The sequence below is a fragment of the Pseudomonas sp. S2_F03 genome, from assembly GCF_054668335.1.
This window is the reverse complement of the sequence record NZ_CP162759.1, coordinates 5,047,232-5,277,917: the sequence shown is the minus strand read 5'-3', so window position 1 is coordinate 5,277,917 and position 230,686 is coordinate 5,047,232. Positions and strand designations below refer to the sequence as shown.

193 protein-coding genes, 10 tRNA genes and 28 pseudogenes (2 of these 231 cut by a window edge) are annotated in these 230,686 nt (G+C 57.2%); 90 read left to right on the top strand and 141 right to left on the bottom strand.

The features are described 5' to 3' along the window. Positions 1-22 carry the start of a hypothetical protein gene (locus AB4N76_RS24715; RefSeq protein ID WP_460163648.1) on the bottom strand. It extends 188 nt beyond the left edge of the window, so 22 of the gene's 210 nt are visible here — the first part of the coding sequence; its start codon is at positions 20-22; its stop codon lies beyond the left edge, outside the window. A gap of 88 nt (positions 23-110) precedes the next feature. Here AB4N76_RS24715 and AB4N76_RS24710 point away from each other — a divergent pair, with 88 nt between their 5' ends. The 6 genes from AB4N76_RS24710 to AB4N76_RS24685 all read left to right on the top strand — a co-directional run bounded on the left by AB4N76_RS24710 (position 111) and on the right by AB4N76_RS24685 (position 3,500). Next, a complete protein-coding gene (locus AB4N76_RS24710; RefSeq protein ID WP_460163647.1) occupies positions 111-920 on the top strand; it encodes a S24 family peptidase in 810 nt (269 codons plus the stop codon). Between the two features lie 4 nt (positions 921-924). Continuing rightward, positions 925-1,137: a hypothetical protein gene (locus AB4N76_RS24705; protein WP_460163646.1), complete on the top strand. Its 213-nt coding sequence runs from the start codon at positions 925-927 to the stop codon at positions 1,135-1,137. 26 nt (positions 1,138-1,163) lie between these two features. Beyond that, entirely contained in the window at positions 1,164-1,418 is a 255-nt protein-coding gene (locus AB4N76_RS24700; RefSeq protein WP_460163645.1) for a hypothetical protein, read from the top strand. Positions 1,419-1,581: 163 nt separating this feature from the next. After that, positions 1,582-2,679: an ATP-binding protein gene (locus AB4N76_RS24695; protein ID WP_460163644.1), complete on the top strand. Its 1,098-nt coding sequence runs from the start codon at positions 1,582-1,584 to the stop codon at positions 2,677-2,679. After that, positions 2,651-2,971 (top strand): STAS-like domain-containing protein, encoded by a 321-nt coding sequence (locus tag AB4N76_RS24690; RefSeq protein WP_460163643.1) that lies wholly within the window; start codon positions 2,651-2,653, stop codon positions 2,969-2,971. The genes AB4N76_RS24695 and AB4N76_RS24690 overlap by 29 nt, the downstream gene beginning before the upstream one ends. 7 nt (positions 2,972-2,978) lie before the next feature. Beyond that, positions 2,979-3,500 carry a hypothetical protein gene (locus AB4N76_RS24685; RefSeq protein WP_460163642.1) on the top strand — a complete coding sequence of 174 codons (522 nt, stop codon included), beginning with the start codon at positions 2,979-2,981 and terminating at the stop codon, positions 3,498-3,500. Between the two features lie 94 nt (positions 3,501-3,594). Here AB4N76_RS24685 and AB4N76_RS24680 read toward each other — a convergent pair whose 3' ends face one another. After that, positions 3,595-3,912: a DUF1654 domain-containing protein gene (locus tag AB4N76_RS24680; protein ID WP_460164636.1), complete on the bottom strand. Its 318-nt coding sequence runs from the start codon at positions 3,910-3,912 to the stop codon at positions 3,595-3,597. Between the two features lie 382 nt (positions 3,913-4,294). Here AB4N76_RS24680 and AB4N76_RS24675 point away from each other — a divergent pair, with 382 nt between their 5' ends. From AB4N76_RS24675 to AB4N76_RS24625, 11 genes are all read left to right on the top strand, one after another. Next, positions 4,295-4,597 carry a hypothetical protein gene (locus tag AB4N76_RS24675; protein ID WP_460163641.1) on the top strand — a complete coding sequence of 101 codons (303 nt, stop codon included), beginning with the start codon at positions 4,295-4,297 and terminating at the stop codon, positions 4,595-4,597. 107 nt (positions 4,598-4,704) lie between these two features. Then, positions 4,705-5,382: a polysaccharide lyase family 7 protein gene (locus AB4N76_RS24670; RefSeq protein WP_460163640.1), complete on the top strand. Its 678-nt coding sequence runs from the start codon at positions 4,705-4,707 to the stop codon at positions 5,380-5,382. A gap of 777 nt (positions 5,383-6,159) precedes the next feature. Beyond that, on the top strand, positions 6,160-6,408 hold the full coding sequence (locus tag AB4N76_RS24665; protein ID WP_460163639.1) for a hypothetical protein: 249 nt from the start codon (positions 6,160-6,162) through the stop codon (positions 6,406-6,408). Continuing rightward, positions 6,405-6,617 carry a hypothetical protein gene (locus AB4N76_RS24660; RefSeq protein WP_460163638.1) on the top strand — a complete coding sequence of 71 codons (213 nt, stop codon included), beginning with the start codon at positions 6,405-6,407 and terminating at the stop codon, positions 6,615-6,617. Before AB4N76_RS24665 ends, AB4N76_RS24660 begins: the two co-directional genes overlap by 4 nt. Further along, positions 6,614-6,808 carry a hypothetical protein gene (locus AB4N76_RS24655; protein WP_460163637.1) on the top strand — a complete coding sequence of 65 codons (195 nt, stop codon included), beginning with the start codon at positions 6,614-6,616 and terminating at the stop codon, positions 6,806-6,808. The genes AB4N76_RS24660 and AB4N76_RS24655 overlap by 4 nt, the downstream gene beginning before the upstream one ends. A 266-nt stretch (positions 6,809-7,074) precedes the next feature. Continuing rightward, positions 7,075-8,232, top strand: coding sequence for a hypothetical protein (locus AB4N76_RS24650; RefSeq protein WP_460163636.1), 1,158 nt, complete (start codon positions 7,075-7,077; stop codon positions 8,230-8,232). A 53-nt stretch (positions 8,233-8,285) separates the two neighbouring features. After that, complete coding sequence (locus tag AB4N76_RS24645) at positions 8,286-9,275, top strand: RecT family recombinase (RefSeq protein WP_460163635.1); 990 nt, start codon at positions 8,286-8,288, stop codon at positions 9,273-9,275. Next, on the top strand, positions 9,275-9,937 hold the full coding sequence (locus tag AB4N76_RS24640) for a lambda exonuclease family protein (RefSeq protein ID WP_460163634.1): 663 nt from the start codon (positions 9,275-9,277) through the stop codon (positions 9,935-9,937). The genes AB4N76_RS24645 and AB4N76_RS24640 overlap by 1 nt, the downstream gene beginning before the upstream one ends. A gap of 2 nt (positions 9,938-9,939) precedes the next feature. Next, positions 9,940-10,182 carry a hypothetical protein gene (locus tag AB4N76_RS24635; RefSeq protein WP_460163633.1) on the top strand — a complete coding sequence of 81 codons (243 nt, stop codon included), beginning with the start codon at positions 9,940-9,942 and terminating at the stop codon, positions 10,180-10,182. Then, positions 10,179-10,640 (top strand): hypothetical protein, encoded by a 462-nt coding sequence (locus tag AB4N76_RS24630; protein ID WP_460163632.1) that lies wholly within the window; start codon positions 10,179-10,181, stop codon positions 10,638-10,640. The genes AB4N76_RS24635 and AB4N76_RS24630 overlap by 4 nt, the downstream gene beginning before the upstream one ends. Before the next feature lie 81 nt (positions 10,641-10,721). Further along, positions 10,722-11,045: a hypothetical protein gene (locus AB4N76_RS24625; RefSeq protein WP_460163631.1), complete on the top strand. Its 324-nt coding sequence runs from the start codon at positions 10,722-10,724 to the stop codon at positions 11,043-11,045. A gap of 4 nt (positions 11,046-11,049) precedes the next feature. On the opposite strand, the gene AB4N76_RS24620 is transcribed toward AB4N76_RS24625, so the two are convergent. Both AB4N76_RS24620 and AB4N76_RS24615 read right to left on the bottom strand, forming a co-directional pair. Then, on the bottom strand, positions 11,050-11,655 hold the full coding sequence (locus AB4N76_RS24620; RefSeq protein WP_460163630.1) for a hypothetical protein: 606 nt from the start codon (positions 11,653-11,655) through the stop codon (positions 11,050-11,052). Between the two features lie 43 nt (positions 11,656-11,698). Then, the gene (locus AB4N76_RS24615) at positions 11,699-12,073 is read right to left on the bottom strand and encodes a hypothetical protein (RefSeq protein ID WP_460163629.1); all 375 of its coding nucleotides are present in this window, start codon (positions 12,071-12,073) and stop codon (positions 11,699-11,701) included. A 79-nt stretch (positions 12,074-12,152) separates the two neighbouring features. Between AB4N76_RS24615 and AB4N76_RS24610 the strand changes: the two genes are divergently transcribed. Continuing rightward, positions 12,153-14,066, top strand: a complete 1,914-nt coding sequence (locus tag AB4N76_RS24610) for a DNA cytosine methyltransferase (RefSeq protein WP_460163628.1) — start codon at positions 12,153-12,155, stop codon at positions 14,064-14,066. Positions 14,067-14,076: 10 nt separating this feature from the next. Here the strand turns inward: AB4N76_RS24610 and AB4N76_RS24605 are convergent, their stop codons facing one another. Next, positions 14,077-14,901: a DUF2971 domain-containing protein gene (locus AB4N76_RS24605; RefSeq protein ID WP_460163627.1), complete on the bottom strand. Its 825-nt coding sequence runs from the start codon at positions 14,899-14,901 to the stop codon at positions 14,077-14,079. 50 nt (positions 14,902-14,951) lie between these two features. Between AB4N76_RS24605 and AB4N76_RS24600 the strand changes: the two genes are divergently transcribed. The 5 genes from AB4N76_RS24600 (at position 14,952) to AB4N76_RS24580 (ending at position 17,772) form a co-directional block, all read left to right on the top strand. Then, the gene (locus AB4N76_RS24600; RefSeq protein WP_460163626.1) at positions 14,952-15,602 is read left to right on the top strand and encodes a hypothetical protein; all 651 of its coding nucleotides are present in this window, start codon (positions 14,952-14,954) and stop codon (positions 15,600-15,602) included. Further along, positions 15,599-15,778 carry a hypothetical protein gene (locus tag AB4N76_RS24595; protein WP_460163625.1) on the top strand — a complete coding sequence of 60 codons (180 nt, stop codon included), beginning with the start codon at positions 15,599-15,601 and terminating at the stop codon, positions 15,776-15,778. Before AB4N76_RS24600 ends, AB4N76_RS24595 begins: the two co-directional genes overlap by 4 nt. Positions 15,779-15,825: 47 nt before the next feature. Further along, positions 15,826-16,230 carry a hypothetical protein gene (locus AB4N76_RS24590; RefSeq protein ID WP_460163624.1) on the top strand — a complete coding sequence of 135 codons (405 nt, stop codon included), beginning with the start codon at positions 15,826-15,828 and terminating at the stop codon, positions 16,228-16,230. Positions 16,231-16,447: 217 nt separating this feature from the next. Continuing rightward, the gene (locus AB4N76_RS24585) at positions 16,448-16,660 is read left to right on the top strand and encodes a hypothetical protein (protein ID WP_214382149.1); all 213 of its coding nucleotides are present in this window, start codon (positions 16,448-16,450) and stop codon (positions 16,658-16,660) included. Continuing rightward, entirely contained in the window at positions 16,660-17,772 is a 1,113-nt protein-coding gene (locus AB4N76_RS24580) for a phage integrase Arm DNA-binding domain-containing protein (RefSeq protein WP_460164635.1), read from the top strand. The genes AB4N76_RS24585 and AB4N76_RS24580 overlap by 1 nt, the downstream gene beginning before the upstream one ends. Before the next feature lie 89 nt (positions 17,773-17,861). Here the strand turns inward: AB4N76_RS24580 and AB4N76_RS24575 are convergent. The 9 genes and pseudogenes from AB4N76_RS24575 to thrS all read right to left on the bottom strand — a co-directional run bounded on the left by AB4N76_RS24575 (position 17,862) and on the right by thrS (position 25,319). Next, positions 17,862-17,938: transfer RNA gene (locus AB4N76_RS24575), tRNA-Pro, on the bottom strand. An 89-nt stretch (positions 17,939-18,027) separates the two neighbouring features. Continuing rightward, the gene (locus AB4N76_RS24570) at positions 18,028-18,384 is read right to left on the bottom strand and encodes a MerR family transcriptional regulator (protein ID WP_003179985.1); all 357 of its coding nucleotides are present in this window, start codon (positions 18,382-18,384) and stop codon (positions 18,028-18,030) included. Further along, positions 18,365-18,667, bottom strand: a complete 303-nt coding sequence (gene ihfA / locus AB4N76_RS24565) for an integration host factor subunit alpha (protein ID WP_002553164.1) — start codon at positions 18,665-18,667, stop codon at positions 18,365-18,367. The genes AB4N76_RS24570 and ihfA overlap by 20 nt, the downstream gene beginning before the upstream one ends. A 3-nt stretch (positions 18,668-18,670) precedes the next feature. Next, positions 18,671-21,053 (bottom strand): annotated as a pseudogene (gene pheT, locus AB4N76_RS24560) (phenylalanine--tRNA ligase subunit beta). A 26-nt stretch (positions 21,054-21,079) separates the two neighbouring features. Further along, complete coding sequence (pheS, locus tag AB4N76_RS24555; RefSeq protein ID WP_007905876.1) at positions 21,080-22,096, bottom strand: phenylalanine--tRNA ligase subunit alpha; 1,017 nt, start codon at positions 22,094-22,096, stop codon at positions 21,080-21,082. Positions 22,097-22,205: 109 nt separating this feature from the next. Next, a complete protein-coding gene (gene rplT / locus AB4N76_RS24550; protein ID WP_007905879.1) occupies positions 22,206-22,562 on the bottom strand; it encodes a 50S ribosomal protein L20 in 357 nt (118 codons plus the stop codon). A 28-nt stretch (positions 22,563-22,590) separates the two neighbouring features. Next, positions 22,591-22,785: a 50S ribosomal protein L35 gene (gene rpmI / locus AB4N76_RS24545; RefSeq protein WP_002553160.1), complete on the bottom strand. Its 195-nt coding sequence runs from the start codon at positions 22,783-22,785 to the stop codon at positions 22,591-22,593. Between the two features lie 60 nt (positions 22,786-22,845). Then, on the bottom strand, positions 22,846-23,397 hold the full coding sequence (infC, locus tag AB4N76_RS24540) for a translation initiation factor IF-3 (protein ID WP_172435341.1): 552 nt from the start codon (positions 23,395-23,397) through the stop codon (positions 22,846-22,848). After that, positions 23,387-25,319: pseudogene (gene thrS / locus AB4N76_RS24535) on the bottom strand (threonine--tRNA ligase). Before thrS ends, infC begins: the two are co-directional and overlap by 11 nt. 373 nt (positions 25,320-25,692) lie before the next feature. Between thrS and AB4N76_RS24530 the strand changes: the two are divergent. Together AB4N76_RS24530 and AB4N76_RS24525 are read left to right on the top strand one after the other, a co-directional pair. Next, positions 25,693-25,995, top strand: coding sequence for a hypothetical protein (locus AB4N76_RS24530; protein ID WP_046028231.1), 303 nt, complete (start codon positions 25,693-25,695; stop codon positions 25,993-25,995). Between the two features lie 290 nt (positions 25,996-26,285). Next, positions 26,286-26,498, top strand: coding sequence for a cold-shock protein (locus AB4N76_RS24525; RefSeq protein WP_007905882.1), 213 nt, complete (start codon positions 26,286-26,288; stop codon positions 26,496-26,498). A 72-nt stretch (positions 26,499-26,570) separates the two neighbouring features. Here the strand turns inward: AB4N76_RS24525 and AB4N76_RS24520 are convergent, their stop codons facing one another. Further along, a complete protein-coding gene (locus tag AB4N76_RS24520) occupies positions 26,571-26,891 on the bottom strand; it encodes an I78 family peptidase inhibitor (RefSeq protein ID WP_046028232.1) in 321 nt (106 codons plus the stop codon). A gap of 165 nt (positions 26,892-27,056) precedes the next feature. Further along, a complete protein-coding gene (locus tag AB4N76_RS24515; protein WP_019649602.1) occupies positions 27,057-27,362 on the bottom strand; it encodes a hypothetical protein in 306 nt (101 codons plus the stop codon). A 133-nt stretch (positions 27,363-27,495) separates the two neighbouring features. Between AB4N76_RS24515 and AB4N76_RS24510 the strand changes: the two genes are divergently transcribed. Then, positions 27,496-27,708: a hypothetical protein gene (locus tag AB4N76_RS24510; RefSeq protein ID WP_046028234.1), complete on the top strand. Its 213-nt coding sequence runs from the start codon at positions 27,496-27,498 to the stop codon at positions 27,706-27,708. 33 nt (positions 27,709-27,741) lie between these two features. Here the strand turns inward: AB4N76_RS24510 and AB4N76_RS24505 are convergent, their stop codons facing one another. The 8 genes from AB4N76_RS24505 to AB4N76_RS24470 all read right to left on the bottom strand — a co-directional run bounded on the left by AB4N76_RS24505 (position 27,742) and on the right by AB4N76_RS24470 (position 35,391). After that, complete coding sequence (locus AB4N76_RS24505; RefSeq protein ID WP_077430511.1) at positions 27,742-28,770, bottom strand: nucleoside hydrolase; 1,029 nt, start codon at positions 28,768-28,770, stop codon at positions 27,742-27,744. 42 nt (positions 28,771-28,812) lie between these two features. Beyond that, on the bottom strand, positions 28,813-29,217 hold the full coding sequence (gene rbsD, locus AB4N76_RS24500; RefSeq protein ID WP_460163623.1) for a D-ribose pyranase: 405 nt from the start codon (positions 29,215-29,217) through the stop codon (positions 28,813-28,815). Then, complete coding sequence (gene rbsK, locus AB4N76_RS24495) at positions 29,214-30,131, bottom strand: ribokinase (protein WP_077430513.1); 918 nt, start codon at positions 30,129-30,131, stop codon at positions 29,214-29,216. The genes rbsD and rbsK overlap by 4 nt, the downstream gene beginning before the upstream one ends. 58 nt (positions 30,132-30,189) lie before the next feature. Then, positions 30,190-31,209, bottom strand: coding sequence for a LacI family DNA-binding transcriptional regulator (locus tag AB4N76_RS24490; protein WP_046028241.1), 1,020 nt, complete (start codon positions 31,207-31,209; stop codon positions 30,190-30,192). A gap of 3 nt (positions 31,210-31,212) precedes the next feature. Continuing rightward, positions 31,213-32,190: an ABC transporter permease gene (locus AB4N76_RS24485; RefSeq protein WP_046028242.1), complete on the bottom strand. Its 978-nt coding sequence runs from the start codon at positions 32,188-32,190 to the stop codon at positions 31,213-31,215. Continuing rightward, positions 32,187-33,740: a sugar ABC transporter ATP-binding protein gene (locus AB4N76_RS24480; RefSeq protein ID WP_077430514.1), complete on the bottom strand. Its 1,554-nt coding sequence runs from the start codon at positions 33,738-33,740 to the stop codon at positions 32,187-32,189. Before AB4N76_RS24480 ends, AB4N76_RS24485 begins: the two co-directional genes overlap by 4 nt. 55 nt (positions 33,741-33,795) lie before the next feature. Next, positions 33,796-34,752 carry a sugar ABC transporter substrate-binding protein gene (locus AB4N76_RS24475; protein WP_046028244.1) on the bottom strand — a complete coding sequence of 319 codons (957 nt, stop codon included), beginning with the start codon at positions 34,750-34,752 and terminating at the stop codon, positions 33,796-33,798. A gap of 189 nt (positions 34,753-34,941) precedes the next feature. Next, positions 34,942-35,391, bottom strand: a complete 450-nt coding sequence (locus tag AB4N76_RS24470) for a hypothetical protein (protein ID WP_460163622.1) — start codon at positions 35,389-35,391, stop codon at positions 34,942-34,944. 348 nt (positions 35,392-35,739) lie between these two features. Between AB4N76_RS24470 and AB4N76_RS24465 the strand changes: the two genes are divergently transcribed. From AB4N76_RS24465 to AB4N76_RS24455, 3 genes are all read left to right on the top strand, one after another. Then, positions 35,740-36,828 carry an asparaginase gene (locus tag AB4N76_RS24465; protein ID WP_046028247.1) on the top strand — a complete coding sequence of 363 codons (1,089 nt, stop codon included), beginning with the start codon at positions 35,740-35,742 and terminating at the stop codon, positions 36,826-36,828. A gap of 169 nt (positions 36,829-36,997) precedes the next feature. Then, positions 36,998-37,288, top strand: coding sequence for a DUF1654 domain-containing protein (locus AB4N76_RS24460; protein WP_046028250.1), 291 nt, complete (start codon positions 36,998-37,000; stop codon positions 37,286-37,288). Between the two features lie 4 nt (positions 37,289-37,292). Beyond that, complete coding sequence (locus tag AB4N76_RS24455; protein WP_046028251.1) at positions 37,293-37,982, top strand: endonuclease; 690 nt, start codon at positions 37,293-37,295, stop codon at positions 37,980-37,982. Positions 37,983-38,048: 66 nt separating this feature from the next. Here AB4N76_RS24455 and AB4N76_RS24450 read toward each other — a convergent pair. Continuing rightward, a pseudogene (locus AB4N76_RS24450) lies at positions 38,049-38,413 on the bottom strand (SPOR domain-containing protein). A 250-nt stretch (positions 38,414-38,663) separates the two neighbouring features. Between AB4N76_RS24450 and csrA the strand changes: the two are divergent. Further along, positions 38,664-38,858 carry a carbon storage regulator CsrA gene (gene csrA / locus AB4N76_RS24445; RefSeq protein ID WP_007938114.1) on the top strand — a complete coding sequence of 65 codons (195 nt, stop codon included), beginning with the start codon at positions 38,664-38,666 and terminating at the stop codon, positions 38,856-38,858. A 192-nt stretch (positions 38,859-39,050) separates the two neighbouring features. Here the strand turns inward: csrA and AB4N76_RS24440 are convergent, their stop codons facing one another. Then, positions 39,051-39,506 (bottom strand): DUF2214 family protein, encoded by a 456-nt coding sequence (locus tag AB4N76_RS24440; RefSeq protein ID WP_046028254.1) that lies wholly within the window; start codon positions 39,504-39,506, stop codon positions 39,051-39,053. Positions 39,507-40,030: 524 nt separating this feature from the next. Between AB4N76_RS24440 and AB4N76_RS24435 the strand changes: the two genes are divergently transcribed. Beyond that, positions 40,031-40,783, top strand: a complete 753-nt coding sequence (locus AB4N76_RS24435) for a carbonic anhydrase (RefSeq protein ID WP_046028255.1) — start codon at positions 40,031-40,033, stop codon at positions 40,781-40,783. Positions 40,784-40,853: 70 nt separating this feature from the next. Here AB4N76_RS24435 and AB4N76_RS24430 read toward each other — a convergent pair whose 3' ends face one another. Continuing rightward, on the bottom strand, positions 40,854-41,048 hold the full coding sequence (locus AB4N76_RS24430; RefSeq protein ID WP_046028257.1) for a hypothetical protein: 195 nt from the start codon (positions 41,046-41,048) through the stop codon (positions 40,854-40,856). Between the two features lie 149 nt (positions 41,049-41,197). Here AB4N76_RS24430 and AB4N76_RS24425 point away from each other — a divergent pair, with 149 nt between their 5' ends. Next, complete coding sequence (locus AB4N76_RS24425; protein WP_046028258.1) at positions 41,198-41,512, top strand: hypothetical protein; 315 nt, start codon at positions 41,198-41,200, stop codon at positions 41,510-41,512. 1,038 nt (positions 41,513-42,550) lie between these two features. On the opposite strand, the gene AB4N76_RS24420 is transcribed toward AB4N76_RS24425, so the two are convergent. The 3 genes from AB4N76_RS24420 to AB4N76_RS24410 form a co-directional block, all read right to left on the bottom strand. Then, positions 42,551-42,940: a hypothetical protein gene (locus tag AB4N76_RS24420; protein WP_460163621.1), complete on the bottom strand. Its 390-nt coding sequence runs from the start codon at positions 42,938-42,940 to the stop codon at positions 42,551-42,553. Between the two features lie 139 nt (positions 42,941-43,079). Then, positions 43,080-43,622: a hypothetical protein gene (locus AB4N76_RS24415; RefSeq protein WP_460163620.1), complete on the bottom strand. Its 543-nt coding sequence runs from the start codon at positions 43,620-43,622 to the stop codon at positions 43,080-43,082. A 312-nt stretch (positions 43,623-43,934) separates the two neighbouring features. Then, positions 43,935-44,011: transfer RNA gene (locus tag AB4N76_RS24410), tRNA-Val, on the bottom strand. A 183-nt stretch (positions 44,012-44,194) separates the two neighbouring features. Between AB4N76_RS24410 and AB4N76_RS24405 the strand changes: the two genes are divergently transcribed. Continuing rightward, on the top strand, positions 44,195-45,478 hold the full coding sequence (locus tag AB4N76_RS24405; protein ID WP_077430519.1) for an NAD(P)/FAD-dependent oxidoreductase: 1,284 nt from the start codon (positions 44,195-44,197) through the stop codon (positions 45,476-45,478). Positions 45,479-45,646: 168 nt separating this feature from the next. Here AB4N76_RS24405 and AB4N76_RS24400 read toward each other — a convergent pair whose 3' ends face one another. The 39 genes and pseudogenes from AB4N76_RS24400 to leuC form a co-directional block, all read right to left on the bottom strand. Then, complete coding sequence (locus AB4N76_RS24400; RefSeq protein ID WP_077430520.1) at positions 45,647-46,618, bottom strand: XdhC family protein; 972 nt, start codon at positions 46,616-46,618, stop codon at positions 45,647-45,649. A gap of 1 nt (position 46,619) precedes the next feature. Beyond that, positions 46,620-47,855: a cytochrome c gene (locus tag AB4N76_RS24395; protein WP_046026866.1), complete on the bottom strand. Its 1,236-nt coding sequence runs from the start codon at positions 47,853-47,855 to the stop codon at positions 46,620-46,622. Between the two features lie 2 nt (positions 47,856-47,857). Next, the gene (locus AB4N76_RS24390; RefSeq protein ID WP_046026867.1) at positions 47,858-48,397 is read right to left on the bottom strand and encodes a (2Fe-2S)-binding protein; all 540 of its coding nucleotides are present in this window, start codon (positions 48,395-48,397) and stop codon (positions 47,858-47,860) included. After that, positions 48,390-51,221 (bottom strand): xanthine dehydrogenase family protein molybdopterin-binding subunit, encoded by a 2,832-nt coding sequence (locus AB4N76_RS24385; protein WP_046026868.1) that lies wholly within the window; start codon positions 51,219-51,221, stop codon positions 48,390-48,392. Before AB4N76_RS24385 ends, AB4N76_RS24390 begins: the two co-directional genes overlap by 8 nt. A gap of 217 nt (positions 51,222-51,438) precedes the next feature. Continuing rightward, on the bottom strand, positions 51,439-52,071 hold the full coding sequence (locus AB4N76_RS24380; protein ID WP_080942971.1) for an RraA family protein: 633 nt from the start codon (positions 52,069-52,071) through the stop codon (positions 51,439-51,441). Beyond that, a complete protein-coding gene (locus tag AB4N76_RS24375) occupies positions 52,062-52,844 on the bottom strand; it encodes an IucA/IucC family C-terminal-domain containing protein (RefSeq protein WP_077430524.1) in 783 nt (260 codons plus the stop codon). Before AB4N76_RS24375 ends, AB4N76_RS24380 begins: the two co-directional genes overlap by 10 nt. Next, the gene (locus AB4N76_RS24370; RefSeq protein ID WP_046026871.1) at positions 52,841-53,632 is read right to left on the bottom strand and encodes an ABC transporter ATP-binding protein; all 792 of its coding nucleotides are present in this window, start codon (positions 53,630-53,632) and stop codon (positions 52,841-52,843) included. Before AB4N76_RS24370 ends, AB4N76_RS24375 begins: the two co-directional genes overlap by 4 nt. 12 nt (positions 53,633-53,644) lie before the next feature. Next, positions 53,645-54,676 (bottom strand): FecCD family ABC transporter permease, encoded by a 1,032-nt coding sequence (locus AB4N76_RS24365; protein ID WP_046026872.1) that lies wholly within the window; start codon positions 54,674-54,676, stop codon positions 53,645-53,647. Then, positions 54,669-55,658: a FecCD family ABC transporter permease gene (locus AB4N76_RS24360; protein WP_046026873.1), complete on the bottom strand. Its 990-nt coding sequence runs from the start codon at positions 55,656-55,658 to the stop codon at positions 54,669-54,671. Before AB4N76_RS24360 ends, AB4N76_RS24365 begins: the two co-directional genes overlap by 8 nt. Further along, the gene (locus AB4N76_RS24355; protein ID WP_046026874.1) at positions 55,655-56,578 is read right to left on the bottom strand and encodes an ABC transporter substrate-binding protein; all 924 of its coding nucleotides are present in this window, start codon (positions 56,576-56,578) and stop codon (positions 55,655-55,657) included. Before AB4N76_RS24355 ends, AB4N76_RS24360 begins: the two co-directional genes overlap by 4 nt. Beyond that, positions 56,568-58,415, bottom strand: coding sequence for an IucA/IucC family protein (locus tag AB4N76_RS24350; RefSeq protein WP_460163619.1), 1,848 nt, complete (start codon positions 58,413-58,415; stop codon positions 56,568-56,570). The genes AB4N76_RS24355 and AB4N76_RS24350 overlap by 11 nt, the downstream gene beginning before the upstream one ends. A 4-nt stretch (positions 58,416-58,419) precedes the next feature. Continuing rightward, complete coding sequence (locus AB4N76_RS24345) at positions 58,420-59,193, bottom strand: HpcH/HpaI aldolase family protein (protein WP_460163618.1); 774 nt, start codon at positions 59,191-59,193, stop codon at positions 58,420-58,422. Continuing rightward, the gene (locus AB4N76_RS24340) at positions 59,187-61,058 is read right to left on the bottom strand and encodes an IucA/IucC family protein (RefSeq protein WP_460163617.1); all 1,872 of its coding nucleotides are present in this window, start codon (positions 61,056-61,058) and stop codon (positions 59,187-59,189) included. Before AB4N76_RS24340 ends, AB4N76_RS24345 begins: the two co-directional genes overlap by 7 nt. An 18-nt stretch (positions 61,059-61,076) precedes the next feature. Then, positions 61,077-62,503: pseudogene (locus AB4N76_RS24335) on the bottom strand (DHA2 family efflux MFS transporter permease subunit). Next, entirely contained in the window at positions 62,500-63,711 is a 1,212-nt protein-coding gene (locus tag AB4N76_RS24330; protein WP_460163616.1) for a type III PLP-dependent enzyme, read from the bottom strand. Before AB4N76_RS24330 ends, AB4N76_RS24335 begins: the two are co-directional and overlap by 4 nt. Beyond that, positions 63,704-65,485: an IucA/IucC family protein gene (locus AB4N76_RS24325; protein ID WP_046026879.1), complete on the bottom strand. Its 1,782-nt coding sequence runs from the start codon at positions 65,483-65,485 to the stop codon at positions 63,704-63,706. Before AB4N76_RS24325 ends, AB4N76_RS24330 begins: the two co-directional genes overlap by 8 nt. 211 nt (positions 65,486-65,696) lie before the next feature. Next, positions 65,697-67,073 carry a diaminobutyrate--2-oxoglutarate transaminase gene (locus tag AB4N76_RS24320; protein WP_460163615.1) on the bottom strand — a complete coding sequence of 459 codons (1,377 nt, stop codon included), beginning with the start codon at positions 67,071-67,073 and terminating at the stop codon, positions 65,697-65,699. Between the two features lie 362 nt (positions 67,074-67,435). Beyond that, a pseudogene (locus tag AB4N76_RS24315) lies at positions 67,436-69,861 on the bottom strand (TonB-dependent siderophore receptor). A gap of 67 nt (positions 69,862-69,928) precedes the next feature. Continuing rightward, a pseudogene (locus AB4N76_RS24310) lies at positions 69,929-70,880 on the bottom strand (FecR domain-containing protein). Further along, positions 70,877-71,386 carry a sigma-70 family RNA polymerase sigma factor gene (locus tag AB4N76_RS24305; RefSeq protein WP_109785873.1) on the bottom strand — a complete coding sequence of 170 codons (510 nt, stop codon included), beginning with the start codon at positions 71,384-71,386 and terminating at the stop codon, positions 70,877-70,879. Before AB4N76_RS24305 ends, AB4N76_RS24310 begins: the two are co-directional and overlap by 4 nt. A 402-nt stretch (positions 71,387-71,788) precedes the next feature. After that, positions 71,789-71,865: transfer RNA gene (locus tag AB4N76_RS24300), tRNA-Asp, on the bottom strand. 92 nt (positions 71,866-71,957) lie between these two features. After that, positions 71,958-72,034, bottom strand: a tRNA-Asp gene (locus AB4N76_RS24295). Between the two features lie 54 nt (positions 72,035-72,088). Continuing rightward, positions 72,089-72,164, bottom strand: a tRNA-Val gene (locus AB4N76_RS24290). Between the two features lie 158 nt (positions 72,165-72,322). Next, on the bottom strand, positions 72,323-73,099 hold the full coding sequence (locus tag AB4N76_RS24285; protein WP_046026884.1) for an SDR family oxidoreductase: 777 nt from the start codon (positions 73,097-73,099) through the stop codon (positions 72,323-72,325). Beyond that, on the bottom strand, positions 73,096-74,307 hold the full coding sequence (locus AB4N76_RS24280) for an O-succinylhomoserine sulfhydrylase (RefSeq protein WP_046026885.1): 1,212 nt from the start codon (positions 74,305-74,307) through the stop codon (positions 73,096-73,098). Before AB4N76_RS24280 ends, AB4N76_RS24285 begins: the two co-directional genes overlap by 4 nt. Before the next feature lie 79 nt (positions 74,308-74,386). Then, a pseudogene (gene purF / locus AB4N76_RS24275) lies at positions 74,387-75,891 on the bottom strand (amidophosphoribosyltransferase). 41 nt (positions 75,892-75,932) lie between these two features. Further along, positions 75,933-76,493, bottom strand: coding sequence for a CvpA family protein (locus AB4N76_RS24270; RefSeq protein WP_046026887.1), 561 nt, complete (start codon positions 76,491-76,493; stop codon positions 75,933-75,935). 276 nt (positions 76,494-76,769) lie between these two features. Then, complete coding sequence (locus tag AB4N76_RS24265) at positions 76,770-77,426, bottom strand: SPOR domain-containing protein (protein WP_046026888.1); 657 nt, start codon at positions 77,424-77,426, stop codon at positions 76,770-76,772. Beyond that, positions 77,410-78,717, bottom strand: coding sequence for a bifunctional tetrahydrofolate synthase/dihydrofolate synthase (gene folC, locus AB4N76_RS24260; RefSeq protein WP_460163614.1), 1,308 nt, complete (start codon positions 78,715-78,717; stop codon positions 77,410-77,412). Before folC ends, AB4N76_RS24265 begins: the two co-directional genes overlap by 17 nt. Then, positions 78,714-79,634 carry an acetyl-CoA carboxylase, carboxyltransferase subunit beta gene (gene accD / locus AB4N76_RS24255; RefSeq protein WP_046026890.1) on the bottom strand — a complete coding sequence of 307 codons (921 nt, stop codon included), beginning with the start codon at positions 79,632-79,634 and terminating at the stop codon, positions 78,714-78,716. Before accD ends, folC begins: the two co-directional genes overlap by 4 nt. A gap of 207 nt (positions 79,635-79,841) precedes the next feature. Then, complete coding sequence (locus AB4N76_RS24250; protein ID WP_046026891.1) at positions 79,842-80,462, bottom strand: phosphoribosylanthranilate isomerase; 621 nt, start codon at positions 80,460-80,462, stop codon at positions 79,842-79,844. 63 nt (positions 80,463-80,525) lie between these two features. Continuing rightward, positions 80,526-81,350, bottom strand: coding sequence for a tRNA pseudouridine(38-40) synthase TruA (truA, locus tag AB4N76_RS24245; RefSeq protein WP_046026892.1), 825 nt, complete (start codon positions 81,348-81,350; stop codon positions 80,526-80,528). Between the two features lie 246 nt (positions 81,351-81,596). Beyond that, positions 81,597-84,238, bottom strand: a pseudogene (locus AB4N76_RS24240) (FimV/HubP family polar landmark protein). A gap of 208 nt (positions 84,239-84,446) precedes the next feature. After that, positions 84,447-85,458: pseudogene (locus AB4N76_RS24235) on the bottom strand (aspartate-semialdehyde dehydrogenase). A 237-nt stretch (positions 85,459-85,695) separates the two neighbouring features. Further along, positions 85,696-86,808, bottom strand: a complete 1,113-nt coding sequence (asd, locus tag AB4N76_RS24230; RefSeq protein WP_460163613.1) for an aspartate-semialdehyde dehydrogenase — start codon at positions 86,806-86,808, stop codon at positions 85,696-85,698. 68 nt (positions 86,809-86,876) lie between these two features. After that, a pseudogene (leuB, locus tag AB4N76_RS24225) lies at positions 86,877-87,956 on the bottom strand (3-isopropylmalate dehydrogenase); the annotation flags it as partial. 68 nt (positions 87,957-88,024) lie between these two features. Next, entirely contained in the window at positions 88,025-88,792 is a 768-nt protein-coding gene (locus AB4N76_RS24220) for a class I SAM-dependent methyltransferase (protein WP_460163612.1), read from the bottom strand. 155 nt (positions 88,793-88,947) lie between these two features. Next, the gene (gene leuD, locus AB4N76_RS24215; RefSeq protein WP_046026898.1) at positions 88,948-89,592 is read right to left on the bottom strand and encodes a 3-isopropylmalate dehydratase small subunit; all 645 of its coding nucleotides are present in this window, start codon (positions 89,590-89,592) and stop codon (positions 88,948-88,950) included. 10 nt (positions 89,593-89,602) lie between these two features. Then, positions 89,603-91,021, bottom strand: a complete 1,419-nt coding sequence (leuC, locus tag AB4N76_RS24210) for a 3-isopropylmalate dehydratase large subunit (protein ID WP_046026899.1) — start codon at positions 91,019-91,021, stop codon at positions 89,603-89,605. A gap of 154 nt (positions 91,022-91,175) precedes the next feature. Between leuC and AB4N76_RS24205 the strand changes: the two are divergent. Further along, positions 91,176-92,064, top strand: a pseudogene (locus tag AB4N76_RS24205) (LysR family transcriptional regulator). 69 nt (positions 92,065-92,133) lie between these two features. Continuing rightward, positions 92,134-95,412 carry a sensor domain-containing protein gene (locus tag AB4N76_RS24200; protein ID WP_460163611.1) on the top strand — a complete coding sequence of 1,093 codons (3,279 nt, stop codon included), beginning with the start codon at positions 92,134-92,136 and terminating at the stop codon, positions 95,410-95,412. A 53-nt stretch (positions 95,413-95,465) separates the two neighbouring features. Here AB4N76_RS24200 and AB4N76_RS24195 read toward each other — a convergent pair whose 3' ends face one another. From AB4N76_RS24195 to gltX, 10 genes are all read right to left on the bottom strand, one after another. Then, positions 95,466-95,912: an Hsp20 family protein gene (locus AB4N76_RS24195; protein WP_046026902.1), complete on the bottom strand. Its 447-nt coding sequence runs from the start codon at positions 95,910-95,912 to the stop codon at positions 95,466-95,468. Between the two features lie 118 nt (positions 95,913-96,030). Continuing rightward, positions 96,031-96,990: a tRNA dihydrouridine synthase gene (locus tag AB4N76_RS24190; RefSeq protein ID WP_046026903.1), complete on the bottom strand. Its 960-nt coding sequence runs from the start codon at positions 96,988-96,990 to the stop codon at positions 96,031-96,033. 205 nt (positions 96,991-97,195) lie between these two features. Continuing rightward, entirely contained in the window at positions 97,196-97,633 is a 438-nt protein-coding gene (locus AB4N76_RS24185) for an acyl-CoA thioesterase (RefSeq protein ID WP_077430540.1), read from the bottom strand. A gap of 48 nt (positions 97,634-97,681) precedes the next feature. Then, the gene (locus AB4N76_RS24180) at positions 97,682-98,515 is read right to left on the bottom strand and encodes an alpha/beta fold hydrolase (protein WP_046026905.1); all 834 of its coding nucleotides are present in this window, start codon (positions 98,513-98,515) and stop codon (positions 97,682-97,684) included. A gap of 29 nt (positions 98,516-98,544) precedes the next feature. Next, a complete protein-coding gene (locus AB4N76_RS24175) occupies positions 98,545-99,084 on the bottom strand; it encodes a TetR/AcrR family transcriptional regulator (protein WP_046026906.1) in 540 nt (179 codons plus the stop codon). 185 nt (positions 99,085-99,269) lie between these two features. Beyond that, positions 99,270-99,345: transfer RNA gene (locus AB4N76_RS24170), tRNA-Glu, on the bottom strand. An 80-nt stretch (positions 99,346-99,425) separates the two neighbouring features. Further along, positions 99,426-99,501, bottom strand: a tRNA-Ala gene (locus tag AB4N76_RS24165). 52 nt (positions 99,502-99,553) lie between these two features. Beyond that, positions 99,554-99,629 (bottom strand) — tRNA-Glu (locus AB4N76_RS24160). 79 nt (positions 99,630-99,708) lie between these two features. Beyond that, a tRNA-Ala gene (locus tag AB4N76_RS24155) sits at positions 99,709-99,784 on the bottom strand. 284 nt (positions 99,785-100,068) lie between these two features. After that, positions 100,069-101,550 carry a glutamate--tRNA ligase gene (gene gltX / locus AB4N76_RS24150; RefSeq protein ID WP_008037650.1) on the bottom strand — a complete coding sequence of 494 codons (1,482 nt, stop codon included), beginning with the start codon at positions 101,548-101,550 and terminating at the stop codon, positions 100,069-100,071. A 220-nt stretch (positions 101,551-101,770) separates the two neighbouring features. Here gltX and AB4N76_RS24145 point away from each other — a divergent pair, with 220 nt between their 5' ends. Next, positions 101,771-102,820, top strand: coding sequence for an HlyD family secretion protein (locus tag AB4N76_RS24145; protein ID WP_077430542.1), 1,050 nt, complete (start codon positions 101,771-101,773; stop codon positions 102,818-102,820). Then, positions 102,810-104,360: an MDR family MFS transporter gene (locus AB4N76_RS24140; protein WP_046026908.1), complete on the top strand. Its 1,551-nt coding sequence runs from the start codon at positions 102,810-102,812 to the stop codon at positions 104,358-104,360. The genes AB4N76_RS24145 and AB4N76_RS24140 overlap by 11 nt, the downstream gene beginning before the upstream one ends. A gap of 91 nt (positions 104,361-104,451) precedes the next feature. Here the strand turns inward: AB4N76_RS24140 and uvrB are convergent, their stop codons facing one another. Next, on the bottom strand, positions 104,452-106,467 hold the full coding sequence (gene uvrB, locus AB4N76_RS24135; protein ID WP_046026909.1) for an excinuclease ABC subunit UvrB: 2,016 nt from the start codon (positions 106,465-106,467) through the stop codon (positions 104,452-104,454). Positions 106,468-106,804: 337 nt separating this feature from the next. Here uvrB and AB4N76_RS24130 point away from each other — a divergent pair. Together AB4N76_RS24130 and AB4N76_RS24125 are read left to right on the top strand one after the other, a co-directional pair. Further along, positions 106,805-107,999: pseudogene (locus AB4N76_RS24130) on the top strand (amino acid aminotransferase). Between the two features lie 237 nt (positions 108,000-108,236). Further along, entirely contained in the window at positions 108,237-108,437 is a 201-nt protein-coding gene (locus AB4N76_RS24125; RefSeq protein ID WP_077430544.1) for a hypothetical protein, read from the top strand. Here the strand turns inward: AB4N76_RS24125 and AB4N76_RS24120 are convergent. After that, positions 108,434-108,664, bottom strand: coding sequence for a hypothetical protein (locus AB4N76_RS24120; RefSeq protein ID WP_046027137.1), 231 nt, complete (start codon positions 108,662-108,664; stop codon positions 108,434-108,436). The genes AB4N76_RS24125 and AB4N76_RS24120 overlap by 4 nt on opposite strands. 227 nt (positions 108,665-108,891) lie before the next feature. On the opposite strand from AB4N76_RS24120, the gene AB4N76_RS24115 reads away from it, so the two are divergent. The 4 genes and pseudogenes from AB4N76_RS24115 to AB4N76_RS24100 form a co-directional block, all read left to right on the top strand. After that, positions 108,892-108,967 (top strand) — tRNA-Asn (locus AB4N76_RS24115). Between the two features lie 162 nt (positions 108,968-109,129). Beyond that, the gene (locus AB4N76_RS24110; protein WP_046026911.1) at positions 109,130-110,476 is read left to right on the top strand and encodes a tyrosine-type recombinase/integrase; all 1,347 of its coding nucleotides are present in this window, start codon (positions 109,130-109,132) and stop codon (positions 110,474-110,476) included. Positions 110,477-111,361: 885 nt separating this feature from the next. Continuing rightward, entirely contained in the window at positions 111,362-112,342 is a 981-nt protein-coding gene (locus AB4N76_RS24105) for an integrase domain-containing protein (RefSeq protein WP_460163610.1), read from the top strand. Then, a pseudogene (locus AB4N76_RS24100) lies at positions 112,339-112,611 on the top strand (hypothetical protein); the annotation flags it as partial. The gene AB4N76_RS24105 and the pseudogene AB4N76_RS24100, both read left to right, overlap by 4 nt. A gap of 338 nt (positions 112,612-112,949) precedes the next feature. Here the strand turns inward: AB4N76_RS24100 and AB4N76_RS24095 are convergent. The 3 genes from AB4N76_RS24095 to AB4N76_RS24085 form a co-directional block, all read right to left on the bottom strand. Then, on the bottom strand, positions 112,950-113,828 hold the full coding sequence (locus AB4N76_RS24095; RefSeq protein WP_046026913.1) for a LysR substrate-binding domain-containing protein: 879 nt from the start codon (positions 113,826-113,828) through the stop codon (positions 112,950-112,952). A gap of 51 nt (positions 113,829-113,879) precedes the next feature. After that, on the bottom strand, positions 113,880-114,656 hold the full coding sequence (locus tag AB4N76_RS24090) for a creatininase (RefSeq protein ID WP_046026914.1): 777 nt from the start codon (positions 114,654-114,656) through the stop codon (positions 113,880-113,882). Between the two features lie 65 nt (positions 114,657-114,721). Next, positions 114,722-115,273: a VOC family protein gene (locus tag AB4N76_RS24085; protein ID WP_052961850.1), complete on the bottom strand. Its 552-nt coding sequence runs from the start codon at positions 115,271-115,273 to the stop codon at positions 114,722-114,724. Between the two features lie 244 nt (positions 115,274-115,517). Here AB4N76_RS24085 and AB4N76_RS24080 point away from each other — a divergent pair, with 244 nt between their 5' ends. Together AB4N76_RS24080 and AB4N76_RS24075 are read left to right on the top strand one after the other, a co-directional pair. Then, positions 115,518-116,168: an FMN-dependent NADH-azoreductase gene (locus AB4N76_RS24080; protein WP_046026915.1), complete on the top strand. Its 651-nt coding sequence runs from the start codon at positions 115,518-115,520 to the stop codon at positions 116,166-116,168. Then, the gene (locus AB4N76_RS24075) at positions 116,161-117,516 is read left to right on the top strand and encodes an amidase family protein (RefSeq protein ID WP_256594966.1); all 1,356 of its coding nucleotides are present in this window, start codon (positions 116,161-116,163) and stop codon (positions 117,514-117,516) included. The genes AB4N76_RS24080 and AB4N76_RS24075 overlap by 8 nt, the downstream gene beginning before the upstream one ends. A gap of 16 nt (positions 117,517-117,532) precedes the next feature. On the opposite strand, the gene AB4N76_RS24070 is transcribed toward AB4N76_RS24075, so the two are convergent. Further along, a complete protein-coding gene (locus AB4N76_RS24070) occupies positions 117,533-118,837 on the bottom strand; it encodes an APC family permease (protein ID WP_460163609.1) in 1,305 nt (434 codons plus the stop codon). An 881-nt stretch (positions 118,838-119,718) separates the two neighbouring features. Between AB4N76_RS24070 and AB4N76_RS24065 the strand changes: the two are divergent. The 5 genes and pseudogenes from AB4N76_RS24065 (at position 119,719) to AB4N76_RS24045 (ending at position 125,458) form a co-directional block, all read left to right on the top strand. Further along, a pseudogene (locus tag AB4N76_RS24065) lies at positions 119,719-120,350 on the top strand (DUF1989 domain-containing protein). A gap of 84 nt (positions 120,351-120,434) precedes the next feature. Beyond that, on the top strand, positions 120,435-121,349 hold the full coding sequence (locus tag AB4N76_RS24060; protein WP_460164634.1) for a LysR substrate-binding domain-containing protein: 915 nt from the start codon (positions 120,435-120,437) through the stop codon (positions 121,347-121,349). Between the two features lie 138 nt (positions 121,350-121,487). After that, positions 121,488-121,811 (top strand): hypothetical protein, encoded by a 324-nt coding sequence (locus AB4N76_RS24055; RefSeq protein WP_460163608.1) that lies wholly within the window; start codon positions 121,488-121,490, stop codon positions 121,809-121,811. After that, complete coding sequence (locus AB4N76_RS24050) at positions 121,808-123,625, top strand: methyl-accepting chemotaxis protein (protein ID WP_460163607.1); 1,818 nt, start codon at positions 121,808-121,810, stop codon at positions 123,623-123,625. The genes AB4N76_RS24055 and AB4N76_RS24050 overlap by 4 nt, the downstream gene beginning before the upstream one ends. 414 nt (positions 123,626-124,039) lie before the next feature. Then, entirely contained in the window at positions 124,040-125,458 is a 1,419-nt protein-coding gene (locus AB4N76_RS24045; protein ID WP_460163606.1) for a purine-cytosine permease family protein, read from the top strand. A 1,042-nt stretch (positions 125,459-126,500) separates the two neighbouring features. Here AB4N76_RS24045 and AB4N76_RS24040 read toward each other — a convergent pair. The 3 genes and pseudogenes from AB4N76_RS24040 to AB4N76_RS24030 all read right to left on the bottom strand — a co-directional run bounded on the left by AB4N76_RS24040 (position 126,501) and on the right by AB4N76_RS24030 (position 131,504). Continuing rightward, on the bottom strand, positions 126,501-129,587 hold the full coding sequence (locus AB4N76_RS24040) for an efflux RND transporter permease subunit (RefSeq protein ID WP_460163605.1): 3,087 nt from the start codon (positions 129,585-129,587) through the stop codon (positions 126,501-126,503). Further along, a complete protein-coding gene (locus tag AB4N76_RS24035) occupies positions 129,584-130,705 on the bottom strand; it encodes an efflux RND transporter periplasmic adaptor subunit (protein ID WP_077430546.1) in 1,122 nt (373 codons plus the stop codon). The genes AB4N76_RS24040 and AB4N76_RS24035 overlap by 4 nt, the downstream gene beginning before the upstream one ends. A gap of 177 nt (positions 130,706-130,882) precedes the next feature. Continuing rightward, positions 130,883-131,504, bottom strand: a pseudogene (locus AB4N76_RS24030) (TetR/AcrR family transcriptional regulator). A gap of 87 nt (positions 131,505-131,591) precedes the next feature. Between AB4N76_RS24030 and AB4N76_RS24025 the strand changes: the two are divergent. Beyond that, a complete protein-coding gene (locus AB4N76_RS24025) occupies positions 131,592-133,109 on the top strand; it encodes an efflux transporter outer membrane subunit (RefSeq protein WP_460163604.1) in 1,518 nt (505 codons plus the stop codon). A 186-nt stretch (positions 133,110-133,295) separates the two neighbouring features. Here the strand turns inward: AB4N76_RS24025 and sorB are convergent, their stop codons facing one another. The 3 genes from sorB to AB4N76_RS24010 all read right to left on the bottom strand — a co-directional run bounded on the left by sorB (position 133,296) and on the right by AB4N76_RS24010 (position 137,031). After that, complete coding sequence (gene sorB, locus AB4N76_RS24020; protein ID WP_077430549.1) at positions 133,296-133,943, bottom strand: SorB family sulfite dehydrogenase c-type cytochrome subunit; 648 nt, start codon at positions 133,941-133,943, stop codon at positions 133,296-133,298. 9 nt (positions 133,944-133,952) lie between these two features. Then, a complete protein-coding gene (sorA, locus tag AB4N76_RS24015; protein ID WP_046026923.1) occupies positions 133,953-135,209 on the bottom strand; it encodes a SorA family sulfite dehydrogenase catalytic subunit in 1,257 nt (418 codons plus the stop codon). Positions 135,210-135,513: 304 nt separating this feature from the next. Continuing rightward, positions 135,514-137,031 (bottom strand): nucleobase:cation symporter-2 family protein, encoded by a 1,518-nt coding sequence (locus AB4N76_RS24010; protein ID WP_077430551.1) that lies wholly within the window; start codon positions 137,029-137,031, stop codon positions 135,514-135,516. Positions 137,032-137,287: 256 nt separating this feature from the next. On the opposite strand from AB4N76_RS24010, the gene AB4N76_RS24005 reads away from it, so the two are divergent. Together AB4N76_RS24005 and AB4N76_RS24000 are read left to right on the top strand one after the other, a co-directional pair. Then, positions 137,288-137,569, top strand: coding sequence for a BrnT family toxin (locus tag AB4N76_RS24005; protein WP_046026925.1), 282 nt, complete (start codon positions 137,288-137,290; stop codon positions 137,567-137,569). Between the two features lie 2 nt (positions 137,570-137,571). After that, on the top strand, positions 137,572-137,913 hold the full coding sequence (locus AB4N76_RS24000; RefSeq protein ID WP_046026926.1) for a BrnA antitoxin family protein: 342 nt from the start codon (positions 137,572-137,574) through the stop codon (positions 137,911-137,913). A gap of 79 nt (positions 137,914-137,992) precedes the next feature. On the opposite strand, the pseudogene AB4N76_RS23995 reads toward AB4N76_RS24000, so the two are convergent. Further along, positions 137,993-138,828, bottom strand: a pseudogene (locus AB4N76_RS23995) (arylamine N-acetyltransferase family protein). A 118-nt stretch (positions 138,829-138,946) separates the two neighbouring features. Beyond that, positions 138,947-139,734: pseudogene (xth, locus tag AB4N76_RS23990) on the bottom strand (exodeoxyribonuclease III). A gap of 169 nt (positions 139,735-139,903) precedes the next feature. On the opposite strand from xth, the gene AB4N76_RS23985 reads away from it, so the two are divergent. Both AB4N76_RS23985 and AB4N76_RS23980 read left to right on the top strand, forming a co-directional pair. Beyond that, complete coding sequence (locus tag AB4N76_RS23985) at positions 139,904-140,488, top strand: GNAT family N-acetyltransferase (RefSeq protein ID WP_460163603.1); 585 nt, start codon at positions 139,904-139,906, stop codon at positions 140,486-140,488. A gap of 107 nt (positions 140,489-140,595) precedes the next feature. Beyond that, a pseudogene (locus AB4N76_RS23980) lies at positions 140,596-140,919 on the top strand (hypothetical protein). 34 nt (positions 140,920-140,953) lie between these two features. On the opposite strand, the gene AB4N76_RS23975 reads toward AB4N76_RS23980, so the two are convergent. Together AB4N76_RS23975 and AB4N76_RS23970 are read right to left on the bottom strand one after the other, a co-directional pair. Next, a complete protein-coding gene (locus tag AB4N76_RS23975) occupies positions 140,954-142,360 on the bottom strand; it encodes a DUF1254 domain-containing protein (protein ID WP_460163602.1) in 1,407 nt (468 codons plus the stop codon). A gap of 141 nt (positions 142,361-142,501) precedes the next feature. Continuing rightward, the gene (locus AB4N76_RS23970; RefSeq protein WP_046026931.1) at positions 142,502-144,073 is read right to left on the bottom strand and encodes a sensor domain-containing diguanylate cyclase; all 1,572 of its coding nucleotides are present in this window, start codon (positions 144,071-144,073) and stop codon (positions 142,502-142,504) included. A gap of 234 nt (positions 144,074-144,307) precedes the next feature. Here AB4N76_RS23970 and AB4N76_RS23965 point away from each other — a divergent pair, with 234 nt between their 5' ends. Then, positions 144,308-144,775 carry a hypothetical protein gene (locus tag AB4N76_RS23965; RefSeq protein WP_460163601.1) on the top strand — a complete coding sequence of 156 codons (468 nt, stop codon included), beginning with the start codon at positions 144,308-144,310 and terminating at the stop codon, positions 144,773-144,775. A 53-nt stretch (positions 144,776-144,828) separates the two neighbouring features. Here the strand turns inward: AB4N76_RS23965 and AB4N76_RS23960 are convergent. After that, positions 144,829-146,577 (bottom strand): annotated as a pseudogene (locus tag AB4N76_RS23960) (L,D-transpeptidase family protein). A gap of 79 nt (positions 146,578-146,656) precedes the next feature. On the opposite strand from AB4N76_RS23960, the gene AB4N76_RS23955 reads away from it, so the two are divergent. From AB4N76_RS23955 to AB4N76_RS23920, 8 genes are all read left to right on the top strand, one after another. Further along, positions 146,657-147,358, top strand: a complete 702-nt coding sequence (locus tag AB4N76_RS23955) for a murein L,D-transpeptidase catalytic domain family protein (RefSeq protein ID WP_460163600.1) — start codon at positions 146,657-146,659, stop codon at positions 147,356-147,358. 292 nt (positions 147,359-147,650) lie between these two features. Further along, positions 147,651-148,478 (top strand): hypothetical protein, encoded by an 828-nt coding sequence (locus tag AB4N76_RS23950; RefSeq protein WP_046026935.1) that lies wholly within the window; start codon positions 147,651-147,653, stop codon positions 148,476-148,478. Positions 148,479-148,489: 11 nt separating this feature from the next. Continuing rightward, positions 148,490-148,897 (top strand): hypothetical protein, encoded by a 408-nt coding sequence (locus AB4N76_RS23945; protein WP_460163599.1) that lies wholly within the window; start codon positions 148,490-148,492, stop codon positions 148,895-148,897. Positions 148,898-149,205: 308 nt separating this feature from the next. Then, positions 149,206-150,912 (top strand): copper resistance system multicopper oxidase, encoded by a 1,707-nt coding sequence (locus AB4N76_RS23940; protein WP_046026937.1) that lies wholly within the window; start codon positions 149,206-149,208, stop codon positions 150,910-150,912. Between the two features lie 7 nt (positions 150,913-150,919). Beyond that, the gene (locus tag AB4N76_RS23935; RefSeq protein ID WP_046026938.1) at positions 150,920-151,807 is read left to right on the top strand and encodes a copper resistance protein B; all 888 of its coding nucleotides are present in this window, start codon (positions 150,920-150,922) and stop codon (positions 151,805-151,807) included. Between the two features lie 53 nt (positions 151,808-151,860). Next, on the top strand, positions 151,861-152,232 hold the full coding sequence (copC, locus tag AB4N76_RS23930; RefSeq protein WP_046026939.1) for a copper homeostasis periplasmic binding protein CopC: 372 nt from the start codon (positions 151,861-151,863) through the stop codon (positions 152,230-152,232). 3 nt (positions 152,233-152,235) lie between these two features. After that, entirely contained in the window at positions 152,236-153,171 is a 936-nt protein-coding gene (gene copD, locus AB4N76_RS23925; protein WP_460163598.1) for a copper homeostasis membrane protein CopD, read from the top strand. 51 nt (positions 153,172-153,222) lie between these two features. Further along, complete coding sequence (locus tag AB4N76_RS23920) at positions 153,223-154,008, top strand: transporter substrate-binding domain-containing protein (RefSeq protein WP_460163597.1); 786 nt, start codon at positions 153,223-153,225, stop codon at positions 154,006-154,008. A gap of 114 nt (positions 154,009-154,122) precedes the next feature. Here AB4N76_RS23920 and AB4N76_RS23915 read toward each other — a convergent pair whose 3' ends face one another. Next, the gene (locus AB4N76_RS23915) at positions 154,123-154,341 is read right to left on the bottom strand and encodes a hypothetical protein (protein WP_046026942.1); all 219 of its coding nucleotides are present in this window, start codon (positions 154,339-154,341) and stop codon (positions 154,123-154,125) included. Between the two features lie 304 nt (positions 154,342-154,645). Between AB4N76_RS23915 and AB4N76_RS23910 the strand changes: the two genes are divergently transcribed. After that, positions 154,646-155,251: a transglycosylase SLT domain-containing protein gene (locus tag AB4N76_RS23910; protein ID WP_046026943.1), complete on the top strand. Its 606-nt coding sequence runs from the start codon at positions 154,646-154,648 to the stop codon at positions 155,249-155,251. A 75-nt stretch (positions 155,252-155,326) separates the two neighbouring features. Here AB4N76_RS23910 and AB4N76_RS23905 read toward each other — a convergent pair whose 3' ends face one another. Both AB4N76_RS23905 and AB4N76_RS23900 read right to left on the bottom strand, forming a co-directional pair. Next, on the bottom strand, positions 155,327-155,593 hold the full coding sequence (locus AB4N76_RS23905) for a hypothetical protein (protein WP_077430556.1): 267 nt from the start codon (positions 155,591-155,593) through the stop codon (positions 155,327-155,329). A 35-nt stretch (positions 155,594-155,628) separates the two neighbouring features. Further along, positions 155,629-155,997, bottom strand: coding sequence for a DUF6124 family protein (locus AB4N76_RS23900; RefSeq protein ID WP_046026945.1), 369 nt, complete (start codon positions 155,995-155,997; stop codon positions 155,629-155,631). 436 nt (positions 155,998-156,433) lie between these two features. On the opposite strand from AB4N76_RS23900, the gene AB4N76_RS23895 reads away from it, so the two are divergent. Next, positions 156,434-157,498 (top strand): hypothetical protein, encoded by a 1,065-nt coding sequence (locus tag AB4N76_RS23895; RefSeq protein ID WP_046026946.1) that lies wholly within the window; start codon positions 156,434-156,436, stop codon positions 157,496-157,498. 111 nt (positions 157,499-157,609) lie between these two features. Here AB4N76_RS23895 and AB4N76_RS23890 read toward each other — a convergent pair whose 3' ends face one another. Next, complete coding sequence (locus AB4N76_RS23890) at positions 157,610-158,269, bottom strand: hypothetical protein (RefSeq protein WP_460163596.1); 660 nt, start codon at positions 158,267-158,269, stop codon at positions 157,610-157,612. Between the two features lie 192 nt (positions 158,270-158,461). Between AB4N76_RS23890 and dusA the strand changes: the two genes are divergently transcribed. Then, positions 158,462-159,457 (top strand): tRNA dihydrouridine(20/20a) synthase DusA, encoded by a 996-nt coding sequence (dusA, locus tag AB4N76_RS23885; RefSeq protein ID WP_046026947.1) that lies wholly within the window; start codon positions 158,462-158,464, stop codon positions 159,455-159,457. A gap of 58 nt (positions 159,458-159,515) precedes the next feature. Here dusA and AB4N76_RS23880 read toward each other — a convergent pair whose 3' ends face one another. Next, positions 159,516-160,349, bottom strand: a complete 834-nt coding sequence (locus AB4N76_RS23880) for an undecaprenyl-diphosphate phosphatase (protein ID WP_046026948.1) — start codon at positions 160,347-160,349, stop codon at positions 159,516-159,518. 497 nt (positions 160,350-160,846) lie between these two features. On the opposite strand from AB4N76_RS23880, the gene AB4N76_RS23875 reads away from it, so the two are divergent. From AB4N76_RS23875 to AB4N76_RS23860, 4 genes and pseudogenes are all read left to right on the top strand, one after another. After that, positions 160,847-161,587, top strand: a complete 741-nt coding sequence (locus AB4N76_RS23875; protein ID WP_046026949.1) for a winged helix-turn-helix domain-containing protein — start codon at positions 160,847-160,849, stop codon at positions 161,585-161,587. A 225-nt stretch (positions 161,588-161,812) separates the two neighbouring features. After that, positions 161,813-162,379, top strand: a complete 567-nt coding sequence (locus tag AB4N76_RS23870; RefSeq protein WP_460163595.1) for an EAL domain-containing protein — start codon at positions 161,813-161,815, stop codon at positions 162,377-162,379. Positions 162,380-162,408: 29 nt separating this feature from the next. Continuing rightward, positions 162,409-163,082, top strand: a pseudogene (locus tag AB4N76_RS23865) (helix-turn-helix domain-containing protein). Between the two features lie 345 nt (positions 163,083-163,427). Further along, positions 163,428-164,825 (top strand): annotated as a pseudogene (locus tag AB4N76_RS23860) (undecaprenyl-phosphate glucose phosphotransferase). Between the two features lie 233 nt (positions 164,826-165,058). Here AB4N76_RS23860 and AB4N76_RS23855 read toward each other — a convergent pair. The 6 genes and pseudogenes from AB4N76_RS23855 to galE form a co-directional block, all read right to left on the bottom strand. After that, positions 165,059-167,138: pseudogene (locus AB4N76_RS23855) on the bottom strand (YjbH domain-containing protein). Then, complete coding sequence (locus tag AB4N76_RS23850) at positions 167,135-167,896, bottom strand: capsule biosynthesis GfcC family protein (RefSeq protein WP_077430559.1); 762 nt, start codon at positions 167,894-167,896, stop codon at positions 167,135-167,137. The pseudogene AB4N76_RS23855 and the gene AB4N76_RS23850 overlap by 4 nt, the downstream one beginning before the upstream one ends. After that, the gene (locus tag AB4N76_RS23845) at positions 167,893-168,558 is read right to left on the bottom strand and encodes a YjbF family lipoprotein (protein WP_139348070.1); all 666 of its coding nucleotides are present in this window, start codon (positions 168,556-168,558) and stop codon (positions 167,893-167,895) included. Before AB4N76_RS23845 ends, AB4N76_RS23850 begins: the two co-directional genes overlap by 4 nt. Positions 168,559-168,572: 14 nt before the next feature. Further along, the gene (locus tag AB4N76_RS23840) at positions 168,573-169,682 is read right to left on the bottom strand and encodes a polysaccharide biosynthesis/export family protein (RefSeq protein WP_460163594.1); all 1,110 of its coding nucleotides are present in this window, start codon (positions 169,680-169,682) and stop codon (positions 168,573-168,575) included. 86 nt (positions 169,683-169,768) lie between these two features. Continuing rightward, on the bottom strand, positions 169,769-170,005 hold the full coding sequence (locus tag AB4N76_RS23835; protein ID WP_046026956.1) for a hypothetical protein: 237 nt from the start codon (positions 170,003-170,005) through the stop codon (positions 169,769-169,771). A 142-nt stretch (positions 170,006-170,147) separates the two neighbouring features. Then, on the bottom strand, positions 170,148-171,164 hold the full coding sequence (gene galE, locus AB4N76_RS23830; protein WP_046026957.1) for a UDP-glucose 4-epimerase GalE: 1,017 nt from the start codon (positions 171,162-171,164) through the stop codon (positions 170,148-170,150). A 309-nt stretch (positions 171,165-171,473) separates the two neighbouring features. Between galE and galU the strand changes: the two genes are divergently transcribed. Together galU and AB4N76_RS23820 are read left to right on the top strand one after the other, a co-directional pair. Beyond that, positions 171,474-172,307 (top strand): UTP--glucose-1-phosphate uridylyltransferase GalU, encoded by an 834-nt coding sequence (gene galU / locus AB4N76_RS23825; protein WP_046026958.1) that lies wholly within the window; start codon positions 171,474-171,476, stop codon positions 172,305-172,307. Positions 172,308-172,380: 73 nt separating this feature from the next. Further along, positions 172,381-172,788 carry a phosphohexomutase domain-containing protein gene (locus AB4N76_RS23820; RefSeq protein ID WP_046026959.1) on the top strand — a complete coding sequence of 136 codons (408 nt, stop codon included), beginning with the start codon at positions 172,381-172,383 and terminating at the stop codon, positions 172,786-172,788. A gap of 4 nt (positions 172,789-172,792) precedes the next feature. Here AB4N76_RS23820 and AB4N76_RS23815 read toward each other — a convergent pair. The 10 genes and pseudogenes from AB4N76_RS23815 to AB4N76_RS23770 all read right to left on the bottom strand — a co-directional run bounded on the left by AB4N76_RS23815 (position 172,793) and on the right by AB4N76_RS23770 (position 183,102). Continuing rightward, positions 172,793-173,930, bottom strand: a pseudogene (locus tag AB4N76_RS23815) (SGNH/GDSL hydrolase family protein). A 36-nt stretch (positions 173,931-173,966) separates the two neighbouring features. Continuing rightward, the gene (locus AB4N76_RS23810) at positions 173,967-175,004 is read right to left on the bottom strand and encodes an acyltransferase family protein (protein ID WP_046026961.1); all 1,038 of its coding nucleotides are present in this window, start codon (positions 175,002-175,004) and stop codon (positions 173,967-173,969) included. A 12-nt stretch (positions 175,005-175,016) separates the two neighbouring features. Continuing rightward, positions 175,017-176,120: a hypothetical protein gene (locus AB4N76_RS23805; protein ID WP_046026962.1), complete on the bottom strand. Its 1,104-nt coding sequence runs from the start codon at positions 176,118-176,120 to the stop codon at positions 175,017-175,019. Then, the gene (locus AB4N76_RS23800; RefSeq protein ID WP_460163593.1) at positions 176,120-176,728 is read right to left on the bottom strand and encodes an MATE family efflux transporter; all 609 of its coding nucleotides are present in this window, start codon (positions 176,726-176,728) and stop codon (positions 176,120-176,122) included. The genes AB4N76_RS23805 and AB4N76_RS23800 overlap by 1 nt, the downstream gene beginning before the upstream one ends. Before the next feature lie 190 nt (positions 176,729-176,918). Then, complete coding sequence (locus tag AB4N76_RS23795) at positions 176,919-177,338, bottom strand: hypothetical protein (RefSeq protein WP_460163592.1); 420 nt, start codon at positions 177,336-177,338, stop codon at positions 176,919-176,921. Next, positions 177,335-178,446, bottom strand: a pseudogene (locus AB4N76_RS23790) (polysaccharide pyruvyl transferase family protein). The gene AB4N76_RS23795 and the pseudogene AB4N76_RS23790 overlap by 4 nt, the downstream one beginning before the upstream one ends. A gap of 15 nt (positions 178,447-178,461) precedes the next feature. Beyond that, positions 178,462-179,550, bottom strand: coding sequence for a glycosyltransferase (locus AB4N76_RS23785; protein WP_460163591.1), 1,089 nt, complete (start codon positions 179,548-179,550; stop codon positions 178,462-178,464). Between the two features lie 97 nt (positions 179,551-179,647). Continuing rightward, positions 179,648-181,870, bottom strand: a complete 2,223-nt coding sequence (locus tag AB4N76_RS23780; RefSeq protein ID WP_046027143.1) for a polysaccharide biosynthesis tyrosine autokinase — start codon at positions 181,868-181,870, stop codon at positions 179,648-179,650. Positions 181,871-181,914: 44 nt separating this feature from the next. Beyond that, positions 181,915-182,355: a low molecular weight protein-tyrosine-phosphatase gene (locus AB4N76_RS23775; protein WP_046026965.1), complete on the bottom strand. Its 441-nt coding sequence runs from the start codon at positions 182,353-182,355 to the stop codon at positions 181,915-181,917. A gap of 363 nt (positions 182,356-182,718) precedes the next feature. Beyond that, positions 182,719-183,102 carry a hypothetical protein gene (locus AB4N76_RS23770; protein WP_046026966.1) on the bottom strand — a complete coding sequence of 128 codons (384 nt, stop codon included), beginning with the start codon at positions 183,100-183,102 and terminating at the stop codon, positions 182,719-182,721. Positions 183,103-183,442: 340 nt separating this feature from the next. On the opposite strand from AB4N76_RS23770, the gene tal reads away from it, so the two are divergent. After that, positions 183,443-184,369 carry a transaldolase gene (tal, locus tag AB4N76_RS23765; protein WP_046026967.1) on the top strand — a complete coding sequence of 309 codons (927 nt, stop codon included), beginning with the start codon at positions 183,443-183,445 and terminating at the stop codon, positions 184,367-184,369. Positions 184,370-184,480: 111 nt separating this feature from the next. On the opposite strand, the gene rssC is transcribed toward tal, so the two are convergent. Together rssC and rssB are read right to left on the bottom strand one after the other, a co-directional pair. Next, complete coding sequence (rssC, locus tag AB4N76_RS23760) at positions 184,481-184,963, bottom strand: anti-sigma factor antagonist RssC (protein WP_046026968.1); 483 nt, start codon at positions 184,961-184,963, stop codon at positions 184,481-184,483. Continuing rightward, positions 184,963-186,144: a two-component system response regulator RssB gene (gene rssB, locus AB4N76_RS23755; RefSeq protein WP_046027144.1), complete on the bottom strand. Its 1,182-nt coding sequence runs from the start codon at positions 186,142-186,144 to the stop codon at positions 184,963-184,965. Before rssB ends, rssC begins: the two co-directional genes overlap by 1 nt. Before the next feature lie 276 nt (positions 186,145-186,420). Between rssB and AB4N76_RS23750 the strand changes: the two genes are divergently transcribed. Then, positions 186,421-186,720, top strand: a complete 300-nt coding sequence (locus tag AB4N76_RS23750) for a PilZ domain-containing protein (RefSeq protein WP_046026969.1) — start codon at positions 186,421-186,423, stop codon at positions 186,718-186,720. Between the two features lie 60 nt (positions 186,721-186,780). Here the strand turns inward: AB4N76_RS23750 and AB4N76_RS23745 are convergent, their stop codons facing one another. After that, complete coding sequence (locus AB4N76_RS23745; RefSeq protein WP_046026970.1) at positions 186,781-187,470, bottom strand: MlaA family lipoprotein; 690 nt, start codon at positions 187,468-187,470, stop codon at positions 186,781-186,783. Between the two features lie 202 nt (positions 187,471-187,672). On the opposite strand from AB4N76_RS23745, the gene AB4N76_RS23740 reads away from it, so the two are divergent. Together AB4N76_RS23740 and AB4N76_RS23735 are read left to right on the top strand one after the other, a co-directional pair. Further along, a complete protein-coding gene (locus AB4N76_RS23740; protein ID WP_460163590.1) occupies positions 187,673-188,293 on the top strand; it encodes an HAD family phosphatase in 621 nt (206 codons plus the stop codon). A gap of 109 nt (positions 188,294-188,402) precedes the next feature. Further along, positions 188,403-188,666 carry a DUF4404 family protein gene (locus tag AB4N76_RS23735; RefSeq protein ID WP_460163589.1) on the top strand — a complete coding sequence of 88 codons (264 nt, stop codon included), beginning with the start codon at positions 188,403-188,405 and terminating at the stop codon, positions 188,664-188,666. 171 nt (positions 188,667-188,837) lie between these two features. On the opposite strand, the gene queF is transcribed toward AB4N76_RS23735, so the two are convergent. Both queF and copI read right to left on the bottom strand, forming a co-directional pair. After that, positions 188,838-189,668: an NADPH-dependent 7-cyano-7-deazaguanine reductase QueF gene (queF, locus tag AB4N76_RS23730; RefSeq protein ID WP_460163588.1), complete on the bottom strand. Its 831-nt coding sequence runs from the start codon at positions 189,666-189,668 to the stop codon at positions 188,838-188,840. 61 nt (positions 189,669-189,729) lie between these two features. Beyond that, a complete protein-coding gene (copI, locus tag AB4N76_RS23725; RefSeq protein WP_460163587.1) occupies positions 189,730-190,263 on the bottom strand; it encodes a copper-resistant cuproprotein CopI in 534 nt (177 codons plus the stop codon). A 155-nt stretch (positions 190,264-190,418) separates the two neighbouring features. On the opposite strand from copI, the gene AB4N76_RS23720 reads away from it, so the two are divergent. Together AB4N76_RS23720 and AB4N76_RS23715 are read left to right on the top strand one after the other, a co-directional pair. Beyond that, complete coding sequence (locus AB4N76_RS23720; protein ID WP_046026974.1) at positions 190,419-191,099, top strand: heavy metal response regulator transcription factor; 681 nt, start codon at positions 190,419-190,421, stop codon at positions 191,097-191,099. Then, positions 191,099-192,448 carry a heavy metal sensor histidine kinase gene (locus AB4N76_RS23715; protein WP_077430562.1) on the top strand — a complete coding sequence of 450 codons (1,350 nt, stop codon included), beginning with the start codon at positions 191,099-191,101 and terminating at the stop codon, positions 192,446-192,448. The genes AB4N76_RS23720 and AB4N76_RS23715 overlap by 1 nt, the downstream gene beginning before the upstream one ends. Positions 192,449-192,574: 126 nt before the next feature. Here the strand turns inward: AB4N76_RS23715 and AB4N76_RS23710 are convergent, their stop codons facing one another. The 3 genes from AB4N76_RS23710 to AB4N76_RS23700 form a co-directional block, all read right to left on the bottom strand. Next, positions 192,575-193,819 (bottom strand): lipoprotein-releasing ABC transporter permease subunit, encoded by a 1,245-nt coding sequence (locus AB4N76_RS23710; RefSeq protein WP_046026976.1) that lies wholly within the window; start codon positions 193,817-193,819, stop codon positions 192,575-192,577. A gap of 65 nt (positions 193,820-193,884) precedes the next feature. After that, complete coding sequence (gene lolD / locus AB4N76_RS23705) at positions 193,885-194,568, bottom strand: lipoprotein-releasing ABC transporter ATP-binding protein LolD (protein ID WP_162830870.1); 684 nt, start codon at positions 194,566-194,568, stop codon at positions 193,885-193,887. A gap of 7 nt (positions 194,569-194,575) precedes the next feature. Then, positions 194,576-195,826: a lipoprotein-releasing ABC transporter permease subunit gene (locus AB4N76_RS23700; protein WP_046026977.1), complete on the bottom strand. Its 1,251-nt coding sequence runs from the start codon at positions 195,824-195,826 to the stop codon at positions 194,576-194,578. Positions 195,827-195,920: 94 nt separating this feature from the next. On the opposite strand from AB4N76_RS23700, the gene AB4N76_RS23695 reads away from it, so the two are divergent. Next, entirely contained in the window at positions 195,921-196,499 is a 579-nt protein-coding gene (locus tag AB4N76_RS23695; protein WP_046026978.1) for a PilZ domain-containing protein, read from the top strand. A gap of 14 nt (positions 196,500-196,513) precedes the next feature. Continuing rightward, complete coding sequence (locus AB4N76_RS23690) at positions 196,514-197,236, top strand: glycerophosphodiester phosphodiesterase (RefSeq protein WP_046026979.1); 723 nt, start codon at positions 196,514-196,516, stop codon at positions 197,234-197,236. 42 nt (positions 197,237-197,278) lie between these two features. Here the strand turns inward: AB4N76_RS23690 and sthA are convergent, their stop codons facing one another. From sthA to AB4N76_RS23675, 3 genes are all read right to left on the bottom strand, one after another. After that, positions 197,279-198,673, bottom strand: coding sequence for a Si-specific NAD(P)(+) transhydrogenase (gene sthA, locus AB4N76_RS23685; RefSeq protein WP_046026980.1), 1,395 nt, complete (start codon positions 198,671-198,673; stop codon positions 197,279-197,281). A gap of 198 nt (positions 198,674-198,871) precedes the next feature. Further along, positions 198,872-199,897 (bottom strand): FAD:protein FMN transferase, encoded by a 1,026-nt coding sequence (locus AB4N76_RS23680; protein WP_046026981.1) that lies wholly within the window; start codon positions 199,895-199,897, stop codon positions 198,872-198,874. A gap of 127 nt (positions 199,898-200,024) precedes the next feature. Continuing rightward, a complete protein-coding gene (locus AB4N76_RS23675) occupies positions 200,025-201,488 on the bottom strand; it encodes a glyceraldehyde-3-phosphate dehydrogenase (protein WP_046026982.1) in 1,464 nt (487 codons plus the stop codon). A 363-nt stretch (positions 201,489-201,851) separates the two neighbouring features. Here AB4N76_RS23675 and mfd point away from each other — a divergent pair, with 363 nt between their 5' ends. The 3 genes and pseudogenes from mfd (at position 201,852) to AB4N76_RS23660 (ending at position 208,582) form a co-directional block, all read left to right on the top strand. After that, a complete protein-coding gene (gene mfd, locus AB4N76_RS23670) occupies positions 201,852-205,301 on the top strand; it encodes a transcription-repair coupling factor (protein WP_460163586.1) in 3,450 nt (1,149 codons plus the stop codon). A 10-nt stretch (positions 205,302-205,311) separates the two neighbouring features. Further along, complete coding sequence (locus tag AB4N76_RS23665) at positions 205,312-205,878, top strand: CsiV family protein (RefSeq protein WP_046026984.1); 567 nt, start codon at positions 205,312-205,314, stop codon at positions 205,876-205,878. 11 nt (positions 205,879-205,889) lie between these two features. Continuing rightward, positions 205,890-208,582 (top strand): annotated as a pseudogene (locus AB4N76_RS23660) (SNF2-related protein). A gap of 114 nt (positions 208,583-208,696) precedes the next feature. Here the strand turns inward: AB4N76_RS23660 and AB4N76_RS23655 are convergent. The 3 genes and pseudogenes from AB4N76_RS23655 to AB4N76_RS23645 form a co-directional block, all read right to left on the bottom strand. Next, complete coding sequence (locus AB4N76_RS23655) at positions 208,697-209,434, bottom strand: S-methyl-5'-thioinosine phosphorylase (RefSeq protein WP_046026986.1); 738 nt, start codon at positions 209,432-209,434, stop codon at positions 208,697-208,699. A gap of 12 nt (positions 209,435-209,446) precedes the next feature. Beyond that, a pseudogene (gene nagZ, locus AB4N76_RS23650) lies at positions 209,447-210,458 on the bottom strand (beta-N-acetylhexosaminidase). A gap of 158 nt (positions 210,459-210,616) precedes the next feature. Then, entirely contained in the window at positions 210,617-211,324 is a 708-nt protein-coding gene (locus tag AB4N76_RS23645; RefSeq protein WP_046026988.1) for a TetR/AcrR family transcriptional regulator, read from the bottom strand. Positions 211,325-211,553: 229 nt separating this feature from the next. Between AB4N76_RS23645 and lexA the strand changes: the two genes are divergently transcribed. After that, positions 211,554-212,162 carry a transcriptional repressor LexA gene (gene lexA / locus AB4N76_RS23640; protein WP_046026989.1) on the top strand — a complete coding sequence of 203 codons (609 nt, stop codon included), beginning with the start codon at positions 211,554-211,556 and terminating at the stop codon, positions 212,160-212,162. Between the two features lie 10 nt (positions 212,163-212,172). Continuing rightward, a pseudogene (gene sulA, locus AB4N76_RS23635) lies at positions 212,173-212,645 on the top strand (SOS-induced cell division inhibitor SulA). A 91-nt stretch (positions 212,646-212,736) separates the two neighbouring features. Here the strand turns inward: sulA and AB4N76_RS23630 are convergent. The 7 genes from AB4N76_RS23630 to AB4N76_RS23600 form a co-directional block, all read right to left on the bottom strand. Next, on the bottom strand, positions 212,737-212,970 hold the full coding sequence (locus AB4N76_RS23630) for a hypothetical protein (protein ID WP_007944145.1): 234 nt from the start codon (positions 212,968-212,970) through the stop codon (positions 212,737-212,739). 151 nt (positions 212,971-213,121) lie between these two features. Next, positions 213,122-213,646, bottom strand: coding sequence for a DUF6586 family protein (locus tag AB4N76_RS23625; protein ID WP_046026991.1), 525 nt, complete (start codon positions 213,644-213,646; stop codon positions 213,122-213,124). 180 nt (positions 213,647-213,826) lie between these two features. Next, positions 213,827-216,454: a type I DNA topoisomerase gene (topA, locus tag AB4N76_RS23620; protein WP_460163585.1), complete on the bottom strand. Its 2,628-nt coding sequence runs from the start codon at positions 216,452-216,454 to the stop codon at positions 213,827-213,829. A gap of 114 nt (positions 216,455-216,568) precedes the next feature. Beyond that, positions 216,569-216,805 carry a DUF1653 domain-containing protein gene (locus AB4N76_RS23615; protein ID WP_046026993.1) on the bottom strand — a complete coding sequence of 79 codons (237 nt, stop codon included), beginning with the start codon at positions 216,803-216,805 and terminating at the stop codon, positions 216,569-216,571. 99 nt (positions 216,806-216,904) lie between these two features. Continuing rightward, positions 216,905-218,080 (bottom strand): acetyl-CoA C-acyltransferase FadA, encoded by a 1,176-nt coding sequence (fadA, locus tag AB4N76_RS23610; protein WP_007944141.1) that lies wholly within the window; start codon positions 218,078-218,080, stop codon positions 216,905-216,907. A 32-nt stretch (positions 218,081-218,112) separates the two neighbouring features. After that, complete coding sequence (gene fadB / locus AB4N76_RS23605; protein ID WP_027921690.1) at positions 218,113-220,260, bottom strand: fatty acid oxidation complex subunit alpha FadB; 2,148 nt, start codon at positions 220,258-220,260, stop codon at positions 218,113-218,115. Between the two features lie 539 nt (positions 220,261-220,799). Then, on the bottom strand, positions 220,800-221,237 hold the full coding sequence (locus AB4N76_RS23600; RefSeq protein WP_046026995.1) for a hypothetical protein: 438 nt from the start codon (positions 221,235-221,237) through the stop codon (positions 220,800-220,802). 104 nt (positions 221,238-221,341) lie between these two features. Between AB4N76_RS23600 and AB4N76_RS23595 the strand changes: the two genes are divergently transcribed. Beyond that, on the top strand, positions 221,342-221,779 hold the full coding sequence (locus tag AB4N76_RS23595) for a universal stress protein (RefSeq protein ID WP_046026996.1): 438 nt from the start codon (positions 221,342-221,344) through the stop codon (positions 221,777-221,779). Positions 221,780-221,971: 192 nt separating this feature from the next. Here AB4N76_RS23595 and AB4N76_RS23590 read toward each other — a convergent pair whose 3' ends face one another. Beyond that, positions 221,972-223,891, bottom strand: coding sequence for an ATP-binding cassette domain-containing protein (locus AB4N76_RS23590; RefSeq protein ID WP_046026997.1), 1,920 nt, complete (start codon positions 223,889-223,891; stop codon positions 221,972-221,974). 212 nt (positions 223,892-224,103) lie between these two features. Here AB4N76_RS23590 and AB4N76_RS23585 point away from each other — a divergent pair. Beyond that, positions 224,104-226,031 (top strand): annotated as a pseudogene (locus AB4N76_RS23585) (transglycosylase SLT domain-containing protein). Between the two features lie 141 nt (positions 226,032-226,172). Here the strand turns inward: AB4N76_RS23585 and AB4N76_RS23580 are convergent. Beyond that, on the bottom strand, positions 226,173-227,951 hold the full coding sequence (locus AB4N76_RS23580) for an ABC transporter transmembrane domain-containing protein (RefSeq protein WP_460163584.1): 1,779 nt from the start codon (positions 227,949-227,951) through the stop codon (positions 226,173-226,175). Positions 227,952-228,203: 252 nt separating this feature from the next. Here AB4N76_RS23580 and AB4N76_RS23575 point away from each other — a divergent pair, with 252 nt between their 5' ends. Beyond that, positions 228,204-228,383, top strand: coding sequence for a PA1571 family protein (locus AB4N76_RS23575; RefSeq protein ID WP_046027000.1), 180 nt, complete (start codon positions 228,204-228,206; stop codon positions 228,381-228,383). A 167-nt stretch (positions 228,384-228,550) separates the two neighbouring features. Here the strand turns inward: AB4N76_RS23575 and pdxB are convergent, their stop codons facing one another. Next, on the bottom strand, positions 228,551-229,693 hold the full coding sequence (gene pdxB, locus AB4N76_RS23570) for a 4-phosphoerythronate dehydrogenase PdxB (protein ID WP_460163583.1): 1,143 nt from the start codon (positions 229,691-229,693) through the stop codon (positions 228,551-228,553). Between the two features lie 324 nt (positions 229,694-230,017). Here pdxB and AB4N76_RS23565 point away from each other — a divergent pair, with 324 nt between their 5' ends. Continuing rightward, positions 230,018-230,686, top strand: partial view of an MATE family efflux transporter gene (locus AB4N76_RS23565; RefSeq protein ID WP_046027002.1) — the 5' portion only. The gene runs 741 nt beyond the window's last position; 669 of the gene's 1,410 nt are visible here — the first part of the coding sequence; its start codon is at positions 230,018-230,020; the stop codon falls past the right edge of the window.

Here is a 230,686-nt window from a genome sequence, read left to right as displayed (position 1 = left end):
TCAGTGCTTCGTCGTAGGTCATGGTCCGTCTCCAGTGTCTACGGCGAGTTTAGAGTTCTTAACAACACAAGGCAAGTTATCTAAACAATGAATTGTTTAGAATCCTAAATATGGAATTTAAAGACCGCGTGACCGCGCGCATGAGGGAGCTGAACCTCAGCGCTACAGACATCAGCAAGCTGACTGGGGTATCAAAGGCCACGGTCAGCTTTTGGGTGAGCGGAACAAATGGTGCCAAGGGTAAAAATTTGCTTTCCCTGGCGCGCGCACTCCACTGCTCACCTGATTGGCTATCTGAAGGCACTGGGTCGCCAGGTACGACTACTTCAGTGGATAGATCCGGTTCAGGTTCAACTGCCGCAGAACTGGTCTCGCAAATGCTGTCGTCGAAGGCCGGGAAAGGCCTGTCTGATGATGCTCGATCCCGCCTTCTTGCTGCGGTTGAAGAGAAAAGCAACGTCATCACCGTCGATTTCTCTCGGCCAGGCCAGGTTGGCGACGAGGTGTGGATTGCCCACTACGATGTTCGGGCCGCAATGGGTGGCGGGCAGATCCCGCACGAATACCCAGAAATGCTTCAGGACATAAGGGTCAGCCCCAAGCATCTGCGCGAGATGGGCGTCACGTTCAAAGAGCACTTCCATCTCAAAATGATCACTGGCTGGGGGCAGTCGATGGCCCCGACGATCAAGGATCGAGACCCCCTACTGGTCGACATCACGATCAGGGAGTTCACCGGGGATGGTATCTACCTCTTCTCCCACGACGAAATGCTGTACGTGAAGCGCTTGCAGAAGAAAGGCAAGGATCGCTTCAAGATGATCTCGGATAACAAGCACCACGACCCTGAGGACATTCGTGTGGATGACACCCACATACTGGCCCGGGTGCTTTACGTGTGGAACGGACAACCGGTTTGAAGCCATGCCCATCACCACGAAGAATCAGCCGGATAGCAAAGTCACAGCAACTGCTGCAGACATAGAGCAATCAATCCTCGCCCTGAACAAAATGGCTGAACGTCTTTGGGGCGACGGTCGAGAAGCAGAAGCGAAAGCCCTTCTCGATGCCCTGGATTCTCTAAATCGGGCGCTTGATCGAATCAGGATTGGCGAGAGCCGAAAGACTCTTCATTGAAGACTGCCATGGCAGACGGAGAACTTATGGCAGATCTCATCCAGGGGCTCGACGGGCCACGCACCGCGCAGCAGGAGCTGTTCTATGACCTTGAGGATGCGGGGGCAATAATTAGCTGGACTGTTGGCGAGCTGGCGAGCATGGCTGGATGTAACAAGACTCCGAACGAATCAGTGGCGCTGATGAAAATGTGCGCGCTGCTGGAGGCTCAGCAGCAGAAGCTGGCTGTTTATGCGGATGAGGTGAAGGTGGGAAGGATTATGCGGAAGAAGGCTGATTGACCTGCCCAGAGCCAGGTTAGCGCGCCCTTGTTTGGTATGCCATTTTACTCAAGCGCTTGACGACCTAATAATCTCAAGACAGAACCCGCGATGAGCAGGTCACTGACGCATTGAAAATTATCGAAGACATGCAGAGATTGATCCATTCAACAAGGAGTGATGCTTGAAGCTCAACCCGGATGACTATTTTTCACGACAAAGACGTATTGCCAGGAACAGGCTTGCGTCAAAGTCTCGAGGCAAGCCCCTCTCCTCGCGTACTAAAGCAAAGGGACGGCCTATAAGGCCAGAGCCACTGATCGCACCCAAAGTGATTGGACTTTATAACAAGCATATCCAAGCAGAACTGGTGGTTTTCCTGAGAAATCTTAGGAAAGCCTGTACAAGGCGCAATAGTGTCACGATTAGTTTTGCCCAAACAGAGAAGGTAAATTCCTGCGGAACGCTGCTGATGTTGGCGGAGATCGACAGGATAACCCGCTCTCTGCGCGGGAGATGCCGGCTAAAATGTGGCTATCCTAAAGACGAAACGGTCGAAAAAGTTTTCCAGCAGATCGGCCTATTTGACATTTTGGAGAAGCGGCATCGGCTGCAGGTGACTGATGAAGACACTACGGTCGCGAAATGGCGATATGCGTCAGACGTGAGTGTAAATCAGCTAAGCGCTGATGCCCTTATGAAGATAATCCAAGTCCAGTTACCTGCAGGCTACAAAAAACTTGTAACGGGAGTGGGCGAGGCCATGGATAATGCCGTGCATCACGCCTATCTAAGGCCGCGCGGAGATAGGTTAAGCGGCTCGGCATCCGCCGACGAGCGACGTTGGTGGGTGTTTGCTGAGGTCTTAGATGGATGGCTGCACGTAGCATTTTGTGACCTTGGCCTTGGCATTCCTGTCACATTGCCCGAGAAGTGGGCCGAACACATCGAGGACATAGTGAAGCTCACTATGCTTTCCGAAGGTAAACGAGACAGGAACATGATCAGGCGGTCTCTTGAGCTCGGCCGAACGCGTACAGAACAGGACCACAGAGGTAAAGGGATGAGGCGAAATATCCTCAAGGCCGCCCAGGACCTTGGTGGCCGCCTGTCGGTCTATAGCAACATGGGAGCTGTCGGTATTGATTTTTCTACCGCCCCACCTACATATAAAGACGGTGCGTACACTGAATCTATACTCGGGACAGTGATCCAATGGGCAATCCCGGTTAAAGAAATGCAGGATTTGGAAGATGAACATGACAACCATAGCAATCGCTAGTGAGTTTAGTCAGTACCCAGCGGGGCGTTACCGCGTTGATGGCGCTTTTTCTGGTGAGGTGTTTAGGGATGACCTTCTGGAGCCTAAGCTGCGTGAGTACGACGTGGTTGAGGTAGATCTTGACGGCTCCATGGGTTACGGATCTTCTTTTCTTGAGGAGGCGTTTGGTGGCTTGGTGCGCTTGAAAAAATTCACCAAAGAAGCGCTTCATAAGAAATTGAAGTTTCGCTACAAGGAAGACCCGTACGTTATAGATGAGATTTGGCAATACATTGACGCAGCACATGCCTGAGGCCGGAATGGATCTGGGAGACATACCTGCTTGGTTCGCCTTGGTAATTTCGATCTGGACCGCATGCGCTCAGACAAAAACTAACGCTAGGGCAGATCAGTTGCGGATTGCTGCTGAGTCGAAAGCAGAGGGGTTGAGGCTTGCTGCTGAGTCGAAGGCAAGAATCGATCGCGAGAAAGATCAGCGAAGGCAAAGGATCGAGCAAATCCACAGAGACATTGAGGAATTGACAGCCCTTGCTATCGATTACTGGATGAAGCCAGGAAGCGACACAGGGACTTCTGGCGTTGTTATAAATACAAAGATCAAAGACATATCATCACGCTTCAGCAGATACAGCGCTGTCCTTTGGACTCGTGCAAGCTCCGATTTTCTATCATTCAAGCAGGCCGTCACGGGCGGAGAATTTCAGTCACAGAGGCGCGAAGCCTCCACACCGAGATCGGCAACGATCAGTACAATTTCAACAACCTCAGGTTCATTGAAGGATAAGCTCGGACGAGAGCTTGATAAGCTTGATATGCCTTAATCACAATGACGTAGCCTGGCCGCTACGCTGGTCTTCTTGTATATCCCCCGATCTGATTCCGTAGCCCGCCACTGAGCGGGCTTTTTCATGCCAGTCAGAAAGGTGCCGGCTCCTCCTGCAGTTCAAACTCAGCCTCCCCCTTCCCTGCCACCTCAACTTCCTGCTGCTCCCACCTCACCGTCACGCTGCCATCGTCATTGAGTGTCAGCTCAAGCTCGTCGGTATCAGCGATCACGCTCAGCACCGCCTCCCACTCCCGATCCCCGTCTGTGTCCAGGCGATGGATCGTCACCCAGCGCTGAACCTGCGCTACCGGGTGATTGATCATCGATGAAACGCGCAGGCCAAGGCGCTCAATCCCGCTTACCTCGTGCCGTATTACTGGTTTTTCTGTCTTCTTTGCCTTCGCCATTCTTGCCCCCAAATAACTGTATATATATCCAGTTATTGAAGAGCATACGCCAGCATTTTTTAAATCGTAAGTCTTGATCTTTTTCAATTTGCCGAGACCGCATTTCGCAAGACATGTTAAGTTTTCTTAAAATAAGTGTTGACGAGTTTTGTTTAGTTTTCTAAATTGCATCCATCGCAGCGACACACAGCCACTGCGAAGGGCCTCAAGAGACCCGCCGCTCTTTAACAGCTCAGGATCCTCGCCATCGACTACCCCGGGTTTCAACCGGTAAGCGCGAGCAACAAATAGTTGATGCCACGCCAGCTCTGGAACTGGCCGTGCTCACCAGATGTGAGTACGCGAAACCACGCAAGCCAGCCGTACCAGCACCGAACACGAAATGTGCGACGACGGCCAGAGATATGAATCGGGCGATGCGCGTGGTGGAGAAACGGAATTTTTCACTGATGCACCTGGTGACGGGTGCATTGGGAAAACAACCGGAGCAACAGCAATGGATCAATCAGCAACAGCGCCAACGAAATGCACCCGCTGCGGCAAGCCCGCAGACCTCGTCATCTATCGAAACATCATCTACCAGGCATACGACCAGGCGCGGAACCGCAAAGTGGTTCGAAACGATCGCTTGCCGTTCTGCAGCGAAGAACACGCAAACCATGAGCAGATGAGCCGTGAAGGATGACCGCATCACCTCTGCCCATTCAATGAGTGGGCTTGGGGATGTAGGCCTGCATCAAACGAAAGGCTCAACTGAGCAAAAGACGACATCAATGGAATGAGGCACAAACTATGACTGTAGACATCAGCAACTTCACTATCGCTACCCCGCTTCCGATCTCCGATACCAACCCGATTGCGCTTGAACTTATCGGCTGGCGGGCACTACTCGAGTGTCCAGACGTTGTCTCGATGCTTCCCGATGGTTCGCTGCAGATGACAGCGCCGACACTCGGAGCATCGAGCAAGAGCACGAAACGGACCCGTTGCGAATGGAAGGAGCCAGGTTATTGGTTGTTCTCCAGCGCTGCTGATCACTGGAATCGCCAGGAAATGCGACTGACGAAGGTCAACTCGCTGCAGAAGGTTGTGATCGCTCAGATTCATGTGAAGGATTCGGAGCGACCACCTGTAAAGGTGTTCTGGAACAAAGGCAAAATCATCATGGGTTTCCGGTCGAGCTACCTGCAAGACGATCCGGTGAACTTCACAGTACTAGAGAGCGTGCCGCTCGGCGCACTTTTCAAAATCAACATTCACGCCAATTCGAGCGGCGCCGTTTCCGTATCGGCGAGCTGTAACGGCGTCAAATCCACCTCCGCAATCATGCATCTCGACAACACCTGGGACACCAAAACTCTCGCCTTCCACGGCGGCGTGTACAACCAGATCGATTACTCCGACACCACTGACCCAGAAGACGGGTCGGTCTGCATCATCAGCGATTTGTCCATCACTCACGGCTTATAGCACCTACCGATGCGGACGAAACCCCGGCTTATACCGGCCACCTGCATTTATCAAACAACCCGGAATGGGGGATTGGCAGTCATGCACCAGTAAACGATCCACTCGCGTGGCGCGGCAAGCCTGAAGGCTGCACCCAACACTCATACAGGCAGCGGACAGCAGGGCCGAAGATGTGACCGCGCATCAACCGGAGATCGGTAGGCCCAACCGAACGACATCGCACATTGCTGATGCTGAAAACCCAGGCCGTCGCCAGCAGCGGGCCTGGGGATTTCACAGATTAGCCTTGGTGAGGATGTAGTGGGATCAGAGCGGTTTAGTCGTCTCTATCGTCACGATCGCGATCGTGATTGCGCTCATACCCTTGATCATTGTCGCGACGATCATATCTGCGGTAGTGCCCTCGGTCATCGTCATACCCTCGGTCGTATCCGCGACCATGATCATAACCCCGATCACGACCGTACCTTTCTCCGTCGTCCCAGTGAGGCCCACAGCCTCCCAACAGAAGAGAGCCTGAGATGGCCATGAACATTATTACTGCGCGATTCATTTGAACGTCCTAAAAGCAAAGGTCGGCGATATGACCGTCAGCCAGCTCAATGATTCACTGGTGAGATACATCAAACCCACAAGCCAAAACCAACGCTGAAAAAACATCACCCCCTCCCCCAACACCACCCGCATGCACTCCCCTCCGCGCCCAACGGCAACCAGCGGAATGGATGAGTGCAGCCGAGTTTTGTTGGATCAACATCCGCCACTCTGGAGGCGACCATGTCGACCAGTTATGCAGATAGCGCGCAGGCCCGAGAGTGGGACAGGCGCTACGACGCTTGGGGGCGCGAGAAGAAATCGCAACCTGAGCAGTTCCACGACTACGAGGCGACCGAGATCAAACGCACCCAGGCGCTGGCGGATCGCGATGTTCGATTGCTTGCTGAGCGCAAGGCGAGCGCGATACGTGTCGAGGCAGCTGTGGATGCAATTGGCGAGTTTTGGGGGCTGAAGGAGAAACCGGCATGACCAGCAACCACGATCTGGCAATCGGAATGCTTGATGGCTACATCCAAAGCATGATCGACCCGCAGTGCAGCGCCATAGCGGTAAAGGCATCAGCCAACACCGCAATCCTCATCTTCCGCACGCTGAGCATTATTAGCGCTGAGGAAGACGCCCACTACACCGAGCGTTTGCGCCGCACCTTTGATAGGCGGCAAGGGAGAGCGTCATGACCACCGCGCCAGTGAAAACCCTGATCGACGAGCAACTCGACGACATCGAGCGCAAGATCGCCCTGCTCGGCTTCGGCCTGCCTTTCAATGAAGTGATCGGCCGCAAGCGCGAAGAGCTGGTCGCAAACCTGCCGCAGCGCCTGGCGCCCACCATGAAGGGTCGCCGCATCGCTGTAAGGGTTCGACCATGAAGCTCATCTACTGGATTTGCGTCGTCGTCACCGTCTTCTGGTGGGGAACCTATGCCGAGATGCGCGAGATTCAGCAGCAGGCCCAACTGCCGATGGCCGAATCGCGATGACCAGCCACCAGCGTGCGCGGCGCCTGCTGATCTGGCGTGGCAGCTTCCCTGTACTCGCCTTCTTCACTCTCTGGATGCTGCTCAGCGCTCTGGCTGATCGCGTCACTCAATAAGCCATCACTTCAAACGCTGCGCACCGCGCGGCAAGGAACTGTCATGTCCGCAAATACTAAAGCAGCCGTTCAAGAATCCCTCGAAATCAGCGAAACCGACGGTGCACAAAAATCTGTTGCCCCTGCGGTAGCCGTCACCGACATCGCCGAATATCGGCCGCATGAAGAACAGATCGTTCGTCTGGAGACCACTTACGGGAAGCTGGTCGTTGACTGCTCGACCAGCGAAGGGTTGGCGAATGCGAAGGAAGTTCGCGTCGACATCCGCGACGTGCGGTATGCCCTGGCGAACACCACCAAGACGGCGCTCGTGCCTTATCAGCAGGCGGTCAAAGATGCCCAGACCCGCGTCAACCAGGTAAAGGAATTCGGCGAGGCCCTGAAGGATCGGGTCTTGGCAATCGAAGCGCCTGTTGACGAAGCAATCAAAGCCGAAGAAAAGCGCGTAGCTGATGCCAAGGCCGAGCGCGAGCGTGCCGAGGCTGAACGCGTAGAGACCATTCGGACGAAGATCACCCGCTTCAGCTCTGTCGCTGCTGCATACGCAAACCGCAGCGCTGCTGATGTCGCGACCGTTCTGCAAAGCGTCAAAGAGTCGGTGATCCTGCCCGAAGAATATGCCGAGTTCGAAGCTGAAGGCACCATCGCCCGCGACAATGCCATTGATCAGCTTGAAACGTTGCACAAGTCTGCCGTTGAACGCGAAGAGGCTGCCGCCAAGCTGCTGGCCCAGCAGAAAGAACTGGACGAGTTGCGCGAGAAGCAACGCATTGCCGACGCTGAGGCTGAGGAACTGCGCAAGCAGCGTGCGGAGGAAGACCGCCTGCGTTTGAAGAAGCAGCAGGACGAGCTGGACCAGCAGCGCCGCGACATGGAAGCACAGCAACGCCAACAGCGTGAGCAGCAGGCAGAACAACAGCGCCAGCAGCGCGAGCGCGACGCACAGTATCAACGTGACCAAGAAGAGCTGGCTCGCCTGCGCGCACAGGCTGCCGCACCGGCCCCAGTAATTGCCGCGACTCCTGCACTGGTGGCAGAAAAGGTTGAAGTCTTCCCCGCCAGCACACATGCGGTCGATGCTGAATCTGACGACGTGACTACGACCGCGCCATCGGTTGAGGACATCGTCGAGGTTGTCGCCCTGGGCTTCGACGTGGACCTCGACACTGCTCGCGCCTGGCTTCGTGCCATCTGCTTCTAACTCCCCTTTCCATCTGAAGGCCGACCGACTCCAGGCCGGCCACGGAGAGCGTAATGATCGATTCAGAAACCCAAGCACCAACTGGCATTGCCACTTACCTCGATCCATCGCACAACGCGGCAGCGCTCATCCTCGACCCAGGCACCATGAAGTCGATGAGTGACCTCGCCCTGATGATGTCCAAGGGCGTGACAACAGTCCCCAAGCATCTGAAGGGGAATCAAGCTGACTGCATGGCAGTAGTACTACAAGCAATGCAGTGGCAGATGAACCCCTTCGCTGTTGCGCAGAAGACGTTCATCGTCAACGGCGGTGCATTGAGCTATGAGGCGCAGCTCGTCAACGCAGTGATCACCGCCAAGGCCCCAGTGAAGGGGCGGTTGAACTTCGAATGGTTCGGCGCCTGGGAAAACGTCATTGGCAAAATGCGCGAAGTCACCAGCAAGACGAAGAAGGACGAGGACACTGGCGAGTTCAAAAAGTACCGTGTTCCGGCTTGGAGCTTCGACGACGAAAAAGGTCTCGGGATCAGGGTTTGGGCGACCTTCAAGGGAGAAGATGAGCCCCGCGTTCTGGAACTTCTGCTCACCCAAGTCCGCACGCGAAACTCTACGCTTTGGGCGGAAGACCCCAAGCAACAGATTGCCTACCTGGTGACAAAAAAATGGGCGCGACTCTTCTGCCCTGACGTCATCCTCGGCGTCTATACGCCCGACGAGTTCGAAGACTCGTACGGCGGCGAAATCGATATCACCCCTGTGAAGCAGGCTGCGAACACTGCCGCCGCCTCCAGCGTGTCATTCGGCCCGAAATCCCCGTCGCCGGAAATCGACGGAGTATTCGCAGACCTTTTGGCTGTCGCGAAGCAGCAGGACATCGAAGCCTATGCAGCAGCTTGGGCAGGTCTCAAGCCGAAGCAGCGCGCAGCAATCGGCTTGGAGTGCCATGAGGCGCTCAAGGCCATGGCGGCAACTGTTGATGGCGACTTCACCGACATAACCGGCAACCACGACGACCTGGCGCAGGCCGAGGAGGCAGCGTAGTGAGGGCGGAACTTCAGGGCACGGAGAAGTGGCATGCCGACCGATCAGGACGAGTGACAGCCAGCCGATTCAAAGATGTGCTGGCCTGGGGCAAGCCTGACAAACAAGGGAAGCGCGAGCCGATGGGGGCGCGCACCTCATACATGCGCGAGCTGTGCTTCGAGCGACTGGCGAAGAAGTCCAAGCACAACGTCAGCAGCGCTTCCATGAAGTGGGGTCACACCGAAGAACAGAAGGCCCAGGACGCCTACGAGATGCTGACCGGCAACATCGTCATACCGTCAGAGTTCATCGTCCACCCGAAGTACGACTGGCTCGGCTGTTCACCAGACGGCCTCATCAATGATGACGGGGGCACCGAGTCGAAGTGCCCTTTCAATGAGGCGATTCACGTCAGGACCTGGCTCGAAGGTATGCCCGAGGAACACATGCCACAGGTCCAGGGCTGCATGTTCGTCACGGGACGGAAATGGTGGGACTTTCTGTCGTTCGATTCTCGTCAGGATGAAGAGTGTCAGCTTTACATCGAAACCATTTACCGCGACGAAGACTACATCGCCAACCTTCACATAGAGCTGGTCCAGTTCAACCTGGAGCTGAATCGCATGGTGGATGAAGTCGCGGACAAGGCCAGGGCGCAGGCCCATCGCCTAGGAGCTTGATCATGATCAGCAATCTGAAATACGACATCGAGTTCCGGCGCGATAAAGCGCAGGAGCTTTCCAGTCAGGTCGAACAGCACCTAGCCGCGGGCGGACGCTTCTCCAGAGCAGAGCCCACTCAGATCAATCCCCCACCGGCGGAGCGCTCGGCGAAGATCGATCCCGACACCATCCTCAAGCGTCGTCGTCCCGCCATCACCGCAGCTGAACGCAAGGCGCTGCGGAAACTCGCGGAGGCGTTATGAGCAAGCGCAAGGCAAACAACGGCTTCGCCCGGGCCGAACGAAGTTGCCGGGCATTGCTGCGAACCAATCACGTCGCGGTCGTGAATATCGACCCGAGCGGCGAGCAGATCATGGCGAACTGGAAGAGCTGCCGGCAGATCCGGAGCCTGGCGATTGCCAACGCTTTGTTCGACTTCGCCTACCGCTGGACGATCTACCTCAGCGCCATGTGTCGAGACGAGCGTGGCGTCGAGTACGTCAAGTCGGTGGAGATATCGCCGGAGGGCATCTACAAGGTCGAGCGTCTGACGGATGCCATCGAGCACTACTACCTGGAGCTGCGAGACAGCTGCAACCCCAATCATTTGGTTGCGTCAGGCTGGATTGCGGTTCCAGCCGAGGTGACACTCGAAGAAGCCCAGGCCGCGAAGCTTTTCTACGCCGCCGGCGCCTGGCATCAGGTGAAGGTCGCAGCGTGAGGAAAGTCAGCAACCAGGTGCGCCAGCGCCGACGACAGACATGGCTGGATCTACCGGCCCACGGAATTGAAGAGGCAGGCCATGGCCAAGAGCAACGCGGAATTGCAGAAGGACAAGCGCGCCAAGGAGAAAGCTCTGCTGGATCGGATCGGCGCCGAGAAGCGCACGCTGATTGTGTCGAAAGCGCTCGCTGATGCACTTCAGGTGCTGGGCGAGCGCCACGACTTCGAGGAGTGGCAGGAGACGGTGTCGACACTCCTGATCAATCTCGCTGCCGCGCCCGCCGAACAGTCCGCCCGTTTTTCCATGATGTCGCGACATGAAATCAGGATCAGTGAGAAGGTGTCGCGGAAACTGGAACTGGCATACAACCGTGAGGCGATGAAGACTTGCAGCACTGATTAACGTATTACTTCAACGTGATTTCGCTTGCGAACCGATCATCTACTTTCTTGGCTAACTCTGCCGCAATCTCCAAGCACTCCAACAGATTAGCTCGAGAATTTTCCACTTCTTTCTCGGCGTTTGCCCGAGACTCTTCCAGTTCCGAGGCCGCTAATTCAACTGGTTCATTAGCTAGAAGTCTAAAATAGTCGCGATCCACTTCCAATCTATTATGGAAGTCTTCTATCTTGAAGCACTCATCGTAAAACGCTAGAAGCTGCGTCGACAGCGCACCACTTACATAAAGGGCGGAGGATTTGAAAACAAGCCCAAATGGTCTCAGCTCATCGTTCTGCATATACAGCGCACGGCTACTCAACAATTTACGCACTTCAAAAAAAGCCTGATATATCTCTTTTTGATATTGGTGGATCGCGATGTTGTTTGCCAGTTTCGCATGAGCCGCCGTTCTCCAAGAAAAAACTGCTGCTGTAATAGACACAACAAATGCAAGTGCTGCTATCAAGTTCGACCACATCTGCGAGTCCATTTTTCTCTCCTTGCCCCAGCGACCTGCTGACATCCGGAATGCTTCATAACAACTCAAATTGCCACGGAAAAATCCGGTCACGGAAGTTGGTGCCTGACTGGAAACACCGAGCTTTATAGGTCGATCAGAATAAATTCGGAATTCCAATACCGGAAGCGGCTAAAGCAACAAGCCCTTGAACAACAGTGATTGCGTTGGAAGATCTCTCAACGTAAGCCCACGCGCGCGAAGCTTTTACCGTAGCCAAACGTTTTTCCTCGCCTGCTGCTGGATCAACCCGTAAAGCCTGAATCACTTCAAGAACGGCATCAACTGGAGTGTCTTGTGGAAGACCTAGCCCATCAAGAAAAGATGTCTTGTCCCTTTCGACGATCCCATTAATGCAGTTTTTCAAATTGTTATCGGTGAATTTTATTTCAGCATCAGAGCCGTGGGCCACTGAAACCGCCGTTTGAAATCCCTCGAAGGTGTTCCCTGAAATTTCCAACTTTAACGCCATTTTTCTCACCGATTAGTGGCAAATAAACATCATTTAATACCCGAAATTAACGAATCACGCCAGTCGGCGAGGATCCCCTATGTCCGCACGACAGAAAAAACCCCATTTCATCCATGGCCAGCCAAGCATGGGCCTGCCGTTCGAAAAAGAGCTGGTGGTGGACTTGTTCGCCGGCGGCGGCGGCGCCAGTACCGGCATTGCCCGGGCGTATCGGGAGCCGGACGTGGCGGTAAACCACAACCCGATCGCCCTAGCCGTTCACCGTGCCAACCACCCGAAGACAGCTCACTATGTGGCGGATGTGTACGAGGTCGATCCTCGAGAGGCAACCGGCGGCCAGCCAGTGGCAATCATCTGGGCATCACCCGATTGCCGCCACCACAGTAAAGCCAAAGGGGGCGCACCGCGCGACCGGGGTGTCCGCGGGCTGGCATGGGTGGTGATTCGTTGGCTGTTCATCACCAAATCGCGTCTGCTCTTCTTGGAGAACGTTGAAGAGTTCTGCGACTGGGGACCGATCGACCCCGAAGGCCAGCCGATCAAGGCCGAGCGCGGGCGCACGTTCAAGGCATTCATTACCGCGATCAGCACCGGGCTGGCAGCCGATCACCCAGACATGCCGGAGATCATGCAGGCCATCGGCGAGTTCGTACCGATGGAGGCACTGGTGCGTGGCCTTGGCTACAACGTCGAATGGCGAGAGCGCATCGCGGCCAACGCTGGCACGCCGACCATTCGTAAGCGCCTGTACCTGGTAGCACGCAGCGATGGCCAGCCTATCATTTGGCCAGCGCCGAAGCGCCACAAGACGCCGACGGCCAAACAGCAACCTTGGCGCACTGCCGCGGAATGCATCGACTGGAGCAACTTGGGCCGCACGATCTTCCGGGCCAAGCCGATGGCAGTGAACACGATGCGGCGCGTAGCCAAGGGTTGCTGGCGACATGTGCTGACCAGCGCGAAGCCGTTCATTGTCCCGATGCGCGGCACGTCGGAATCACACACCAGCACCCACAGCGTGGACGAATCCTTATCGACCATCAGCGCCGGCGGCACGCATTACGCACTGGTGCAGCCGGTAGCCGCGCCATTCCTCACCGAATGCGCCAACGGCTCGTCTCAACGAAACTTCAGTGCGGTGGAACCACTGCGTACTCAGGTCGCTCAGGTCAAGGGTGGCCACTTCGCCCTGGCTGCCTGCCATCTGACCCACCTCACCCATCACGGAGAGCGAAGTGGTTACTCCCCTGATGATCCCTTCCGGACAGTAACTGGCGCCAACCGAGGCGAGCAGGCGCTTGTCGCCGCGAACATGGTCACCTTACGGAAAGGATCCGTCGGGGCCGACGTTGCTGGCCCGCTCGGCGTAGTCGCTACCAGCACCGGGCACCATGCGGTAACGGCGGCGTTCTTCGAGCAGGCGAACGGAGGTTTCTACGACGGCGATGGCCGAGCCGCAGACTCACCACTATCGACTATCTGCCAGTCAGGCGCCAATCAACGTTTGGCCAGCGCCTACCTGGTGAAGTACTACGGCAACGAGAAGGACGGCATTTCGCTCACTGAGCCGATGCACACTCTGCCGACGAAGGACCGCGTTGCGCTGGTTGAGGTTGTTCAGGTGCCGGACACCCTGACTTCGGAACAGATGGAAGGCGCTCGGCGCTGCGCCGCCTTCATGCACGAGCATCTGCCGGAGCATTTCAAAGACCCGGCCGAGATGGTCATGGTCGGCGGCTATGTGCTGGTCGACATCACCCTGCGCATGCTGCAGCCACCAGAACTGAAGGCGGCTCAGGGCTTCGACAAGGACTACATCATCGACCGCGGCCTGTTCGTCGATCCGGTCACCGGTGCGGAAGAATGGCGCGACATCAACAAGACGGACCAGGTCCGGCTGATCGGCAACAGCGTCTGCCCGGATGAGGCCGAAGCGCTGGTCGCCGCCAATGCCGCCGACATCATCGAGCTTTACCAGCGATTAGCCGCTTAAAAGGGCCAAATCATGGCGCTCTAAAAGGAATTTTTGATTTAATAACTTGTATCCGGCTCTCCTGGCCTACTCCGTTCGCTAACAACTGGTGCTCTGTGTTGGCAACAAACGTTTTCATAGCGGTGTAGGCGAGATCTTGGTCGCGCATAGGTCCAACGTGGATAGCTTTAATACATCCAACCGTAAATTTAACAGCAGTGTATGGAATCAATAAATTTCCGCGCTGCCGAAACTTTAAATTTTCATTTGGCAATGACAAGTCAATTGCGCATCGAACCTCTTGTTCTTCATAGAAATTTGCATCTTTGAACGTAGACGCAGTTCTCACGAGGGTAGATAGGTGAATCAATGAATCTTCCGTGATCTCATCACCATGAACCATGAAATCCTGAGCAAGCCCCTGAACCGATTGACTGACTTCCTCAGCGACAATTTTATTCTTTTTATCACTATCATAAAAACATTCGAAAAGGTCAATATCACCCCAAAGCCGATCACTATCAAACTCTATTGCATAAGACCCGTAAGCTCTCCACTGACTAAGTTGATTGCCCGACTTACTGAATGAACATACAAATATCGGCTGACTATCAATCCAATGGGATATATGAGTCTCGAATGAAAGTCTCAGCTCATTTATTGCTCGAAGGATAAACTGATCGTCGCCCTCTCTTTTCTTCTTTAGGGCTGACAGAGCATCAAGTATGAACACGACTCCATCATTTAACTCCTGCGAGTCATTTAAGAATCGTATATCAGTCAGCCAAAACTCTTGATTTTCTAAAATAGATTTAACAGCGCCAGCGTCTGTGTAATGAAAAAGACTATCCGCCATTTTGTCGCCCCATTGTTAATGGGTGTCGACTATACCGATGAGGTGTACCCATGCCCACAGAAAACCAACCGACCGGACCTAGCTTCGACTTGAACACGCCAGATGGCGGCCGCGGGTACATCGCCAACCTGTTCAAGACGGTGCTCAAGCGTCACGACTACCGCCAGTACATCGCTGAGCGGCTGGCCGGAGACTTCGCGTGCACACTGGCGCAGCACCTCGAGGACGTCAAAGCTCGAGAACATGCCCTGCAGCAGGGCCTGAACGCCGCGGATCAGAAGATTGATGAGCTGGAGCGGGACAAGGCCCGGTTGGATACGCTGGAATCGAATTGCTGGGATGTTCGCTTCGACAGCAGCCCGAACGGCGATGCCGGCGACAGCAGCATCAGTATCGAGATCGTCGGCCATTGGATGGATAAGCCGACCGAGCGCGTCATCGGCGAGAACTACAGCGAGAACCTTCGTGCAGCCATTGACCAGGCAATGACAGCTCCGGCCTATCCGCCTGAGCGGCCTGAATATCCAGAAGCCACCAGTGACGATGAATGGCATATGAACCCGTGCAAACAAGGTCACCGCGATGTCGGAGCGGCCGGCGGCGTTGCGCATTGCTACCCCTGCGACGAGAAGATCGAAGCGGCTACCACGCAAGAAGCATTCGAGCACTGGAACGCGACGCACCCGGTAGCGCCGGCATGAAGCGCTTCGTCCACCGCAAGTTCGAAGCCTGGCTGATCCTGCTGGCAGCGAAGATCCTCATCGGTCGCAACGTCCAACGCTCCCCGGTCGTCTCACGCCGCGACAACAACGACATGTGGGCCATGGCCGAAAAGCTCGAAGCCATCGCCAAGCGCATCAGCACCAAATACACGTAACTCCCTCTCCCTTCAAAGTCAGCCGCTATAGCGGCAAAGGAACAGTCATGCCTGAAGAAACTGTTTTGCCTGTCGTGCCGGCCGGCATCGAGTACGCCTACTCCTCCAATGGTGAGGACTGGACCGCTGACTGGTGTTCTTTCCTAAGCCAAAACGACGAACTCGCCCCGGGCAATAAGTGCCAGCGCGGAGAGATTCACTATGCGGATCCTGCTGAGCTCGTCGATTCGGATGCGGTGATCGACGCCATGGCTGACAACGCAGCTTCGAGCGATCTCGGCGAGTGGGCAGATGATTTCCCTACAGTCAGCGCCGAAGCAAAGCAAGAACTTGAAGATCTTCTCGATGCCTGGGCTCGAAAGAACTGCGACTGCAGCTTCTACCGGGTCAAGAACATCGAGACGTTCGTGATCGCCGCGGAGGATCTGGATCAGACTGAGGTGACGCCATGATCGCCCTCGCCTGGTTCGCCTACGTGTACTGCTACAAAGGGCCGCAGCGCTGAGGGTCCGCCCCGCCAGTCACCTCAGGGGAGAAAACATGTACGCAACTGCCGAGGCGAACCGATAAACCTTAGTTCACCCCACTCAACTCGCTTGCCCCCCTTCATCTGATTCACACAAACCACCTTCCCAACCTTCTGCCGCCACGCGCGACATGGAGCACCCAATGAAACGAGAGCTGATCAAGATCAGTGAGTTCCAGCGCCGGCGCTGGGGCGAAAACGGAACACCGCAATGCCCGCAGGCCATCCGTAACCATATCCGTAACGGCATGGTGCCCGGCGAGCAGATCGGGAAACTCTGGTACGTTGACTGGACCGCATTCAGCCGTTCAGACGGCAACGACCTGGTGGCGATGGTATTGAAAGGAGCTGCATGATGGTCCCACGGCCGCGCAACAAGGCGAACAAGAGCCTTCCGCAGAACCTGTATTTCGATTCGCGGCGCTCGACTTATCGCTACCGGCGGCCTACCGACGGTAAGTGGTTCCAATTTGGCAGCGACCGAATCAAGGCGATTGATGCCGCAAAGCAACTGAATCTGGAATTCATGCGCGGCGCTGACCTGATCGGTGCCGTGATGGGCAGCTCATCAGAATCATTTGCCGGTTTCCTCGACACCTACGAACGAGACGTCCTTCCGCCCCGCGAGCTGGCCAAAGGAACGCTGGGTCTTTACGCCGTGCACTTCCGGCGTTTCCGTAAGCAGTTCGAGGGAAAGGCCATCGATGAAATAACCATTCGCATGGTCGCGGAGATGCTGGACGCGCTCACCCCGCGCACGGCGAACCAGTGCCGGGCGCTACTGATCGACATCTTCAATCACGCAGCGTCCAAAGGACTGTGCCCGGACAACCCGGCGGCCAGCACCATCAACCGGATCGAGAAGAAGCAGCGCAAACGCCACACGGTAGAAGGACTAAAAGCCATTCGGGAGAAGTCGCCAGCTTGGCTGCAGAACGCAATTGACCTGGCGTTGATCACCGCCCAGCGCCGGACAGACATCCTCGATATGCGTTTTGATGGCAGTCGGGAGGGTTACCTGTACGTGGTGCAGAAGAAGACGGCCAAGGCCAGTGACGCGGCGTGGATACGATTTCTGATAACGCCGGAGTTGCAGTCGGTCATCAGCCGATGCCGCGACGATGTCGTATCGCCCTACCTGGTGCACCGGAAGCCCCAGCGCCGGAAACAGAAACAAGCACAGACCAAGGAGCACTGGACAAAGGTTGAGGAGAGGTATTTGACGCGAGCATTCAAGGAGGCCAGGGAGGCGGCGAACTGCTACGCGGGATGGAAGGAAGAAGAGATGCCGGGCTTCCATGAAGTGCGAGCGCTGTCGCTCCACCTGTACAAGAAAGCCGGAAAGGACGGTCAGAAAATTGCTGGTCATGCGAGCGAGGGCATGACCAGAAACTACCAGCGGGACCACGAAGAAATCGTCTGGTCCGAAGCAATTCCGGACCTGAATATCAGCGAAATCACAGGGTAGTTTTGCGCCAGTTTTGCGCGGGTTTTGCGCAGACACAAAAAAGCCGATCTAGCTGATCTGCTTAACTGTCTGATTTTACTCAGGAAATATGGTCGGGACGGAGTGATTCGAACACTCGACCCCTAGCACCCCATGCTAGTGCGCTACCGGACTGCGCTACGCCCCGACTAGGCGTGAAACTCGTCCCTCTTCTCGAGGGACGCTCAAGAATATATCGCAAGCGTTTGAAAACTGGAAGTATTCAAACTCAGGAAATTATTTCTTGAGTACTACCAACACGTCTTCCAACTCGGCAATCATCTGTCGAATCATCTGCTTGTATTGGGTGGTGTCGTCTTTGGCTTCATCGCCGGACAAGCGCAAACGCGCGCCGCCGATGGTGAAACCTTGATCGTAAAGGAGCGCGCGGATCTGCCGGATCATCAGCACGTCTTGTCGCTGATAATACCGGCGATTCCCGCGGCGTTTGACGGGGTTGAGTTGAGGAAACTCCTGCTCCCAATAGCGCAGCACGTGCGGTTTTACGGCACACAGCTCGCTAACTTCACCGATGGTGAAGTAGCGTTTGCCTGGGATGACGGGTAGCTCGTCGTTATGACTTGGTTCCAGCATAAGCCTCAACTCGGGCCTTCAACTTCTGCCCTGGACGAAAGGTGACCACACGGCGAGCCGTGATCGGGATTTCTTCACCCGTTTTCGGATTGCGGCCAGGCCGCTGGCGTTTGTCTCGAAGGTCGAAATTTCCGAAACCGGACAATTTGACTTGTTCGTTGTCTTCAAGAGCGTGCCTGATTTCTTCAAAAAACAGTTCGACCAATTCCTTGGCCTCCCGTTTATTCAGGCCCAGCTCTTCATACAGACGTTCCGCCATCTCAGCTTTCGTCAGAGCCCCCATACGTCACTTCCTTAACGTGGCGTTCAACCTTTGTTCGAGCGAGGTGAGGATGTTTTGCGTAGTGTTATTCACCTCATCGTCATTAAGAGTGCGCGATGGATGCTGCCAGGTCAAGCCAACTGCAAGGCTTTTTCTATCAGGATCAATGCCTTTACCCTGATACACGTCAAATAGCCTGAGGTCTGTCAGCCATTCGCCTGCATTTTCACGGATTACGTTCTAGAACAGCGCTGGCTGCGACGTCTTTTTCGGCGATCAGCGCAAGATCACGTCGTACTTCAGGGAAGCGCGACAACTCGCTGAATTTAGGCATTTTGCCCAACGCCACTTCAGCCAGAACCAGCTCAAAAACGAAGACTGGACGATCGAGCCCGAGGGTTTTCGACAATTCAGGGTGAATGGCACCTACAAAACCTACCAAACGGCCTTCACGTTCGATGCGCGCGGTTTGACCCGGGTGCAACGCTGGGTGTTTACCCGGCACGAAAGTGAACGAATCCAACGCGCCGGCAAAACCAAGCACCGCTTCCACGTCAGCCTTGACGTCGAAGAAGTCCACGACATCGCGACCCTGCGCCCAGCCTTCCGGCAGACGGCTACCACATACAACACCGGCCAACATCGGCTCTTGCTTCAGGCCTTCCAGTTGACCGACGAAACGCAGGCCACTTTCGAACAGACGGACGCGGTCCTGTTGACGGTTCAGGTTGTGCTGAAGCGCCTTGACCAGACCCGGCCACAAGGACGAGCGCATGGCAGCCATGTCGTTGGAAATCGGGTTGGCCAGCAGCAGCGGCTCCACACCCGGATTAAACAGTTCGAATTGTTTCGGATCGATGAAGCTGTAAGTAATCGCTTCCTGATAACCACGCGCCACCAGCAGACGACGCAGTTCAGGCAAATCGCTACGAGCTTCCGCTTTGGCTTGCGGCGCCAGGCGAGCTTGCGGGTAACGAACCGGCAGACGGTTGTAGCCGTACAGGCGGGCCAGCTCTTCGATCAAATCGACTTCCAGGCTGATATCGAAGCGATGGCTTGGCACTTCAACGCGCCATTGCCCTGCCCCATCGGCCGAAACGGACAAGCCCAAAGCGTTGAGCAGACGCTCAACTTCGGCCGAATCCATTTCCATGCCCAGCATTTGAGTAATGCGTTGCGCGCGCAAGGTAACCGGAGCGATCTTCGGCAGATGTTGCTCGCTGACGGTTTCGATGATTGGGCCGGCTTCGCCACCGGTGATTTCCAGCAGCAGGCCAGTAGCGCGCTCCATGGCTTCACGGGCCAATTGCCAGTCCACGCCACGCTCGTAGCGGTGCGAAGCGTCAGTGTGCAGGCCGTAGGAACGAGCCTTGCCAGCGACTGCAATCTGATCGAAGAATGCGCTCTCCAGGAAAATATCGCGTGTAGTCGCGGTGTTGACGCCGCTGTGCTCTCCGCCCATGACGCCAGCAATTGCCAGAGCGCGGGTGTGGTCGGCAATCACCAGCGTATCGCTACGCAGGGTGACTTCCTGACCGTCGAGCAGTACCAGCTTCTCGCCCTCTTCGGCCATCCGCACGCGGATGCCACCGTTGATTTCGGCAAGATCGAAGGCGTGCAGCGGTTGACCCAGCTCCAGCATCACGTAGTTGGTGATGTCGACGGCTGCGTCGATACTGCGCACGTCAGCACGACGCAGACGCTCGACCATCCACAGCGGTGTAGGCTTGGACAGATCGACGTTACGGATCACACGCCCCAGATAACGCGGGCACGCCGCCGGAGCCAGCACTTCAACCGAACGCACTTCGTCGTGCACGGCTGGAACGGAAGCAACAACCGGGCGAGTGACCTGGGCGGCGTACAGTGCGCCAACTTCACGGGCCAGACCGGCCAGGGACAGGCAGTCACCGCGGTTCGGGGTCAGGTCGACCTCGATGCTGGCATCTTCCAGGTTCAGGTACTCACGAATGTCCTGGCCCACCGGCGCATCGGCCGGCAGCTCCATCAGGCCATCGTTGCCTTCGCCCACTTGCAGTTCGGCTTGCGAACACAGCATGCCGTTGGACTCAACGCCACGCAGCTTGGCTTTCTTGATCTTGAAGTCGCCTGGCAGCTCGGCACCGATGGTGGCGAACGGGATCTTCAGGCCCGGGCGCACGTTTGGCGCACCGCATACGACCTGAAAAGTCTCCGTGCCATTGCTGACCTGGCAAACGCGCAGCTTGTCGGCGTCCGGGTGCTGTTCGGTGCTCAGCACCTCGCCCACTATCACGCCGCTGAATACGCCGGCGGCCGGAGTAACGCTATCGACCTCAAGACCGGCCATCGACAAACGAGCAACCAGCTCGTCACGACTTACCTGCGGGCTTACCCAGCCACGCAGCCATTGTTCACTGAATTTCATCCTGCTCTCCTAAGAATTCGTTACGACTAGCGAAATTGCGCGAGGAACCGCAAGTCGTTGTCGAAGAACAGACGCAAGTCGTTCACGCCGTAACGCAGCATGGCTAGACGCTCAACGCCCATGCCGAAGGCAAAGCCCGAAAACTCTTCCGGGTCGATCCCGGACATACGCAACACGTTCGGGTGAACCATGCCGCAGCCCATCACTTCCAGCCAGCCCGTCTGCTTGCAGACACGGCAGCCTTTACCGCTGCACATCACGCATTCCATGTCGACTTCTGCGGATGGCTCGGTGAACGGGAAGTAGGATGGGCGGAAACGCACGGCCAGTTCTTTTTCGAAGAACACGCGCAGGAATTCTTCGATAGTCCCTTTCAGGTCGGCGAAGTTGATATCGCGATCGACCAGCAGGCCTTCGACCTGGTGGAACATCGGCGAGTGGGTGATATCCGAGTCGCTACGGTACACACGGCCTGGGCAGACGATGCGGATCGGCGGCTGTTTTGATTCCATGGTGCGGACCTGTACCGGCGAGGTATGGGTGCGCAGCAACATGTTTGCATTGAAATAGAAGGTGTCATGCATCGACCGGGCCGGGTGATGGCCTGGGATGTTGAGTGCTTCGAAGTTGTGATAATCGTCTTCGACCTCAGGGCCTTCGGCGATGCCGTAGCCTATATGGGTGAAGAACTGTTCGATACGTTCCAGAGTGCGGGTAACCGGATGCAGACCACCGGAGGTCTGGCCGCGGCCAGGCAGGGTCACGTCAATCGACTCGGCGGACAGTTTGGCGGCTAGATCAGCCTCTTCAAACAGTGCCTTGCGCGCATTGAGAACCTCTGTGACACGCTCCTTGGCAACGTTGATCAGCGCACCGACTTGCGGACGCTCTTCTGCCGGCAAATTCCCCAGGGTCTTCATCACCTGAGTCAATTCACCCTTTTTGCCAAGGTAGTGAACCCGGATTTGCTCCAGGGCATTGATATCTTCAGCGCTTTGCACAGCCTCTAGTGCTTGAGAGACGAGCGCGTCCAGGTTTTCCATGTACAGACTCCAGATACAAAATAGGGGAAGAGCTTGAAGGCTCTTCCCCTATTTATGACGTTTAACACCTGGCCCCACAGAGGTGAGGCCGGGTGACTGTCGGGGGTACTTAAGCCAAGGTGGCTTTAGCTTTCTCGACAATCGCAGCAAACGCCGCTTTTTCGTTCACTGCCAGATCAGCCAGAACCTTACGGTCGATCTCGATGGACGCTTTTTTCAGGCCGGCGATGAAACGGCTGTAGGACAGACCGTTGATACGTGCACCAGCGTTGATACGAGCGATCCACAGAGCGCGGAACTGACGTTTTTTCTGACGACGGTCACGGTAGGCGTATTGGCCTGCCTTGATTACCGCTTGCTTGGCAACACGGAATACGCGCGAGCGAGCGCCGTAGTAGCCTTTAGCAAGTTTCAGAATTTTTTTGTGACGTTTACGGGCAATGACGCCACGCTTTACACGAGCCATGAGTTACTTCCTCTATTCTTGACTAAAATTAACGAAGGCGCAGCATGCGCTCGACTTTTGCCACGTCAGACGGATGCAGCAAGCTGCTACCGCGCAGTTGACGCTTACGCTTGGTCGACATTTTAGTCAGGATGTGGCTCTTGAAAGCGTGCTTGTGCTTGATACCGTTAGCAGTTTTCAGAAACCGCTTAGCAGCACCACTTTTGGTCTTCATTTTTGGCATGTTCGGATACTCCGCATTCAGTTGATAAACATAATCAGAAGGCCTGCCGTGCCCTGTTGATTACTTCTTCTTTTTCGGGGCGATGACCATGATCAGCTGGCGTCCTTCCATCTTAGGATGCTGTTCGACCGAACCGTACTCGAGCAAGTCACCTTCAACTCGCTTGAGGAGTTCCATCCCCAGCTCCTGGTGGGCCATCTCACGGCCGCGGAATCGCAAGGATACCTTGGCCCTGTCCCCATCACTCAGGAAACGTACCAGGTTGCGCAGTTTTACCTGGTAATCCCCTTCCTCCGTCCCTGGACGAAACTTGATTTCTTTAACCTGAATCTGCTTCTGGTTTTTCTTGGCCGCAGCAATCTGCTTCTTCTTCTCGAAGATCGACTTGCCGTAGTCCATCAGCTTGCAAACAGGGGGTACTGCATCGGCGGAAATCTCCACCAAATCCAGCTTGGCCTCTTCAGCCTTAAGAAGCGCGTCTTCAATTGACACAATCCCAAGCTGCTCACCCTCAGCCCCAATTAACCGAACCTCGCGTGCCGAGATATTCTCGTTGATCGGGGCTTTCGGTGCAGCTCGTTTATCTTGTCTCATTTCACGCTTAATAATAATTACCCGAATCTGGGCGACCACGCCGGGAAACCGCTTGCGCGAGAAACTCAGCGAACTGGGCGACGGGCATCGAGCCCAGGTCAGCACCTTCACGAGTACGCACAGCGACAGTCTGCATCTCGACTTCCCGATCTCCGATAACCAAGAGATAGGGAACCTTGAGCAAAGTATGCTCGCGGATTTTAAAGCCGATTTTTTCATTTCTCAAGTCAGACTTGGCACGAAACCCGCTTTCGTTGAGAGTTTTTTCAACTTCGGCGGCGAAATCAGCCTGTTTATCAGTGATATTCATGATCACTGCCTGGGTCGGCGCCAGCCACGCGGGGAATGCCCCTTCGTAGTGCTCGATCAGAATTCCGACGAAACGCTCGAAGGAACCCAGGATCGCCCGGTGCAACATTACCGGGTGCTTGCGACTGTTGTCTTCGGAGACGTATTCGGCTCCCAGACGGACAGGCAGGTTAAAATCGAGCTGAAGGGTACCACACTGCCAGACGCGACCGAGGCAATCTTTCAGCGAGAACTCGATCTTCGGACCGTAGAACGCACCTTCGCCCGGCTGCAAGTCGTACGGCAGGCCAGCGCTATCAAGGGCTGCAGCCAATGCAGCTTCGGCGCGATCCCACAATTCGTCGGAACCAACGCGTTTTTCCGGACGAGTGGACAGCTTCATCTCGACGTCTTTAAAGCCGAAATCGGCGTAAACGTCCATGGTCAGCTTGATGAACGCTGCGGATTCAGCCTGCATCTGCTCTTCAGTGCAGAAGATGTGGGCGTCATCCTGAGTGAACGCACGCACACGCATGATGCCGTGCAGCGCACCCGATGGCTCGTTACGGTGGCAGGCACCGAATTCGGCCAGGCGCATCGGCAACTCGCGGTAGCTTTTCAGGCCTTGATTGAACACTTGCACGTGGCAAGGGCAATTCATCGGCTTGATGGCGTAGTCGCGGTTTTCTGACTGGGTGGTGAACATGTTGTCGGCGTAGTTGGCCCAATGCCCGGATTTCTCCCACAGGCTGCGGTCAACGACCTGAGGAGTCTTGATCTCCAGGTAGCCGTTGTCGCGCTGAACCTTGCGCATGTACTGCTCGAGGACCTGGTACAGAGTCCAGCCGTTCGGGTGCCAGAACACCATGCCCGGCGACTCTTCCTGGGTGTGGAACAGGCCCAGGCGCTTGCCGATCTTGCGGTGATCACGCTTTTCAGCTTCTTCGATGCGCTGGATGTAAGCCGCCAGTTGCTTCTTGTCTGCCCACGCGGTGCCGTAAACGCGCTGCAATTGCTCGTTCTTGGCATCGCCACGCCAGTAGGCGCCGGACAGCTTGGTCAGCTTGAAGGACTTCAGGAAGCGCGTGTTCGGCACGTGCGGACCGCGGCACATGTCGACGTATTCTTCGTGATAGTACAGACCCATGGCCTGTTCGTTCGGCATGTCCTCGACCAGGCGCAGTTTGTAGTCTTCACCACGGGCCTTGAACACTTCGATCACTTCGGCGCGCGGAGTGACTTTCTTGATCACGTCGTAATCTTTTTCGATCAGCTGTTGCATGCGCTGTTCGATGGCGGCCAGGTCGTCCGGAGTAAAAGGACGCTCGAAGGCGATGTCGTAATAGAAGCCTTCGTCAATCGACCGGCCCGATCACCATTTTGGCGGTCGGGTACAACTGCTTGACCGCGTGGCCAACCAGGTGGGCGCAAGAGTGGCGAATGATCTCCAGCCCCTCTTCATCCTTTGGCGTAATGATTTGCAGCGTGGAATCGCTGTCGATGATGTCGCTGGCGTCGACCAGCTTGCCATTGACCTTGCCGGCCACGGTGGCCTTGGCCAGACCTGCACCAATGGATGCGGCGACCTCGGCTACGGAAACTGGGTGATCGAATGAACGTTGACTGCCGTCGGGAAGAGTAATAGTTGGCATGGCGCCTCCTCTCCTAGTGGTGACCCCTACCAAAGGTCACGTGGGTTGGGATGAGCCAGTACAAGATCCGATCCAGGCCATTCAATGACGAACGCCTGCCTTACAGCGGCAGGAGCCTTGCGGCCAACCGGAAAACCGAACCAGAGTGACTGGGATTCAAATCAGGGTTATTCGCGCAGTTGCCGCCACCGGGACTGAAGGTCATCCGGAGCTTGCAAACGCCCGAGCGTGGCATGCTAGCACAGATGAACGGTCGTCGATGCAAGCAGACTTTGTGCGCAGGCACATTGGGCATTTTTATGCCAGAGTGCTGAACTGAACACCGCTTTGCCCCTCAGATAACAAGTCATTGACTCACAAGGAGCATCCCAGCATGCGTCTGAACCGTTTGTTCGCCGTAGCCGCCCCCTTCATTCTGCTGTTGCCATTGGCCGCCCATGCCGACTGGCCAAAGGGCGAGCGCGAGAAATACATGGCGCAATGCGTCCCTGCAGCGGCGCAAAAAATCGGTGATGCGAAGGCCAAAGCCGTCTGTGCTTGCGGCGCCGATCAGCTCAAATCCTATCCAGCCAAAGACCTTCAGGCGTTGATGGATGGCAAAGCAAGTCAAGAACTGGGGAATGAGGCCATGCATAAAATCGCCACCTGCAGGGTCGATACCGGCGCGAAAAAATAGGCCTCACGCATTCATTTTTTCAGCTGCAATGACCAAAAAATGAGCCTAAATGCCGCTTTGTCAGACATTTTTCAAGGTTTTACAGCTTTTTTTATCGTCTTTACTTTCGGCTGAAAGCCTTTTAAATCGGGGCTTTCAGCCACATGAAGCACCAAAGAACACTCGACAGCAAGGCAAACAGCACGTCCGGGGGCTCCCAAAGCGAACATTTCGACTATGATACTCGGGTGTGCCCAGTTGGCCTGAGCAGCACAGCACTACTGAAAATATATGTTTCTTGGAGATACACCATGTCTAATCGCCAAACCGGCACCGTTAAATGGTTCAACGATGAAAAAGGCTTCGGCTTCATCACTCCTCAAGGTGGCGGTGACGACCTGTTCGTACACTTCAAAGCTATCGAAAGCGACGGTTTCAAAAGCCTGAAAGAAGGCCAGACCGTTTCCTTCGTGGCTGAGAAAGGCCAAAAGGGTATGCAAGCTGCACAAGTCCGCGCTGAGTAATTTTCAGCCGCACTAAAAAAACCCCGTCCATGTGGCGGGGTTTTTTATGGGCGAAACAAAAGCCTGGTGCGATCAGCCGCAGTTGACGCGAGTGACCACCCGATTGGCATCGGTGTTCAGGTTCAAGCGGTCAGAGCGGTACTCCAGAGTGACCATATCGGTCGGCATCAGGAACCGCGCGTTCTGTGCGCCTGCGCGAGTGCGCGCCTGTTCCAGCAGTTGCGGTGAGGCTGGTTTGCCAAGGGTGAATTCGGCAGCCTTTGCTTCACAGCGGCTATGACCCGTGTCAGTCGTCGTTACAGGGTCCGTTGCCGACTCAGGCGACGTGCTGCTGCAACCTGCCAGCAGAGTAGCGGCCAACAAGGCACCCAATGACGCGAGCTTCCAAGGCATGAAACCTCCTTTTTTAATAGTTAAGCTGAGATCGTGCGACCGCCGTTCTGGCGATTGGTTTCAAGGTGAATGCCATCACCCCGCCCCCATTTCAGACGAGCGCTGAGTTTGCCTGAGCATTGCCCTGCCCTTTAGCACTCAATCGTGACTGAATATTAATAGCGCTTAATAAACGTCGATGTAGTCATACGGTGGGTTCGGCCAGTTGTCTTTCAGCGCATTGAAGATCTGCATGACCCAGACCTCGTCACTGGCTGCGACCAAGCCTACATATCCCGAGCCTTTAGCCCACGTCTCCAGCCGAAATCTCAGCCCGTCGATATCAGTGCCGCCGACAACGCCGGAAGAAATGTAGGCGATACCGCCCTTGGTAACCCGCAACTGAGTGTGCTCGTCGTCACTGGCGGATGCCAATAACTGGCGTACCGCCTCAAGGGTTAAACCGTCAGGAGTGTTCAAATCGATCTGCACAGCGCGGTCCTTGAAAATTCGCCAAAAACCAAGTGTCGCATAGCCCTCCCCTCATGCCTAAGTCGGAGTGCCAAACACCGCGCAAAAATGGTTAACTCGACATTCAGACTTTCCCGACTTAACGAGTGCCATCATGACCACCGTAAGCATCGACGCCGACATCAAAGCCAAGTGGCAAGACGGGCACAGCTCTTACAGCCCAAGCAGTACGGAAGAACTCGCCATTATCGGCATCGACCTGCTCGTCAGGGACTTGGGGACTGAGGCCGCACAGTCTTTCATCGAACAGATTTTCGAAAAACACCTGGCGGACCAAAAGGCCGCGGCAGAGGCAGGACGGGCGTAAAACCCGCAGGCTGGCACCTGCGGGCGGGTGGTTTTACTTCAGACGAGCCAGGCGCTGAGTCAGCAAGTCGAAGAAACCCTGAGCGTCGCCACTTTCGACCCAAAAAGCATTCTTCGGCGCTTTCAGTCCGTCATACCAGTCGACAATGGTTTGGCCAAAGGTCGGGCCGTCGCGACTATCAACAACCACGTTGACTGAGCGACCGCTAAACAGTTCGGGCTTGAGCAGGTAGGCGATGACGGTCGCGTCGTGCACTGGGCCACCCGCAATGCCGTAGTGCTCCATATCGCCTTTGATGTATTCGTTGAGAATATCGCCCACCAGCTTGCTGGCATTATTGTTCAGCGCGGCAATTTGCTTCAGGCGCGATTCGCTGGTGAGGATTTTATGGGTCACGTCCAGCGATAGATAGGTCAGCTTCACGCCACTTTTCAATACGACTTCGGCGGCCTGCGGGTCGGCGAACAAGTTGAACTCGGCCACCGGCGTAATGTTGCCACCGTTGAAATGCGCACCACCCATGACCACCACCTCCTTGATGCCCTGAACGATTCCAGGTTCCTGGATCAGCGCCAGGGCCAGATTAGTCTGTGGACCGAGCATCGCGATGGTGATGCTGTGGGGCTTGGCAGCCCTCAAGGTATCAATCAGGTAATTGACTGCATTGCCATCAGCCAGGCCTTTCTTCGGCTCATGAACGGTGATACCCGACAGCCCTTCCTTGCCATGAATGTCCTCGGCATAGATCGGGGCACGTATCAGGGGCCTCGGCGCTCCGGCATACACCGGCACATCTTCGCGCCCCGCCCATTCACGTGCCAGTCGCGCGTTACGCGATGTCTTGTCCAGTCGCACATTGCCGGCCACGGTGGTCAGCGCACGAATGTTCAGTTCTTCGGGTGATGCCAGGGCGAACAGCAAAGCGACCACATCGTCGGCGCCCGGATCGGTGTCGATGATCAAGTCGATCTTGTCCGCCGCTTGGGCGCTCGTTGCAGTAATCAGGGACAAAAGCAGCAGACTCCGGAGCAGATGGTGCAGTTTCTCAGCATAGCGGTTCATGTCGCACTCCTTGTGCTTGGGGGGAAACGAATGTAGGCAGCGTTAGAATGTCACTCCCGACACCAACACGATGTTGCAGTACGGTGCACATTCTCCTGTACGAACAATCGCCCGTGCCTGTCGGCTGAGGACCTTGAACTGGTCATGACTGAGCAACTGGCGCGAACCCAGCTGACCTTCGGCATTCAGTTCGTCCAGCACACTCAATGCTGGCGGCTGCTTGCTCAGGATCTCTTGGGCCAGAAGATGGCTTTCGACCTGCATTTCGCTCAGCACAACCTTCAAGGTACTGATGAAATCCGGAATCCCTTGAGTCAGCGCCAAATCAATCAGTTCGACGCCTGATGGCACCGGCAGACCGGCATCGCCGATGACGACCATGTCGCCGTGCCCCAGGGAGGCGATCAACCGAGACAGCGCGATATTGAGCAGCGGTGTTTTTTTCATGGTGCTTTGAACGCCTGTACGTCAGACAACGTGGGAATCGAAGGTTGTGCGCCAGCCCGGGTGACCGACAACGCCGCTGCGACCTGACCGAACCGGATCGCTTCGGCTTCGCTGCTTCCAGCGGCCAATGCGGCGGCAAAACCACCGACGAAGGTGTCCCCGGCGGCTGTGGTATCGACTGCCTTCACCTTCGGTGCGGGAAAATGCTCCAGGCGCGAGCCATCGGCGAACAGCGAGCCCTGGGCGCCCAAAGTGATAATCACCTTACCGGCCCCCATGGCAACCAATCGGGTCGCAGCGGCTTCAGCCGACGCCAGGGAATCCACCGGCATACCACTCAGGACGCAAGCTTCGCTTTCGTTGGGGATCAGGTAATCGATGGCGGCAAACCAGTCAGCCGGCAATGGGCGGCTGGCGGGCGCAGGGTTGAGAATGACGGTCTTGCCCAGCTCACGGCCCCGCTTGAGGGCATGGCCCACCGTTGCATCCGGTACTTCCAGCTGACAAATAATCACATCCGCCGCCTGCAACACGGCGTCAAAACGGTCGATGACTTGCGGCGTCAGCGATCCGTTGGCACCCGCGACAATGACAATAGCGTTTTGACTGTTGTCATCGACCACGATCAATGCGACGCCGCTGGAATCTTCGACCGTGCTGACGGCCTGACAATCGATGCCCTCGGCCAACAGCGCTCCGCGCAGTTCTGCGCCATAGGCATCGTTGCCCACGCAACCGACCATCGACACCTCGGCGCCCAACCGGGCTGCTGCGACGGCCTGATTGGCGCCCTTGCCACCGGATACAGTGGCAAACGACTGACCGATCAGCGTTTCACCGCCACGCGGCAACCTTGGCGCCCGGGTTACCAGGTCCATGTTCAGGCTGCCTATCACCACTACTTTTGCTGGCATACATTGCTACTCATCAATTCTGTATCGGCGGTGCTTTTGGTTTAACGGCTTTTCTATTTCAACGGTACTGGACGAACACACCGGCGAGCGGCGCAGTCGACTCTCTCAAGACAATACTGGGCGTCACAATCCGTTGATCAGTGGCCATATCCGGGGTCGCAATCCTGCGCAAAAGTACTTCCGCCGCCATCTCACCGAGCTGCAGGATCGACTGCCCCACCGTGGTCAACGCCGGGTAAACGTAACGGCTCATCTGGATATCGTCGAAGCCGATCACCGACAATTCAGTGGGTACGCGAATGTTGCGCTCGGCAGCCGCTCGCAACACACCGATGCCGATCATGTCGTTGCCGGCGAAGATCGCACTGGGAGCATTGCGCTCCAGCAAAATCGCGGCCGCGCTGTATCCCCCGGTGCTGGTGAAATCGCTTTCCAGCATGCGCTCGGGATTCACTTCGACGCCCGCCTCGTGCAAGGCACGGCAATAACCGGCCAGACGCATTTGCGCCACACTGGTGCCCGAAGGGCCGCCGATGGTGGCGATGTCCCGATGCCCCAGTTCCAGCAAATGTCGCGTGGCCAGATAGGCGCCGTATTCGTGGTCGATGCGTACCAGATCGACATTCACACCCTCCAGCCCGCGGTCGACGATGACCATCGGCGTACGCACGCCGGCCAGGCCTTGCGCCAACCCCGCATCGCCACCCGCCGACGCCACGATCAAACCGTCAATACGCTTTTCCAGCAACACACGCAGGTAGCTGCGTTGCTTGTCCGGGTTGTCATCGGAGTTGCACAGGATTACGCAATAACCCTTGCGCTCGCAGTAGTCTTCGATGCCTCGCGCCAACTCGGCGAAGTACGGGTTGAGGCTGTTAGGAACCAACAAACCGATGGTGGCGGTGGTCTTGGCTTTCAGCGAGCGGGCGACGGCACTCGGCACGTAATCCAGGGTTTTGATTGCCGCCTCGACCTTGACCCGCACTTCTTCGCTGACCGGTCGGGTCTTGTTCACCACATGGGACACCGTGGTGTAGGAAATGCCCGCCAGTGCGGCTACATCCTTGATCGTTGCCATGATTCAGGTCCGCCGGCTTGCGCGTTGACTGCGATAAGTATCCAGCACCACCGCCACAACAATGACTGCGCCGGTGATGATGCGCTTGGTAGGCTCGGTCGCACCGATCTGCGCCAGACCGGCCGCCAATACGGAAATGATCAGGACCCCGAAGAACGTGCTGATCACAGAGCCACGTCCTCCCATCAAACTGGTGCCGCCGATAACAACGGCAGCGATAACCTGTAACTCCAACCCGGAGCCGGCATTCGGATCTGCCGCTTCCAGCCGGGAGATCTGAAACAGCGCAGCAATACCGGCCAATAGCCCCATCAGGCTGAACACCAGCACCTTGTAAGGTTTTGGATTGATCCCAGCCAGACGCACCGCTTCTTCATTGGTGCCAATGCCGATCAGGTAACGACCGAACACCGTACGGGTCAACACGGCTTGGGCAACGAAGATAATCAGCAAGGCGATGATGAACGACGGCGAGATGCCGAAGGCAATCGGGTTGGACAGCCAGGCGAAGGCATCTCCGATGTAGGCCGTGCGTGAACCGGTCATCTGATAGGCCACGCCCCGGGCCATTTCCAGCACACCCAAAGACACAATGAACGAAGGTATCCGCCAGGCCACGGTGATCGAACCGGTGATGGTCCCGGCCAATGCTGCCGCCGCCATTCCAAGCAGTGCCGCCGGCAGAACGCTCCAGCCCCAGCCGAGAATCGCCACACTGACGGTTGAAGCCGCCAGTGCCAACACCGAGCCGACCGACAGGTCGATGCCACCGATAATCAACACGAAAGTCATGCCGACCGCCAGCACCATCAAATCGGGAATCTGGTTGGCCAGCGTGCTGAAAGTGTCATAAGACAGAAAGTGGCTGCTCAATACCGAGAACAGCGCAATCATCGCCAGCAAGGCACCGGCCAGGCCCAGATAGGTGCCCAGACCGTAGAAATTGCCACTACGTTTGCTGGCAGAAGATGCAGTTTTCATGGAAGGTCCCTAGGCGCCGCTTCATTGAGCAGCGCATCACGTTTTTGGTAGCCGGCAAAAGCGGCGGCAAGCAAGTCATCCTGGGTCCAGCGGTCACGCTCGAACGTGTCGATCAGGCGCCCCGCCGACAGCACGCCGATCCGGTCGCAAATCAGCATCAGCTCGCGCAGGTCGCTGGACACCACCACCAGCGCCTTGCCCTGTCGAGTCAACTCGCCAAGCAAACTGTATATGTCGAACTTGGCGCCGACATCGATGCCACGGGTTGGCTCATCGAACAACATCACCGAGCAGTCACGCTCCAGCCAACGGCCGATCACGACCTTTTGCTGGTTGCCACCGGACAGCTCGGAGACAAGTTGCGTCGGGCTCGAGCTGCGAATACGCATGGCGTCGATCTGACGCTGGGCCAAAGACATCTCGTCTGCGTTGTTGACGAAACCAGCACTGGAAATCACCGGCATGTTGCCCATGGCAATGTTGGCGCTGATCGACTGGGTCAGCAGCAAGCCTTCGCCCTTGCGGTCTTCGGTGATCAGAGCGATGCCGTGACTCACCGCATCGGCCGGCGAACGGATACTCACCACTTGGGCCGGTGACCCCAACGCGATCGTGCCACTGTCGGCGGTATCGGCACCGAAGATCAGACGCAGCAACTCGGTGCGCCCTGCCCCGATCAATCCGGAGATACCGTAGATTTCGCCAGCGCGAACTTCGAAGGACACATCGCGAACCTTATCGGAGCGGGTCAGGCCCTTGACCGTCAACGCGGGAGCGCCGATCTTGCGTGGCCCCATGTCCATGTGTTCGCCGAGCTCGCGACCGACCATCAGGGTGACCAATTGCTCGCTGTTGTAATTGGCCATCGGCTCGACGCAGACCAGGTTGCCGTCGCGCAAAACCGCAATGCGCTGGGCGACCCGCGCCAACTCTTCGAGGCGGTGAGAGATATAGATGATCGACACGCCTCGCGATTGAAGGCGGGTGATTTGCTCGAACAGCATCTCGACTTCGCGCGCCGTCAGCATGGCCGTCGGCTCGTCGAGGATCAGTACATGGCAGTCGCCAATCAGGTTGCGGGCAATCTCGACCATTTGCTGGTGACCAATACCGAGGTCGCCGACCAGAGTGTCCGGATCGATCGCATCGAGGCCGACCTGGGCCATGGCCTCGATCGCCGCCTTGCGCAGTTGCTTGCGACTGATCCAGCCACCGGTACTGGGCAAATTATCGAGAAACAGGTTTTCCGCCACCGACAGTGTCGGCAACAGATTGAGTTCCTGCATGACCATGCGGATGCCCAGGTCTTCGGCCTGGGTCCGACTGCCGGGGCGGTAATCCTGCCCCTGAAACTGCATCTGGCCAGTGGTCGGCGTCACCAGCCCGCCAATGATCTTCGACAGCGTGCTTTTACCCGCGCCATTCTCGCCGGTCAGCGCCAGCACTTCGCCGCGTATCAGCGTCAGGTCAATGCCGGTCAGGACAGGTTGAGCGTAGGTCTTGCCGATACCGCTGACCGAGAGGACAGCGTTCGGGGCGCAAACGGACATAAAACTCTCCATGTGCCCGCCCCGACGGGCGAGCACCGTTGTGTCGCCAGAAGGCCTACTTGGTAACCAGTTCTACCGGGGTTTCAATCACGCCGTTGGTGCCGCTGTCGACCTTCTCGCCCTTGATGATCTTCAGCGCAGTCTCGATACCGAACACCGCTTGCCTGGCTGCAAACTGGTCGGCGGTCGCCAGAACGCGACCGTCCTTGAGCATCGGCTTGATGGCGTTGATGTTGTCGTAACCGACCACTTGCACCTTGCCGGCCTTGCCCGCTGCACGCACGGCGGAAACGGCACCGACGGCCATGCTGTCGTTACCGGCCAGCAGGGCTTTGACATCCGGGTACTCGCTGAGGATCGAGGCGGCAACCTTGTTGCCCTTGTCGATCTCCCAGTCGCCAGACTGCAGTGAAACGACTTTGATCTGCGCCGCTTCCATCGCATCTTTGAAACCAGCGGTACGGGCCTGGGCGTTGGTGGTGGTGGACACGCCTTCGATGATGCCGACTTCGTCACCGGCCTTCAGTTGCTTGGCCAGGTACTCGCCGACCAGACGCGCGCCTTTGCGGTTATCCGGGCCCACGAACGGCACTGTCATGCTCTTGCTTTTGAGGACAGCAGGATCCAGTTGGTTGTCGATGTTGATCACGGTAATGCCGGCATCGATGGCTTTCTTGATCACCGGAACCATGGCTTTGGAATCCGCCGGAGCGATGACCAGCGCATTGACTTTAGCCAGGATCATTTGCTCGACGATGCGTGTCTGGCCAGCGGTATCCGTTTCGTCTTTGATGCCGTTGGAGATCAACTCGAATTCGCCGGAATGGTCTTTCTGGTAGGCCTTGGCGCCATCTTCCATGGTCAGGAAGAATTCGTTGGCCAGGGACTTCATGACCAGCGCGACTTTGGGTTTTTCAGGAGACTCGGCGAATGCCGATGAGACAGGCAGTGCAGCGGATGCGACAGCCAGCATAGCGACAGCAAGAAGACGTCCAGCGAATGGCAGCTTCATGGGTTCACTCCGATCTTATGATTATTGTGAGCAGTGCTTGCGCTGGAGTAACGCCTGGACCCCAATCGTCAGGAGTCAGACTGCGAACAGGGTCGCGCAAACGTTTGCGTAGACCGAACTATGCGAATCCTGCCAGGATTTGTCAACGAGCTGTTTGGCGTCTTCGCAAACAAAACCTCCCCCTCCACGTTACGCAGTGGTGCTGATCAGGCCACCCGTACTGGAGTCCTTGGCCAGCTCTTTCACCAGATTACCCGTCACTTGTGACAGCGCTCCGGTGGTGTCGGCGATCTGTCCCTGGATCGACATGACCGCTGTGGCCTTGGCTTCCGGCGTCGGATAAGTCGCTGCCTGAGCGGCGGCCAATTGCTGCTGTTGTTCGCGCAGTTGCTGTTGCAGTTCCTGCATACGCTTGAGCAGCGTTTGCACCGCAATACTTTGGGTGCTGCCGCCTTCGGACCTGGCTTCGGCGCCCTGCGCTCCGCCACCGGTTCGAACCTGGTTGTCGCGGCCCTCGTCCTTATCCAGAACCTCTGTCGAGGCATCTGCCGTCGCTTCGCTCAAGGCATTGATCGTTGACGGGGATTTGCCACCGATGGTGATCGCGCCTGCATTTGGAAAACCGATAGAGAAGGACACGTTAACTCCTGTAAGAAAAATAACCTTTCAGGGCCATCGACCTGCACAAGGTTTTCTTTAGCACTGATTGCAGATCTGGCAAGGCGAACTTGCCAGCAAAAGTCGTAGGCATTTTCGGAGAGCCGAACGCAAACGCACACCACATTCGGAAACCCGGACAACAGGACGTTTAACATGCATCAGACTAAAAACAATTACCTATATAAATCATAAGGTTAGATATTTTTTTCTATCGACGTTTGACTGGTACAGATCCTGCTCTTCACCCATACCCCCGGCGTTCAGATCTGCCAGGGGCGCATCTAGATGAACTTGCATCAGCACCGTCTCACTACTAGAGAGAAAATAATGAAATCTGCTTTCAATACTTTTATTCCGGGCGCTTTGGCCCTCTTGCTCCTCCTGCCTGCTGCCCTTCAAGCAAAAGAAGTCGAAACCAAACAGAAGTTGGCGAACGTGGTCATCCTGGCCACCGGCGGCACCATTGCCGGCGCAGGCGCGAGCGCCGCGAACAGCGCAACTTACCAAGCGGCAAAAGTTGGCATCGAACAGTTGATTGCCGGCGTTCCGGAACTGAGCCAATTGGCTAATGTTCGTGGCGAGCAAGTCATGCAGATCGCCTCGGAAAGCATCACCAATGACAACCTGCTTCAGTTGGGCCGTCGCGTGGCCGAACTGGCCGACAGCAAAGACGTCGATGGCATCGTGATCACCCACGGCACCGACACCCTGGAAGAAACCGCTTACTTCCTGAACCTGGTGGAAAAAACCGACAAGCCGATCATCGTCGTCGGCTCCATGCGTCCAGGCACTGCGATGTCGGCCGACGGCATGTTGAACCTGTATAACGCCGTCGCCGTCGCCAGCAGCAAAGAAGCGCGCGGCAAAGGCGTCCTGGTGACCATGAACGACGAGATCCAGTCGGGTCGCGACGTCAGCAAGATGATCAACATCAAGACGGAAGCGTTTAAAAGTGCCTGGGGTCCGTTGGGCATGGTGGTTGAAGGCAAGTCCTACTGGTTCCGCCTGCCGGCCAAGCGTCACACCATGGATTCGGAATTCGACATCAAAACCATCAAGAGCCTGCCTGACGTAGAAATCGCCTATTCCTACGGCAACGTCAGCGACACGGCCTACAAGGCACTGGCACAGTCCGGCGCCAAAGCAATCATCCATGCCGGTACTGGCAATGGTTCGGTTTCCTCTCGCGTGGTTCCAGCCCTGCAAGCCCTGCGCAAGGACGGCGTTCAAATCATTCGTTCGTCTCACGTGAACGCTGGCGGTTTCGTCCTGCGTAACGCCGAACAGCCTGACGACAAATACGACTGGGTTGTCGCGCACGATTTGAACCCGCAAAAAGCCCGCATCCTGGCCATGGTTGCACTGACCAAGACCAACGACAGCAAAGAGCTGCAACGGATGTTCTGGGAATATTGATTCGCCCTCGCCCGACCGGTTCTGGTCGGGCACTTTATTCACCACTCGTCAGCGTTGACGAGTGGTTAACGCCCTCCGCAAAACGCCGACAAAAAAATTTCCCTCTTCCTACACCAAATGGAAAAAACCACTGTCAGAGGATTTTCTTGAATTTTAAGCAGTTGCGAAAATGCTTACAGTTAAATACTGTATGCACGTACAGCTTAATAAGGATAATCCCGTGGCTACCACCTCCACCTCTCCTGGCACCTATGAACGCATGGGCATGCGCGTTCAGAAAATCATCAATTCCCCCACCGCTCAAAAAGCCAAAGCCGCACTGATCTTCCGCCTGCCGGATGAACCCGTGGATGAGTGGGAGCAATTGCTCGAAGAAATCGACGAGAACGACAACGTCACCCTCGCCTATCGCGACGATGGCGGTGTGCAGATTTTCTGGGTTGTACCGAAGGAAGATTGAGTCAATGAGCGTCCGCTGGTTTGCTTTGCTGTTTTTGTTCATCACCTTCGGCGCCCAGGCCGCCGCCCCACGCACTTTCAATGAAGCCAAAAAAGTCGCCTGGAAGCTGTACGCACCGCAATCCACCGAGTTTTATTGCGGTTGCAAATACACCGGCAACAAGGTGAACCTGGCGGCCTGTGGTTATGTGCCACGCAAAAATGCCAAACGCGCGGCTCGCATCGAGTGGGAGCACATTGTCCCGGCGTGGCAGATCGGCCATCAGCGCCAGTGCTGGCAGGAAGGCGGACGCAAGAACTGCACCCGTTACGATCCGGCTTACCAGAAGGCCGAAGCCGATTTGCACAACCTGGTGCCGAGCATTGGCGAAGTGAATGGCGATCGCAATAACTTCAGTTTTGGTTGGTTGCCGGTGCAGACCGGTCAATATGGCTCGTGCTTGACCCAAGTCGACTTCAAGGCAAAGAAGGTCATGCCCCGCCCATCCATTCGCGGCATGATCGCCCGGACTTATTTTTACATGAGCAAGCAATACGGCTTGAGCCTGTCGAAACAGGATCGCCAACTGTACGAAGCCTGGAACAAAACCTATCCGGTGGAAGCCTGGGAACGTCAGCGCAACCAAAGCGTGGCGTGCGTCATGGGTCGCGGCAATGAGTTTGTCGGGCCGGTGGACATGAAAGCCTGCGGTTGATAGCCGCTGAAAAACAAAAGGCCTCGGTGTAATACCCGAGGCCTTTTTTATTTCTATCTGCCACTGTCACTGAGCCAAAGGATGCTCAAGCACCAGCAATTCGATGTTCTGCTTCTTGGCCCGAACCAGCGCCGCCGCCACCTCTGACTGCTTGGCCTCGGCCTCGGCTTTCGAACTGAATGGCCCCATCAGAATGCGCGTCTTGCCATTTTCCATGATGACGTTGGAAACGAAGCTATGCTCGATCAACCAGCCGCTCAGATCGCTGACAGCCTGGGTTGTTTCGCCTCGCACCTCGAGATCCCATTGCGGCCCGGTAGCCGTTACTGGAGCGGAAACGACTGCCGGCTTAGGCTTTGAGCGTCAACCCCCTTACCCTCACCGCACCCAGCCAACGCCAGTACAGCGAATACCAAGACCATTTTGCGCACAACGGTTCCCTCTGAATGCCGAAAGCGGCGATTTTAACACCCATGAATACTTCTCGAGTGCCGCAAAATGGACTCAAAACAACGAGAATGATGATGGCAGCCTCTGTATAGTTACGCCTTGGGAATTAATGCAGCATCTGCGCGTCAGAAAGAGGCACCCAAACCGTGAGACTTCGCACTAATCTATACATAACACCGACCTCTGCACTGTTCGAATCAGGTGCCCTACAAAGCAATCAAGGAGAAGACCATGCTGATACTCACCCGCAAAGTCGGTGAAAGCATAAACATCGGTGACGACATTACGATCACCATCCTGGGCGTGAGCGGCCAGCAAGTCAGGATTGGCATCAACGCTCCGAAAGACGTTGCAGTGCATCGTGAAGAAATCTATCAGCGCATTCAGGCTGGCCTCACCGCGCCAGACAAGCCACAAACTCCCTGAATCCTGTTGCAGTCAGTAGCCAGCCCGTTCGCCCTGAACATCGGCTGGCTAAAGATTCGGGCGCTGTAGTGCCCGCCGTTTAATTGCTCACCCTCTCCCCTCCCGGCAAGACGTCGATACTACCGGCATGTCACATGCCATGGCTGTCAGACATTTCTGAATAAACCCGAGGAAGGACCTGATCGCACCCGCTTAACCTAACGTCACCCCGCGCGCCATACCCGTCGCAGCAATGACCATCAGCAACACCAGCAGCGCTTCGATGTGACTGAAACGGGCAAACAGTTTTGCGCGCCCGGCATCGATCGCCGCACCACGGCCAAGCGCAATTCGCCATTTGATCAGTGTCACCATGGGTGCGACTTCTAGCAGCAGGATAAGCACGAAGAGCGTCATCTTGAGATGAAACAGTGGCTGGTGCAGGTAATAATCGGTGCCTTTCTCGTATCCGCCAAAGGCCCGCATTCCACCGCTGACCAAGAGGATGACTGCGCTGATCCCCCATAGGTTATCGGCCATCAGTACGCGACGCACCTCCCCCGTCCCGGCCGCCAAGCGACTGAACGCCGTCCCTCGGGTCAAAACCGCCCAGAAGCCCAGCGCAAAAGCCAGCAGGTGAATTGCTGCAAGTGACCAATGAACCAGCATTGATATACCCCCGTCAGACCGAGTTTGAGTTTAGCCAGTCAGTAGTAGCCCAAAAAACCGGGACTTGCCCGATTTGAGCGCAGGGCGCTTTATCAGGGATTGAGTCAATGGATCGTCAAATAGCGTTGCTGCCGGGGATAGGCGCAACAGCAGTTCGAAGGTGCGGGACAAATCTCAGGCAAAAAAAATCCCAAGCAGCTGATGGAAGCTTGGGACTTAAAAATGCATAAACCGTGGTGGTGAACGCGGGGCGATAATATCCCAACGACTTACTTGTAACAATATATTTTAGGTCACTAGTTGGTTAAAAAATATCGTAACCCATTAAATATCCACAATTTTTTTATGGATCCTTGGAAAGTTCCAGTTGAAACAAGCCATCACCCGCCATACCCGCAGGCCTGAATATGACGCCAGAAACATAACGTCACAGACCGTCTAGACTCCATCCATCAAGAGCTGAAGGTTTCTGCTCGCTTTTGACAGCAAGCCCCCCCCTCCCAATTCACCTGAGTACACAAGCCATGTGTGAATCATGTGATTCAAATCCGCTTCAAAAAACGAGTGGCCGCCGTAAGTTCCTTCAGCTTGCCGGACTTAGCGCAGGAGCACTGTTGTTGGCTGGCGCCTTGCCTGGCCAACTCCTCCACGCTGCGGAGAAAACGGCGCCACCCCCAAAACCGCAAAACGCAATCAACCCCGACATGGCCCTTCAAAGGCTTATTGAGGGAAACGAACGGTATGTTTCGGGCACTTCCAAGACGCATGACTTCAAAGCCGAACGAGAAGCCTTGGTCTCAGGCCAGAACCCGTTTGTGTCGGTGCTCAGTTGCTCTGACTCTCGCATCGCCCCCGAGTACGCTTTCGACACTGCACGCGGAGATCTTTTCTCCATACGTGTCGCCGGTAACTTCGTTACTGATGAAGGCCTGGCAAGCCTTGAGTACGCAATCGCGGTGCTCGGCTCACCGCTGATTCTCGTGCTCGGGCATGAAGACTGCGGCGCTATCAATGCAGGTATAAAAGCAGTAAAAGATCAAACCGTTTTCCCCGGCCACATCCCAAAACTGACTGATGCACTCAAGGCTTCTATCGAGAAAGTGCTAAAAGAATCAGGGAGTCTTCCTGCCAACGCTGTAGCGCAAAATGTCAAAGACTCGGTCAACAAACTCAAAAACGCCTCACCCATTCTGACTGATGCCCTCAGCAAAGGTACGTTGAAAATAGTGGGCGGCATCTATCGCCTGGCGAGCGGAAAGGTAGACCTGGTCGCCTGACTCAGAACACCCAACGCCTGTCGTTGAGATAGCCAGAAACAAGGAGCCCAGCGCAAAGGCTGGGCTCAAGTTATTTTCTGTTGTCCATCATCTTGTCGGCGAGAGCCTTAGCCCTTTCAATCAACAGGTTCTGCCTGTCCTCATGAGTAGCCCCTCCTACGACCGGGGCCGTCAGGTTGCTTTCGGCAATCAACGCAGCGCAGAAGTACTGATCCCAAACAGCCCTGCCTTCAAATGCCTGCCTTTTCATTTCGTCGGCGATCATATGCGGCTCCTTTTGGTGAGGTAGCACTGCTATCTTACGCCCGAATTTCAAACAACCTGGGTCACTAAAGACAATCAGCACGAGTCGAGTGGCAAACCATGGGGCCGAGTGGTTCAATTCATGAGCACTTCAAACGAGGGAGACGTGCGGTGGGTGTTTTAAAAGCGTTAAGTGTATTTTCATTCGGCCTTTACTCGCTTGTGGGTGCAGGCCTGATGGTTGGGACGTATTTATTGCTCTATGGAGCCCAGTGTGCAGAGTCGCGGATAAAACACCAACCCCTGCCAACAGACCGCGTCTTGGTGTTTGTTGTTGTCGCAGCGCTGGCCGGCTTCTGCGTGGGCAGCCTTGCGCAAGGACTTGCGGAGATACGGGATGAGTGCGCCGCCATCGGCGAAATGCCTAAACCCTGCCTGTTAAAGCGGTTGGGACGCACAACCCTGAGTGCCGGCTCGGCGCTGTAGCATCAGGTATCGACGGAAATGGCAGGATCAATCTTGCTTTTGTTGCCAGTAGTGCGCTCGCTCCACTGGGTTATCCATGATTTTAGCGCATTGATCTGCATACTTGGCCGAGAGGGTCGAAAGGCTCACCGCGCCGCTTTTCAAGTCGCTATGCATCGATATGATTGATGCTCGAGATCTGGCTCGAGTCCCGGCCTTATCGGTGATGGCCATGGAATAGCCCAAAGCATCCACCGCTGTTTGTTTGTTTTTTCAGCCAACTCCGGTTGTTGCCCCCGAACAAGTGAAGCGCAGACCAAATAATATGCAGCGCACTCGTCGAGTTCCTGCGCAAAGCTGTAGGCTGCTCGTTCGAGTTCGAAAGCTGATGCTGAGCCCATCGAAAACAACAAGAAAAGAAGAAAATATCGAACCACAGCAGAGCGTCCTTTCACGGCTTGAGATAAGCAGGGTTTGCAACACATCCGTAGAGGGCAAAACCAACGCCCACCCTGGTCGCCACTAGTCATGCAAATCATGACTTATGACCGAATTCGCTCTTGCGCCAACGCCCCCACTTCAACAAATCACGTCAGCCGGCGAGGCAGATACCTGACTGGAGATAGCCCTGAGCCCTCCCCGTAAACGCCCAAATCTGTGGCGATCAAAACCTGGGGAGATCACCAATTTGCTCAAGCTCGGATACATGAGCCTCTAGTTCTATAGTCCTCTCGCCGGAGGCATTGACTCCCAAAATACCCTGCCTCGGTTTTCACCGAAGTCATCTCCAGCAAAAACTTCATCGCCTCGAGCAAGCGCATCGCAAACATGATCGAAACTGACGACCTGGCTATCTCCGATAGCCTGCATGTGCCCATCCACCTTTACCCATACGAACTCTACAAACTTGCCGTCATGGTCCTTCCGTGCCGTGGAAACGATGTACGTATCCATATCGCTTGCCTCATTGAATGCCCCATAGCTAATCCTAGCCCCATTTCCTGGTGCCATTTGTTTGCACGCCAGCCGGTGAGGATCAACAAAGGGAGGCGACATGAATCACCTATGCTCAGAAGATCGACCGATCTCCTCACGAGTAGGCATGGTCCAGTCCGAAGATCGTCTTTCATAAATCGAGTCGTCGCGTTTATATCCGTCATAGGTGAACATCAATAGGTAAAACGCGAACGCAGTTGCAGCTAAAGCAGCCCTAGCTATGGGATTCGCATCTTTGGATAAGCCACCAGGACCAATGGCAACCCTACCTCCTCGAAGGTAGGAAAACACTGCCTGACCGAACCAAGCCTGTAGCGCCAGCGCCTCCCAGAAATGCCCCCAATCCCCTACGAAGCGCACAATAGCGTTTGTCAGAGAAGCTACGACCAACAGGGCCAGCATCAAATACCGAAATTGCTTGAGAAAAACCAGGACGCGGTTCTCCGGCTCCATATTCCCCCTGCCTCCCAATCGATTAATTGAGCTACCAACACTATCCGAGTCCTGATATCGGTTGATTCGAGCCGATCCTAAGTCACGACTAGCAGTACCCCCCTTCAAAGTCAGCCGCTATTGCGGCAAGGAATCGGCATCAGGGATAGGGAACAAAATCTCCTAACCACTCTCGGGCTATTGGGACCGCGTATTCAAGCAACTCAAGCGGAACATTCTCTACGAACAGGGTGACCTCAAAACGAAGCGTTTCGTCGTTTCGAAAGATTTCAAACAACAGCCCGTTGTTACCTCTCCAGCATTCCATCGCAAGGCCATCGTGACCTTCAACAACGCTTGAAGCACAGCAAAACCGATATTCAACTCCGTGTACGACCACATCGCACCTCCATTTATTAATGGCCGCAACCATACCCCTCCCCCATGAGCCAGGCATGGACTCAACGTACTCATCCAATAATTCCGGAAGTTGCTCACCAAAACTGGCGGCAATATTTCGAGCAAGCGCGATCTCCCGCTCCACCGACTCGATGATTCGAGGGTCAACATCGGGTGACGCAGAGTAACGGTCTTGCCCACGGTGTCCAGTTTCGAGCCGATCTGTGCGGCGATGTTGGCAAGGGCAAATGTGGCGAATGGGACTGGTCACCAGCATTGCCAACCTGGTAGCCAGGTTTGGCATCTCGGCATCCTCCCAGCATGGGAGTGAAGGAATAAAAAGGCCTGTGCAGAGTGTTTTCGCGAGATGCGCAGCAGGACACGCCCGAACCCAATACCACCCACCGCCCCCAGTGCTTCAGCAGATCTTCAGCAGTGTGTTCGGTGAAGCACTATCAGGAGTGGGCACGACGAAAAGAAGATCGAGTACCTGGAGGTGGGCGCCGGGTTGGCGTTTTGAGTGGGGTTTTGCAAAAGTTTTGCAAATCACAGACAACAAAAAAGGGCCCACCTTTCGGTGAGCCCTTCTAGACCGCCCAGCAGAGCGGATTTTGTTTGGTAGGCGCGATTGGACTCGAACCAACGACCCCCACCATGTCAAGGTGGTGCTCTAACCAACTGAGCTACGTGCCTGCTGTGAGGCGGCATTCTACGGAATTCCGGAGGGGTGTCAACACCTTTTTTCGAGCTAACCCTATGAATATGCAAAATATTTAATTTTGCGGCCGAGAAGCAGAATTTCCGGTGGCTGGCGGTCGATTTTTAACTCGGGTAGGATCAATGCACTCGTAAAATATATTAAACAGAGGCAGCAGGATGGCGAACATTCCCTACCCAGAGTCCTATTACGCCGCATCGGCCAATGCGGTCCCGCCGCGTCCGGCCTTGCAGGGCGAAGTAGAGACTGATGTCTGCGTAATTGGCGCCGGCTACACCGGCCTGTCCTCTGCCCTGTTTCTGCTGGAGAGCGGTTTTAAAGTCACGGTCCTGGAAGCGGCCAAGGTGGGTTTTGGTGCGTCGGGCCGTAACGGCGGCCAGATCGTCAACAGCTATAGCCGTGACATCGACGTGATCGAGCGCAGCGTCGGCCCCAAGCAGGCTCAACTGCTGGGACAGATGGCGTTCGAGGGCGGTCGGATTATTCGTGAGCGGGTCGCCAAATATAATATCCAGTGCGACTTGAAGGACGGCGGCGTGTTCGCAGCCATCACGGCCAAGCAGATGGGGCATCTGGAATCGCAGAAGCGCCTGTGGGAGCGTTTCGGCCACACGCAGCTTGAGCTGATGGATCAACGCCGCATCCGTGAAGTCGTGAACTGTGATCAGTACGTCGGCGGCATGCTCGACATGAGTGGCGGGCACATTCACCCGCTCAACCTGGTGCTGGGCGAGGCAGTGGCTGTTGAGTCGCTGGGCGGCACTGTCTATGAGCAGTCGCCAGCGGTGCGCATCGAGCGCGGCGCCAATCCGGTGGTGCATACGCCACAGGGCAAGGTCAGGGCCAAGTTCATCATCGTCGCCGGCAACGCTTATCTCGGTAATCTGGTGCCGGAACTGGCGGCCAAGTCGATGCCTTGTGGAACCCAGGTCATCACCACCGAACCGTTGGGTGACGAATTGGCGAAAAACCTCCTGCCACAGGATTACTGTGTCGAGGACTGCAATTACCTGCTCGACTATTACCGCCTCACGAGCGACAAGCGGCTGATCTTCGGCGGCGGCGTGGTGTATGGCGCGCGCGATCCGGCGAACATCGAGGCGATCATTCGGCCGAAGATGCTCAAGGCGTTCCCGCAGCTCAAGGACGTGAAAATCGACTACGCCTGGACGGGCAACTTCCTGCTGACCCTGTCGCGCCTTCCGCAGGTCGGGCGACTGGGTGACAACATTTACTATTCCCAAGGCTGTAGCGGTCATGGCGTGACGTACACGCACCTGGCAGGCAAGGTGTTGGCCGAAGCGTTGCGAGGTCAGGCCGAGCGTTTTGATGCGTTTGCTGATCTGCCGCACTATCCGTTCCCCGGCGGACAATTGCTGCGCACACCGTTTGCGGCGTTAGGCGCCTGGTACTACGGGCTGCGGGACAAGTTCGGATACTGATACAAAAAAGGGCCGCTGAATGCGGCCCCTTTTTGTATCAGCCTGGAAAGTCAGCACTATCCCTTGTAGGAGTGAGCCTGCTCGCGATGGCGGAGTGTCAGTCTATGAAGTATTGACAGGAAAACCGCTATCGCGAGCAGGCTCACTCCTACAAGAAGAATCGGGGGGTCAGAGTCGATCCCGCGCTATCCCGCTGCGAATCCGCAGGATGTCGGCGAGTACGGCGAGGGCGATTTCAGCGGGGGTTTTGCTGCCCAGGTTCAGGCCGATGGGTGCATGAATCCGCGACAGCTCCAATTCCCCCAAACCACCAATCCGACGCAATCGCTCGAAGCGCTTTTGCGAGGTTTGCATAGACCCCATCACACCGATGTAAAACGCCTCGGTGCGCACCGCTTCCATCATTGCCAGGTCATCGATGCGCGGATCGTGGGTCAACGCCACCACCGCGGTGTCGCTGTGGCAGCCGCCGTCAGCGATGAATACCGAGGGCAGTTGGCGACGAATCTCGACGTTTTCCAGCACCACGCCTTCCAGCACCTCGTCGCGCGGATCACAGAGAATGACTTCGAAACCCAACCCGACGGCAAACTCCGCGCAGGCCTGAGCGACTGAGGAATACCCCGCCAGCAACAATCGCTGTGCCGCACCGATGCGCACGCGCACCCGATCGATCTCACGTTCGATTCGCACACCCTGCTCGCGATCATCGAACAGGCTGCGCGCACCATTGGCCAGATCGATCTCGCGGATCAGTCGACGCTGCCCCAGCAGCGCCGACTCCAGCTCCCGCAGGTGTGCCTGAACCTCGCAATCGGGCTCAAGCTTCTCCACCAGCACGTCGAGCACACCGCCACAGGGCAAACTCACCCGGGAGCGCGGATCGTCGCCCTCGCCATAACGGACGACGCTGACCGCTTCAAGGAACGCCCCTTCGGCGACTCGCTCGAGAAAATCCTCCTCGACACAACCGCCCGACAGCGAACCGATCCATTGCCCGTCGGTGTTCACCGCCAGCAGCGAACCCGGCGCACGAGGCGCCGAGCCGTAGGTGGCAAGCACCGTACAGAGCCAAAGGCGCTTTCCGGTCGTCGACCACTCCAGCGCCCGGCGCACCACTTGCAGGTCGAGATGCTGCATGTCAGTGCGCCTTGTGCTCGAGCGGCGGCGCATCGGCGCGCAACGTCTGCACATCATTGACCGCCAGATCACCAGCCTGACCACCCCACGCTTGACGCAGGTAGTTCAGCAGATCAGTGAGTTGCTCGTGACTGAGCTTCTCGGCAAACCCCGGCATCGGTTGCATGTGTTCGAACCCGGAAAACTTCTGCTCACCAATACCGTCGTCGATCACCCGGACCAGGTTGCGCGGATCTTCCAGGCGCAGCGTGGTGTTGCCCCGCATGGCCACGGCAATGTGCGGCTTGCCTTCGCCACCGACAGCGTGGCAACCGGCGCAGACGTTGAGGTATTCCTGCCGCCCACGCTGGGCGCTCGCCGTGAGTTTGTCCAACGGCATGTCTGTCAGCACTTTCGCCGCCGGTGGTTGATCGCCGAGCAGGAAGGTCGCCATCGCCGCCAGGTCCGGATCTGTCAGGCCCTGGGTGCTGTTGTGAAACACCGGGAACATTTCGTTGAACATCGTGCCCTGGGCGCTCATGCCGTGCTTGAGGAACGAACTCAGGTCCTGATGATTCCAGCCGCGAGCCGCCAGGTCATTGGCCAACAGGCTTGGCGCCAGATAGCCATTGAGCAGGCCGCCCGTCATACGTTTGTCCTGCTGCATCGCCCCCGGTAAACCGCGCGGGGTGTGGCATTCGCCGCAGTGGCCGAGCACGTCGACCAGATACTGGCCACGCTTGAAGGCGTCACTTTTGCCTTCGGTGGGCGCCAATTTCACGTCCTTGCCGTAAAGCATGTTCCAGCCCATCAGACCGAGGCGCACGTTGAATGGAAAGCTCAGGCTGGTGACCGGGGCTGCACGCTCAATCGGCTCGACGGTTTTCAGGTACGCATGAATCGCATCGGAATCTTCACGCGGCATCAAGTGATACGAGGTGTACGGCATCGCCGGATACAGGTTCGCGCCGTCGCGACGCTTGCCTTCGGTGAGCGCAGCAAAGAACTCGTCATCGTTGTAAAGGCCGATGCCGTGCTCTTTGCTCGGGGTGATGTTGGTGCCGTAGATCGTACCGAACGGCGAGACAATCGGCAGACCGCCCGCATACGGCGCGCCACCCGGCGCGGTGTGGCAAGCCATGCAGTCGGCAGCGCGGGCGAGGTATTCGCCGTGCTTGACCTGATCTTCCGCGTGGGCCAGCAACACCGGCGCAGCCAGACCAACCGCCAACGCCAGGCGGGAAAGTAGTTGCTTCATGCTTAACCCTCCTTGACCAGGCCGAGATCGGTCAGCACGTTGCGCGTCGCGCTGTAGTAGCGCACGTAGCCGGTGCAGCGGCAGATGTGGTGACCGAGGCTGTCCTCGATGACTTTTTCCAGTTGGCTTTTGACGATGGGCTGACGCTGCAGCTTCTCGACCAATACCGTCGCGGCATTCACAAATCCGGGGGCGCAGTAGCTGCACTGGAAAGCGAATTCATCGACGAAACGCTGCTGGATCGGGTTCAGCTCAGTGACTTTCCCTTCCTCGTCACGTTTCGCATGGCCTTCGATAGTGCGTACTTTTTTGCCTTCGAAGTAATGCGCGCCGGTGATGCAGGTGCGCACTTCTTCGCTGGTGCCGTCCGGGTTGTCGACGATCACCACGCAGGCGTGGCAGATGCCCTGGCCGCAGCCCAGACGCGAGCCGGTGAGGTTCTTGTATTCGTGCAAGTAGTCGATCATCGGCAGATCATCAGGGATGTCCACCGGGCCGACGGATTGACCGTTGAGGGTCAGTTGAAGCGGACGGTTAGCCATTGAGGGCCTCCTTGATGCGAGCAGAAGTGATAGGCAGGTCGCGGACCCGTTTACCGATGGCGTGCGCCACGGCGTTACCGATGGCACCGACCACCGGGATCATCACCACTTCGGCAATGCCCTTCGATGGATCGCTCGGCGACAACGGCGGCAGGATTTCAGCTGTCTGCTTCCACACCGCAACGTGGCGCGCCATCGGCAAGCGGTAACGGTTGAAGTTCCAGTCACCCTCCCCCGGTCCGCCTTCGTACAACGGCATCTCTTCCATCAACGCATGGCCGATGCCCATGGCGATCCCGCCTTCGATCTGGCCCCTGACCAGTTCTTCCACCAGCACCCGACCGCACTCGACCCACGAGTGATGATCGAGCACCTGCACTTCGGCCGAGCCCTTGTTCACTTTCACTTCCACCAGCGTCGCCACCGGGCTGTAGTAAGTCACGGCCGCGTTGTTCAACTGAGTGTCCGGGTAATGCACATTCTGGCGATCCAGCAGGTGGAAACCGGCGCTGTTCATTTGCGCCTTTTTCACGTTTGGAGCGCCGTCGCCATACTTGACCGCCAGGGCGTCGAGCGGCAGACGCTCACGCACGCCGTCGATGCTGAACTCGGCCTCGGCCCAGCTCCAGCGGTTGAAACCGTGCACGGTCGCGCCAGTGACCAAACCGCGTTCGTGGGCATGTTTGGCCAATTGCTCAAAGCTCAACGGCTGCATGCCGTTGGCGGTAAGTTTGCCGTCGACCCAGTGCGCATCTTCGCGACGCACCACATAAGGGTTGGCCGAACCGCCGTAAGGGCCCTGACTCCAGATCTGCAACGCCGCCGGCCACAAACCGTGGTTGAACAGCACGCGTGCCGCTTCACGGGTGGCGTGGCTGAAGTAGTACGCAGAGTTGGTCGCCGACGACGCCGAGGCAATCTTGCCGACCCAGCGCGGATTACGCAGCAAACTGTCCTGCTCGGCCTGACTCATGATGTACGGGTTGCCGCCGCTGATGAGCTGCAACTCCTTCCATTCGGTCTCGCCGGTCTTCACTTCAGTCGCCGCGATGCCGAGGAAATCGGCCACGACCAAGGCTTGAGAAGTGGACATGCCCGTGCCGATTTCGATACCGATGTGGCGCAGGGTGATATGCCCTTGCGCGGTGAATTCGATACTGGCCATCGGCGCTTCGGAACCGGTGCCGAAGTCTTTCTGGCAGATGGCAAAACCCACGCCATACCAGTTATCCGGATCCTGCGCTTCGCGCTGCTTTTTGATCGCGTCGCGGTTTTTCCAGACTTCGTGAACGGCGGCCTTGTCGAGAATCTCGTGCAAGCGCAAGGCACCCGCCGGCACCGCGCCCTGGGTGTTTTTCATGCCCGAGACCATGGCGTTTTTCTTGCGCAGGTCGATGGCATCGATGCCGAGGCGATCGGCAATTTCGTCGACCATCATCTCGGTGGACGCCATGCTTTGCAGGGTGCCGTAGCCACGCATCGAACCGGCTTCAACGGCGCGAGAATGGTAGGCCGTGACCTGCAAATCGTTCTGCGGCATGTAGTAGATCGACTGCGCCGCCGTGGCGCCAACCGCCGCCACCGATGGGCTGTAGTTGACTCGCCCGCCGCCGTCGACGCTCATCTCGGCGCGGAAAATCTTGAAGCTGTGATCGGTCTTGTCCACCGCCAATTGATAGCGGATATCGAACGGGTGACGCTTGATGCCGCTCTGGAACTGCTCATAGCGATCGTTGGCCAGGCGCACCGGCACACCCGCGCCGTACAACGCCGCGAGGGCCGCGTAGTAGACGAAAATGTTGTGGTCCTTGGAACCGTAGCCGACGGTGTAGCCTGGGTGCATGTTCAAGTGCGCCAGACCGAAGCGAGACGGCGCGATCATCTTCGCGGTTTCGGTCGCGGTTTCCAGCGGGCACTGGGTCGCTACCACGAAATGCAGGGTCTTGGTCGCCGGGTCGTACCAACCGTTGCCGTTGTCCGGCTCCATCGCGGCGGGTTCGATCGATGGGGTTTTGTAGCGTTCGTCGAACACCAGCCAGTTGTCCGGCGGCGTGTCGATCTGCTGTTTCATGCGATCAGCGTAGAACAACCCGCGCTCGGTCAGGTTGCCGTGTAGGTTCGGTTGGGAATTCCACACCGGGCGACGGTTTTTCAGCATCGGAAACAGGATCGAGTCCTTGAGGCTGGCGAATTCGTCTTCGTCTGCCGAGGTCTTGCCGCCCACACGCACGTAGCGGAAGCTGCCGTAGGGATCGCCTTCGTAGAACGGCACTTGGGCGCCGTAGCGGATTGCTTTGTCATTGAATTTGAGTTTGGCCTTGGCCTGGCGAAAACGCTCGAAGTCGTTCCAGATCAGGATCGCCACCGGATGACCGATGAACATCGGCACCTTGCCTTCCGGCAGCAGCGGATCAGGCGCGTGATCTTCCGGAAAGGCGATACCGTCTTTCTCCAGGTCGGCGGCGGTGACGATGCGGTCGGGCTGCAATTCGGCGCCAAGCCACGACAGGTCCATGCCCGCGTAGATGCGGTCGGCCTTGATGGTTTTCAGCAGCATGGCGTGGCCTTGTTGCTGCGGCCAGCCCGGCATGTCCTTGGCGCGGATGTCGCGGGCAAAGACTTTGCTGCCGCAGACCTTCGACAAGGCATCGTTACGCGTGCGTGCCTTGCCGTTGTTGCCGAGCCATTGCTCGGAGGGCACGGTCACGCTGTTTTCCATCAAGGCTGCCAGCGCCTGGCTGCTCAGTGGCGTGAGCGTCACGCTCACACCCGCTACCAGCCCGCCCTGAAGGAACGAGCGCCGGGATATATCACGGTTGGACATGGATCATCCTCTGGGCGGTTATGGGCCCGCCCTTCTGGTTATGTACTGGAAATCTCGAGTCTAGCGGAAGCCCTTTTTGACGATTCAAAGGGCTGAGTTTGACAGCGCAAAGCTGACCGAAAGGTTAAGTTTATAGACTAATGCCATTGCGGCAAACAAAAAACTGACCGGCGAATCAAAAAACCGCGACTGTTCGACGCAGCAAATCGATGATGCCTTAGGACAGGCGGGCGTCCAGTCTGAGCAGGAACTCCGCGCGGCGGCGTTGATCGGTTTCTTCCTTGGTGATTAATTCGGGCAGCAGTTCGGCCGCTCGCCGGGCATCGAGAATGTAGATGCCGTCATCGTCGCCAATGGCCAAGTCCCCTGGCTGCACCCGAACCTCGCCCACCTGGATCGGCTGATTGACTTCACCCTCGGCGCCAATACCCCGAGTGGTGAACGCACTGACGTCGCGACAAAACACCGGCAACCCATGAAGACGCAAGGCGCCGACATCAGTAACCGCGCCCGATACCACCACCCCGGCCAGTCCCTTGATCAAGCCGGCCAAGGTCCGAAGCTCACCCCAGCAGCCGCACTCTGCGTCGCCCACACATTCGATCACCAGCACGTCGCCGGGCTCACTCAGCAGCAACGCTTCACGCAAAATGCTGCCGTCCGGTGGGAAAACTTTGACGGTGACCACATTGCCGACTATGCGGATATCGTTGAACAGTGGCTTGATTCCCCGCAGAAAGCCGCGGTCGGAAAAATGGCCTATCGTGGACGACGGGATTGCCCGGTACTGGTCGATCAACTCTGGACTGACGAGCTGCTGGCGAGGGCTTATCTGGTAACTCATCGGCATTTCCCCGGACGTAGCAATGGGCAGGTCGAGCAGTATTCAGCGGGCTCGGTGGCCAGGTAGTAAAAGCAACAGGTTCGGCGAAAGCGAATGCTGCGCTGCCCGTCGTCCACCAGCGTCGGTGGTCGGCGGAAGTGGCTCAGCGGGTTGTAGTCGAGGCCGAACAGTGCGGGTTCGGCTTGGGTCAGCAGCCACTGGAAGTCCGCTTCATAACGCGCCCGTATCGATGGATCGTCGATTTTCGCCATGCGCTTTTCATACAGCGAATAAACGCGCACGGCGGTGTTTTCCCAGAGGATGCGCCGGGAAACACCGGTAACCCGATTGAAGGTGTGCCACAACGGCTTCAGCAGTCCAGCGAACAGTCCCTGCACCAAGGCTTCCCGCCAGGCTTCGCGTTCATTGACCCCATACGTCAGCGGCTGGCCGTGATGCAGCGGCATCGAAGACGTCCACAACCCGTCATCGTGGCCGTATTCAATCACCGAGTTGTCGAGCGTCAGCAGCAGCCCTTTGTCATACACCGACATCGCATACAAGCAGGCGCCGGTCGCCAGGAAGGACAAGCGCTTGCCCAGCAGCGAGGCCGTGATCGCCCGGGTGGGCGAGCCAATCACCGGACCCAGGGCGTCCAGCAGTTGCTCGCACACGTCCTCCTGCAACAAATCCCGGGCCAGCAACGAGCGCAACGGGTCGCGCTCGTCGCTGCCCTTGAGCCGCAAGCCTGCGGACAACACCGCCCACTCCGGCGCCGTGAAATGTCGCGCCAGACTCATTGCGGCAACTCCCGGCCAAACGGAATACACAGCGGCGTCCCGAAGAACGGATCGGGAATGATCCGGCAATTGAGGTCGAACACGGTTTTGACCAGCGCCTCGGTCAGCACTTCGTCGGGCCGGCCTTGGGCAAACGCGGTCTGGTTGTGCACCGCCACCATATGGTCGGCATAACGACAGGCCAGATTGAGGTCGTGCAGCACCATGATGATGGTTTTGTTTTCCAGCCGATTGAGGTCGCGCAGCAGGTCCAGCACTTCGATCTGGTGCGCCAGGTCGAGAAAGGTGGTGGGCTCGTCGAGCAGCACGATGCCGGTGTCCTGGGCCAGGGTCATGGCGATCCACGCACGCTGGCGTTGCCCGCCGGACAACGCGTCCACCGGTCGATCCGCCAGGGCCTGCAGACTGGTTTGCGCCAGCGCGCGGTTGACCATGGCTTCGTCTTGCGCCGACCACTGTTGCATCCAGCTCTGATACGGGTAACGCCCCAGCGCCACCAACTGCCGGACGGTGATGCCCTCCGGCGCGCTGGGGGTCTGGGGCAAAATGGCCAACTCCCGGGCCACGGCAGCCGTGGACTTTTGCTGAATATCCACACCGTTGAGAATCACCGAACCCTGCTGCGGTTTCAGCAGTCGGGCGAAGGATTTGAGCAAGGTGCTTTTGCCGCAGCCGTTGCTGCCAATCAGTACCGAAATCTTGCCCTGGGGCAGTTGCATGTCCAGCGCGTCAATAATCACCTGGCGCTGATAACTCAGGGTCAGGCCGCGACTTGCAATCGACGTCATACGTTGAATTCCTTAATGACGTTGTTTAATCAACAAATAGAGAAAAAAGGGTGTGCCCAGCACGGCGACAAAAATGCCGGCCGGCAGATCCAGCGGCAAAAACAGCACACGCCCGGCAAGGTCGGCCAGCACCACTAGGTTCGCCCCGACGAGCGCCGCCATCACCGCCTGACCGCCGAAACCCGGGGCCACCAGACGCTTGGCAATGTGTGGCGCAATCAACCCGACAAATGCAATCGCCCCGCCCCAGGCAATCGCTGCCCCAGCCAAGGCCACGCTCACCAGCAACAAACCGGCGCGCAACCACTGCACGCGAACGCCTATGCCCTGGGCCAGGTTGTCGTCCAGTTGTTGCACCATCACCTGCCGGGCCAGCAGCACCAGCAGCGGGCAAATGCCCAACAACCAGCGACCCAGCGCCAGCGGTTCCGGCCAACTGGCGCCATACACGCTGCCGGTCAGCCAGACATAAGCCGACAGGGTCGTGGTCAGCGGGCTGAAGACCAGAATGAAGGTGGTCGCCGCCGTCAACATCGCGCAGACGCCGACGCCAATCAACACCAGTCGCAGCGGTGAAGCGCCCTGTTTCCAGGCCAGCAGATAGATCGCCAATGCTGCCAGCCCCGCGCCGAGCATCGCCGCCAGCGGCAGATACTGTTGGCCCAGCGCCACGGAGAAAAACGACAAATACAGCACCGCCGCCGCACTGGCGCCACTGGTGATACCCAGCAGGTCAGGGGACGCCAGCGGGTTGCGGATGATGCTTTGCAGAATCAGCCCCGACACCGACAGCGCCGCCCCCACCAACGCTGCCAACAGCATGCGTGGAAAGCGCAGTTGCTCGACGATGAACGTCAGGCTGGCGTCCTGGCTCGACAGCAAAATTCGCAGCACCTCCAGCGGCGACAGCATGACTTTGCCCAGTGACAGCGAACCGAGCATGATCAGCACCGTCACCATCAACGCCGCCAGTAACCGCCACAACGTGATGACGTTGATCCGCCGGGAAAACCCGCTGCGCCGCCAGGTCAGGACCTTATCCATAACGACCTCCACGTCGGGCCAACAGAATAAAAAACGGTGCGCCGAACAACGCCGTCATCACGCCCACCGGCACTTCCTGAGGCAGGATCAACACCCGCGACAAGGTGTCCGCCAGCAATAGAACAATCGCGCCGAGCAGCGCACACCCCGGCAGCAACCAGCGATGATCGATGGACAACCCCTTGCGCACCATGTGCGGCACCAGCAAACCGATAAACCCGATGCTGCCCGCCAATGCCACGGCACTGCCCGCCAGGCAGACCACCAGCACGCTCATCAATAGCCGGATCAAACCGGTTCGCTGGCCCAGGCCGGTGGCAATCTCCTCGCCTGCGTTGAGCACGTTGACCTGCCCCGCCAGCAACATCGCGCCGAACAGTCCGAGTACGCCACACAGCAGCAATGGCGCGGCGACCGACAGGCTGCGCTCCGTCAACGATCCCGCCAGCCAGAACAGCACGGTGTCCAGCCCATCCTGATTGACCACCAGCAACGCCTGGCTGAAGGCAGAGAACAAAGCCGCCATCGCCGCACCCGCCAGCACAATGCGCAGCGGGCTGAGACTGCCCTGGCCCATGTTGCCGATCAGCCACACCAGACAACCGGCCACGGCCGCGCCCATGAACGCGCACCACAGCCAGGCATCCGGGGATGACAGGGAAAACAGCGAGGAACCCAGAATGATAAAAAACGTCGCGCCGGCATTGATCCCGAACAACCCGGGAGACGCCAGCGGATTGCGCGTCAGCGCCTGCATCAAGGCCCCCGCCACTGCCAGGCTCGCGCCCACGGCCACGGCCATCAAGGTGCGCGACAGGCGCGTAGTGGTCACCAGCACATGACTGACGCTCAACGGATCGGGATGCGCAAACGCCGCCACAATCTGCGACAACGGAATCCAGGTCGCGCCGACCGCCAGGCTCAGCACGCAACTCATCAGCAACACGACACCGGCAATCCACAACTTCAAACCATTGCTCATGAGGCCGCGTCCGCCGTGACCAGCCGCGCAACGTCATCGAGCATCAGGTTCGCCCCCAAAATTCCCCCGGACAGGTTCCAGGTCACCCCGTCGACCCGCCACACTTGCCCCTGTTGTGGCGCACGCATTTGCTGCCACAGCGGATGCTGCACCAGGTGTTCATAGTTTCGCTGCACTGCCGGTTTCTCCGCGCGCATGAAGACAAAGAAAATGTCGGCATTCACCACCGCCAGGCTCTCCTTGCTGGTGAGTTTGATAGATGCCCCACTCGCTGCCCGACTGGCCTCACTCCAGTCGAAACCTAGCTCGGTGATCACCGAACCTGGAAAGCTGGCCGGCAAATAACTGCGGATATGGTCTTCACGGACATCCAGAATCGACACCGTGGGCGGCCAGCGCCCGGCAAACTTCTTCTGCAGTTGTTGGCGCAGTTGCGCCGTGCGCAGCTGCCAGCGGGCCAACACTTCGTTGGCCTGCTGCTGGCGGTGCAAGGCGACGCCCATCAATGCCAAGGTCTGTTTGAACTCGAACACTTCCTCCACCATCACCACCGGGGCGATCTGCTTGAGCAACGGTGCGATGCGTTCATGGCGAAAGCGCGAGGCGAAGATCACGTCCGGCTTCAGCAGCGCGATGTCCTCAAGACTGGGCTGGGTTTCCAGCCCGACATGGGGCGCCGGCTCCAGCGTCGAACGCAGATAGCGATAGGTCGGTTTTTCGCTCCAGGAATCGACGATGCCGCACGGTGTGATGCCCAACGCCACGGCGCTGTCGGTGGCGCCCTGAAACAGGGTGATCACCCGCAGCGGCGCGGCGTCGGCCTGGGCCCACGCCGATGGGGTAAACCTGAGTGCAAGCACGCCCAACGACAGGCGCAGCAGCGTGCGCCTGGAGGGATGGCAATGAAGGTCAGGCTTCACGATGCAACCGGTGGAAAGGGTTCACCACCTGGCCTTTACCGAACGGCATGCTGCCGGGACCGCCCGCCCGCTCGATCATTGGCGTGAGCAGCAGTTTCTGTGGCCAGTGAGGGGCTTCGAACAATTGCTGCTTGATCATCGCCCGGGCTTCAGTGTCGAACTCGATAGTGTCAATCAACTCGTTCAGCACTTCGCCCATCGCCGTCCACAAGGTACTGGCCGGCAGCGAGTAAACCTGCGCCAGCGTATCGATGATCGCCCGGAAGTTGACCTGGATCCCCAGTGTCTGCAACCAGAACAACAGGTCTTCGGGACGCTCGTGATACAGCGTGTTGGCGTGCCCTTTCTTGAGCCGGTACGCCGGATCGGCCAGGCCATTGCGTTCCAGCCACGGCACGTAAATGCGCAACGAATCGTGATCGCGCAGCAACAGCCCTTGGGCGTAGCCGGCCTTCCAGACCAGCACCGCGTTCTGCCCGTGAACTTCACCGAGCATGCCGATGCGGAACATCCGCAGGTTGATCTCGAAGAAGCTGTGGCACAACTCGCGGAACAGCGTCATCACCGACGCGGTGTTGGCCGGCAGTTGACGGTAGCCCATCCAGTCATCGAAAAAGTGCTGGTTGTTGCCGGGCAATGGCGTGCCGAGGGCCGCCATGGGCACCAGTCGGGTGTCCGCCTCTTCGAGCAGCACCGAAGGATAACTGCGAACCATGGCTGCCAGATGACGCGGCGCTTCGTCGAACAGTGTCGCGTGCGGCGGCATGAACGCCCACCACTTGGTTTCATCGCACAGGTGCAGGGACTGTTGCAGCGTCTGATCCTTGCCCAGTGCCCGGCGCAACAGCGCTTCACTCAAACCGCCGTTGATCATTTTCACCGCAGGCAGGTAACGCGAGGCACCCAGCGAATAGATCGCCATCGGTAACTTCAGGTAATCAGCGCTGTTGAAGCAGGGGGTCATCGAACGCAACGATGAGGTGGCGAAGAAATCGCCGTCGGTGAATTTCAGTCGCTGGCAGTCGCCCTTGGCGAAAGCATCGCCGAGTTGCGCCTCCAGTACATGGTCGAACTGCCATGGGTGCACCGGCAGTGCGATGTGGCTCTGGGCGATACCCCGTTGTTGCAGTTCTTTATGCAAGTCGGCCTGCAACGCCGGCGGCAACAGGTAGCGGGCGGGATAGCTCTGCTCCAGGTCCACCACACCGTCGCCGCATTGCAGCAGCGCGCGGTCGATCGCGACCCAGTTCAGCGCCACTGGCTGGGCGAATTCCGCTTGATACTGCTGATATTCCGCGTCATCCAAACCTTGCTTGGCTTTGGCCAGTGGATGGTAAGGACGATCACGCAGCGAAGCCCACTGCTCCATGGTCAGGAAAAAATCCGCGTTACTTTTTTCCAGCAAGCGCTGGCTGTCGACCCGATGGGCCAATGACATTTCAGTTTGGCTAACGCTGGTGCGCAATACATCAAGGAACAGCGCAAAGCCCTTTTCATTGTCCTCGTAGCGATCGGTCATTCCGGCCAACACTTGGGTCATGAACGCTTCAGGCGACAGTTCTCTCAGTTGCCCATTCTCCCGACCCACGACGGGCGTACCCGGTACCTTTTCCCATTGCTGAGTGATGCCGGGGCGCAGTGCCACAAAGATCGAAGCCTGCGGCGCGCTGTGCCATTGCCAAATGCGCTGCTCGGCGCTCAATCCGCTGAACGGCTGATCGACCGATGACGCGGGCGCCATCAGGTTCAGCGGTTCGGTCCCGAAAAAATGTTCGGCCAGCAAGCAATCGACCAGATCCTGCATCACCCTGTCGGCGGCCATCGTGGTGAAGTTCATCGGATTATTTTCCTTCTGCTGAAGTGGCGGCCAATCTGGCCTGGAGGGCACGAAAAGCGATGCCACGCTCGTCACCCAAAACAAAACTTTTTACGCCCCGGCTCAACCACCGTTCGTGGTCGCCCGGTTGGCGTGGAATCGCGCAATACGGCACGCCCACGGCACGGGTTGCTTGCCAAGCGGCGAGCAACGCTTGCTGCACCTCGGGCCGGTCGATCTGCCAGGGCAGGCCCATCGATTGCGATAAATCGGCAGCGCCTTCGAGAATCATGTCGAGGCCGGGAACGGCCGCAATCTCTGCGGCGCGCCGCACACCTTCGGCGCTTTCGATCATCGCCACGATCATGATTTGCTCGTTGGCCAGCTCGATGTAGTTCGCCAGGCTGTGTTTACCAAACGCGCCGGGGCGCCCGGCATTTAGGCTGCGAGTGCCCTGCGGGTGGTATTTGCAGGCGCGGATGCTCTGGGCCAATGGCTCGGGGGCTTCGATCATCGGCAACACAATGCCCTGGGCACCCCCATCGAGCAGGCGCAGCAGGGTTTTCGGGTTGAGGTCCGCGACCCGCACCAACGGCGTGATCGCGTAGCTCTCGGCGGTGCGAATCATGTTCTCCACAGTTTCGGGATTGATCAGCACGTGTTCCATATCGATGATCACGAAATCGAAACCGGTTTCGGCAATCAACTCGATGGCCGCCGGTGCCGGAATCGAACTGATCAACCCATACACCGGCGCACCCGCCGTGAGTTTCTGCTTGAGTAGGTTGGTCCTCAGCATGATTGCGGCCGGAAGGCATGCAGCGGATTCGGCACTGATTTGAAACGACGTTCGCCATCGCCCAGCAAGCGGCGCTTGGTCAGTTCTTCGACTTCATAGAACGGCGCGAACACATCAAACGTTTCATAACGCACACGGTGTTGCGGGTGTTCGGCCTGGTAAGCCGAGATCACTTCGGCGGTCATCTGCCAGAACAGGGCTTCCTCCAGTTGATAGTGCTGATGCAGGAAGATCGCCATCTCGGCCAGGCAGATGAAGAAGAACGAATCACAGGAGAAATCCCGTACCGCATCCACGTCATCGGTGAGGATGAACGAGTTGCGGTTGAGCTTGGCGTGGCTGGCTGGCAGCGGTACCAGGGTCGGGCACAGCTCGGGGCGCCCGAGATGCTCGGGTGAATAGCGCACACCGTCGTGGAAATCTTTCAGGGCAATACGCTGCGGCCAGCCCTGCTTGACGATCAGGACGATATTCTGACCGTGGGACTCCATGCCGATGCCTTCGGCGTAGAGCATGTGAATGATCGGCGACACCGCGACCTGCAACAGTTGGCGGGTCCAGGCATGCAGCCCGTATTGTGTGATCCAGGCATCGATGAACGGGATCTGTTCACCGCTGCCGTAGCGGTTGTCCACAGAACTCAGGCCATTGAACGGCACCGCTTGCTCATCTTCCTGCAGGTATTGATGGATGCTTTCGCGCCACAGAGTGCCCATCGTGCCGTAGGCCTGGGACATGCGCGTGGCCGGCAGGTGCTCGTAGTCAAAACTGACGCCGACCACCTCGCCGAGAATCACAAAACCCAGGTCGCGCGCCGTGCTGTCACTGCGGATCAACTGGTGCAGCCAGTCGGTGATGATCGGGCCGTTCATCACGGTGTGCCGGGCCAGAATGCGTGTGCTGGACGTGTTGGTCATGCTCAACGCGAGCTTGACGTAAGGCCGCTGTTTTTCAGTGACATTGGCCAAGGTGCGGATCGACTGCTGAGCCTGGTAGCGATCATCGGTGGTGCCCAGATAGATCACCTCTCCGCTGACCAGCTCTGGGTAAAACACCGGGACAATGACGTTTTCCCACTGCCACGGGTGCACCGGCATCAGCCAGTAATCGCCCAGCGACTTGCCTTGATCGATGAGGTTTTCGGCGAGTTGCTGCCAGCGTTGCAGGCCAAATTCCTGCTGGATGAATTCGTCGAAATCCAAGTGCCGCGAGACGTTCATCGCCCCACAGGATTTGGCCACCGCCAGCCAGACAATCGCGACAGGCGCGGCAAATTCCGGCCCATAGCTGGCGTTGTCCTTGAGCGAGAAACCGATGCGCGATTTGTAGCAAGGGTGATAGCTATGGGCGTCCATGAAGTGCTGTTCCAGCGCATCGACATCCAGTTGATGGGATGGCTGGGCCGCCTGATAACCCTGACTGCGCGATTGCAGGTCCTTGAGCAGCGTCTGTTCCAGTTCATGGGTAAAGCGTGGCAGGTGCGGGCTGTCCTGAAGATCGACCAGCAATTCGGCCAGCGCTTGATGCAGGCGCACACGGCTGTGTTCGCCCGAAGCATTGACGCGTTCAAGGGTGGCGTAATCAAGGCGGATCAGTTCGAAGCTGGCGCTCAGCAAGCCTGTGCAGTGGTATTCCACCGGTTGTTGCTGTGCATCGAGGCCGCTGACGACAAACCGGCATTGGCTGCCGCTCAATGGAGAATGGCGGTAAGGCAGCACGTTTTCATACAGCAGGGTTTGCAGCAATTGACCGACCACCCGCTGTTCCACTTGTTGGTAGTGCCGTGTGTCAGCGCTCGCCAGCCAGACGCCTGGCGCGTGATCTTGAGCCTGATGGGTTGCCTGAGAAGAGGTCGCCATTGTCATACCTTGTCGATTAGATAATTAACGTTGTTCGAGGGCCGAGGGCAGTGCCTCGACCGGCTCGTCGGATGCGTGAACGGGAAAACGCCAGGCGCAGGGCAGCGCCAACAGAACCAGGATGCCGGTGGCCATGAACACTTCGCTGACCGCCCCAGAGGTGCTCGCCTGTTGAATCCCGGCCCCGGTCTCGGCGGCCAGACGAAACTCCAGCCAGAGCGACGCGATGACGATGGCCAATGACGACACCAGTCGACGGGAAATGTTGTTCATCGCCGCGCCCTGGGTCACCATCGGTTCAGGCAACGCGTTGAGCCCGGCGGTGGTAACGGGGATGTAGGACAAACCGATCCCGGCGCCGCGAACCATCATCAGGAAAAACACCACACCGATGGAGGCGCCAGCGCCGAGCATGCCCAGGCCCAGCGTCGACGCACCGGTCAGCAGCAACCCCCAGAACACCACGCCCCGCGGCCCGTGCCGATCCAGCCAGCGACCTCCGATATGCCCGAACAGGCTGGCAAACAACGCTGTGCACAACAGCGACAGGCCAGTCCAGATCGGGCTGTAGCCCATCACCACTTGCACCAGCAGCGGCAGCAATACGAGGCACTCGAACATCCCGACCGATTGCACCACCGCGATAATCACGCTCAAGCGATAACCGCGCAGCGCGAAGATGCGCAGGTTCAACAGGGTGAAGTCCGGTTCAGTTCCAGCCGTACGAACGCGACCAGGCACACGATCGCCACCAGCAACATGCCGAGGTTGAGAGGATCAGCCAGGGCTTCGGCGTGACGTAGACGACCCACCGCAATCATCAGCAAGCCAATGCCCGCCGCAATCAGCAGATAACCCGCGAGGTCGAACGGTTGGCGCTCGGACGGTTCAGAGGCTGGCAGCACCGCCACGCCGAGGATCAGCGCCACCAAACCGATCGGCACGTTCATCAGGAACAGCGAACGCCAACTGAACCACTCCAGCATCAGGCTGCCGCATAGCGGCCCCAACGCCGGCGCCAGCATGACCGCCGCGCCCCACAAACCGGTGACCCGACCCCGCTCGCCTTTGGCGTACACCGAGAAAATGATCGCCAACGACAACGGGATCATCAGCCCGCTGGCAATGCCTTGCACCACGCGGGCCGTGATCACCAACGCGATGGAGTCGGCCAGCGCGCCCATCAGCGAACCGCAGACAAATAACGCCACCCCCCACAGGTAGAGACGCTTGCGCCCCACCCGCTGGCTGAGAAAACTGGTGAGCGGCATGGTCATGCCCATGCTCACCATGAACGCGGCCACGATCCAGGTGGCCAACAGCGGTCCGATATCGAAGGCACTCATGAAGGCCGGCAACGCCGGGTTGAGCGAGCTGTTGTTCAGGCTGACGGTCAAGGTACCCAGCAGCACATTGACCACTACCAGCCAGCGCGGCACTGCAAACGTCAATCCCAAGGTGCGACTCCTGCCGCTTGCACAAACACTTGCGGCGGTCGCGGATGGCAAAGGAAGTCCGCATGGGAAATGTTGTAGCCGTAAGCCCCGGCCAACGGCAGCACCAGCATGTCGCCGACTTCGACGCCGGTCAGCGGGCAATCGCGACTCAGCACATCCTTGGGCGTACACAATTGCCCGACCACGGTCCACGCCTGCTTCAACGCACCCGATGTTGCCGGGTGCCTGGGCAGATGAATGACCGGGTGATCGTGCCCCTGTGCCACTGGCAAGCGAAACTGATGTGTGCCGCCGCGACAAACCAGGAAGTGCTTGCCGTGACTGGTTTTGGTGTCCAGCACTTCAATCGCGTAGTAACCGCAGTAAGCACTGATGAAACGGCCGGGCTCAAAGCGCACGATCGGCGCATCGACACACGTCGCCAGGGACCGGCCCAGATGCGCGCACAAACGCTGCCAGTCGAACTGCTGCGGGCCGAGGTAATTGACCCCGATGCCACCGCCCACATTCAGATGGGTAATCGTCGCCGGGCCGGCGGACAGCGCCTTCCATTGCGGCCAGCGTTCCAGGTACAGGTCGAGCAGTTGTTCGTGACGCTCCACTTGCGACTGATGGGACATCGCATGGACATGGAAACCCTTGAGCCGCAGATGGCTGGCGCTGTCGACCCAGCTAACGGCCTGGGCCAATGCCGACTCGTCAATCCCGAACGGCGTAGCCGTGCCAGCCATCGCCAGTTTGCTCGACAGGGGTGACGGCAGTTGCGGGTTGATGCGCAGCAACACGTCCTGCACTCGCCCCGCTTCCCGTGCCAGCCGTTGCAGGCGGACGATTTCATTCAGGCTTTCGATGTGAACGGCTTCGACCTGATGTTGCAGGGCCAAACGCAGATCGGAATCCAGTTTGCCGGGGCCGGAAAAGATAAACGGCTTGATGGCCGGGCAAGCCTGGAGTCGATCGATCTCGCCGCCAGACGAAATTTCGAAACCGTGCACCAGCGGCGCTACGGCGGTGAGAATTTGCGGGTCGCTGTTGGCCTTGATCGCGTAGTAAAGCTCCACACCTTCAGGCAGTGCCGCCATCACCTGGGTCACGTGGTGTTTCAGTGCGTCCAGGTCATAGATGAACAGCGCCAACGGGTCTTCGTGTCGCGTGCGGGCTTCGCCGATGGCGGCCAAAACCGCGGCTGGCAGCTTACCCATGGGTGGCCTCCTTACCCCACGGGCACACCAGACTGACGTAGCTGGCCTGACGATCCGCCTTGGCCGCCAGACGGACTTTCAAGTTGGTTTTGCAAGCAATCGGCTGACCGGCGATCAGCGCATCCAGCTCCGGCGCAGCGCGGGACAATTCGGCGCGGATACTGATCAATTGCTGCTCCACCCGCTGCCACATCAGCGGCGCCAGGTGCGCACGCTCCCAACTCAGGGCCAGCACCGCCTCGGACAAGTTGTTGACGAACAGGCAGTAGACGATGCGATTCCAACCCTGCTGGCGGGAATACAGCAGCGACTCACGCACCCGCGGATGAATGTCGGCATCGATTCGGGAAGCACCCAGTTCCTCAGTCAGTTTCACCCCTTCAAAATCCCGCAGCAGCAGGCGCTGCGGGCGACCGTTGTCATGCACCAGCACGCTGTTCTGCAAATGCGGCTCCATGACGATGCCATGGTTGAAGAACAGCGACAGCACCGGCCTCAGCAACAGCGCCTGATAGTCGTCAAACCAGCTCAACAGCTGCTGGTCATCGATGTCGTTACCCTTGAAGCGACTCAGGAACTCATGCACCAACGGCCGCAAATGCAGGCCCCGGGCGAACAGTGTGCCGGCCATGATGCTGCAGTCAGTGCCGGTGTCGAGGCAGAAATTCTCCCGCAGGATCGCGCCGGTCTGCTCGCGGAACCAGTGTGTATCAGCTTCGCTGGACTGCTGTGGTGCCCAGCTCAACAGGCCCGGTTCGCCCACCACCGACAACCCGCCGAGCGTCTCGGGCTGGGTCAGTTGCAGGTTGCGGAAGACACGGTCGATCATCAGCGCGCTTTCCAGCTCATACCAGGCGTTTTTCCTGACGCAATTGGTGATGCGCACATTCAGCGAGCCCTTGATAAAGAACTCATGCCCCTCGATGTACCAAGTGCGGATCGATGCAGTGGGATTGGCCATCAGGCCAGTGGCGCCCAGATCGACGATGGCCGCGGATTTCAGCAAGCGCTGCACCCGGCCGTCCTGCATGAACAACTGCGCCTGTACCGGGTGCATGCTAATCACTGCATACCCCGGCCGTGCTTGCGCCTGATCGGCAAAACCCGCCAGTACCTGGGCTTTGCTCAAGCCGTTGGCCCCGACACTCAACCCTTCCAGCGGCACCTCGAACAGGTGCAACGGCGTGCGGGCCTGGAACTCAGGGGCGTAGGTTTCCTGGGCCAGATGAGCGGGCCACAGCCGCGCTTTCGGTGCCGGGTGGTTCGGATGACCAAACCACAATCCTTGCTCGCTGGCCAGGTAGCTGCTGAGCGGGTCCGAGTCCTTGGGTGTGTTGTGGCCAACAATGGCCGCGGTCAGCAACTGGCTTTGCAACACCTGATCCAGCAACTCGTCGTTGCTGGCGCGGGTCATGTGTTCGCACGCCGCGAGCAACTGCTCGACGAACTCGCCGAATCCAAGGCACGACCATTCGCCCTCATCGCGCCGGGCATAAACGTCCGACAGGTAACGGTGGCTGCCCAGCCCATCACGGCGGTCCACCATCACAAAAAACTGCTGCTGATTGGGCAGCTTGATGGTCAGGGGAATGCCCTTCCATTTCAGGCCCTCAAGGTAACTGCCCGGGGCGATGCCCTGCATCTGTGTCGGCCAGCTATAACTGACGCAGTTTTCCGGCAAGGCGAACTCTTTGATCAAACAGTTAAGCAGCGCGCACGTTGTCGCCAACTCACTGACCATATTCGGTAACACATTGCGATTTGGATGATTCATGGGTGCTCCACAGTAGCCCGCGAGGTCACTGAATACGTTATGTCGCGAAAAAATTAGTGACTGATCGACTTAATTAAAAATCGACGAATCCCCACACAGCGACTTCACTTCGCTAAGCCTTTTAAAAAACTGGATGACGATAAAAGTGACTTACGCCAACATCATCAAGCTGCAACTCGAGGAATTAACCATTCAGCGTCGATTGATTCATTCAAGGGCGCAACTGCAATAACGCAGCGGCCACAGCGTTATCAAAACGCTGTATCACTTGTTGGCATTGTTCATCGTCGATAATCAATGGCGGCAACAAGCGGATGACATTGCCCTTGCGCCCACCGCGCTCCAGTAACAGACCTTGCTTGAAGCACTGCTGCTGGATGGCCACGGCCAGCGCCGGGTCCGTCGGGAAATGCCCGTGGCGATCAGCCGGCTCGCGCTCGTCGACGATCTCGATGCCCAGCATCAGGCCACGACCGCGCACCTGGCCAAGGGCCGGATAGTGCGCTTGCAACTCGACCAGTCGGTCCTTGAGCCACTGGCCACGGCGCTCGGCCTGAGCGGCGACGTGTTGCTGCTGCAACACCTGCAACGTGGCCAGCCCGGCAGCCATGGCCATCTGATTGCCGCGGAAAGTGCCGGCGTGATTACCTGGCTCCCAGGCGTCGAACTCACGACGAATGCCCAGCACCGCCATAGGCAAACCGCCACCGAGCGCTTTGGACATGACGATCAGGTCCGGCTCGATCTCGGCGTGCTCGAAGGCAAACATCTTGCCGGTGCGGGCGAAACCGGTCTGCACTTCGTCGAGGATCAGCAGGATGCCGTGCTTGCGCGTCACCTCGCGGATCGCCCGCAGCCAGTTCACTGGAGCACAGTTGACCCCACCTTCCCCCTGCACCGCTTCAAGAATGACTGCCGCCGGCAACGACACGCCACTTTCGACGTCTTCGATGAACTGGGTGAAATAGTGGGTCAAGGCCTCTACCCCGGCCTCACCGCCAATGCCCAACGGGCAACGGTATTCGTGAGGGTACGGCATGAACTGCACCCCGGGCATCAGGCTGGCGATGGCATTTTTCGGTGCGGTATTGCCGGTCAGGGCCAGGGCGCCATGGGTCATGCCATGGTAGGCCCCCGAGAAACTGATGATGTTATTGCGCCCGGTGTGGGTCTTGGCCAGTTTCAGTGCGGCCTCCACCGCGTCCGCCCCGGACGGCCCGCAAAATTGCAGGCAGTAATCGCGGCCCTGGTTTGGCAACAGGCTGAGCAGGGTTTCGCAAAAGGCATCCTTGACTACCGTGGTCAGGTCCAGGGTATGCATCGGCAGGCCCGAGGCAAGGAAGCTGTCGAGGCTGGCCATGATGGCCGGGTGATTGTGCCCCAGAGCCAAAGTGCCGGCGCCGGCCAGGCAGTCGAGGTACGTTTTACCCTCGACGTCAGTCACCCAGACCCCGTGCGCCTTGGCAATTGCCAGCGGCAACTTGCGCGGGTAACTGCGCACATTGGATTCAAACTTGCTTTGTCGAGCCAGATAGTCGGCATTGGTTTTTTGCAAAGGGTTAGAGTGCAATACGCCATCATTCAACATCGGTTTATCCTCGATAAGTTTCGATATGCAAATTATTCTCATTTGCAAATTAACGCAACTACTTGCTCGCCATTTTTTGAAAACTTACATAGTTTGCCAGTCAGCTATTAAAATCGTTCACGCACACAAAATCCCAAGTTATAAAAAACCTGAGAAACGATCATCAGTGCCATTATCCGGCCATGCTTTTATTATAAAAATGACAACTTTTTAATACCCTGCAACAGGCACTAACTTGTAGAAAAGTATCGCAATGGGTCATTCACGTCAGATGGGCGAGCATTTCTTTCTCTGCAGGAATCAATTCATGAACACAACCCGGCGGCGCCCCTTCCCTGTGGCGCAACGCGCGGTTGATCGACTCAGAAGTCGACGGTCGCTGAAAGGAGGTAGGTACGTGGGGTCGCGAGCGTCAATCCCGGCTCGCTGTCATCCGAGGCCCCGGCAGAACTCCAGTAGCGCTTGTCGGCCACGTTCTCGACATTGGCACGCAGGGTGATGTTCTTTTCTTCGACCTTGAAGGCGTAGCGTGCGCCGACGTCGATGCGCGTCCAGGCATCGATTTCCTTGTCATTGGACTGGTCCAGATACTGCGAACTGGAATAGATACTGCGGCTGGTCAGGGTCAGGCCTTGCACGCTCGGTACATCCCACTCGGCGCCCAGGCTGACGTTGTATTCCGGCGTGGCAGGAGCGCGGTTGCCGTCAAAGGTGCCGTTGGCGGTATTGGTCAATTCGCTGTCGATGTACATGACGCCACCGAGCAGGCGGAAACCTTTGAGCGGCTCACCGAACACACTGACTTCCACACCGTTGTTTTCGCGTTTGCCGTTCGGGCCGAACACTCGCGTTATGGCGTTGGTCTCATAGGCCGGCTGCTTGATCCGGAACACTGCAGTGGTGATAGCGAACGCACCCGCGTCGTACTTGGCACCGACCTCGACCTGCCGACTGATGAACGGCGGGAAGATCTCGTCCTCGTTGACCGAGGTCGACGGCGCAATCTTGCCTTGGCTCAAGCCTTCCATGTAGTTGGCATACAGCGACAGTTTATCGGTTGCCTTGAACAGGATGCCGCCCGACGGAGAAACCTTTTCTTCATCATAGGCCGTGTCGCCTTTGACATCATCCGACCAGTCGTCAACCTGCACTCGCTGCCAGCGGGCGCCGAGGGTCAGTAGCACTCGATCATCGAAGAAACCCAACGTGTCGGATAACGCCATGCTGCTAAAGCGGTTCTCGGTATACACCTTCGGATCGAATCGCGTGGGGGTGATCGGCGTCCGTGTTTGCACGGGGTTGTAGATATTGCTGGGGGCAGCGGCATAACGGGCGCCGCCATTTTCAAAGTCCATGTAGAAATAGCTGGCAGCCAGATTCACTTCATGGCTCACCGGGCCGGTATGGAACCAGTTGCGCACCCCGGCATTGGCCGTCCGGACATTTTCGTCACGGGTGAAGTCACGTGGCAGAACGCTGAAATCACCCGCGTTGTTGGTGACCGATACGGCGTGTCGGAGAAAATCATGATCACTCCTGCGCGCGCCCACACCGCCATACAGCATGACGGCGTCGCTGACATCGAATTCGCCGGTCACCGTCCCGAAGGTATCCCTGGTACGCGCCTTGCTCCATGGCTGCGCGTAGTTGCTGCGAACCTCGCTTGCATGCGGAACCTGCGCCTTGGCGCCCACCTGCACACGCTCCTGCGGGGCGTCGGTATCACGCTCGGTATGCCCGACGTCCGTCGCAAGTCGCAGGCGTTCACCGCGAAAATCCAGGCCCAGCACGGCCATGTCACGGTCGACACTCTGATGATCCCACTCGGTGTCGCCGGACTGCTTCACGCCGTTGAAGCGAACGCCGAACATGTCACCTTCACCAAAGCGCCGGCCGACATCCACGGCCCCGCCGACCTGGTTGTTGGAGGCATAGTTGGTGGTGAACGACGTAATGGGTGCATCGGTGGCGCGTTTGGGCACCACGTTGATCCCTCCACCCACGCTACCCCGCGGCGAGATGCCGTTGATGAGCTGGCTCGGACCTTTGAGGATGTCGACGCGGTCGGCCATTTCCATATCGATCGTGTAAGTCGGCAAGACGCCGTAGAGACCGTTGTAGGAGACATCACTATTGAACAGGCTAAGCCCGCGAATGGTGAACTGCTCATACCGCCCACCCGCCGGGTTGGTGGCGCGAACCGAGGGATCGCTGGCGATAAGGTCACCCAAGGTACGAGCCTGCAGGTTTTTGACCGTTTCACTGGTGTAGGTGGTCTCGCTGAACGGCGTTTCCATGAAGTCTTTGGAGCCCAGCAAGCCTTGCGACCCAAGGCGCGCGACCTGCCCGCCAGCATACGGATCACCGTGCGCCGTGTCCGCAGCAGCGAAAATAGAGGTAGCGCCCAGTTGCAGGCCGCTGCCCGTTGGCGCCGGGGTCAGCATGTACGCCTGTTCACCCACCGGCTGCAGTTGCAGACCGGAACCCTGTAGCAACTGGGTGAAGCCCTCCTCCACCGCGAAGTCGCCGGAAAGACCAGGGCTGGTGCGCCCCCTCACCAGTGCCGGGTCCACCGACAGATTGACCCCGGCCAGCCCCGCGAAACGGGTCAACGCCGCGCTGAGGCTACCGGCCGGCACCTGATAGCTGCGGCGCGGCGCGTCTTCGGCCCAACCGGCAGTGATAAACAATGGACAGGCACTCAGACTCAACAACAGACTCAAGTGCAACAAGGGGGGCGCAACCGGGACGGAGCCAGACGCGTACTACAAGGCATCACTACAGGCATTGAGAATCTCTCTGATTTCGTTTCACTTGCCTTGAATGACAAGCGGCGCGAAAAAAGGGGACACGCTTTAAACATTATTTTTGCGCGCCACCAGCGTTACCCAGTAACGCGTACGCGAATGCACCTCCAGCGGCAGGCTGGCCGCTAGCAGCGCGAGGATGCGATCGGTGTCTTCCAGGCGAAAACTGCCAGTGATGCGCAGCGATTCCAGTTCTGGCTCCCAACGCAATACGCCTGGACGATAGGTACTGAGTTCGCGCAAAAAATCCCCCCAAGGGTTGGTTCTGCGCCATCAGCACACCGTCACGCCAGCCTGGGGCCAGCACGTCGAATGGCTCCACAGCGCCGGCACCCGCCGCTTGAAGGCTGACTTGCTGGCCGCCGCGCAATGAAAAGACCGGCCCGCGCAGGGGCTGTAACTGCACGGTGCCTTTAAGTACTGACACCTTGTAGCCCGCCTGCCCCTGACGAACGCACACTTCGCTCTGACCGACGACCACTTGCCCGAAGCGCGTGAGGATCGTCAGCGGCGAAGTCCCGGGTACATTCAGTGCGATTTCGCCTTCCACCAGTTTCAGACGCCGGTTCTTAAGGTCGATATCGACGGCGCTGGCGGTGTTCAACTGCAGAGAGCTGCCATCAGCCAACTGAACTTTTTTGCTTTCCCCAGTGGCGGTCCGCAGGTCGGCACTCCAGACATCCAGGGGCAATTGCTGACTGATCAGCCACGCGGCCGGCACCAAAGCTACCGCCCCGACGGCGCGCTTGAGCACTGTACGTCGACTGGTTTGCGGCCGGTCCAGACTGGCCATGGCGAGGGCCGATGGCAGTTCTGCAAAGCGTTGGCGTAAGAGTTGCGCTTTCTGCCAGGCCTGTTCGTGACTGGAATGGCTGTCGCGCCAGCTCTGCAGCTGTGCCCGGTCCCGCTCATTGGCGCAGCCGGATTCCATAAGGGCCAGCCATTGCGCGGCGGCCCGCACGACTTGTCGGGCTTGAGCCGAAGGTGCCGAACCGTTCACAGCTCCACCAACAGGCAATGTTCGTAGGCTTGAGCCATGTAGCGCTTGATCGTGCGCTCCGAGACTTGCAATCGCTCGGCAATTTCTTGATAACCCAGGCCTTCCAACTGGCTCCAGAGAAACGCCCGCCTTACCGGCCGCGGCAATCCATCGAGCAATTCATCCAGGGCTTGCAGGGTTTCCAACAGCATCCAGCGCTGCTCAGGGGACGGCACGCAGTCCTCAGGGAGTAATGCCAAAGCAGACAAATAGGCTTGCTCCAGGCTGCGACGCTTGTAGAAGTTGGTCAGCAGCCGCTTGCCGACGGTCGCCAGGTAGGCGCGAGGTTCTTGCAGATCGGCGATGCGTTGGGAGCTGGCAAGCAACCGCACGAAGGTATCCTGACTCAGATCTGCCGCATCGCTGCCGTTACTCATGCGTCGTCTCAACCAGCCTTCGAGCCAGCCACGGTGGTCGCGGTACAGGTCGTGGAAGGTTTGCTCCGGCGGCGTAGCTACATCACTCATCTAAAGAAACCCTGCGCGAAGAAATATTCTAAATGAGATTAATTCTAATTTGTGTTGAGGCGTCACACCAAGTCCTTTGTGCAAATTGCATCGAGTAAATGCTTGAATTGTTTAGTGACGGAGAGGTAATTCGGCCGCGCAGGCGCCGATTCATCGGGGCTGCGGATTAAAAAAGGGGGGGGTGGAGAGATTTTCGAGAGGGATCGGAGCTCACTGAGCGCTCGCGCTTGGCCGGCAGATGCGGATCCATGAGGATGACGGGAAGGAGACAAAGCCAAATCGCAGACACAAAAAACCCCGGTCTTTCGACCAGGGTCTTTGCTATCGACTCGAAGCAGTCACTGGCTTTACCAGCATCTTTCTTCGTAGCTTCAAGGCGTTCAGTGGGCCTTGAAGCAGATATGGCGCAGCGGACGGGACTCGAACCCGCGACCCCCGGCGTGACAGGCCGGTATTCTAACCGACTGAACTACCGCTGCGTATCGCTTTGGACTTTCGCCCAAGTAACTCGTCTGATTGAAAACTCAGTAGCTTTTCAATCTCGAACCAGATAAATCTGACTCGGAAAATATGGCGCAGCGGACGGGACTCGAACCCGCGACCCCCGGCGTGACAGGCCGGTATTCTAACCGACTGAACTACCGCTGCGCGTCGGTGGAGGCTTTTACAGCTTCCATCTTGCTTTCGCAAGACTCTCGGAAGTGGTGGGTGATGACGGGATCGAACCGCCGACATTCTGCTTGTAAGGCAGACGCTCTCCCAGCTGAGCTAATCACCCGTTTGCATCTCCGAGGCCGCGAAATTTACGCAGGTACCGAACCTAAGTCAATAGCAGGATTGAAGTTTTTCTGAAAAAGACAAAATCGTGTCAATTCCTGCGGCACTGACAACCAGCGCCTTCAACCTCAAGCCCTGTCTGTCATGGGTCCGCTGGAACTACTCGCTGTAAATCATCTTCTTGGTCATGCCGCCATCGACCACAAACTCCTGGCCCGTGACAAAGCCGGCATTCTTCGACAACAGCCAGGCCACCATCGCCGCGACATCTTCGACCGTCCCTACCCTGCCCGCCGGATGCTGGGCATGATCGGCATCCGTCAGCGGCTCGGCACGTCGCACCGAAGGGTCGCGCGTGTCGATCCAGCCAGGGCTGACCGCATTGACGCGGATCTCCGGCCCAAGACTGATCGCCAATGCGTGAGTCAGGGCCAATAAACCGCCCTTGCTCGCTGCATAAGCCTCTGTATCCGGTTCCGACTGCCCGGCACGGGTCGAGGCGAGGTTGACGATCGCGCCGCTGTGAGCGCGCAGGTACGGCGCACAGTGTTTGGCCAACAACATCGGCCCACTGAGGTTCACCGCCAGCACACGATTCCAGTAAGCCAGATCGAGGCTTTCCAGCGTAATGTTGTGCGGCTCGGCCACTGCCGCGTTGCAGACCAGCGCATCCAGTCGCCCGAACTGCCCCAGCACTTCAGCAACACCCAGCGCCACCTGCCCTTCGTTCGAGACGTCCATGGCGATAAACCAGGCATTGTCGCCGAGCACTTTCGCCACTTTCGAACCACGCACCCGATCAAGATCGCTCAGCACCACCTGCCAGCCTTCGCTGATCAGCCATGCCGAGATTCCCAGACCGATACCGCGCGCGGCACCGGTGACCAAGGCCACTCGGCCATTGGACCCGGTGGTCGGCGTGGACAACTCGATCACAAGGCTGCCAACCCGCGTGCCAGATCGGCTTGCAGATCAGCCACGTCTTCAAGACCGACCGCAATACGGATCAGGCTGTCACGAATGCCCGCCGCTTCACGCTCTTGCGGCGCCAGACGACCATGAGAGGTAGTGCTTGGATGGGTAATCGTGGTCTTGGTATCACCGAGGTTGGCAGTGATCGAAATCAGACGGGTCGCATCGATAAAGCGCCAAGCGCCGTCTTTGCCGCCCTTGACCTCGAAACTGACCACCGCACCGAAACCCTTCTGCTGACGCAACGCCAACTCGTGCTGCGGGTGGCTCTTGAGGCCGGCGTAATGGACTTTCTCGATACTGTCCTGCTGCTCCAGCCACTCGGCCAGTTGCTGGGCGTTGGCGCAATGCGCCTTCATCCGCAGGTTCAGGGTTTCCAGGCCCTTGAGGAAAATCCAGGCGTTGAACGGGCTCAGGGTTGGCCCGGCAGTACGCAGGAAACCGACCACTTCTTTCATCTGCTCGCTACGACCGGCCACCACACCGCCCATGCAACGGCCCTGACCGTCGATGAACTTGGTTGCCGAGTGCACGACGATGTCCGCGCCCATCTTCAGCGGCTGCTGCAACGCCGGGGTGCAGAAGCAGTTGTCGACCACCAGCATCGCGCCTTTGGCGTGTGCGATTTGCGCCAGCGCGGCGATGTCCACCAGCTCGGCCAACGGGTTGGATGGGGACTCGACAAAGAGCAACTTTGTGTTGGATTTGATTGCCGCATCCCAACCGGACAAGTCCGCCAGAGGCACGTAATCGACTTCGATACCGAAGCGCTTGAAGTACTTTTCGAACAGGCTGATGGTCGAACCGAACACACTGCGCGAAACGATCACATGATCACCCGCACTGCACAGGCTCATCACCACCGCCATGATCGCAGCCATGCCGGTGGCCGTGGCCACGGCTTGCTCGGCGCTTTCCAGCGCAGCAATGCGCTCTTCGAACGCACGCACCGTCGGGTTGGTGTAACGCGAATAAACGTTGCCCGGCACTTCACCGGCAAACCGCGCAGCCGCGTCGGCAGCGGTACGGAATACGTAGCTGGAAGTGAAGAACATCGGATCGCCGTGTTCGCCTTCCGGCGTACGGTGCTGACCGGCACGAACGGCCAGGGTATCGAACGCTACGCCTTCGAGGTCGCTGTCCAGCCGACCGGCATCCCAATCCTGACTCATGCTCACACTCCTTGCCTTGCTGCTTGATATAGAGAGTCTTTAGTAGATACAAAACCGGCCCCTCAGGGCCGGTAGAAACTCAGTTGTTGTACAGATCGATGATCGCACTGACTGCCTGCGTCTTGACCTTGGAGGCATCGTTACGTGCCTGCTCAATCTTGTTCAGGTAAGCCTCGTCGACGTCGCCGGTGACGTATTGGCCATCGAACACCGCGCAATCGAACTTGTCGATCTTGATCTTGCCGCCACCGACGGCTTCGATCAAGTCAGGCAAATCCTGATAGATCAGCCAGTCAGCGCCGATCAGGTCGGCAACGTCCTGAGTCGAACGGTTGTGGGCGATCAACTCGTGGGCGCTCGGCATGTCGATGCCGTAGACGTTCGGGTAGCGAACGGCCGGTGCGGCGGAGCAGAAGTAGACGTTTTTGGCGCCGGCTTCGCGAGCCATCTGGATGATCTGCTTGCAGGTCGTGCCGCGAACGATCGAGTCGTCCACCAACATGACGTTCTTGCCGCGGAATTCCATTCAATTGCATTGAGCTTCTGGCGTACGGACTTTTTCCGTGCGGCCTGGCCCGGCATGATGAAGGTCCGGCCGATGTAGCGGTTCTTCACGAAGCCTTCGCGGAACTTGACGCCCAAGTGGTTCGCCAGCTCCAGGGCCGCGGTACGGCTGGTGTCCGGGATCGGGATGACCACGTCGATGTCGTGCTCAGGACGCTCGCGCAGGATCTTCTCGGCGAGCTTCTCGCCCATGCGCAGACGAGCCTTGTAGACAGAAACGCCGTCAATGATCGAATCCGGACGCGCCAGGTAGACGTGTTCGAAGATGCACGGAGTCAGGGACGGGTTGGTCGCGCACTGACGGGTGTGCAGCTTGCCGTCTTCAGTGATGTAGACCGCTTCGCCTGGCGCCAGGTCGCGAATCAGGGTGAAACCGAGTACGTCCAGGGAGACGCTTTCGGAGGCAATCATGTACTCGACGCCTTCGTCGGTATGACGCTGACCGAAGACAATCGGGCGGATGCCGTGCGGGTCACGGAAACCGACGATGCCGTAACCGGTCACCATCGCCACGACCGCGTAACCACCCACACAACGGTTGTGCACGTCGGTGACGGCGGCGAACACGTCCTCTTCGGTTGGCTGCAACTTGCCGCGCTGGGCCAGTTCGTGCGCGAACACGTTCAGCAGTACTTCCGAGTCGGAGTTGGTGTTGACGTGGCGCAGGTCAGATTCGTAAATCTCCTTGGCCAGTTGTTCAACGTTGGTCAGGTTACCGTTGTGCGCCAACGTGATGCCGTAAGGCGAGTTGACGTAGAACGGCTGAGCTTCGGCCGACGTCGAGCTGCCTGCGGTCGGGTAACGCACATGGCCAATGCCCATGTGGCCGACCAGACGCTGCATGTGACGCTGATGGAACACGTCACGCACCAGGCCGTTGTCCTTGCGCAGGAATAACCGGCCATCATGGCTGGTCACGATACCGGCAGCGTCCTGGCCGCGGTGCTGGAGCACGGTTAGCGCGTCATACAGCGCCTGATTGACGTTCGACTTACCGACGATACCGACGATGCCACACATGCGACGCAACCCCTACTTAATGGATCTGAACTGAACAACACTCACTGAGGCGTTTTGGCCATCGGCAAGAGTTGCTCCTTGAACGGTATCTCAGCGGGTACGCTGATACCGCTGGCAAGCCACTGACTGCTCCACCCGAGAATCAGGTTTTTGGACCAATCTGCAACCAATAGAAATTTTGGCACGAGCTGCGACTCTTTCCACCACCCGTCCTGCTGTACCGGCCCCAGGCTCAACAGCCCGACCGCCACGACCACCAGCAATACGCCACGCGCGGCGCCGAAGGCCATGCCGAGGAATCGATCGGTCCCGGATAGCCCGGTGACGCGAACCAACTCGCCGATAAGATAATTGATCATTGCGCCTACGATTAACGTGGCGACAAACATGATGGCACAGCCCGTGATTACACGAGCCGACGGTGTTTGAATGTATCCGGCGAGGTACTCGGACAATGAACCACCGAACATCCAGGCAACGGCTCCTGCGATAATCCAGGTCACCAGCGACAGTGCTTCTTTGACGAAGCCGCGGCTCAGACTGATCAATGCGGAGATGGCGACGATTGCAACGATCGCCCAGTCAACCCAGGTAAATGGCACAGTGCAGCCTACAGACGGATAAGGCGGCGCATTTTAGCAGAGCGCAGGGCTATCGGTAAGCTGCGATTGTCAGTGCTTTTCAAATCGGGGCGATAGTATTTAACCGCGCTTAGCAATGTAGCCGCTGGCGAAGCCTGCGTCCGGCTGCGCAGCAGCCGTAAAATCAGGCAACTCGGTGTATCAGGTACACCGTACAGGCAGGTTTTACGACGACTGCGCCGCCGGACGCAGCCTCGCAGGCTCGGCAGCTGCTACAAAGAGTCGATTGGTCGCTCGTTAACCGCGCTCAGGCTGGAAGCGCACGACGAAGCCCTTGAGCTTCTTCTGGCGGTCCAACAAGTCACGCAGACGGTCGGCTTCGGCGCGCTCGATCAGCGGACCGACAAACACTCGATTCTTGCCATCAGAGGATCGGATGTAAGCGTTGTAGCCCTGACTGCGCAGGTCTTTCTGCAGGCTTTCGGCATTTTCTCGGCTCGCAAGACTCGCCACCTGAACCGACCAGCTGACCGACAGGCCGTTTGCGTCGATACGGCTTTGCGTGGTGTCAGGCTTGCCCGGCGCTGCCGAGATAGGCTGCGACGGCGCGGCAGCAGGCTTGGCGGCCAAAGCAGGCACCGGAGCCGGCTTGGCCACAGGCGCAGGGGCTACACGGGCAACCGGCGCAACAGGTGCCGAAGGCACTTCTTGCTGAGCGATTTCATCATCGCTCGGCACAGGCTCTTGAGGCAGCGCTTGCGGCTCAGGCACCACCACCGGCTCGACCTGAACTTGCGGCATTGCCGGCGCCTGCGGCGCAGCCGGCGCATCGACCGTCACCTGCCGCTGCTCATCCTGCCGGGAAAACAGCATCGGCAGGAAAATCACCGCCAACGCCACCAGCACCAGAGCGCCAACCATGCGCTGTTTGTAGGCCTTATCCAGCAATGCCATTTGCCGCTTCCTCCGTGGAGCGCCGAGCCAACCATTCAAGGGCTTCGGCGACACAATAAAATGATCCGAACAACAGAATCTCGTCGTCGCTCGTCGCCAGCGCACACTGACCTTCCAGCGCGGAGGCCACACTTGAATAAGATGCTACGCAAGCACCAAGGTTCTTCAACGCCTTGTGCAAATCAGCGACCGGACGGGCGCGCGGCGAATCCAGCGGCGCCACAGCCCAATGCTGGACACTAGCATTCAATTCACCGACAACACCATCCAGATCCTTGTCAGCCAGCAACCCGAACACCGCCAGACGCTTGCCGGCTGGTGGTCGACTGGCCAAACGGCGAGCCAGATACTCGGCGGCATGCGGGTTATGGCCCACGTCCAGCAACAGGTTCAGGCGCTTGCCCTGCCAGTCGAACTGCCGACGATCGAGACGACCGACCACCCGCGTCGCTTTCAGGGCATCGACAATCTGTGCATCCACCCACGGCAAACCCAGCAGCAAGTAGGCCTGCAACGCCAGCGCAGCGTTTTCCATTGGCAGATCGAGCAAGGGCAAATCACGCAATTCCACGGCGCGCCCCTGCGCATCAAGTCCGCGCCATTGCCAGTTGTGATCGGTAATGCCGAGGTCGAAATCACGCCCACGCAGGTAAAACGGGCAAGCCAGCTCGCGCGCCTTGTCCAGCAGTGGTTGTGGAGGATTCAGATCGCCACACAGCGCAGGCGCGCCCTGGCGGAAGATGCCGGCTTTTTCGTAAGCCACGGACTCACGGGTATCTCCCAGATAGTCCGCATGATCGACGCCGATGCTGGTGACTAGCGCCATGTCGGCATCCACCACGTTGACCGTGTCCAGACGCCCACCCAGACCAACTTCCAGCACCACAGCATCAAGCCCGGCCTGTTGAAACAGCCAGAACGCTGCCAGGGTGCCCATTTCGAAATACGTCAGGGAAGTATCGCCACGACCGGCCTCGACAGCCGCGAAGGATTCGCACAGCGCGGCATCCGTGGCTTCGACGCCATTGACCTGCACCCGCTCGTTGTAACGCAGCAGGTGCGGAGAATTGTAGACACCGACGTTCAGGCCCTGCGCCCGTAGTAACGAGGCCACAAATGCGCAGGTAGAACCCTTGCCGTTGGTGCCAGTGACCGTAATTACCCGAGGCGCCGGCTTGCCCAGTCCCATGCGGGACGCTACCTGTTGCAGGCGCTCCAGGCCCATGTCGATGGCCGAAGGGTGCAACTGCTCAAGGTAGGCGAGCCACTCGCCAAGGGTACGTTGGGTCATAGGTTGGCAGGTACCGGTGGAACCACGATCGGCTCGATTGGCGCAGCGACGAATTTCGGCGTCGGCAGGCCCATCATTTGTGCCAGCAGGTTGCCCAGGCGCGGACGCAGCTCCTGACGGTGAATGATCATGTCGATGGCACCGTGCTCCAGCAGGAACTCACTGCGCTGGAAGCCTTCCGGCAGTTTTTCACGCACGGTTTGCTCGATTACACGCGGGCCGGCAAAGCCGATCAGGGCTTTGGGCTCACCGACGATCACATCACCGAGCATCGCCAGGCTGGCGGAAACGCCCCCGTAAACAGGGTCAGTCAGCACGGAGATGAACGGAATGCCTTCTTCACGCAGACGCGCCAGTACCGCGGAGGTCTTGGCCATTTGCATCAGGGAGATCAAGGCTTCCTGCATCCGCGCACCACCGGAAGCGGCGAAGCAGATCATTGGGCACTTGTTTTCCAGCGCATAGTTGGCGGCGCGAACGAAGCGCTCTCCGACGATGGCGCCCATCGAACCGCCCATGAAGGAGAATTCGAAGGCCGAAACAACGACTGGCATGCCCAGCAATGTGCCGCTCATGGAAATCAGTGCGTCTTTTTCGCCGGTCTGCTTCTGGGCAGCGGTCAGGCGATCCTTGTACTTCTTGCCGTCACGAAACTTCAGACGGTCAACCGGCTCCAGGTCCGCACCCAGTTCGGCACGGCCTTCGGCATCAAGGAAGATATCAATGCGGGCGCGGGCGCCGATACGCATGTGGTGGTTGCATTTTGGGCAAACATCCAGGGTTTTTTCCAGCTCCGGACGATACAGCACAGCCTCGCAAGACGGGCATTTGTGCCACAGACCTTCAGGCACCGAGCTCTTCTTGACCTCGGAACGCATGATCGAAGGGATCAGTTTGTCTACTAACCAGTTGCTCATGCTTTCTTTCTCCAGTACCGGCGGCCCGAACGCTTTGTTCGCAGCCCCGCGTATGCCCTTGAGCTAAATTCATGTGTGTGGCGATGATTGATCGGGTGGCCGGGTCAGCGAAAAGCGACCTGCGTACAACCCGAAACATCCTCAGCCGTGCCTGCTTTGTGCAAGTGAAGTTATGGACGGCGGCAGTCTGCCAGCCGTCACATCAACCTAGCTCCTACGCACCGCTTCTATAAATGCCCGAATCTTTGCGTGATCCTTGATGCCCTTGCCCGCCTCTACCCCGCCGCTGACGTCCACGGCGTAAGGCTTGACCCGGGCAATCGCTTCGGCGACGTTTTCAGGCGTCAAACCGCCCGCCAGAATGATCGGCTTGCTCAAGCCCTGCGGTATCAGGGACCAGTCGAACGCCTCACCGGTTCCACCGGGAATGCCTTCGACATAAGCGTCAAGCAAGATACCGCTGGCAGTAGGAAACGCATCGCAGGCCGCCGCGATGTCGTCACCCGCCTTGACCCGTAGCGCCTTGATGTACGGCCGGTTCCACCCTTCACACTCGGCAGCCGTTTCATCGCCATGGAACTGCAACAGGTCCAGCGGCACGGCGTCGAGCAACTCACCCAGCTCGCACCGACTGGCGTTGACGAACAACCCCACGGTTGTGACGAACGGCGGCAGCACCTTGATGATGTCGCGCGCCTGTTGGAACGTCACAGCCCTCGGGCTTTTGGCGTAGAACACGAACCCGATGGCATCGGCCCCCGCCTCGACCGCCGCCAACGCATCTTCTATGCGGGTAATCCCGCAAATCTTGCTGCGAACGGCTGACATGTCGATAAAACCTCAGGGTAAATCCGGGGAAGTCCCGGATGGTAACAAATGCATTCGAGGGCGTCAGCCGTCAAGTTCCGTGAAACCGGTCAGGAAGTGTGGGCCGATGTAACGCTCGGGCAATTGAAACTCATCGCGATACTCGACCTGCACCAGATACAGGCCGAACGGATGCGCCGTGACCCCGCCGGAACGGCGAATGCGGCTTTCCAGCACTTCCTTCATCCACTCCACCGGACGCTCGCCGGCGCCGATAGTCATCAGCACGCCAGCAATGTTGCGTACCATATGATGCAGAAATGCACTGGCGCGGATGTCCAGCACAATCATCTTGCCGTGACGCGTGACCCGCAGGTGATGCAGTTCCTTGATCGGCGATTTGGCTTGGCACTGACCTGCACGGAACGCACTGAAATCGTGGGTACCCAACAGATACTGCGCTGCCTCGGCCATGCGCTCGACGTCTAGCGGGCGGTGGTTCCAGGTGATCTCGTCGTTCAAATGTGCCGGACGGATCTGATCGTTGTAGATCACATAACGATAACGCCGGGCGATAGCCTTGAATCGCGCATGAAAATGCGCCGGCATGACCTTGGCCCAACTGACGCTGACATCGTGGGGCAAATTGATATTGGCGCCCATCACCCAGGCTTTCATCGAACGCTCGACCTGCGTATCGAAATGCACCACCTGACCACACGCATGTACGCCAGCGTCCGTACGCCCGGCGCAGAGCAGCGATACCGGTGAGTCGGCGACTTTGGACAAGGCGTTCTCAAGGGTTTCCTGAACCGTGAGCACGCCGCTGGCCTGGCGCTGCCAGCCGCGATAACGCGAACCTTTGTATTCAACGCCCAGTGCGACGCGGAAAAAGCCGTCGGCCGCCATTTCGGCGGCCGGATTATCTATATTTGCCAAGGGGTGCAGCCTGCTGATGTGCGCAAAGGCGGGCATTATAAGGCGGCTGGACCGGGACGCCAGAGGCGCGTGTCTTTTGTGCCGCTGCACTACACGTGCGAGCCTCGCTATATAGACAACCACATAACGCGCGAAACGATAGAGTCCCCAGCTCATCACGCGAACAAAAACGGCAGCCTCACCGGGCTGCCGTTTTGTTTACTGCGCAGCGACCACTCAAGCCAGACGCGAAAGCATTTCCCTGGCTTCGCTCTTCTGCCCGGCATCACCCTCGGTCACCACCTCATTGAGGATGTCCCGTGCGCCGTCATTGTCACCCATGTCGATGTAGGCCTGAGCCAGATCGAGCTTGGTAGCGACCTCATCCGTACCGGAGAGGAAGTCGAAGTCCGGCTCGTCGCCTGCAGAGGCCATCGCGTCCTCTGCGGTAAAGCTCGGTTCGCCAATGCTCTGGGACAGACGATCCAGCTCGGCGTTGACGTCATCCAGCTCAGCCTCGAAGGCGTCCGGAAGTTCGTCAAGGCCTGCCACGGTCGGAGTCGGTGCCGGAGCCGCGTCCATTTCATCAGCCAGCGACAGGTCGAAGTCGGCAGGCAATTCCAGGTCATCCTGCGGCACTTCAGGTACAACCGGCAGATCCTTCAGGCCTTCGTCCAGGCTCAGATCCAGCAGGAAGTCGTCTTCAGCGAGGGTCGCCGGCGACGGATCCGCCCCCAGGTCCATGTCCAGATCGAAGTCCGCGAGGTCGTCGAGGTTCTCCTTGATTTCGGTTTGCTGCTGCAACACCGATTCAAAGCTCAAGTCGTCATCCAGCGGGAACTCTTCCAGCTCGGTCGACGTGTCTTCTTCTGGCGTAACCACCGCCGGGGAGGTGGCCTCCAGATCGTCCAGGCTCAAATCGAAAGCGCTGTCGAAGTCGTCATCGGCAGCCGCCGGGGCTTGCGGCTCGTCCAGCAGCAGGTCCTTGACGTATTGCGCATCCAGTTCCGCAGCGATAGCCGCGGCAGCCAGGCCACCTGCGGCAACCAGGGCCATGGCCGGGAAACGAGCCTTGAGCTTTTCGACCTGAGCGAAGTTGTCGCCGTTGGCGACCAGTTGACGCTCCTGACCCACGAACGCATCGCGGTCGCCTTGCTGGCCATACACTTCCATCAGCTTCAGACGCAGATCACTGCGTTGCGGCTCTTGCTTGATGCCGTCTTCCAGCAACGCAGCAGCCTGGTTCAGACGACCGGCCGTGATGTGCGACTGCGCTTTGCTCAGCACATCGTCATCACGCTCGGCGGCGAGGCGACACCAGGGGGTGCTGCGATCGGTGTCGTCATCACAACGGGCGCAACCACTGGAGCAGGCTCTGCTTTAGGAACAGGAGCAGGCGTCGGCGTCGGCGCCGTGGCGAGCTTTACGCTGGGCGGTGGAACTTCCAGGCCTTCAAAGCTGCTTTCCGGCAGGTCGTTGCCATAGGACAGGTCCTGTTCTTCGGACAATGCACGGGCCATGCGCAGATGCTTCTCGGCTTCTTGCTGAGCTTTGCGACGACGCGCCAGCAACAACAGCAAGAGCGCAAGCACCACCGCACCGCCGCCGATCAGACCCAGCAGGATCGGATTGGTCAGCAGTTCGTTGAATTTCTGATCGTCCGAGACGGCCGGTGCAGGCTCGATTGGCGTTTCAGCAGATGCTGGTGCAGGAGCGACAGCGGCTTCTGGCGCCGGGGCGACTTCAGCAGGTGCCGTCGCAGGGTTGGCGGCCAGCTCGGCAGACATGGCCGGAGCGGTCGCTGCAGGTGCACCCGCGGCGCCATCGGCCTGCATCTTGGCCAGTTGATTGTTCTTCAGCTCGATCAGTTTTTGCAGCTTGTCCAGCTGACTTTGCAGATCGGTCATGCGGCTTTTCAGTTCGGCATTGTCACGACGGGTCGTGTCGAGGCTTTCCTGAGTAATCGCCAGTTTGTTGCTCAGATTCTTGGCATCGCCCGCAGCACCTTTGGCACCCGCCTTGCCGGATTCGGCCGAGACCAGGCTCAACTTGTCCTTGGTGGATTGTGCGTTGCCGGTGTCAGCGCTACCACGCTTGGTGGCATCGAGTTGCTGTTGCCCCGCTCCGGGCTTGGCCACATAGCGACGCCCCTGGCGCCACGCCTTGTTCTGTGCGGCCACTTCGGCAATCGCCTTGGGCTGCGGCAGGCTGGTAGCCGAGGCCTGCTCGGGCATGCGCAGCACTTGACCGGTTTTCAATCGGTTGATGTTGCCATCGATAAAGGCATCCGGATTCAGCGCCTGGATGGCCAGCATGGTTTGCTGAATCGAGCCGCCATTGCGCGCCTTCGCAGCGATCTCCCACAGAGTATCGTGCGCAGTGGTGGTGTGCTGAGCCGGCGCGGTGGCACCGGTCACTGGCGCCGTGACTGATTGAGTCGGCGCTGGCTGCGCAGCCGCTTCGGCGGTCTGCGGCGAGAATTTGGACGGATCGAGCAACACACTGTAATCGCGCAGCAGGCGACCGTTCGGCCACATCACCTGAACCAGGAACTTCACCATGGGTTCGGACAGTGGTTTGCTGGAGGTCACACGCAGGATGCTTTTGCCGCTGGCGTTGAGCACCGGCGTGAAGGTCAAGTCATTGAGAAATGCCTGACGGTCGACACCGGCCTTGGCAAAATCTTCAGGCGAGGCCAGGCTCGGCACCACTTCGGCCGCCGTCAGGTCCTTGATGTCGAGCAACTCGATTTCCGCCACCAAGGGTTGGTTCAGCGTCGACTTCAGGGTCAATTCCCCGAGCCCGAGGGCATGCGCCATACCAGAGGACAGCGCCGAGGCGGCCGCAATTGCTAACACCAGTTTGCGAACTTGAACCATAGCCTCATCCTTTGTTTGAACATTCCTCGGCCAGCGAGAAGGTCTTGATAGTCGCTGCCGTAAGGCGTTGCGCGCAGCGCTGAAGTGTCACCGCGCGCGATCATTTCTTGTCTGCCCCGGAAAGCCCCGCACGGAGGCTTTCTTTCAGCACTGCGGCCAAGCATAGCGCTCGGCTAGAATCATTCTGCGAATTGTTGCCAAGTATCTTTTACAGCTGGTCTTTTATCAACAATTCAGCCACCTGCACAGCATTGAGCGCAGCGCCTTTGCGTACGTTATCTGACGTCAGCCACAAATTAAGTTCCGACAGGTCGTCGACTCCACTGCGAACCCGACCGACATAAACCACGTCCTGCCCCACCGCATCGCCCACGGCAGTCGGATAATCGCCCGCCTCTACCAACTCGATTCCCGGTGCATCTTCAAGGGCTGCGTTGACTTTCGTCAGGTCGACAGCGCTCGCGGAATGCAAGGTCACGCTAAAGCTATCGCCAAAAAACACCGGGGCTTGAATGCAAGTGGCGGAAATCTTTAATAAAGGCAGCGCCATGACCTGACGCAACTCACGCACCAGGCGTTTTTCCAGCAGCGTATGGCCTTGCTCATCCGGCTTGCCGACCTGGGCCAACACGTTGAAGGCCATCTGCCGATCAAAGAATGTCGGCTCCAGCGGACGCACGTTGAGCAACTCGGCGGTTTGCCGGGCCAGCTCTGTTACCGCTTCGCGGCCTTGAGCGGAGACCGCCAGGCTGGCGGTCACGATTGACCCGCTGCAGGTCGATCACGTCGAGCAATGGCGCCAGCACCACGGCCAGTGTGGTGGCCGAAGGGCTTGGGCTGCTGACCTGGAATGGCTTTTTCAGGGTGGCCAATACCTCGGCATTGGCTTCCGGCACCACTTGCGGCGCTTGATCGGCCGGCAACGCACCGGACAGGTCGATCAACGAGCAACCGGCAGCGCTAGCGCGAGAGGCGAAGCTGAGCGTCACCGCCGGCCCGGCCGCGAAGAACACCAATTGGACTTTGCTGAAATCGAATTCGTCGACTTCCCGCACCCGCACGTTCTTGCCGCGAAAAGGCACCGAGTGCCCGGCGGATTCGCTGCTGGCCAGCAAGTGCAGGTTGCCGACCGGAAAATCGCGCTCTTCAAGAATCTGCACCAGCGTTTCGCCGACAGTACCGGTGGCGCCGATCACGGCGATATCAAAGGACTGGGTCATGGTTCTACCTCTGGCGAAACGGGGGAGCGGCACTTTACCGGGTGGGTGACGTACAGGCAATTCGGCTGGGATCTGCGGTGCCTGTTCCGGCCTCATCGCGAGCAAGCTCGGCTCCTACAGGTTTGGTATCGCACTTGTAGGAGCCGAGCTTGCTCGCGATGGCGGCTTAACAGTCACCCAATAACCAAAAAACCCGCGCCTCTTTCAAGGCGCGGGTTGTTTCATTGCTTCAACCGATCAACGCTCGAGCAGAATCCGCAGCATGCGGCGCAGCGGTTCGGCCGCGCCCCACAGCAGTTGGTCGCCAACGGTGAAGGCACCGACGAATTGCGACCCCATGTTCAGCTTGCGCAGACGGCCAACCGGCACGTTCAGGGTGCCAGTGACCTTGGTAGGGCTCAGCTCCTGCATGCTGATGTCGCGGTTGTTCGGCACCAGTTTCACCCAAGGGTTGTGCTGGCTGATCAGCCCTTCGATGTCGGCGATCGGTACGTCTTTGTTCAGTTTGATGGTCAGCGCCTGGCTGTGGCAGCGCATGGCGCCGATGCGCACGCAGATGCCATCGACCGGAATCGGACTCTTGAAGCGACCGAGAATCTTGTTGGTCTCGGCCTGGGCCTTCCACTCTTCACGGCTCTGGCCGTTCGGCAGTTCCTTGTCGATCCACGGGATCAGGCTGCCGGCCAGCGGTACGCCGAAGTTCTCGGTCGGGTACGCGTCGCTGCGCATGGCTTCGGCGACACGACGATCGATGTCGAGGATCGCGCTGGCAGGGTCGGCCAGTTGATCGGCGACAGCGGCGTGGGTCGCGCCCATTTGCTTGATCAGTTCACGCATGTTCTGAGCGCCGGCACCAGAGGCTGCCTGATAGGTCATGGCGCTCATCCACTCCACCAGACCGGCTTCAAAAAGGCCACCCAGGCCCATCAGCATCAGACTGACGGTGCAGTTGCCGCCGATGTAATTCTTGGTGCCCGCGTCCAACTGCTGGTCAATGACCTTGCGGTTGACCGGGTCCAGCACGATGACCGCATCATCCTGCATACGCAGGCTGGAAGCGGCATCGATCCAGTAACCCTGCCAGCCGGCTTCGCGCAGCTTGAGGAACACTTCGCTGGTGTAGTCGCCACCCTGGCAAGTCAGAATCACGTCGAGGGTTTTCAGCTCTTCAATGCTGTAAGCGTCCTTGAGCGGAGCAATATCCTTACCCACGGACGGGCCTTGGCCACCAACATTGGAAGTGGTGAAAAACACCGGCTCGATAAGATCGAAATCCTGCTCTTCCAGCATCCGCTGCATGAGCACGGAACCGACCATACCGCGCCAACCGATCAGACCTACACGTTTCATCGCAACTACACCTTCTTGAAATGTGGGCCGCTGCTTTGTCTTGAATTTGGCAGCGGGCCCGAGAGATACAGATTCCGCAGCGCGGCGACTACTGCGTCACCCATTTCCTGCGTACCGACTTTAGTGCAACCCGCCGACCAGATGTCACCCGTGCGCAGCCCTTGATCCAGCACCAGGCTCACGGCTTTCTCGATGGCATCGGCCGCCGACTGCTGGTTGAAGCTGTAACGCAGCATCATCGACACCGACAAAATGGTCGCCAACGGGTTGGCAATGCCCTTGCCCGCAATGTCCGGCGCGGAACCGTGGCACGGCTCGTACATACCTTTGTTGTTGGTGTCCAGGGACGCCGACGGCAGCATGCCAATGGAACCGGTGAGCATCGAGGCCTGGTCGGACAGGATGTCGCCGAACATGTTGTCGGTGACGATCACGTCGAACTGCTTCGGTGCGCGCACCAGTTGCATGGCGGCGTTGTCGACGTACATGTGGCTCAGCTCGACTTGCGGGTAATCCTTGGCCACTTCCTCGACGATTTCACGCCACAGCTGGCTGGATGCCAATACGTTGGCCTTGTCCACCGAGCACAGCTTCTTGCCGCGCACCATGGCCATGTCGAAACCGACACGGGCGATGCGGCGGATTTCGCTTTCGCTGTACGGCAGGGTGTCGTAGGACTGACGCTCGCCGTTTTCCAGGGTACGGGTACCGCGTGGTGCGCCAAAGTAGATACCGCCGGTCAGTTCACGGACGATCAGGATGTCCAGGCCCGCCACGATTTCCGGCTTCAGGCTCGAAGCTTCGGCCAGTTGCGGGTACAGGATCGCCGGACGCAGGTTGCCGAACAGGCCCAGTTGCGCACGGATTTTCAGCAGGCCGCGCTCAGGGCGGATGTCACGCTCGATGGAGTCCCATTTCGGGCCGCCCACGGCGCCCAGCAGTACCGCGTCGGCCGCGCGGGCGCGCTCCAGGGTTTCGTCGGCCAGAGGCACGCCGTGCTTGTCGATGGCCGCGCCGCCGATCACGTCGTGGCTCAGTTCAAAGCCCAGGGCGAACTTGTCACTGGCCAATTCCAGCACCTTGACCGCTTCGGCCATGATTTCCGGGCCAATACCGTCACCTGGGAGAATCAGAATCTGCTTGCTCATGCTTTCCTCATGTCTTCAGTCGGTGCGCCATCAATCAGCGCGCCCGGAAAATGCTTATCGCTCTGCGCTTATCGTTCAGCCATCAGCACCAGCACATCAGTACTGAACGAGCCATCGGCTTCTATCTCAAAATATTCACGTACTTCGTTGCCCATCGACTGCTGCAATTCGCGGATCGCCGCGCGCATCACTTCAGGTGTACGCATGCGCTCAACCCAGGAGGTGTACTCCAGGCGCAGCCGCTGACGCGTGGTGCTGCGCGTGTGTAACCCCGCCTCGCTGACCTGTCGCAACCACTCACCGGCCGAATAATCGCGCACATGGCTGGTGTCACGCAGCACTTCGACGCTCTGCAGGTAAGTGTCGAACAGCGGGCTACCCGGTGACAACACGTCAATGAACGCCGCCACGCCACCCGGTTTCAGCACCCGACGAACTTCGCGCAGGGCTACACCGAGATCGCTCCAGTGGTGCGCCGAATAACGGCTGAACACGAAGTCGAACTCGCCATCGGCAAACGGCAGACGCTCGGCGGCGCCGTTGACCGTGGAAATGTTGCTGATGCCGCGATCAACAGCAGCGGCAGCGACCACGTCGAGCATCTGCTGCGACAGGTCGTAGGCGACCACTTCCTTGACCAGCGACGCCACGTGAAAACTCACATGACCGGCGCCGCAACCCAGGTCCAGCACCCGGGCATTGCCCTGCCCTGCCAGTTCGGCCTGTAGCAACGCGAACTCAGCGCCTTGAGCGTGTACGGCGCTGCTCAGGTAGGCCGAAGCCTGTTCACCGAATTGCTTTTGTACAACCTGACTGTGTTGGGCGGTGCTGGTCATGGGGACTTCCTTTTTGGGGTGAGTCTTGGGGTGTTTATTCGGGCCTCATCGCGAGCAAGCCCGGTTCCTACAGGGATTGTGGCGCTCACATAACCTGTAGGAGCCGGGCTTGCCCGCGATGAGGCCAGCCCTGACTACATCAATTCCAATCTTGCTTACGCGTCGCGAAACAACCAAGGCTGGCTCGCACGATGCTTGGCCTCAAACGTCGCAATTGCTTCGTGGTCTTGCAAGGTCAGGCCGATGTCATCCAGGCCATTGACCAGGCAATGCTTGCGAAACTCGTCCAGTTCGAAGCTGTAGACCTTGCCGTCCGGCCGGGTCACCGTCTGGGCTTGCAGATCGACCGTCAACTGATAGCCAGGATTGGCTTCGACCTGCTGGAACAGCTCATCCACTTCAGCGTCGCTCAGGATGATCGGCAGCAAGCCGTTCTTGAAGCTGTTGTTGTAGAAAATGTCGGCGTAGCTCGGCGCGATGATGCTGCGGAAACCGTACTCTTCCAGTGCCCACGGCGCGTGTTCACGGCTGGAGCCGCAACCGAAGTTCTCACGGGCCAGCAACACGCTGGCGCCTTGATAACGCTCGGCGTTGAGCACGAAATCCTTGTTCAACGGGCGCTTGGAGTTGTCCTGGTAGGCATACCCCACGTCCAGGTAGCGCCACTCATCAAAAAGGTTCGGGCCAAAACCGGTGCGCTTGATCGACTTCAGAAACTGCTTCGGAATGATCTGGTCGGTATCGACGTTCGCTCGATCCAATGGCGCGACCAAACCGGTGTGTTGGGTAAAAGCTCTCATGTGCGGTTCCTCAGATCAGTTCGCGAACGTCGATGAAACGACCGTTGACGGCAGCCGCCGCGGCCATGGCCGGGCTGACCAGGTGCGTACGGCCACCGGCGCCCTGACGCCCTTCGAAGTTGCGGTTGGAAGTCGATGCGCAATGCTCGCCGGACTCCAAACGGTCCGGGTTCATCGCCAGGCACATCGAGCAACCCGGCTCGCGCCATTCGAAACCGGCCTCGAGGAAAATCTTGTCCAGGCCTTCCGCCTCTGCTTGTGCCTTCACCAGGCCCGAGCCCGGCACAACGATGGCCTGCTTGATCGTCGAAGCGACTTTGCGGCCCTTCGCGATCACCGCAGCAGCACGCAAGTCTTCGATCCGCGAGTTGGTGCAAGAGCCGATAAATACGCGATCCAACTGAATGTCGGTGATCGCCTGATTGGCGCTCAACCCCATGTACTTCAACGCGCGCTCGATGGAACCGCGTTTGACCAGGTCCATTTCCTTCGCCGGGTCCGGCACGTTCTGATCAACCGCCAGGACCATCTCGGGCGAGGTGCCCCAGCTGACTTGTGGCTTGATCTGGGTCGCGTCGAGCTTGACCACGGTGTCGAATACGGCGTCAGCGTCGGAGACCAAATCTTTCCAGGCTTCGACGGCCATATCCCATTCCGCGCCTTTCGGGGCGAATGGACGGCCCTTGACGTATTCCACGGTTTTTTCGTCCGCAGCCACCAGCCCCACACGAGCGCCGGCCTCGATGGACATGTTGCAGATGGTCATGCGGCCTTCGACGGACAGGTCGCGAATCGCGCTGCCAGCGAACTCGATAGCGTGGCCGTTGCCGCCGGCGGTGCCGATCTGGCCGATCACGGCGAGAACGATGTCCTTGGCGGTCACGCCGAACGGCAATGTGCCCTCGACCGAGACCAGCATGTTCTTCATTTTCTTGGCGACCAGGCACTGCGTCGCAAACACGTGTTCAACCTCGGAAGTACCGATACCGTGCGCCAAAGCGCCAAACGCACCGTGAGTCGAGGTGTGCGAGTCGCCGCAGACTACGGTCATGCCCGGCAAGGTTGCGCCCTGCTCCGGACCGATCACATGAACGATGCCCTGACGCACGTCATTCATCTTGAATTCGGTGATGCCGTATTCGTCGCAGTAGTCATCGAGGGTCTGAACCTGCAAACGCGAGACCTGATCGGTAATCGCTTCGATGCCGCCCTTGCGATCCGGGGTGGTCGGCACGTTGTGGTCCGGGGTGGCGATGATCGAGTCGACTCGCCAAGGCTTGCGCCCGGCCAGGCGCAGGCCTTCGAAAGCTTGGGGCGAAGTCACTTCATGGATGATGTGGCGGTCGATGTAGATCAGCGACGACCCATCGTCGCGCCGTTTCACTTCATGGGAATCCCAGAGCTTGTCGTAAAGCGTTTTGCCGGCCATCAGACGGTTCCTCATCAGCTTTTTACTATTTTCTATGCCTTGGGTTTTGCACGGTTCAATAACCCCTTGGCTTGTGAGGTCGATCCTAGGGGGTTACATTAAATAACTCAAATTCATATTTTTTATGCTTTGGATAACCAACTGGAATACGACGATGGATCTGGCCAACCTCAATGCTTTTATCGCAATTGCCGAGACCGGGAGCTTCTCCGGCGCCGGCGAACGACTGCACCTGACCCAACCCGCCATCAGCAAACGCATCGCCGGGCTGGAACAGCAATTGAAGGTGCGCCTGTTTGACCGTCTGGGCCGCGAAGTCGGCCTGACCGAGGCCGGCCGTGCCCTGCTGCCACGGGCCTACCAGATTCTCAATGTGCTGGACGACACCCGCCGCGCCCTGACCAACCTGACGGGCGAGGTGTCCGGCCGCCTGACCCTGGCCACCAGTCACCACATCGGCTTGCACCGGTTGCCGCCCTTATTAAGGGAGTTCACCCGGCGCTACCCCCAAGTCGCGCTGGATATTCAGTTCCTCGATTCGGAAGTGGCCTACGAAGAAATTCTCCATGGCCGTGCGGAACTGGCGGTCATTACCCTGGCGCCGGAACCGCACACTGGTCAAGGCGACGCCGGTGTGGGACGACCCGCTGGATTTCGTGGTCGCCCCGGAGCATTCGCTGATCAGCAACGGCGCCGTCAACCTGGCCGACATTGCCCTGCACCCGGCAGTCTTCCCCGGTGGTAACACCTTTACTCATCACATCGTTCAGCGGCTGTTCGAGGCGCAAGGCCTGACACCGAATATCGCCATGAGTACCAATTACCTGGAAACGATCAAGATGATGGTCTCGATCGGCCTGGCCTGGAGCGTATTACCGCGCACAATGCTGGACGATCAGGTTGCGCGAATACCTTTACCGGGCATACAACTGACTCGCCAGCTAGGCTATATCTTGCACACTGAACGGACTCTATCGAATGCTGCAAGGGCTTTTATGGCTTTGCTGGACGCACAAATCGATTTGCCAGGGACTCAAGGCTAACCTGTGCTACTCCTGTAGAGTCACGAATACCTGCGCTTAACGCCCATTTCCGCCCAAGGCCAGCTGCCAATGCCGAAGTCTGTTGACCGTATTCCGCCGATGCCCCGCATCCAGGCGCTAGACCCCAAACGGTCCGAGTTGAGCTGGGAAAGCGCGCCACAATTGCTCGCCGCCCTCAACGGTGCGCGTCTGGGGGCCTGGTATTGGGACATCGAACGTGGGCAGATCAGTTGGTCGCGCGGGACTCAGGCGCTGTTTGGCTTCGACCCGCACATGCCGTTGCCAGAGGATCTGGAATACCTCGACTTGCTGCCGCCGGAAGACCGGGCGAAAACCGTGCGCGCCTTCCACGCGGTGATTGCCGGAGCCCCGCTGGAGCAGGCGATGCATCACCGCATCCGCTGGCCCGACGGCAGCCTGCACTGGCTGGAGATCAACGGCAGCCTGCTGCCGGATAAAAACGGCCGGCCGCGCATGATTGGTGTCATCCGCGAAATCACCCACCAGCGCCAGCGCGAACAAGCCCTGAGCAGCTCGGAAAAACGCTTCGCAACGCTGTTTCACCTGTGTCCGAACATGGTGTTGCTGACCCGCCAGGAAGACGGCTTGATCACCGAAGCCAATCAGCATTTCGAAAGCCTGTTCGGCTGGCCGGTGCAAAACGCGATAGGCCGTACCACGCTGGATCTGGGCCTCTGGGTGCACCCGGAGCAACGCGCCAAATTGGTCGCAGCCACCAAGGCCAAGGGCGACCTGGTCAGAATGGAGGTGCAATTTCGCGCCAGCAACGGGCAAATCCACGACGGCATCCTCAGTGCGCAAAATGTCGAACTCGAAGGCCAGCCCTATCTGCTGAGCACCTTCCTCGACACCACCGAACGCAAAGTGGCCGAACAAGCCCTCAAGGACAGCCAGGAGCGTCTCGACCTCGCCCTGGACTCGGCGCAACTCGGCACCTGGGACTGGCACATTCCCAGCGGCATGCTCTACGGTTCGGCGCGGGCCGCTCAATTGCACGGCCTGGAAGCCAAACCTTTCCACGAGTCGTTCGAGGAGTTTTTCGAAGGTGTGCCCGGCGAAGAGCGCGACACCATGCGCGACGCCTACCGCAGCCTGCGCGAAGGCCCGGCCGGCAATTATCAACTGACTTACCGCGTTCAACTGCCGGACGGCAGTTCGCGCTACCTGGAAAGCCGCGCCCGCCTCTACCGCGATGAAAACGGCGTCCCGCTGCGCATGGCCGGCACCCTGCTGGACATCACCGATCAGGTGGAGCGCGAACAGCGGTTGGTGGCCTCGGAAGAAAAATTCGCCACGCTGTTTCAGGTCAGCCCGGATCCGATTTGCGTGACCCGCCAGGACACCGGCCAGTTCATCGAGATCAACTCCAGCTTCACCCAGACCTTTGGCTGGAGTGCCGACGAAGTGATTGGCCGCAGCGCCGACGAAATTGACCTGTGGGACGCCTCGGCGAAAAGCCTGCAGCGGATCGAACAGGTCATCCGCGAACAAGGACTGAACAATGTCGCCATCGTCGCCCAGCACAAGGACGGGCAATCCCTGACCTGCGTGATTTCCAGCCGCCAGATCAACGTTGGCGAAGAACCCTGCATCGTCACCACCTTGCGTGATATCACCCAGCAACAACGCTCTGAAGCGGCGCTGAAGGCCAGTGAAGAGAAGTTTGCCAAGGCGTTTCATTCAAGCCCCGACGCCATCACCATTACCGAACGCGACACCGGGCGCTACCTGGAGGTCAACGACGGTTTCTGCCGCCTGACCGGCTATCGCGCGCAAGAGGTCATCGGCCGTACGGTGTATGAGGTGGGCATCTGGGCCGAAGAGAACAACGTGCGGCGCTGCTCGCCGAGCTACAGATCAAGGGCCGCGTGCATCACCAGGAAATGCTCGGACGCAACAAGCGCGGAGAGTTGCTCACCGTCGAGAGTTTCGGTCGAACCCATCACCCTCAACGAAACCGCCTGCCTGCTGCTGACCGCCCGCGACGTCAGCCTGCTGAAAAACGCCGAAGCGCAGATCCGTCACCTGGCCTACCACGACCCCTTGACCAACCTGCCCAACCGCGCCCTGCTGATGGACCGCCTGAGCCAGCAGATCGCCCTGCTCAAGCGCCACAACCTGCGCGGTGCGCTGCTGTTTCTCGACCTCGATCACTTCAAGCACATCAACGACTCTCTCGGTCACCCGGTCGGCGATACGGTGCTGAAAATCATCACCGCGCGACTCGAAGCCAGCGTGCGCATGGAAGACACCGTGGCGCGGCTCGGCGGTGATGAATTCGTGGTGTTGCTCAGCGGCCTGGAAGGTTCGCGCAACGAAGTCAGCACCCAGGTACGGGAATTGGCCGACACCTTGCGAGAATTGTTGTCGGAACCGATGTTCCTTGATGGCCAGCGCCTGCAGGTGACGCCGAGCATCGGCATCGCACTGATCCCCGACCACGGCTCGACCCCGACCGATTTGCTTAAACGCGCCGACATTGCGCTGTACCGCGCCAAGGATTCGGGTCGCAACACCACGCAGATGTATCACAACACCATGCAGAAGGCCGCCAGCGAACGCCTGCGCATGGAAACCGACCTGCGTCTGGCCCTTTCCCGGGGCGAATTCCATGTGCATTACCAACCCCAGATCGACGCCCGGGGCAATCGCATTGTCGGCGCCGAGGCACTGGTGCGCTGGGACCACCCGGAACTCGGCGCACAGGCACCTGCCGAGTTCATCAAGGTGCTGGAAGACAGCGGCCTGATTCTTGAAGTCGGCACCTGGATTGTCGACGAAGTGTGCAGAGACTTTAAAAAACTGGTCGACAAAGGCCTGGTCAACCCGCTCCGCTTCAGCCTGTGCGTGAACATCAGCCCAAGACAATTCCGCCAAAACGACTTCGTCGAACGCATCGAACACAGCCTTACCAGCCACGGCCTGCCCTGCTCGCTGCTGAAACTGGAAATCACTGAAGGCATCGTCATCCAGAACCTGGAAGACACCATCAGTAAAATGCGTCGCCTGAAAAAGCTCGGCGTGAGTTTCGCGATGGACGACTTCGGCACCGGCTACTCCTCACTGACCTATCTCAAGCGCTTGCCGGTCGACACCCTGAAAATCGATCAGTCGTTCATCCGCGATGCCACGACCGACCCCAACGACGCCGAAATCATCCGCGCCATCGTCGCCATGGCGCGTAGCCTGGAGTTGAAGGTGATTGCCGAAGGGGTGGAGACGGCGGAGCAATTGGAGTTTTTACAGGGACTGGGCTGCCATTTTTACCAAGGGTATTTGCACAGTCGGCCGTTGCCGGCAGAGGCGTTGCAGAAGCTCCTGAAATGACGGGACACAAACACAAAAAAGGGCGCCGATGGCGCCCTTTTCATTACTCTGCCTTAGTGCTGCAGAGCCGGTTTTTGCGTCCCGTTGATCGGGATGCGCTTGGCTTTCGCCTCTTCTGGAACGATGCGCAACAGATCAATGCTCAACAGACCGTTACGCAGGTCAGCGGCTTTGATCTCGATGTGATCCGCCAGGCGGAACGACAGCTTGAACGCACGCTGGGCGATGCCTTGGTGCAGGAAGGTCACGCCTTCGCTCGCGTCACGTTTGCCACCACTGATGGTCAGCACACCTTTCTCGACTTGCAGGTCCAGGTCTTCTTCCTGGAAACCGGCGGCGGCGACGACGATGCGGTATTGGTCATCACCGTGTTTTTCCACGTTGTAAGGTGGGTAGGTGCTGCCTGGCTCATTACGCAGGGCGGTTTCAAACAGGTCGTTGAAACGGTCGAAACCCACCGAGGAACGGAACAGTGGGGCCAGGGAAAATGCAGTAGTCATGGTTCAAATCTCCTGAAAACATCAGCAAGGTTTTTGTCTCCGCGACCCGAATTCGGCATCGCGTAACCCTTAGATAGGGACCGCTGATTGCATTTCAAGAGATTATTTCGAGATTTTTTCAGGCCGCTTCCGGGAGTCTCAGGCCCAACAAACGGCTGACCTGATCCAGTTCGGTCTCGCGACGCAGGACAGTAAACAGCTCGACGGCTTCCGGATAATTGCGCGTCAACATGGCCAGCCACTGCTTCAAGCGACCGGGGGATTGGCGGGGAGTCATCTGCGCCTTAGCTTGCAGCCAGAAGTCTTGGATCAGTGGTAACAGCTCGGCCCAGGTCATCTCGACGACGGCTTCACCGGCGCGTGCCGCCGCGATTTGCCGGGCCAGGTCCGGACGCGAGACCAGGCCGCGACCGAGCATGATGTCTTCCACGCCGCTGATTTCGCGGCAACGACGCCAGTCTTCGACACTCCAGATGTCGCCATTGGCAAACACCGGCACCTTGACCACCTCTTGCACTCGCGGGATCCACTCCCAGTGCGCCGGTGGTTTGTAGCCATCGGTTTTGGTCCTGGCATGCACCACGATATGCGCCGCGCCGCCTTCGGCCAGGGCTGTGGCACACACCAGCGAGCCGTCCGGGCTATCGAAACCAAGGCGCATCTTGGCGGTCACCGGGATGTGCGCAGGCACCGCACGACGCACGTGTTCGACGATTTCGTTGAGCAGTTCAGGCTCTTTGAGCAGCACCGCGCCGCCGCGAGACTTGTTGACTGTCTTCGCCGGGCAACCGAAGTTCAGGTCGATGACTTCAGAACCCAGTTCACACGCCAGCGCGGCGTTTTCGGCCAGGCACACCGGATCGGAACCCAGCAGTTGCACGCGCAGCGGCACGCCGGAGGCGGTGCGGGCACCGGTCAGCAGTTCAGGGCCGAACTTGTGGTAGTAGGCAGGCGTGAGCAGTTGATCGTTGATCCGGATGAACTCGGTCACGCACCAATCAATACCGCCCACACGGGTCAGCACGTCCCGCAGGATGTTGTCGACCAACCCCTCCATGGGCGCCAAAGCAATTTGCATGAAAAACACACTCGACGAAAAACGTGCGGCAGTTTACTGGTTTCGGCGCGCAGAAGGTATTTCGTCAGACCGGACGGTGACGATTGTGCAGACGCCATCGCGGGCAAGCCCGGCTCCCACAGGGTTAGCGTCGTACACAAATCTGTGCCCAGCACCGAACCCTGTGGGAGCCGGGCTTGCCCGCGATGAGGCCAGCGAAGACAGGTTAGATCGCGACTGCCAGCGCCGGGCCGTAGCCCTCGATGAACTCGGCCGGCATGCGCTTGGGCTTGCCGGTCGACAGCTCGATGCAGACGAAGGTGGTTTGAGCCCGCAGCAAGGTGGTGTTGTCGCTCGGGCGCTTCAACTGGAAGTGTCGGGTCATTTTAAGGCGCTGATCCCAATCGACGATCCAGGTCGCCAACTGCAATTCGTCATCCTCATAGGCCGCGGCCAGGTAATCGATCTCGTGCCTCACGACCGCCATTGCCCTGTCCAGCCGCCGGTACTCGACCAGATCAAGGCCCAGACGCTGCGAGTGGCGCCAGGCACAGCGCTCGAGCCACGTCACGTACACCGCATTATTGGCGTGACCCAGCCCGTCGATGTCCTCGGCGCCTACTTGCAGATCAATGATAAATGGCGTTGCCCGATCCCAACTCATGCCCCACTCCCGGTCAGATAATGTCCACCGGGGCAGTGTAACGGATGCCTACGCCGATTGGCGCGATTGCAGACTGCGACCGGCCAACAGTGATAGCACGCCATCAATGACCCGAGGATCGGCCAGCACCCGCTGATGGCCACCCTCTTGCAGACGCAACAAGCGGCTGTCGAACCAGGCTTCGTGGATCAGCTGGGATTCCTTGACCGAAACGTAGCAGTCATCCTCGGCATGGACGATCAGACCGGGCATGTCGAGTTGATAGTGCGCCACATCCAGTGCCGCAGCGCGCATGCCCACATCTTTCTCAACCTGACGAATAAATGCCGAGCGGGCTTTGGGGGGCAGTCGTACGTACTTGGCGAAACCGCGCAGCACCCCGAGAATTCGCGCCGGAGCAGCGATAGTCACCAGGGTTTCGGTACGCAGGCCCAACTGCACGGCGAGCATGGCACTGGCGCCCCCCATCGAATGACCAATGACCGCTTGCAGCGGGGGCAGTTCGGCAGCGGCTTCCAGCATGGCCCGGGCGAACAGAACGACGTTGGCTTCTTCACCGGGTGAGCGACCATGCGCCGGGCCGTCGAGGGCGACCACGGTGTAACCGGCCTCCACCAGCGCGGTGATGAGGCTGGCGAACTGCGTCGGCCGACCTTCCCAACCGTGCATCAACAACACCGCAGGGCCTTGCCCCCAGCGCAGCGCCGAAAGGCCGAAACGCAGCGTGATGCGTTCGGACTTCGCCAGCAACGGCAGCTCCCAATCACGCGGCGGCAGTTCTCGCGGCGTCATGAATGCCAGTCGCATTTTACTCGCGACCAGTTTCGGGGCGAACCAGCCCAAGGTGCCATTAACGCCACGAACCCACTTCAACGTGCTCATCGCATTCTCCCCAGGCCGCAGCCTTCAGGTCACTGCACCGCAGATTTGGCGGCGCGCAGTAATCGATCGGACAACTCTCCCGGCCCCAGCGCCCGCGCCAGAGCCAGACCACCCACCATCAACGCCATGTCAGCCAGGGCCTTGTCGGTGTCTTCCGGGCTGGCCGCCAACTGCGCGACCATCATTTCCACATGCTCATTGAGTGCGACACGAAACGCGTCCGGCAGCCGCCCCAGTTCACCAACAGAAGCCGGAATCGGGCACGCCGACTCGGAGGAATCACGGTGTTTGCGTGACAGGTAAAAAGCCGCCACCAACGCGCGACGCTCTTCGCCAGTCAACTGGGCGTCCATGTCAGCAATCAGGTCACGACGGTGACCCAGCAATTGCTTGAAGGCCTCCAGCATCATGGCGTCCTTGCTTTCGAAGTGGGCGTAGAAGCCGCCGACGGTCAGGCCGGCTGCGCCCATGACTTCGCCCACGCTCGGCTCTGCCGGGCCGCGCTGGATCAGCGCTGCACTGGCAGCCTTGAGGATGCGTTCGCGGGTTTGTGCTTTTTTATCGTTCATCGTTGCCTCCGAATATTACGACTAGAATATTATTCTCATAATAATTTTACGCAAGTCGTGGATGTGACCGCTGGTCTGAAGAACAGTTTGAAAGAATTAGGGGGATTTGGCCAAACGCCAGACAAACAAAAGGGCCATTCAATAATTGAATGACCCTTATAAAAATCCCGCAGAGCGGGTAATCGTGGCGTCCCCTAGGGGACTCGAACCCCTGTTACCGCCGTGAAAGGGCGGTGTCCTAGGCCACTAGACGAAGGGGACGCAAAACCTTCTATACAACTGATCAGTGCTGAGAGCTGATCGATTCAAAGTCTGCGTGGCCAGACCTTGAACTGTAAAATTGGTGGAGCTAAACGGGATCGAACCGTTGACCTCTTGCATGCCATGCAAGCGCTCTCCCAGCTGAGCTATAGCCCCGATTTATCGCCTGGCGGCGGAGCAGCATCTTGCGACACTGCTTCTGTAAAACTGGCGTCCCCTAGGGGACTCGAACCCCTGTTACCGCCGTGAAAGGGCGGTGTCCTAGGCCACTAGACGAAGGGGACGCAAACCCTTCTATACAACAGATCAACGCTGAGTGTTGATCGCTTCAAGGCCGGTGTGGCCAGACCTTGAAGTGTAAATTGGTGGAGCTAGACGGGATCGAACCGTCGACCTCTTGCATGCCATGCAAGCGCTCTCCCAGCTGAGCTATAGCCCCTCATCGCTGAGGACGGGGCGAATCTTAATGGCGGATCGAAAAGCTGTCAAACTTATTTTTAAAATATTTCAAAGTTTTTTGCCGACATAACAATCACTTACCGCCGAACCCCGTAAATCCGAGGCCAGATCCGTCCCTGTAGCAGCTGCCGCAGGCTGCGTTCGAGTGCGCAGCACTCGCGATTCGGCCACCCTGCCCTTTCAGACAGAATGTGTAGCGGCCACAAAGGGCCGCTGCGCAGCCCAACGCAGCCTTCGGCAGCTGCTACACGGGAACGGAGTGGATCAGGCGATGTTGCCCAAGAGTTTTTCCCATTCCTTGTTTTCTTTCTTCGACACGCCGCCCAACAAGTCAATTGCCTGGCGCAGACGGAAACGGGTCAGGTCCGGACCGAGGATTTCCATCGCATCCAGCACCGACACCGAGCTGGCCTGGCCAGTGATCGCGGCAAACATCAGCGGCATGGCGTCACGCAGCTTCAATTCCAGCGATTCGACCACTGCCTGAATCGTCGCGGTGATGCTGTCCTTTTCCCACTGACGCAGGCTTTCCAGCTTCCACAGGATCAACTGCATCAACTGACGCACCTGATCGCCCGAAAGCTTCTTGGATTCGAACAATTTGGCATCCGGATTCACGCCGCCGGCAAAGAAGAAACCGGCGAGCGGAGCCACCTGGCTGAAGGTTTCAACGCGGCCCTGAACGTGCGGCGCGATCTTCATCATGTATTCCGGGTTCAGCGCCCAGGTCTGCAGGCGCGAGGCGAACTCTTCCACCGGCAGATCACGCAGCCATTGGCCGTTGAGCCAGGACAGCTTCTCGATGTCGAAAATCGGCCCGCCCAGCGAGACTCGGCTCAAGTCGAAGTTGTCGACCATTTCCTGCAGCGAGAACTTCTCGCGCTCGTCCGGCATCGACCAACCCATGCGGCCCAGATAGTTGAGCATCGCTTCCGGCATGAAGCCCATGCGCTCGTAGAACGTCACCGAGGTCGGGTTCTTGCGCTTGGACAGCTTGCTCTTGTCCGGGTTACGCAACAGCGGCATGTAGCACAACTCCGGTTGTTCCCAGCCGAAGTACTCGTAAAGCAGGATCAGTTTCGGCGCCGACGGGAGCCATTCTTCGCCGCGCAGCACGTGGGTGATACCCATCAGGTGGTCGTCGACCACGTTGGCCAGGAAGTACGTCGGCAGGCCGTCGGTCTTCATCAGCACTTGCATGTCCATGCGATCCCACGGGATCTCGACATCGCCACGCAGCATGTCCGGCACCACGCACACGCCTTCGCTCGGCACTTTCATGCGGATGACGTGCGGCTCGCCTGCCGCCAGGCGACGGGCGACTTCTTCCTTGGACAGCAACAGCGCACGGCCGTCGTAACGCGGGGTTTCGCCGCGTGCCATTTGCTCGGCGCGCATCTGGTCCAGCTCTTCGGCGGTGCAGAAGCACGGGAAGGCATGACCCATTTCAACCAGTTGCTGGCAATACTTCTGGTAGATATCGCCGCGCTCGCTCTGACGGTAGGGACCGTGCGGGCCACCGACGTCCGGGCCTTCGCTCCAGTCGATGCCCAACCAGCGCAGGGCGTCGAAAATCTGCTGTTCGGACTCGCGGGTCGAACGCAACTGGTCGGTGTCTTCAATCCGCAGGATGAACTCACCGCCATGCTGCTTGGCAAAGCAGTAGTTGAACAAAGCGATGTAAGCGGTACCTACGTGGGGGTCCCCGGTAGGCGATGGCGCGATGCGCGTGCGGACGGTGGTCATGGCAAGTCTCGAAATGAAGATAAAACAAAGGGCGAATGGTAACAGGCGATACCCGCCCCGCTCCAGTGAACAGGGCATTTAAGCCAAGTTTGCGTCTACAGAGCGCGTATGGCGTGGTGAATGGCCGAATATCAACCGATGGCATTTACCGCTTGTCGGCTGTATGACAGATTCACCTGCTGATAACTTTCCTTACAATTTCTCGACTACAGTCTGCCCCATGCCTGCCCAACTCAAGCGTCGCCTGTTTATTTTCTTGTTGCTCGTCCTGCTGATTGCCGGGGCCTTCTTTGCCCAGTGGTTCTTCAAGGGGCGATTTTATGAAAGCACCGATAACGCCTATGTCCAGGGCGAGATTACCCGCGTCTCAAGCCAGTTGAGCGCGCGCATCGACCAAGTCTTGGTACACGACAACCAGCATGTCGAAAAAGGCCAGTTGCTGGTCAAGCTTGAAGGCGCCGACTTCCACCTCGCCGTTGACCGTGCCAGCGCTGCCCTCGCCACTCGCGAGGCCGAACGCCTGCAAGCCCAAAGCAAGCTGACCCAACAATCGAGCCTGATCGCGGCCAGTGAAGCGCAAGTCGCGTCCAGCCAGGCGAGCCTCGGCCGGTCGCTCATCGATTTGACTCGCGCCCAAACCCTGCGCAAACCCGGTTTTATTTCCGAAGAACGGGTGACCACCCTGTCCGCCGATAACCACATCGCGCGCTCGCAGGTCGTCAAGGCTCAGGCGGACGCCCAGAGCCAACGCCAGCAGGTCAACGCCCTGACCGCTGAGATCAAACGTCTTGACGCGCAGATCGCCAACGCCAAGGCCGACCTGGCGCAAGCCGAACTGAACCTGACCCGCAGCGAAATCCACGCACCCATCAGCGGCCTGATCGGCCAGCGCGCTGCCCGCGAAGGCCAGGTGGTGCAGGCCGGCGCGTATTTGCTGTCGATCGTCCCGGACCAGGACATCTGGATTCAAGCCAACTTCAAGGAAACCCAGATCGGCCACATGGTGCCTGGCCAGAGCGCCGAACTGATTTTCGACGCCTACAGCGACACACCGATCAAGGCGCGAGTCGACAGCCTGTTCGCCGCTTCGGGCGCGCAGTTCAGCCTGTTGCCACCGGACAATGCCACGGGCAACTTCACCAAAGTCGTCCAACGGATTCCGGTCAAACTGACCTTCGCCGCGGACAATCCGCTGCAAGGGAAGATCCGCCCGGGCATGTCTGTCACCGCCAAAGTGAACATCAAAGACGCCCCTGGCGATGGCCGGTGATCAACTGATCCGCCCGGTCGGCGAACCGACCCGGCGGGACTGGATCGCAGTCATGAGCGTGATGCTCGGCGCCTTCATGGCCGTACTTGACATCCAGATCACCAACTCCTCGCTCAAAGACATTCAGGGCGCCCTGTCGGCCACCCTTGAGGAAGGTTCGTGGATTTCCACCTCGTACCTGGTGGCGGAAATCATCATGATTCCGCTGACCGCCTGGCTGGTGCAATTGCTCTCGGCGCGGCGACTGGCGGTGTGGGTTTCACTGGGATTCCTCGCCTCCTCGCTGCTGTGTTCCATGGCGTGGAGCCTGGAAAGCATGATCGTCTTCCGCGCCATGCAAGGCTTTACCGGCGGCGCGCTGATCCCGCTGGCGTTCACCCTGACGCTGATCAAACTTCCGGAACATCACCGCGCCAAGGGCATGGCCATGTTCGCCATGACCGCCACCTTCGCGCCCTCCATCGGCCCGACGCTGGGCGGCTGGCTGACCGAGAATTGGGGCTGGGAATACATCTTCTACATCAACGTGCCGCCGGGCCTGATCATGATCGCCGGCCTGATGTATGGCCTCGAAAAGAAGGAAGCGCACTGGGAGCTGCTCAAAAGCACCGATTACATGGGCATTCTCACCCTTGGCGTCGGACTCGGTTGTTTGCAGGTGTTTCTGGAGGAAGGCCATCGCAAGGACTGGCTGGAATCGAACCTGATCGTAACCCTGGGCAGCATCGCACTGATCAGCCTGATCACCTTTGTGATCGTGCAGTTTTCCAAACCCAACCCGCTGATCAACCTCGGCATCCTGCGCAATCGCAACTTTGGCCTGTCGAGTATTTCCAGCCTGGGGATGGGGGTCGGGTTGTACGGCTCGATTTATCTGTTGCCGTTGTATCTGGCGCAGATCCAGAACTACAACGCCCTGCAGATCGGCGAAGTGATCATGTGGATGGGCGTGCCGCAGCTGTTTTTGATTCCGCTAGTGCCCAAGTTGATGAAGTACATTTCGCCAAAGTGGCTGTGCACCCTGGGATTCGGGTTGTTCGGGCTGGCGAGTTTTTCATCGGGAGTGCTGAACCCGGACTTTGCCGGGCCACAGTTCAATCAGATCCAGATCATCCGCGCGCTGGGCCAGCCGCTGATCATGGTCACCATCTCGCTGATCGCCACCGCGTATATCTTGCCGCAGGACGCGGGGTCGGCGTCGAGCCTGTTCAACATCCTGCGCAATCTCGGCGGCGCGATTGGCATCGCCCTCCTCGCCACCCTGCTGGATGCGCGAACCAAGACGTATTTTGATTATTTGCGCGAAGCCATTGTGCCGAGCAATGCGCAGGTGGCCGAGCGGCTGTCGTCGATGGCGGACAGGCTAGGCAATGAGACGGCGGCACTGGCGAAAATCAGCGAGATTGCGCACCAACAGGCGTCGATCATGGCCTACAACGATGCGTTTCACTTTGTCGGGATTGCGCTGGGGGTGAGCATGCTGGCGATCTTGTTGACCAAGAAATTGCCAGAGGGGATTAAGGCTGGGGAAGCACACTAAGACCGAGTACGCCCCTATCGCGAGCAAGCTCGGCTCCTACATGTAGGAGCCGAGCTTGCTCGCGATGGAGGCCTGACAGGCACCGCAAATCTCAGACAGTAATCAACCGCTCCCGCAACTTGCCAATCTCATCACGCATCTGCGCCGCCGCTTCAAACTCCAGGTCACGCGCGAGCTGATACATCTTCTCTTCCAGGGCTTTGATACGCTTGGCAACCTCGCCCGGCGAGCGCAATTCCGCTTCGTACTTGGCGCTTTCCTCGGCAGCCTTGGCCATGCCCTTGCGCTTCTTGCTGCGCGAACCCGGCACGGTGGCGCCTTCCATGATATCGGCGACGTCCTTGAACACGCCCTTGGGCGTGATGCCGTTGGCCAGGTTGAAGGCGATCTGCTTGTCGCGCCGCCGCTCGGTTTCGCCAATCGCCCGCTCCATAGAGCCAGTGATGCGGTCGGCGTACAAAATCGCCCGGCCGTTGAGGTTACGTGCCGCCCGGCCGATGGTCTGGATCAGCGAGCGCTCGGAGCGCAGGAAGCCCTCCTTGTCCGCATCGAGAATCGCTACCAGCGACACTTCCGGCATGTCCAGGCCTTCACGCAGCAGGTTGATCCCCACCAGCACATCAAAGGTGCCCAAGCGCAGATCACGAATAATTTCGACCCGCTCTACCGTGTCGATGTCAGAGTGCAGATAACGCACGCGAACGCCGTGGTCGGCCAGGTAATCGGTCAAGTCTTCGGACATGCGTTTGGTCAGGGTCGTGACCAGAACCCGCTCTTCGAGCGCAACGCGCTTGGTGATTTCCGAAAGCAGGTCGTCGACCTGGGTCAGCGCCGGGCGGATTTCGATTTGCGGATCAACCAGCCCCGTCGGACGCACCAACTGCTCGACGACGCGGCCGGCATGCTCCGCTTCGTAATTGCCCGGCGTCGCCGAGACGAAAATCGTCTGCGGGCTGATGCTTTCGAACTCGTCGAAACGCATCGGCCGGTTATCCAGCGCCGACGGCAGGCGGAAACCGTATTCCACCAACGTCTCTTTACGCGAGCGGTCGCCCTTATACATGGCGCCAACCTGCGGCACGCTGACGTGGGATTCGTCGATCACCAGCAAGGCGTCAGCCGGCAGGTAGTCGAACAACGTCGGCGGCGCCTGGCCGGACTCACGGCCGGACAGGTAGCGCGAGTAGTTTTCGATCCCGTTGCAGTAGCCCAGTTCGAGGATCATCTCCAAGTCGAAGCGGGTGCGCTGCTCCAGACGCTGGGCCTCAACCAGTTTGTTGTTGGTGCGCAGATAATCGAGGCGTTCCTGCAACTCGACCTTGATCCCTTCGACGGCGCCCAGCAGGGTTTCACGCGGCGTCACGTAGTGGCTTTTCGGATAGAAGGTAAATCGCGGCAGCTTGCGGATCACTTCGCCGGTCAGCGGATCGAACGCCGACAGGCTCTCGACCTCGTCATCGAACAGTTCGATGCGGATCGCTTCGAAATCGGATTCCGCCGGGTGGATATCAATCACATCGCCACGCACCCGAAAAGTCGCACGAGCGAAGTCCATGTCGTTGCGGGTGTATTGCAGGTCCGCCAGGCGACGCAGCAACGCACGCTGATCGAGTTTGTCGCCGCGATCCACGTGCAACACCATCTTCAGATAGGTCTCCGGGCTACCCAGGCCGTAGATGCACGACACGGTGGTGACGATGATCGCGTCTTTGCGCTCCAGCAACGCCTTGGTTGCGGACAGGCGCATCTGCTCGATGTGGTCGTTGATCGAGGCGTCTTTCTCAATGAAGGTATCGGACGACGGCACGTAGGCTTCGGGCTGGTAGTAGTCGTAGTAGGAAACGAAGTACTCCACCGCGTTGTTCGGGAAGAACGCCTTGAACTCGCCGTACAACTGCGCGGCCAGGGTCTTGTTCGGCGCCAGCACCAGGGTCGGACGCTGCACTTGTGCAATCACGTTGGCGATACTGAAGGTCTTGCCGGAGCCGGTCACACCGAGCAACGTCTGGTGCGCCAGCCCGGCTTCGATGCCCTCGACCATCAGGCGGATGGCTTCTGGCTGATCGCCGGCGGGCTCGAAGCGGGTGACTAGCTGGAATTCAGACATTCAATACCCCTGGATTCGCGCCTGCCCGGTCAAATGGGACAGCAACGAAAAAGACCGCAAACGGCTAAAACCGCCCGAGGAAAAACTGGATTGTGCTCAATGTGGAGTCGATTGCCTGCTCTTTCAAGGCAAACGTCCTACATCCGGCGAATCGTTTGACGTCAGCATTCGACTAACGGTCGGAAAATAATCGGAAAAACTTAACGGAAAAGCCCAATCGTCTGTCGCCATCGATCGCAGATGGCCTCTATACTAGCTCCCCGTTTGTGCACCGCTCTAGTGCATTCGGCTGGAGCGCGACACGTCCCTCCATTCTCCATTCAGAGCCGCCGCAAAAATGAGCCTGTTCTCCGCTGTCGAAATGGCACCACGCGATCCAATCCTGGGCCTCAACGAAGCATTCAACGCCGATACCCGTACCAACAAGGTCAACCTGGGGGTCGGTGTTTACTGCAACGAGGAGGGCGAATTCCACCCTGCGCGCCGTTGTCGAAGCCGAGACGATTCGCGCCGCTCAACACGCTTCCCGCGGCTACCTGCCAATCGACGGTATCGCTGCCTACGACCAGGCAGTGCAGAAACTGCTGTTCGGCAACGACTCGCCACTGATCGCCGCTGGCCGCGTCATCACCACCCAAGCGGTGGGCGGCACTGGCGCACTGAAAATCGGTGCCGACTTCCTCAAGAAACTGCTGCCGAACGCCGTTGTGGCAATCAGCGACCCAAGCTGGGAAAACCACCGCGCACTGTTCGAGACCGCCGGCTTCCCGGTACAGAACTACCGCTACTACGATGCCGCGACCCACGACGTTAATCGTGCCGGCCTGCTGGAAGACCTGAACGCCCTGCCAAACGGCTCGATCGTTGTGCTGCACGCCTGCTGCCACAACCCGACCGGCGTGGACCTGAGCCCTGCCGACTGGAACAACGTGCTGCAAGTCGTCAAAGCCAAGGGTCACGTACCGTTCCTCGACATGGCCTATCAAGGTTTCGGCGATGGCATCGACGAAGACGCCGCCGCTGTGCGCCTGTTCGCCGAATCGGGTCTGACGTTCTTCGTATCCAGCTCGTTCTCCAAATCGTTCTCGCTGTACGGCGAGCGCGTTGGTGCGCTGTCGATCGTCAGCGAGTCCAAAGAAGAAAGCGCGCGCGTACTGTCGCAAGTCAAACGCGTCATCCGTACCAACTACTCCAACCCGCCAACCCACGGTGCAAGCATCGTCGCCGCTGTGCTGAACAGCCCGGTATTGCGCGCCCAGTGGGAAGAAGAACTGGCTGAAATGCGCCTGCGGATTCGCGGCATGCGCATCCAGATGGTCGACACCCTGGCAAAAAACGCGCCTCAGCGCGATTTCAGCTTTGTGGGCCGCCAGCGTGGCATGTTCTCTTACTCCGGCCTGACGGTTGAGCAAGTCACCCGCCTGCGCACCGAGTTCGGCATCTACGCCCTGGACACCGGCCGCATCTGTGTGGCTGCGTTGAACCAGAGCAATATCGACGTGGTGACCAAGGCCATCGTTCAGGTGATCTGAGTCGTCGCGTGATTGAAAACGGGAAGCCTTATGGCTTCCCGTTTTTTTATGGGTTGCAGATATCTCTCGACCCGACGGCCAAGCCCTCTAGACTGCACACCATCCCATTGTGGGAGCCGGGCTTACCCGCGATGAGGCCATCATATTCAACATTGATGTTGGCTGATCGACCGCTATCGCGGGCAAGCCCGGCTCCCACAAGTTATGAGTAAACACGAGAATTCTTGCGAGAACCCCATGAAAAACGATGACCTACGCGCTGACCGCGATGAGCTGGACCACTTCGTGCCTCGCACCCCAGCCAAACGCGGCAACAACCTGGTGCTGCAAGTCGCAGCGGGCGTATTTCTTGGCGGCCTGGCCTTGTGGCTGGTGCAACTGGGCGCCACGATGCTCTATGCCAAACTGATGCTCGGCACCCTTACCTTCGGCGGTTAAGCCAGTTCGGTGGCACGCTGACTGGCGGCGTCGTCATAGGCGACGTAGAGCGATTCCGCCACCTGACTCTTGATGGCCTTGGTGCTTTCAAGCCCCAGAACAAACCCTTCGGCCTTGCCGCCAGCACGGTTCAACTCCTCGGCGTTGCTGGCCTGAGTGATTGCGTCGAACAGTTTTTCGGCGTGCGGGCCAACCCCTTTGGGCAAGCTGATCTGAGCGATGCTCATGCGAACACCCCGTTGTTGAGAGGTGTAAGGATTGAATGGTTCATGGCGCGTACCTTTTCGGCGAATGGCCGGCAGCGCGTGTGACCACTTCCGGGCGGCCATGGTAGACCCCTGAAACGATTCTGGTAACCGCCCACGACCGATTAACCGCCGTCTGTCCCGACGAATCGGTCAAGTTGCTATCAGACGCTTGACTTCTCTTTTTGAATCAGTAACATAGGCGCCATTCCGCGATAGCTCAGTTGGTAGAGCAAGTGACTGTTAATCACTGGGTCCCTGGTTCGAGTCCAGGTCGTGGAGCCATACAAGGTTCCAGAGAAGGCTTTTAAAATCTCTGAAACCCCCGAAAAACCCGCCTTCTGGCGGGTTTTTTCGTTTTGGCGTTCTGTCGGATTCCGGTGGATACCAGCCATTTTAAGGGTAGAGTTTGGGATAAAGGTCAGTTCGATAAAAGGGAGTACCCTTATGTCGCGTACTACTGCTCCACTCTCCGACGCCGCTTGCCGTTCGGCCAAGCCCACAGACCGCGCCTACAAGCTTTTCGACGGCGACGGCCTTTACCTTCTAGTCCAACTCAATGGCCGAAAAGGCTGGCGTCTCAGATACGTCAAACCTGATGGCCGGGAAGGACTGACCTCATTCGGCAACTATCCCATCGTTGGCCTCGCGGATGCGCGCCGCAAGCGCTTGGAGGTCAAGCGAATGCTGGCGGATGGCATTGACCCTATAGGAGCCAAGAACCAAGCCAAGACGGACGCTCTGATCAAAGGCCGCACCTTTGAAAGCGTTGCCCTCGGCTGGCACACGGAAATGTCAGCCAAGTGGGCACCGGACTATTCCAAGACAGTGATGAGTCGCCTCAAAACTCACCTCTTCCCGCTGATCGGCGCTCGCGCCATTGTCGACCTCGACACCCACGACCTTATGCGGCCCTTGGACGTGATCAAGAAGCGCGGAACGATAGACGTTGCTTTAAGGGTACAAAACTACCTGCAGAGCATCATGCGCGAGGCAAAGCGCCTCCGGCTTATCACCGTAAACCCTGCTTACGACCTCGTAGGCTCGATCAAAGCCTCGCGGGTCGTCCACCGCCCCGCCTTATCCTTATCGCGCTTGCCTGAATTGCAGGAACGGATCGACACCTATAAAGGCCGCGCACTTACCCGGCTGACGGTCTTGCTGTCGCTGCACGTGTTTGTACGCTCCAGCGAGCTGCGCTTCGCGCGCTGGAGCGAGTTCGACCTCAAACGTTGCGTCTGGGAAATACCCGACACGCGACCAGCGTTGGAAGGCGTACCCTTTTCCACAAGGGGTACGAAGATCGCAGGCGATATCCATCTTGTACCCTTATCGCCGCAAGCGATCGCCCTACTCGAGCAGATCCACGCAATCACAGGCAAATTTGATTTGGTGTTCGCAGGCGATACCAAATCTTGGAAACCAATGTCCGAAAACACGGTGAACAGCGCGCTTCGGAAGATGGGGTACGACACCAAATCCGAGATCTGTGGGCATGGGTTTCGTTCCATGGCCTGCAGCGCACTAATCGAGTCAGGCTTGTGGATGGATACAGCCATCGAGCGGCAGATGAGCCACAAGGAACGCAACAGCGTCCGCGCCGCTTACATCCACAAGGCCGAGTTCATCGAGGAGCGCAGGCTGATCATGAACTGGTGGAGTCGCTACCTTGAGGCTAATCAGCAGAAGCATGTCAGCCCACGCGAATTCGCCAATCAGACGGGTGCGAATGTCACTCGCCTAAAAGCAAAACGTGGCGCACTGAGTAAGCGCTCGGTCCTCATATCTCAGTGATCCGCTTGTCCACGCGGGTCCACGCAAGCAGGGCTGCAAAGCCGCCCTGCTTGCATGGACCTCACTTAAAAATCTAAAGCCAACGCAACTATCTGTGGAAAACCACGGTTTTCCATTAGTGGATAATTTCATCCACAGCCGCAGAACTCCCAAAAATTCGAGCATTGACCCGAACTCTTCACAGGCGTAGAAAAGTTCGGGCAAAGCGCTGTCGTTGACAGCAACCCAGGTAGCCAGAACCTTTAAGGCTACGCCACACCGTGGTGGTTCTCCCAAAGTGCGATTAGCGTCCGGCGGCTCGCACAGTCACAGCGATGTGATGGATGCCTACTTTTACCAGCGTACCCACTGCGGCAACTCATTCCCTTTCATAGCTGCTCTGCAGCAACCTATCCGCTTGGCCATTTCCTTGCGCCAACCTGCGCCCGTCTCTTTCTTCCGGAAAGAGACGGGCGCTCCTACCACTGCTGCAGCCCAACTCGTACAAGGCTTTGCGGCATTTCCCCTCGTGACAATTGGCGTGACAAACACCGAAGTTACCCGCAACAGCGATGCAGATGATGGTGCCGCAGCCCACGGAATGGACTGCACCTGACTGACAGTCAGGTATGCCCCGGTCATCGCTTCACTGCCTTCACCCGACTCAGGATCTCGCGGCGCAGGTCTCGTCAGCCAGTGCAGCCTCCACCCGCCCACTTCCTCGGAAGTGTTCAGGAGGCCAGATCATGAGATGCCCAAGCTCCCGGTCGTAAGGAGCCGCCAGTCCTGCGTTAGAGGACAACCCTCACAGGTCGCAGGGGCCTTGATCCCTGATAACACTCAACATTCTTGGCGGGATGACGTGGGGACGGTTTCAATAGTTTTGGCTTCGAGAGGAGTTCGATCATGGCACTGGTAGGTAAACGTGACGGGCGCAATTTTGGCTATGGTCGGCAATTGAGTTATGCCGGGCCGCAAGCGCTGAAAGATCTATTTGGCAGCGGGCATTTCGGCACGGTCAAGGCGCACAGTGATCGCTGGCAGGCGTTTGTACGCTGGTGCCGGTCGGAGGAAGGGCCGGGGTTTAACGATGCGCGGCAGATTAGTTGGCAGACCTTGCTGGACTACGCCGGACATCTGCGTCAGCAAGTTGAACAAGGTGAACTCGCCATCTCCACTGCACAAAACCGATTGTCCAGCGTGAACCGGACCCTGGCCGCGCTTCGCGGTGATCAGTATGTAAAAGTCGTGAGTCCGAGCAAGGCGCTGGGAGTGCGGCGCACCAGTGTTCGTCGTTCTGTGCCGCAAGGCCAAGACCGCGAACAGGTGAAGCGGGTCGTAGAGGTGCTTTGCGAAAACCAGCAGGCACGCGCCGCGGCCATCGCTCAGTTAGCGCGAGCCACCGGTATGAGCTTACGCGAGGCGATTTTGGCCGACCTTCCGCGCCTGAAGCGTGAGTCCGAACAATACGGGAAGATCAACATCCAGGATGGCACCAAAGGTGGCCGTTCAGGCGCGTCAGCACCTCGTTGGATTACGGTAAATGATCATATTCGTGACGCACTGAGGTTTGCCGAAAAGGTCTCGCCTGACGGTAGCCACAACCTGTTAGCCCCGCACGAAAGCTACCTGGATTTCATACAGGGCAGCGTCCGTCCCATTCGAGACCTCCTCCATATGCACAACCTCAAAGGCTTTCATGAATTACGGGCGGCCTTTGCATGCGAACGCTATGAGCAAATCACCCAGCATCCCGCGCCTATCAATGGCGGCCATTGCCAGCAACTCGACCGACGCCTCGATCAAGAGGCCCGAGTGCAAATCAGCTATGAACTCGGACACGGCCGTATCGACGTAGTGTCGGCTTACATTGGTGGTCGAGCATGAGCAGGGCATTCGATATGGAGCTTTTCCTAGCGGGCTTCCTGACCGGAGCGCATGCCACACGCCAACGCCATCTTCGTCAGGCGAAGGCTATCCAAACAGCAATCGCTGAACGCTGGCAACGCGACAATCCATGGACTTGGCAGAAAAAGCATCTCACATGGTTCCTAAATCACCATGTGTACCAGCACGCTGAATCGACGCGCTACTACTATCTGCTGACCGTGCACTTACTTGCTCATCGTCTAGGAAAGGCCTGGCAGTTCAACCGTCAGGCGAAGGTCAACAACCGGCCGAGGTTGTGTAAAAACGTTTTTGAGCGCGACAGGTACTCAAAAACGGACTGGAAATCGCGCATCTACTCGAAACCCACATGTGCTGACGTGCCGATAAATTTCAGATTTAACATAGACTCGCACACTTCAATTTGGTGAAGCTTTTTACACACTTTTGGCCAAAAGCTGCCGTTAGGTCACTGTTACTAATCGCTCCAATCTGCCCCAAGGTATTGTCCATACGCAACTGTCATCCTGCACTTGTGAATGCTGTAGGCACGCATTCCTACAAGCACTATCCGATGGAAAACTCGTAAGCATTCAAGGTAAGGAAGTTACGGCGCGCGGAGCATCTCCTTGAGCACCGTAATGAACTCCAGAGCGACCTGGGATGGTTCTTCCTGGATTGGAAGTAATAACGCAATTTGGTACTTGATGGCCGGAAAGAAAGGTTTCGTCACCAAATTCTTAGTGAATGGGAGGCTCACGACAGGGTCGATGATGCCCACCCCCATCCCGCAGCACACCAGCTCACAGGCCGTTGAGAAAAACTCGGTTTCAGCTACTACATTCCAAGCTGCCTCATAGTCGGAAAAGGCAGTAGCCATTTGCTGATAAATCGGGTCACCTTTAAAAAGCGATATAAAGGGTACACCGTCAAGGTCGGTGGGTGTAATGACGTCCAGTTTGGACAGTGGATGATCCATCGGCATCATGCATTGGCATTCGTATGAAATCACCTCCATGTTTGATGACGGATAGTCGAGTGGCAGTTCGGCAATGGCGAGATCAAATTGCTGCGTGGACATAAGTTCGCGTATCGTCTGGGAATTGCGCGTGATGATTTTTATCTGAAGGCCAGGACGCTCTTTTGCGAAGTTGGCGATCAAGCGCGGCAGTACGTTAATGGAGACACTGGCATAAGCGGCGATAGCCAAATGTCCTCGTTTACCCGTCCGAATTTCCTTTGCGATGCGCGTTGTTCTTTCTACCGCCTCCAATGCTCTCTCAGTTTCGACAAAAAACAGGCGAGCTTCCGGTGTCGGGTGCAGTCGCCCCCCTTTTCGGACAAATAATGACAAACCCGTTTCGTGTTCCAGGGTCGCGATAGTGGTGCTTATAGCCGGCTGAGATACTCTGAGCAGCTCTGCCGCTCGGGTCATTGTGCCGTGAATCATCAGAGTTCTGAAGCACTCAAGCTGACGTATACGCATCTCAACCTCTTGCTAATGTCTCGCGCATTGGCCGCGGAGGACAACGATTTCTCAAGATGCCTCCGGCAGTAAGAACTCATACCGAACCGCTCTCGAAATCCCTTCCACCACATCATCTACAAGTAGCTTCCCCTTCTGAGCCGTCGAGCCCTTAGCCGATGACAGAACACCACTTTCTGGAACCCACTCAATCCGCGTCGGGTAAATATCGTAGACGGGGAATTCTGCAGGTCCGTGTTCCGGGATTTTATGCAGCGCCACCATATCCGGGTGATAGTGCAGCATCATCGAGGTTTCGATGACGGCGGCATGTTCAAGGGCAATACCTGGGAAGCCATTGGGGAATATCGTTGCCAGAGTCGATGCGTTGACGAACTCCCAGTGCTCCAGGCGCATGACTTCCAATCCGGTGTCGGACCCAATGTCGCGCAGCGCCAGCTCAATGCCTTCGGTGACGAACCACTGGTTCTCGTAATGGCCGATCACCAAGACCAATCGTTTGACGCCATGGCGATGAAACTCTTTGACGGCATCGCGAACTATAGCCGTCAGCGTCGCCCCGTCGACACTAGTGGTACCGCAGAAATGCTGCCCGCCGCCACACTTGGGCTGCGATTTATAACCGTAGGACAGCGCGGGAGCGACGATGCCATTTATAGCAAGGGCAACGTCCTCACTGATCGCGCTGGCCAGCAAAGCATCCGTGCCAAGTGGCAGATGCGGACCATGTTGCTCGGTAGCGCCGCAGGGCAGAAAGACAACCGCACCAGCCTTGACCCGACTTTCGTATTCAATCCAGCTCATGTTGTCCATGCGCACGTTGTTCATGGTGAAATCTCCAGAAGCATCAGAGGCAATTCCGGTGCGCCTGCCAGGCACACCGGAAATGGATATCAGCCGCGCGCGGGGTACCACTCGTCCGGCTCTGGGTATACCCAGTCATCGGGGAAGGCATAGGTTTCGAAAACGGTGGTTGTGTCCGCTTCAGTGCCAAAGAAAGCAAAGTGGTTACGACCCAACCAGGAACCAGACTGCACGCATTTGAAGCCACGACGCTCCAGTTCAGCGATTCGATCCTCGAACGGGATGTTGTTGCAGTCATAGGCAACGTGCTGAATGCCCTCTCCATGCTTTTCCAGGAAGTCGGCGAAGATGGTTGGGCCCGAGACCGGCTCCATCAATTCCCACACCATGTTGCCGCTCTGGGCAAAACAGACCGTGAGAACAAACTCCGCAGGCTGTCCGTGATAGGTCTGATTCTCGGTGTTTTTAGGGCTGAAGGTATAAACGCGCCAAGGCCCGATACCGAGTTTAAGGAGTCCGTCCATGGTACGTTTATGGTCAGCCGTGACGATTGCTATCTCCACGACGTTGCCCAGAAACGGGTCGACCTCAGCGCCGTCGGTCAGTGCGTTGAGCACGTTGTTCTGTAGTAGGGTGGACATGGGTTACCTCAATGTCGGATGGGAACAGAGGTATTTAAGCGGCTGGGCAAACTAAGCGAAATCGAGTAATTCTCAAGCAGGGTTGAGAAAATCTTTTTCTTCAGGGCGACCTAATAAGCAGATCCGTGACTTGAGATAAATTGCACTCATGCAAAAAAAAAATCGAATGTGATACCTCCCGGGGTCATGGCCCACTTCGCTTCTACGGTAGGGAAAGTACCTGCCGTCCATTGAGGAATGTGCCATGACCCATCTTCTACACATCGATGCCAGCGCCCGGGGCGAACGATCCCTAAGCCGAAAGCTATCCAGAGCATTTATCCATGCGTGGATTGAGGCCGATCCGAACGCCCAAGTGATTGTGCGCGATATCGGAGCCAACCCTCCGCCCTTCATGACCGAAGACTGGATCGGCGCTGTTTTCACTCCAGAAGAAGATCTCACCGTCGTGCAACGTGAACGGATCCATCTGTCCGACGAGTTGATCGATGAGATTGATCGTGCCGATGTGATTGTCATTGGTAGCCCCATGTACAACTATGGAATGCCTGCCGCATTGAAAGCCTGGTTCGATCAAGTGATCCGAATCGGCAAGACGTTCACATTCGACCTGGCGCGCGGCGACTTCCCGCTGGAGCCGATCATGAGCGGCAAAACCTTGGTAATTTTGAGTTCACGGGGTGAATTCGGCTTCGGCGCGGGCGGCATCCGCGAAAAAATGAATCATCTGGAAACGCATATTCAAACATGCGCTCATTATCTTGGCGTCGAACAGACCCACGTCATCACCATCGACTTTCAGGAGTTTAACGACGCGCGTCACGAAGTCTCGATTGCCGAAGCGTTCGAGGCAATTCAACAACTGGTGGGTGAGTTGGTGCATTGCCATGAATAATTCTGAGAACAGGATGGATACGGTCGTAGAGACCCTGAAAAAACTGCACGACGGAAGCATCAGCGCGACTCAGTTGGTGCAAGCCGCCTTTATCCAAGCGCGGGAGGCCGACTCAGTATTCATCTCGCTGCTCGAAGAATCGGCATTGGCAATGGCCCATGACTCCGATGTTCGACGCCAGCATGGGCAACCCTTGAGTCCGCTCGACGGGTTGCCGCTGGCAATCAAGGATCTGTTCGACATCGAAGGCACCGTGACCACCGCAGGTTCCACCACCCGAAGCGCAATCGCGCCAGCCACACGGGACGCTGCTGTAATAGAAAAACTTCGAGCCCTTGGCGTGGTGTTCATTGGCAAGACTAACCTCAGCGAATTTGCCTACTCTGGACTCGGGCTAAATCCGTACTATGGTACGCCCACAGCACTGTTCGCGAACTGTGATCCTCGAGCGCCAGGTGGTTCATCATCGGGATCGGCCATCGCGGTCCAGCGAGGGATTGTGACTGCGGCCCTGGCCACGGACACAGCCGGGTCAATTCGTGTGCCGGCCGCGTTCAATGGGCTAGTCGGTTTTAAGACATCCACCAGTCGCCATGACATGAGCGGTGTCCATCCGCTGGCCGTGACTCTCGACAGCCTCGGCCCCATCGCCCAAACAGTGGAAGATTGCAGGTTGCTGGACAATGCAATGCGTGGCCTCTCAGACTCTCCCGCCAGCGCTGTCGACCTGAGCGAAGTTCGCTTCATCGTCGACACCAAAGTCTTGCAGGACCCTCGACTCCAACCTGCAGTAGCACGCAATCTCGAGCGCGTCATGGACATCCTGCACCAATGCGGAGCTCAAATAGAAAGGCGCCCGGTGCGCGCCGTCGAGCGTGCTCGGGAGCTGATTTCGTCGGTGGGCTGGCTCGGGGCGATCGAGGCCTGGAAGCTATTAATTGCCGTGGTTGAAGGGCCTGATGCAGAGCGCATGGATCGCCAGATCAGAACCCGCCTGTTGAAGGCACGGGACCTAACCGTCGAAAAAGAAGTTCAGCTACGCGTTGTTCGTCAGCAGTTGATCGCAGACATGGCCGAGGAACTGGGTGATTCCATTCTGGTACTGCCTACGGTATTCCATGTGGCGCCTGCCTTGGCACCGCTGGAAGCTGACGACGCGTTGTTCGCTCAACTCAATCTGGACACGCTGGCAATCACCATGGTCGGCAGTCTGCTGGACATGCCTGGCGTCGCGATGCCTTCGGGCGTCAATGAATCAGACCTGCCGACCTCCATCCTGTTCTCCAGCATTACCGGGAAAGACGATCGCTTGCTAGACATCTGCTGCGCCATCGAACGCGCGCTCTGATCACCCCGGCTCGGCATCACGACCACGATGCCGAGCCGGTTCCAGCACTCAGGATTTGACCGGGAATCGCCGCTGGAAAAGGACGCGCCTGAATCAGGATCAAAAACACCCCAGAGGCCAACGTCAGCGCTCCAAGATACCAAGCGGTGTATTGATCCTCGGGTGAAACCGGGTTGGCGCCAGCGGTATAGCCGATGTAACCGAGCATCAGCATCGCCAGCACCGCCGGCACACTAAGAAAGAACGACACCCAGCCGCCTTGCCGTTTCCAGGTCATCGCAATGAACGCCGCAATCGCGGCCATGTAAGACATCACCAAAGTGATTGTGACCACGTCGTAATACCAGACGATTTTGTCCAGTGGCTTCCACCACAATAAACCGATGGCAACCAGCGAGACGATCACGTTGGCCAGCCATGGAGACTTCGCCACATTCACCGAGCTCAACGCGGTAGGTAAACGACCCTCCTCGCTCATGCGGTACAACGTCCGCGCGGCAGCACTGGAGGATATCTGCAGTCCGGCACACGCCGACGTAATAACCACGAACAATGCAATCCAGGCCATAGACGGCGGAAGATAAACATTTGCTACGGCAGCGATAGGGCCGCCATTGCCGTCCTCGACGATAGCTGCCAACTTCTCTACCGGCACCGCGAACTGCCAGCCAATCGCGGCTAGGCTGTAGATCACGAAAGCCGCTGTCAGCACCAGCAACAGTGAACGCTGAACCGTGCGCACAGGAATCCGCGCTTCTTCGATGTAGTTAATAGCCGAGTCGAAGTTGGCCAGCATCCACACCCCGAACAACACGCCGGGACCGATCACCGACCAACCACCCGCGTCTTCCAGCGAATACATCGACAACACTGAAAGGTCTGGCACTTGTGGATTCACCAGCCCGAGCACGCCCAGCCCGGCGACGACAGCAATCTCGAATACCAAAAGCACACTCGCCACTTTGGCAGTCAGGCCGACGCCTTTGCAGGAGATTCCCAAGAACACCACCACCAGTGCTGTGCCGATGCATTTAGCCGCCAGCGCGCCTGTGAGCGAAGGGAATAGCGCCTGGATATATTCAGTGCCGATGATCGCGCACATCGGTGTCACTGCCATGCAGGCCACGGCGTACGCCCAGCCCAATACACTGCCTATGTGGGGGTGCAAAAATCGGCTGGCGAACGTGAAAATTCCGCCCGCCGACGGCGCCTGCCGAGTGAGCGCAACCATGCACAGTGCCATGACCAACATTGGGAAGAAATACGCAATAAGGATCGCCAGCGGTGCGTGGTGACCGGAGATCGAGTACAGAATCGACATGGAGGACGCCGCGATCCAGCCCCGGAGCGTTGAAGCCCAGCGCCGAGAATGTTACATCACGAGTCGTCAGGGTACCCTTGTCGAGGTTGGTGTCCAGTTCGCGGACCGTGCCATTACGGTCGTAACCAATCAATTGTGAAAGATTCATTTTTCGAGACTCTGATTCTGTGCAAAGAGGGAGTGTTACGCCTACGACAAAGCCGTCGACGCACAGTTTTTTATGGTCCAGCTCAGCAGTACGGTACGAATGCCGAGAACAGCTCCGTAGAAGAAATCAAATCGTCGAGTCAGGCTCGGTGATTGTTATTTTTGAATCAGGCGTCAAAGGGCGTGACGATTTTGCTCAAGTACCTCATGTTTGAGCCAGTCGATGAAGCGCTAGACACCACGCTTTTGGGTGGGAGCGAGGCGCTCGATTTTCACGAGTAAACCTCGCAAGTACGGTCCCTCGATTCTGCACATGCGGTCGATGCGCTATTCCTCAGCAAACAAAAATTCCCTACACAACAGCAATCCCAATCCGCGCACTGCAGCATGTAGCGCGAGCGTTTCGTCGCGCACTCGAGTTGGAATTGCTTACGTACAGGTGATCATGGGGCACCACTAAAATCCAATAATATAATTTAGGTTAGTTATAAATTTAATTTATAGAGTGAGGCCATGCGCCCCTCCTTTAACTTCACACCCTCCTACTTCTCTGATGTTTTATGGTTATCAGTGAACTTACGCGGACAGGCAAGCTATCTAGCTCGCCTACTTACACCTATAAAATCCTCTTATACAGAGGCTAAGTTTTATTATTGTATTTAGGTGTTGCGCTGTGATTTCCTAGGCTTCTCAGTGCAGGATCGTTGGCACATTGACGAATTAGGAGAATCAGAATGAACGCAATCTCGGCAGTCCAGCACGATGAACTCGTGTGCCTTCCTGCTCGTCGTGGTACAGCGATCAAGCTCGAAAAGGGGCAAATAATTAAGGTGATCAATACACACGGTAAGCAGGTCGTCGACACTTGGGCTTTCAACCCTAATGACCTTCACGAGGCGATGTCGATGGAGCATTGCCGCGCTTCGTGGCTGAAGGTCAACCCTCAAGTTGGCGACACCCTGATCACCAACAATCGTCGTCCCATTCTCACCATCGTTGAAGACACCACTCCTGGAGTGCATGACACCTTGATTGCAGCCTGCGATCACACTCGCTACCAGCAGCTCGGAGTTGTTGGCCATCACGATAGTTGCAACGAGAATCTGTTCCTCGCACTGGATGCTCTGGGTCTGGTCGCAGAGGCCCCCCTAGCCCACTGAACCTTTTCATGAACGTTCCCTTATCTGCCAATGGCCAAATTAAGTTTGCTGAGCCTGTGAGTAAACCGGGGCAATACGTGGCACTGCGAGCTGAAATGGATTTGATCATTGTGTTATCTGCGTGCCCTCAGGACATCACCGCAGTCAACGGGATGATGCCCGCTGACGTGCATTACGCGGTCGTCTGTCGTTCACATGAGCAATAGAAATACAGGCCAGGCAAGCGCCAGAGGTTTAGGCTATTGACAGTTTGATTGACGTTCGATCGTCGGGAGTCTAGCCATGCGTAAATTACCCCCCTCAATTCGGTACGAGCATTTGAATCCGCGGCCCGGCACCAAAGCTTCACTGCTGCGGCAGCTGAGCTTTGTGTAACCGTTACCGCTGTGAGCCATCAGGTTCGTCAGCTCGAATCGTGCATCGGGCACAAGCTGTTTGAAAGGACGGGGCGGAACGTGGAGCTTACTCCGGTAGGGAGGACGATTTACCCGTTCCTGCGTGATGGCTTTGATCAGATCGCGCATGCCTTCTCGATAATCAGCGCTCCGAAAGACGGCGATGCTATTCAGCTCTCCACCACCCGCGCATTTGCCGAGCGCTGGCTGATGCCTCGTTTGGCTCGATTCAATCAGCTCTATCCAAACATCGTCGTGCACATCCATGGCTCAGAAAAAGCAGTCGACTTGCGCTGTGAAAGTATCGACCTTGCTATTCGATACGGCCCAGTCGAAGACTGTGATCGGGGTTCGGTAATATTGGAGGACTTTTACATTGCAGTCGCGGATCAAAGTCTTTGTCCTGCGGACAGATGTCCAACCATTGATGATTTTAGAAACCGCCCACTGCTTGCCTATAAGTGGAAGAACCAGGATTTGGAAGCGCCTGCCTGGTCTGCATGGCTGGCGCGAGTTAATTATCGTCAGGGTACGGATTTCCGCATTTCCTGGTACAGCGAGGAGACTCTCGCGCTCCACGCCGCTGAGCGTGGCCTAGGCCCATTGTTATGCAGTGACGTGCTCATTGAGGACGAGATCCGATCCGGGCGTATGCGTCAGATTGAAGGTCCGCGCATGCCTGGCTTTGCATACCGATTGGTTGAGGTTTCCTCTCCTGGTCGCAAGCAAAGTCTCGCGGTATTTATCGATTGGTTGAGACAAGAGGCGGATCTGTGTCGAGGTATGCCAGCACTTTCTGTAGTCAAGTAATTAAAGGCTCTGAATAAAATAAACGACATCGAACATCCTTTTTGACGCTTTTTGGCATACCCAGATGTGCTTTCGGATAGTTATTGGGTTTTATTAATTCCCAGTGCGGACAACTATAATTTGTCATGGGCGACTAACATGTTTAACAACGTATCTTTTCGACTCAAAGTAGTTTCTATGACAGGATTTTGTCTGTTTGTAGTTGTTGCGCTTGTTGTGAGTGTGAATATTTATCAAGCCAACTCCAGCACTAGACAAGTGAGTACCGAGAGCGAGCAGATGATTGCCAAAAAAGTCAAAGACATTCTTAAAAGTAACGCAAGCGAGAAGGCGGCCAAGTTACAGAACAAGTTTTATGCGAGTCGTGCTGTTGTCAGTGCACTGGCGGATCAGCTACTAAATATCCGCGCTCAGGGACTGCGTCGCGGTTTAGTCCACAGCCTTGAGAGAGGACCTCAATGAAGCACTTAAGAAAGTATTTGACCGCAACACAGACGTCCCTTGGCGTCTGGATGGCATTTGATCCTAACGCATTAGACCCCACCGACTCAAAGTTCAGAGACGATATGGCACACGGTTCGAACGAGGCCGGAAGGGTATCGAGTTATTGGAGTCGCCCCGATGGGAAGGGCCAGAATACAGCATTTCCTGAAAGTTATTTTAGCGATGCCTCTGTAGGTGCCGACGGAACTCCGTACAACAACTGGTACCTCTGTTCTAGGAGCAGCGGGAAAGAGTGTTTGTTACAGCCTTACTCGGACACGGTAGGCGGTCGTTTGTTGCTCCTAACCACCATCACCTATCCACTGGTCGTGGATCAGAAAGTCATCGGCACTGTTGGCATCGACATCACCCTGGACTCCATTCAAAGCGAAGCGCAAACATCCCAACGTGATTTGTTTGATGGTGCCGGCAATGTTCTGATTGTCTCTGGCAGTGGAGTTCTTGCCGGGGTTGGAACCAACCCAACAATGGTCGGTAAAAACATCAAAGAGGCAACAGGCCTTGAAGCAACCATGATTGCAGAACTCATGAAAGCGGTGACACCCGAAGTGGCCGATACAGGCGATCAGATATCCGCTTTGCATACATTCACTCCTGTCGAAGGTACGCCGGCGTGGAGAATCATTATTAGCCTGCCCAAGAAAGTCGTCCTGGCCGACGCGCTAAAACTGCAAAAGACGCTCGACGACTCCTTAAGCGCCAGTACACGCCAATCCGTATCCGTTGCTTTGCTGGTCGCAGGTATGGGTCTACTCATGATGTGGGTGGTGGCGTCTGGCGTCTCTCGGCCGATTAGTGTTGTGGCGGCAATGCTGAAGGACATCGCGAGCGGCGACGGCGATCTTACGCAGCGTCTGAAGTACTCAAAGCGAGATGAACTTGGCGAGTTAGCCGACTGGTTCAATCGCTTTCTAGACAAACTGCAACCCACCATCTCGCAGATCAAGCGGAGCGTTGTTGATGCCCGATTTACGGTGACTAAGTCCTCTGAAATATCTCAGCTCACCAGTGGTGGTATGCAGGCACAATTTCGGGAGATTGATCAGGTCGCTACCGCTGCAAATGAAATGAGCGCGACAGCGCACGAAGTCGCTTTTAGCGCGTCAAACGCAGCTAGTGCAGTGCGGGGTGCAGGCCAATCAGTCAAGGAGGGTGTTGCGATATTTGAGCGAAGTACGCATGAAATCGATAGCCTCGTTCAAGAGGTAAGCAAGGCTGTTCGAGAGGTTGAGGAACTCGCGAAGAACAGCGAAGAAATCGGTTCGGTGTTGGAGGTCATCCGTAGCGTTGCCGAACAAACCAATTTACTTGCATTGAACGCAGCTATCGAGGCCGCAAGAGCCGGGGAAAGTGGACGTGGATTTGCAGTGGTTGCCGATGAAGTCAGAAGCTTGGCCAAGCGAACTCAAGATTCTGTGGGAGAAATCGGTAGCGTCATTGAGCGTATCCAGAACGCGACGCAAGGAGTAGTGACAACGATGCACTCAAGCCAGACCAAAGCTCTCGACAGTGCTAAGCAAATTCAACTGGCATTGTCAGCGCTAGGCAGCATCAACGATGCAGTCACCATAATTAGCGATATGAACTTGCAGATTGCTAGCGCAGCTGAAGAGCAGAGTGCAGTCGCGGAAGAGGTTAGTCACAATGTTTCCGCAATCCGGGGCGTTACGGAAAGTCTAGCCGAGCAAGCATTGGAGTCTGCCAATGTCAGCAGCCAACTTGATGCGTTGGCAAATCATCAATTTAGTTTGGTAAACCAGTTCAAGGTTTAACATCTTGGACCATCGTCCCGCGGCGCAATAGCGTAATTCCGAAATAGAAGTAGCTGTTATTGACCGAAGCCTGGTTGTGATTCCTTAGTTAAAACTGGCCATCAATTTTGTCTGCCTGCCTTCACTGAACCTGCAGCTTTATTTCGGCATCCGATTTTCACACAGAAAATCATCAGTGATATGAGGCTCACGACTTCGACTCGTGAATGGCATTGCGACATCAGTCATGTCCAGCACGCTTCAATCTACCGTATTTAAAACAATTCAGGCCATTGTCTATTTTTATATGGTCTATTTTTTCTCAACCATTCTTGAGAACTACTCAATACCGCTACCTTCCGCTTCTCACTTAAAATAGCCCCTGAGCGATTCGTTATTGCCGACCAGCGAGGAAAATAAAAATGTCAGCAAATCGTGCCACTGAGTTTAGTACAACTGCTAGAGTCGCATTATGACGCCTCGGGAATTGAGAAAGTTCCTGACAAATATCGAACTTCGAGTCAACTGGATCAATTCTGGATATGGGCTGGAGCTAACGTTGCACCCATTAACTGGATTCTGGGTGCTATTGGGATTCAGTCAGGTCTTAGTCTAGTTGAAACTTTAGTTGTGATCTTACTTGGCAATCTTTTGGGAAGTGCGCTGTTTGGAGCAATGTGCATAATGGGGCATCGTACTGGTGTGCCACAGATGGTTCTTTCTCGTCTCGCATTTGGTCGTCGAGGAGCATATCTCCCGACGGTCATGCAAGTGCTCATGCCGATGGGCTGGGTTGCGATGAATACTTGGATTGTATTGGATCTGGCGGTTGCTGCTCTTGAACGCATGGATATCAGAGGTGGAATGGAGTTGAAATTTGGTATTGCTCTAGTAGTCATGTTCATCCAAGTAGGAATCGCGGCTTGGGGGTTCAACGCCATCAAATACTTCGAGCGCTACTCGATGCCTTTCATCCTGCTAATCATGGTGGTGATGACCGCATTAGCCTTTACGCACGTAGACGTACGCTGGCAACAGTCGACAATCCAAGGAATCAGCAAACTCTCAGCGATGAGCAGCCTCATGACGGCTATCGGGATTGGATGGGGTATCTCGTGGTTGGTGTATGCATCGGACTACACTCGTTTTACGCAGACCAAGCTCACTGACCGTCAGGTCTTCCGCTCAACTTTTCTGGGCATGTTCGTGCCAACGGTATGGCTGGCATTCCTAGGGGCTGCAATTGCCTCTGCTGGTGGTGGTTCTGACCCCGCCCAACTGATCATCGCAGTGTTTGGCGTGATGGCTCTTCCTGTTCTGCTGGTTCTGCTTCACGGCCCAATCGCTACCAACATCGTTGTCATTTACTCCGCAGCGCTAGCAACGCTTTCTCTCGATATGCGTGTGCCACGTTGGATTGTCTCAATTATCTCTGGCATTGTGGCCTTGTTCATTCTCTACCTGTTCGTTCAGTCCGGAGAGCTTGTCCATGCGTTTGAAAACATGATGATTTTCTTCGTTGTGTGGATTAGCCCATGGGCAGGAATAACACTTGTCGATTTTTTCATGCTTCGCCGTGGAGATATTGATGTCAACTCTCTCTATTGTCATCACTCCACAAGTCATTATGGGGATGTCAACTGGCGGGGAATTATTTCGTTGGCATTTGGCGTCGTTGCGGCTTGGCTTTTCCAAGTTGGAACTATCGAATCAATGCAAGGGCCGATCGCTATGGCAATGAGTGGTATAGATCTCTCATGGCTTGCCGGCTTCAGTGTCGCTGGCGGTATTTATTACGCACTACATCGCTCTAGAAATTCAAAAATCAACAACCAGGCTCTACTCACAGAGTAACTAATAACTAAAGCCGCATGCATTTAATCCACCCACTTCAAGAAGAGACAACTATTGTTTCATCACCAACAGAAAAGCACTTTCGATTCTCTATCTAAATTGTTTTGAGAGGAAAATAATGACGGACTTCGACGCACTCCCATTTCAGCACCTCTCGTATATTTCGTTGTCAACCGTGGCTTCATGTTTACAGCTCAGCCAAGTTTCACGAAATTTTTATCCCGGTGGGGAACGTGTGTCTTCGTCATTCTCGGGCCTTTCATCCAGCGTATTAATGCTAATGTATCGTTACGCATTTAATACGAAACGTTAGCACGGTCTCCTAGCGTCGATATTGAAAACCCAATCTGATATTTTTATACACTCTGGGTTGTGGCCATTGGCGAAAGACAGCTATCGGCCGATTGTGTTGAAAAAGTTGGCTTCTGTTTCCACAGCAGTAAAGTATGCGTCTGAGATTGAAATTTGTGTTTTATACAGAACGTTCAGGACTCAGATTTGACGTAGCTGCGTGAAAAAAGGCGCTTTCACCTCTTAATGCATGGATAGCCGGGCCGGGTCGACTTTTTCAACACAATCGGTCAAAAGCAGTCACTTGGATGTGTTTTCCTGATCCAGCACAGAATTGCCTGCGTACGCCACCTCTAGACTTACTGCTGCCGTGTGCTAATGGGGTATCGAAAGAATGCCAATAAAATACGGGCTAGATTAGGATAATCGTAGGGATATATACTTTACAAACAAGAATAATTTTATTATAAAACAAATACTTACTTACCTATTCGAGTCCAGGTCGTGGAGCCAGACAAGGTTCCAGAGAAGGCTTTCAAAATCTCTGCCCCCCGAAAAACCCGCCTTCTGGCGGGTTTTTTCGTTTGCAGGTCAAGCGAATACTGGCGGATGCCATTGCCCCCCATAGAAGCTAGAAGCCAAGAACCAAGCCAAGACGGAGGCCCCATCAACGGCCGCCACCTGGAAAGCGTTGCCCTCGACTGGCATTACGGCACGACCAAAGCACACAGTGATCGGTGGCAAGCGGTACTCAAGCAACGTGAGTGTTCGCTGCAAGCTCATGCGCGGGCTCAGGCTTGATCTTGAACCAGAGGGCGTACATCGCTGGCAGGAACACCAAGGTCAGCACGGTGCCGGCAAACGTACCGCCAATCAGGGTGTACGCCAGCGTTCCCCAGAACACCGAATGGGTCAGCGGAATGAACGCCAGCATCGCCGCCAATGCCGTGAGAATCACTGGCCGTGCACGCTGCACAGTGGCTTCGACCACTGCGTCATAAGGCGACAGACCGGCTTGCTCATTTGAGTGAATCTGGCCGATGAGGATCAGCGTGTTGCGCATCAGAATCCCTGACAAGGCAATCAATCCCACCAAGGCGTTGATCCCGAACGGCTGCTGGAACAGCAGCAGAATTGGCACCACACCAATCAGGCCCAAAGGCGCGGTGGCGAACACCATCATCATTGCCGACATCGAGCGCACCTGAATGATGATAGTCAGCAACATCAGCGCGATCATGATCGGGAACAACGGCAACAATGCCTTGTTTGCTTTACCCGACTCCTCGATCGCGCCGGCAAACTCAATGCGGTAGCCCGCCGGCAGTTTTTCGGTGATGGGCTGCAACTGCGTTATCAAGGCGTTGGAGACATCGGGAGGCTGAAGACCTTCAGCCACGTCACCGCGCACGGTTATTGTCGGCGTACGATCACGACGTCGCAGGATGGGCTCTTCCATGCGCACATCCACCGCCCCTACCTGGGACAGCGAAACGCGCTGGCCTTGGACGCCGGTCAGCGTGAAGGCGGCAATTTTCGATGGATCCAGACGCGTCTCACCCGCGGAGCGAGCGACCACCTGAACCGAACGAATGTCCTCACGCACCTCGGTGACAGGCACCCCTGTGAGTAGAAATTGCAGCTGTTGCGCGACATCGGTCGAGGTCAAGCCGAATGCTTGCAGGCGATCCTGATCCAGCGTGAGATGAAGTGCCGGCACGCGCTCGCCCAAGTCGATGTTGACGGTCCTCATCATGGGGCTGGCGGTCATGATCTCACGCACCTGCGCGGCGATATCCCGCAACACTGCGGGGTCGGCGCCCATCACCCGAAAGGCCACCGGATACGGTGAATAAGGACCAAATACCAACTGCGTCACTCGGACCCGAGCTTCAGGCGCCAAACCATCGGCCGCCGCTTGTCTGAGGCGGAGCTTGAGCGCCTCACGCTCTTGCTGATTCACCGTCAGGACGACGATTTTTGCGAAGGATGGATCGGGTAGTTCAGGGGCCATCGCCAAGTAGAAGCGCGGCGCGCCCTGGCCAATGTAAGCAGTGACGATCTTGGCCTCCGGCTGCTGAGCCAACCACGCCTCGACCTTGGCCGCCGCCACATCAGTCTGTTCGATAGAGGTGCCGTAAGGCATCTGCATCTCAACCAGCACCTCAGGTCGGTCGGACGTGGGGAAGAACTGCTTGTTGACCACGCCCATGCCCAAAATCGCAACAACAAACAAGCCCACGACGGATGTCGCCACCAGACCTTTGCGGCGGATCACACTGCCCAGCAGGCGCCTGAAACGCTGGTAGTTCGGTGTACCGTAAATCGCCGTATGTCCGCCTTCAGGCACCTTGATCTGCGGCAGCAGTTTGACGCCCAGGTAAGGGGTAAACACCACGGCCACCACCCAGGAAGTGATCAGCGCGATGCCAACGATCCAAAACATGTTCGCGGTGTACTCACCAGCGGTCGACTTGGCAAAACCGTTGGGCATAAAGCCGATCGCTGTCACCAACGTTCCCGACAACATCGGCGCGGCCGTGTGGCTCCAGGCATAAGCGGAGGCCTTGATTCGGTCGTAGCCCTCCTCCATCTTCACCACCATCATTTCAATGGCAATGATTGCATCGTCCACCAGCAGTCCCAGCGCCAGAATCAACGAGCCCAGGGTAATTCGATCAAAGTCTTTGCCCGTGGCCGCCATGACAATGAACACGGCCGCCAGGGTCAGCGGCACCGCCGCGGCAACCACAACGCCGACACGCCAGCCCATGCTGAGAAAACACACCAGCAGCACCACGCCCAAGGCAGCAAAAAACTTCACCATGAACTCGTTGACGGAGGCGCCAATATTCACCGCCTGATCCGTGACCTTGGTCAGGCTCATGCCCAAAGGCATCTGCTCGTTGATCGCTGTGGCCTCAGCGTCCAGCGACTTCCCCAAATCCAGGCCGTTCCAGCCGTCGCGCATGACCACGCCGAGCAACAGTGCCGGCTCGCCGTTGTTACGTACCAGGAACGTCGCGGGGTCCTCATAACCACGCTTGACCTCAGCCACATCGGACAACTTGAGGGTTCTGCCTTGCACCGTCAGTGGGGTATTGCGAATCTTCTGCAGGTCATCAAACGCGCCATCCAGGCGGATGAAAACCTGTGGGCCCTTCGCTTCTGCCGAACCTGCCGGGGTTATCATGTTTTGCGTGTTCAACGCACTGAAGATGTCTCGTGCGGAAATGCCCAGTGTCGCCAAACGCTCGTAGGACAGCTCGACAAAAATGCGCTCGGCCTGTTCACCGATGATGTTGACCTTCTTGACACCCGCCACATGCAGCAGACGCTGGCGCAAGCTCTCGGCTTCGCGCACCAATAGACGTTGCGGCTCGCCCTTGGCCTTGAGCGCATAGAGCGCGAAGGTGACATCGGAATACTCATCATTGACCATCGGGCCGATCACCCCAGACGGCAACCCCTTCTGCTCATCCAGGATTTTCTTGCGCGCCTGGTAAAATTCCTCCTGGACGGCTGAGGGGGGCGTGCTGTCGAGCAGGTACACCGTAGTGAATGCCAAGCCGGGCCGGGTAAAGGTCTCGGTTCGATCGTACCAACGCAGTTCCTGCATGCGTTTTTCCAGCTTTTCTACCACCTGGTCTTGCATCTCCTGGGCCGTCGCCCCAGGCCAGGCAGTGACCACCGTCATTTGTTTAATGGTGAATGCGGGATCTTCCGCACGCCCCAGTTTGAAGAAGGCGTACAACCCACCCACAGAAATCAGCAGGATCAAAAACAGGGTGATTGAGCGCTCGCGTACGGCCAGCGCCGAAAGATTGAAGCCGCTCATCGACTTACCTCAACCACTGAATTTTGCGGAGCATCGGCGAGTTCAGTCCTGACCTTCTCTCCCTCGCTCAGCAAGTGAGCACCCAATGCGACAACTCGATCACCCACCTGCAGATCCCCCGTCACGCGCACGCTGGCCTCATTATTCAGGCTGCGAACCTTGATCGGGCGCCATGCCACCTGCTCCGGTTCCCCGCCCACCACCCAGACCCCCGGGCCTTTACCGGCGTCGTAGAGGGCCCCCATGGGCACCTGTAATTCCTTGGCATCAGCAACATCCGTGTCAGCGATAACCACTGAGATCGTCGAACCCAGGGTGGCGTTGGAGAGCGCCCCCTCCAGCACATAACGCGCTTCAAACGTTCGGGTCTGTCGGTCGGCAGAGTCGGACAACTGGCGTAAACGCGCGCTACCTGCAGTCTGGTGCTGGCCGTATAACTCAACCGTCGCCGCCGAGCCCAGCGCAGGACGTAACGTCTCGGGTAACTGGATCACGGCCTCGCGCTGCCCTGAATGGGCAACGCGTACCACCACCTGCCCTGCGCCAACTACCTGCCCCGGCTCCGCCAAGGTATCCACTACCACCCCGTCAGCATCCGCCAGCAACGTCGAATAACCGGTCGCGTTTTTCGCCACATCAGCCTGGGCCTGGGCAGCGTTGAGTTGGGCTTTCGCCGAGTCGGCAGCTGCTTTGAACCCTGCGTAAGCTGAAGCAGATACCGCTCCGACGGACACCAGATCACGGTAGCGAAGCTCGTCATCGGAGGCCTGCCGAGCTCGGGCCATGGCGGCCAGTACCGCTTCCTGCTGTGCCCGCGCGGTCAGCGTCAGGTCGTTGGCATCGATTCGCATAAGTGACTGCCCGCGCTTGACACTTTGTCCAGCATCCACCAAACGCTCCAAGACCTTCCCAGGTACCCGAAAACCGAGATCGCTCTGAACTCGGGCCGCGACGATACCGGTGAATACCCGTGCCGCAGGCGCGGAGGGTTGAACCACGCCGATACGCACCAAGGGCACTTGAAGGCGAGGATCGGCAGGCGTGGCCTCGTTGCAGGCCGCTAGGGCAAACGGCAACAAGACAATGAAAATGGCTGACATGCGGTGGCGCTGGATCATAAAGATCTCTCGGTAGCGGATGCACCATGCTTATTCAAGTGACCTTTTATGTCAATAGTCACTACCGAGACGAATGAACATCGCCCACTTGATCAGAGCAAAGCAAAGAGGCTCGATATCTAGTTTTTTCAGGCGCACACGCTGATACGGATGCGCAGCGCATCCGTCAGCAGAGGTTTAAGGCATCAGGCTGCGCAGAACAAGATTGGAGATAAGCGAGGGGGGCTTCTTCAACAAAATCGAGGTTGTACTGCAATAGCAGAGGATTGATGAAGGGCCGCAGAGCGAGATGAATCGCCTCTACCGTCTCGTCCAGCGGAGTCTTGCGTTCAAACTCACCGAGCTCTCGCCCCTCACGCACGATTTGCAACACGAAGCTCTTGATCTGAGCGTCATAGACTTGTGAGCAGGGCCATCGCTCCGACGCGGCGAACGCTGCGATGTCGTAGAGTTTACGGTCGTTAAAGAACAGGCTCACCCCTGTAGCGATTAAGGTTTTGACCAGGCGCCGAAAACGTTCAGTCGGCGAGATGCCGTCTACATTGATGGCTTGCTCCACTGCCGCAACGATTTCAGTCAGGCAATTTGTACAGATTGCTTCACCAATCGCCTGCTTGGATTCAAAGAATTTGTAGATGTAAGCCTTTGAAAAGCCGATGGCCTTGGCTAGGTCAGAAACCGTTGTTTTGCCATAACCGTATTGACTGAAATGTTCGTTGGCCGCCGCGACAATCTGGTCTCGAATGTCGTGATCGGCTGGGCCACGGGCGCTGGGCGAAGAAACTGATGGCTGATTCATGCGAGCAGCTTACTCATCCCAAAGGTGGTTGACAACTTGTGACCAATTTGTAATATCGTCACAAACCGACCCTTTCGCAGGTATCGCATGCACCCTCCTCCTCGTTTCGCCGTTTTGCTGTGTTTGGGTATGGTTGCAGGTTGCGCAGTGGGCCCTGACTACTCAAAACCCCGTGTGGAATTGCCCGAGCATTTCTCCGCGCAAACGTCCAAGGCACGACAACTGGGCGCCGCAAATGACGATCTCGCCGCTTGGTGGAACGCATTTAATGACCCAATACTCAGTCAGCTGATAAATCGAGCACTTGAACAGAACCTCGATTTAGCCCAGGCAAACGCAAGGATCGAGCAGGCTCGCGCCGGTTTGGGCGCAGCTAACGCAGCCCTCCTGCCGTCGGCTACCGTCAATGGTCAAGCGGCCCGAGCCCGTCAGTCATTGGAGACGCCGTTGGGCCAAGCGCTGAATTCAGACCCTTCCTATAATCGCTACGGCAGTGCCTATGAGGCGAACTTGAATGCCGGCTGGGAGCTGGATGTGTTTGGTGGGCTGCGCCGAGGTAAAGAAGCCGCCTTCGCCGATTATCAGGCCTCGCAAGCCGGAGCGATTGCCACACGCCTGGCAGTGGTCGCGCAGACAGCCGATCTTTACATCAGCATCCGTGGCCTTCAAGCACGCCTGGAAATTGCCCGGCAGCAAGTAGACACACGACAACAACTGCTCACCACCATCGAACACCTCTACGCAAAAGGCCTGGCGGCTGAATTGCAGTTGAACCAGACCCAAGGCGCGCTGAACCAGGCGCAGGCCACCGTGCCGGTACTGCAAGCAGGCATTGACACGGCAATGAATGCGCTGGATGTCATGTTGGGCAAGGCGCCCGGCACTTACAGCGCGCAGTTGACTAAGCTGGCGCCCATCCCTGAGGTGCCAGGCGTCTCGGACATGGGCGCTCCAGCCGACCTGCTGCGTCGGCGTCCAGACTTGATCGTCGCGGAGCGCCGTCTTGCGGCATCCAGCGCGCGCATCGGCGAAGCCATGTCCGAGTACTACCCCAAACTGTCTGTGGCTGCGCTGCTCGGCAGTGCTACATCGGTATCCAGCGCAAACCTGTTCAGCAACGGCGCCAGTCAGGCTTCGGCGGCACTGGGATTACGCTGGCGGCTGTTCGATTTTGGCCGCATCAACGCCCAGATTGATTTGGCAAAGGGCCAGGAAGCCGAAGCCTTGGCCGCTTACCGCCAGTCCGTTCTGCGGGCCTGCGAAGATGTGGAAAGCGCTGTTTCGGCACGGATCAACCGCGAGCAACAATCGACCCAGCTCGCCCAGGGCGAGTCGGCGTATGCGAAAGCCAGAGCGACATCGTTTGCCGCCTATGAAAAAGGCGTGGTCAGCTTGATCGAAGTGCTGGATGCCGATGAACATCTCCTAGCGGCATCTGATGGCAGAGCCCAGGCACAAACTGAATCGGCTCGCGCTGCAGTGGCCACGTTCAAAGCATTGGGCGGCGGTTGGCAGCGAGATGACTCAGATGCTCGCGTTGTCTCAAAAAGAGCGGAAACTCGAATGTTTTTTCCTGATCCAGGGATATCGAAAGAACTCCAATAAAATACGGGCTGGATTAGGATAATCGTAGGGATATATATGCTAAAAAACATTGTAGAACAAATGCTTATTTTTCTGTTCGAGTCCAGGTCGTGAAGCCAGACAACGTTTCAGGGAAGGTTTTCAAAATCTCTGAAGCTCCGAAAAAACCCGCTATTTGGCGGGTTTTTTCGTTTCTGGCTACCGAGCCTACTGCTGCAGTATGAACGTTGCCAGGGTTTGCAGATTGTCCGGACTTATCTGTGCGAACGGTGGCATCGGGATATTCCCCCATTTGCCGGTACCGCCGTGCTGGATGCTGGATGCCACCTTGACCAGTGCCTGCGGGTCACCGGCGTACTTGGCAGCTACAGCATGATAGGCCGGCCCTACGACTTTTTGATCGATCGAGTGGCAAGCCAGGCAACCGTTGCTCTGGAGCAACGCCATGGCATCGACTTTTGCTGCCGGCGCCGCCGGGGGCTGCCCCGCCGATGGATTCAAAGCAGCCTGCACATCGGCATCGCTCGTTTGGGCACTCCCGTAGGTCACCGCCAGGTAGGCGCCGATAGTGCTCACATCCTGATCGCTGATCGGAGCCCCGTACACGTGCTGCATCTTGCCCGCCTCAGCGGTCCACTGCGCCAGCGTCATGCCCGGAGGCTGGAAGTTGATGTAATCGGCCGAATGGCAGGTGGAGCATTTCTGCTGGGCCAACGGATAGCCAGGCAGCGCACTGGGTTTGAGCACAGCCGTTTCGGGCGGCAAGGTGATCGATAGTGGCGCTGCGTTAGCCCAGCCAGCCAAACAAACCTGAGCCGCACAGAGCAAAGTCATCATGTATTTCATGCGTTTCATGCGAGCCCCTCAGGCGACAGTCACGTGGCTGGTTTCTACGACGTGGCGGCGGTAGCCAGCCGGGTTCCAGTCGGCCTGCAGCGGCTGCGTCTCGCCCGCACTGTTACTGGCTCGCACCATCAACTGGGTGGCACCCGCGCTGGTAAAGGTGATCGGCAGCGTCCACTCACGGAAGGAGAAACGGCCAAGGTCCTGCCCAAGCGCGGCTTCGCGCCAGACTTTTCCGCCGTCGATCGAGATTTCCACCTTGTTGACGCCAACACCGCCGTCGAACGCAATACCCTTGAGCACCACGCTTTTTTTCAGCGGCAACACATCGCCATGTTTAACGCTGGTGAAGAAACTGCGCACCGCCAACTTGGAAATCGGCAGGGTTTTTGCCGCTGTGGTGCCAGGGGCAATGCAGAAGCAATCGTTGTCCGGCAGGCGGTAACCTTTCGCCATGAAGAAACCTTCATAGGTATGGTCGACGACTTCAATCTCACTGAGGTGCTTGACCCAATAGGTGCCGAAATAACCGGGTACGACCAGACGTATCGGGTAACCGTTGAGGAATGGCAGATCGGTGCCATTCATCGACCAGGCAATCATGGGCTCGCCGTCCATGGCATGGCTGATGTCCAGCGCCTTGATGAACTCCGGCGTACTTGGCAGCACGGGCTTATCGAGCCCACGGAAGGTCACTTGCCTGGCATCGGCTGTCACACCCGCCTTTTCCAGTACCGCCTTGAGCGGCACCCCCACCCAGCGCGCATTCCCCATCGAACCATTGCCCAACTGAGCACCAAACACGCGGGGCATCGAGAAGCCGCGGCTGTTACCTGAGCACTGATTGACGGCCACCACTTCTACCGGCTCGGCAAGGGCCTTGAGCTCTGCCAGGGAAAGTGACAGCGGCGTGTTGACCGAGCCCTTGATCGTCAAGCGGTAGCTGTCTGGATCAATGCTGGTAGGGAAATTGGCCAAGTGGTAACGCACGAAAAACGCGTCATTGGGCGTGATGGGCCCTTCGTTGAAGACCGGAAACGGCGTCTCAAGGTGCGGCGGGCGTGTGGTCACCAAGGTCAACGGGCGTTTTTGCGGATACTGCACCAGTGGCCGGGGGCCGGCGGCAAAGGTCACCTCTTCGGCGGTTTCGTCGGCCTTGGTTTCGTCGGCTGCCCTGGCCAGGCTCGCCAACGGAGAAGCGGCCAAAGCGAGGGTGAAGGCATCGCGCAGAACGCGTCGGCGGCTCGGCTTGCTGTTATCTATAAAACTGAACTTCATTCGGTGCTCTCTATAATTGTTTTACTGAGATGCAACTGTCAGCCCGGCCAAGGCACGCAGGCCTCGGGCTCGATGTTTTTTTAAGGGTTTCGCTTCACGGTTGGACTTCGGTGCGAAACCAGTATCGTCACGCCAAAGTCGACCGCTTTTCATTTGACGTCAGCGGCTTAACATTTGACGACAGTCGTTGCCGACGCATGCGGTCGAGCGTGGTATCTCAACAGACTTGTCCCAAGCCACACATTCAGCCAAAAAAAGGCGTCCCGAAGGACGCCTTTTTTATATTTCCATGCCTTGAATGTTGTCAGACATGCTCACTGCTTTTCGCATGCAGCGCTCGCGGCTCTCCATGCCCATGGTCGGTTTCCACCACCGGGATTTCTTTTCCGTCGCAGTCATGCAGTTTGCCTTCGCTGAAATAATCCCCTTCGCGCAACGCCGCCAGGTCCTGATAACGCAACACGCGCTCAGTACCGGCCGCGAACACCGACTGCTGATCCGAGTTACCCGCCGTGAGGTGGTTGAATGTCAGGTTCAGCACGATGGCCATGATCGCCGACGAGCTGATGCCCGAGTGGAAGATGGTCGCGAACCAGCTAGGAAAATGGTCGTAGAAGTTCGGTGCAGCGATGGGGATCATGCCGAAACCGATAGAGGTAGCGACGATGATCAGGTTGACGTTGTTGCGGTAATCGACCTTGGACAGCGTCCGGATACCACTGGCCGCCACCGTACCGAACAGCACGATACCGGCACCGCCCAGAACAGACGTCGGCACAGCGGCGATGACCCGGCCCATGAACGGCAGCAAGCCGAGAATCACCAGGAACAAACCACCCGTGGCGACCACGTAGCGGCTCTTGATCCCGGTCACCGCCACCAGCCCGACGTTCTGGGCGAAGGCACTTTGGGTGAACGAACCGAAGATCGGCGCAATCATGCTCGACAGCATGTCGGCGCGCAGACCGTTGCCCAGGCGTTTGGAGTCGACTTTGGTGCCAATGATTTCACCGACGGCGAGGATGTCCGCCGAGGTTTCCACCAAGGTCACCATGACCACGATGCACATCGACAGGATGGCGGCGAAGTGGAAGGTCGGCATGCCGAAATGAAACGGCGTCGGGAAGCCGAACATCGGACCTTGGGTGACGGACGAAAAGTCCGCCATGCCGAGAAACACCGCGATGACCGTGCCGATGACCATCGCCAGCAGAATCGACAATCGGGAGATGGTCGCGCTACCGATCTTGCTTAGCAGCAACACCAGCACCAGCGTCACCGCCGCCAGGCCAATGTTCGCCACGCTACCGAAGTCCGGCGCGTGGCTATTGCCACCCATGGCCCAACGCGCAGCCACCGGCATCAACGTCAGGCCGATGGTCGTGATCACAATACCCGTGACCAGCGGCGGGAAGAACTTGGTGATGCGCGAAAACACCGGCGTGATCAGCAAACCAATCAACGACGCGGCAATCACCGCCCCGAGAATCGACTGGAATCCGCCCTCCCCGCCACTGCTGACTATCGCCACCATGGTCGCGACACCCGAGAACGACACGCCCTGTACCAGCGGCAACTGACAACCAAAGAACGGTAAACCGAGGGTTTGCAGTAATGTCGCCAAGCCCCCCGCAAACAATGAAGCTGCAATCAACAAACCGATGTCCGCCGGCGAGAGTCCGGCCGCCTGACCGATGATCAAAGGCACCGCGACGATGCCTCCGTACATGGTCAGAACATGTTGCAGGCCGTAAGCCATATTCGCGCCGATCCCGAGATTTTCATCCTCGGGCCGTTGGTGTGAAACATGGGGCGTTTTCATGGTTGGGGGGTTCCCTGGTTTTTGTTGTGCGCACACTGTATTCAAGACACAGGACAAATGTCTATAGAGTTGTATACAACTTATCAGTCAGATTATGGACAGGTGTCCATTTTGCTCGTCGAGTGACGAACCTGGCCGCACAAAAAACCTTGAAATACATCCCTCCAGGTACACGCCCCTTCTGCCGCTAATCTTTTTCGTTCATGGCGACCGCCGGCACGGATGCCCTCTTTTTTATACATATAAAGTATGCATAATGAAGCCATTCGACATTCAGTATGACAAGGCAAAGAACGCGGCCAACAAACTCAAGCATAGGGGCATCAGCCTGGCGGAAACCGAACCGGTGTTCGATGACGAGCGGGCCCTGACGCTGCAAGACCACGATCACGACGAACAGCGCTGGATCATCATGGGGCAGGATGCCAAAGGTCGTTTACTGGTGGTTGCCTACACGTGGCGCGAACCGAATTTCGTTCGAATTATTTCCGCACGCGTCGCCACCAAAAACGAGCGTCGCCACTACAGGGATGCATGACCATGAAAGACGAATACGACTTCAGTAACGCCAAGCGCGGGGCCATTGCCTCCAGCAAAGGCAAGACCCGCATTACCATCATGCTGGATGATGCCGTCATCGAGGCGGCTCGCTCGCTCGCGGAGAACGAAGGGTTTGGTTATCAAACAGTCATCAACAACACGTTGCGCCAGAGCTTGCTCAGCGACAAAGGACAAGGCGCGAAGGTCGATCAACCCAGCGGCGCCACTGCCGGCCAACTCAAAAAAGGCGTAACGGCCACCGACCTCAAGAGCCTCGAACAGAAACTCGCAGAGGCCCTTAACGAAATCCGTCGTGTGATGGAGCCGGGGATTCGGCCATAGGGGATAGGATCATGAAGGCAAGTCAAGATCAGCATTAGTGCGCAAGGCAGATCGGCAGATCTGCCTTGCGCAGGCTCGGTCAGACCTCTTCCTTCGGCGCGATCAAACGCTCGATCACCTGCCTCAACCGGGCGCTCTCAGGTACCAGAATTCCGAACTCGCTGCCCAGCAGCTCGATCAACTCATCCACATCCGTCACTTGGCGCCGCGCACTCTCGTGACCGATCCGATGTATTGCAAAGTTGCCGTTGTTGAGCGTACGGCGCCAGCCCTCCCCGGTCCGGGCAACCATCAGTTGTTTGGCAAACGAAGACTCGGGATGGGTCGAGACGTACCAGTTGCCGAGGGTGTAATCGATGTCTTCCTGGCGCTGCAGGTCGAAGATGTACATCGCCCGCCACTCGCCGCCGACGTTGGCGCGCAAGGTGTAGCCATCCGCATGTTGTTCAATGCGATACGGCTCATGAGGGTGGGTTGCCCGGCTTCGGTGTCGAGCATCAGTGGTGCCGTGGGGACCATGCCGCCAAAGCCGACGTCGGTGATGTAGCGCACACCGTCCAGAGTGACCAGGCTCAAACGGTGAGTGCGAGCGGTCCACGCGCCTTCGGGCTGCCCCATCACAACCCGTCCGGTGATGCCACGGGCGTCGAAGCCCAGCTCCTGAAGCAAAGCCAGGAATACATGGTTGAGCTCATAACAGTAGCCACCGCGACCGTCGAACAGGACTTTCTGTTCAATGGACGGCAGGTCTATCCGCACCGGTTCGCCCGACAATGTGGTGAGGTTTTCAAACGCGAAGGCACCGGTGTGGCGCAACTGCAACTGGCGCAGGGTTTCCAGGGTGGGTGACGGGGGCGCATCGAAGCCCAGGCGCTGCAAATACAACTCAAGGTGGGTCAGGCGTGGCTCGCTCATTGCTCAGTCCTTATGCATGGGGCCGCGGATCGCTCCGCCGATGGCCGCCATGTATAAGGGATAAAGCGCTTCGACTGACAATTGATTTCGCCAATCACTATCCTCGCCGAAATCAATGTTACTTGCGCGAACTCACACGAATCCATGTCGGCGCATGGTCACTGGCATGCGGCTCGTTGCGCACCCAGGCGTCGACACCGGCCTCTTGCAAATAAGGGCTCAGCACCGGGTTCAGCAACAGGTGATCGATGCGCAGCCCGGAGTTTGTCTGCCAGTGCTGCCGGAAATAATCCCAGAAGGTGTAGAGCCGGTCCTGCGGATACAGATGTCGCAGGGAATCCTTCCAGCCCTGATCCAGTAAACGTTGATAACACTCGCGGCTTTGCGGTTGCAGCAGCGCATCCTTGAGCCAGGACCGAGTGTTGTAGATGTCCAGATCGGTGGGTACCACGTTGTAGTCACCGGCCAGCACCACCGGGTGTTCACTGCCTTGCAGTTCCTTCGCATAGGCGATCAGCCGCTCAAACCACGCCAGTTTGTAGTCGAATTTCGGCCCCGGTTGCGGGTTGCCGTTGGGCAAGTACAGGCACCCCACCAGCACGCCATGCACCGCCGCTTCCAGATAGCGACTGTGGGTATCGGTGTCATCGCCTGGCAAACCGCGCCGACTCTCCAACGGTTGCGCATCTCGCGCCAGAATCGCCACCCCGTTCCATGAAGATTGACCCTGCCAGATGGCACCGTATCCGGCCGCCTCAAGCTCGGCGGCAGGAAAGGCTGCGTCCACCGATTTCAGTTCCTGCAAACAGGCGATGTCCGGTTTTTCCCGTTCCAGCCATTCCAGTAAATTGGGAAGCGCGCGCGCAGGCCGTTGACATTGAACGTGGCGATTTTCAGGTTTTTCATGGTCCGACACTCGCTACGGATTGACGGTATCCAGTTCTGACCGGAGTGCGTGGCAACAGTTGCCCTCGCACACCCGGCGGTCGATTAAAGGTGTCGCAGCGGGACTTGCCAATCGACGGCGGCTCCCTTGTAATGCCCCCTGCGATTCTTTTCCGAGACAGCCTCGAACATGGACACCCTGGAAGGTCACCGAATCAGCCTGCGTCCCCTGCAACTGAGTGATGCCACCGCCCTGCTCAATGCCGCGCAGGACGGCGAATTATGGAACCTGACAGTTACCGTCGTGCCCTCGCCCACCACCATTGATGGCTACCTGAAAAAGGCGCTCGATGGTCGAGATGCCGGCACCGTCCTGCCTTTCGTCATCGTGCTCAACGAAACCGGCAAAGTGATCGGCTCTACGCGCTTCTGGAAAATCGACCGCCTCAACCGCAAGCTGGAAATCGGCAGCAGCTGGATCAGCGCCCGCTGGCAGAAAACCTTCGTCAACACCGAAGCCAAATACCTGATGCTGCGCCATGCGTTCGACGTGCTGGACTGTGTGCGGGTGCAGTTCACCACCGACGAAAACAACCAGAAATCACGTCACGCCATTTTGCGGCTGGGTGCGCAACAGGAAGGTATCGTGCGCCACGAACGGATCATGCCGGACGGTCGCAAGCGCAACTCGGTGCGGTTCAGCATCATTGATGATGAGTGGCCGTCGGTGCGCAGCAATCTGGAACAGAAAATGACCGAATACAGCCTTCGATAGTGCTCCCGCATTGAATAGCGACCACCGACCGCTCGTCATCCAACCGGTACCCATCGACCCGCCTTCGGACCAACATCAGGTAACGACTCACCTTGGGGAGACGGACCATGATGACCACAAAACTCACTTCACTCTTACTGACCGGGTTGTTATGCGTCGCAGCGACGGCCTCGTTTGCAGCGCCCTACGACAGCCCCCCCATCCGGCGGACACACGGCCCGGCGCCACCCGCGGATCAACCCTGTCCCCCGACTACACCCGCAGCGCGCCTTCGGCCGGCAACAACTCAGGCTCGGTTAGCGGCACCGGTACTAATGGCGGGGCCAGCGGCTCGGGCTCTGGCGCAGGCGGCGGCACAGGGGGCGGCTGGCGGCGGAACCGGTGGTGCGGGAGGCGGAACAGGCAGCTGGACGAATAAAAGCAAGCCATGAAGCACTTCATGGCTCTGCTTTCGCTATAAGTCCATCACAGTCGTTTGACGACTGGCGGGTTCCATTTGCCGTTCAATGCCTCGGGTTTTGGGCCGTACAGGCGCATGGTCAGGTTAAACGGGCCTTTGGGGGCGGGAAGCCAGTTGGCCTCAAAGTCTTTGCCGGGGCTTTCGTTCTGGAAATAGATGTCCAGGGAACCATCGGCGTTAGTCTTGAACGGCATCCAGCTGCTGACTGCAAAACGGTTTAGCGTATTACCCACCTGGAATCCTTCCGGATCGTACAACGTGATCGACCAGAAAGCGTTCACCGGCGGTACTTCAGCTTTATCAAAATGCAGGACGTACTTGTTGGCCCCATCGAGCGACTTGCCCTTGTCGTCCCCCATGTTCAGCGGATAAATCGCATCCTCGGGCAAGTTCGCCCCCAACCCGACCTGCGCCACGATCGCGCGTTTAAGGTAGTAATTGCCGTAGACCCCCATGGTGTCGGTGTTCATCGACCAGCCGTTGACCACCCGAGCAAGCGTTTCAACCTTCCACTTCATCAGTGTTTGCGCTTCTTCAGGCACGGTCTGCAATGCGGCTTTCACGGCCGGGTCCAGTGTCTCGATGTTGAACGATTTACCCACCTCGATACCGATGCGTTGCATCTGCGCCAGGATCGGCTGATCGGTGAGGTGAGGCGGATGCACTTTGAGCAATTCGGCGGCGTAGGCAAAGTATTTTGCCGCCGACAGCGTATCGACCTGAATCTTCGGCGGCGTTTTCATGTCCACCGCCGGGTCGATTTTCACGGTGACCGGTTCAGCTTTTTTACCCAGCTGCGACAACGGCGTCACGGTATAGCCCGCCTGAATACTGTGCACTGCCGCGTAGTCGGCTTCCCCGTCGGTCTTGGTCCGGCCGATGATCCAGACGAAAGGCGTCGGCGCTGGCAAATGACTCAATCCGGCAGGTACCGTTCCCGTCCAGCCCGGTGGTGTCACCAGAAACTGACTGGCCTGTGTGCCGGTGGTGCGCCAGCCGGGCGACGCGAAGACGTCGCTCCACATGTCGAGCATCGGCAACAGATAAAAACGCCCCGCGGTGTCCGGCGCGGAAATCACCAACGGCTCCTTGGTCAAATCGAGCCAGGCGATGGAATACAACGTATCGAAGTTCGCCCGCACCACCCCTTTGAAACTTGCGGGAGGATACTGCGGCACACTCACAAACATGTTCATCGGGCCTTTACCAAACTCCTTGCCGGGTTCGATATTGGTGAACTGCTTGCGGGTGATGTCCATGGTCAATAGCGGATAAAAATACAGGTAGGCCTCAACGCCGATGGCATGTGCTTCTTCAGGGGTGACTTTGGTTTGAGCCTGGCTGGCCAGTGGAAAAACGGCGGCGGCCGCAAGGGTTAGAGCAACGGCTGTCAATGCTTGAGTAATCAACATTTAGGCGATCGTCCGTGCTATGGGGAACGCTGCCGGGTTCGGCAGGGCTAACGGAACTCTAGACGATCGATTCAGGAAGAACTGACAGGCGGACGACCGGTTGTCCGGTGTTGCAAGGCTCAAACAACAGCACTGAACGACTCAACGATCCGAGCGCATCAGCGCCTCTACGCCCCCTTCCATGGACAACACCGCAGAACGATTGCGCCCCGAATGCTTGGCTTGATACAGCGCTGCATCGGCACGCTCGATGAACACTTCGATGCTGTCGCGCCCTGACGGTATGAACGCGTAACAGCCAAGACTGACCGTCACATAGCCGGTGGGTGAGCCGCTGTGAGTGATGTTCTTGTCCATGACGCTGCGGCGGATTTGTTCGGCAATCGCAAGCGCGCCGTGGATATCGGTATTGGGTAACAACACCGCGAACTCTTCACCGCCATAGCGCACCGCCAGATCAGCTTTGCGATGACAGCAACTCTTCAGCGCTCGCGCCACTTCGGCCAGGCAATGATCGCCGGCGACATGGCCGTAAGCGTCGTTGTAACGTTTGAAGAAATCGATGTCGAGCATGACCAGGCTCAATGAACTCAACTGCCTGGCACCGCGCGCGAACTCGATGTCCAGCGCTCGCTCGAACAATCGACGATTGGCCAGCCCGGTCAGGCTGTCATGGGTGGCGATCAGCTCCAGGGCTTCTTGCGCTTTGCGCAAATCGGCCTCGATCCGCTCGCTATCGCGCACTTGATGGATGAACACCCAGCCAAACAGCCCCACCCCAAGGATCACCAACGCCACGATGACGCTGGATTGAAACGCCGTGTCGTACCAGCCCTGCAAAACCGCGTCCCGCGAAGAAGCCGCAGAAACCACCAGTGGATAACCCTCCAGCTGACGATAACCATGCAATCGAACGATGCCATCCACCATCGAACTGATCATCGCGTTGCCGGCGGGCGCGTTGGGCAGCAGGTTCCGGAAAATGTCCCCCTGGGCCAATGACGTATTGATCTGCGACTCCACAAACGGCCGTCGCGCCAGCAGCGTTCCATCGGTCAGCGCCAAAAACATCGACCCCTGGTCATCGAGGCTGAAGCTTTTGAAGAACTGATCGAAGTACGCCATCTTGATCCCGGCCAGCAATACCCCTTGGAAGTTGCCGTTTTTGTCATTGATGCGCCTGGAAACCGGAAGGATCCACTCGCCATTCTCCCGACTGCGGATGGCCGGCCCGATGTGCGCAACCGAGGACACATTCTGCTGGTGAAACTTGAAGTAGTCCCGATCGGCCACTCCAGCGCCCCGAGGCAGGTCCTCGAACGAAGTCACCACCCACTGCCCCTGCTTGTCGAACAGGAAAATCCCGTGCAACTGGTCCAGCGCCAGCACCCTGCGGGCAAAGGTTTTCTGCAAGCGCGAGTGTTGCGCAGGGCCATAGCCGTCAACCTGAATCCAGTCCACCAGACTGGTCAGCACCAGATCGGCCTTCATGAAGGTGTCTTCAGCTTGCTGCGCCATGGCTCGGGTCAGGTTCGACGACGCCACTTGCGCCACTTCCAGGTCGTGGCGCTGCGACTGCTGTAGTTGCAGGTACAGCAAACCACAAAGACACAGGCACACTGCCGCGATAAACAGCACCGCGGCTTTAAGCAGCGGTAACCGTTTCAACGTGCCACCGGGGGCGTGATGCGGGTCGTGAATGGGGATAGGCAAAAACTCGTCCTGTAAGGGCATGCGCGGGCGAAGACCCAAAAACCCTTATTTTTTGTGAGCTTAGTCTACGCCTTAGTGAGGAACAATTGTCCTGTGGAGCGTCGGCAGTCGCGCAAACCGGAGCGCTCACCAGGAAACGAATTGTCACGCTTGTATCGCGGGCATGACCCAAGGCAAGACCTGGATGACGTTGTAGCAGCTACGATTACTCTTACATCACGACAGGGAATCGAAATGAGCAAGGCAGACGAACTCGCCGCGAAGTTGAAACACACAGGGTCTACCAACGCAGATCAGATCATCGATAGTTGGCCGGGCCAGGTTTACGACCTGTATCGCCAGATCGAGCATTGGCTGCTGCCGCTGACGGAGGTTGGCCTGGTTTTGCGGCGCAATCCTGTTCACATATTCGAGAGCGATCCGACTGGGGAAACGTTCGACTATTCCATCGACCAACTGGTGATCGAGGGCAACCGCTACTCGCTGACTTTCGACCCGGTCGCACGATTCACCGCGGATGGCGCGGGTCGGGTAGAGATCCATTCCAAAGAAAAGGAGCTCGCACTATTGCGCACTGTGGATGAGCACGGCGAGACGCATTGGTGGCTGCAAACGATTGAGCAATCCGGTCAACAGGAGGATGCGGTAGCGCTGACAGAGCACACCTTGCTCTCGGTGGTGCAGGAAGGGCTGGAGCTCTGAACCCGAGGGATTTATAGCGGGCAGACTCGGTTCATTGAGCCTGCCCTTTGCGGTTACAGATCCGGCCTCACCGCGACCACAGACCCCGTCGCCGCGCGCAAATCCAGCGCCGGTACTGGCGAAGGCCGGTTCAGCGCCTGCAACACCGGCGCATCGTAGCCATACACATCCGGCTTGAACGCCACCCGCCCGTCACTCTCCAGATCCACCGTCCAGTACGCCAACAACACCGGCACTTTCACAGGAAGCATGATGTTCTCGGTCTTGCCATTGGCCAGTTGTTTTTGAATGCCGGCGCTGTTCCATTTAACCGGATCGTTGAACAACAGCTCCACCAATTGCAGCGGGTTCTCTACGCGGATGCAGCCCGAACTGGTTGCCCGGACCGTTTTGGCAAACAGTTCGCGATGCGGTGTGTCGTGCAGGTAAATCGCATAGTCGTTGGGGAAGCGGATCACCACCTGCCCCAACGAGCTGTCGGGCCCGGAGTCCTGACGCAGGGTGAGCCCGCGTGCGTTGCTCCAGTCGACGGAAGATGGGTCGAGCACATTACCCTCGCGATCAAGTACTCGCATCCGGTTGGCGGCCAGGTAACCGGGATTGGCCTGAATTTTTGGCAGCACGTCTTCCTTGAGGATCGTAGGCGGCACGGTCCAGGTCGGATTAAACGTGATGTAGGTGATCTGCGCCTGGAAAATCGGTGTATTGCGCGCCGCTTTACCGACCTGTACCCGGGAACGCCAGATCGGCTTGCCATCGCGGTACATCGCCACCTTGTAGCCGGCGATATCGACAATAACGAACGTGCCCTGAAGTTTATAAAGCAGCCAGCGCGCCCGTTCCAGGTTCACCCGCACCTGGTCGATACGCGCATCAACGGGCACATTCAGCGCCGCCAGCGTCGTCGCCCCCGCCACGCCATCCGCCCCCAGGTATTGCTCGGTCTGATACTTCTGCACCGCAGCAGTAACGGCGCCGTCGTACTTCGTGCCGCGGATCAATCGCGGATCGAGAAAGCCTGCCGCGACCATCCTCGCGCGCAGTTGGGCGACAGCAGGTTCGTCCATGCCGGGTTTGAGCGAATGGTCTACAACCACTTTCGGCCAGCCGCCCCTGTCCCGAATCCCGCGCAATTGCGCAAGCGCCTGGCGCAAACCAACGTATACCGCTGCTTGCGGTGGCGCCTGAGCAAAGCGCTCGCCACGTCGTGATGGTCGAGTGCGACGAAGAAGGCATTGACGTCCTCACGGGGATCGACGCCATTGCCGTCAAAATTCCAGTGATTATCGAGCCGCGACGGATCGACTTTGCCGCGCCGCAATTGCAGCAGCGCAGTAATAAAGGTGTGGGTGGTGGCGATATCAAACGCGGCCCGCTGCTCAGGTGTGACCGTCAAGGTTTGTACTGAGGGCTGCGTACGGACAATTTCATCGATATGGAAATCCGCCGGGTTCAAGCCGTCGGCCTGCGTGTCGTTCAGGCTTTTGATCAACTGCGCGACATCGCTGTCATTCGTCCACGCCGCGCGATAGGCGCGATGGGTGTAAAAATCCATCACCAGACGACTGACATCCACCCCGCCGATGGCGCTTTGAGGTGAGCAAGGGCGGGAAGGCGGTTTTCAGAGGGGCGAGCGAGGCCTGAATCGTTTGAGCGACGATGTCGTCCGCTGCGGCGTCCATAACGGTGCTCGGCGCAATTGCCGACTCAATCGGCGAAGTTTCAGCAATCGCTGCACCACTTATCAGAAAGCCCATAAAAAGTATGCGGCTTATGACGAATAACCTTGTTAATTGCACCATAGATAATCCTTAATCTCCCGCATTCAATCGCTAGCTTCCCATGCAGCTAGACTCGAACTTAACATGATGAGACATCTATATGGCGCTACTACGTATTGGCCTTCCATTCGCGGCCCTGATACTGACTGCAATGTCCGTACCGTCAGCCTACGCCGATTCGCTTGCCGCCGCCCTCGTCAAAGCAGCGCCGAGCGCCGACGCCAAGGTCATTGACCTGGCCGTCCGCGCTTCAAAATGCAGCATCGCTCAAGGCAGAGCCCCCGTCCAAAGGCTCGCCATTATCGACTATTCCTTGCCTTCGACTGAACAACGTTTGTGGGTCTTTGACCTGAAAAAACGCAAACTGCTGTTCCATGAACTGGTAGCACACGGTCGAAACAGCGGCGAGAACATGGCCGTTAACTTCTCCAATCAAAACGAAAGCTTCGCCACCAGTCTCGGCTTGTACCGTACACAGTCAAGTTATGTCGGCCAAAATGGCTACTCGCTGCGCATGGAAGGCCTGGAGCCGGGTTTCAACGACAACGCGTTCGACCGGGCGATCGTGATTCATGGCGCCCCCTATGTCAGCCCGATGCTGGCCCGTGTGAATGGCCGGATTGGCAGAAGCCTCGGTTGCCCGGCCGTTCGGCCGGCGATTGCGCATCGGCTGATTGATTCGATGAAAGATGGGCAACTGTTGTTCTCCTACTATCCGGATCAGCGCTGGTTGAAGTCGTCTTCTTATATCAATTGCGGTAGCGGCACGGTTGCTTCGGCATTCAAGCCAAATAAAGGCTGACAACAAAGGGCAGCCTTTCATCACCGTCCTCCCCCGATATCACACAAAGTGATATCGGTCCCACAAGAATTAATTCTGTGCTTCACGCAGAAACAAACATTTGTGGCTACTCCGTGGAAGAAAACACCGAACGGTACTAGCGTATGAGGACGGATAGCACATTTAAGCCGTTTTTGTTCTACGCTTCCATCACGAACAGAAGTCACAGAAGGTGATCACAGTCAACAACCCGGTCTTTACTTAACCTAAAGTCACGGGCCGTTATGCGCGCATACAACTTGGAGGCACGCTTATGAAAACAGGCTTGTTAATACTACCTGCCCTCATATCGCTAACTTCTGGCTGCGTATCATTGGACTCGGTCAAAAACTACGCCTCCTATTCAAAATTAACTGTAGAAAGCACCAGGCCAATTGCACAAGACTACTTTGATTCCTGCATGAGGGCCAACAATTACAAACCTTATAGCCATGCCAGCAAATGCCAAAGCGAAAGAGCTACTTCAAACGCAATCTCCGAGATCGCAGAAGTATTGGCCGCTTATAGCGATTCGCTCGGCGCTCTTGCCTCTGACGAGCTCGTTAGCTATGACGACAATCTTAACGAAGTCGCATCCGAACTAAAAAAAATCAAGGGCACCTCTCCGGAAAAAGTTGACGCAATCAAAACTCTTTCAGCAAAAATTGCATCAGCGACGACTAACGCCTATCGACAGAAGCAAATTGTAAAATACATATCAGAAAGTAACGATGCAGTGGTTTCGGTTTCCGACACATTGGCATCAGTCATTGAGCAAAATAACTCCTTTGCAATTTCTCTAGAAATTGATGCTTGGAGTGACAGCTATCGTAAAGTAGAAATAGTTGAGCGTGATGCTCACCCCTTAGCGTGGGACGCCTTTGCGACAAGCAAATGGCAGGAGAGAGAGAATCTGGAGAAAAAACAATCTGCCGCCACTGCTTTGGCAGACAGCATCAGAAAAATCGGCTCAACACATGCAAAATTAAAAAAAGATGCAGAACATATTACCGGCGATGAGGTTTATGCATCGGTCAGATCCTTTATTAGCGATGTCAAACCAGCCATTAATCAGGTTAAGGCAGCCTATACTGAAAAATAGAGGTCTTCACAATGAGCATTACTATATCTTCAGAAAATATTCTCGCTTTGAGCCGGGCATATCATGATCTATCTACGGGCTTGGGAAACTACAGATTTGACAACTGGAAGACTCTGTCCGACGATGAGCGTAAAGATCTGGAGGACAAACAGTGGACTTTATTTAACCTCTCCAGCGACCTGAACGCCCAATCCGCGTTATTAGCGTTGAGCGCTACGCGCGAAGATATAGAAACTCTACAAAAATGCACCAAAGGCATGAAAAAAGCCGCCCAGACCATAGAAGACATTAAAGACGCCATTACTATCGCGAGTAAAGCTATCGCTTTAGGCGGAGCATTTTATCTAGCAATGTCTACAGGCCAGTTGAGCGTCGCCGTGATAGCGGCAAATGAATTGATCGCGCAGATGTCGAATTAACACCTATTCATCACCTCGACCGGAGTGAGCTGACATCATGATGTATCGCCCTAGAACGCCGTGAACTACTCCGTGTCACTTAAAGCCGGTGGGGGAGATGCGTGGTTCATCTCAAAAACGCTCAGCAGTCGTGAGACTTTGCTCCAGAACCACGGGCATACGCCTCATTGCCCCACTCGATAATCGATGGCCTTCGCCAGCAATATCCCGCGAACCTGTCAAATCTGTAATCCCCGCCTCAGTTTTCTGAAAGGCTGCGCTCGTTAGTCTCGGCGTCAACTACACGTTGACGGACCGGGAACAACGGCATGCATTCCACTACTTCAAGACGCACCTTCGTGAAGGGCCTGGCCGCCGGCGGGTTGCTCGGCGGCCTCGGTTTATGGCGCACGCCTGTCTGGGCGGTCACCAGCCCCGGCGAAACGCAGGTCCTGGCGGGTACCGATTTCGACCTGTTGATCGGCGAAACTTCAGTCAACATCACCGGCAACCCGCGCACCGCCATGACCATCAACGGCGGCATTCCCGGCCCGTTGCTGCGCTGGCGTGAAGGCGACACCGTCACCTTGCGGGTGCGCAACGCACTCAAGGACGACACCTCCATTCACTGGCACGGCATTTTGCTGCCGGCCAACATGGACGGCGTGCCGGGGTTGAGCTTCCACGGCATCGAACCCGGCGGAATGTACGTCTACCAATTCAAGGTTCGGCAAAACGGTACTTACTGGTACCACAGCCATTCTGGCCTTCAAGAACAGTCCGGCGTCTACGGCCCGTTGGTGATCGACGCCAAAGAGCCGGAACCCTTCCAGTACGACCGCGATTACGTGGTGATGCTGACCGACTGGACCGACGAAGACGCGGCCGGTCTGATGAAGAAACTGAAAAAACAGTCCGACTACTACAACTACAACAAACCCACCGCGGGGGATTTCATCCACGACGTCGGCGAGAAAGGTTGGGGCGCGACGGTCGCGGATCGAAAGATGTGGGCCGAGATGAAGATGAACCCCACCGACCTGGCCGACGTCAGCGGCGCCACTTATACCTATTTGATGAACGGCCAGGCGCCGGACATGAACTGGACCGGTGTGTTCCGGCCAGGTGAAAAACTGCGCCTGCGCTTCATCAACGGTTCCGCCATGACCTACTTCGACGTGCGCATTCCCGGCCTGAAAATGACCGTGGTGGCAGCGGATGGATTGCACGTCAAACCGGTGAGCGTCGACGAGTTTCGTATCGCGGTGGCGGAGACGTTCGATGTGATCATCGAGCCGACACAAGAGGCCTACACCCTCTTCGCCCAGTCAATGGATCGCAGCGGTTATGCGCGCGGCACGCTGACCGCGAAGGCCGGGTTATCCGCGCCAATCCCTGCGCTGGACCCTCGCCCGCTGGTGACCATGGATGACATGGGCATGGGCGGGATGGACCACGGCAGCATGGGGGATATGGCGGGCATGGATCACAGCAGCATGGCGATGCCGGGCATGCAATCTCATCCAGACACGGAAAAAGACAACCCGCTGGTGGACATGCAAGCCATGACCACGTCGCCAAAACTCGACGACCCGGGATTGGGCCTGCGCAACAACGGGCGACGAGTCCTCACCTATTCCGACCTGCGCAGCACTTTCGAAGACCCGGATGGCCGCGAGCCCGGTCGCACCCTTGAGCTGCACCTCACCGGCCACATGGAGAAGTTCGCCTGGTCGTTCAACGGCGTGAAATTTTCCGATGCCGAACCGCTGCGCCTCAAGTACGGCGAGCGGGTTCGGGTGGTGCTGGTCAACGACACGATGATGACCCACCCCATCCACCTGCACGGCATGTGGAGTGATCTGGAAGACGAGAACGGCCAGTTCATGGTGCGCAAACACACGATCGACATGCCACCGGGTTCCAGGCGCAGCTACCGGGTGACCGCCGATGCGCTTGGTCGTTGGGCCTATCACTGTCATCTCCTGTACCACATGGAAATGGGCATGTTCCGTGAAGTTCGCGTGGAAGAATGAGGCGCTCATGACCAGACTTATCCCGATTTCTTTCGCACTCATGACTGTGGGCCTGCCGCTCTCATCGGCCATGGCCGCCACCCCCGACATGCAGGGCATGGACCACAGCCAAATGACCGGCATGGACCCCAGCCAGATGCAAAGCATGGACGACTTCCAGATGCAGCCCGCCGCGCCGACCGAAAGTCGCACGCCGATCCCGGTGCTGACCGACGCCGACCGCGCCGCCGTGTTCGTCAGCCCCGGCGGCCACAATGTGCATGACAGCGCGCTCAACTATTACTTCCTCGCCGACAAACTCGAATGGCAGGACGCCGACGACGCCAGCACGCTCGCGTGGGATCTCTCCGGCTGGGTCGGCGGCGACATCGATCGCCTGTGGTTGCGCTCCGAAGGCGAGCGCAGCAACGGCAAGACCGAAGACGCCGAAATTCAGGCCCTATGGGGCCACGCTATTTCCCCCTGGTGGGACGTGGTGAGCGGCGTTCGCCAGGACTACAAACCCGGTGCCCCGCAAACCTGGGCGGCATTCGGTGTACAAGGCATGGCGTTGTACAACTTCGAAGCCGAGGCCACTGCGTTCATTGGCGAAGCAGGTCAAACCGGCGCGAGGCTGGAAGGCGACTACGACATCCTGCTGACCAACCGGCTCATCTTGCAGCCGACAGCCGAACTGAATGCCTATGGCAAAAACGACCCACAACGCGGCATCGGCTCCGGCCTGTCCAACACCGAAGCCGGCCTGCGCCTGCGTTACGAAATCCGCCGAGAGTTCGCGCCATACATCGGTGTGACCTGGAACCGCACGTACGGCAAAACCGCCGATTACGCCGCTGATGAAGACGAAGATCGCAGTGAAACGCGCCTCGTCCTCGGCGTTCGACTGTGGTTCTGAATGCATCAAATAAAAATCAAAATCAAAAAAACAACCGCTTAAAGAGGCCTTGCATGCGCACCATCAAAATCACCGCTATCACCCTCGGACTGCTGATGAGCACACTCGCTCAAGCGCACCCGAAATTGCTCTCCTCCACCCCCGCTGAAGGTGCCGACGGTACGTCGCCGAACACCATCGAACTGCATTTCTCCGAAAACCTCATGACCCAATTCTCCGGCGCAAAACTGGTCATGACCGAAATGCCCGGCATGGCCCACTCACCGATGCCGATGAAAGCCAAAGTCGCCGCTGGCAGCGACCCGAAAACCATGCTCATCACCCCGCTCTCGCCACTGCCCACGGGCAGCTACAAAGTCGAATGGCGCGCGGTGTCTTCGGACACGCATCCGATAACCGGCAACGTTTCGTTCAAAGTGAAGTGATTGATGAGCGAGTCGTTCAGCGTTGCCCTGCGGTTTGTGTTGTATCTGGACTTGATGTTGTTGTTTGGCATAGCGGCATTCGGGTTGTACAGCCTGAACGGACGGGAACGTTTGTCCGGGGTGGTGTTGCCGTTTCGGTCGATGCTTGCGGGGGCGGCGATGCTGGGTGTGTTGCTGTCTGTCGCGAGCATGGTGGTGATGGCGAGCGCCATGAGCGGTGAAACGGACTTTACCCAATTGCGCCCGCACATCGAGATGATGGTGCTGGAGACGGACGTCGGGTTGGCCTGGGTGGCGCGAATCGTTGCGCTGACTGTCTGCGGTCTAGCCATGGCGCTCAACACTCGCGCACCCGACTTGAGCTTGCTGATTGCCTCTATTGCCGGCGGCATCGCCCTCGCTTCCCTGGCCTGGAGCGGACACGGAGCAATGGACGAAGGCAGCCGGCGCATTTGGCATTTCACCAGCGACATCCTTCATTTGTTGGCGGCAGGTGCCTGGCTTGGCGCGCTCGTGGTGTTTGCGATGATGGCGCAGATCAATGCGCTGCAATCGCAAGAGCCCGTCAGGCTGCTGGCTCGTGCGGTTGCACGATTTGAAACGGTGGGTGCGGTGATCGTCGTCGTCATTTCGGTGACGGGAGTCGTGAATTACCTGTTCATCGTCGGCCCCAAACTGGATGACGTTTTACTCAGTACTTACGGGATTTTGCTGTTTATCAAAGTGGCACTGTTTGCCGGGATGCTGGTGCTTGCTGCCTTGAACCGGTTTCACTTGGGGCCTTTTTTGGAGCAGTCGTTGCGCGACGGCCAGTATCGAGTCGCGGCGAAGGCGTTGCGGCGCAGCGTGATCCTGGAATTGGCAGCCGCCGTGTTGATTTTGGGATTGGTAGCGTGGCTGGGGACGTTGAGCCCTGAAGTAGAGACGAGCAATCTTTAGCAAATCAAGTTCTACTCTGAGTCCCAAATCCATCATGGAAGCCGGACAACAATGAAACACATAAGCAGCACAATCATGCTCGGGGGCTTACTCGCTCTATCGTTTGGCGTTCAGGCAGAACCTTCGCACCTGGACAGCGTCATTCAACAAGGCCAACTACGGGTTTGTACGACAGGCGACTACAAACCCTACACCTACAAAGCCGAGACCGGCGAATACTCAGGCATCGACATTGCCATGGCTCGTTCACTGGCGGACAGCCTGGGCGTCAAGGTTGAATGGGTGCAGACCACTTGGAAAACCCTGATGCCCGACTTGCTGGCGGGCAAATGCGACATCGGCATGGGCGGGATCTCGGTCACCCTGGAGCGTCAGAAAAAAGCCTTCTTCAGCACCACACTGGACGTCGACGGCAAGATCCCGCTGGTGCGCTGCGAAGATCAGTCGCTGTACCAGACCGTAGAGCAAATCAACCAGCCTTCAGTTCGTCTGGTTGAACTGGCCGGTGGCACTAACGAAGCCTTTGTTCACGCCTTCTTGCCCAAGGCGCAATTGAGCCTTCACGACAACGTGAGCATCTTCCAGGAGCTACTGGACAAGAAGGCGGACGTGATGATTACCGATGCGTCGGAAGCGCTTTACCAGCAGAAACTCAAACCCGGTTTGTGCGCGGTTAACCCGAGCCGGTTTATGCAGTATGGGGAAAAGGCCTACCTGCTGCCGCGCGACGACATCACCTGGAAGTTGTATGTTGATCAGCGGCTGCACCTGGCCAAGGTGACGGGCAACTATCAGAAAGTCCTAAGCCAGTGGATAGCCACACCGGAAACTAAATAACCCACAACCTGCCACGCCCCCCCCTGTAGCAGCTGGCGAAGCCTGCGTCCGACTGCGCAGCAGTCGCCAGCCCTCAAGTAAAACGCAAAACGGCGGAAACACTTCCGCCGTTAATCAATCATCGTGCAACAACCCCGAACTGTACTCGCCAAAGCTGTTGCCGAGCGCACTGCCATGGAAATTCAACTTACCGGGATTGTTGGTGGGGCCCGGGCCAAAGCCGGCAGAGGGCACGGATTCTTCCGAATAATTGCTCTGGGTGCTCACACCCGAACAGGCGCTCAACAGCAACGCACCACCGATCAGCACGACTTTGAACAGTTTCGAGATCATTTTCAGTTCCCTCTATGGGATGGGATGCAAGCGCGGTGATACGACCTTAAGTGGTCATCCTAGACTGCCATTTCGCCGGGCATCATGAAACTTTGCGCGCCGACAGCATTGGTTCAGCTTCGGCGGCCCGGGAGGTGAAAAAGGGTCGTTCAACGGTAGCAGAACGTTACAAAGCAGCCTCGCCAACGGGTGACCTCGTCCAGCCAGATGACATCACACGTTGCCGTCGGTGCTTTGGCCCATGCGGGCCACGTGCGACTTATTTGGGCTGACGTCACCCTTACTCTTTTCCGAGACACGATGAATGAAGCAATGGCGAACATGGATACCTGTATTGATGCTGCTGATCTTGACGGGCTGCACAACGTCGCCACCCAAGGACCAAAACAACCTCTGCAATATTTATCGTGAATACCCTGACTGGTACGAAGACTCGCTGGAGATGCAGGAAAAGTGGGGCACGCCTCAACATGTGGCGATGGCAATCATGAAGCAGGAAAGCAGTTTTGTTGCCGATGCGCTCCCCCCTCGCGACTACCTGCTGTGGGTCATCCCTTGGGGTCGAGTCAGCTCCGCCTACGGCTATGCGCAAGCGCAAGACCCCGTGTGGGGCGAGTACAAAGACGGCACCGGCAATGGCGGTTCGCGCGACAACTTTGATGACGCAATCATGTTCATCGGCTGGTACACCACCGGCACTCAGCGCCAACTCGGGATCTCCAAATGGGATACCTATAACCAGTATCTGGCGTACCACGAAGGACGCGGGGGATATCGCAACGGCACCTATCTCAGCAAGCCCTGGCTAATGCAGGTAGCGCGCAAAGTAGAACAACAATCACAGAACTACAGCTCGCAACTCAAGCAATGTCGCCAGGAACTGGAAAGTGATCGCAGCTGGTTTTTTTGAGCTGCGCACTCGTCTAGTGTCCAGTCCTGAAATAGGTGTAACCCTATTTCAGGACTGGACATAGAACCGCGAAACCTAAACCTGCGCCTGTAATCGCCGCCCCACTACATCCATAAAATCACAGCCATCACGCAACGGAATCGCCAGCACCCGTGCGAAGTCTTGCAGCAACAATGCGTCGCGACCGATGCCCTCGCCGAGAGACAGCGTTTCCAGCAGTTGTGTCACGGCACGGATGCGGTACGCGGCGGTGTCGTGCAACACGTCGACGGGCGCTTCGGTATCAATCAGCAGCGACGGGACGGTGCAGTCGATGCCGGTGATGGGCATGTATCTAGCCATGGTTGAACCTCCATTGAATAAACGAGCGTGACCGCTTAGGCCTGGCTGGCGGATGGAACTTCGGACACGCCTTCGGGCGGGTCGAGGTTGTCCAGGGCTCGATTTATCAATAGCTCGCCGATTACTGCTAGTTGCTGGATTGAGAGGGCGAGGCTGCGGTTTGAACCTTCGAGCTTGCAGGCCAGATCAGTGGTCAAGACGTTTAGCGACGCGAGCGTTTCGCAGGCGTGGCTCAGGAGAGATTCGGTGTCGATGTTGGGGAGGATGGTGAAGACGTGGCTGACAGGGTCGGCGTGGGTTGGGTTGCGGAGGCGTTTGCTGACGGTGCGCTCCGTGGCTTCAGAAAGTTTGATTGGATCGAGGGACTCGGAAGTGGTTGGTTTTTCGGGCGTGATTTTTTTCATTGGGTTGTTCCTGAGTTTGAATAAGGAACTAGATCTGAGAAGGGCTTCCACACCCTGTCACTGATTTTGCAGCGACGAGAGGAAGGTCATCTGGCTCGTTCGGGAAGTGCTAGATGGTCAATGGGGACAGGGATTGTGGGAAGTCTCCGACATCGGTGCGCTCTCATCACATACCGTTTTGCGGTCTGATGATGGATTGGACTTACCAAGCTCTCACGCCTCGTATTTAAAGGCCTATGGCAGACACCTAAGCCGCCCGTACCATTTTCGTACCATCCTCTCCGTAAAAAACAATTCCACCAGCGCCGAGTTCGAATATTCGTACCAATTTTCGTCCGACTCATTTCCAGGTCGAGCGAATCGATAGCGAAAAGTGCCTGGAACCTTGGTTAGCCTGTATAAGCAGAGCATCGAAAGACACAACCAAGGAATGGCAATGAGTGACACGACCTTCAAAATCGTCACGGATCCAGTGAAGATCCGCCAGCTAAACACCAAGCTGGCCAAGATCATTTCCGCGCGATTTCCGTATAAACAGAGCCGTGAACTGACCTACCCAGCAGGCCACCACACGGGCCGAGTCTACTTCGAGGAAGAGCACGGAACGCGCGTGCGCGGGTGGAGCCCCAAAGTTTCGGATGCGAAAAAGCATGTCAACCACTTGCTCTTTGGAGATCCCGGAAACGACTCGTGGCTTGAACTGGCCGTACAACTGAATTTCCCCAAAGAGAAGTACAGCCGGGCACCTGCAGGTGCATTTGTACAGGACGCTTTCGGTGAAATTTTCGTCGCACACCGGGGCAAGCTAACCAAGGGCAATGCAGGTCTGCCAAAAGATCTGGTGCTTTCCCAATTCAAAACATGTGTTCTTGCCCAAGACGGGAAGAAGAAAAATCCCGTCATTTTGATCGCTGGCCTCGAACATGAAGAAATGGTCGACAAGCTTTTCGAATTTGCCTTAGAAGCTCGAGAAGTGGCTACACGTATTGCTAATGGCTTGGTAGACATAGCGAACACCTCTGCGAATTCCGCTGCCGGCGGAGATCGACAAAAAGGCAAAAAAACCAAAGCCGAGCCAATGGCCAAACTTTCCAAATATGTGGACGAATTCTACGGCGAGTCCACGATTAACCCTCCGGTGGTGAGCGGTACTCGCATCGTTACACATGGCGCTATTGTTTCAGCCCTTCACAAAGCGTTGGGCGGGGGAGATAACTTACGTAAAAGCCAAGCCGTGGATCTTGCTGCTATCCGTGGAGGAACTGTAGATCTGTTCGAGGTGAAGACGTCAGCCTCTACGCAGGACATATACACGGCTGTAGGTCAGCTACTGATTCATGGCGAAGGCATCAGCGCCCTCCTGGACATGCCTGTGAGGCGCTTTATGGTATTGCCACAGAATCCTCGCGATGACTTCCTCAAGCCGATCGGTGAAGAACTGGGAGCGAAGATCATCATCTACTGCGAGCAAGCGGATAGCTATGTCTTTGATGGGTTGTAGTTTCGGTTACTGCGGTGGAGATTCGAAACCGCCCGATACGATGCATCGGGCGTTGGGGTGAAACAGGTGTAACCCTACTTCAGGACTAGACAGCCCCCCTCAGCACCAATATCAGAAAGCCTCAACCGGCTTCTTAGCTGCCTGAATAACCTTATTAGCCTCCAACTGCGGAAACGAAAACCGAATCAACAACCCTGCATCAGCCCCCTCCCCCGCAAGCACCAACTCAGCAGACCTCGTATTTTCAGGTGATGCGCTCAACGCGCCAACTGCATTTGACTGCCCTCTGGCATTCACACCTTCCAGAAACGTATAGGTCAGACTCCCAGAGGTCAGACCGACCTGTTCGAAGTTGGACAACTTCGCTGTCAATTCGTCTTTGTTACTCACTTTCTTCGCGACTTCGACCACGTCCAGCACCGACTTATCATCGCTCATGGAAACCAACGTGAATGTCTTGGAAAGCCGTGCGATGGCTTTGCCATACAAATCCTGATCGAACGGGCTGATTAACGACACCATGATCAACTTGTCACTCGAGAATACCAACGCTACGGTGAATTTCTCCTCCAGAAAATCGACGTCGTCGATGCACCTTGCCGTCCCGCCGACATCTTCGGAGCAGTCGTAGTAACCAGTGGCTTCGGTGTAGTTCGCGAGGGGGGATTGATAGACGTAATTCTTGAAGAGCTTGTCTTCGGCAGCTGCGCCTTGCGCAAATACAAAAATGCTGGCGGCGACTAAAGCAAATGACGCAAATTTCTTCAGCATGGGATCCCCTTCCTCGAACAGCTTTGTAGTTAGTAGCCAGATGCTATCAGCCTACCTGATAACTGTCTCGCTCAATCCCACCAACAGGCTTGCCCTTGGCACAAGAGGATGACTGCCGTAGGACTCGCCTCAACCCAACTGACCCATTCCTGATAAACTCCCGTCTTTCGCCCCACCGATTCCAGACCGCCAATGCCCCCAATCACCGCCACACCCGCCCCACTTTCCCGCCGCTTCAGCGTGGCCCCGATGATGGATTGGACTGACCGCCATTGCCGTTTTTTCCTACGCCTCTTGTCGAAAAACGCCCTGCTCTACACCGAAATGGTCACCACCGGCGCGCTGCTCAACGGTGATCACGACCGTTTCCTGCGTCACAACGAAGCCGAACACCCGCTCGCCCTGCAACTCGGCGGCAGTGTCCCGTTGGACCTGGCCGCCTGCGCCCGCATGGCACAGGAGCACGGTTACGACGAGGTGAATCTGAATGTCGGCTGCCCGAGTGATCGGGTGCAGAACAATATGATCGGCGCGGTGCTCATGGGGCATCCGCAGTTGGTGGCTGATTGTGTGAAGGCGATGCGTGATGCGGTGTCGATTCCGGTGACGGTGAAGCACCGCATCGGTATCAATGGGCGGGACAGTTACGAGCAACTGTGTGACTTCGTCGGCACAGTGCGGGATGCCGGGTGCACGAGTTTTACCGTGCATGCGCGAATTGCGATTTTGGAGGGGTTGTCGCCGAAGGAGAATCGCGACATTCCGCCCCTGCGTTATGACGTGGCAGCGCAGTTGAAGAAGGATTTTCCGGACCTGGAGATTATTCTCAACGGCGGGATCAAGTCGCTGGAAGCCTGCCATGAACATTTGCAAACGTTCGACGGCGTGATGCTGGGCCGCGAGGCTTATCACAATCCTTATGTGATGGCTGAAGTGGATCAGCAACTGTTTGGCAGTACGGCACCGGTGATCACTCGGGCCGAGGCGCTGGCGCAGTTGCGGCCTTATATAGCGGCGCACATTGATGCGGGCGGTTCGATGCACCACATCACTCGGCATGTGCTAGGGCTGGGCACCGGGTTTGCGGGGGCGCGCAAGTTTCGGCAGCTGTTGTCGGTGGATATTCACAAGGCCAAAGAGCCTTTGGCGTTGCTGGATCAAGCAGCGGAGTTACTTGAGGGACGTTAACGGTTAGCCGTCTGGATTTACGAAAACCAGGCTGTATGTCCTCAGCCTGGTGCACGTATCAGAGTGCTGCCGCCTCAGTCCAGTTAACCCAACCGAATACCCACGTTGCCAGAATCAACAAACCGAATGCGATCCGGTACCAGGCAAATACAGCGTAACTGTGGCTGGCGATGAACTTGAGCAAGCCGCGCACAGCAATCATGGCGAAAAAGAACGCGGTCACGAAACCCAAGGCAAACACCGGCAGGTCGCCGGCCTGGAACAGTTCCCGATATTTGTAGCCTGAGTAGACCGCGGCACCGACCATGGTTGGCATTGCCAGGAAGAACGAAAACTCGGTTGCGGCCTTGCGTGACAGCCCAAACAGCAGTCCGCCAATAATGGTCGATCCAGAACGTGAGGTGCCCGGGATCATCGCCAGGCATTGGGCGAAGCCGACTTTAAGGGCGTCGGTCCAGCGCATATCATCAACGTGATCGACATACACCACATGTTCTCGTCGCTCAGCCCACAACATGATGATGCCGCCCACTACCAATGCCACCGCCACGGTGATTGGATTAAACAGATATTCATGGATCTTATCGGCGAACAACACGCCCAGGACAACAGCCGGTAAAAAACCGATCAATAAGTTCAAAGTAAAACGTTGTGCATTACGTTGAGTCGGCAAGCCTGTGATGATCTCGAGGATCTTGCGACGAAACTCCCAGACGACCGCGAGTATGGCGCCCAGTTGAATAATGATATTGAAAGCCATCGCTCGTTCGCCGCCAAAATCGAGCAAGTCTGCAACAATAATTTGGTGCCCAGTACTTGATATGGGCAAAAACTCCGTCAGCCCTTCGACCACCCCTAAAATCAATACCTTTACGGTAGTCAAAAAATCCATTGTTCCCCCTCATCGTCAAAAGCACACACTGACGTGCTTTTTAATGTATCGCCAAGGAGAAAGTAAACCGCATCCACTCCAAAATTAAAACCCAATGTTAATAATTGTCCAGCGCCACAAATAACATACTCGATGTTATGTATCGGCACAAAGTGGATAGATCATGACTGTAGAAAAACTCAAACTAACCAATTAAGCAATCACGCAATGGTAATTCATAGCACCCCAACAACAATCCAAGTAACAGCAGCATTACCCGACCCCATAGCGAATCGATCTGAAAATGCAGGACATCACAGCAAAAGATGGCACAATGACACTCTCGCCTCAATCGTCACCTCTCACACACGAGCGCAAAGATTCACGTCCTCCTCACCAGCAATGTTAAAAAAACTATGCCGTCCGCTAGGAAAACCAATGAAATGTTACCAATTGTCAGTCACAAATGAGAATTGGTGCTTTAACATTCAAATGTCAGCACCCAGCCGAGTCAAAGCATGATGCTTACAAGGAAAATAACGACTACCCGTCACAACCATACAAAGGAAATGACCGGTATTCTCACCATCGGACGGACCCATACGTTAGTGGAGAGCTTTAAGACTTTAGTAGTACACCACGTCACCGATGATATATCCGTTGATACGATGTGCTACAGCAACCCCTTCAAACAAAACAAGGACCTCCACTCGTATCGCGCAGTTTTTATTGTCATTGACAGCCCTCAGGCGTTTGCTGAAAGCCTCACCCTGGTTGAAAACATTCGCGCCGGTAACCATGCACTTATTATTGTAGTAGCCATCACCGGAAAAGGCACCTTCAACAAGATGAAATATTATCTTGCCGGCGCCGATCACTGCATTAAATTTGACACTGTAACTGAGGAAAACCCGGACGTGATTTCCGAGTTTTTTAATAGCGCCGAATGGAAAAAGCAGCATAATCTACTCTTGGATCCGACTCGCATGTGTCTGATCGGAGACTGTAAAAAACTAGATGTTTCGTTTTCTGAAATGAAGATTCTTGAAGCATTCTCCGAAACTAAAAACCAAATATTGAGTCATGATGAAATCGCCATAATCATGGGCCTCAATATAACTTTTTATGACCCAAGGGCCTTGGAAAAGTCCATTAGCCGCCTTCGCGGAAAAATAAAAGGCCTGTATGGCACGAACGCTATTCAAAGTATTCGTGGTCATGGATATCGTTTAATCAGGGGTCTGATCTCGACCGCCTGATGATTAATGTGCAAGGGAGTTACTGCTGTATGAACGCAGCGTGAAGTCGTGTCTCACGTCAATCGTGCAAGTCATTACTTGTCTCGACAACTGATCCTCGCTCGCGATGACTGCCCATTTGGCAGTGAGATCAGAATACAACTTGACGACAGTCAGGTTTCGCCTACTCGTGCATCCTGTACGCCACCGCTGCATCAGATGAGTGGCATCTACAGTGAAGTACTCATGCAGACCCGACTGATTGCCTTCTCGCTAAAAGATCAAAATGCCACTAGCGAAAACAAGTACTTAAGCCGACGTTTTGTATGCGTAGCACAATCGGATCTCACCAGTGCGGCCCTCACCGAAGAGTTGATACAGTGCAACGATGCGCTGCGCAATTTCGGTCAGACATTGGCTATCGCTCTCAATGAGCTGCCTCTTTCGGCGATCAGCTTCACCGACAAAAAGAAAATCCTCAACAACGTATATCTGTTGAAAGATCACGGCATAGAAATCGCTTTCGATGGCTATAACATCCACGACGAAAGTATCGAAATCTTTACAACCCTGAATCTATTCGACTATATAAAAATCTCCCTTTCAACCCTAGACTCTGGCCTTAAACTGACTGGCAACCCCGAGTTATTCAATCGACTGCATGAACGTATGACCATGCTGACTCACACTACAAAAGTCGTCTTTATAGCTGACCGAGTCGAGCATGCCGCCAGCCACATATTGGCCCGTGCACTGCCCTTTGATTACTTCCAAGGGAGCCACTACTCCCCCGCCGACATACTTTTAAATTAAAACCGAGAGTGCACTTCAGGAGAGAAGACATGGAAAGCCGCACACCCCTCCCCAGAAAATATTTTGTCGTAGTTACTCATAGCCCGGCATTACAACTTGAGCTTGAGGAATTACTGTCAAGCGAGCGATACAACTCATTTGGCACGTCACAGGCAAAATGTTTGTCGAAGGTGTTGTCATGCCCTCTTCCGCCCCTAAACTCATGGAATTCATTCCCCCTCACTTGGACAACATTGTCCCACCTGTTATTAAACACGATACGCAACGCATACTTTCGATGTTTGAATCCGAATGGCTAGTGGCTCATTCCGATTCTCGGTTTGACAACATCCATTCACTTGCAGTTGAAACCAGAGACACCCTCTCCAAAACGGCCAAACCGCACACCCCCTATGCAGATGCCTGGCGACTGAGCAATGGCAACGGCGCCTTAATCAAAGATGACATCGAGATTGTCTTGACGGGCCTGGAGGCCACACTGGTCAAAAGAATGTTGCACCATGACGATCGCGTGGTCAGCAAGGATGATCTTATTCGGAGCATTGGCAGAGAGCCCGAATATTATCGAGGTCTCGAAATGTGCCTTAGCCGATTACAGGAAAAGTTTAAAAATGCCAGCAATGGCGAGCGTCTTTTCCGCGCGGTCAGGAACCGCGGCTACTGCCTTATACAAAAAATCATTCGAGGAAAAGGCCTCAACTGAGCAAACATAACAACCAGACTGATCGTGCATTACAAAAATAAAAAGCACACTAGTCCTCCTTGGCGCCAAAACAAACTCCTCTAGTAATACTCCGCCGCCCTCCGCACATTATCGACTATTTCTAACACTTTACCGTCCAGGCTAATGGACGCAGAAACTAACTACTCGTTAGAAGTCGTCAGACAGCCCTCTCCCCAATAATTTAACCTATTCACTGACGAGTACGCCGCACAGTGGCGTTTCGGTCGTCAATGTTTTGCCAACTTATAAAAATAATAACGCCTGTTTCATCAACTTTGGCTGTTGTCTGTCGACGCGCAAATGGACGTATTTTGGGGATATCGCATGGTTAACAATCTTCGTATCAATCGAAATACCCACCTGCAAAGGATTGACCTTCTGGGGACAATGGGCACTGGGTCAGGGCTTTGTTATTGCCCTGTTATTTTCATTGGTTTATTACAAGACCGGAACGGTAGAGTTTTATTATCGAGTGTGCGCAATTCTTACTGTGCTTGCCTCGGTTCCCGCCTATTCGTGGTGTGGTGTCTATGCAAAAAAGGATAACTACCTGACAGGCTTGGGACGATTGCTGATGGGGTGGTCAATGACCTTGGCCGCGTTAGCCTGTGTGGCGTTTATCTGTAAGGCTGACGAACTGTTTTCTCGTCAACTTATCCTGATATGGGCCGCCTGCGGCTACATCGGGCAAGCCCTGCTGTACGTCCCACTGCACGGATTCTCGCAATACTATCGACGGTCACTACAACGCGAGCATAAGACCCTGATCGTGGGTACTGGCGAGTTGGCGCTGGGACTGGCCAGGAACCTTCGTAGCCTGGAACACTCCCCACTCGTGGGACTGGTCAGCACGGATACCTCACTCCCGCCAGGAATGGGTTCACCGCGTATTGTGGGTACCGCAGGAGCAACTGCTGGAATTGATCAAAGTCCATGACATCCGACGCTTGTACATTACGCTGCCCCTGAGTGAAGCGGCAAAAATCGAGGCCATGTATATCGATTTGCTGGGAGCTAACGTAGACGTGGTATGGGTGCCGGACTTGAATAGCCTGACACTGCTTAATCATTCTGTGAGTATCGTGGACGGCTTGCCGGCGATTTACTTGAATGAAAGCCCGTTGACCAGCCAGCCCACCGCTGCATTGAGTAAAAGCCTGCTGGAAAAGGGCGTTGCGCTCTTGGCCATTGTTCTGCTGAGCCCACTACTGTTGCTCATTGCCTTGGCCGTGAAATTCAACTCGCCTGGCCCGGTGTTCTTCAAGCAGGACCGTCACGGCTGGAACGGCAAGGTGATCCAGGTCTGGAAGTTTCGCTCGATGCGCGTGCACGATGATCATGAAGTAAAGCAAGCCAGTCGTAACGATTCACGGATTACTTCAGTGGGACGTTTTATCCGCCGCACCTCGATCGATGAACTGCCGCAACTGTTCAATGTATTGCAAGGCCAAATGGCGCTTGTCGGGCCACGTCCGCACGCCGTTGCACACAATGATTACTACTCAGGGAAAATTCTCGCCTACATGGCGCGCCACCGAATCAAACCGGGGATTACCGGGCTGGCTCAAATCAACGGTTGCCGCGGCGAGACCGACACCCTCGACAAGATGCAGAAACGCGTCGAGATCGACCTCAAGTACATCAACAATTGGTCGTTGTGGCTGGACCTGAAGATCCTGGTGAAGGACGCCCTTCACCCTGCTGTCTAAAGATATTTACTGATGGCTTGGTAGTTGGACACAGGCAAGCTCGACAAGGGGACGCAAGTCCCCTTTTTCGTGGGCGCCGATTGGGCTCTCTGATGGCCACTCAGGCACGACCAACCACCTCAGGATTCCCGGGCTTAGTGTTGCATTGGTGTCTTGGGGGGAGATAGCGCAGAGAACTCTGCGCCACATCTTGCGGTTGTTCCGGGTGCGATCTACAGCGCTGATTGCCCTGTAGATCGCCCGCAGTCACTCAGTGATCTTGTCAAAGTTGCGATAGAACAGATCGGTGTCACGGCTATCGGTCATGGCGTGCAACGAGTAACTGCGATTGAGCCGTGCACCACCGTCCCGGGTCAGTGGGGACCAGACGATATTGGCGCGACGCATCGTCGACATACTCATCATTTCGTCGAACGGTATGGAGATGTAAATGCCCTTGTCGAAACTGCCCTCGCCGTATTCCTCACTCGTTGCGGTGGTCAACGTGGCCCAGGCCCCGAATCGCACACCATTGGCGAACTCCCGTGACAGATCGACCGTAGCGCCCCAATCCCGCGCCAGGTAACGACCGACACTGACAGCCGCCTGAGCCTCGAAAGGCAAGTCGGTATAACCGGTGATGTGGCCCGTAACGGTCGAGTAATCCCGCAGGCCGAAGCCTTGGTCAAACTCGCGCTGACGCACGAAATTCAGGTCCGCGCCGACAGACCAGCGCTGCCCCATTGGACGAAACAGTACCTCACCGCCAACGCCGGCAAACATCGACTCCAGGTAGCCGCCATAGACCATGCCATACAGGTCTTTATCCAGCCGTTCAGCGTGATTGAGTTGGAACGTCGGCATGGTGACATCCGAGGTCGTCAGGTACTTGCGCAGGTCCGTCCTCACCCGGGGTAAACCACTTGGCGCGTCGTAGGTGAAGTGATCGTAGTTGTTGGCCAGATTGGTACTGAGCAGGCCACTCCACCAGATATTGCGCGTGAAGCGGTACTCGGCGTCCACATCGGCAGTCAACTGATAGAGCAACCCATCAGGGCCGCCCACGTTCTGTTTGTAGCCCAGCCCGATGCCATATTTGAATGGATCGAGCGCCCCGGTATAGAGCGTGGTCTCCGTGTGCGGGAGCGGGTTATTGACCTCAGTCGCACGGTGCAGACTTTGCAATGGCTCCTCATTGTTGACCACCTCGCGAAAGGTCTCGCGAGGGCACACTGGTTTCGTCCAGCGGCATGTCGTAGCGCTTGTTGACCACGGTAAACCAGTCGATATCGTCGTTAACGCTGTTGTCCAGAATCCGGCTGGCCCGGCCGACGGCTTTTGCCGAATAGAAATAATTCGACTGTTCGCCGTACACCAATAACTCTGAGCCGCGCTGGGCAATGCGCTCAACGTTGTAGCCCGCATTTTTTTGCAGCCGTTGAGACACGTTGGCCCAGTTGACCTGGTCCGGCGCAGTCGCGGGTGCATGCGCCGGCAGGCGCTCCGCTGGCGGATCGTAGGTCTTGGCCGGCGCCTTGCGGCTGACAAAGTTGGTGTGCAGGGTGATGCCGAACATGGCCGTATTGCCACGCTCCCAGCCAGCGCTTAGATCAACCGAATCGGTCAGCTTGAACACTGCGCCAATGTTGATGGGCGAGTCTTGCTTGATGTGGTTGTCCTTCGGCTCGTTTTTATAGTCGTTGCCTTCGTACTCGAGTTTGAGACTGAGCGGGTCCCAGGGCGTCTGGTAGGTCACGCCACCGAACAAAGAGGGTCGACCACGGAAGTAGGCGTTGGTATTGACGTCGCCCGTGCCTTCGCTTTGTGGCCGGGTATTGAAGCGGTCATCCACCCAACCTGGCGGGTTTTCAAAATCGCCTCGATTCCCCAGATAACCCCAGGCAACACCCGCGCTGAAATCAAAGTCGTCATAGCGCTTGTTGGCCACCACGTATTCGCTGGAAAACAGACCGGTACCACCGACGTCGCGAAAACCCACGGCCAATTCAGGTGCCCAATGGCTTTCTTGCCAAAGGCGCAGCTTGACGTCCACAGCCTTGTCTTTATAGCTCTGGTCACCACTCAACGACTCGGGGCCATACTTACGGTTGGTGATCGCGGTATAGCGAAACGAGCCTTCCAGCCATTCAAATGGCTGCAGTGAAACGCTGTAACGACTATAGGGACTGGTTCGACTGGCATTCACGCTCAGCTCGCCGGCCGGCGTCATCCGGGCAGTCGGTGTCTGCATCAAGCCCACACCGCCAAAATCACTCTGAGTAAATCGCGGTTCTCCATGAACCAAACCACATGGCAACAACAATACCGCTGCAAAACGTAAATTCAAGGAACCACCTCAGCCAGTTGCGTGGCAAGAAATTCGGCCAACTGCTGATTCAGTTCAGGTATAGGCGGATTAAGATCATCGTTTTTGATAGGGACCAGGATTTTGCTACCCGCGGCAGGCACCTGCCCGCTTTCGCGATTCCACGGCGCAATGCCGACCCGGCGGATAACGCCATCGGGCTGAATGATCCAGAGGTAATCGGCTTCAGCATCGGCAAGCGGTGCACACCCTTGCAGGTAGTCACGCGCTTCCTGCATGGGGCGATACGCGAGCCGGCACGGTTCGGCGACAGCACCCAGCACTTCAACCACACTGGAGCGCATCGGGTAGATCAGGCTGTCGCCGTCAGCGAGGCGGAAATTGCGAGCGAACCCGACCTCTACCGCGACCGGATCCAGGACGGCCACCTGGCGCCCCGTGACGGGCAAGTAGCTGACTTGCTCGTACATCCGCAACGCCAACGTCGCCCGGCTGGTTCGCTCCAGGAGCAACGCGGTACGTTGCAATACCTTCAAGTCGAACAAGACTCCGGCTTTAAGCCGAGTCTGCTCTTCGAGCAATGACCGTCGCAGCCACCCTGCCGCCATCCAATAGCCTTCAGGATTGGGTTGCGCGACGCGGATCACGTCCAGCACTCGACCATCGGGTTGCAGTTCGACCACTCCCGGATTGCGCACATCACCGCTGACGGTGACAGCTGCACTCACGCCGCCGGAGATCAACCACAGGCACGTCCATAACACCTTGGGAAACTTCAACGGACAGCCCTGCGTTCAGAGGTCAGTTGAACGATCGTCACCCTGAGTTGCGCTGTCAGTTGCTGCTCGCTCTGCAGGATGAAACCGTTATCCGGATTGACCCAATAATGATTGGTCGCGTGCAGTCCAATAAGCGGCGCATCAATATGCTCATCAACACGCATCACAGCGTATTCCTTGTCCAGAATCCTGATGGTTTCCATGGGTTGTCGCGTGAAGCGACTGTTCACGACAACACCCACTTCGTAGCCTTGATAAAGATCGATCCAGCGCTGGCTGGTGTATCCATCGGGCAGCCGATGAAGCCCCTGTTTGAACGGCGAGACCGCTTCAAAACGGGTCCCGTCCAGATCCCCTCCGACGCCAAGACCGACACTGCGAATTGCCAGGCCATCGCGCAGCAACAACACCTGCTTGCCGGACGCGACCCAGTACTGCAAGTCACCTCGTTCACGCACCATCGCCAACACCCCTACGCCGGAAGGGGTGGTCAATTTGAGTTGGGGGTAGTGAACTTCGGCTACTTGAGCCGGGGTCAACTCCAGATCATCAGGTCCGCCGGCCACGGCTTTGAAGTTCGCCAGCGTGGCCTTCATCAGCGGATTACATCCACACAACAGCAACGCCGCCATCAAGCAGACGCTAACTTTCAACGCTCTCACAGTTGGACCAGACCTTATCGGTTGTTAGCTTCGCTTAAGTTGTTTTGTGCGGCAGCGCCTATGCCCAGAATCGCGGCCGAAGGCACCAATTGACTGATGAAGCGGTTCCAGCGGGTGACGTTGGCAGGTCCCACATAAACGATGTCCTGGGGGCGAACATCGAAGTGAGTGGCGAGTGCCATGGCGGCAGGCGACTCAGCTTGCAGCTGAAAGATTTTGGCGGGTTCTACATCGAGGTTTTCTACGCCCCTGATGACGTACACGGCGTTGCCATTCGAGGTGGCCTGATTCAATCCCCCTACCGAACCTATAACGTCAGAAAGATTCATGGTGCGTGTCTTGAACGTCAACGCGCGTGGCTGATTGACCTCGCCCATTACATAAATCTTTTTGCTGTCGTTGTACGGCAGGTACAACTGATCGCCGCCTTTGAGGTAGACCTTTTGCAACGCCGCATCCTGTTGATTGAGCGCATCAAGGTTGAGCGGATACACCCGCCCGTTTCGCGTCAACAGCAACCCGGACAAGTCAGCATTCAGCGGGTCAATGCCGGCGGAACCCAAGGCTTCAACAACATTGAGCGGGGTGGTGGAAATCGCTTGAGGACCTGCTTTCAATACGGCGCCCGACACCACCACTTTCTGGCTGGCAAAACGCAACACGGCGACATCCACTTGCGGATCAGAGATGAAGATCGACAACTTTTCTGCGATATCGGATCGCAGTTGCTGGATGGTTTTGCCGGCGGCCTGGACTTCCTTGATATAGGGGTAGTAGAGCGTGCCATCGGAACGGACAAGTCGTCCGTTTGCATCGATCTGCTGCTGCGCCCCTGAGGGTGCAGTCAACTCGGGGTGATCCCACACCGTGATGTACAAGACATCGTTATTACCGATGCGGTACTCGGCGGGTGCCGTCAGTAATTCCGGGGGCAGTGGCTTATCGATCTGTGCGGCCCTGTCCATGGCGATGAGCTTGGGGGTAATTGGAATCAGCTCGACCCGACTGCTTTCGCTGGCCCCTTCGCGAGTGATATCACTGGTGCTCAGATGTTGACCCGGCGAAAACATGCAACCTTGCAAAGCAATACTTGCCAGCATTAAAAAAGGAACACTACGAATCATAAAGGCACTACGCTATTCAAGGGCAAATACAAAACAAGATCGCCCAGTGTTAGCCGGGCAATCTTGTATTACACCTGCGAAATTTCTTAGTTACTGGTGCCGGTCGTCCCGGTAGTACCTGTTGTCCCGGTGGTGCCGCCATTGGAACTTCCACCACTGTTGGAGGCGGCCACTGCACCTGCAACCAGTGCAGTACTTGCCAGTACGGCTTGTCCAGCGGTCACGTCACCCAACACTTTTGTTTCCAGAGTGAGAGGTTCTTCTACGGCGAGTACCCAGCTGCTCATCATGGACAACAAGGCTATTACCATCATCTTTTTCATATCAAACTCCTTCCTGCGAGTTCTTTATATCTACGGACTTGCCGGATGGGTTTCCAGTCAATTTTCCCGACCATAAATAACATCGAAGCCTGATATAACAGTTCAGCAGAAAAACAGGCCGTTGAAGGCCCGCCCATCAGTTTCAATCGACGTATCCCCGGGGATGATTCGATTGCCAACGCCAGGTATCGGTCATCATCTCCTGCAAATTCCGTGTGGCCTTCCAACCCAACTCCTTCGCCGCTTTAGAGGGGTCGGCCCAACACTCGGCGACGTCGCCCGAGCGTCGCGGCATCATCCGATAAGGCACCGCTCGCCCCGACGCTTGCTCAAATGCCCGCAGTACTTCAAAAACGCTGTAACCATCGCCAGTGCCCAGGTTCCAGATATTGATCCCGGTGCGCGCCGAGATCGACTGCAACGCTTTGAGATGACCATCAGCCAAGTCCACGACGTGGATGTAATCGCGTACGCCGGTGCCATCGACGGTGGGATAATCGTCACCAAATATCGACAACTCCTGCAGACTGCCGACGGCAACCTGGCTGATGTACGGCACCAGATTGTTGGGAATACCGTTGGGGTCTTCCCCCATTTGCCCACTTGCGTGAGCACCGATCGGATTGAAATAACGCAACAGCGCGATGCTCCAGCGCGGGTCCGCCGCACACAGGTCATGCAATACGTTTTCGATGATCAGCTTGGATTGCCCGTAGGGATTGGTGGGCGTGCCCGTCGGAAAGTCTTCACGAATCGGCATCTGCTCAGGCGCGCCATACACCGTGGCCGATGAACTGAATACCAACCGCAATACACCGGCCGCAGACATCGCCTGGCAAAGCGTAATGCTTCCGCAAACGTTGGTTTCGTAATACTCAAGCGGCTTGCGCACGCTTTCACCTACGGCTTTGAGCCCGGCAAAATGCAGAACAGCATCAATGGAGTGCTGCTGAAAAATCCGGTCCAGCAACGCTCTGTCGCACACGTCCCCGTGAATCATTAAGGCGGATTTTCCGCAAATAGCTTCAACCGCATGAAGGGCGGCATCAGAGCTATTGCAAAGGTTGTCCAGCACAACCACTTCGAAGCCTGCTTCAAGCAGCGCAAGAGTGGTGTGCGAACCGATATAACCGGTTCCACCCGTTACCAGAATCTTCATAGAGCGGTCCATAGTGGGGTATTGAAGTATTCAACTGCATGCCATATTTAAAGCAATTAGCGCACGCAAGAAATTGACGCCAACGACTTATTAGCACTTCACAAGAACCGACACTATTAATAGACACCGACTAAAACTAACCAAATACAGGCAGACCCGACAACTAATAACATTTACCCCATTCTGCACATGCCATTAATTGCCATCAAACCACGCCTCAGGTATTAAAGTACAACCATCGTAAAACATCCAAACTCATGGCCACCCTCTTCTGTGTGGCTGTGAACAATGACTTTCCAGGAAATATCTATGATTCGTAAATGCTTGTTCCCCGCCGCCGGCTATGGCACGCGTTTCTTGCCTGCAACAAAAGCAATGCCAAAGGAAATGCTGCCGATCGTCAACAAGCCTTTGATCCAATACGCCGTTGAAGAAGCACGGGACGCCGGTTTGCAGAACATGGCCATCGTTACCGGTCGGGGCAAGCGCGCACTGGAAGACCATTTCGATATCAGCTATGAACTGGAACACCAGATTCGCGGCACCGAGAAAGAAAAGTTTCTGGCCGGTACACGAGAGCTGATAGAAACCTGCACCTTCGCCTACACCCGCCAGGTCGAAATGAAAGGCCTGGGGCACGCGATTCTCAGCGGTCGCCCCTTGATCGGTGACGAACCCTTTGCCGTGGTGCTGGCGGATGACCTGTGCCTGAACCTGCAAGGTGACGGTGTGCTCGCGCAGATGATCAAGCTCTACAATAAATTTCGCTGCTCGATCGTGGCCATTCAAGAAGTCCCGCGGGATCAGACACACAAATACGGGGTGATCGCCGGCGAACTGGTTTCCGAAGGGATCTACCGCGTCAACAGCATGGTTGAAAAACCCGCCCCCGAGGACGCACCGTCCAATCTGGCAATCATCGGCCGGTACATTCTGACCCCCGACATTTTTGATTTGATCGCCGATACCCAGCCCGGCAAGGGCGGCGAAATCCAGATCACCGATGCGCTGATGAAGCAGGCGCAAGATGGCTGCGTGCTGGCCTACAAGTTCGAAGGCCTGCGCTTTGATTGTGGTGGTGCAGAAGGCTATATCGACGCCACCAACTTTTGTTATGAGCAGCTGTATCTCAAGGGCCTTTAACCAATCGGCTCAGCACACTCACCGCTCACCTTGCGGAGCCCTCCGTCACACTCTTTCATCCAGGCAGGCCACTATGACCACTGCAAAACGCTCGGTAGACACCGAACTGAAAGCGAGCAACTTCGGAATGATGGCCTGGCTGTCAAAAGCGCCATCGTTATCCTTCGACACTGCTGCCTGGCTGGGCACAACCCTGCTGGTTGAACGTATCGGGGTGTTCCCCTCTTCGGGCGATATCCATCGCCCGATCAGGGACCCGCTTTCCCTCCTGGCTCACCTGAAAAGTCTGTATGCCGACAAGGCCCTGGATATCGATGAACGCGAAGGGCTTAAAGTGATTTTCAACGATTGGCGATTCCGGGTTCGCATTCGCTACAGCGACCCGGCGATCGTCATCAATGTTGAAACGCGGTGTGATCCCGAACTCATGCCTCTGAAAACCGCAGAACTGCTGAGTCAGCTGGAGCACTTTGAACGGTGAAGGATTACTTTGAAGCGGCACCACACGGCAATTCACCGACAAGCAGTCGATAGAAGTAATCGGCAATAAGCCGACCTCCCGAACCCGGGATGGGGTGAATCTTGTCCGGGCCGATCATGGGGGTCGGCCCGTCACTGGCATAGCGTTTGAAGTCGGCACCGAACGCACACTGCAAACTCCAATAGGCGACGTTCTGCGAACGCGCCCACGGTTCAAGTACTTGGGCATAGTCCGACATCGGATAGGTACTGGAACGTGTTGTGTCCTGACGCAAGATCACATTGATGCTCGCCGCCGGATGAACCTCGCGAACCATCTGCACCAAGCCTTTCATGTTCTCAAGATAATCCTTGGGCTTAACGCCAAACCCTTGATCATTGCCGCCCAACATAATCAGGTAAACGTCTGCCGGTATCTTTGAAACGACGGCCTTCCACTGGGTCTGCCATTGGTTGTCGCTTTTAAAAAAGTCACCGGAGGTGGCACCTGAAGCAGCGAGTTTGGAGACCCTGATGCCGCCCCGGTCATTGGCCAGCCACAAGCCAAATAATGTCGGCGCACCTTTCACCACTTCGAGCCTTAGCGCCCAGTCAGCACTGGCGGGGACACTTAGTTGCACTTCCTGAACACCGGCCCCCGCTATCGTCAATGGATGCCACGGGCCTGAAGGTGTCCACCGATACCTCATCTCGCTGGTTTTGCCGTTTCCCAAGTAGAGTAAGTTGGCGTGGGCAATGGACGTATCAATCGCAGCCGTCTGGCTGGAATCGATCTCAAGATAAGCACCCGCCTTCCCGGTAACAGTGCGACTGTCCGGGCTCGCTTGCCCAAGACTGGAAACGCTCCAATCACCACCGAAGTACTGCTGATTGCTGCGGGTGTACTTGAAGTTCGTACCGCCGAGCGCTACGCCGTGGTTAAACCCGACATAACCAGGCCCGGCGAAACCAAAGTCTTTCGCCAAGCGTTGAGTGAGGCCATTCAGATAAAAGTTCTGCCCGGCGCTATAGCTGTCGCCAATCACCGAGATGTCCAGCACCATCCCCTGCTTTACCCTTGCCCAGTCCGGCAAGCGGTTCGCGTGAGCTTCTCACCTCGATGACCGGAGCCGGGACAGGACGCACATCATCGACATAGACCATTGGCTCATCTATCTATCAGGAAACCTGCTTTGGTGTTCAGGTGCGAGACACCTTCAGACCTTTCGCCGGGGTCTTTTTGCTGATCGCACGTTCGCCCAAAAACAAAGTCGATGTGATGGCGAAACGGCTGAAAACATTCGACAGCACCACGGGCCCCAACAATCCGAACAGCACACCGCCAACAACCAAAACGCTTTCATCGGTGACACCCAAACGACGTAACGCGACCCGTGAACTGCCCGCAAACAGAACATGAAAGAGGAAAATCGCGTAGGAATATCCACCGAGCCAGATCAGCGCTTTCGAGCGCATGTCACTCGACAACAACGCGATGCAGGAGGCACAGCCAACGAGCAATCCGACAAGGCTTCTGCGATCGACAATGAGCTCGCGATCCACGGCGGCAATGTAGAGCAGTGCGACCGATATCAAGACGAACACGACGGGCCCGATCACTTTCAGGGACTGCTTTAATTCATTGCCCTTTTCGTGGCAAATCATCCCCGTCACGAAGAACGGCAGCAAATAGATGGCGCCATTGATGCCAAAGGCATCGACTGGAAAAAGCGGCATCAAGAACACCACTGCGGAAAACAAAAACAACAGGTACAACCGTGTCGCCGTCTGCAACCAGCCGCGCCACTGAAGAAATCCGACAAACATAAAGATGATAAAAACCGCCTGCAAGAACCAGAAGTGGTTAATCGGCACGTAAAACGACAACAAGGCGTCTATTAACCCGAAGTCGTTGTTTACCCCCGGCCCGACAACCTGCAGCACCGAAAATGGAATACCGACAAAAAACAATGGCACGATCAATCTTCTTACCTTGCCACGCCAGTAAGCGGAAAAGTCGTTGCCTCTGATTTTGTAAATCGAATAGATGTAGCCCGATATAAAAGTGAACAACGGCATCCGGACGTACACCATCGAATCGGCCAGGATTCGGAAAGGTGATCCCAGGTCGATTTTCAATCCGCCGCCTAATGGCCCTATCACGTGATAGAGCACCAGCAGCAGGCATGCCAGCCCTCTGAGTGTTTCTATTTCCAACGACTTCTTATTGCTTTGCATAAACCACAAACCTCAGTTCAAGACGTTTGATTCAAGCGACTCAGGTTTTTTTGAGCGCAACTGCAACCCCAGCCCCACAAACAGAACCGGAACCACCATGGAGAAATGTCGGGCAAACGATCCGAAGTCAGGTTCAAACAGGCCCTGCACCAATAAAAAGGACAGCGGAATAGCGATAAGCTCTTTGACTTTGGGTTGGATGATTGAGCCCTTGTAGTGACTCGACGTCATCATTTTGAACATCAGCAACGAGGTCATCATCATCAGGACGACAAAGATGATCTGCCCCAGGCCGGAAAGAAGGATTAACTCCACCGGGAAAGACAACCTGAAAAAGATGCTCATCGAATCCACGGCCTGCGAAACGAAGTCACCGCCGTTAATCCACGACACAATCAATGACTTTGAGCCCTCTTCGCCCAGTGTGCGCTGCTCGTTACTATTGGCTCGAATGGACGAAACCGAATAGCCGGCGAGCATCTGAATCGCTGTCGCGATGGCCAAATAGAACGTGAACAACATCAGGAAAAAGCTGAAACGTGACACACGCTTCTTCATGACACACACGCCAACCCAGACCAGCGAAAACAGTATCCAGTAGGGTCGAACCAAGATGCCGTAAAACAGCGCAGAGAGAAAAAAGCCCGCTCTGTATTGCTTCGAAAATGAAAAAACCAGGATGGTAATCATCGCCACCGAAACAATGATTTCCTTGGTCAGGTTATCGAGAAAGAACGACCTGACCACCCCCCACAGACACAGGGTCAGAAAAATCGTCAGCGGTATTCTTCTGAAGATAAAGATCGGGATAGACGTGAGAAACAAGTTGCACATCATCCCGTAGGCCCAGGCATTGTCCAGATTGATGCCGGTGGGACGTAGCACGTAAGCAGTGCAATCGTAAGAAGACCGGTCTGGCGAAAAGGGATTCCAGAAATTGCAGTAGTCTGAACGAGCGTATGACGACCACAACGTCATCGCATCCGGGCCCGGTTCTCGGTGAACCAGCAGCGGCATTGCTACGGACAGAAAAAGACCGCACATCAAAATCAGGAGTGAGATCGACGAATCCAGTTTTGTACCGCGAAATTCTATGGAAGGCAGAGATAAAGCCATTACAACGCCCCCTTCGCCTGGGCAAACCTGGCCAGCAAAGCAACAACGACCAGCTGCACCGTAATCGAGAAAACGTTCCCCCAGGCCGCCCCATAAATTGAATAGTGTTTAATAAGGACATAGCTGACAGGCAGTGAAATCAGCAGGCAAATCACCGCACTGGCCAACGACACCCGATTGTTCTTCGACGCAATAAGACCTCCCCATACGATGTCGCCGACTGCTCGCAGCGCAAACGAGAAAATCAGGATGCACAAAACCCCGTTATCCGGACGCGGAACTGCCGCGTCCACATAATCGAGCACAACATTAAAGAAGGCATAAATCAGCACAGCAACTGCGCAGGAAACGACCAGCGAGCGCAACACCCATTGATTGAAGAACAGTTGCCGGACCGTCAGTGCCTGTTGATTATTCTTATAACGCTTGGCGAGCACGGGAATGCCAACGACGGCAACAACGGCAAAAGACAGCGCTTGCAGGGTGTTAGCGGCAGACCAGGCATACACGTACTTGCCAAGGCTGTCGTACGGCTCAAGGTCCACAATCAGAAAACGCTCGGCAAACTGACTCAATAACATCAAACCGTCGCCCAGATAAAAGGGCAATCCGGCTTTCCAGACAGAAGCCGTCGTGAGGGCACTGACCTCCCTCCCTTATGTACATTCACCACAATAAAGTATCCGGCCACGATCACCAGAAGGTTGCTGATCACCCACAACCAAAGAACACTGGCAATGCTGGACACCACGCCCGTCATTAGCCCTCCCACAGCAATCAGCGCCCAGAGCCCGGTTTTTATGAAGAACAATAACGCTCCCCAATTGGCTTTTGCGCAGAAAAAACAAAGGAGTTAATTTCGAAGGACAGATGCTCCGTGATCAGGAGCAGCGTGACGCAGGCGATCAACGCGGTGCTCGCCGGAACATCGCTGAAGAGTGAGTAGAGTACGACTGTGACCACCGAAAACAACGAACCAACGGCCAGGTACAAGACCAGTACTTTATCGATGACGAATCGGGAGCTGCCTCCGATGCTGATCAACCGATTGATTTCAGAGCTGAACCCGACGCTGTAAAACTTCGAGGCTAACAAAGGGGCGATCACCACGACGCCGTAGAAGCCCAATGCGTCATAACCCAGGTAATGAGTGATGGCCAACACCAGCAAAAACTTCGCGCCTAATGCAGTCCCCCTTAGCAACAACCGAAATATCATCGAACAACCCCTTTGATGATATTGTCCATCAGCACCGTTTTGGCTCCGATGTCTTTACAGGTATCCGTGAGTTTCTTGGCAAACCTCGATAGAGCGTTGGGGGCGTAAACAGTGTCGATGATGGTATCGACATTGATATCGCCTTCGTTGATCACCCAGTCTTCCACTCCCATGTCCTGGTACGCCCCAAAACCTTTGCGTTCATAACTGATATGGAACGCGGGTACACCGGCCAGGAGCGCCTCGATAGCCCCGTGTAACCTCACGGAAATAACCAGATCCGGCTGATATTTCGCAAGTGTTGCCTTCAACGGCAGCAGGTCTTCGGTAATGCCAAGTTCGCGATAAAACGCGCCATCGTCGTTGCCGCGGACGGTGCTTTGCACAGCGCAGACCACTTTGCTTTTCGCCCTTAATCTCCTCAATAGAAGCTTCAGGTTTGCAACGTAGGCGACTTTCTTCTCTTTGCTCCAGTGCGACGGCTTGCGTAGAACAACACAGACCACGGCAGGAGCTGATCCACAGTGGATAAACTTGGGCTGCAGCAGTATCTTTTTCGCTAACGCCTGGATCGCCAGGTCCGGCGCCCGGTAGACATTCTCATTGGACTGGAAAATTTCCGAAGACCTGTTGTCTCTGACAAATACCGCATCGGCGCTGGCGTAATGCTCTACGATTTTGCTGCTCTCGCCATGGAACGGACCGATACTTTGTGGGAGGTAAACAGTCGGTACCTTGCTCAAAATCGCGGTTTCAAGCTGTTTGGCATGACCCAGTTTCAGCTTGAGGTGTTCAAAGGTACTTTTGAGCGCATGTATCCACCGCCCACCCCTACAACCAGATCGCTGGTATTCAAAAGATCGGCAAGGGGGACATAAGACTGTTTAAGGAAAATCGCTTCCCTCACCCTTCCGAATCCCTTAGCCGCCATGACCGGCGCCTCATATCGCTTACAGGAAAGATAGCTAAATGATTGAGGGTCTGACGCAACTACGTTGATTAAAGTGCCGGCGCCAAAGTTGCGCTGCACCGTGGCTATTGCCAAATCCACGAGTAGACCATCACCCGAACTGGACGCACTGTAGCCATGCAAAATAGTTACGTTCATCATCTGATTGTCTACTTAATAAGTTTTAGCGGAGTACACGTCATAGGTTTGCTGAATCATCAACGTTGCACTGAACCGCTCGCGCACTTTCTTGCGGCTTTCTGTACCTAGTTCCAGCAGCTTATGTTTTTTGATATTCACTAATATGCTGGCAAGGGCCTGGTAGTCGCCGGTCGAGAACAGGTAGCCGGTGATGTTGTCCGTCACCAATTCAGGAAGCGATGTACAGTCACTGGCAATCACCGGCACGCCCATGGCCATCCCTTCGAGGGGAACCATGGCAAAGCCTTCCCAGCGACTTGGAACAATCAAGGCATCCGCCGTTTTGTACAGTTCGTTGACTTCAGCCGGAGTCACCCAAGGCAGGTACTCCACGGCGTCAATATCGGGGCACTCGACGAAGTCTTCATTGACAGCACTCCCAACGACAGTGAGTCTCAAGTCAGTTCGCTCGACTTCAGCAAACGCCTTGAGCAAAAGATCGAAGCCTTTCTGGTAATCCAGTCGGCCTACAAATAGAAGCTGAATGTCCGTGCTTTCGCTGGACTTGTTCTCATCACTTTTATAATGAATCCCGTTGTAGATCAGCTTCATGCGGTGACGATCAATACCAAACGACGCGGCTTTATCCATTTCATACTGACTGACGCAGATAATGACGTCCGTTACTTTCTGCAAGAGTCGCTCCACCAGCGAATACACTTTCTGCTTGACTGTCGAGCTCTCCATCAAGAAGGAAAATGCGTGCGGGCAGTAGACAATTTTAGGTGACCGCCAAGGGCGCAGTAGCAGACAGACACATCGGCCAATGACCCCGGAAAACGTGCTGTGCAAGTGCACGACATCCGGTTTTTCCTTGAAGATCACGCGGGCCAATTGCCAGGCAAACCGCAACAGGGACATGACATCGCGCTTGTTCCGGGAAAAGGTCCTGATGTTTTTTTCATCAATGCCATGCAACTCTTTCTTCTGGTCGTACGGAACCAGATAAACCAGTTCATACTTCAGAGCATGGTCCCGAGGGGGGTTGATATCGTACGAATGACCGTCGCAACGCCACCCTTGATAGTTTCCGCCACATGTAATATTTTTTTCATAATCCACCTATCTCCATGAACTTAGTCACAGGCAAAACACGATTAAGAGTGGTGAGTTATCACCCACTCACTCCCAACCGATTACCTGGTAGATAGAACTCGCATCAGGACTTGTCAGAGGCGTACTCATAGTTGTAATAAGCGCCATTACCGTAGTAACTGGATGCCCGCTTCTCGACACCATTAAAAATAGCGCCCTTCAACTCGATACCGTTTTGCGCAAACCGACGAATTGTCAATTCAATCTCTTTGGCCGGATTTACACCAAAGCGAGTCACGATCAAATTAATGGCAGCTTCACGCCCAACGATTGCAGCATCTGTTACTGCCAGAAGAGGTGGCGTATCGATGATGACGACGTCGTAGAGTTCACTCAGTTCTGCCAGGAGTTCTCTGAAGTTGGCATGCATCAACAGCTCTGATGGATTAGGCGGTACCTGTCCACGACTGATGAAATGCAGGTTATCAACCTCGAGCCTATTGATTGCCTGCTCAATGCTGCAACGTTTGGTTAAAAGATCGGATAAGCCGTTGCTGATTGGTGTAGCCAAGGTTTTGTGCAGGTGACCTTTGCGCATATCGGCATCGATCAGTACGACCCTCTGCCCGCTTTGAGCAATGACCGCGGCCAGGTTAGAGGAAACAAACGTTTTGCCCACCTGCGGGCTCGGACCGGAAATCATGATCCGGTTGTTGGTCGCATCCAGCCCCGCAAAATGCAAACAGGTTCGCAGGCTGCGTATCGACTCAATGGACAGGTCAGTAGGGTTGCGCAGCGCCAATAGGAAAGCCTGGCGGTTGACGCTATCGCCCAACCGAAGTTTTTTATTGTCTTCTTCTTGTTGCAGGGCGCTGTAGGGAATAGAGGCATAGACGGGCAGCCCGAGTTGTTCGATGGCTTCCGGCCCCTCAAGTCCTCGGCTCAACGATTTACGCACCAACACCAAGGCAACGCCGACAAACCCGCCCAGCAACGTTGCAATAATAATGAGCAAGGCTTTGCGCGGTTTGACCGGGGATGTGATGTCGACATCGGCGGTATCGATCAATCGAGCATTCCCGACCGCCCCCGCTCTTACGATGTCCAGCTCCTGGGATTTATTCAGCAGTTGGGTATAAATCTGTGTCGCCACTTCCACATCACGAGTGAGGTTCAAAAGCTCCTGTTGCGTTGCCGGAAGATCCTGAACCTTCTTCTCCAAACCGTGGCGCTGATTATTCAAATCCCCCAACTGGGCCATCAAGGCGCGGTAGGCCGGATGCTCACGGGTGAACTTTCGATCCAGTTCTGCTTGCTGGAGTTTTAAATCGGAGATGCGCGTATCCAAAACCACCATCTGCTCCAGGACAGACTTGGTTTCGAGTGAGATATTTACTGTATTTCCGCGGGTTTGATAGCTGTTCAGCGCATTGCTGGCCTTGACCAGATCCTCTTTGACTTGAGGGAGCTGTGACTGCAGGAAATCCAGACTCTGAGCCGCCTCGGCAGAGGTGCGTTGCACATTCTGCTCGACATAAAGCGTCGAAATCTTGTTCAGAATTTTCACAGCCAGAGAGTAGTCGGTGCTGGCTAGCGCCAGACTTATAATGCCCGACTCCTTACCTTGTTCGGAGACTTCAAGGATGTCCTGGTAATTCTGAATAGTGACAATTCGTGGGTTGCGTACGACTTCGAATTTAGTGCCAGGGTTCGCAATCATGTTCGCGACCAACACCTCGACCCCGTTCTCTACCACGGCGACGCCTGTGGTTCCATCGGCCAACAATCCACCCTCTTCATCGTAAAGCTTGAAGCGGTTCTGCTCTCCGGCAATCAGGGTCAGTTTTTCACCTAACAGTTCATCGGGCAGTTTGAGTTTTTCGATTTCAAGCTGCTCGCCACCCCAAGCGAAACTGTTCATGCCAAGGAGTGGAGGCGAAATAGTTTGGCCGGGAGTACTTTTATATCGCCGCGCAATAAAACCACCCACGACGGGAAAGGTGTTCGGCGTGATCACAATATCCAGACGCAGGTCATCGACTGTTTTGCCGATGACTGCGCGAGACTTGATAATTCCGATCTCGGTAGCCGCCGGGGATTGCCCACCCAGCATGCTGCTGATATCCGAAAAGCCCAACATGTCGTTCTTTTTCGGCTCGACCTGCACCAGGGCGTTTGTCAAATACACGGGCGCCGACAAAATCGAATACGCGGCACCGGTCACCATGAACGCTCCGGTAATGGCGCCTATTAACCATTTGTGATCAATCAATGTGCCTAGCAAACCGAGAAGATCAATCTCGTCTTTATCGTTATCTCGGCCACTGACTACTGACGGTAACTGCATAAGGTCTATTCTTTTACCATTAATACTAATCTGAAAATCATCCATCAACGTCCGAGGCGCTGTGCCCATGAGCAAACAGCATCTTCAATCAATGCATGGGCATGGACAAAAGCAGCTTTTCCTTGACGATACGGATCCTTTATTTCGCGCTCACTCTGCCACTTGCCCAGAAGAAACACTTTGCCCCTCGCGTGCGAGGCAATACTCAGCACGCCTTTTACATGCTCTTTCTCCATGACCAGAATGAGGTCTGACTCATTAACAATGGCTGGAGTGATCTGCCGCGCTTTAAACTCTTGGGCGGCGCCACCCTGTTCTTCGAGAACTGAAAGTGCGTTTGGCTCCATAGACTCCCCCACCCGCGCGTTGAGTCCCGCGGAGGTCACCGAGATATCTGAAGGATCCAGCGCGTTGCGGAGCAACATTTCAGCGGTTGGACTTCGGCAAATATTACCAACGCATACGATAAGAATCTTTCTGAACAAGGCTACTCTTCCCGTGTAGTGTCGATTCGGCCAATGTGTAGCGGGGACATGAGTGAACCGACAAAATCGGTCCCGCATTCAGAGATGAATCCATCATAAAAATACAAGTGCATTAAATAGCACGACATACAAAAAACGCCCAACAAGAATAGCTGGACCAAAAATAACGACAACAATCCCGCCGCCACTTATCCGACAAAAAATAACATTGGGGCGTCTGCATGAGAGGTTTGGTGATATTGCTGTATTTGACTAGCCAAATCTATTTTGACTCCGCCCCCGCCCGGCCAAACATCGTAATTATCAAGAAGCTTGCACTGTCAAGACGTTATTAAAATCACAATAGAAAATTACGCTCACCACTTAATGCAGGCGCTTACTAATAAATTCTGAATAACACGCTACATTCATTGCCAACGCCCCTTCCACCAGAACTTTCAGCAATACGACCTGCGCTTCGAAGCGCAGGTTCTGATTACATTTCTGCGCGTCGTCCATTTGCCCCTTCATCAAGCTGGTCACTTTACAGGGATCACTGTACTTCACTCTTTTTAACCAGACGGGAATTTTCGCTGCGGCTTTAACCCGTCCCATCTCAAGCACACCACTCATATTGTCCGGGTAGTTTCTTTTCGAGACCGTCATCAGCTCTTCCAATACATCGGTCAACTTCTTCAAGACATAAGCGAGTATAAAGTCATCGAAAGCCTCCACAATTCCAGACACTTGTGTTTCCTGTGAAGTCATCTTTCCATCCGCTACCTACGTTAATCGGCAGCACATTACACTTCATCGGCCTTGATTATTTGACATATTATAACGGTCAAAATCGACACTTTTTAACAGCGCTAAACGATCAAAGGCCTGCCCGTAAGAACCGGCGGCGACATTGTTGGCGCGGGGTCAACGGTCAGTTACGTTGAACCTGCGCCCCGTTTTGGCATCGTATAAACCGACACCGCGCCCCTCACCTTTCAAACACCTGTTTTCAGGTTGTTGCCGCTGGGGCCATCGATACGTACATGCGCCCTTGAGTGGCTGTCAGCGCTCGGGTAATGTCATTAGACCCACAGGACAGAGCACGCCCATGACTTCCAAGCTGGAACAACTTAAACAAATGACCACCGTAGTTGCCGACACCGGCGACTTCGAAGCTATCGCCCGCGTTAAACCGGTGGACGCCACCACCAACCCTTCCCTGCTGCTCAAAGCCGCGGCAATTCCTGCGTATGCCGAATTGCTGGATGCTTGCGTTCACGACTGCAAGGGCGATGTGGGCCTGGCCAGCGACCGTTTTGGCGTAGCGGTCGGGCAAGAGATCCTGAAGGTTGTACCGGGTCGTATATCTACCGAAGTGGATGCACGCCTCTCGTTCGACACTGACGCCGTATTGAAGCGTGCGCACCGTCTGATCGAGCTGTACGACAAGGCCGGTATTGGCCGTGACCGCGTGCTGATCAAGATCGCCTCCACCTGGGAAGGTATCCGCGCGGCAGAGACGCTGGAAAAAGAAGGGATTCAGACCAACCTGACGCTGCTGTTCTCGTTTGCTCAAGCAGCGGCGTGTGCGGATGCCGGTGTGTTCCTGATTTCACCGTTCGTGGGCCGGATTTACGACTGGTACAAGAAAGCCAACGGCAACGACTATACCGGTGCGGATGATCCGGGCGTGCAGTCGGTGACACGCATCTACAACTACTACAAGGCCAATGACTACAAGACGGTGGTCATGGGTGCGAGCTTCCGCAACCTGGGCCAGATCGAGCAACTGGCAGGTTGTGATCGCCTGACTATCAGCCCGGATCTGCTGGAAAAACTGGCGGCTGACACTGGCAAGCTGGAACGCAAGTTGTCACCTGGGCATGCCGGTGAAGCGCGCTTGAACTTGAATGAAGCGCAGTTCCGTTGGTTGTCCAACGAAGATGCGATGGCGACCGAGAAACTGGCTGAGGGGATTCGTCAGTTTGCCCGGGATCAGGAGAAGCTTGAGGCGTTGTTGCAGGCCAAGCTGTAACAGCTGACAGGCCAACGCAAAAAAGGGCGAACCCTCACAGGTTCGCCCTTTTTTGTATGTGTCTGGTGACTGTCAGGACGCCATCGCGAGCAGGCTCGCTCCTACAGGGAATCAGTGTCGCTCCAGCGCATTTACCAAGTCATGGAACGCTTCACGATTGGAGTCGTTAAGACCCATGAGGATTTTGTGCGCTTCGAGGACTTTGATCCGCACCACTTCTTCGGACTGATCCTGGTCTGGCAAGTCGTCCAGGCATTCGGGACAGGGCACGGGCTGGTCAACGATGTTGAACACTTGCTCGAAGCCCATGGACTCCAACAGACGCGTAATGTCTTCGTGGGTGGTGACGACGGTCGGCAGCAGGCCGACCTTTTGCCGCGACAGGATCGACAGCTTGGCCAGCAGGCCCAGCGTGGTGCTGTCGATGCTGCGGGTTTCGGTCAGGTCGATCACGATCGCATTGAAGTTCAACGCGGTGAAGATCCGATCAATAGTCGCATCCAACGCCGAACACAGGGTCAGGCGAACTTCACCGACGAATTTCAGGACGAAGGTGCCGTCCTGCTCGGCGAACTGGATTCTACCGGTACTCATTAAAGATTCCTGCTCAACACCAACAGGGCGATATCATCCGGCATCTCCCCAAGCGTGGCCAATCCAAAAACCTGCCGCAGCCCGTCCAGGGTGCCGCCCGCAGCCTTGACCCGTTGGGGCAACGCCGCTTCTTTTTCTTTGAGTGTGGGTTCTGGCAAAAGATCCAGAATGCCATCAGACATCAGCGTCAGGCTGAACGTCGGCGGCAGTTCCAGTACGTGGTCTTCGTAGGTGGCTTCATTGAAGAGGCCTACCGGCAGACCGCGCCCTTCCAGATAACGAACACTGTCGGGTGTGTACAACACTGGCAACGGCAGGTGACCACCGATGCTATAGGTCAACAAACCTGTCTCCTCGTCGATGACTCCACCGACCATTGTGACGTGTTTGCCCAGCTTACAACTGATCAGGCCCCGGTTGATATGACCAAGGACCTCTGAAGGCTTGAATTCCGGCAATGTGCCGCTGCGTTTGGATTCAAACAGCAAGCGCGTGGTCATGAACTTCAGCAGCACGGTAACGAAGGCTGAAGAAGCACCATGACCGGAAACGTCCGCCAGGTAGAAGGCTACCCGGCGCTCGTCGACCCGAAAGTAGTCAACGAAATCACCCGACAGGTACAGCGACGGGATGATCTGGTGAGCAAACTGGAACTCGTCGATGGCCCAGGGGCTGACCGGCAGCATGTTCATCTGTACCTGGCGACCGGCGTTCTGGTCTTCCTGGAGCAGGTTCAGGCTGGCAGCGAGCTCACGGTTGGCCTTTTCCAGCTTCTCGCGGTAGCGCTGGTTCTCCAGCAGCAGGCGCGCACGATCCAGGGCTCGGCGAACAGAATGCTCGAGCACGGCCAGATCTTCGAGAGGCTTGATCAGGTAGTCCGCTGCACCCAGGCGCAGCGCCTCGACCGCATCGTTCATCACGCCGGCACCCGAAACCACAATCACAGGGGTTTGCGGTGACCGCTCGGTGACCTGGCGGATAAGTTCGAGTCCGCCCATCTGCGGCATGCGCAGATCGCAGATGACCAAGTCGGGCTTGTCTTGCTCGAATACCTGAAGACCCTGCTGACCATTACTGGCCTGCAGGACACTGAAACCACTGTCTTCCAAATAGGCCGCGAGGCTCGCGCGCACTACTTCGTCATCATCGATTATCAGCAGCGTGGCACTGGTTTTTGGCATGTGGGCAAACGGCGCCAGAATTAGGTTGGCGTAGCAGGCAAGGCCTTTAGCCCGGCTCACACTACTGGATTCGCTTTCTAGCCTCTCTATTGCACCGTTTTCGAGCGTTTGCCCTACTCACACGTACACCAGAGGTGCCCTTCTAAGGCGCAGACGGTACTCCCATCCGCGGGGCGTTTCAAGCTCACGCCGATGGTCGCTTGGCGTCTTTACTTGTCAAATCACCGGGAGTTATAAGAACAGGCAAATCCGTAACCCAATGGAAGGATCGAGCCCATGAGTCAAACCGGTCGGGACTACAGCGAAAAGCGTGATTTCATCCGCATGCGAGTCGATGCCGATGTGTCGCTGATTCATGAGGGCGATGAGGTGCCAGCCGTCTGCATCGACCTTTCCAGCAGTGGTATGCAGGTTGAAGCGAAACGAGAGTTCAAAGTCGGTGACCGGCTCAATGTGCGCATCGATTCCGATCACGCAGCGTTGAAGGGGCTCGAAGCCGACACCGAAGTGGTGTGGGTGAAGTCATTGGACGGTGATGCTCAGAAACTCGGGCTTACAATCTTGAAAATGAAATAAACCGGATCCATACGAAAGAAGGCGGCCAATGGCCGCCTTCTTCGTTTTTACCGGTCGAGATTAAAAATCGTCTTCAACCTGGCCGTCTTTGACTTTGAACTCACGGTTCTGCAAATACGCATTACGGATAAAGGTGTACTTGTCCCCAGTGATCAGTTTTTCGCTCGACAGCAAGCTGGCACGCGTGTCGACGATATTCAGGCCGAAGACCGAGTTACGCACCGGCACGTCGTTGATGTACGGGTACGGGCCCGTGTAGCTGTCGACGAGTTTCGACGGTGCATCACGCAAGGTGCTTGGACCCAACAGCGGCAGCATCACGTAAGGACCGCTACCCATACCCCAATAGCCAAGGGTTTGACCGAAGTCTTCGTCGCTGCGCTGCAGGCCCATCTTGGTGCCCACATCGAAGAAACCGAGCAAGCCGAACGTGGTGTTGAAGATGATGCGTGCAGTGTCGGTGCCCGCTGCAGCCGGCTTGGCTTGCAGAATGTTGTTCACCAGGTTGGTGACGTCACCGACGTTGCGGAACATGTTGTGAATGCCGTCTTCCAGAAACTGCGGCGTGATGAACTCATAGCCCTGAGCCACAGGCTTGAGTGCATACGTGTCGATGACGTCGTTGAATTTATAGATTGGACGGTTAACGCTTTCCCAAGGATCGTCTTCCGAAGCAGCCTGAGCCACAAACGGAACCAGCAACAGGCTGGCACACACAAAAAGCTGAGCGAAATGATTGCTCCAGCGCATAGAAAAACTCCTTGGATTTGTACTGGCGCGAGCACTTGGCCCGGGCATTAAGCTGATTAGTATAAGACGGAAAACCCGGTTTAGGCAGCATCGCGCGCATTTCGACTATAGATGACTCGCGCTGACTGAGAGCGTTTCACATCAATGTCACTCAACTGTCACTCACGCCGCCTAGCCTTGTTGCTATTTCAGGGACGTTGATATGCCGCACGCCGAAACTTTGCCTCTCGCTGCCCCCAGTTTGACCGCCGTCTTGTTCGGCCTCAGTGGTTGCCTGGTGGATTTCGGCGCCCGGACGCGCCAGCACGGGGCGTATTCTGCGGAGCACGCCGAAGCCACGCCCGGCGCGCTGGACAGCCTGCGCAGTTTGCAGCGCCAGCAAATCCCCTGCGCCTGGCTCGATGAACTACCCCCCGCCCTCAGCCATTCTCTGGCCGTTACCCTGCCGTCCTGGATTACATCGACGCAACACCCGGCAACAATCAATCCATGGCCTGCACCAAACGCTTGCTGGCAAGCCCTGATGGCGTTGAATGTCGATCGCCTGGATGGCTGCGTGCTGGTCAGTGGCGAACCACGCTTGTTGCAATCGGGTTTGAACGCCGGCTTGTGGACGATTGGCCTGGCGTCCTGCGGCTCGCTCTGCGGCCTGGCGCCCAGCGAATGGCACGCATTGAGCCAAAAGGAACGTGAACACCTGCGCGGCAAGGCGACGATGCAGTTGTTCGGCCTGGGCGTGCATTCGGTGATCGATCACCTGGGTGAGCTCGACACCTGCCTGGCCGATATCAGTCTGCGCCGGTTCAAGGGCGAAAAGCCCTGACCGAGATCATGCAGGTTGCGCGAGAGTGGATTAATCTAAAGGTCAGCCATAGACCTTTGGCGCACTGCCGCGGTCTATGCCAGTGCCAATCGAGAGAAGGAAGAACGCCATGCCTGCCCGCGAACTGCAAGAACAGCTCAATGCCCTGCGCGAGCAATTGGAACAGAATCCTCCACTGTCCGAATCCGAACGCGAAAACCTGCATGAACTGATGCAACAGATCGAACTCAAGCTTGAGCTAGAAACCAAAACCCAGGACGCCAACCTCGCCGATGGCGTTAACCTGGCAGTTGAACGCTTCGAACTCGAACACCCTACCCTGGCTGGCACCCTGCGCAACATCGCGCAAGCCTTGGGTAACATGGGCATCTGAACCCGCCAGACGCAAAAAAGCCCCGCCATCGCTGGCAGGGCTTTTTCATTTCCACAATTTGAAACGCAGTCCCTTGTAGGAGTGAGTCTGCTCGCGATACCGGTGGATCAGACGACATCAATATTGAATGTCAGTCAGCTATCGCGAGCAGGCTCACTCCTACATTGGATTTTATTGACGCACCAACCGATGATTCGGCAGTTGGACGGTTTCGGTGCTGCGGTACGGGTTGATATCCAACCCGCCACGGCGCACATAGCGCGCATACACCGTCAACTTCTTCGGTTTCAACAACCGCTGCAAGTCGAGGAAAATCCGCTCCACGCACTGCTCGTGAAAGTCCGAGTGCTGACGGAAGCTCACGATGTATTCCAGCAAACTCGCGTGATCCAGTGCCGCGCCACGGTATTCCACCGCCACACTGCCCCAATCCGGCTGACTGGTAACCGGGCAGTTGGATTTGAGCAAATGGCTGTGCACGCTCTCCTCCACGATGCGCGATTCATCGCAACGCAGTAGTTCCGGGCGCGGATGCTCGTAGTTGCTGACGCTGATGTCCAGGTCATCAATGCACACGCCGGGCAGCGCCACGACGCCTTCGGCTTCGACATCTTTCAAGCTGCGAATGCGCACACCGACCGGTTTGCCGGCAGCGGCCGACAGGTCTTTGGCCAGTGTCGCCTCAAGGCTTGCCGTGTCGGCAAACGGTGTCTGGTTCAGTGAGTTCAGGTACAGCTTGAACGACTTCGATTCGATGATATTCGGCGAATCCGCCGGGATGCTGAACTCGCCAATCGCCACCACGGGCTTGCCCGACGGCAACAGCCACGACAGCTCAAAGCAGTTCCAGAAATCCACGCCTTTATACGGCAGGGTTTCAGCCGTCAGGCCCAACTCGGCCCATTTCGCAGTACGCGGGATCGGGAACAGCAAAGACGGCGTGTAAGTGGCGATGTATTCGCTGGATTTGCCCAGCGGCGAATGTTCGGCTGCGGGATGCATGGCGGAAACCTGACTGAAGAATCAGCGGATTCTACCAGCCTTTGCTCCCGCCATTGAGTCCTTACTGACTGACAGTCAACTTGCCGACCATGCCAGCCTGATAATGGCCAGGGATATTGCAGGCAAATTCCAGGTTGGTGGCCTTGGTGAAGGTCCAGGTCAGCTCGGCGGTCTTGCCCGGCTCCACGAGCACGCTGTTCGGGTCGTCATGCTTCATTCCCTGCCCGGATGAGTGGTCCATTCCGGCCATGGCGCTGTGGTCCATTTCCTTCATGGCGGTAGGCGCCAGCATGCCGCTCTGTTGCATCTGCAACATTTCCTGCTGGTGTTTGGCATGCATCGCTGCATCACCGAGGTTGAATTCGTGCAGCAACTGGCCTTTATTCACCAGCACAAAACGAATGGTCTCACCGGCCTTGATATCGATGTCCTTGGGCGAGAACGACATATCACCCATCACCACTTCAACACTGCGAGTCGCCTTGGCCGCCGGCGCAGGTTGGCCGAAATCGTAGGTGTTTGCCGGGCCGGCCCACACTGGCGAGCTCAGCGCCAACAAACACACCACCGGCAGCAAAGATTTGCGCAAAAACATCGTCGTACTCCAACAAGATAAGGTTCAGCCTGTGGAAAACTCTAAACTGCTGTCACTGCCCGCAACCTGACAGCCAGATTACAACTTTGTCAGGTTGACCTGAATTAACGCTGCCCACGGTATAAAGCGTTCGTTCCATTTATCTCGAGTTGCCCATGAAACTGCTGATAGTCGAAGACCAACCGAAAACCGGCCACTACCTGCGTCAGGGCCTGACCGAGGCCGGGTTCAACGCAGAACTGGTGGCTGACGGCAACACCGGCCAACAACTGGCGCTGAGCGGTGACTACGCCTTGTTGATTCTCGACGTGATGCTGCCCGGCCGCAATGGCTGGCAGATTCTGCAAGCAGTGCGCAGTAATGGCCTGGACACACCGGTACTTTTTCTGACCGCACGAGACGCCGTGGAAGATCGGGTTCATGGCCTCGAACTGGGCGCCGATGATTACCTGGTCAAACCATTCGCCTTCTCCGAACTGCTGGCCCGGGTCCGTAGCCTGCTGCGTCGCGGCAGCGCCTCACCTCAGGAAACCCAATTACAACTGGCAGACTTGCACCTGGACTTGATTCGGCGGCGCGCTGAGCGCGGCGGCCAGCGCATCGACCTGACGGCCAAGGAATTCGCCCTGCTGGAAATGCTCCTGCGTCGCCAGGGTGAAGTGCTGCCCAAATCGCTGATTGCCTCGCAAGTGTGGGACATGAACTTTGACAGCGACACCAATGTGATCGAAGTCGCGATCCGTCGGTTGCGTCTGAAGATCGACGATGAGTTCCCCAACAAACTGATCCACACCGTGCGCGGCATGGGCTACGTCCTCGAAGAGCGTGCAGCCTGATGCGGCACCTTTCGTTGAGCAGCCGTCTGGCGTTGCTGTTTGCGGCCTGCACGGCGGTGGTTTCGCTATTCGCCGGAGTATTGTTCAGTCGCGCCAGCGAAGCGCACTTCGTCGAACTCGATCAGCAATTGCTGGACGGGAAATTGATTGGTTTACGCCGGGCGCTTCAGGACATTCAATCCAGCGAGAGCGAAATCAGACTGGCCGATGAACTCAGCCGCCAGGCTGATTTGTCGCTGCGCATCACCGGCAGTGATGGCCAGCGCTGGTATGACAGTTCCGCGCACCTGCCGGAAAAACTCCCGCAACAGCCCGGTTTATCGACCCTGAACAACGACGGCACCGACTACCGCGTGCTGATTGCGCCATTGTTTGACGATAGACCGGATTCCCCACAACTGACGTTATTGCTGGACATCACCCATCACCAGCACTTTTTGCAACGCATGCAGCACCTGATCTGGCTGACCGTGGGTTTGTCAGCCCTGGCCACCGCCCTGCTCGGCGCCTGGGCTGCGCGTAGCGGGTTGCGCCCGTTGCGGCGCATGAGCGCGGTCGCCAGCGGTGTGTCGGCGCAATCGCTCAATGCTCGACTGCCCGAAGAAGACATGCCGCCTGAGCTCGCGGAATTGGCCCACAGCTTTAACGCCATGCTCGGACGCCTTGATGCCTCTTTTCAACGGCTCTCGGCGTTCTCCGCTGACATCGCCCATGAATTGCGCACGCCGCTGTCCAACCTGCTGACCCACACCCAGGTCACCCTCACCCGCCCACGGCCCCTCGAGGATTACCGCGAAGCGCTGCACAGCAACCTCGAAGAGCTGCAATGGATGGCACAGCTGGTCAACGACATGCTGTACCTGGCCAAGGCTGATCACGGGTTGCTGATGCCCAAGCGCGAACCGCTGGATCTGGCACAAGAAACCGATGTGTTGCTGGAGTTTTTTGCGCCGTTGGCCGAAGACGCTCGGGTCAAGCTTAGCCGTGAAGGCAATGCGCACATGGAAGGTGATCGCAGCATGCTCCGTCGGGCATTGTCCAACCTGCTGGACAATGCGTTGCGGTTCACACCGGCCCAGGGTGAGGTTCGAGTGCGGATTGTCGAGCAGGCTAAAGGGTTGAGCCTGGTGGTTGAGAACAGTGGCGATGGGATTGACGGGGCGTTGCTACCGCGATTGTTTGACCGGTTTTATCGGGCCGATCCGGCGCGCCAGGAAGGCAGCAGCGAACATGCGGGGTTGGGGTTGGCGATTACGCAGTCGATCGTGCGTGCCCATGGCGGGCAGATTCGTTGCGAATCGGCGAATGGGTGGACGCGGTTTGTGATTGAGTTGCCAAAGGGAGATTGAGGCCAGCAGTACCGGCCTCATCGCGGGCAAGCCCGGCTCCCACAGGGTTTGGAGTCGTTCACAAATGTGTGATTCAACTCGATCAACTGTGGGAGCCGGGCTTGCCCGCGATGGCGATTTCAGGAGTTACGAATACCGCAACGCGTGAGCTGGCTCAATTTTCGCCGCACGCCAGGCCGGGTAGACGGTCGCCAGAAAGCTCAAGATGAACCCCGCCGAGCAAATCAGCAGCACATCGGCGCCCTGCAATTCCGAAGGCAGGTTACTGACAAAGTACACATCAGAACTGAAGATGTGCTGACCGCTTACCCGCTCGATCCAGCCCACCATTTCACTGACGTTCAGCGCCGCGATCACGCCGAGCACGCCGCCGATAAAGGTCCCGAAAACACCGATCACCGTCCCCTGAACCATGAAGATCGCCATGATCTGCCCAGGCGTAGCGCCAATCGTGCGCAGGATCGCGATATCCGCGCCTTTGTCGTTCACCACCATGATCAAGGTGGCGATGATGTTGAACGCCGCCACCGCGACAATCATCAGCAACAGCAGGCCGATCATGGTTTTTTCCATCTTCATCGCACTGAACAGGCTGCCCTGGGTGTGGGTCCAGTCGTCAGCCTTATAGGCAGCACCCAAACCACTGGCGATATCGCTGGATACTTGCGGCGCCGCGTACAAATCCTTCACCGCCAGGCGCACGCTCTGCACCTGATTGGGCTCCCAATGCTGCATCTGCGCGGCATCCGCGACGTGGATCAACGCCATCGAACCGTCGAGCTCGGCACCGACCTTGAACACGCCGACCACGTTCAGGCGCTGCATGCGCGGGGTAATCCCGCCCGGCGCAGTACTCACTTCCGGCACGATCAGGGTGATCTTGTCACCGACGTTCAAGCGAAAGCGCCGGGCCGTGATTTCACCGATTACCACGCCGAACTCACCCGGCTTCAGGGCATCGAGGCGCCCTTGAACAATGTGCTTGGCGACAATTGAAACCTTGCCTTCGAGTGCCGGATCGACACCGCTGACCTGGATCGGCTGCATCGAGCCCTTGTAGGACAGCATGCCCTCCATTTCGGTGAACGGCACGGCGGCCGTCACTTCCGGGTTTTTCATCGCGGCCGCCGCAACGGGCTGCCAATCGTCGATCGGGTTAACGCCGACGATGGTTGCATGCGGCACCATGCCAAGGATGCGCGAGCTCATTTCGCGCTGAAATCCGTTCATGACCGACAACACCACGATCATCGCCAGCACACCCAGGGCGAGGCCGATCATCGAGGTCATCGAGATGAAGGAAACAAAGCGATTGCGGCGCTTGGCGCGGGTATAGCGCGTGCCGATAAAGATCGATAACGGTCTGAACATTCGCTGGGGCACCGTATAAAAATAAAAGACCCGACGCACTGTTCAGCACACCGGGTTTCAGCCAATCAGATGGGTGTCAGGCAACCTTCCTGCAAATGCAGGACGCGATCCATCTGGCGGGCCAGGTTCATGTCGTGGGTCACCACCAGGAACGCCGTGCGCATCGAGGTGCTGAGTTCCAGCATCAAATCCTGAATACCCTGGGCTGTGTGGGAGTCGAGGTTGCCGGTCGGCTCGTCGAGCATCACCAGGCCCGGGTTGTTCACCAAGGCACGAGCGATGGCCACACGCTGGCGTTCACCCCCGGACAATTCGGCCGGTTTGTGCTCCAGACGATGGCCCAACCCTACGCGCTCCAGCAACGCCGTGGCACGCTGACGCGCCTCGGGGATCGACGTCTTGCCGATCAGCAGCGGCATGCAGACGTTTTCCAGGGCCGTGAACTCCGGCAGCAAGTGGTGAAACTGGTAAACGAACCCAAGGGCGCGGTTACGCAGCAGGCCGCGATTCTTCTCGCTCAGCGCTGACAGTTCTTCACCGTCGAGCCAGACGCTGCCCTTGGTCGGCGTATCGAGCCCGCCCAGCATATTGAGCAAGGTGCTTTTGCCAGAACCCGACTTGCCGACAATCGCTACGCGCTCACCCGGGTGCAGTTCCAGTTGCAGACCGGCCAGAACCTCAACCGACTCCGGACCTTCCTCGTAGGATTTGCCCAGGTTGCGGCAGCTCAAGATTGCTTTATCACTCATGCCCGACTCACTCATAACGTAGCGCCTCCGCAGGCTGGGTGCGCGCGGCACGCCAGGCTGGATACAGGGTGGCGAGGAAACTCAGGACCAACGCGGCGGCGCAGACCATCAACACATCCTGGCTTTGCACTTGCGACGGCAGGTAATCGATGAAGTACACGTCGGCGTTAAGGAATTTGTGGCCGATCAGGCCTTCAAGCGCCGAGATCGCGGCGCTGACATTCAACGCGGCGAAGATCCCGACCACAGCGCCGATCAGCGTACCGACCACACCGATGACCGTACCCTGCACCATGAAGATCGCCATGATCGTGCGCGGCGTGGCACCCAGTGTGCGCAGAATCGCGATGTCGCCCTTCTTGTCGTTCACCACCATCACCAGCGTGGAAATGATGTTGAACGCAGCAACGGCGACAATCAGCAGCAACAGCAAACCGATCATGGCTTTTTCCATGCGGATCGCCTGATACAGGTTGCCGTGGGTGCGCGTCCAGTCACGGGCGTAGAAACGGTCCTCGCCGAGCTGCTGGGCGATGCTCCACGCGGTGCGCGGCGCCTGGAACAGGTCGTCGAACTTCAAGCGGATGCCCTGGACCTGATCCGGCTTCCAGCGGTGCAGCCGGGCCAGGTCCTGCAGGTTGGTGATGCCCAGGTAGCCGTCCAGCTCACCGGCGCCCACATGGAAAATGCCCACCACGGTAAAGCGTTTCATGCGCGGGAACATGCCAGCCGGGGTCACGGTGACCTCTGGCGCGACAAACGTCAGTTTGTCGCCGATAGCCGCGCCGAGCTTGGCTGCCGCCTTGTCGCCGATAACGATGCCGAATTCGCCCGGAACGAGATCGTCGAGTTTGCCCTGCTGCATGAAGTTATCAATGATCGAGACCTGCCGTTCCAGCGCAGGATCGATGGCGTTGAGCAGGACTTTGGAGACTTTGCCGTTGTTGGTCAGCAAACCCTGCATCTGAGTAAACGGCGCAACGGCCGTCACCTGCGAGTTCTGCTTGACCTTGGCGGCCAGGCTTTGCCAGTCGCTGATCGGTTCACCGGACTCGATGGTCGCGTGGGGCACCATGCCCAGCACACGGGTGCGCATCTCATGATCGAAGCCGTTCATGACCGACAGCACCACAATCATCACGACTACGCCAAGGGCGAGTCCGATCATCGAGGTCAGGGAAATGAACGACACAAAATGATTGCGACGCTTTGCACGGGTATAACGCGTGCCAATAAATGCGAAGAGAGGTCTGAACATGTCGGGGCTTGTTCGGAGGGAAAAGGAACGTCCTTGTGGCGGGGGTCGATAACCAGCTTTACACTCAGACCACCGCCGCTACCATGGGTTCGCCATGTCGACATTAGATGAAGAAGATCGCCGCGAATACTACCGTATCGAGGACACGATCGCACTGGAAATTCGGACCCTGTCCGCTCCCGAGGCCGCAGGCCTGGAAGTGTTGCAGGATGCTTCTCCACTATTCAACTTGCTCAGCGAACTGCACCTGAGCGAATTCGAGTCACAACACCTGTTACGCCAGATCAGTGAGCGCGAGCGCAACCTCGCAGCCTTCCTGAAATCCCAGAACAAACGTATCGATTTACTGAGCCAGGTGATCGCGATCACCGTGCTCGGACAGATCGGCGAACCGCAGCCGGTGATCATTTCCGAAGGCGGCATCGACTTCCAGCACCCGACATCTATATCCGTAGGTGCACACCTGTCCGTCAAAATGGTGCTGATGCCGCAAGCCCTCGGCCTGTTGCTGCGAGCCCGCGTCACCCATTGCGACCGCAAGGCTGGTGCCTTTGATATCGGCACCGAGTTCGAACGCCCGACCGATGCTCAACGGCAGTTGCTCGCCCGCTATATTTTGCAAAAGCAGGCCCAGGAACGACGACTGGCCCGCGAAAACGAATCAGGCATTTAATTTAAGGAAGAACCGTGACCCTCATCTACGGCCATCGCGGCGCCAAGGGCGAAGCACCGGAAAACACCCTGATCAGTTTTCAGGAATGCCTCAAGCACGGCGTGCGCCGCTGCGAACTGGACCTGCACTTGTCCATGGACAACGAGTTGATGGTCATACACGACCCGACACTCAAACGCACCACTGACCGTCGCGGCAAAGTCGTCGAACACACGGCGGCCGAATTGGTGACCTACGACGCACGCAAGGGTGGCCCGGGCTGGATCAAACCCTGCCCTATCCCGACGCTGGAAGAATTGTTCGAGAAGTGCGACTTCGATCACTGGCAACTGGAAGTCAAGAGCGCCTCACGCACTCGCGCTGCGACGACGGTACTGGCGATTCGTGAAATGGCTCAGCGTTTCGGTCTGCTCGACAAGGTCACGATCACCTCAAGTTCACGCGAAGTGCTGAAAGCCGCGCTGGACCTGGTGCCGGACGTGTCTCGCGGATTGGTGGCCGAATACGCCTGGCTCGACCCGTTGAAGGTTGCGGCAAGCTACGGCTGTGAGATTCTGGCGTTGAACTGGACCCTGTGTACGCCGGAGCGCCTGCAGAAGGCGCAGCGCCAGGGGTTGCATGTGTCGGTATGGACAGTCAACGAGCCCGCGCTGATGCGCAGACTCGCCGACTTCGGCGTTGACAGCCTGATTACAGACTTTCCCGGTTTGGCCAGCGCCACGCTCGAGAATTGCTGAAATCGGTCTCCCCGGCCGGCTCAGGCCACCGGCCGGAGCCCGTCAAAAAAGCCGGTTGAGGCCATCGTACGCCGCTACCCGATAGGCTTCGGCCATGGTCGGGTAGTTGAACGTCGTGTTGACGAAATACTTCAGCGTGTTCAGTTCGCCCGGCTGGTTCATGATCGCCTGACCGATGTGCACGATCTCCGACGCCTGATAACCGAAGCAGTGAACGCCCAGCACTTCCAGGGTTTCACGGTGGAACAGGATTTTCAGCATGCCTTGCGGCTCACCGGCAATCTGCGCCCGCGCCATGCCCTTGAAGAACGCCTTGCCCACTTCGTACGGCACCTTGGCCTGAGTCAGCTCCTGCTCGTTCTTGCCGATCGAGCTGATCTCCGGAATGGTGTAGATGCCGGTCGGCACGTCATTGACGAAGCGCCAGCTGCCGTTGTCGACGATGCTGCCAGCAGCCGAACGCCCCTGGTCATGCGCGGCACTCGCCAGGCTCGGCCAGCCGATGACATCACCGGCACCGTAGATGTTTGGTACGCAGGTGCGGTAAGCCTCGTCGACTTCGATCTGGCCACGGCTGTTGACCTTCACGCCGATGTTTTCCAGGCCCAACTGATCGGTGTTGCCGGTACGGCCGTTGCACCAGAGCAAGGCGTCGGCCTTGATCTTCTTGCCGGACTTGAGGTGCAGGATCACACCGCTGTCCACGCCTTCAACGCGATCGTAGTCTTCGTTGTGGCGAACCGTGATGTTGTTGTTGCTGAAGTGGTAGCTCAACGCCTGGGAAATTTCGGAGTCGAGGAAGCTCAGCAACTGACCGCGGTTGTCCACCAGCTCGACCAGTACACCCAGACCGCTGAAGATCGACGCGTATTCGCAACCGATCACACCGGCGCCGTAAACGATGAGTTTGCGCGGGGTGTGGCCGAGGCTGAGGATGGTGTCGCTATCGTAGATACGCGGGTGGTGGAAATCGATGTCCGCCGGGCGATAAGGACGCGAACCGGTGGCAATGATGATGTGCTTGGCTACCAGCTTTTCGACCACACCGTTGGCGCAGACCACTTCGATGGTTTGCTCGTCGGCGAAGCTGCCGGTGCCGAAAAACACGTCGACGCGGTTACGGGCGTAGTAGCCGGTGCGCGAAGCGACTTGCTTGGAAATGACTTTCTCGGCGCTTTTCAGTACGTCCGGAAACGAGAACCAGCGCGGCTCACCAATGGCCCGGAACATAGGGTTGGTGTTGAACTGCATGATCTGCCGGACCGAGTGACGCAGTGCCTTGGACGGGATGGTACCCAGGTGGGTGCAGTTGCCGCCGACCTGGCGACGGCTATCGACCATCGCCACCTTGCGCCCTGCTTTGGCGGCATTCATTGCCGCGCCTTCTCCCGCCGGGCCGGAACCCAACACCACCACGTCGTAGTTGTAGACAGCCATGCGTACTCCTCAGAACAGGCCGCGATGCCATCGGCACCCTGCGGCTAAATCACGCCAATCTGTGGCGTGAAGGAACAATTTGGGGCCAGTGCAGAACCCGGACACAGTCTATAGAAGCGTCAACGCCGCGCACATTAACCCTTGGTCGCGTCGTAGGCTACTTTTGCCTGCACTACAACGCCAGCTTTCGTATTGTCCTCAGTCAGTTTTTGCGCCGCTGAGCCGCTCGAAAGCCTGATTGGTTCGTGTGACGAAACCTGTATCGGCACGAATCACAAAGAATGCACCGATGTCATGTGCCTGGGCATAGTCCCACCCCCGTTCAGGGCCGAGAATCAGCAACAGCGTAGATAGTCCATCGGCCATCAATGCCGAAGGATGAATCACCGTTACTGACGCCAGGGTGTGTAGGACCGGAGCACCGGTGCGGGCATCGAAGGTGTGGGAATAACGCCTTCCGTCCTGCTGAAAGTAATTGCGATAGTCACCGGAGGTGGAAACGCCATAGCCATCGACAGCAATGATGCGCTCCGCCACTTGCTGGTCGTCACGAGGCTCTTCCAGGGCGACGCGCCACGCTGAGCCATCGATTTTTTTGCCGGCAGCCTTGAGCTCGCCCGTGGCTTCGGCGAGGTAATTGTGGATACCCATGGCTTCGAGTTTTGCGGCAATGGTGTCGACGGCATAACCGGCGGCGATGCTGTTGAAGTCGACTTCGACGGCGGCATCCTTGCACAACTGATCACCGTCGATGCGCAGGTGCTGGTATCCGACACGCTGTCGCACCTCTGCCTGCGCCTGGGCAGATGGGACAGTTTCCGCTCGCGCCTGCGGGCCGAACCCCCAAAGGTTGAGCAATGGTTCTACCGTCAAGTCGTAGGAGCCTTCGCTTTGCTCTGACAGTTGTTCGCCAACGCGGATCAACTTGAGGATTGGCGGGGGCATTTTTTGACAGCGATTGGCGGGTAGGTCGTTGAAATGCTCGATGTCCGAGTCGCTGCGGTAGGTCGACATTTGTTGATCGACCTCAGCGAGGATTTTCTCGACTTCGACCTTGACGTCTTTGGGGGCAGGAAGACCTTCGCTACGCACGTACTTGATCGAATAAGTACTGCCCATGGTCGGGCCGCCGAAACTCTCCATGGAGTCGCTGTTGCCGCAGCCTGGCAACGCGGCGATCAATGTGACGAGACTGAAAAGCCGCCATTTCAACAAATCCTGCATCCCCTGAAAAAAGCCCAGACACGCCGTCAAGGCCCGCCATTATGCGATAGAAATGAGGCTATGATCACCGCACAAACAAAAACGCCCCGACCTAGGTCGGGGCGTTTTCATTTGCAGCGGGTAGCGCTTAGCGCGGGAAAGCTGGCGGGTTTACACCGGCCATGTCTTCCATTACGCGAACTACCTGGCAGCTGTAACCGAACTCGTTGTCGTACCAAACGTACAGAACAACGCGGTTGTCTTGGGTGATGGTCGCTTCAGCGTCCACAACACCTGCGTGACGCGAGCCAACGAAGTCGGTGGAAACCACTTCCTGCGAATTGACGTAGTCGATTTGCTTATGCAGATCGGAGTGCAGCGCCATGTAGCGCAGGTACTCGTTCATCTCTTCGCGGGTGGCGGCTTTCTCAAGGTTCAGGTTGAGAATGGCCATCGACACGTTTGGCGTCGGAACGCGGATCGCGTTACCGGTCAACTTGCCAGCCAGTTCAGGCAGAGCCTTGGCAGCAGCAGTGGCAGCACCGGTCTCGGTGATAACCATGTTCAGCGCGGCGCTACGGCCACGGCGATCGCCTTTGTGGAAGTTGTCGATCAGGTTCTGGTCGTTGGTGTACGAGTGAACGGTTTCAACGTGACCATTGATGATGCCGAACTTGTCGTTGACAGCTTTCAGCACCGGCACGATGGCGTTGGTGGTGCAGGAAGCGGCAGAAACGATCTTGTCATCAGCGGTGATTTCACCGTGGTTGATGCCGTGAACGATGTTCTTCAGCTTGCCTTTACCTGGCGCGGTCAGAACAACGCGATCGATCCCCGGGCAAGCCAAGTGCTGGCCCAGACCGTCGGCGTCACGCCATACACCGGTGTTGTCCACCAGCAGCGCGTCTTTGATGCCGTACTGGGTGTAGTCCACTTCAGTCGGGTTTTTCGCGTAGATAACCTGGATCAGGTTGCCGTTGGCGGTGATGGTGCTGTTGGCTTCATCAATGGTGATGGTGCCATCGAACGGACCATGAACCGAGTCACGACGCAGCAGGCTTGCACGCTTGACCAGATCGTTCTCGGCGCCCTTGCGGACAACGATGGCGCGCAGACGCAGGCCGTCGCCACCACCGGTTTTCTCGATCAGGATGCGCGCCAGCAGACGGCCGATACGACCGAAGCCGTACAGGACAACGTCGGTGCCTTTGCGCGCGGCAACGTTTTGCTGACCAACCACATCAGCCAGTTCTTCACGGACGAACTGCTCGGCAGTACGGCCTTTGCCTTCGGTCTTGAACTTGACCGCAAGCTTGCCCAGGTCTACCGAAGCGGCGCCGAGCTTGAGCTCGCTCATCGCTTTGAGCAGCGGGAATGTTTCGTGGACGGACAATTCGCTGTCATCGGACTGACGATGACGAGCAAAGCGGTGAGCTTTGAGAATCGCAATGACTGAACGGTTGATCAGGCTGCGGCCATAGATCGAGCTCACCACGTTGTTATTGCGGTAGAGCTGACCGATAAGCGGAATCATCGCTTCTGCGAGTGCTTCACGGTCGATCCATTCACCAAGACACTGGTCGGGCTTCTGAGTCACGGGAACCTTCCACATGTAGGGGCAGAAAAAAGGGGCTACATTATGCCGCCGACTCCCTCCCGTAGCAATGCGCGCTTGTCGTGCGATCCGTAACATTTTCCTGTTCAAAAAAATCACGCCTCGCCAAAGCCCAATAAAACCGGGGCTTTCAGCGCAGTCAATTTTTTGGAGACAGCGCGACCTTATCCGTAACCCTCCGTAACACTCGTTGGTTTTTCCACTACATATCCAGTCATTCCCAGTAAAAAACCGCCGAATTTTGTCTTTACCACTACATTTCGCCAAACCTGCGTAATAGACACAGTCTGCAACTGACAGGCGGCACCCGGGACCGCTACAATTACCGACTTTGTCGCAACGCTTGGAGCTCAACCTTCCGTGCCCGTTCTGCGTCTACCGCTTCTCCCTGCCGCGGCAGGTAAACAGCATTGGGGCAACCTGCCCGGTGCTGCCCTCAGCCTGGCGATTGCCGAGGCTGCCAGCGCTGCCAAGCGCTTTACCCTGCTGCTGACCGCCGATAGCCAAAGCGCCGAACGGCTGGAGCAGGAGCTGAGCTTCTTCGCCCCGGATTTGCCCGTGTTGCATTTCCCGGACTGGGAAACCCTGCCCTACGATCTGTTTTCGCCGCACCAGGACATCATTTCCCAGCGCATCGCTGCCTTATATAGGCTGCCGGAGCTGAACCATGGCGTTCTGGTGGTGCCGATCACCACAGCCCTGCATCGCCTGGCGCCGACCAAATTCCTGCTCGGCAGCAGCCTGGTGCTGGATGTTGGCCAGAAACTCGACGTTGAACAAATGCGCACGCGGCTTGAAGCCAGCGGTTATCGCTATGTCGACACGGTGTACGAGCACGGCGAATTCACCGTGCGCGGCTCGCTGATCGACCTGTTCCCGATGGGCAGCAAACTACCGTTCCGCATCGACCTGTTTGATGACGAAATCGAGACGCTGCGCACATTCGATCCGGAAAACCAGCGTTCCATCGATAAGGTCGACACTGTCCGCTTGCTGCCAGCGCGGGAGTTTCCGCTGCAAAAAGACGCGGTCACCCGTTTCAAGGCACGCTTTCGCGAGCGCTTCGATGTCGATTTCCGTCGCTGCCCGATCTTTCAGGATTTGAGCAGTGGCATCACACCAGCAGGTATCGAGTACTACCTGCCGCTGTTCTTTGAGGAAACCTCGACGCTGTTCGATTACCTGCCGCAGGACACGCAAGTGTTTTCCCTGCCGGGCATCGAACAGGCGGCGGAGAATTTCTGGAACGACGTGCGCAATCGCTACGAAGAACGCCGTGTCGACCCGTCCCGTCCTTTGTTACCGCCGGCCGAGTTGTTCCTGCCAGTGGAAGACTGTTTTGCACGCCTGAAGACCTGGCCCCGCGTCGTCGCCAGCCAACAGGACGTGGAAACCGGTGTCGGTCGAGAGCGCTTCCCGGGGCGGGAATTGCCAAACCTGGCCATCGAAGCCAAGGCCACTCAGCCATTGGCGGCACTGGCCGGCTTCCTCGATGAATTCCCCGGACGCGTGCTGTTTACCGCCGAGTCGGCGGGCCGTCGCGAAGTATTGCTGGAATTACTTGAACGCCTGAAGCTACGGCCGAAAACCGTCGACAGCTGGCCGGACTTTGTCTCCAGCAAAGAACGCCTGGCGATCACCATTGCCCCGCTCGACGAAGGCTTGGTGCTCGATGATCCGGCGCTGGCGCTAGTTGCCGAAAGCCCGCTGTTCGGTCAGCGCGTGATGCAGCGCCGTCGTCGCGAAAAACGCGCCGACGCCAACAACGACGCGGTCATCAAGAACCTAACCGAACTGCGCGAAGGCGCGCCGGTGGTGCATATCGATCACGGTGTCGGTCGATACCTCGGGCTGGCGACGCTGGAAATCGACGATCAGGCGGCCGAATTCCTTACGCTGCAATACGCCGAAGGCGCCAAGCTTTACGTGCCGGTGGCCAACCTGCACCTGATCGCTCGCTACACCGGCAGCGACGATGCCTTGGCCCCGCTGCACCGTCTCGGCTCCGAAACCTGGCAAAAAGCCAAACGCAAAGCCGCCGAACAGGTGCGCGACGTGGCTGCCGAACTGCTCGACATCTACGCACGTCGTGCCGCGCGCGAAGGCTATGCCTTCGAAGACCCGAAAGCCGACTACGCGACCTTTAGCGCCGGTTTCCCGTTCGAAGAAACCCCGGACCAGCAAACCACCATTGAAGCGGTACGCGCCGACATGCTCGCGCCGAAGCCGATGGACCGCCTGGTCTGCGGCGACGTTGGCTTCGGCAAGACCGAAGTGGCGATGCGCGCCGCCTTCATCGCCGTGCATGGCGGTCGTCAGGTCGCCATTCTGGTACCGACCACCCTGCTCGCCCAGCAACACTACAACAGCTTCCGCGACCGGTTTGCCGATTGGCCGGTGACCGTGGAAGTGATGAGTCGTTTCAAGTCGACCAAGGAAGTGAACGCCGCGGTCGCGGATCTCGCCGAAGGCAAGATCGACATCGTCATCGGCACCCACAAGTTGCTGCAAGATGACGTAAAGATCAAAAACCTTGGGCTGGTGATCATCGATGAAGAGCACCGGTTCGGTGTTCGTCAGAAGGAACAGCTGAAGGCGTTGCGTAGCGAAGTCGACATTCTTACCCTGACCGCCACGCCGATTCCGCGCACGCTGAACATGGCAGTGTCGGGCATGCGCGATCTGTCGATCATCGCAACCCCGCCGGCTCGTCGCCTGTCGGTGCGCACCTTCGTCATGGAGCAGAACAAGAGCACGGTCAAAGAGGCCCTGCTGCGGGAATTGCTGCGTGGCGGTCAGGTTTACTACCTGCACAACGACGTGAAGACCATCGAGAAATGCGCCGCCGACCTCGCCGAACTGGTGCCAGAGGCGCGGATCGGCATCGGCCACGGACAAATGCGCGAACGCGAACTCGAACAGGTGATGAGCGACTTCTACCACAAGCGCTTCAACGTGCTGATCGCCTCGACCATCATCGAGACCGGCATCGACGTGCCGAGCGCCAACACCATCATCATCGAGCGCGCCGACAAATTCGGGCTGGCACAACTGCATCAGTTGCGCGGCCGTGTCGGGCGCAGTCACCACCAGGCTTACGCTTACCTGCTGACGCCGCCGCGCCAGCAAATTACCCCGGACGCAGAAAAACGCCTGGAAGCGATTGCCAACACCCAGGACCTCGGCGCGGGCTTCGTGCTTGCCACCAACGACCTGGAAATCCGTGGCGCAGGTGAGTTGCTGGGCGACGGTCAAAGCGGGCAGATCCAGGCGGTTGGCTTTACGCTGTACATGGAAATGCTCGAGCGCGCGGTGAAATCGATCCGCAAGGGCGAGCAACCCAACCTGGATCAGCCGTTGGGCGGTGGCCCGGAAGTCAATCTGCGCGTTCCGGCGTTGATTCCCGAAGACTATCTGCCGGACGTTCACGCCCGGTTGATTCTCTACAAACGCATTGCTTCGGCCACCGATGAAGACGGCCTCAAAGACTTGCAAGTTGAAATGATCGACCGTTTCGGCCTGCTGCCGGAACCGACCAAGAACCTGATGCGCATCACCGCGCTGAAGCTGCAGGCCGAACTGCTGGGCATCAAGAAAGTCGACGGTGGCCCGCAAGGTGGCCGCATCGAGTTCGCGGCGCAGACGCCGGTCGACCCGCTGACACTGATCAAACTGATTCAGGGCCAACCCAAACGCTACAAATTCGAAGGTGCCACGATGTTTAAATTCATGGTCCCGATGGAAAGCCCGCAAGAGCGCTTTAATACTGTAGAGGCGCTGCTTGAGTGCCTCATCCCGAAAACTGCTTGAAGGACGCCGCATGCGCCTGTTTCGCTTACTGACCTTGCTGACAACCCTGGTCGCTCCAACGGCGTTTGCCGATGACATGTATCAGATTGAAATGATTCTGGTCCGCCAGAACGCTGTACCCGCTATCGTTAGCCGCGCTGCACCGGAAGACTGGGCCGCCGGCGCACAAAGCATCAAACCCGACAGCCTGCGCACGCCAAGCCTGAATGGCGAAGTGGAAAAACTCACCGCCAGCACCGACTACACTGTGTTGCTGCACAAGGCCTGGCAACAGAACCTGGGTGAAGAAGGCAGCAAAGTCGCGATCAGCGACGGCAAGGAACAGTTCGGCCAATTCCCGATCGAGGGCACGCTGAACCTGAAACTGGGACGATTCACCGACGTAGACGCCGATTTCTGGGTTAACCAGATCGACGCCAACGGCATGGTCACCGCCAGCGAGCGCCTCAAGCAAGAAAGCCATACCAAGAACGGCCAGCTGAACTTCCTCGACAACGGCCACCTCGGCTTGCTGATCAAGATCACCTCGCTTACCGCCCCTGCACCTCGGCCAGTCCCCGATGAAATTCCGGACTGATTGAAGTCCCTATGACCTCGACCCTGAGCAAACCCCTGGGACCTTCCTGGGTCAGCCGGTTCAAAGAGCAAAGCCTGGAGCGTGGCCGTCGCTACGCCCTGGAGAATCGCGTCAGAATCGTCGAGGTCGGCGATGCTACGATTATCGCCGCGTGCGAAGGTTCTGGCGGTAACGTTTACCGTCAGACCATTCGCCTGCGCGAGTCGGCCAAAGCCACCTTGCTGATGGTCGACGCGACGTGCACCTGCCCGGTTCACAACAACTGTAAACATTGCGCAGCGGTACTGCTGAAGGTCCAGGAAACCCTGGACTACCCCGCCGCCGCGCAGGACGCCGAGCTACTGGAAAAACTTCAGGCCGTGCTGGAAAACCGCAGCCCGAAAGCACCTCCGCAAATCCTGGTGGATAATGTCCAACCGGTGCCGCGACTGTGGCTGGCGAGTATCGAGTTCAGCGCTTTCGAACCGCGCAACGGCAAAATGCAGCGCTATATCCAGCATCGCGCGGCGTTGTCTTTCAGCTATCTGGATGAATACGTCTGCGGACAAAAGAACACCGACATCCTGATTCGCCAGGAAACCCAGACGTTGCGGATAAAACGTCACCCGGACGTCGAACAAACCTACAGAGAACAGCTGCGAATCCTTGGCTTCAAGATTGCCACCCGGCAAAGTAAAGCGTTGCCGGAAAGCGCCGGCGAGCTCTACGAGATGGCCAATGACAGTGCCTGGCTGACGTTCACCCTGAATGAGTTGCCGAAGCTGCGCACCCAAGGTTGGGAATTGCAGATCGACGAAGACTTCGGTTTCGACCTGACCGCCGTGGACGACTGGTACGCCACCGTCGAGCAGGCACCGGAGCGCGACTGGTTTGATCTCGAGCTGGGGATTATCGTCAATGGCGAGCGCCTGAGTTTACTGCCGATCCTGTTGAACCTGATGCGCTCCCACACCGAAATCCTCAACCCGGAGCGCCTGGCCCGCCGGCGCGACGACGAGCTGATTCTGGTGAACATTCCCAATCGTCCGAACTCCGAATACGGCCCACTGCAAGTCGCCCTGCCCTTCGGGCGCTTGAAGCCGGTACTGGCGACGCTCGGCGAGTTCTATCTGCAAGAACCCGGCGAAACCACGTTGCGCTTGAGCAAGGCTGACGCCACGCGCCTGAATCCGCTGGAAGACATGCCGCTGCTGTGGGAAGGCGGGGAACAGATCCGCTCGTTCGCCCAGCGTCTTCGCGACATCAAGGACTACACCGCGACCGTACCGGAAGGCTTGAACGCAACCCTGCGCCCCTATCAGCTGGAAGGCCTGAGTTGGATGCAGTCGTTACGGCAACTGGAGGTCGGAGGGATTCTCGCGGACGACATGGGCCTGGGCAAAACCCTACAAACCCTGGCGCATGTTCTTACCGAGAAAATGCAGGACGCCTGGATCGGCCGTGCATGGTGGTAATGCCCACCAGCCTGATCCCGAACTGGCTCGACGAAGCGGCGCACTTCACGCCGCAACTCAAAGTGCTGGCACTGTACGGCGCCAGTCGCAAAAAACATTTCGACCATCTGGCCGATTACGACTTGATCCTGACCACTTATGCGCTGCTACCCAAGGACGTCGAACGCCTCGCCGCGCAGCCATTGCACGTACTGGTGCTGGATGAAGCGCAGTACATCAAGAACCCCAACAGCAAGGCCGCCCAGGCCGCCCGCGAGCTCAATGCGCGCCAGCGCCTGTGCCTGAGCGGCACACCGCTGGAAAACCATTTGGGTGAGCTGTGGTCGCTGTTTCACTTCCTGCTGCCCGGCTGGCTGGGGGATGTAAAAAGCTTCAACAGCGACTACCGGGTGCCGATTGAAAAACGCGCAAGCGAAGTCAGGCTTTCGCACCTCAACGGCCGGATCAAACCGTTCCTTTTGCGCAGGACGAAGGAACAGGTCGCGAAAGAATTGCCGCCAAAGACCGAGATCATTCACTGGGTCGAGCTCAACGAAGCCCAGCGCGATGTGTACGAAACCATGCGCCTGGCCATGGACAAAAAGGTCCGCGACGAGATCACCCGCAAAGGCGTAGCGCGCAGCCAGATCATCATTCTTGAGGCGCTGCTGAAGCTGCGTCAGGTGTGCTGTGATTTGCGCCTGGTCAACGATGCCGCCCTGCCGTCTCGCGGCAGCACATCGGGCAAGCTCGACAGCTTGATGGAAATGCTTGAGGAATTGTTTGAAGAAGGTCGGCGGATTCTGCTGTTTTCACAGTTCACGTCAATGCTGGCGCTGATTGAAGTCGAACTGAAGAAGCGTGGCGTCGAGTACGCGCTGCTGACGGGACAAACGCGCGACCGACGTGCGCCAGTGAAGGAATTTCAGAGCGGCAAGCGTCAGATTTTTTTGATCAGCCTGAAGGCCGGCGGTGTTGGTTTGAACCTGACTGAAGCGGATACGGTAATTCACTATGACCCTTGGTGGAACCCGGCAACGGAAAACCAGGCGACTGACCGGGCTTATAGAATTGGCCAGGAGAAACCGGTGTTCGTCTACAAGATGATTGCCCGGGGCACAGTGGAAGAGAAGATTCAGCATCTGCAAAAAGAAAAATCCGACCTGGCTGCCGGCGTTCTGGATGGACGCAAGGCCGGGGACTGGAAGTTGCAGAGCGATGATATTGAAGCGTTGTTTGCGCCACTGCCGGATAAGCTGGAGAAGCGCTGACGTCTCTGCGTCTGATCGATTGCTTTCGCGGGCAAGCCCGCCCCCACAAGGTCAACATCAATCCTGTGGGAGTGGGCTTGCCCGCGATTGGGTCAACTCGATGCAAAGCCTGCCTTACCCTTTCAGCACCCGCGCCAACGTCGACTTCACCTTCCCCATCCCGTCATGCAACGCCTGCTCGATTTCAGCCATGGTAATCACCGCCGTCGACTTGCCCGCCGCCGGGTTCACCACCAGCGCCAGGCAGGCGTAATCCAGTTCCAGCTCACGAGCCAGTGCCGCTTCCGGCATGCCGGTCATGCCGACGATGTCGCAGCCATCACGCTCAAGCCTGGCGATTTCCGCAACAGTTTCAAGCCGCGGCCCCTGGGTGCAGGCGTATACGCCATGACTGCTGTAGCCGACGCCTTCAACCGCCAACGCCGCGATTAACTGCTGACGCAATGGCTCGCTGTAGGGATAGCTGAAGTCAATGTGTGTGACGTGTTCCAGCTCATCGGCGAAAAACGTGTGTTCACGACCGCTGGTGTAATCGATCAACTGATGCGGCACGCAGAAATGCCCGGTGCCCATCGCCGCATGAATCCCGCCCACGGCGTTGACCGCGAGGATCGCTTCGGCGCCCGCCTGCTTCAACGCCCAGAGGTTGGCGCGGTAGTTCACCTGATGTGGCGGGAAACGGTGCGGATGACCGTGACGGGCGAGGAACAACACTTCCTTGCCGGCGTATTCGCCGATCTGCACTTCAGCCGAGGGCGCACCGTACGGAGTGTCCACTGCCAGTGACTGGCGAATGCTCAGGCCTTCGAGTTGAGTCAGGCCGGTGCCACCGATAATCGCGTAAACCGTCATAACGTAAAGTCCTTATTCAATCAGTTGAGCGTCTTTGAGCGCGCCGACAGCCGTCAGCCATCGCGGGTTCTGACGGTATTCGGTATTGGCGTATGACTGGCCGCGCATTCGCGCAATACGCTCAGACGGTTTGACCTTCAGCCGCTGGGCAGCGCTGAGCGCCAACTCCGCAGCAGCGCGATCGTTGCACACCAGGCCCATGTCGCAACCGGCGGTCAGCGCGGCTTCGATCCGGCTGGCCGCATCGCCCACCACATGAGCACCGGCCATCGACAAGTCGTCGCTGAAGATCACACCATCGAATTGCAACTCACCGCGCAGGATGTCCTGCAACCATCGACGAGAGAAGCCGGCAGGCTGGGAGTCGACTTGCGGGTAAATAACATGGGCCGGCATGACGGCAGCCAGTTGCTTGCTCAATTTGGCGAACGGCACCAGGTCGTTGGCGCGGATCTCGTCGAGGCTGCGCTCATCGTTCGGGATGGCGACGTGGGAATCCGCCTCAGCCCAGCCATGACCGGGGAAGTGCTTGCCAGTAGCGGCCATGCCGGCGCTGTTCATGCCCCGGATAAAAGCACCGGCCAGCAACGCGGCACGCTCGGGGTCCCCTTCGAAGGAACGGGTTCCTACCGACGGCGCTGCGCTGATAATCAAGGTCCAGCACCGGGGCAAAACTGAGGTCGAGGCCAACGGCAAGCACCTCGGTGGCCATGATCCAGCCGCACTGCTCGGCCAGGTATTCGGCGTTTGGATTGTCGGCGATGGCGCGCATCGCCGGCAGTCGCACAAAGCCTTGGCGCAAACGCTGGACGCGACCGCCCTCCTGGTCCACCGCCAGCAGCAGGTCGGGGCGAATTGAACGAATCGCAGCGCTCAACTCGCGCACCTGGCGCGGAGTTTCAATGTTACGCGCAAAAATGATCAAGCCGCCCACTTCGGGCTGGCGCAACAATTGGCGATCTTCAGCCGTCAGCCAGGTACCGGCGACGTCCACCATCAACGAGCCTTGCAGGCCAGCAGTCATAGAAATTCCTTGATAACGAGAAACCCGCCCCACACGAATTCGCCGCCTTGGGCAAAGCCCGGCAGGTCGGCGATACAAATGGGGAACGGGTTCATAACGAGAGTCGGCATGGGCGGCTAGCTTAGCGGATGTCAGCTGCCGCGCCCACCCGTGAGCGGTTAAACCTTGGCGGGAGCCGGGGCCGACTTGCTGCGAGGACGCAACTGCGCGGTGGCCATGGCGGTATCGGTCACACCGGTTTCGGCACGCATGCCGGCAGCCAGGAACGGCACCATGAGGCGCATGACTTGCTCGATGGAGGTGTTGACGCCGAAATCGGTTTCGGCAATCGCGCGCAGAGCCTTGATCCCCGACATGCTGAACGCTGCGGCACCGAGCATGAAGTGTACGCGCCAGAACAGCTCGATCGGTGGAATGCGCGGTGCGGCTTCGTTGACCAGCATCATGTAGCGACGGAACACCTTGCCGTACATGTCTTCCAGATAACGCCGCAAGTGGCCTTGGCTCTGACTGAAGGCCAGACCCAACAAGCGCATGAAGATCGAAAGATCATTGCCGCTACGAGGTTGCACGACAAGGGCTTGCTCGACGAGGATTTCGAGCAGCTCTTCAAGAGTCGGCTTGTTCTCGGGCTTGGCCTGACGCCGCTCGAGCTCTTTATCGAGGCTAATGCAGAACGGCCCGAGGAAGCGCGAAAAGACCGCTTGAATCAGCGCTTTCTTGGAACCGAAGTGATAGTTCACCGCCGCCAGATTGACACCGGCCTTGCTGGTGATCAGGCGCAACGAGGTTTCAGCGAAACCTTTTTCCGCGAACAACTGCTCGGCAGCATCAAGAATACGTTCAACGGTTTCCGACTGGGCCATGGCTACTCCGCCTGACAAACACTTGTTTGAAACATACGTTTCAGCCTATGCATTGTCAAGCCTGGCAGTTCGATTTGGGAATGGTCGGTCAGCTATTTAACCATACAACGGCAAAGCTTCAATCAGCGGGTCGATCGACCGTCGGGCAGTCGGCGAAAAAAGGGGCATTGCCAAGACGCTTTCACTGTATATAATCCCAGTCACTGTATAAAAAGACAGAGCGATCAAAATGCTAAAGCTGACGCCACGCCAAGCAGAGATTCTGGCCTTCATCAAACGCTGCCTCGAAGACAACGGCTATCCACCAACCCGCGCGGAAATCGCTCAGGAGCTGGGTTTCAAGTCGCCCAACGCGGCAGAGGAACACCTTAAGGCGCTCGCTCGCAAGGGTGCTATCGAGATGACTCCGGGTGCGTCCCGTGGCATTCGCATTCCAGGCTTCGAAGCCAAAGCCGATGACTCGACGCTGCCAATCATTGGACGAGTCGCTGCCGGTGCCCCCATTTTGGCCCAGCAGCACATCGAAGAGTCTTGCAACATCAACCCCGCCTTCTTCCATCCGCGCGCTGACTACTTGCTGCGGGTTCACGGCATGAGCATGAAAGACGTCGGTATTTTCGACGGGGACCTGCTGGCCGTGCACACCACACGTGAAGCCCGTAATGGTCAAATCGTGGTCGCTCGAATTGGCGACGAAGTGACGGTCAAGCGTTTCAAGCGTGACGGCAGCAAGGTCTGGTTGATTGCCGAAAACCCTGAATTTGCCCCTATCGAAGTGAACCTGAAAGATCAGGAACTGGTGATTGAAGGCTTGAGTGTCGGCGTGATTCGCCGCTAAAGGAGGCTTTATGCAGTTCCCACACACATCACAGCAAGCCCAATTACCGCTGTTTGAGGCGTTCATGGCGCAACCATTGGCGCCGATCCTGAAAGACGTGGTCGAGTCGCCGTGGTGCGCCGAGCCCGAAGCCTTCAGTGAGCTGTCGCTACGTGGTGCAGCCGGGAACTGCCTGAACCTTCTGGCACCTATTCTCAGGAGCTGAGCCAGGATCAGGACGCACGCTGGCTAACATTGATTGCCCCGCCAGCGAGCCTGACCCAGGCTTGGCTGCGGGATGCAGGTCTTAACCGCGAACGCATCTTGCTGTTGCAACCTCGCGGCACCCAAAGCGCCCAGCAGTTGACCTGCGAAGCCTTGCGTCTGGGCCGCAGCCACACAGTGGTCAGCTGGCTCAATCCGTTGAACACGACTTCACGGCAACAGTTGATCAGCGCCGCCCGAACCGGGGACGCACAGAGCTTGAATATTCGATTGGGCTAGCCGAGTAACAATGTGCGCGTTGAACTGCGCGGGGCTTCTCCAAGGATAGAGAAGCCGACCTGTAGCGATTCCTGCAATCCGACGGGCGGGATCAATGAAGGACGCGAGATCCCTGATCTTTATCAAATTCGCCTTCAACCAGGCGCCCTGCCATCTGAACACCGACGCTCAACATCGCCTTGGCGACTTCCACGTACTGACCTTGAAGGAACGCTTTGGCATCCTCGGAGAAATCCAAAGTGACCAGAGAACCCTCGTCCTCGGCCCTGCGCAGCTCGATACGACCGTCTGGTAACTCGACAATTTCTAGAAAGGACGTTGGCATAAAGGTCTGTTCTCCACGAAAGGCGGGGATTATATAGGCATCGGTCAGGCTTCGCTCGGCAACTTGACCAGATGTCATGGCAAGGAAATATCTTTCAGCACCCATCCTTGAGCGGACACCTTTCAAGGCATCCGTCTTACCGGCTAATCCGTCAGCACTCGTTCAACCCTTCTCGAAACCGGATTGCCAGCCCTTTCAGGTTCTGACGCCAGCCTTCCAACTCCTCCCGACTCAGTTCCTCAGGCGCCTCTTCTTCATCGAGGTTAACAGCCAGAATCAATGGCTGAGTCACGTCACCCTTAGGCTTGTGCGGCGCGCGCGGAGGTTGAAACAACGCCGCATGGGCCGCCAACAACTTGGCCAGCCAGGTTTCAGGGTTTTGCGCGAGCTCGACCATTTCAGCCATTTCAGGAATTGCGATGGTCTCGAGTATTTCGCGAGTCAGCAACAACTCAGCCCGAGGCGCATTAGCTTGAGGCAAACGATAGAACCCGGCGATTTCATGGCATAGCCCCAACAAAGCACCGTACAGGTGAAACAACGCCGATTCGCGACCCGCCTGGATCAGCGCCAGCGAGTTCATTGCCCGCCCCTCTTCAGCTCTGGCGAGCGCCTCCAGCGACAGACCGGCGAAATAAATCTTCTGATTGGTACGGGTATAGAGTTCGTGGGCCATGACGGCAGTCTCCACAACGAAATAATTGCTTCACACAGGTCAGACAGTGTCGTGGATCACCTCCGCTTCCCGCAAGCACAAAACAAAAGGCCGCATGAAAACCCGAGGGTTGTCATGCGGCCTTTGTAATGTGGCGAGGGAGCTTGCTCCCATTGGCCGACGGCGTCGGCCCACTATCCTTTAAGCCTTTGCAGCGGGACGCTTGTCTTCAACCTTCCACTTGCCGCCGTCGTAGTACGCCTTCCAGCCAGTCGGCTTACCGTCGACTTCTGTCTGCACATACTGCTCTTTGGTCTTGCGGCTATAACGAATCACCGCCGGGAGACCGTCCGGATCCTTCTTCGGCGCTTCGCAGAGGAAGTGGTACTTCGGATCGATCTCGTCCTTGTGCGGCACGATTTCCATGACCAGCGGAGCACGGGTTTCGCGGTTTTTCGGGAATTGGCTCGCCGCCAGGAACAGACCGGAAGCACCGTCGCGCAGGATATAGGTGTCGTTGACCTTCTCGCACTTCAGCTCAGGCATCTTCACCGGATCCATCTTCGGCGGCGCCGCATCACCGCTCTTCAGCAGCTTGCGGGTGTTCTTGCACGCTGCGTTGGTGCAACCGAAGAACTTACCGAAACGACCGGTCTTGAGCTGCATTTCGCTGCCGCACTTGTCGCACTCCAGGCTCGGACCTTCATAGCCTTTAATGCGATAAGTACCCTCTTCGATTTCGTAGCCATCGCAATCCGGGTTGTTACCGCAGATGTGCAACTTGCGCTTCTCGTCGAGCAGGTATGCGTCCATCGCCGTGCTGCAGATCGGGCAGCGATGCTTGCCACGCAGCACCAGCGACTCCGATTCACCTTCGTCGTCCGCGGCAATCTCATCACCGGGCACCAGATTGACGGTGGCCTTGCAGCGTTCTTTCGGCGGCAAACTGTAGCCCGAGCAGCCGAGGAACACGCCCGTCGAGGCCGTACGAATCTGCATTGGGCGACCACAGGTCAGGCACGGAATGTCCGTCATGACCGGCTGGTTGGCACGCATGCCACTTTCTGGGCTTTCGGCTACTTCCAGCTTCTTCTTGAAGTCACCGTAGAACTCGTCCAGTACGTTTTTCCAGTCGCGCTCGCCTTGGGCCACGTCATCGAGGTGCTCTTCCATGCCGGCGGTGAAGCCGTAGTCCATGAGATTGGAGAAACTCTCGGACAGACGCTCAGTGACGATGTCACCCATCTTTTCCGAATAGAAACGACGGTTGTGCAGCGCGACGTAACCACGGTCCTGAATGGTGGAAATGATCGCTGCGTAGGTCGAAGGACGACCGATGCCGCGTTTTTCCATTTCTTTAACCAGGCTCGCTTCCGAGTAGCGCGCCGGCGGTTTGGTGAAGTGCTGGGTCGGATCAAGCTTGATCAGCTTCATCGCATCGCCCTGAGCCATATCTGGCAACACATCATCATCGCCCGGCTTGGTAATTTGCGGCATGACGCGGGTGTAACCGTCGAACTTCAGGATGCGACCCTTGGCACGCAGCTCGAAATCACCAGCACCGACGGTAACCGTGGTCGACAGGTATTGCGCCGGCAACATCTGGCAAGCCAGGAATTGGCGCCAGATCAGCTCGTAGAGGCGCTCGGCATCACGTTCCATGCCCGACAGCTTGCTTGGCTCGGTATTGGCGTCGGAGGGACGAATCGCTTCGTGAGCCTCTTGTGCACCTTCTTTGCTGCTGTAGACGTTCGGGGTTTCCGGCAGGTACTTCTTGCCGAACTCGCCTTCAATATAAGTGCGCGCCATCGTCACGGCATCGGCCGAGAGGTTGGTGGAGTCGGTACGCATATAAGTGATGTAGCCGGCTTCGTACAGACGCTGGGCCATCATCATGGTTTTCTTCACGCCAAAGCCCAGGCGGTTGCTCGCAGCCTGTTGCAAGGTGGACGTGATGAACGGAGCCGACGGTTTGCTGCTGGTCGGTTTGTCTTCGCGCTTGACGATGCTGTAGCTGGAAGCCTTGAGCTTTTCCAGCGCGGCCATGGCCTGGGCTTCGTTAAGAGGCTTGAAGGCTTCGCCTTTCTCGCGAGCCACGTCGAAGCGCACGGTCGCGCCCTTGGCGGTACCGAGGTCAGCATGGACTTCCCAGTATTCTTCCGGGTTGAACGCACGGATTTCACGTTCGCGCTCGACCACCAGTTTTACCGCAACCGACTGCACGCGACCGGCGGACAGGCCACGGGCGATTTTGGCCCACAGCAGCGGCGAAACCATGTAACCCACCACGCGATCGAGGAAGCGACGCGCCTGCTGAGCATTTACACGATCGATGTCCAGCTCGCCCGGCTTGGAGAAGGCTTCCTGAATCGCCTTCTTGGTAATTTCGTTGAACACCACGCGCTTGTAGCGGCTGTCGTCACCACCGATGGCTTCGCGCAGGTGCCAGGCAATGGCCTCCCCCTCGCGATCCAAGTCGGTTGCGAGATAGATGGTGTCAGCATCTTTGGCGAGCCGGCGCAGCTCTTCGATGACTTTTTCCTTGCCCGGAAGGATCTCGTACTTGGCTTTCCAGCCATGATCGGGATCGACCCCCATGCGCGAGACCAGCTGCTTGCGCGCTTTCTCTTTCGGCGAGAGCACCGGACCTTCGCCCGCGGCAGCCTTACCGCGCTTGGCGGCTGGCTCTTTGCTGGCGCTAGCCGAACCGCTGGTGGGCAGGTCTCGGATATGGCCGATACTCGACTTCACCACGTATTGGTTACCCAGATACTTGTTGATGGTCTTGGCCTTAGCCGGGGATTCCACAATGACCAGCGATTTGCCCATGGATCAGAAAATTCCTGAATTCTAGAAGTGAAAGGCGGTTGGCGCCTGACGCGGCACCGCTATATATAGTGGCTACAAGGTGAGGTCAAGCGCAGGGTTTTGCGCGCACTCAGCTTATGGCTTCGAAAAAAGGCTCGGTTCGGCTTGCACCAAAGCAAAGCGTGGCACCTGTTCGCCGTCAACCTCGACCGACTCAAGAAACATGCTCAAGGGACGTACCCAAAAGCCGTAATCGCCATACAGGGCTTGGTAGAAGACCACTTCTTCTTCAGTTTCCGAATGCCGCGCAAGACTGAATACGCGGTACTGCGGACCTTTGTAATGTTGGTAGAGCCCAGGTTGTATCGGCATGGTTTGGCCCTCACTCAAATCTTTTCAAAATAAAAACAAAAATAAATTCAGAAAAACAAAAACCGGGGCACTTGGCCCCGGCTTCCGTCAACGGAACGCTTAAACGCGTTCGAAGACGGTGGAGATGCCTTGGCCGAGACCAATGCACATGGTAGCCACCCCGAAGGTGCCGCCATTTTGCTTCATCACGTTCAGCAGAGTGCCGGAGATACGTGCACCGGAGCAACCGAACGGGTGACCCAAGGCGATCGCGCCGCCGTGCAGGTTAACCTTCTCGTTCATCTTGTCGAGTACTTTCAAATCTTTCAGCACTGGCAGGGCCTGTGCGGCGAAAGCTTCGTTGAGCTCGAAGAAGTCGATATCGTTAATGCCAAGGCCCGCGCGCTTCAGTGCTTTTTGTGTAGCCGGTACTGGACCATAGCCCATGATTGCCGGGTCCACACCTGCCACTGCCATCGAACGAATCACGGCCATAGGCTGGATGCCCAGGTCCTGAGCACGCTGCGCCGACATCACGATCATGCACGAAGCACCGTCGGTGATTTGCGACGAAGTACCCGCAGTCACGGTGCCGCCCTTCGGGTTAAACGCTGGCTTCAGAGCCGCCAGGCTTTCCAGGGTGGTTTCCGGACGAATGGTTTCGTCGTAGTCGAACAGTTTCAGGAAACCGTTCTCGTCGTAGCCCTGCATCGGGATGATTTCGTCTTTGAACTTGCCTTCCAGGGTCGCCTTGTGGGCGAGTTGGTGGGAGCGCACGCCGAAAGCGTCCTGCTGTTCGCGAGTGATGCCGTGCATTTTGCCCAGCATTTCAGCGGTCAGGCCCATCATGCCCGAGGCTTTCGCCGCGTACAGGGACATGTGCGGGTTCGGATCGACACCGTGCATCATGCTCACGTGACCCATATGCTCGACGCCGCCTACGACGAACACGTCACCGTTGCCGGTCATGATCGCTTGCGCAGCAGTGTGCAGTGCGCTCATCGACGAGCCACACAGACGGCTGACGGTCTGACCGGCAGCAGTGTGCGGGATCTGAGTCATCAGGGATGCCATGCGCGCGATGTTCCAGCCCTGCTCCAGGGTCTGGTTTACGCAGCCCCAGATCACGTCTTCGACTTCGTTCGGGTCAACCTTGACGTTGCGTTCCAGCAATTTGCTGATCAGGTGCGCCGACATGTCTTCGGCGCGGGTGTTGCGGTGCATGCCGCCCTTGGAGCGGCCCATCGGAGTACGACCGAAGTCGACAATCACGACGTCTCTTGGATTCAAGCTCATAAAATTTCACTCTCGCTCAAGTGTTGGGACGCTTAACCGAAGAACCGTTGGCCGGTTTTGGCCATTTCACGCAGTTTTGCGGTCGGGTGGTACAGCGCGCCCAAATCAGCGTACTGGTCAGCCAGGGCAACGAACTCGGCAACACCGATCGAGTCGATGTAGCGCAGCGCACCGCCGCGGAATGGAGGGAAACCAATACCGTAGACCAGACCCATGTCGGCTTCGGCAGCGGTTTCGACGATGCCGTCTTCCAGGCAACGCACGGTTTCCAGGCACAGCGGGATCATCATCCAGTTGATGATGTCTTCGTCAGTGACTTCGCGCTGCTCGTAAACGATCGGCTTGAGCACCTCCAGTACCGATGGATCGGCAACTTTCTTCTGCTTGCCGCGCTTGTCGGTCTCGTAGGCGTAGAAGCCCTTGCCGTTCTTCTGACCCAGGCGCTTGGCTTCGTAAAGCACGTCGATCGCGGTACGGCGGTCGTCTTTCATGCGATCCGGGAAGCCTTCAGCCATCACGTCACGACCGTGGTGACCGGTGTCGATGCCGACCACGTCCATCAGGTACGCCGGGCCCATTGGCCAGCCGAATTTTTCCATGACCTTGTCGATACGGACGAAGTCCACACCGGCGCTGACCAACTTGGCGAAACCGCCGAAGTACGGGAACAGTACGCGGTTAACCAGGAAGCCCGGGCAGTCGTTGACGACGATCGGGTTCTTGCCCATTTTCTTGGCGTAGGCAACGGTGGTGGCAACAGCCAGCTCGCTGGACTTCTCGCCACGGATTACTTCAACCAGCGGCATCATGTGCACAGGGTTGAAGAAGTGCATGCCGACGAAGTTTTCCGGACGCTTGAGGGCTTTGGCCAGCAAGGTGATGGAAATGGTCGAGGTGTTGGACGCGAGGATGGTGTCCTCTTTGACCTTGTCTTCGACTTCGGCCAGTACGGCTTGCTTGACCTTAGGGTTTTCAACAACCGCCTCAACCACCAGGTCCACGTGACCGAAATCACCGTAGGACAGGGTTGGACGAATGCCGTTGAGCACTTCAGCCATTTTCGCGGCGGTCATGCGACCTTTATCAACGCGGCCGACCAGCAGCTTGGCGGCTTCAGCCAGGCCTTGCTCGATGCCGTGCTCGTTGATGTCCTTCATCAGGATCGGCGTACCTTTGGAGGCCGACTGATAAGCGATACCGCCACCCATGATGCCGGCGCCCAATACGGCAGCCTGCTTCACGTCTTTGGCGATTTCGTCGTAGGCCTTGGCCTTTTTCTTCAGCTCCTGATCATTCAGGAACAGACCGATCAAGCTCTGCGCGGCAGAGGTCTTGGCCAGTTTGACGAAACCGGCGGCTTCGACTTCCAGCGCTTTATCGCGACCGAAGTTCGCGGCTTTCTGGATGGTCTTGATCGCTTCAACCGGCGCCGGGTAGTTCGGGCCAGCCTGACCAGCTACGAAACCTTTGGCGGTTTCGAAAGCCATCATTTGTTCGATTGCGTTCAGCTTCAGCTTTTCCAGCTTCGGTTGACGCTTGGCCTTGTAATCAAACTCACCGGAAATGGCGCGCTTGATCAGTTCCAGGGCCGCTTCCTGCAGTTTCTCAGGAGCAACCACTGCGTCCACTGCGCCGACTTTCAGCGCGTCTTCAGGACGGTTTTCTTTACCAGCGGCAATCCACTCGATGGCGTTGTCGGCGCCGATCAGGCGCGGCAGACGCACAGTACCGCCGAAGCCTGGGTAGATGCCCAGTTTGACTTCCGGCAGACCGATCTTGGCCTTGGTGGACATGACGCGGTAGTCCGCCGCCAGGCACATCTCCAGACCGCCACCCAGGGCGATGCCGTTGATTGCGGCGACAGTCGGGACGTTGAGGTCTTCGAAATCGCTGAAAATCTTGTTGGCTTCCAGATTGCCAGCAACCAGCTCGGCATCAGGCAGCTTGAAGTTTTCGACAAATTCGGTGATGTCGGCGCCGACGATGAACACGTCCTTGCCACTGCTGACGATCACGCCCTTGATCGAAGCATCTGCCTTGATGGTGTCCACAGCCTGACGCAGTTCGTTCAGGGTTAGACGGTTGAACTTGTTGACGGACTCACCTTTGAGGTCGAACTTCAGTTCGACGATGCCACTTTCAAGAGCCTTAACCGTGATGGCTTTACCTTCGTAAATCATCAACTGATCTCCACGATATGGAAGCTGAACAGTACACGTCGGACGCAAGTGAATGGCTCGGCAGGACGTTAAACGTCGATGCTACGCCAATCCACCTGGCACACCCTCCAACGCGATAGTCGGGATTCTGTAGGAGCGATCTGAAATACAAACGCTCAATTCATACGCCCGTTTGATTTGGGTACGCCACCTTCACGGAATTTCCGACAATTGTCAATCGCCCAAAATACGGGTTGAAACGCGACTTTGCGGTCACTTCCGTACTGCGAAGATCTTCAACACGCAGATGCATGTGGATCCATTCATAGAATCAATAGTTAGAAAAGTCGCCCTAATTCGCTGCAGCCCGTGTTTAACAAGCTACGCTGGCAGGAATCTGAAGAAAAAAGATGAACGTGTTTGGCGAATACCGGGCGTAAGATCAGCCCTACAGCGAATTACCGGCCTGCCTGGCCAACCCCAGCCCGATGATGATGTCGGGCTTTTTATTGCCTGTCTGCCGGACATTTCGCGCCATTGCAGTGCGAAATATCCTCGGCTCACGCCAGCGCTTTCAGTACGGCGTCGATGTCTTGCAAAACCGTCGCCTCGCCCTTCTCGCCCCAATACAACGTGATCATCTGCTTGTCTGCCTCAACCTTGTAGACGTTTTCTGGCAACTTTTCGAAATGAATCAATAACGCCGGATCCTCGCAAACCTCCTGCCACTGATTCACCCACACACCCGGCGATTTTTGCCAGTAACTCCAGCATGCGGGTTGATTGCCACGACGCGGGCGATGGTACTGGGCACAGGGGCTCGGCGGCTCCTTGCTCAGCCAATGCGGCCACTCTTGAGGCGCCAGTTGCATGGCCAGACCGATACGTCGCGCCTCCATGCGCAGGGCCATTCGCCCGCTCTGACCACGAGACGGCCGCAACCATGCGAGCGGACTCAGTACCACCAGCAGGATTGACACCACTATCCAGACCGTCATATCTGTACTCCCGAATCTTGATGAGCGCTTTGAGCCACATAGAAACCAATGCGCTTGAAACCAGCCATACTTACCAATATTGCAACCCTCAGGAGGAGCACCTCATGCCCTACAACCACATTCTGGTCGCTGTAGATCTAACCGAAGAGTGCGACCCTGTAATCCACCGGGCTCGCGAGCTGTCGGTGAGCAACGGGGCAAAGCTGTCCCTGGTGCACATTGTCGAACCAATGGCCATGGCCTTTGGCGGTGACGTCCCCATGGACCTGTCACAACTGCAACAGCAGCAGTTCGATCAGGCCAAGGAGCGCCTTGAGCGCCTGAAGCACAAGTACACTGAACTCGAAAGCGCCAATTGCCACCTGACCTATGGCCAGCCACGCCAGGAAATCCATCACTTCGCCAAGGAACAGGAATGCGACCTGATCGTGGTGGGCAGCCACGGTCGACACGGCCTGGCCTTACTGCTGGGTTCGACCGCCAATGACGTGCTGCACGGTGCGCCTTGCGATGTGCTCGCGGTGCGCCTGATCAAAAGCTGAAACACGAACCCCCTGTGGGAGCGAGCTTGCTCGCGATGAGGTCCTGTCAGCCGACATCAATATTGACTGGCAGACCGCCATCGCGAGCAAGCTCGCTCCCACAATGGATCGCTGTAGCCTTGTAGATCTCACTCCATATGAAAAGCCCGGCGTTCATCACTGAACGCCGGGCTTTTTTTACAGCAGGATCAATCAGGCATCCAGTTCGGCCCAGCGCTCGACCATCACGTCGAGCTCGGCCTGCAACTGCTCCAACTGAGCAATTACGGCGGCGGTCTCGGCAGCAGGACGCTGATAGAAAGCGGCATCAGCCATTTGCGCTTCAACCACAGCAATCTGCTGCTCCATGGCTTCGATCTGGCTCGGCAACATTTCCAGCTCGCGCTGCAACTTGTAGCTGAGTTTCTTCTTCGCCACCGGCGCTTCAACTGCAACGGCAACCGGCGCAGCTTCTGCGGTCACGACCGCCGAAGTCAGGTCAGCTTTGCCGGATTTGCTCTCGGTCACGCCCAGCAGACGCGGCGAACCGCCCTGACGCAGCCAGTCTTGGTAGCCACCGACGTACTCACGAACCTTGCCCTCACCTTCGAAGACCAGGGTGCTGGTGACCACGTTATCGAGGAATGCCCGGTCGTGACTGACCATCAGCACGGTGCCGTTGAAGGTCAGCAGCACCTCTTCCAGCAGCTCGAGGGTTTCGACGTCGAGGTCGTTGGTCGGTTCGTCGAGGACCAGCAGGTTCGCCGGCTTGCTGAACAGCTTCGCCAGCAACAAACGGGCACGCTCGCCACCGGACAGCGCCTTGACCGGCGTGCGGGCACGCTGCGGGCTGAACAGGAAGTCGCCGAGGTAGCTCAGCACGTGACGGCTCTGACCATCGATGTCGATGAAGTCGCGACCTTCGGCCACGTTGTCGATCACGGTCTTTTCCAGGTCCAGCTGATGGCGCAACTGGTCGAAGTAGGCCACGTCGATGCGCGTCCCCTCTTCCACTGTGCCGCTGGTAGGTTGCAGACCGCTGAGCATCAGCTTCAGCAGTGTGGTTTTGCCGGTACCGTTGGCGCCGAGCAGACCGATACGGTCGCCGCGCGTCAGGACCATCGAGAAATCCTTGATCAGGAACGGGCCACCCGGGTGAGCGAAGCTCACGTTCTCGAGGACCATCACCTGCTTGCCGGACTTGTCAGCGGTATCCAGCTGAATGTTGGCCTTGCCGGTGCGCTCACGACGTTCGCTGCGTTCGACGCGCAGGGCTTTCAACGCGCGGACACGGCCTTCGTTACGGGTGCGACGGGCCTTGATGCCCTGGCGGATCCAGACTTCTTCCTGAGCCAGCTTCTTGTCGAACAGCGCGTTGGCAGTTTCTTCAGCCGCCAGCGAGGCTTCTTTGTGCACGAGGAAACTGGCGTAGTCGCCGTTCCAGTCGATCAGGCCACCGCGATCAAGTTCCAGAATGCGAGTCGCGAGGTTTTGCAGGAATGAACGGTCGTGCGTGATGAACAGCACGGCGCCCTGGAAATCCTTCAGCGCTTCTTCAAGCCAGGCAATTGCACCGATGTCCAAGTGGTTGGTCGGTTCGTCGAGCAGCAGCAGGTCCGGTTCGGAAACCAGGGCCTGGGCCAGCAGGACGCGACGACGCCAGCCACCGGATAACTCGGCGAGGGTCTTGTCGGCTGGCAACTGCAGACGGCTCAACGTGCTGTCGACCAGTTGCTGCAGACGCCAGCCATCGCGGGCTTCGAGGTCGTGCTGGACGTGCATCAGCTTGTCCAGATCGGCGTCGGTGACGATGTTCTGGCTCAGGTGGTGATACTGCGCGAGCAGCTCGCCCACGCCGTCCAGGCCTTCGGCAACCACGTCGAACACGGTCCGCTCGTCGGCTACCGGCAATTCTTGCGGCAATTCGCCAATCTTGAGGCCAGGTGCACGCCAAACGGAGCCCTCATCGGGCTTCTGGTCGCCCTTGACGAGCTTCATCATGCTGGACTTGCCAGTGCCATTGCGGCCGATGATGCACACCCGCTCACCACGGGCGATCTGCCAGGACACCTTGTCCAACAACGGCATAGCGCCGAAAGCAAGGGACACATCGCTGAATTTGAGCAGGGTCATGAGCTTCTCCAAAAACCGGGCGCGCATTCTACCTGACTTGAGGCTTCAGAAGGCCGGCAATTTCACTCTCGAAGCACTCTGCACAACAAATGTTGCGAACTTATGCTGACAGGCCCGCAAAGCTTTCGCCTGCTGCTGGCAAAAGGCTAAGCTACAACAATTCAGTGCGGGCATTACCCGCACTTGTCATGATTTCTCTGCCCGGACGTCTCATGCGCAGTCGCCTTTTCAGTCTTTTATCTTGTCTGCTTCTTTCTGCCACTGCCGTCCAATCAGCCCAGGCGGTGGACCTGTCCACCCAGCGTCAGTATTACGATGAAGCCAAGCGAGCCTTGGCCAAGGGCGATTCCGGTCCTTACTTCCGTTACAGCCAGGCCCTCAGCGATTACCCGCTGGAGCCCTACCTGGCCTATGACGAATTGACCGCGCGCCTAAAAACCGCCAGCAATGCCGAAATCGAGAAATTCCTCGCCGAGCACGGTGACCTGCCGCAAGCCAACTGGATGAAATTACGCCGGCTGCGCTGGCTGGCTGACCGTGGCGAATGGGCGACCTTCGTCAAGTATTACGACCCCAAGCTCAACTTCACCGAACTGGACTGTCTGAACGCGCAGTATCAGATCAGTCATAACCAGAAGGCCGAAGGTTATGCCAACGCCAACAAGCTCTGGCTGACCGGCAAATCCCAACCTGAGGCCTGCGATGCACTGTTCGGGCAATGGGCCGCCGAAGGTCAATTGACCGAGCAAAAACGCTGGGAGCGCACCAAGCTCGCCGCCCAGGCGCGCAATTATCCGCAGGCCAAAAGCCTCGTTAACGGCCTGACCACCCTCGCTCCTCGCGGTCGATTACTGATTGATGTGGCGCAAAAACCCGAGCTGCTCAACCAGCCTTCGCGCTTCACCCCGGCCGACGAACCGATGTCCGACATCGTCAGCCTCGGCCTGCGCCGCCTGGCCAAGCAAGACCCGGACAAGGCCATGGACCTGCTCGACGGTTATGCCAGCAGCATGCACTTCTCCCGCGATGAAAAAGTGGCGATCGCCCGGGAAATCGGACTGACACTCGCACGACGTTACGACAGCCGCGCACTGGACGTGATGACCAAGTACGACCCGGAACTGCGCGACAACACCGTGTCCGAATGGCGCATGCGGCTACTGTTGCGCCTGGCCCGCTGGGACGATGCCTATCAATTGACCCGGCGTTTGCCGCAGGACCTGGCGACCACCAATCGCTGGCGTTACTGGCAAGCCCGCAGCCTTGAGCTGGCCCAGCCTCAGAACGCGGAACCGCAAACGCTTTATAAAACCTCTCTCGCGAGCGCGATTTCTATGGCTTCATGGCGGCCGATCGTTCGCAGTCGCCCTATTCGCTGGTCAACAAACCGTTGGTATTGAGCCAAGCGTTGACCAACAAGGTGCGCAACACTCCTGGCGTACGCCGCGCCCTGGAGCTGCACGCCCGTGGACAGATCGCCGACGGGCGCCGGGAGTGGTACTACGTCAGCCGTCATTTCAGCCGCGACGAAATGGTTGCCCAGGCCAAATTGGCCTATGACCTGAAATGGTATTTCCCGGCGATTCGCACCATCAGTCAGGCGCAGTACTGGGACGATCTGGACATCCGCTTCCCGATGGCCCACCGCGATGCGCTGGTCCGCGAATCCAAAAACCGCGGTATCCATTCGAGCTGGGCATTCGCCATCACCCGCCAGGAAAGTGCCTTTATGGACGACGCCCGCTCTGGTGTCGGCGCCACAGGCCTGATGCAATTGATGCCTGCCACCGCCAAGGAAACCGCGCGCAAGTTCAGCATTCCGTACTCCTCGCCGCAGCAGCTGCTTGACCCGGACAAGAACATCCAGCTCGGCGCCGCTTATCTGAGCCAGGTCCACAGCCAGTTCAATGGCAACCGCGTCCTCGCCTCCGCCGCCTACAACGCCGGCCCGGGCCGCGTACGCCAGTGGCTACGTGGTGCCGATCACTTGAGCTACGACGTGTGGGTGGAAAGCATCCCGTTCGACGAAACCCGCCAATACGTACAGAACGTGCTGTCGTATTCGGTGATCTACGGTCACAAGCTCAATACGCCCCAACCGCTGGTGGAATGGCATGAACGGTTCTTCGACGATCAGTGACCGGTAGCGCCCGTTAAACAGGAACAGCGCGGAACCGGTGTTGTAGGAGATGTGTAGGAGCTGTCGAGCGAAACGAGGCTGCGAATTTTTGATCGCAGCCTCGTTTCACTCGACAGCTCCTACACATCTCCTACACGACGCTTACAGGTGAAGACCAAGCTCGGCCTTGCCATCACTGAACTGCAACGCCGCCAACCGCGCATACAGCGCATTGCTCGCAATCAACTCCTGATGCGTGCCCACCGCCACCAACCTACCCTGATCCATCACGGCAATCCGGTCGGCGTTTTTCACGGTGGCCAAACGGTGGGCGATCACCAGGGTGGTGCGGTTTTTCATCAAGCTCGGCAGGGCCTGTTGGATCAGGTGTTCACTTTGCGCATCGAGTGCGCTGGTGGCTTCGTCGAGCAGCAGGATGGGTGCGTCCACCAGCAACGCCCGAGCGATGGCCAGGCGTTGGCGCTGACCACCCGACAAGCCCAGCCCTGCGTCGCCGAGATGGGTCTGGTAGCCATTGGGCATGTGTTCGATAAATTCATGGGCGTAGGCAATTTTTGCGGCCTCCTGAACTTGCGCGGGTGTCGCCGCTGGATTGCCGTAGCGAATGTTCTCCTCGATGCTGCCAAAAAACAGTGCCGGGTTTTGCGAAACCAGGGCGAAGCAACGGCGCAGGTCGAGTGGGTCGAGCTGGGTCAATGGCACGCCATCGAGCAGGATTCGCCCTGCGGCCGGATCGTAAAAACGCAGCAGCAGGTCATACACGGTGGATTTACCGGCACCGGAGGGGCCGACCAGGGCCAGGGTTTCGCCCGCGTTAATGGTCAGGCTCAAACCATCGACCGCGTAGCTTTGCGGACGCGACGGGTAGGAAAAACGCACATCTTGTAGAACCAGATCGCCCTTCACCCGCTCCGGCAAGGTCACCAGGCCAGAGCTCGGCGGCTGGATGATGTTTTCCGAGCGCAGCAACTCAGCAATCCGCTCGGCCGCGCCCGCTGCACGCTGCAACTCGCCGATCACTTCGCTCAAGGTGCCGAACGCACTGCCCACGATCAGACTGTAGAAAACAAATGCCGCCAGTTCACCGGACGAGATCCGACCGGCAATCACATCCATGCCGCCGACCCACAACATGACGCCCACCGCGCCCAACACCAGCACGATCACCAGCGTAATCAGCCAGGCTCGCTGGAAAATACGTTTACGAGCCGTGTTGAACGCCTCTTCCACCGTCACGGCGAAACGCTGCTCGTCCTGGACCTGATGGTTGTAGGCCTGCACCGTCTTGATCTGGCCGAGGGTTTCAGCGACGTAGCTACCGATGTCAGCGATACGGTCCTGGCTCAGGCGCGACAGACTGCGCACCCGACGCCCGAAAATCAGAATCGGGGCGATGACCAGCGGTAATGCGACCACCACGATGCTGGTGAGTTTGGGGTTGGTGATGAACAGCAGCACAATCCCGCCGATGATCATCAGCGTGTTGCGCAGGAACAGCGACAACGAAGAGCCGATCACCGATTGCAGCAACGTTGTATCGGCGGTCAGCCGCGACTGGATCTCGGAACTGCGATTGTTTTCATAGAACCCCGGATGCAAGTAAATCAGATGGTTGAATACTTGCCGGCGGATGTCAGCGACCACGCGCTCGCCGATCCACGACACCAGGTAAAAACGCGCAAAGGTGCCGACCGCCAGCCCGACCACCAACACCATGAACAAGCCGATGGACTGATTGAGCAAGTGCGGTGATCGGGTCATGAACCCCTGATCCACCACCATGCGAATGCCCTGCCCCATCGACAAGGTAATGCCGGCGGTGACAATCAATGCGAGCAGCGCGCCAAGGGCTTGCCAGCGGTAAGGCACAAGAAAGCGACTGGTCAGGCGGATCGCACGGCGGTAACGGGCAGAGAGCATCGGAGTATCCAGTATGCAAAGGTTGTAGCCAGCCTACACCGCCAGCGGTTGAACCCTGTAAATCACAATGAGTCAGGTTAAATATGACCGCGACGACTAGTCTCTAGACGCTATTGGTCTAAAGTCCGGGTAGCAACGTTTTTAAATTTCTGGTGGACTGATGTTTCCGTCGGGAAAGATCGCAGGGAGTTGTCATAGCCCGGTCACCTGAGGGTTTTAGAGTAAGCACACAACCTGATGAGGAGACAGGCCATGTCCTTGCAACACAGCAGCGATGACAAGATTCAAGTGATCCGCACGCAGCCAGACCAGTCTCTGGGTTGCTCGATTATCGATGAACAGGGCCGCGAAGTACCGATCACTGAAGACATGATCCAGCAAGCGTGCAGCGAACTGGAAAAGCGATTGGTCAAGCCTGCCAAACAAAAGTGATATAGCCACCGTCTTCTTGACCCGGCCCTGAAGGGCCGGGTTTTTTTATGGGTGATTTTTGAGGGTGCTGCGCACCCTATCGCGGGCAAGCCACGCTCCCACAGGTTGGGTGGATGACTCAAGATCTGTGGGAGCGTGGCTTGCCCGCGATAGGGCCGACTCGGTCCCTAGACTGTCACAGCACCCAACGCCGCCACGATCTTGTGCAATTGAGCTGACTCGCCCTCAATCCGCACCTGCAACCCATCAATCTCCCGACGCGACGGATAGTGTTTGCGCAGCGCATCAAACGCTGCGCGCTGTTCGCTCACATTACCGACCAGGCTGCGCCGAAAGTCCGCATCGTCACGGCGCGGGTCGTACACGCCACGGCACAACATGGCCAACGCCCACGCCGGGTCTGTTTGCGCATTCAAGGTCACTTGCGACAACCACGGCGCCGGCAGCAAATCATTCAGGCTGATGGGCGCCGGTTGCCCGAGAAACTCGCAATACGCTTGATAAATCTGCGCCGTCCCACGCTGTTTGCCATCAATGCTGTATCCGGCAATGTGCGGTGTTGCCAGTACACACAGCTCAGCCAGCGCTACATCGACTTCAGGCTCGCCTTCCCAAACGTCGAGCACGGCTTGCAGGTCTTCGCGCTCCAGCAACACCTGGCGCAGGGCGGCGTTGTCGACCACCGGGCCACGACTGGCGTTGATCAGCCAGGTGCCAGGCTTGAGCTGGTTCAAACGGTTTTGATCGAACAGATGCCAGGTCGATTGCGCGCCGCTTTTCTTCAAGGGGGTGTGCAGACTAATGACATCGCACTGCTCGATGATCTGTTCGAGGCTGACGAAGTCGCCGCCTTCAGCCGCTTGCCGGGGCGGATCGCACACCAGCACTTTCCAGCCCAGGCCTTTCAGGACCTTGACCAGTCGCCCACCCACTTCGCCGGCACCGACCACGCCATAGGTGCGCGGGGTCAGGTCGACCCCTTCGATTTCAGCCAGGGTCAACAGGCTGCCCAGCACATAGTCGACGACGCCCCGGGCGTTGCAGCCGGGCGCGCTGGACCAGGTGATGCCGGCGCGCTGAAAGTAATCCAGGTCCAGGTGATCGGTGCCGATGGTGCACGTACCGACAAAACGCACGTTGCTGCCTTCGAGCAAGGCACGATTGACGTTGGTCACTGAGCGCACCAGCAACACATCGGCTTGTTCGACGGTGGCGCGGTCGATGGACCGTCCCGGTACCCGGCGGATTTCACCGAAACCTGAGAAGAAGGCATCGAGCAGCGGGATATTTTCGTCGGCAACAATCAGCATGGCAGGCTCCTTTGGCGGATCGGCAGTGTAGGCGCAGATGCCTGTACTGAGCCAGCAGGCATTGCGCATCCTTGTAGCAGCTGGCGAAGCCTGCGTCCGGCTGCGCTGCAGTCGTAAAACCTGAGTTTGCGGTCTTACTGAAACACCGCATCGTCTGACTTTACGACTGCTTCGCAGCCGGACGCAGGCTTCGCCAGCTGCTACAGGGCATGTCGCAACGTCCGGAATATGATTACAAATCCCTAACACAGGACTTTTCCTGACCACTGCGTCAGGGCGTAGAATGCGTCGCCTTGCGCATTAAAACCTTTGGACGTTTCGCCCTTGAATTCCGTGACTGACCACCCCGCCACACTCTCCCTCACCCGCCCGGCCCGGGTTCGCCTGGAGCTGAAAAACCTGCTCACGCTGGCGCTGCCGATCATGATCGCGCAACTGGCGACCACTGCCATGGGCTTTGTCGATGCGGTGATGGCAGGCCGGGTCGGGCCTCGCGATCTGGCGGCCGTAGCGCTGGGTAACTCGATCTGGGTCCCGGTGTTTCTGCTGATGACCGGCACCCTGCTGGCAACCACACCCAAAGTCGCCCAGCGTTTTGGCGCCGGCACCCACAGCGAGATCGGCCCGATTGTGCGTCAGGCCCTTTGGCTGGCCTTGGTGGTCGGTTTGATGGCGACCGGCATCCTGTTCAGCGCCGAGCCGATCCTGCACATCATGAACGTCGATCCCGAATTGATCGGCCCCTGCATGCAGTACTTGCACGGCATCGCCAGCGGTTTGCCCGCCGTCGCCTTCTATCATGTATTGCGCTGTTTCAGTGATGGCCTGGGCCGCACGCGCCCGGCGATGGTGCTTGGCCTGTGCGGGCTGGCGCTGAATATCCCGCTGAATTACGTCTTCATCTACGGCCACTTCGGTGTGCCGGCCATGGGCGGTGTCGGCTGCGGGTGGGCCACCGCGATTGTGATGTGGGTGATGGCGCTGGGCATGGCC

Excerpts from the sequence above, each read along its gene's own strand:
- AB4N76_RS24710 (WP_460163647.1), top strand. The coding sequence starts at position 111 with ATGGAATTTAAAGACCGCGTGACCGCGCGCATGAGGGAGCTGAACCTC.
- AB4N76_RS24705 (WP_460163646.1), top strand. The coding sequence starts at position 925 with ATGCCCATCACCACGAAGAATCAGCCGGATAGCAAAGTCACAGCAACT.
- AB4N76_RS24700 (WP_460163645.1), top strand. The coding sequence starts at position 1,164 with ATGGCAGATCTCATCCAGGGGCTCGACGGGCCACGCACCGCGCAGCAG.
- AB4N76_RS24690 (WP_460163643.1), top strand. The coding sequence starts at position 2,651 with ATGAACATGACAACCATAGCAATCGCTAGTGAGTTTAGTCAGTACCCA.
- AB4N76_RS24685 (WP_460163642.1), top strand. The coding sequence starts at position 2,979 with ATGGATCTGGGAGACATACCTGCTTGGTTCGCCTTGGTAATTTCGATC.
- AB4N76_RS24680 (WP_460164636.1), bottom strand. The coding sequence starts at position 3,912 with ATGGCGAAGGCAAAGAAGACAGAAAAACCAGTAATACGGCACGAGGTA.
- AB4N76_RS24675 (WP_460163641.1), top strand. The coding sequence starts at position 4,295 with ATGTGCGACGACGGCCAGAGATATGAATCGGGCGATGCGCGTGGTGGA.
- AB4N76_RS24670 (WP_460163640.1), top strand. The coding sequence starts at position 4,705 with ATGACTGTAGACATCAGCAACTTCACTATCGCTACCCCGCTTCCGATC.
- AB4N76_RS24665 (WP_460163639.1), top strand. The coding sequence starts at position 6,160 with ATGTCGACCAGTTATGCAGATAGCGCGCAGGCCCGAGAGTGGGACAGG.
- AB4N76_RS24660 (WP_460163638.1), top strand. The coding sequence starts at position 6,405 with ATGACCAGCAACCACGATCTGGCAATCGGAATGCTTGATGGCTACATC.
- AB4N76_RS24655 (WP_460163637.1), top strand. The coding sequence starts at position 6,614 with ATGACCACCGCGCCAGTGAAAACCCTGATCGACGAGCAACTCGACGAC.
- AB4N76_RS24650 (WP_460163636.1), top strand. The coding sequence starts at position 7,075 with ATGTCCGCAAATACTAAAGCAGCCGTTCAAGAATCCCTCGAAATCAGC.
- AB4N76_RS24645 (WP_460163635.1), top strand. The coding sequence starts at position 8,286 with ATGATCGATTCAGAAACCCAAGCACCAACTGGCATTGCCACTTACCTC.
- AB4N76_RS24635 (WP_460163633.1), top strand. The coding sequence starts at position 9,940 with ATGATCAGCAATCTGAAATACGACATCGAGTTCCGGCGCGATAAAGCG.
- AB4N76_RS24630 (WP_460163632.1), top strand. The coding sequence starts at position 10,179 with ATGAGCAAGCGCAAGGCAAACAACGGCTTCGCCCGGGCCGAACGAAGT.
- AB4N76_RS24625 (WP_460163631.1), top strand. The coding sequence starts at position 10,722 with ATGGCCAAGAGCAACGCGGAATTGCAGAAGGACAAGCGCGCCAAGGAG.
- AB4N76_RS24615 (WP_460163629.1), bottom strand. The coding sequence starts at position 12,073 with ATGGCGTTAAAGTTGGAAATTTCAGGGAACACCTTCGAGGGATTTCAA.
- AB4N76_RS24610 (WP_460163628.1), top strand. The coding sequence starts at position 12,153 with ATGTCCGCACGACAGAAAAAACCCCATTTCATCCATGGCCAGCCAAGC.
- AB4N76_RS24605 (WP_460163627.1), bottom strand. The coding sequence starts at position 14,901 with ATGGCGGATAGTCTTTTTCATTACACAGACGCTGGCGCTGTTAAATCT.
- AB4N76_RS24600 (WP_460163626.1), top strand. The coding sequence starts at position 14,952 with ATGCCCACAGAAAACCAACCGACCGGACCTAGCTTCGACTTGAACACG.
- AB4N76_RS24595 (WP_460163625.1), top strand. The coding sequence starts at position 15,599 with ATGAAGCGCTTCGTCCACCGCAAGTTCGAAGCCTGGCTGATCCTGCTG.
- AB4N76_RS24590 (WP_460163624.1), top strand. The coding sequence starts at position 15,826 with ATGCCTGAAGAAACTGTTTTGCCTGTCGTGCCGGCCGGCATCGAGTAC.
- AB4N76_RS24585 (WP_214382149.1), top strand. The coding sequence starts at position 16,448 with ATGAAACGAGAGCTGATCAAGATCAGTGAGTTCCAGCGCCGGCGCTGG.
- AB4N76_RS24580 (WP_460164635.1), top strand. The coding sequence starts at position 16,660 with ATGGTCCCACGGCCGCGCAACAAGGCGAACAAGAGCCTTCCGCAGAAC.
- AB4N76_RS24570 (WP_003179985.1), bottom strand. The coding sequence starts at position 18,384 with ATGCTGGAACCAAGTCATAACGACGAGCTACCCGTCATCCCAGGCAAA.
- ihfA (WP_002553164.1), bottom strand. The coding sequence starts at position 18,667 with ATGGGGGCTCTGACGAAAGCTGAGATGGCGGAACGTCTGTATGAAGAG.
- pheS (WP_007905876.1), bottom strand. The coding sequence starts at position 22,096 with ATGGAAAACCTGGACGCGCTCGTCTCTCAAGCACTAGAGGCTGTGCAA.
- rplT (WP_007905879.1), bottom strand. The coding sequence starts at position 22,562 with ATGGCTCGTGTAAAGCGTGGCGTCATTGCCCGTAAACGTCACAAAAAA.
- rpmI (WP_002553160.1), bottom strand. The coding sequence starts at position 22,785 with ATGCCAAAAATGAAGACCAAAAGTGGTGCTGCTAAGCGGTTTCTGAAA.
- AB4N76_RS24530 (WP_046028231.1), top strand. The coding sequence starts at position 25,693 with ATGCGTCTGAACCGTTTGTTCGCCGTAGCCGCCCCCTTCATTCTGCTG.
- AB4N76_RS24525 (WP_007905882.1), top strand. The coding sequence starts at position 26,286 with ATGTCTAATCGCCAAACCGGCACCGTTAAATGGTTCAACGATGAAAAA.
- AB4N76_RS24520 (WP_046028232.1), bottom strand. The coding sequence starts at position 26,891 with ATGCCTTGGAAGCTCGCGTCATTGGGTGCCTTGTTGGCCGCTACTCTG.
- AB4N76_RS24510 (WP_046028234.1), top strand. The coding sequence starts at position 27,496 with ATGACCACCGTAAGCATCGACGCCGACATCAAAGCCAAGTGGCAAGAC.
- AB4N76_RS24505 (WP_077430511.1), bottom strand. The coding sequence starts at position 28,770 with ATGAACCGCTATGCTGAGAAACTGCACCATCTGCTCCGGAGTCTGCTG.
- rbsD (WP_460163623.1), bottom strand. The coding sequence starts at position 29,217 with ATGAAAAAAACACCGCTGCTCAATATCGCGCTGTCTCGGTTGATCGCC.
- rbsK (WP_077430513.1), bottom strand. The coding sequence starts at position 30,131 with ATGCCAGCAAAAGTAGTGGTGATAGGCAGCCTGAACATGGACCTGGTA.
- AB4N76_RS24490 (WP_046028241.1), bottom strand. The coding sequence starts at position 31,209 with ATGGCAACGATCAAGGATGTAGCCGCACTGGCGGGCATTTCCTACACC.
- AB4N76_RS24485 (WP_046028242.1), bottom strand. The coding sequence starts at position 32,190 with ATGAAAACTGCATCTTCTGCCAGCAAACGTAGTGGCAATTTCTACGGT.
- AB4N76_RS24480 (WP_077430514.1), bottom strand. The coding sequence starts at position 33,740 with ATGTCCGTTTGCGCCCCGAACGCTGTCCTCTCGGTCAGCGGTATCGGC.
- AB4N76_RS24475 (WP_046028244.1), bottom strand. The coding sequence starts at position 34,752 with ATGAAGCTGCCATTCGCTGGACGTCTTCTTGCTGTCGCTATGCTGGCT.
- AB4N76_RS24465 (WP_046028247.1), top strand. The coding sequence starts at position 35,740 with ATGAAATCTGCTTTCAATACTTTTATTCCGGGCGCTTTGGCCCTCTTG.
- AB4N76_RS24460 (WP_046028250.1), top strand. The coding sequence starts at position 36,998 with ATGCTTACAGTTAAATACTGTATGCACGTACAGCTTAATAAGGATAAT.
- AB4N76_RS24455 (WP_046028251.1), top strand. The coding sequence starts at position 37,293 with ATGAGCGTCCGCTGGTTTGCTTTGCTGTTTTTGTTCATCACCTTCGGC.
- csrA (WP_007938114.1), top strand. The coding sequence starts at position 38,664 with ATGCTGATACTCACCCGCAAAGTCGGTGAAAGCATAAACATCGGTGAC.
- AB4N76_RS24440 (WP_046028254.1), bottom strand. The coding sequence starts at position 39,506 with ATGCTGGTTCATTGGTCACTTGCAGCAATTCACCTGCTGGCTTTTGCG.
- AB4N76_RS24435 (WP_046028255.1), top strand. The coding sequence starts at position 40,031 with ATGTGTGAATCATGTGATTCAAATCCGCTTCAAAAAACGAGTGGCCGC.
- AB4N76_RS24430 (WP_046028257.1), bottom strand. The coding sequence starts at position 41,048 with ATGATCGCCGACGAAATGAAAAGGCAGGCATTTGAAGGCAGGGCTGTT.
- AB4N76_RS24420 (WP_460163621.1), bottom strand. The coding sequence starts at position 42,940 with ATGGAGCCGGAGAACCGCGTCCTGGTTTTTCTCAAGCAATTTCGGTAT.
- AB4N76_RS24415 (WP_460163620.1), bottom strand. The coding sequence starts at position 43,622 with ATGCCAAACCTGGCTACCAGGTTGGCAATGCTGGTGACCAGTCCCATT.
- AB4N76_RS24405 (WP_077430519.1), top strand. The coding sequence starts at position 44,195 with ATGGCGAACATTCCCTACCCAGAGTCCTATTACGCCGCATCGGCCAAT.
- AB4N76_RS24400 (WP_077430520.1), bottom strand. The coding sequence starts at position 46,618 with ATGCAGCATCTCGACCTGCAAGTGGTGCGCCGGGCGCTGGAGTGGTCG.
- AB4N76_RS24395 (WP_046026866.1), bottom strand. The coding sequence starts at position 47,855 with ATGAAGCAACTACTTTCCCGCCTGGCGTTGGCGGTTGGTCTGGCTGCG.
- AB4N76_RS24390 (WP_046026867.1), bottom strand. The coding sequence starts at position 48,397 with ATGGCTAACCGTCCGCTTCAACTGACCCTCAACGGTCAATCCGTCGGC.
- AB4N76_RS24385 (WP_046026868.1), bottom strand. The coding sequence starts at position 51,221 with ATGTCCAACCGTGATATATCCCGGCGCTCGTTCCTTCAGGGCGGGCTG.
- AB4N76_RS24380 (WP_080942971.1), bottom strand. The coding sequence starts at position 52,071 with ATGCCGATGAGTTACCAGATAAGCCCTCGCCAGCAGCTCGTCAGTCCA.
- AB4N76_RS24375 (WP_077430524.1), bottom strand. The coding sequence starts at position 52,844 with ATGAGTCTGGCGCGACATTTCACGGCGCCGGAGTGGGCGGTGTTGTCC.
- AB4N76_RS24370 (WP_046026871.1), bottom strand. The coding sequence starts at position 53,632 with ATGACGTCGATTGCAAGTCGCGGCCTGACCCTGAGTTATCAGCGCCAG.
- AB4N76_RS24365 (WP_046026872.1), bottom strand. The coding sequence starts at position 54,676 with ATGGATAAGGTCCTGACCTGGCGGCGCAGCGGGTTTTCCCGGCGGATC.
- AB4N76_RS24360 (WP_046026873.1), bottom strand. The coding sequence starts at position 55,658 with ATGAGCAATGGTTTGAAGTTGTGGATTGCCGGTGTCGTGTTGCTGATG.
- AB4N76_RS24350 (WP_460163619.1), bottom strand. The coding sequence starts at position 58,415 with ATGAACTTCACCACGATGGCCGCCGACAGGGTGATGCAGGATCTGGTC.
- AB4N76_RS24345 (WP_460163618.1), bottom strand. The coding sequence starts at position 59,193 with ATGCTGAGGACCAACCTACTCAAGCAGAAACTCACGGCGGGTGCGCCG.
- AB4N76_RS24340 (WP_460163617.1), bottom strand. The coding sequence starts at position 61,058 with ATGACAATGGCGACCTCTTCTCAGGCAACCCATCAGGCTCAAGATCAC.
- AB4N76_RS24330 (WP_460163616.1), bottom strand. The coding sequence starts at position 63,711 with ATGGGTAAGCTGCCAGCCGCGGTTTTGGCCGCCATCGGCGAAGCCCGC.
- AB4N76_RS24325 (WP_046026879.1), bottom strand. The coding sequence starts at position 65,485 with ATGAATCATCCAAATCGCAATGTGTTACCGAATATGGTCAGTGAGTTG.
- AB4N76_RS24320 (WP_460163615.1), bottom strand. The coding sequence starts at position 67,073 with ATGTTGAATGATGGCGTATTGCACTCTAACCCTTTGCAAAAAACCAAT.
- AB4N76_RS24305 (WP_109785873.1), bottom strand. The coding sequence starts at position 71,386 with ATGAGTGATGTAGCTACGCCGCCGGAGCAAACCTTCCACGACCTGTAC.
- AB4N76_RS24280 (WP_046026885.1), bottom strand. The coding sequence starts at position 74,307 with ATGAGTCAGGATTGGGATGCCGGTCGGCTGGACAGCGACCTCGAAGGC.
- AB4N76_RS24265 (WP_046026888.1), bottom strand. The coding sequence starts at position 77,426 with ATGGCATTGCTGGATAAGGCCTACAAACAGCGCATGGTTGGCGCTCTG.
- folC (WP_460163614.1), bottom strand. The coding sequence starts at position 78,717 with ATGACCCAACGTACCCTTGGCGAGTGGCTCGCCTACCTTGAGCAGTTG.
- accD (WP_046026890.1), bottom strand. The coding sequence starts at position 79,634 with ATGAGCAACTGGTTAGTAGACAAACTGATCCCTTCGATCATGCGTTCC.
- AB4N76_RS24250 (WP_046026891.1), bottom strand. The coding sequence starts at position 80,462 with ATGTCAGCCGTTCGCAGCAAGATTTGCGGGATTACCCGCATAGAAGAT.
- truA (WP_046026892.1), bottom strand. The coding sequence starts at position 81,350 with ATGGCGGCCGACGGCTTTTTCCGCGTCGCACTGGGCGTTGAATACAAA.
- asd (WP_460163613.1), bottom strand. The coding sequence starts at position 86,808 with ATGAAACGTGTAGGTCTGATCGGTTGGCGCGGTATGGTCGGTTCCGTG.
- AB4N76_RS24220 (WP_460163612.1), bottom strand. The coding sequence starts at position 88,792 with ATGACCAGCACCGCCCAACACAGTCAGGTTGTACAAAAGCAATTCGGT.
- leuD (WP_046026898.1), bottom strand. The coding sequence starts at position 89,592 with ATGAGAGCTTTTACCCAACACACCGGTTTGGTCGCGCCATTGGATCGA.
- leuC (WP_046026899.1), bottom strand. The coding sequence starts at position 91,021 with ATGGCCGGCAAAACGCTTTACGACAAGCTCTGGGATTCCCATGAAGTG.
- AB4N76_RS24200 (WP_460163611.1), top strand. The coding sequence starts at position 92,134 with ATGCCGAAGTCTGTTGACCGTATTCCGCCGATGCCCCGCATCCAGGCG.
- AB4N76_RS24195 (WP_046026902.1), bottom strand. The coding sequence starts at position 95,912 with ATGACTACTGCATTTTCCCTGGCCCCACTGTTCCGTTCCTCGGTGGGT.
- AB4N76_RS24190 (WP_046026903.1), bottom strand. The coding sequence starts at position 96,990 with ATGCAAATTGCTTTGGCGCCCATGGAGGGGTTGGTCGACAACATCCTG.
- AB4N76_RS24185 (WP_077430540.1), bottom strand. The coding sequence starts at position 97,633 with ATGAGTTGGGATCGGGCAACGCCATTTATCATTGATCTGCAAGTAGGC.
- AB4N76_RS24180 (WP_046026905.1), bottom strand. The coding sequence starts at position 98,515 with ATGAGCACGTTGAAGTGGGTTCGTGGCGTTAATGGCACCTTGGGCTGG.
- AB4N76_RS24175 (WP_046026906.1), bottom strand. The coding sequence starts at position 99,084 with ATGAACGATAAAAAAGCACAAACCCGCGAACGCATCCTCAAGGCTGCC.
- gltX (WP_008037650.1), bottom strand. The coding sequence starts at position 101,550 with ATGACCACCGTCCGCACGCGCATCGCGCCATCGCCTACCGGGGACCCC.
- AB4N76_RS24145 (WP_077430542.1), top strand. The coding sequence starts at position 101,771 with ATGCCTGCCCAACTCAAGCGTCGCCTGTTTATTTTCTTGTTGCTCGTC.
- AB4N76_RS24140 (WP_046026908.1), top strand. The coding sequence starts at position 102,810 with ATGGCCGGTGATCAACTGATCCGCCCGGTCGGCGAACCGACCCGGCGG.
- uvrB (WP_046026909.1), bottom strand. The coding sequence starts at position 106,467 with ATGTCTGAATTCCAGCTAGTCACCCGCTTCGAGCCCGCCGGCGATCAG.
- AB4N76_RS24125 (WP_077430544.1), top strand. The coding sequence starts at position 108,237 with ATGAAAAACGATGACCTACGCGCTGACCGCGATGAGCTGGACCACTTC.
- AB4N76_RS24120 (WP_046027137.1), bottom strand. The coding sequence starts at position 108,664 with ATGAGCATCGCTCAGATCAGCTTGCCCAAAGGGGTTGGCCCGCACGCC.
- AB4N76_RS24110 (WP_046026911.1), top strand. The coding sequence starts at position 109,130 with ATGTCGCGTACTACTGCTCCACTCTCCGACGCCGCTTGCCGTTCGGCC.
- AB4N76_RS24105 (WP_460163610.1), top strand. The coding sequence starts at position 111,362 with ATGGCACTGGTAGGTAAACGTGACGGGCGCAATTTTGGCTATGGTCGG.
- AB4N76_RS24095 (WP_046026913.1), bottom strand. The coding sequence starts at position 113,828 with ATGCGTATACGTCAGCTTGAGTGCTTCAGAACTCTGATGATTCACGGC.
- AB4N76_RS24090 (WP_046026914.1), bottom strand. The coding sequence starts at position 114,656 with ATGAACAACGTGCGCATGGACAACATGAGCTGGATTGAATACGAAAGT.
- AB4N76_RS24085 (WP_052961850.1), bottom strand. The coding sequence starts at position 115,273 with ATGTCCACCCTACTACAGAACAACGTGCTCAACGCACTGACCGACGGC.
- AB4N76_RS24080 (WP_046026915.1), top strand. The coding sequence starts at position 115,518 with ATGACCCATCTTCTACACATCGATGCCAGCGCCCGGGGCGAACGATCC.
- AB4N76_RS24075 (WP_256594966.1), top strand. The coding sequence starts at position 116,161 with ATGAATAATTCTGAGAACAGGATGGATACGGTCGTAGAGACCCTGAAA.
- AB4N76_RS24070 (WP_460163609.1), bottom strand. The coding sequence starts at position 118,837 with ATGTCGATTCTGTACTCGATCTCCGGTCACCACGCACCGCTGGCGATC.
- AB4N76_RS24055 (WP_460163608.1), top strand. The coding sequence starts at position 121,488 with ATGTTTAACAACGTATCTTTTCGACTCAAAGTAGTTTCTATGACAGGA.
- AB4N76_RS24050 (WP_460163607.1), top strand. The coding sequence starts at position 121,808 with ATGAAGCACTTAAGAAAGTATTTGACCGCAACACAGACGTCCCTTGGC.
- AB4N76_RS24040 (WP_460163605.1), bottom strand. The coding sequence starts at position 129,587 with ATGAGCGGCTTCAATCTTTCGGCGCTGGCCGTACGCGAGCGCTCAATC.
- AB4N76_RS24035 (WP_077430546.1), bottom strand. The coding sequence starts at position 130,705 with ATGATCCAGCGCCACCGCATGTCAGCCATTTTCATTGTCTTGTTGCCG.
- AB4N76_RS24025 (WP_460163604.1), top strand. The coding sequence starts at position 131,592 with ATGCACCCTCCTCCTCGTTTCGCCGTTTTGCTGTGTTTGGGTATGGTT.
- sorB (WP_077430549.1), bottom strand. The coding sequence starts at position 133,943 with ATGAAACGCATGAAATACATGATGACTTTGCTCTGTGCGGCTCAGGTT.
- sorA (WP_046026923.1), bottom strand. The coding sequence starts at position 135,209 with ATGAAGTTCAGTTTTATAGATAACAGCAAGCCGAGCCGCCGACGCGTT.
- AB4N76_RS24010 (WP_077430551.1), bottom strand. The coding sequence starts at position 137,031 with ATGAAAACGCCCCATGTTTCACACCAACGGCCCGAGGATGAAAATCTC.
- AB4N76_RS24005 (WP_046026925.1), top strand. The coding sequence starts at position 137,288 with ATGAAGCCATTCGACATTCAGTATGACAAGGCAAAGAACGCGGCCAAC.
- AB4N76_RS24000 (WP_046026926.1), top strand. The coding sequence starts at position 137,572 with ATGAAAGACGAATACGACTTCAGTAACGCCAAGCGCGGGGCCATTGCC.
- AB4N76_RS23985 (WP_460163603.1), top strand. The coding sequence starts at position 139,904 with ATGGACACCCTGGAAGGTCACCGAATCAGCCTGCGTCCCCTGCAACTG.
- AB4N76_RS23975 (WP_460163602.1), bottom strand. The coding sequence starts at position 142,360 with ATGTTGATTACTCAAGCATTGACAGCCGTTGCTCTAACCCTTGCGGCC.
- AB4N76_RS23965 (WP_460163601.1), top strand. The coding sequence starts at position 144,308 with ATGAGCAAGGCAGACGAACTCGCCGCGAAGTTGAAACACACAGGGTCT.
- AB4N76_RS23955 (WP_460163600.1), top strand. The coding sequence starts at position 146,657 with ATGGCGCTACTACGTATTGGCCTTCCATTCGCGGCCCTGATACTGACT.
- AB4N76_RS23950 (WP_046026935.1), top strand. The coding sequence starts at position 147,651 with ATGAAAACAGGCTTGTTAATACTACCTGCCCTCATATCGCTAACTTCT.
- AB4N76_RS23945 (WP_460163599.1), top strand. The coding sequence starts at position 148,490 with ATGAGCATTACTATATCTTCAGAAAATATTCTCGCTTTGAGCCGGGCA.
- AB4N76_RS23940 (WP_046026937.1), top strand. The coding sequence starts at position 149,206 with ATGCATTCCACTACTTCAAGACGCACCTTCGTGAAGGGCCTGGCCGCC.
- AB4N76_RS23935 (WP_046026938.1), top strand. The coding sequence starts at position 150,920 with ATGACCAGACTTATCCCGATTTCTTTCGCACTCATGACTGTGGGCCTG.
- copC (WP_046026939.1), top strand. The coding sequence starts at position 151,861 with ATGCGCACCATCAAAATCACCGCTATCACCCTCGGACTGCTGATGAGC.
- copD (WP_460163598.1), top strand. The coding sequence starts at position 152,236 with ATGAGCGAGTCGTTCAGCGTTGCCCTGCGGTTTGTGTTGTATCTGGAC.
- AB4N76_RS23920 (WP_460163597.1), top strand. The coding sequence starts at position 153,223 with ATGAAACACATAAGCAGCACAATCATGCTCGGGGGCTTACTCGCTCTA.
- AB4N76_RS23915 (WP_046026942.1), bottom strand. The coding sequence starts at position 154,341 with ATGATCTCGAAACTGTTCAAAGTCGTGCTGATCGGTGGTGCGTTGCTG.
- AB4N76_RS23910 (WP_046026943.1), top strand. The coding sequence starts at position 154,646 with ATGAAGCAATGGCGAACATGGATACCTGTATTGATGCTGCTGATCTTG.
- AB4N76_RS23905 (WP_077430556.1), bottom strand. The coding sequence starts at position 155,593 with ATGGCTAGATACATGCCCATCACCGGCATCGACTGCACCGTCCCGTCG.
- AB4N76_RS23900 (WP_046026945.1), bottom strand. The coding sequence starts at position 155,997 with ATGAAAAAAATCACGCCCGAAAAACCAACCACTTCCGAGTCCCTCGAT.
- AB4N76_RS23895 (WP_046026946.1), top strand. The coding sequence starts at position 156,434 with ATGAGTGACACGACCTTCAAAATCGTCACGGATCCAGTGAAGATCCGC.
- AB4N76_RS23890 (WP_460163596.1), bottom strand. The coding sequence starts at position 158,269 with ATGCTGAAGAAATTTGCGTCATTTGCTTTAGTCGCCGCCAGCATTTTT.
- dusA (WP_046026947.1), top strand. The coding sequence starts at position 158,462 with ATGCCCCCAATCACCGCCACACCCGCCCCACTTTCCCGCCGCTTCAGC.
- AB4N76_RS23880 (WP_046026948.1), bottom strand. The coding sequence starts at position 160,349 with ATGGATTTTTTGACTACCGTAAAGGTATTGATTTTAGGGGTGGTCGAA.
- AB4N76_RS23875 (WP_046026949.1), top strand. The coding sequence starts at position 160,847 with ATGATGCTTACAAGGAAAATAACGACTACCCGTCACAACCATACAAAG.
- AB4N76_RS23870 (WP_460163595.1), top strand. The coding sequence starts at position 161,813 with ATGCAGACCCGACTGATTGCCTTCTCGCTAAAAGATCAAAATGCCACT.
- AB4N76_RS23840 (WP_460163594.1), bottom strand. The coding sequence starts at position 169,682 with ATGATTCGTAGTGTTCCTTTTTTAATGCTGGCAAGTATTGCTTTGCAA.
- AB4N76_RS23835 (WP_046026956.1), bottom strand. The coding sequence starts at position 170,005 with ATGAAAAAGATGATGGTAATAGCCTTGTTGTCCATGATGAGCAGCTGG.
- galE (WP_046026957.1), bottom strand. The coding sequence starts at position 171,164 with ATGAAGATTCTGGTAACGGGTGGAACCGGTTATATCGGTTCGCACACC.
- galU (WP_046026958.1), top strand. The coding sequence starts at position 171,474 with ATGATTCGTAAATGCTTGTTCCCCGCCGCCGGCTATGGCACGCGTTTC.
- AB4N76_RS23820 (WP_046026959.1), top strand. The coding sequence starts at position 172,381 with ATGACCACTGCAAAACGCTCGGTAGACACCGAACTGAAAGCGAGCAAC.
- AB4N76_RS23810 (WP_046026961.1), bottom strand. The coding sequence starts at position 175,004 with ATGCAAAGCAATAAGAAGTCGTTGGAAATAGAAACACTCAGAGGGCTG.
- AB4N76_RS23805 (WP_046026962.1), bottom strand. The coding sequence starts at position 176,120 with ATGGCTTTATCTCTGCCTTCCATAGAATTTCGCGGTACAAAACTGGAT.
- AB4N76_RS23795 (WP_460163592.1), bottom strand. The coding sequence starts at position 177,338 with ATGATATTTCGGTTGTTGCTAAGGGGGACTGCATTAGGCGCGAAGTTT.
- AB4N76_RS23780 (WP_046027143.1), bottom strand. The coding sequence starts at position 181,870 with ATGCAGTTACCGTCAGTAGTCAGTGGCCGAGATAACGATAAAGACGAG.
- AB4N76_RS23770 (WP_046026966.1), bottom strand. The coding sequence starts at position 183,102 with ATGACTTCACAGGAAACACAAGTGTCTGGAATTGTGGAGGCTTTCGAT.
- tal (WP_046026967.1), top strand. The coding sequence starts at position 183,443 with ATGACTTCCAAGCTGGAACAACTTAAACAAATGACCACCGTAGTTGCC.
- rssC (WP_046026968.1), bottom strand. The coding sequence starts at position 184,963 with ATGAGTACCGGTAGAATCCAGTTCGCCGAGCAGGACGGCACCTTCGTC.
- rssB (WP_046027144.1), bottom strand. The coding sequence starts at position 186,144 with ATGCCAAAAACCAGTGCCACGCTGCTGATAATCGATGATGACGAAGTA.
- AB4N76_RS23750 (WP_046026969.1), top strand. The coding sequence starts at position 186,421 with ATGAGTCAAACCGGTCGGGACTACAGCGAAAAGCGTGATTTCATCCGC.
- AB4N76_RS23745 (WP_046026970.1), bottom strand. The coding sequence starts at position 187,470 with ATGCGCTGGAGCAATCATTTCGCTCAGCTTTTTGTGTGTGCCAGCCTG.
- AB4N76_RS23740 (WP_460163590.1), top strand. The coding sequence starts at position 187,673 with ATGCCGCACGCCGAAACTTTGCCTCTCGCTGCCCCCAGTTTGACCGCC.
- AB4N76_RS23735 (WP_460163589.1), top strand. The coding sequence starts at position 188,403 with ATGCCTGCCCGCGAACTGCAAGAACAGCTCAATGCCCTGCGCGAGCAA.
- queF (WP_460163588.1), bottom strand. The coding sequence starts at position 189,668 with ATGCATCCCGCAGCCGAACATTCGCCGCTGGGCAAATCCAGCGAATAC.
- copI (WP_460163587.1), bottom strand. The coding sequence starts at position 190,263 with ATGTTTTTGCGCAAATCTTTGCTGCCGGTGGTGTGTTTGTTGGCGCTG.
- AB4N76_RS23720 (WP_046026974.1), top strand. The coding sequence starts at position 190,419 with ATGAAACTGCTGATAGTCGAAGACCAACCGAAAACCGGCCACTACCTG.
- AB4N76_RS23715 (WP_077430562.1), top strand. The coding sequence starts at position 191,099 with ATGCGGCACCTTTCGTTGAGCAGCCGTCTGGCGTTGCTGTTTGCGGCC.
- AB4N76_RS23710 (WP_046026976.1), bottom strand. The coding sequence starts at position 193,819 with ATGTTCAGACCGTTATCGATCTTTATCGGCACGCGCTATACCCGCGCC.
- lolD (WP_162830870.1), bottom strand. The coding sequence starts at position 194,568 with ATGAGTGATAAAGCAATCTTGAGCTGCCGCAACCTGGGCAAATCCTAC.
- AB4N76_RS23700 (WP_046026977.1), bottom strand. The coding sequence starts at position 195,826 with ATGTTCAGACCTCTCTTCGCATTTATTGGCACGCGTTATACCCGTGCA.
- AB4N76_RS23695 (WP_046026978.1), top strand. The coding sequence starts at position 195,921 with ATGTCGACATTAGATGAAGAAGATCGCCGCGAATACTACCGTATCGAG.
- sthA (WP_046026980.1), bottom strand. The coding sequence starts at position 198,673 with ATGGCTGTCTACAACTACGACGTGGTGGTGTTGGGTTCCGGCCCGGCG.
- AB4N76_RS23680 (WP_046026981.1), bottom strand. The coding sequence starts at position 199,897 with ATGCAGGATTTGTTGAAATGGCGGCTTTTCAGTCTCGTCACATTGATC.
- AB4N76_RS23675 (WP_046026982.1), bottom strand. The coding sequence starts at position 201,488 with ATGTGGAAGGTTCCCGTGACTCAGAAGCCCGACCAGTGTCTTGGTGAA.
- AB4N76_RS23665 (WP_046026984.1), top strand. The coding sequence starts at position 205,312 with ATGCGCCTGTTTCGCTTACTGACCTTGCTGACAACCCTGGTCGCTCCA.
- AB4N76_RS23655 (WP_046026986.1), bottom strand. The coding sequence starts at position 209,434 with ATGACGGTTTACGCGATTATCGGTGGCACCGGCCTGACTCAACTCGAA.
- AB4N76_RS23645 (WP_046026988.1), bottom strand. The coding sequence starts at position 211,324 with ATGGCCCAGTCGGAAACCGTTGAACGTATTCTTGATGCTGCCGAGCAG.
- lexA (WP_046026989.1), top strand. The coding sequence starts at position 211,554 with ATGCTAAAGCTGACGCCACGCCAAGCAGAGATTCTGGCCTTCATCAAA.
- AB4N76_RS23630 (WP_007944145.1), bottom strand. The coding sequence starts at position 212,970 with ATGCCAACGTCCTTTCTAGAAATTGTCGAGTTACCAGACGGTCGTATC.
- AB4N76_RS23625 (WP_046026991.1), bottom strand. The coding sequence starts at position 213,646 with ATGGCCCACGAACTCTATACCCGTACCAATCAGAAGATTTATTTCGCC.
- topA (WP_460163585.1), bottom strand. The coding sequence starts at position 216,454 with ATGGGCAAATCGCTGGTCATTGTGGAATCCCCGGCTAAGGCCAAGACC.
- AB4N76_RS23615 (WP_046026993.1), bottom strand. The coding sequence starts at position 216,805 with ATGCCGATACAACCTGGGCTCTACCAACATTACAAAGGTCCGCAGTAC.
- fadA (WP_007944141.1), bottom strand. The coding sequence starts at position 218,080 with ATGAGCTTGAATCCAAGAGACGTCGTGATTGTCGACTTCGGTCGTACT.
- fadB (WP_027921690.1), bottom strand. The coding sequence starts at position 220,260 with ATGATTTACGAAGGTAAAGCCATCACGGTTAAGGCTCTTGAAAGTGGC.
- AB4N76_RS23600 (WP_046026995.1), bottom strand. The coding sequence starts at position 221,237 with ATGACGGTCTGGATAGTGGTGTCAATCCTGCTGGTGGTACTGAGTCCG.
- AB4N76_RS23595 (WP_046026996.1), top strand. The coding sequence starts at position 221,342 with ATGCCCTACAACCACATTCTGGTCGCTGTAGATCTAACCGAAGAGTGC.
- AB4N76_RS23590 (WP_046026997.1), bottom strand. The coding sequence starts at position 223,891 with ATGACCCTGCTCAAATTCAGCGATGTGTCCCTTGCTTTCGGCGCTATG.
- AB4N76_RS23580 (WP_460163584.1), bottom strand. The coding sequence starts at position 227,951 with ATGCTCTCTGCCCGTTACCGCCGTGCGATCCGCCTGACCAGTCGCTTT.
- AB4N76_RS23575 (WP_046027000.1), top strand. The coding sequence starts at position 228,204 with ATGTCCTTGCAACACAGCAGCGATGACAAGATTCAAGTGATCCGCACG.
- pdxB (WP_460163583.1), bottom strand. The coding sequence starts at position 229,693 with ATGCTGATTGTTGCCGACGAAAATATCCCGCTGCTCGATGCCTTCTTC.